This is a genomic window from Rhizobacter sp. Root1238, from assembly GCF_001425825.1.
In the GTDB taxonomy this organism is placed as follows: Bacteria; Pseudomonadota; Gammaproteobacteria; order Burkholderiales; family Burkholderiaceae_C; genus Rhizobacter.
In genome coordinates this window covers 1-225,255 of the sequence record NZ_LMDM01000034.1, presented here as the reverse complement: position 1 = coordinate 225,255, position 225,255 = coordinate 1, and the positions used below count along the sequence as shown (strand labels likewise).

206 protein-coding genes and 2 pseudogenes (1 of these 208 only partly in view) are annotated in these 225,255 nt (G+C 68.5%); 139 read left to right on the top strand and 69 right to left on the bottom strand.

Annotation, left to right across the window (positions count from 1 at the left end; translation table 11 throughout):
• The 4 genes in view from ASC98_RS22350 to ASC98_RS22335 are tightly spaced (at most 18 nt apart) and all read left to right on the top strand, a layout consistent with a single transcriptional unit that may run on beyond the window.
• Nucleotides 1-15, top strand: the 3' portion of a protein-coding gene (locus tag ASC98_RS22350) for a hypothetical protein (protein ID WP_056815954.1). Its footprint begins 702 nt before the window's first position; only the last 15 of its 717 coding nucleotides appear in the window; the start codon falls outside the window, past its left edge; the stop codon is at nt 13-15.
• Between the two features lies 1 nt (nt 16).
• Complete coding sequence (locus ASC98_RS22345) at nt 17-1,171, top strand: heme A synthase (RefSeq protein WP_056815951.1); 1,155 nt, start codon at nt 17-19, stop codon at nt 1,169-1,171.
• An 18-nt stretch (nt 1,172-1,189) separates the two neighbouring features.
• Entirely contained in the window at nt 1,190-2,110 is a 921-nt protein-coding gene (gene cyoE, locus ASC98_RS22340; RefSeq protein WP_056815948.1) for a heme o synthase, read from the top strand.
• A complete protein-coding gene (locus ASC98_RS22335; protein ID WP_056815945.1) occupies nt 2,110-2,724 on the top strand; it encodes an SCO family protein in 615 nt (204 codons plus the stop codon). The genes cyoE and ASC98_RS22335 overlap by 1 nt, the downstream gene beginning before the upstream one ends.
• 67 nt (nt 2,725-2,791) lie before the next feature.
• Here the strand turns inward: ASC98_RS22335 and rpoH are convergent, their stop codons facing one another.
• Complete coding sequence (rpoH, locus tag ASC98_RS22330) at nt 2,792-3,742, bottom strand: RNA polymerase sigma factor RpoH (protein WP_056815942.1); 951 nt, start codon at nt 3,740-3,742, stop codon at nt 2,792-2,794.
• Between the two features lie 320 nt (nt 3,743-4,062).
• On the opposite strand from rpoH, the gene ggt reads away from it, so the two are divergent.
• Nucleotides 4,063-5,682 (top strand): gamma-glutamyltransferase, encoded by a 1,620-nt coding sequence (gene ggt / locus ASC98_RS22325; protein ID WP_235581357.1) that lies wholly within the window; start codon nt 4,063-4,065, stop codon nt 5,680-5,682.
• Nucleotides 5,683-5,769: 87 nt separating this feature from the next.
• On the opposite strand, the gene ASC98_RS22320 is transcribed toward ggt, so the two are convergent.
• Both ASC98_RS22320 and ASC98_RS22315 read right to left on the bottom strand, forming a co-directional pair.
• Complete coding sequence (locus ASC98_RS22320; RefSeq protein ID WP_056815936.1) at nt 5,770-8,976, bottom strand: CHASE domain-containing protein; 3,207 nt, start codon at nt 8,974-8,976, stop codon at nt 5,770-5,772.
• Between the two features lie 86 nt (nt 8,977-9,062).
• On the bottom strand, nt 9,063-9,953 hold the full coding sequence (locus tag ASC98_RS22315) for an aldo/keto reductase family oxidoreductase (RefSeq protein WP_056815934.1): 891 nt from the start codon (nt 9,951-9,953) through the stop codon (nt 9,063-9,065).
• Nucleotides 9,954-10,137: 184 nt separating this feature from the next.
• Between ASC98_RS22315 and ASC98_RS22310 the strand changes: the two genes are divergently transcribed.
• Complete coding sequence (locus ASC98_RS22310; protein WP_162249295.1) at nt 10,138-11,949, top strand: 7TM diverse intracellular signaling domain-containing protein; 1,812 nt, start codon at nt 10,138-10,140, stop codon at nt 11,947-11,949.
• Nucleotides 11,950-11,974: 25 nt separating this feature from the next.
• Here the strand turns inward: ASC98_RS22310 and ASC98_RS22305 are convergent, their stop codons facing one another.
• From ASC98_RS22305 to ychF, 3 genes are read right to left on the bottom strand one after another with little or no spacing between them, the layout of a single operon-like run.
• On the bottom strand, nt 11,975-12,562 hold the full coding sequence (locus ASC98_RS22305; RefSeq protein WP_056815929.1) for a DUF4276 family protein: 588 nt from the start codon (nt 12,560-12,562) through the stop codon (nt 11,975-11,977).
• The gene (locus tag ASC98_RS22300) at nt 12,559-13,758 is read right to left on the bottom strand and encodes an AAA family ATPase (RefSeq protein WP_056815926.1); all 1,200 of its coding nucleotides are present in this window, start codon (nt 13,756-13,758) and stop codon (nt 12,559-12,561) included. Before ASC98_RS22300 ends, ASC98_RS22305 begins: the two co-directional genes overlap by 4 nt.
• Nucleotides 13,759-13,783: 25 nt before the next feature.
• Nucleotides 13,784-14,878: a redox-regulated ATPase YchF gene (gene ychF / locus ASC98_RS22295; protein ID WP_056815923.1), complete on the bottom strand. Its 1,095-nt coding sequence runs from the start codon at nt 14,876-14,878 to the stop codon at nt 13,784-13,786.
• Between the two features lie 99 nt (nt 14,879-14,977).
• On the opposite strand from ychF, the gene ASC98_RS22290 reads away from it, so the two are divergent.
• Nucleotides 14,978-15,850 (top strand): pirin family protein, encoded by an 873-nt coding sequence (locus ASC98_RS22290; RefSeq protein WP_056815920.1) that lies wholly within the window; start codon nt 14,978-14,980, stop codon nt 15,848-15,850.
• Here the strand turns inward: ASC98_RS22290 and ASC98_RS22285 are convergent.
• The 3 genes from ASC98_RS22285 to ASC98_RS22275 are packed head-to-tail and all read right to left on the bottom strand — an operon-like array spanning nt 15,822 to nt 20,104.
• Nucleotides 15,822-16,745: a DMT family transporter gene (locus ASC98_RS22285; RefSeq protein ID WP_056815917.1), complete on the bottom strand. Its 924-nt coding sequence runs from the start codon at nt 16,743-16,745 to the stop codon at nt 15,822-15,824. The genes ASC98_RS22290 and ASC98_RS22285 overlap by 29 nt on opposite strands.
• Before the next feature lie 12 nt (nt 16,746-16,757).
• On the bottom strand, nt 16,758-17,645 hold the full coding sequence (locus ASC98_RS22280; RefSeq protein WP_200953046.1) for an MOSC N-terminal beta barrel domain-containing protein: 888 nt from the start codon (nt 17,643-17,645) through the stop codon (nt 16,758-16,760).
• Nucleotides 17,642-20,104 carry an AsmA family protein gene (locus tag ASC98_RS22275; RefSeq protein ID WP_056815914.1) on the bottom strand — a complete coding sequence of 821 codons (2,463 nt, stop codon included), beginning with the start codon at nt 20,102-20,104 and terminating at the stop codon, nt 17,642-17,644. The genes ASC98_RS22280 and ASC98_RS22275 overlap by 4 nt, the downstream gene beginning before the upstream one ends.
• A gap of 89 nt (nt 20,105-20,193) precedes the next feature.
• On the opposite strand from ASC98_RS22275, the gene ASC98_RS22270 reads away from it, so the two are divergent.
• From ASC98_RS22270 to ASC98_RS22250, 5 genes are all read left to right on the top strand, one after another.
• A complete protein-coding gene (locus ASC98_RS22270; RefSeq protein WP_056815912.1) occupies nt 20,194-21,306 on the top strand; it encodes an FAD-dependent monooxygenase in 1,113 nt (370 codons plus the stop codon).
• A 14-nt stretch (nt 21,307-21,320) separates the two neighbouring features.
• Complete coding sequence (locus ASC98_RS22265) at nt 21,321-22,040, top strand: DsbC family protein (RefSeq protein ID WP_056815909.1); 720 nt, start codon at nt 21,321-21,323, stop codon at nt 22,038-22,040.
• A 105-nt stretch (nt 22,041-22,145) separates the two neighbouring features.
• The gene (locus ASC98_RS22260) at nt 22,146-23,924 is read left to right on the top strand and encodes a M61 family metallopeptidase (RefSeq protein ID WP_056815905.1); all 1,779 of its coding nucleotides are present in this window, start codon (nt 22,146-22,148) and stop codon (nt 23,922-23,924) included.
• Nucleotides 23,909-25,033 (top strand): DUF3108 domain-containing protein, encoded by a 1,125-nt coding sequence (locus ASC98_RS22255; RefSeq protein WP_056815902.1) that lies wholly within the window; start codon nt 23,909-23,911, stop codon nt 25,031-25,033. Before ASC98_RS22260 ends, ASC98_RS22255 begins: the two co-directional genes overlap by 16 nt.
• Before the next feature lie 49 nt (nt 25,034-25,082).
• Entirely contained in the window at nt 25,083-25,871 is a 789-nt protein-coding gene (locus ASC98_RS22250; RefSeq protein ID WP_056815899.1) for an enoyl-CoA hydratase, read from the top strand.
• A 6-nt stretch (nt 25,872-25,877) separates the two neighbouring features.
• On the opposite strand, the gene ASC98_RS22245 is transcribed toward ASC98_RS22250, so the two are convergent.
• The 4 genes from ASC98_RS22245 to lysS are packed head-to-tail and all read right to left on the bottom strand — an operon-like array spanning nt 25,878 to nt 29,286.
• Complete coding sequence (locus tag ASC98_RS22245) at nt 25,878-26,579, bottom strand: methyltransferase (RefSeq protein ID WP_056815896.1); 702 nt, start codon at nt 26,577-26,579, stop codon at nt 25,878-25,880.
• A 12-nt stretch (nt 26,580-26,591) separates the two neighbouring features.
• On the bottom strand, nt 26,592-26,810 hold the full coding sequence (locus tag ASC98_RS22240) for a hypothetical protein (RefSeq protein ID WP_056815893.1): 219 nt from the start codon (nt 26,808-26,810) through the stop codon (nt 26,592-26,594).
• A 7-nt stretch (nt 26,811-26,817) separates the two neighbouring features.
• Nucleotides 26,818-27,753 carry a hypothetical protein gene (locus ASC98_RS22235; protein WP_157604840.1) on the bottom strand — a complete coding sequence of 312 codons (936 nt, stop codon included), beginning with the start codon at nt 27,751-27,753 and terminating at the stop codon, nt 26,818-26,820.
• Between the two features lie 18 nt (nt 27,754-27,771).
• Nucleotides 27,772-29,286 carry a lysine--tRNA ligase gene (gene lysS / locus ASC98_RS22230; RefSeq protein WP_056815887.1) on the bottom strand — a complete coding sequence of 505 codons (1,515 nt, stop codon included), beginning with the start codon at nt 29,284-29,286 and terminating at the stop codon, nt 27,772-27,774.
• Nucleotides 29,287-29,406: 120 nt separating this feature from the next.
• On the opposite strand from lysS, the gene ASC98_RS22225 reads away from it, so the two are divergent.
• From ASC98_RS22225 to ASC98_RS22170, 12 genes are read left to right on the top strand one after another with little or no spacing between them, the layout of a single operon-like run.
• Nucleotides 29,407-30,465 carry a Gfo/Idh/MocA family protein gene (locus tag ASC98_RS22225; RefSeq protein WP_056815884.1) on the top strand — a complete coding sequence of 353 codons (1,059 nt, stop codon included), beginning with the start codon at nt 29,407-29,409 and terminating at the stop codon, nt 30,463-30,465.
• 13 nt (nt 30,466-30,478) lie between these two features.
• Nucleotides 30,479-31,060: an acyltransferase gene (locus tag ASC98_RS22220; RefSeq protein ID WP_056815881.1), complete on the top strand. Its 582-nt coding sequence runs from the start codon at nt 30,479-30,481 to the stop codon at nt 31,058-31,060.
• Nucleotides 31,057-32,178: a DegT/DnrJ/EryC1/StrS aminotransferase family protein gene (locus tag ASC98_RS22215; RefSeq protein ID WP_056815878.1), complete on the top strand. Its 1,122-nt coding sequence runs from the start codon at nt 31,057-31,059 to the stop codon at nt 32,176-32,178. Before ASC98_RS22220 ends, ASC98_RS22215 begins: the two co-directional genes overlap by 4 nt.
• A gap of 4 nt (nt 32,179-32,182) precedes the next feature.
• Complete coding sequence (locus ASC98_RS32160) at nt 32,183-33,451, top strand: lipopolysaccharide biosynthesis protein (RefSeq protein WP_056815875.1); 1,269 nt, start codon at nt 32,183-32,185, stop codon at nt 33,449-33,451.
• Nucleotides 33,448-34,050, top strand: coding sequence for an acyltransferase (locus tag ASC98_RS22205; RefSeq protein ID WP_235581349.1), 603 nt, complete (start codon nt 33,448-33,450; stop codon nt 34,048-34,050). The genes ASC98_RS32160 and ASC98_RS22205 overlap by 4 nt, the downstream gene beginning before the upstream one ends.
• On the top strand, nt 34,047-35,135 hold the full coding sequence (locus ASC98_RS22200; protein ID WP_056815872.1) for a glycosyltransferase: 1,089 nt from the start codon (nt 34,047-34,049) through the stop codon (nt 35,133-35,135). The genes ASC98_RS22205 and ASC98_RS22200 overlap by 4 nt, the downstream gene beginning before the upstream one ends.
• Nucleotides 35,132-36,361 carry a glycosyltransferase family 4 protein gene (locus tag ASC98_RS22195; RefSeq protein WP_056820473.1) on the top strand — a complete coding sequence of 410 codons (1,230 nt, stop codon included), beginning with the start codon at nt 35,132-35,134 and terminating at the stop codon, nt 36,359-36,361. Before ASC98_RS22200 ends, ASC98_RS22195 begins: the two co-directional genes overlap by 4 nt.
• Nucleotides 36,358-37,047, top strand: coding sequence for a class I SAM-dependent methyltransferase (locus tag ASC98_RS22190; protein ID WP_056815866.1), 690 nt, complete (start codon nt 36,358-36,360; stop codon nt 37,045-37,047). The genes ASC98_RS22195 and ASC98_RS22190 overlap by 4 nt, the downstream gene beginning before the upstream one ends.
• Before the next feature lie 2 nt (nt 37,048-37,049).
• Nucleotides 37,050-38,213, top strand: coding sequence for a DegT/DnrJ/EryC1/StrS aminotransferase family protein (locus ASC98_RS22185; protein ID WP_056815863.1), 1,164 nt, complete (start codon nt 37,050-37,052; stop codon nt 38,211-38,213).
• Nucleotides 38,214-38,227: 14 nt separating this feature from the next.
• A complete protein-coding gene (locus ASC98_RS22180) occupies nt 38,228-38,827 on the top strand; it encodes a sugar transferase (RefSeq protein WP_056815858.1) in 600 nt (199 codons plus the stop codon).
• Entirely contained in the window at nt 38,824-40,719 is a 1,896-nt protein-coding gene (locus ASC98_RS22175; RefSeq protein WP_056815854.1) for a nucleoside-diphosphate sugar epimerase/dehydratase, read from the top strand. Before ASC98_RS22180 ends, ASC98_RS22175 begins: the two co-directional genes overlap by 4 nt.
• 26 nt (nt 40,720-40,745) lie before the next feature.
• Entirely contained in the window at nt 40,746-42,122 is a 1,377-nt protein-coding gene (locus ASC98_RS22170) for a hypothetical protein (RefSeq protein WP_157597994.1), read from the top strand.
• Nucleotides 42,123-42,137: 15 nt separating this feature from the next.
• Here the strand turns inward: ASC98_RS22170 and ASC98_RS22165 are convergent, their stop codons facing one another.
• Genes ASC98_RS22165 through ASC98_RS22120 form a run of 10 tightly spaced genes read right to left on the bottom strand, consistent with a single transcriptional unit; the run spans nt 42,138 to nt 52,855 of the window.
• The gene (locus ASC98_RS22165) at nt 42,138-43,238 is read right to left on the bottom strand and encodes a glycosyltransferase (RefSeq protein ID WP_056816051.1); all 1,101 of its coding nucleotides are present in this window, start codon (nt 43,236-43,238) and stop codon (nt 42,138-42,140) included.
• A 34-nt stretch (nt 43,239-43,272) separates the two neighbouring features.
• On the bottom strand, nt 43,273-44,439 hold the full coding sequence (locus tag ASC98_RS22160; RefSeq protein ID WP_056815849.1) for a glycosyltransferase: 1,167 nt from the start codon (nt 44,437-44,439) through the stop codon (nt 43,273-43,275).
• On the bottom strand, nt 44,432-45,358 hold the full coding sequence (locus tag ASC98_RS22155) for an NAD-dependent epimerase/dehydratase family protein (RefSeq protein WP_082541992.1): 927 nt from the start codon (nt 45,356-45,358) through the stop codon (nt 44,432-44,434). Before ASC98_RS22155 ends, ASC98_RS22160 begins: the two co-directional genes overlap by 8 nt.
• A gap of 44 nt (nt 45,359-45,402) precedes the next feature.
• On the bottom strand, nt 45,403-46,302 hold the full coding sequence (locus ASC98_RS22150) for a glycosyltransferase family 2 protein (protein WP_056815844.1): 900 nt from the start codon (nt 46,300-46,302) through the stop codon (nt 45,403-45,405).
• Entirely contained in the window at nt 46,275-47,441 is a 1,167-nt protein-coding gene (locus ASC98_RS22145; protein ID WP_056815841.1) for a hypothetical protein, read from the bottom strand. Before ASC98_RS22145 ends, ASC98_RS22150 begins: the two co-directional genes overlap by 28 nt.
• Before the next feature lie 50 nt (nt 47,442-47,491).
• Entirely contained in the window at nt 47,492-49,006 is a 1,515-nt protein-coding gene (locus ASC98_RS22140) for a hypothetical protein (RefSeq protein ID WP_157597996.1), read from the bottom strand.
• Nucleotides 49,003-50,295: an O-antigen translocase gene (locus ASC98_RS22135; RefSeq protein WP_056815835.1), complete on the bottom strand. Its 1,293-nt coding sequence runs from the start codon at nt 50,293-50,295 to the stop codon at nt 49,003-49,005. Before ASC98_RS22135 ends, ASC98_RS22140 begins: the two co-directional genes overlap by 4 nt.
• The gene (locus ASC98_RS22130; RefSeq protein ID WP_056815833.1) at nt 50,295-51,407 is read right to left on the bottom strand and encodes a DegT/DnrJ/EryC1/StrS aminotransferase family protein; all 1,113 of its coding nucleotides are present in this window, start codon (nt 51,405-51,407) and stop codon (nt 50,295-50,297) included. Before ASC98_RS22130 ends, ASC98_RS22135 begins: the two co-directional genes overlap by 1 nt.
• Nucleotides 51,404-51,970: a GNAT family N-acetyltransferase gene (locus tag ASC98_RS22125; protein ID WP_056815829.1), complete on the bottom strand. Its 567-nt coding sequence runs from the start codon at nt 51,968-51,970 to the stop codon at nt 51,404-51,406. The genes ASC98_RS22130 and ASC98_RS22125 overlap by 4 nt, the downstream gene beginning before the upstream one ends.
• A 3-nt stretch (nt 51,971-51,973) precedes the next feature.
• Nucleotides 51,974-52,855, bottom strand: a complete 882-nt coding sequence (locus ASC98_RS22120; protein ID WP_056815825.1) for a WxcM-like domain-containing protein — start codon at nt 52,853-52,855, stop codon at nt 51,974-51,976.
• Nucleotides 52,856-53,082: 227 nt separating this feature from the next.
• On the opposite strand from ASC98_RS22120, the gene ASC98_RS22115 reads away from it, so the two are divergent.
• On the top strand, nt 53,083-54,594 hold the full coding sequence (locus ASC98_RS22115; RefSeq protein WP_082541993.1) for a DEAD/DEAH box helicase: 1,512 nt from the start codon (nt 53,083-53,085) through the stop codon (nt 54,592-54,594).
• 19 nt (nt 54,595-54,613) lie between these two features.
• On the opposite strand, the gene ASC98_RS22110 is transcribed toward ASC98_RS22115, so the two are convergent.
• Both ASC98_RS22110 and ASC98_RS22105 read right to left on the bottom strand, forming a co-directional pair.
• Complete coding sequence (locus ASC98_RS22110; protein ID WP_056815823.1) at nt 54,614-55,375, bottom strand: SAM-dependent methyltransferase; 762 nt, start codon at nt 55,373-55,375, stop codon at nt 54,614-54,616.
• 3 nt (nt 55,376-55,378) lie between these two features.
• Complete coding sequence (locus ASC98_RS22105; protein ID WP_056815819.1) at nt 55,379-55,972, bottom strand: Maf family nucleotide pyrophosphatase; 594 nt, start codon at nt 55,970-55,972, stop codon at nt 55,379-55,381.
• A 41-nt stretch (nt 55,973-56,013) separates the two neighbouring features.
• On the opposite strand from ASC98_RS22105, the gene ASC98_RS22100 reads away from it, so the two are divergent.
• From ASC98_RS22100 to nagZ, 22 genes are all read left to right on the top strand, one after another.
• Nucleotides 56,014-56,559, top strand: a complete 546-nt coding sequence (locus tag ASC98_RS22100) for a DUF177 domain-containing protein (RefSeq protein WP_056815816.1) — start codon at nt 56,014-56,016, stop codon at nt 56,557-56,559.
• A 164-nt stretch (nt 56,560-56,723) separates the two neighbouring features.
• Nucleotides 56,724-56,906, top strand: a complete 183-nt coding sequence (gene rpmF / locus ASC98_RS22095; RefSeq protein WP_056815814.1) for a 50S ribosomal protein L32 — start codon at nt 56,724-56,726, stop codon at nt 56,904-56,906.
• A 201-nt stretch (nt 56,907-57,107) separates the two neighbouring features.
• A complete protein-coding gene (gene plsX / locus ASC98_RS22090; RefSeq protein WP_056816046.1) occupies nt 57,108-58,211 on the top strand; it encodes a phosphate acyltransferase PlsX in 1,104 nt (367 codons plus the stop codon).
• Nucleotides 58,208-59,200, top strand: coding sequence for a beta-ketoacyl-ACP synthase III (locus tag ASC98_RS22085; RefSeq protein WP_056815811.1), 993 nt, complete (start codon nt 58,208-58,210; stop codon nt 59,198-59,200). The genes plsX and ASC98_RS22085 overlap by 4 nt, the downstream gene beginning before the upstream one ends.
• Before the next feature lie 69 nt (nt 59,201-59,269).
• Complete coding sequence (gene fabD / locus ASC98_RS22080; protein WP_056815809.1) at nt 59,270-60,208, top strand: ACP S-malonyltransferase; 939 nt, start codon at nt 59,270-59,272, stop codon at nt 60,206-60,208.
• The gene (gene fabG / locus ASC98_RS22075; RefSeq protein ID WP_056815806.1) at nt 60,205-60,966 is read left to right on the top strand and encodes a 3-oxoacyl-ACP reductase FabG; all 762 of its coding nucleotides are present in this window, start codon (nt 60,205-60,207) and stop codon (nt 60,964-60,966) included. The genes fabD and fabG overlap by 4 nt, the downstream gene beginning before the upstream one ends.
• Nucleotides 60,967-61,129: 163 nt before the next feature.
• Entirely contained in the window at nt 61,130-61,369 is a 240-nt protein-coding gene (acpP, locus tag ASC98_RS22070; RefSeq protein WP_009552529.1) for an acyl carrier protein, read from the top strand.
• Between the two features lie 28 nt (nt 61,370-61,397).
• On the top strand, nt 61,398-62,642 hold the full coding sequence (fabF, locus tag ASC98_RS22065) for a beta-ketoacyl-ACP synthase II (protein WP_056815804.1): 1,245 nt from the start codon (nt 61,398-61,400) through the stop codon (nt 62,640-62,642).
• Between the two features lie 21 nt (nt 62,643-62,663).
• Nucleotides 62,664-63,143, top strand: coding sequence for a hypothetical protein (locus tag ASC98_RS22060; RefSeq protein WP_056815799.1), 480 nt, complete (start codon nt 62,664-62,666; stop codon nt 63,141-63,143).
• Nucleotides 63,144-63,145: 2 nt separating this feature from the next.
• Nucleotides 63,146-63,754 (top strand): RNA polymerase sigma factor RpoE, encoded by a 609-nt coding sequence (gene rpoE, locus ASC98_RS22055; protein WP_082541994.1) that lies wholly within the window; start codon nt 63,146-63,148, stop codon nt 63,752-63,754.
• Nucleotides 63,755-63,796: 42 nt separating this feature from the next.
• Nucleotides 63,797-64,453: a sigma-E factor negative regulatory protein gene (locus ASC98_RS22050; RefSeq protein ID WP_057480052.1), complete on the top strand. Its 657-nt coding sequence runs from the start codon at nt 63,797-63,799 to the stop codon at nt 64,451-64,453.
• A 17-nt stretch (nt 64,454-64,470) separates the two neighbouring features.
• The gene (locus tag ASC98_RS22045) at nt 64,471-65,490 is read left to right on the top strand and encodes a MucB/RseB C-terminal domain-containing protein (protein WP_056815791.1); all 1,020 of its coding nucleotides are present in this window, start codon (nt 64,471-64,473) and stop codon (nt 65,488-65,490) included.
• Nucleotides 65,491-65,547: 57 nt separating this feature from the next.
• Entirely contained in the window at nt 65,548-67,011 is a 1,464-nt protein-coding gene (locus tag ASC98_RS22040) for a Do family serine endopeptidase (protein ID WP_082542011.1), read from the top strand.
• Between the two features lie 548 nt (nt 67,012-67,559).
• A complete protein-coding gene (lepA, locus tag ASC98_RS22035) occupies nt 67,560-69,368 on the top strand; it encodes a translation elongation factor 4 (protein ID WP_056815786.1) in 1,809 nt (602 codons plus the stop codon).
• Between the two features lie 11 nt (nt 69,369-69,379).
• Nucleotides 69,380-70,345: a signal peptidase I gene (gene lepB / locus ASC98_RS22030; protein WP_056816043.1), complete on the top strand. Its 966-nt coding sequence runs from the start codon at nt 69,380-69,382 to the stop codon at nt 70,343-70,345.
• Nucleotides 70,346-70,368: 23 nt separating this feature from the next.
• Nucleotides 70,369-70,770: a DUF4845 domain-containing protein gene (locus tag ASC98_RS22025; RefSeq protein ID WP_082542012.1), complete on the top strand. Its 402-nt coding sequence runs from the start codon at nt 70,369-70,371 to the stop codon at nt 70,768-70,770.
• A gap of 45 nt (nt 70,771-70,815) precedes the next feature.
• Complete coding sequence (rnc, locus tag ASC98_RS22020) at nt 70,816-71,520, top strand: ribonuclease III (protein ID WP_056815783.1); 705 nt, start codon at nt 70,816-70,818, stop codon at nt 71,518-71,520.
• 32 nt (nt 71,521-71,552) lie between these two features.
• Nucleotides 71,553-72,530: a GTPase Era gene (era, locus tag ASC98_RS22015; RefSeq protein WP_082541995.1), complete on the top strand. Its 978-nt coding sequence runs from the start codon at nt 71,553-71,555 to the stop codon at nt 72,528-72,530.
• A 9-nt stretch (nt 72,531-72,539) separates the two neighbouring features.
• A complete protein-coding gene (gene recO, locus ASC98_RS22010) occupies nt 72,540-73,343 on the top strand; it encodes a DNA repair protein RecO (RefSeq protein WP_056815780.1) in 804 nt (267 codons plus the stop codon).
• 4 nt (nt 73,344-73,347) lie between these two features.
• Nucleotides 73,348-74,160: a pyridoxine 5'-phosphate synthase gene (locus ASC98_RS22005; RefSeq protein ID WP_056815777.1), complete on the top strand. Its 813-nt coding sequence runs from the start codon at nt 73,348-73,350 to the stop codon at nt 74,158-74,160.
• Nucleotides 74,157-74,555, top strand: coding sequence for a holo-ACP synthase (acpS, locus tag ASC98_RS22000; protein ID WP_056815774.1), 399 nt, complete (start codon nt 74,157-74,159; stop codon nt 74,553-74,555). The genes ASC98_RS22005 and acpS overlap by 4 nt, the downstream gene beginning before the upstream one ends.
• Before the next feature lie 17 nt (nt 74,556-74,572).
• The gene (gene nagZ / locus ASC98_RS21995) at nt 74,573-75,622 is read left to right on the top strand and encodes a beta-N-acetylhexosaminidase (protein ID WP_056815771.1); all 1,050 of its coding nucleotides are present in this window, start codon (nt 74,573-74,575) and stop codon (nt 75,620-75,622) included.
• Between the two features lie 80 nt (nt 75,623-75,702).
• Here the strand turns inward: nagZ and ASC98_RS21990 are convergent, their stop codons facing one another.
• Complete coding sequence (locus ASC98_RS21990; RefSeq protein WP_056815767.1) at nt 75,703-78,849, bottom strand: Rne/Rng family ribonuclease; 3,147 nt, start codon at nt 78,847-78,849, stop codon at nt 75,703-75,705.
• A gap of 686 nt (nt 78,850-79,535) precedes the next feature.
• Here ASC98_RS21990 and ASC98_RS21985 point away from each other — a divergent pair.
• The 4 genes from ASC98_RS21985 to ASC98_RS21970 are packed head-to-tail and all read left to right on the top strand — an operon-like array spanning nt 79,536 to nt 82,624.
• On the top strand, nt 79,536-80,507 hold the full coding sequence (locus tag ASC98_RS21985) for an RluA family pseudouridine synthase (RefSeq protein ID WP_056815764.1): 972 nt from the start codon (nt 79,536-79,538) through the stop codon (nt 80,505-80,507).
• Complete coding sequence (locus ASC98_RS21980; RefSeq protein ID WP_056815761.1) at nt 80,504-81,166, top strand: HAD family hydrolase; 663 nt, start codon at nt 80,504-80,506, stop codon at nt 81,164-81,166. The genes ASC98_RS21985 and ASC98_RS21980 overlap by 4 nt, the downstream gene beginning before the upstream one ends.
• On the top strand, nt 81,159-81,578 hold the full coding sequence (locus tag ASC98_RS21975) for a Rieske 2Fe-2S domain-containing protein (RefSeq protein ID WP_082541996.1): 420 nt from the start codon (nt 81,159-81,161) through the stop codon (nt 81,576-81,578). Before ASC98_RS21980 ends, ASC98_RS21975 begins: the two co-directional genes overlap by 8 nt.
• 23 nt (nt 81,579-81,601) lie before the next feature.
• Nucleotides 81,602-82,624 (top strand): S49 family peptidase, encoded by a 1,023-nt coding sequence (locus tag ASC98_RS21970; protein ID WP_056815758.1) that lies wholly within the window; start codon nt 81,602-81,604, stop codon nt 82,622-82,624.
• A gap of 14 nt (nt 82,625-82,638) precedes the next feature.
• Here ASC98_RS21970 and ASC98_RS21965 read toward each other — a convergent pair whose 3' ends face one another.
• The 8 genes from ASC98_RS21965 to ureE form a co-directional block, all read right to left on the bottom strand.
• Nucleotides 82,639-84,174 (bottom strand): ankyrin repeat domain-containing protein, encoded by a 1,536-nt coding sequence (locus ASC98_RS21965; protein ID WP_082541997.1) that lies wholly within the window; start codon nt 84,172-84,174, stop codon nt 82,639-82,641.
• Nucleotides 84,175-84,265: 91 nt separating this feature from the next.
• Nucleotides 84,266-84,910 (bottom strand): urease accessory protein UreG, encoded by a 645-nt coding sequence (ureG, locus tag ASC98_RS21960; protein WP_056815750.1) that lies wholly within the window; start codon nt 84,908-84,910, stop codon nt 84,266-84,268.
• A gap of 67 nt (nt 84,911-84,977) precedes the next feature.
• On the bottom strand, nt 84,978-85,292 hold the full coding sequence (locus tag ASC98_RS21955; protein WP_056815747.1) for a hypothetical protein: 315 nt from the start codon (nt 85,290-85,292) through the stop codon (nt 84,978-84,980).
• A gap of 37 nt (nt 85,293-85,329) precedes the next feature.
• A complete protein-coding gene (locus ASC98_RS21950; RefSeq protein WP_157597999.1) occupies nt 85,330-86,250 on the bottom strand; it encodes an intradiol ring-cleavage dioxygenase in 921 nt (306 codons plus the stop codon).
• A gap of 130 nt (nt 86,251-86,380) precedes the next feature.
• Nucleotides 86,381-87,601, bottom strand: coding sequence for an ATP-binding protein (locus ASC98_RS21945; RefSeq protein WP_056815742.1), 1,221 nt, complete (start codon nt 87,599-87,601; stop codon nt 86,381-86,383).
• The gene (locus tag ASC98_RS21940) at nt 87,598-88,302 is read right to left on the bottom strand and encodes a response regulator (RefSeq protein WP_056815739.1); all 705 of its coding nucleotides are present in this window, start codon (nt 88,300-88,302) and stop codon (nt 87,598-87,600) included. The genes ASC98_RS21945 and ASC98_RS21940 overlap by 4 nt, the downstream gene beginning before the upstream one ends.
• A gap of 2 nt (nt 88,303-88,304) precedes the next feature.
• Nucleotides 88,305-89,015, bottom strand: coding sequence for an urease accessory protein UreF (locus ASC98_RS21935; RefSeq protein WP_056815737.1), 711 nt, complete (start codon nt 89,013-89,015; stop codon nt 88,305-88,307).
• Nucleotides 89,016-89,021: 6 nt separating this feature from the next.
• Nucleotides 89,022-89,618, bottom strand: a complete 597-nt coding sequence (gene ureE / locus ASC98_RS21930) for an urease accessory protein UreE (protein WP_056815733.1) — start codon at nt 89,616-89,618, stop codon at nt 89,022-89,024.
• A gap of 95 nt (nt 89,619-89,713) precedes the next feature.
• Between ureE and ASC98_RS21925 the strand changes: the two genes are divergently transcribed.
• Both ASC98_RS21925 and ASC98_RS21920 read left to right on the top strand, forming a co-directional pair.
• On the top strand, nt 89,714-91,360 hold the full coding sequence (locus ASC98_RS21925) for a methyl-accepting chemotaxis protein (RefSeq protein ID WP_056815729.1): 1,647 nt from the start codon (nt 89,714-89,716) through the stop codon (nt 91,358-91,360).
• Between the two features lie 519 nt (nt 91,361-91,879).
• Complete coding sequence (locus ASC98_RS21920; RefSeq protein ID WP_235581356.1) at nt 91,880-95,047, top strand: di-heme oxidoredictase family protein; 3,168 nt, start codon at nt 91,880-91,882, stop codon at nt 95,045-95,047.
• A gap of 108 nt (nt 95,048-95,155) precedes the next feature.
• Here the strand turns inward: ASC98_RS21920 and ureC are convergent, their stop codons facing one another.
• From ureC to ureA, 4 genes are read right to left on the bottom strand one after another with little or no spacing between them, the layout of a single operon-like run.
• Nucleotides 95,156-96,871: an urease subunit alpha gene (gene ureC, locus ASC98_RS21915; RefSeq protein ID WP_056815726.1), complete on the bottom strand. Its 1,716-nt coding sequence runs from the start codon at nt 96,869-96,871 to the stop codon at nt 95,156-95,158.
• Nucleotides 96,871-97,176 carry an urease subunit beta gene (locus ASC98_RS21910; protein ID WP_047590807.1) on the bottom strand — a complete coding sequence of 102 codons (306 nt, stop codon included), beginning with the start codon at nt 97,174-97,176 and terminating at the stop codon, nt 96,871-96,873. The genes ureC and ASC98_RS21910 overlap by 1 nt, the downstream gene beginning before the upstream one ends.
• Nucleotides 97,177-97,188: 12 nt before the next feature.
• Complete coding sequence (locus ASC98_RS21905) at nt 97,189-97,794, bottom strand: HupE/UreJ family protein (protein ID WP_056815722.1); 606 nt, start codon at nt 97,792-97,794, stop codon at nt 97,189-97,191.
• Between the two features lie 28 nt (nt 97,795-97,822).
• A complete protein-coding gene (gene ureA, locus ASC98_RS21900) occupies nt 97,823-98,125 on the bottom strand; it encodes an urease subunit gamma (protein ID WP_056815720.1) in 303 nt (100 codons plus the stop codon).
• Between the two features lie 82 nt (nt 98,126-98,207).
• Here ureA and ASC98_RS21895 point away from each other — a divergent pair, with 82 nt between their 5' ends.
• The 8 genes from ASC98_RS21895 (at nt 98,208) to ASC98_RS21860 (ending at nt 109,792) form a co-directional block, all read left to right on the top strand.
• Nucleotides 98,208-101,720, top strand: coding sequence for an ATP-binding protein (locus ASC98_RS21895; protein WP_056815717.1), 3,513 nt, complete (start codon nt 98,208-98,210; stop codon nt 101,718-101,720).
• Between the two features lie 138 nt (nt 101,721-101,858).
• Nucleotides 101,859-102,308 carry a type IV pilin protein gene (locus tag ASC98_RS21890; protein ID WP_056815715.1) on the top strand — a complete coding sequence of 150 codons (450 nt, stop codon included), beginning with the start codon at nt 101,859-101,861 and terminating at the stop codon, nt 102,306-102,308.
• On the top strand, nt 102,299-102,934 hold the full coding sequence (locus tag ASC98_RS21885; RefSeq protein WP_056815712.1) for a GspH/FimT family protein: 636 nt from the start codon (nt 102,299-102,301) through the stop codon (nt 102,932-102,934). Before ASC98_RS21890 ends, ASC98_RS21885 begins: the two co-directional genes overlap by 10 nt.
• Before the next feature lie 16 nt (nt 102,935-102,950).
• Complete coding sequence (locus tag ASC98_RS21880) at nt 102,951-103,442, top strand: hypothetical protein (RefSeq protein ID WP_157598000.1); 492 nt, start codon at nt 102,951-102,953, stop codon at nt 103,440-103,442.
• Entirely contained in the window at nt 103,442-104,587 is a 1,146-nt protein-coding gene (locus ASC98_RS21875; protein WP_056815706.1) for a PilW family protein, read from the top strand. The genes ASC98_RS21880 and ASC98_RS21875 overlap by 1 nt, the downstream gene beginning before the upstream one ends.
• A complete protein-coding gene (locus ASC98_RS21870) occupies nt 104,581-105,237 on the top strand; it encodes a hypothetical protein (protein ID WP_157604838.1) in 657 nt (218 codons plus the stop codon). Before ASC98_RS21875 ends, ASC98_RS21870 begins: the two co-directional genes overlap by 7 nt.
• A 14-nt stretch (nt 105,238-105,251) precedes the next feature.
• Entirely contained in the window at nt 105,252-108,722 is a 3,471-nt protein-coding gene (locus tag ASC98_RS21865) for a pilus assembly protein (protein ID WP_056815703.1), read from the top strand.
• 107 nt (nt 108,723-108,829) lie between these two features.
• Nucleotides 108,830-109,792, top strand: a complete 963-nt coding sequence (locus tag ASC98_RS21860; protein WP_056815701.1) for a response regulator transcription factor — start codon at nt 108,830-108,832, stop codon at nt 109,790-109,792.
• Between the two features lie 22 nt (nt 109,793-109,814).
• On the opposite strand, the gene ASC98_RS21855 is transcribed toward ASC98_RS21860, so the two are convergent.
• Nucleotides 109,815-110,987, bottom strand: coding sequence for an ATP-binding protein (locus ASC98_RS21855; protein WP_056815698.1), 1,173 nt, complete (start codon nt 110,985-110,987; stop codon nt 109,815-109,817).
• A gap of 195 nt (nt 110,988-111,182) precedes the next feature.
• Here ASC98_RS21855 and urtA point away from each other — a divergent pair, with 195 nt between their 5' ends.
• The 5 genes from urtA (at nt 111,183) to urtE (ending at nt 116,861) form a co-directional block, all read left to right on the top strand.
• On the top strand, nt 111,183-112,457 hold the full coding sequence (gene urtA, locus ASC98_RS21850) for an urea ABC transporter substrate-binding protein (protein ID WP_056815695.1): 1,275 nt from the start codon (nt 111,183-111,185) through the stop codon (nt 112,455-112,457).
• 92 nt (nt 112,458-112,549) lie between these two features.
• Nucleotides 112,550-114,142 (top strand): urea ABC transporter permease subunit UrtB, encoded by a 1,593-nt coding sequence (gene urtB, locus ASC98_RS21845; protein WP_157598001.1) that lies wholly within the window; start codon nt 112,550-112,552, stop codon nt 114,140-114,142.
• Complete coding sequence (urtC, locus tag ASC98_RS21840) at nt 114,139-115,275, top strand: urea ABC transporter permease subunit UrtC (protein ID WP_056815687.1); 1,137 nt, start codon at nt 114,139-114,141, stop codon at nt 115,273-115,275. The genes urtB and urtC overlap by 4 nt, the downstream gene beginning before the upstream one ends.
• Nucleotides 115,272-116,165 carry an urea ABC transporter ATP-binding protein UrtD gene (urtD, locus tag ASC98_RS21835; RefSeq protein ID WP_056815684.1) on the top strand — a complete coding sequence of 298 codons (894 nt, stop codon included), beginning with the start codon at nt 115,272-115,274 and terminating at the stop codon, nt 116,163-116,165. The genes urtC and urtD overlap by 4 nt, the downstream gene beginning before the upstream one ends.
• Before the next feature lie 3 nt (nt 116,166-116,168).
• A complete protein-coding gene (urtE, locus tag ASC98_RS21830; RefSeq protein ID WP_056815682.1) occupies nt 116,169-116,861 on the top strand; it encodes an urea ABC transporter ATP-binding subunit UrtE in 693 nt (230 codons plus the stop codon).
• A 7-nt stretch (nt 116,862-116,868) separates the two neighbouring features.
• On the opposite strand, the gene ASC98_RS21825 is transcribed toward urtE, so the two are convergent.
• The 7 genes from ASC98_RS21825 to ASC98_RS21795 all read right to left on the bottom strand — a co-directional run bounded on the left by ASC98_RS21825 (nt 116,869) and on the right by ASC98_RS21795 (nt 125,180).
• Complete coding sequence (locus ASC98_RS21825) at nt 116,869-118,539, bottom strand: phospholipase D-like domain-containing protein (RefSeq protein WP_056815678.1); 1,671 nt, start codon at nt 118,537-118,539, stop codon at nt 116,869-116,871.
• Nucleotides 118,540-118,704: 165 nt separating this feature from the next.
• On the bottom strand, nt 118,705-120,000 hold the full coding sequence (locus ASC98_RS21820) for a hypothetical protein (RefSeq protein WP_056815676.1): 1,296 nt from the start codon (nt 119,998-120,000) through the stop codon (nt 118,705-118,707).
• Nucleotides 120,001-120,227: 227 nt separating this feature from the next.
• Nucleotides 120,228-121,070: a spore coat protein U domain-containing protein gene (locus ASC98_RS21815; RefSeq protein ID WP_056815671.1), complete on the bottom strand. Its 843-nt coding sequence runs from the start codon at nt 121,068-121,070 to the stop codon at nt 120,228-120,230.
• The gene (locus ASC98_RS21810; protein ID WP_056815668.1) at nt 121,067-123,478 is read right to left on the bottom strand and encodes a fimbria/pilus outer membrane usher protein; all 2,412 of its coding nucleotides are present in this window, start codon (nt 123,476-123,478) and stop codon (nt 121,067-121,069) included. The genes ASC98_RS21815 and ASC98_RS21810 overlap by 4 nt, the downstream gene beginning before the upstream one ends.
• A gap of 13 nt (nt 123,479-123,491) precedes the next feature.
• Nucleotides 123,492-124,229: a molecular chaperone gene (locus ASC98_RS21805; protein ID WP_056815666.1), complete on the bottom strand. Its 738-nt coding sequence runs from the start codon at nt 124,227-124,229 to the stop codon at nt 123,492-123,494.
• Entirely contained in the window at nt 124,229-124,690 is a 462-nt protein-coding gene (locus ASC98_RS21800; RefSeq protein ID WP_157598002.1) for a hypothetical protein, read from the bottom strand. Before ASC98_RS21800 ends, ASC98_RS21805 begins: the two co-directional genes overlap by 1 nt.
• Before the next feature lie 13 nt (nt 124,691-124,703).
• The gene (locus ASC98_RS21795) at nt 124,704-125,180 is read right to left on the bottom strand and encodes a spore coat protein U domain-containing protein (RefSeq protein WP_056815660.1); all 477 of its coding nucleotides are present in this window, start codon (nt 125,178-125,180) and stop codon (nt 124,704-124,706) included.
• Nucleotides 125,181-125,400: 220 nt separating this feature from the next.
• Between ASC98_RS21795 and ASC98_RS21790 the strand changes: the two genes are divergently transcribed.
• The 4 genes from ASC98_RS21790 to ASC98_RS21775 are packed head-to-tail and all read left to right on the top strand — an operon-like array spanning nt 125,401 to nt 130,068.
• The gene (locus ASC98_RS21790; protein ID WP_056815658.1) at nt 125,401-126,579 is read left to right on the top strand and encodes an HD domain-containing phosphohydrolase; all 1,179 of its coding nucleotides are present in this window, start codon (nt 125,401-125,403) and stop codon (nt 126,577-126,579) included.
• Nucleotides 126,580-126,585: 6 nt separating this feature from the next.
• The gene (locus ASC98_RS21785; protein ID WP_056815654.1) at nt 126,586-129,003 is read left to right on the top strand and encodes an ATP-binding protein; all 2,418 of its coding nucleotides are present in this window, start codon (nt 126,586-126,588) and stop codon (nt 129,001-129,003) included.
• Nucleotides 129,000-129,356, top strand: a complete 357-nt coding sequence (locus ASC98_RS31160; protein ID WP_056815651.1) for a hypothetical protein — start codon at nt 129,000-129,002, stop codon at nt 129,354-129,356. Before ASC98_RS21785 ends, ASC98_RS31160 begins: the two co-directional genes overlap by 4 nt.
• Nucleotides 129,357-129,390: 34 nt before the next feature.
• Nucleotides 129,391-130,068, top strand: coding sequence for a response regulator (locus ASC98_RS21775; RefSeq protein ID WP_056815648.1), 678 nt, complete (start codon nt 129,391-129,393; stop codon nt 130,066-130,068).
• Here the strand turns inward: ASC98_RS21775 and ASC98_RS21770 are convergent.
• Complete coding sequence (locus tag ASC98_RS21770) at nt 130,055-130,816, bottom strand: DUF4397 domain-containing protein (protein ID WP_056815644.1); 762 nt, start codon at nt 130,814-130,816, stop codon at nt 130,055-130,057. The two genes, ASC98_RS21775 and ASC98_RS21770, sit on opposite strands and share 14 nt — an antisense overlap.
• Before the next feature lie 218 nt (nt 130,817-131,034).
• On the opposite strand from ASC98_RS21770, the gene ASC98_RS21765 reads away from it, so the two are divergent.
• A complete protein-coding gene (locus ASC98_RS21765) occupies nt 131,035-131,709 on the top strand; it encodes a glutathione S-transferase family protein (protein WP_056815641.1) in 675 nt (224 codons plus the stop codon).
• On the opposite strand, the gene ASC98_RS21760 is transcribed toward ASC98_RS21765, so the two are convergent.
• The 3 genes from ASC98_RS21760 to ASC98_RS21750 form a co-directional block, all read right to left on the bottom strand.
• Entirely contained in the window at nt 131,710-132,540 is an 831-nt protein-coding gene (locus ASC98_RS21760) for an urease accessory protein UreD (RefSeq protein WP_056815637.1), read from the bottom strand.
• Between the two features lie 172 nt (nt 132,541-132,712).
• Complete coding sequence (locus ASC98_RS21755; protein WP_056815632.1) at nt 132,713-133,126, bottom strand: hypothetical protein; 414 nt, start codon at nt 133,124-133,126, stop codon at nt 132,713-132,715.
• A gap of 220 nt (nt 133,127-133,346) precedes the next feature.
• On the bottom strand, nt 133,347-134,906 hold the full coding sequence (locus ASC98_RS21750) for a clostripain-related cysteine peptidase (protein ID WP_056815627.1): 1,560 nt from the start codon (nt 134,904-134,906) through the stop codon (nt 133,347-133,349).
• Between the two features lie 224 nt (nt 134,907-135,130).
• Between ASC98_RS21750 and ASC98_RS21745 the strand changes: the two genes are divergently transcribed.
• Nucleotides 135,131-137,323 carry a hypothetical protein gene (locus ASC98_RS21745; RefSeq protein ID WP_157598003.1) on the top strand — a complete coding sequence of 731 codons (2,193 nt, stop codon included), beginning with the start codon at nt 135,131-135,133 and terminating at the stop codon, nt 137,321-137,323.
• Nucleotides 137,324-137,678: 355 nt separating this feature from the next.
• Here the strand turns inward: ASC98_RS21745 and ASC98_RS21740 are convergent, their stop codons facing one another.
• Genes ASC98_RS21740 through uraH form a run of 3 tightly spaced genes read right to left on the bottom strand, consistent with a single transcriptional unit; the run spans nt 137,679 to nt 139,784 of the window.
• A complete protein-coding gene (locus ASC98_RS21740) occupies nt 137,679-138,191 on the bottom strand; it encodes an RDD family protein (RefSeq protein ID WP_056815621.1) in 513 nt (170 codons plus the stop codon).
• A gap of 40 nt (nt 138,192-138,231) precedes the next feature.
• On the bottom strand, nt 138,232-139,425 hold the full coding sequence (locus ASC98_RS21735; protein WP_056815618.1) for a urate hydroxylase PuuD: 1,194 nt from the start codon (nt 139,423-139,425) through the stop codon (nt 138,232-138,234).
• Between the two features lie 5 nt (nt 139,426-139,430).
• On the bottom strand, nt 139,431-139,784 hold the full coding sequence (uraH, locus tag ASC98_RS21730; RefSeq protein ID WP_056815615.1) for a hydroxyisourate hydrolase: 354 nt from the start codon (nt 139,782-139,784) through the stop codon (nt 139,431-139,433).
• Nucleotides 139,785-139,833: 49 nt separating this feature from the next.
• On the opposite strand from uraH, the gene ASC98_RS21725 reads away from it, so the two are divergent.
• From ASC98_RS21725 to ASC98_RS21705, 5 genes are read left to right on the top strand one after another with little or no spacing between them, the layout of a single operon-like run.
• Nucleotides 139,834-140,604, top strand: a complete 771-nt coding sequence (locus ASC98_RS21725) for a GntR family transcriptional regulator (RefSeq protein ID WP_082542000.1) — start codon at nt 139,834-139,836, stop codon at nt 140,602-140,604.
• Nucleotides 140,605-140,613: 9 nt separating this feature from the next.
• Complete coding sequence (gene puuE, locus ASC98_RS21720) at nt 140,614-141,561, top strand: allantoinase PuuE (RefSeq protein WP_056815611.1); 948 nt, start codon at nt 140,614-140,616, stop codon at nt 141,559-141,561.
• A complete protein-coding gene (uraD, locus tag ASC98_RS21715) occupies nt 141,558-143,321 on the top strand; it encodes a 2-oxo-4-hydroxy-4-carboxy-5-ureidoimidazoline decarboxylase (protein ID WP_056815608.1) in 1,764 nt (587 codons plus the stop codon). The genes puuE and uraD overlap by 4 nt, the downstream gene beginning before the upstream one ends.
• A complete protein-coding gene (locus ASC98_RS21710) occupies nt 143,318-144,550 on the top strand; it encodes a M20/M25/M40 family metallo-hydrolase (RefSeq protein WP_056815604.1) in 1,233 nt (410 codons plus the stop codon). The genes uraD and ASC98_RS21710 overlap by 4 nt, the downstream gene beginning before the upstream one ends.
• A 26-nt stretch (nt 144,551-144,576) precedes the next feature.
• Nucleotides 144,577-145,596 (top strand): ABC transporter substrate-binding protein, encoded by a 1,020-nt coding sequence (locus tag ASC98_RS21705; protein ID WP_082542001.1) that lies wholly within the window; start codon nt 144,577-144,579, stop codon nt 145,594-145,596.
• 7 nt (nt 145,597-145,603) lie between these two features.
• On the opposite strand, the gene ASC98_RS21700 is transcribed toward ASC98_RS21705, so the two are convergent.
• The gene (locus ASC98_RS21700) at nt 145,604-146,029 is read right to left on the bottom strand and encodes an ABC transporter ATP-binding protein (RefSeq protein WP_157598004.1); all 426 of its coding nucleotides are present in this window, start codon (nt 146,027-146,029) and stop codon (nt 145,604-145,606) included.
• A 211-nt stretch (nt 146,030-146,240) separates the two neighbouring features.
• On the opposite strand from ASC98_RS21700, the gene ASC98_RS21695 reads away from it, so the two are divergent.
• Genes ASC98_RS21695 through ASC98_RS21685 form a run of 3 tightly spaced genes read left to right on the top strand, consistent with a single transcriptional unit; the run spans nt 146,241 to nt 148,692 of the window.
• Nucleotides 146,241-147,098 carry an alpha/beta hydrolase gene (locus ASC98_RS21695; RefSeq protein ID WP_056815595.1) on the top strand — a complete coding sequence of 286 codons (858 nt, stop codon included), beginning with the start codon at nt 146,241-146,243 and terminating at the stop codon, nt 147,096-147,098.
• A complete protein-coding gene (locus ASC98_RS21690; protein WP_200953043.1) occupies nt 147,095-147,928 on the top strand; it encodes an ABC transporter ATP-binding protein in 834 nt (277 codons plus the stop codon). Before ASC98_RS21695 ends, ASC98_RS21690 begins: the two co-directional genes overlap by 4 nt.
• Nucleotides 147,925-148,692 (top strand): ABC transporter permease, encoded by a 768-nt coding sequence (locus tag ASC98_RS21685; RefSeq protein ID WP_056815589.1) that lies wholly within the window; start codon nt 147,925-147,927, stop codon nt 148,690-148,692. The genes ASC98_RS21690 and ASC98_RS21685 overlap by 4 nt, the downstream gene beginning before the upstream one ends.
• Nucleotides 148,693-148,892: 200 nt before the next feature.
• Here the strand turns inward: ASC98_RS21685 and ASC98_RS21680 are convergent, their stop codons facing one another.
• Entirely contained in the window at nt 148,893-149,630 is a 738-nt protein-coding gene (locus ASC98_RS21680; protein ID WP_056815586.1) for an aspartate/glutamate racemase family protein, read from the bottom strand.
• Nucleotides 149,631-149,834: 204 nt separating this feature from the next.
• Here ASC98_RS21680 and ASC98_RS21675 point away from each other — a divergent pair, with 204 nt between their 5' ends.
• The 5 genes from ASC98_RS21675 (at nt 149,835) to ASC98_RS21655 (ending at nt 154,716) form a co-directional block, all read left to right on the top strand.
• Nucleotides 149,835-150,827 carry an ABC transporter ATP-binding protein gene (locus ASC98_RS21675; RefSeq protein ID WP_056815582.1) on the top strand — a complete coding sequence of 331 codons (993 nt, stop codon included), beginning with the start codon at nt 149,835-149,837 and terminating at the stop codon, nt 150,825-150,827.
• 64 nt (nt 150,828-150,891) lie between these two features.
• Nucleotides 150,892-152,166 carry a PotD/PotF family extracellular solute-binding protein gene (locus ASC98_RS21670; protein ID WP_056815580.1) on the top strand — a complete coding sequence of 425 codons (1,275 nt, stop codon included), beginning with the start codon at nt 150,892-150,894 and terminating at the stop codon, nt 152,164-152,166.
• Nucleotides 152,167-152,263: 97 nt separating this feature from the next.
• The gene (locus ASC98_RS21665) at nt 152,264-153,118 is read left to right on the top strand and encodes an ABC transporter permease (RefSeq protein WP_056815577.1); all 855 of its coding nucleotides are present in this window, start codon (nt 152,264-152,266) and stop codon (nt 153,116-153,118) included.
• Nucleotides 153,118-153,999, top strand: coding sequence for an ABC transporter permease (locus ASC98_RS21660; RefSeq protein ID WP_056815574.1), 882 nt, complete (start codon nt 153,118-153,120; stop codon nt 153,997-153,999). Before ASC98_RS21665 ends, ASC98_RS21660 begins: the two co-directional genes overlap by 1 nt.
• Before the next feature lie 3 nt (nt 154,000-154,002).
• Nucleotides 154,003-154,716: a GntR family transcriptional regulator gene (locus ASC98_RS21655; protein ID WP_056815570.1), complete on the top strand. Its 714-nt coding sequence runs from the start codon at nt 154,003-154,005 to the stop codon at nt 154,714-154,716.
• On the opposite strand, the gene ASC98_RS21650 is transcribed toward ASC98_RS21655, so the two are convergent.
• The gene (locus tag ASC98_RS21650) at nt 154,713-155,768 is read right to left on the bottom strand and encodes an MBL fold metallo-hydrolase (protein WP_056815567.1); all 1,056 of its coding nucleotides are present in this window, start codon (nt 155,766-155,768) and stop codon (nt 154,713-154,715) included. The genes ASC98_RS21655 and ASC98_RS21650 overlap by 4 nt on opposite strands.
• 71 nt (nt 155,769-155,839) lie before the next feature.
• Between ASC98_RS21650 and ASC98_RS21645 the strand changes: the two genes are divergently transcribed.
• The 17 genes from ASC98_RS21645 to ASC98_RS21565 all read left to right on the top strand — a co-directional run bounded on the left by ASC98_RS21645 (nt 155,840) and on the right by ASC98_RS21565 (nt 171,778).
• A complete protein-coding gene (locus ASC98_RS21645) occupies nt 155,840-156,259 on the top strand; it encodes a MerR family DNA-binding transcriptional regulator (RefSeq protein ID WP_056815563.1) in 420 nt (139 codons plus the stop codon).
• Nucleotides 156,260-156,298: 39 nt separating this feature from the next.
• A complete protein-coding gene (locus tag ASC98_RS21640) occupies nt 156,299-157,477 on the top strand; it encodes an isovaleryl-CoA dehydrogenase (RefSeq protein ID WP_056815562.1) in 1,179 nt (392 codons plus the stop codon).
• A 201-nt stretch (nt 157,478-157,678) separates the two neighbouring features.
• Nucleotides 157,679-158,836: an ABC transporter substrate-binding protein gene (locus ASC98_RS21635; protein ID WP_056815559.1), complete on the top strand. Its 1,158-nt coding sequence runs from the start codon at nt 157,679-157,681 to the stop codon at nt 158,834-158,836.
• Nucleotides 158,837-158,873: 37 nt separating this feature from the next.
• Nucleotides 158,874-159,560, top strand: a complete 687-nt coding sequence (locus ASC98_RS21630; RefSeq protein ID WP_082542003.1) for a peptidase E — start codon at nt 158,874-158,876, stop codon at nt 159,558-159,560.
• 47 nt (nt 159,561-159,607) lie between these two features.
• On the top strand, nt 159,608-160,285 hold the full coding sequence (gene can / locus ASC98_RS21625) for a carbonate dehydratase (RefSeq protein ID WP_056815554.1): 678 nt from the start codon (nt 159,608-159,610) through the stop codon (nt 160,283-160,285).
• 13 nt (nt 160,286-160,298) lie between these two features.
• The gene (gene aceK / locus ASC98_RS21620) at nt 160,299-162,083 is read left to right on the top strand and encodes a bifunctional isocitrate dehydrogenase kinase/phosphatase (protein ID WP_056815551.1); all 1,785 of its coding nucleotides are present in this window, start codon (nt 160,299-160,301) and stop codon (nt 162,081-162,083) included.
• An 8-nt stretch (nt 162,084-162,091) separates the two neighbouring features.
• Nucleotides 162,092-163,396 carry an adenosylmethionine--8-amino-7-oxononanoate transaminase gene (bioA, locus tag ASC98_RS21615; protein ID WP_056815548.1) on the top strand — a complete coding sequence of 435 codons (1,305 nt, stop codon included), beginning with the start codon at nt 162,092-162,094 and terminating at the stop codon, nt 163,394-163,396.
• Between the two features lie 220 nt (nt 163,397-163,616).
• On the top strand, nt 163,617-164,288 hold the full coding sequence (bioD, locus tag ASC98_RS21610; RefSeq protein WP_056815545.1) for a dethiobiotin synthase: 672 nt from the start codon (nt 163,617-163,619) through the stop codon (nt 164,286-164,288).
• Nucleotides 164,285-165,493, top strand: a complete 1,209-nt coding sequence (bioF, locus tag ASC98_RS21605; protein ID WP_056815541.1) for an 8-amino-7-oxononanoate synthase — start codon at nt 164,285-164,287, stop codon at nt 165,491-165,493. The genes bioD and bioF overlap by 4 nt, the downstream gene beginning before the upstream one ends.
• Complete coding sequence (locus ASC98_RS21600) at nt 165,486-166,664, top strand: acetyl-CoA C-acyltransferase (RefSeq protein WP_056815538.1); 1,179 nt, start codon at nt 165,486-165,488, stop codon at nt 166,662-166,664. The genes bioF and ASC98_RS21600 overlap by 8 nt, the downstream gene beginning before the upstream one ends.
• Before the next feature lie 47 nt (nt 166,665-166,711).
• A complete protein-coding gene (locus tag ASC98_RS21595) occupies nt 166,712-167,452 on the top strand; it encodes a DUF72 domain-containing protein (RefSeq protein WP_235581347.1) in 741 nt (246 codons plus the stop codon).
• Complete coding sequence (locus ASC98_RS21590) at nt 167,449-168,114, top strand: SDR family oxidoreductase (protein ID WP_056815533.1); 666 nt, start codon at nt 167,449-167,451, stop codon at nt 168,112-168,114. Before ASC98_RS21595 ends, ASC98_RS21590 begins: the two co-directional genes overlap by 4 nt.
• 30 nt (nt 168,115-168,144) lie before the next feature.
• Complete coding sequence (locus tag ASC98_RS21585) at nt 168,145-169,275, top strand: acyl-CoA dehydrogenase family protein (protein WP_056815530.1); 1,131 nt, start codon at nt 168,145-168,147, stop codon at nt 169,273-169,275.
• A gap of 4 nt (nt 169,276-169,279) precedes the next feature.
• Nucleotides 169,280-170,140, top strand: a complete 861-nt coding sequence (locus ASC98_RS21580; protein ID WP_056815527.1) for a DUF1016 N-terminal domain-containing protein — start codon at nt 169,280-169,282, stop codon at nt 170,138-170,140.
• A gap of 6 nt (nt 170,141-170,146) precedes the next feature.
• Nucleotides 170,147-170,542: a hypothetical protein gene (locus ASC98_RS21575; protein ID WP_056815525.1), complete on the top strand. Its 396-nt coding sequence runs from the start codon at nt 170,147-170,149 to the stop codon at nt 170,540-170,542.
• Nucleotides 170,543-170,573: 31 nt separating this feature from the next.
• Nucleotides 170,574-171,176 carry a GNAT family N-acetyltransferase gene (locus ASC98_RS21570; protein WP_056815522.1) on the top strand — a complete coding sequence of 201 codons (603 nt, stop codon included), beginning with the start codon at nt 170,574-170,576 and terminating at the stop codon, nt 171,174-171,176.
• Nucleotides 171,173-171,778: a 2-hydroxychromene-2-carboxylate isomerase gene (locus tag ASC98_RS21565; RefSeq protein ID WP_056815519.1), complete on the top strand. Its 606-nt coding sequence runs from the start codon at nt 171,173-171,175 to the stop codon at nt 171,776-171,778. Before ASC98_RS21570 ends, ASC98_RS21565 begins: the two co-directional genes overlap by 4 nt.
• A 12-nt stretch (nt 171,779-171,790) precedes the next feature.
• Here the strand turns inward: ASC98_RS21565 and ASC98_RS21560 are convergent, their stop codons facing one another.
• Nucleotides 171,791-172,744: a LysR family transcriptional regulator gene (locus tag ASC98_RS21560; RefSeq protein ID WP_056815516.1), complete on the bottom strand. Its 954-nt coding sequence runs from the start codon at nt 172,742-172,744 to the stop codon at nt 171,791-171,793.
• 117 nt (nt 172,745-172,861) lie between these two features.
• On the opposite strand from ASC98_RS21560, the gene ASC98_RS21555 reads away from it, so the two are divergent.
• The 4 genes from ASC98_RS21555 (at nt 172,862) to ASC98_RS21540 (ending at nt 177,855) form a co-directional block, all read left to right on the top strand.
• Nucleotides 172,862-174,229 (top strand): acyclic terpene utilization AtuA family protein, encoded by a 1,368-nt coding sequence (locus ASC98_RS21555; protein ID WP_056815513.1) that lies wholly within the window; start codon nt 172,862-172,864, stop codon nt 174,227-174,229.
• Entirely contained in the window at nt 174,226-174,621 is a 396-nt protein-coding gene (locus ASC98_RS21550) for a hypothetical protein (protein WP_056815510.1), read from the top strand. Before ASC98_RS21555 ends, ASC98_RS21550 begins: the two co-directional genes overlap by 4 nt.
• Nucleotides 174,622-174,635: 14 nt before the next feature.
• Complete coding sequence (locus ASC98_RS21545; protein ID WP_056815508.1) at nt 174,636-175,616, top strand: tripartite tricarboxylate transporter substrate binding protein; 981 nt, start codon at nt 174,636-174,638, stop codon at nt 175,614-175,616.
• 91 nt (nt 175,617-175,707) lie between these two features.
• Nucleotides 175,708-177,855, top strand: a complete 2,148-nt coding sequence (locus tag ASC98_RS21540) for an alpha/beta hydrolase domain-containing protein (RefSeq protein ID WP_056815503.1) — start codon at nt 175,708-175,710, stop codon at nt 177,853-177,855.
• Between the two features lie 8 nt (nt 177,856-177,863).
• Here ASC98_RS21540 and ASC98_RS21535 read toward each other — a convergent pair whose 3' ends face one another.
• Nucleotides 177,864-178,898 carry an AraC family transcriptional regulator gene (locus ASC98_RS21535; RefSeq protein ID WP_056815500.1) on the bottom strand — a complete coding sequence of 345 codons (1,035 nt, stop codon included), beginning with the start codon at nt 178,896-178,898 and terminating at the stop codon, nt 177,864-177,866.
• 122 nt (nt 178,899-179,020) lie between these two features.
• Here ASC98_RS21535 and ASC98_RS21530 point away from each other — a divergent pair, with 122 nt between their 5' ends.
• The 6 genes from ASC98_RS21530 (at nt 179,021) to ASC98_RS21505 (ending at nt 186,105) form a co-directional block, all read left to right on the top strand.
• Nucleotides 179,021-180,628, top strand: a complete 1,608-nt coding sequence (locus ASC98_RS21530) for a carboxyl transferase domain-containing protein (RefSeq protein WP_056815498.1) — start codon at nt 179,021-179,023, stop codon at nt 180,626-180,628.
• Nucleotides 180,629-180,801: 173 nt separating this feature from the next.
• A complete protein-coding gene (locus ASC98_RS21525) occupies nt 180,802-181,431 on the top strand; it encodes a DUF4410 domain-containing protein (protein ID WP_056815495.1) in 630 nt (209 codons plus the stop codon).
• 58 nt (nt 181,432-181,489) lie between these two features.
• The gene (locus ASC98_RS21520) at nt 181,490-182,281 is read left to right on the top strand and encodes an enoyl-CoA hydratase/isomerase family protein (RefSeq protein ID WP_056815492.1); all 792 of its coding nucleotides are present in this window, start codon (nt 181,490-181,492) and stop codon (nt 182,279-182,281) included.
• 7 nt (nt 182,282-182,288) lie between these two features.
• Complete coding sequence (locus ASC98_RS21515; protein ID WP_056815487.1) at nt 182,289-182,915, top strand: DUF4126 domain-containing protein; 627 nt, start codon at nt 182,289-182,291, stop codon at nt 182,913-182,915.
• Nucleotides 182,912-184,096 (top strand): dienelactone hydrolase family protein, encoded by a 1,185-nt coding sequence (locus ASC98_RS21510; RefSeq protein WP_056815484.1) that lies wholly within the window; start codon nt 182,912-182,914, stop codon nt 184,094-184,096. The genes ASC98_RS21515 and ASC98_RS21510 overlap by 4 nt, the downstream gene beginning before the upstream one ends.
• A 14-nt stretch (nt 184,097-184,110) precedes the next feature.
• The gene (locus ASC98_RS21505) at nt 184,111-186,105 is read left to right on the top strand and encodes an acetyl/propionyl/methylcrotonyl-CoA carboxylase subunit alpha (RefSeq protein ID WP_056815481.1); all 1,995 of its coding nucleotides are present in this window, start codon (nt 184,111-184,113) and stop codon (nt 186,103-186,105) included.
• Nucleotides 186,106-186,208: 103 nt separating this feature from the next.
• On the opposite strand, the gene ASC98_RS30750 is transcribed toward ASC98_RS21505, so the two are convergent.
• Nucleotides 186,209-186,640, bottom strand: coding sequence for a hypothetical protein (locus ASC98_RS30750; protein WP_056815478.1), 432 nt, complete (start codon nt 186,638-186,640; stop codon nt 186,209-186,211).
• A gap of 105 nt (nt 186,641-186,745) precedes the next feature.
• Between ASC98_RS30750 and ASC98_RS21495 the strand changes: the two genes are divergently transcribed.
• From ASC98_RS21495 to ASC98_RS21460, 8 genes are all read left to right on the top strand, one after another.
• The gene (locus ASC98_RS21495) at nt 186,746-187,669 is read left to right on the top strand and encodes a hydroxymethylglutaryl-CoA lyase (RefSeq protein ID WP_056815476.1); all 924 of its coding nucleotides are present in this window, start codon (nt 186,746-186,748) and stop codon (nt 187,667-187,669) included.
• Nucleotides 187,666-188,205: a YbaK/EbsC family protein gene (locus ASC98_RS21490; RefSeq protein ID WP_056815473.1), complete on the top strand. Its 540-nt coding sequence runs from the start codon at nt 187,666-187,668 to the stop codon at nt 188,203-188,205. The genes ASC98_RS21495 and ASC98_RS21490 overlap by 4 nt, the downstream gene beginning before the upstream one ends.
• Nucleotides 188,206-188,258: 53 nt before the next feature.
• A complete protein-coding gene (locus ASC98_RS21485; RefSeq protein ID WP_056815470.1) occupies nt 188,259-188,777 on the top strand; it encodes a peroxiredoxin in 519 nt (172 codons plus the stop codon).
• The gene (locus tag ASC98_RS21480; protein ID WP_056815467.1) at nt 188,777-188,983 is read left to right on the top strand and encodes a DUF1289 domain-containing protein; all 207 of its coding nucleotides are present in this window, start codon (nt 188,777-188,779) and stop codon (nt 188,981-188,983) included. Before ASC98_RS21485 ends, ASC98_RS21480 begins: the two co-directional genes overlap by 1 nt.
• Entirely contained in the window at nt 188,980-189,624 is a 645-nt protein-coding gene (locus ASC98_RS21475) for a 2-hydroxychromene-2-carboxylate isomerase (RefSeq protein WP_056815464.1), read from the top strand. Before ASC98_RS21480 ends, ASC98_RS21475 begins: the two co-directional genes overlap by 4 nt.
• Nucleotides 189,625-189,789: 165 nt before the next feature.
• Nucleotides 189,790-191,469 carry an MFS transporter gene (locus ASC98_RS21470; RefSeq protein WP_056815461.1) on the top strand — a complete coding sequence of 560 codons (1,680 nt, stop codon included), beginning with the start codon at nt 189,790-189,792 and terminating at the stop codon, nt 191,467-191,469.
• 139 nt (nt 191,470-191,608) lie between these two features.
• Complete coding sequence (locus tag ASC98_RS21465; RefSeq protein WP_056815458.1) at nt 191,609-192,283, top strand: PEP-CTERM sorting domain-containing protein; 675 nt, start codon at nt 191,609-191,611, stop codon at nt 192,281-192,283.
• On the top strand, nt 192,274-192,906 hold the full coding sequence (locus ASC98_RS21460; protein WP_056815455.1) for a PEP-CTERM sorting domain-containing protein: 633 nt from the start codon (nt 192,274-192,276) through the stop codon (nt 192,904-192,906). The genes ASC98_RS21465 and ASC98_RS21460 overlap by 10 nt, the downstream gene beginning before the upstream one ends.
• Nucleotides 192,907-192,948: 42 nt before the next feature.
• Here ASC98_RS21460 and ASC98_RS21455 read toward each other — a convergent pair whose 3' ends face one another.
• The 9 genes from ASC98_RS21455 to ASC98_RS21420 form a co-directional block, all read right to left on the bottom strand.
• On the bottom strand, nt 192,949-193,182 hold the full coding sequence (locus ASC98_RS21455; RefSeq protein ID WP_056815449.1) for a cysteine-rich CWC family protein: 234 nt from the start codon (nt 193,180-193,182) through the stop codon (nt 192,949-192,951).
• Complete coding sequence (locus tag ASC98_RS30745; RefSeq protein WP_157598005.1) at nt 193,179-193,598, bottom strand: hypothetical protein; 420 nt, start codon at nt 193,596-193,598, stop codon at nt 193,179-193,181. The genes ASC98_RS21455 and ASC98_RS30745 overlap by 4 nt, the downstream gene beginning before the upstream one ends.
• A 173-nt stretch (nt 193,599-193,771) precedes the next feature.
• Entirely contained in the window at nt 193,772-194,374 is a 603-nt protein-coding gene (locus ASC98_RS31840; RefSeq protein ID WP_057480054.1) for an RHS repeat-associated core domain-containing protein, read from the bottom strand.
• Between the two features lie 127 nt (nt 194,375-194,501).
• Nucleotides 194,502-195,353: a hypothetical protein gene (locus ASC98_RS21445; protein WP_157598006.1), complete on the bottom strand. Its 852-nt coding sequence runs from the start codon at nt 195,351-195,353 to the stop codon at nt 194,502-194,504.
• 195 nt (nt 195,354-195,548) lie between these two features.
• Complete coding sequence (locus ASC98_RS21440; RefSeq protein WP_056815439.1) at nt 195,549-197,114, bottom strand: malonyl-CoA synthase; 1,566 nt, start codon at nt 197,112-197,114, stop codon at nt 195,549-195,551.
• A 36-nt stretch (nt 197,115-197,150) separates the two neighbouring features.
• Nucleotides 197,151-197,939 (bottom strand): enoyl-CoA hydratase/isomerase family protein, encoded by a 789-nt coding sequence (locus ASC98_RS21435; RefSeq protein ID WP_056815436.1) that lies wholly within the window; start codon nt 197,937-197,939, stop codon nt 197,151-197,153.
• 7 nt (nt 197,940-197,946) lie between these two features.
• Entirely contained in the window at nt 197,947-198,948 is a 1,002-nt protein-coding gene (locus ASC98_RS21430) for a tripartite tricarboxylate transporter substrate binding protein (protein ID WP_056815433.1), read from the bottom strand.
• 67 nt (nt 198,949-199,015) lie between these two features.
• On the bottom strand, nt 199,016-200,323 hold the full coding sequence (locus tag ASC98_RS21425; RefSeq protein WP_056815431.1) for a malonyl-CoA decarboxylase: 1,308 nt from the start codon (nt 200,321-200,323) through the stop codon (nt 199,016-199,018).
• A complete protein-coding gene (locus ASC98_RS21420; protein ID WP_056815428.1) occupies nt 200,316-201,020 on the bottom strand; it encodes a GntR family transcriptional regulator in 705 nt (234 codons plus the stop codon). The genes ASC98_RS21425 and ASC98_RS21420 overlap by 8 nt, the downstream gene beginning before the upstream one ends.
• A 241-nt stretch (nt 201,021-201,261) precedes the next feature.
• On the opposite strand from ASC98_RS21420, the gene ASC98_RS21415 reads away from it, so the two are divergent.
• The 5 genes from ASC98_RS21415 to ASC98_RS30735 all read left to right on the top strand — a co-directional run bounded on the left by ASC98_RS21415 (nt 201,262) and on the right by ASC98_RS30735 (nt 209,613).
• Nucleotides 201,262-202,653, top strand: a complete 1,392-nt coding sequence (locus tag ASC98_RS21415; protein WP_157598014.1) for a sigma 54-interacting transcriptional regulator — start codon at nt 201,262-201,264, stop codon at nt 202,651-202,653.
• A gap of 1,310 nt (nt 202,654-203,963) precedes the next feature.
• Nucleotides 203,964-208,007: RHS repeat-associated core domain-containing protein (locus ASC98_RS21405; RefSeq protein WP_235581346.1), on the top strand; the 4,044-nt coding region annotated here is incomplete at its 5' end.
• On the top strand, nt 207,998-208,345 hold the full coding sequence (locus ASC98_RS29755; protein ID WP_082542008.1) for an ankyrin repeat domain-containing protein: 348 nt from the start codon (nt 207,998-208,000) through the stop codon (nt 208,343-208,345). The genes ASC98_RS21405 and ASC98_RS29755, both read left to right, overlap by 10 nt.
• A gap of 180 nt (nt 208,346-208,525) precedes the next feature.
• Nucleotides 208,526-208,864 (top strand): hypothetical protein, encoded by a 339-nt coding sequence (locus ASC98_RS30740; RefSeq protein WP_157598007.1) that lies wholly within the window; start codon nt 208,526-208,528, stop codon nt 208,862-208,864.
• A gap of 209 nt (nt 208,865-209,073) precedes the next feature.
• Nucleotides 209,074-209,613, top strand: coding sequence for a hypothetical protein (locus ASC98_RS30735; RefSeq protein WP_235581345.1), 540 nt, complete (start codon nt 209,074-209,076; stop codon nt 209,611-209,613).
• A gap of 734 nt (nt 209,614-210,347) precedes the next feature.
• Here ASC98_RS30735 and ASC98_RS30730 read toward each other — a convergent pair.
• Nucleotides 210,348-210,485, bottom strand: coding sequence for a hypothetical protein (locus tag ASC98_RS30730; protein ID WP_157598008.1), 138 nt, complete (start codon nt 210,483-210,485; stop codon nt 210,348-210,350).
• Nucleotides 210,486-210,726: 241 nt separating this feature from the next.
• On the opposite strand from ASC98_RS30730, the gene ASC98_RS21400 reads away from it, so the two are divergent.
• The 14 genes and pseudogenes from ASC98_RS21400 to ASC98_RS21340 form a co-directional block, all read left to right on the top strand.
• Nucleotides 210,727-211,053: a hypothetical protein gene (locus ASC98_RS21400; protein ID WP_056820468.1), complete on the top strand. Its 327-nt coding sequence runs from the start codon at nt 210,727-210,729 to the stop codon at nt 211,051-211,053.
• Nucleotides 211,050-211,157, top strand: coding sequence for a hypothetical protein (locus ASC98_RS32430; protein ID WP_369820456.1), 108 nt, complete (start codon nt 211,050-211,052; stop codon nt 211,155-211,157). Before ASC98_RS21400 ends, ASC98_RS32430 begins: the two co-directional genes overlap by 4 nt.
• A 74-nt stretch (nt 211,158-211,231) precedes the next feature.
• Complete coding sequence (locus ASC98_RS21395; RefSeq protein WP_056814022.1) at nt 211,232-211,891, top strand: DUF6515 family protein; 660 nt, start codon at nt 211,232-211,234, stop codon at nt 211,889-211,891.
• Nucleotides 211,892-211,982: 91 nt separating this feature from the next.
• The gene (locus tag ASC98_RS21390) at nt 211,983-212,882 is read left to right on the top strand and encodes a lytic transglycosylase domain-containing protein (protein WP_056814018.1); all 900 of its coding nucleotides are present in this window, start codon (nt 211,983-211,985) and stop codon (nt 212,880-212,882) included.
• Between the two features lie 223 nt (nt 212,883-213,105).
• Nucleotides 213,106-214,287, top strand: coding sequence for a substrate-binding domain-containing protein (locus ASC98_RS21385; protein ID WP_056814027.1), 1,182 nt, complete (start codon nt 213,106-213,108; stop codon nt 214,285-214,287).
• A 131-nt stretch (nt 214,288-214,418) separates the two neighbouring features.
• The gene (locus ASC98_RS21380) at nt 214,419-215,858 is read left to right on the top strand and encodes a PHB depolymerase family esterase (RefSeq protein ID WP_056814015.1); all 1,440 of its coding nucleotides are present in this window, start codon (nt 214,419-214,421) and stop codon (nt 215,856-215,858) included.
• Between the two features lie 16 nt (nt 215,859-215,874).
• Entirely contained in the window at nt 215,875-216,618 is a 744-nt protein-coding gene (locus tag ASC98_RS21375) for an ABC transporter ATP-binding protein (protein ID WP_056814011.1), read from the top strand.
• Complete coding sequence (locus tag ASC98_RS21370; RefSeq protein WP_056814008.1) at nt 216,615-217,343, top strand: ABC transporter ATP-binding protein; 729 nt, start codon at nt 216,615-216,617, stop codon at nt 217,341-217,343. Before ASC98_RS21375 ends, ASC98_RS21370 begins: the two co-directional genes overlap by 4 nt.
• On the top strand, nt 217,340-218,335 hold the full coding sequence (locus ASC98_RS21365; protein ID WP_056814005.1) for a branched-chain amino acid ABC transporter permease: 996 nt from the start codon (nt 217,340-217,342) through the stop codon (nt 218,333-218,335). Before ASC98_RS21370 ends, ASC98_RS21365 begins: the two co-directional genes overlap by 4 nt.
• 8 nt (nt 218,336-218,343) lie before the next feature.
• A complete protein-coding gene (locus ASC98_RS21360) occupies nt 218,344-219,390 on the top strand; it encodes a branched-chain amino acid ABC transporter permease (RefSeq protein ID WP_056814025.1) in 1,047 nt (348 codons plus the stop codon).
• Nucleotides 219,387-221,585, top strand: a complete 2,199-nt coding sequence (locus ASC98_RS21355; protein ID WP_056814003.1) for a 3-hydroxybutyrate oligomer hydrolase family protein — start codon at nt 219,387-219,389, stop codon at nt 221,583-221,585. Before ASC98_RS21360 ends, ASC98_RS21355 begins: the two co-directional genes overlap by 4 nt.
• 18 nt (nt 221,586-221,603) lie before the next feature.
• Entirely contained in the window at nt 221,604-222,446 is an 843-nt protein-coding gene (locus tag ASC98_RS21350; RefSeq protein ID WP_056813998.1) for an alpha/beta fold hydrolase, read from the top strand.
• 60 nt (nt 222,447-222,506) lie between these two features.
• Nucleotides 222,507-224,508: pseudogene (locus ASC98_RS32425) on the top strand (RICIN domain-containing protein); the annotation flags it as partial.
• A 1-nt stretch (nt 224,509) separates the two neighbouring features.
• Nucleotides 224,510-225,255 (top strand): annotated as a pseudogene (locus tag ASC98_RS21340) (hypothetical protein); the annotation flags it as partial.

Genomic DNA, 225,255 nt, shown 5'->3' with positions numbered 1-225,255 from the left:
CGACCGGCGCGTTGAGATGGGCGCAGTGGCCTCTTACGACCTGAGCCCGCTGTCGGTGATGGCGCTGGTGGCGCTGCTGCTGGCGACCGGTCCGCTGGTGTGGGTCGCGCTGCGGCACCGGCGCGCGCATCCGGCCACACGCCTGCGCGCGCTGACGGTGATGACGCTGTTCCTCACCTTCGACCTGGTGCTGTTCGGTGCCTTCACGCGGCTCAGCGATTCGGGCCTCGGCTGCCCCGACTGGCCCGGCTGTTACGGCAATGCCAGCCCGCTGGGCGCGCAGGGTCACATCGACGCGGCGCAGGCCGCGATGCCGAGCGGTCCGGTGACGCATGGCAAGGCCTGGGTCGAGATGGTGCACCGCTACCTCGCCAGCGCGGTCGGCGTGCTGATCATCGCGATCACGGTCGCGGCCTGGCGGCAGCGGCGGCGCGATGCCCATGCGCTGTCGCCATGGTGGGCGACCGCGACACTTGGCTGGGTCTGCCTGCAGGGCGCGTTCGGCGCGCTGACCGTCACGATGAAACTGTTCCCGGCCATCGTCACGCTGCACCTGCTCGGCGGGCTCGGGCTGCTGATGCTGCTGGCGGTGCAGGCGCAGGCCGACGACCGCCCGCCGCTCGTGTTGCCGGCCCCGCTGCGCCGTGCGGTGTGGGCGGTGCTCGCGATCGGCCTCGCGCAGGTGGTGCTGGGCGGCTGGGTCAGCACGAACTACGCGGTGCTCGCGTGCGCCGATTTCCCGACCTGCCAGGGCGCATGGTGGCCGGCGATGGACTTCGAGCACGGCTTCGCGGTCTGGCGCGAACTGGGCGCCGGCAAGGACGGCGGCTACCTGCCGTTCGCCGCGCTGACGGCGATCCACATGGTGCACCGCCTCGGCGCGGTCGTCACGCTGTCGGCGCTGCTGCTGCTGGCCTGGCGGCTGCACGCGAGCGGCGATCCGGTGCTGCGCCGCTGGGCGCTGCGCTTCGCGGCGGTCGCCGCCTGGCAGCTCGCCAGCGGGCTCGGCAACGTGGTGCTCGGCTGGCCGCTGGTGGCCGCGCTGGCCCACACCGGGGGCGCCGCGGCGCTGCTGACGCTGCTCGCGGCCCTGCTCGCGCGGGCGCATGTGGACGTTTTGTCCGTTGGGCGGCGTTCCGCTGCCGCGCCTGCCTGGAGGCACGCCTCGTAAAATCGGCGGTTCGTTCCCATGTCCAACACCTTGACTCCCCCTGTCGCCACGACCACCCCCTTCGCGCGCCCGTCGCGTTGGCGGCAGTTCTACGCGCTGACGAAACCGCGCGTGGTGCAGTTGATCGTGTTCTGCGCCGTCATCGGCATGCTGCTGGCGGTGCCGGGGCTGCCGGATTGGCGCTTGGCACTGGCGGGCACCGCGGGCATCTGGCTGGTCGCGGCGGCCGCGGCGGCCTTCAACTGCCTGGTCGAGCAGCACATCGACGCCAGGATGGCGCGCACCGCGTGGCGGCCCACCGCGAAGGGCGAACTGACCAACACGCAGACGCTGCTGTTCTCCGGCGTGCTGTGCGCCGTCGGCAGCGCGATCCTGTACCTGCTGGTGAACCCGCTGACGATGTGGCTGACCTTCGCCACCTTCGTCGGCTATGCGGTGATCTACACCGTGGTGCTGAAGCCGCTGACGCCGCAGAACATCGTGATCGGCGGCGCGTCGGGCGCGATGCCGCCGGTGCTCGGCTGGGCCGCGATGCGCGGCGACGTCGGCCCCGAGGCGCTGATGCTGTGCCTGATCATCTTCCTGTGGACGCCGCCGCACTTCTGGGCGCTGGCGCTGTACCGCGTCGAGGACTACCGCAAGGCCGGCCTGCCGATGCTGCCGGTCACGCACGGCAACGAGTTCACCCGGCTGCAGGTGCTGCTGTACACCTTCGTGCTGTTCGCCGCGACGCTGCTGCCCTTCGTGTTCGGCATGAGCGGCTGGATCTACTTGGCCGCGGCCGTCGTGCTGGGCGCGATGTTCACCGGCTACGCCTGGAAGCTGTGGCGCGAGTACTCCGATGCGCTGGCGCGCCGCACCTTCCTGTTCTCGATCTACCACCTGTCGCTGCTGTTCAGCGCGCTGCTGGTGGACCACTACCTGAGCCCCCTGCTGTGATGATGCAACGCCGACTGTTCGTGCTCACGTCCCTGGTCACCGCGGCCGGCCTGCTGGCCGCCTGCGACAAGCTGCCGCCGTCGGCATCGTCGACGCCGGCCTTCAAGGCGGTCGACATCACCGGTGCCGACTACGGCAGCGGGCTGTCGCTGCCCGACCAGAACGGCAAGACCCGCACGCTGGCCGACTTCAAGGGCAAGCTGGCGGTGGTGTTCTTCGGCTACACGCAGTGCCCCGACGTCTGCCCGACCACGATGGCCGAGCTGGCACAGGTCAAGAAGGCGCTCGGTGCCGACGGCGACAAGGTGCAGGGCATCTTCATCACGATCGACCCGGAGCGCGACACGCCGGAGATCCTGAAGGCCTACATGGGCAGCTTCGATCCGAGCTTCGTCGCGCTGCGCGGCACGCCGGAGCAGACCGCCGCGGTGGCCAAGTCGTTCAAGGTGTTCTACGCGAAGGTGCCCGGCAAGACCGAGGGCAGCTACACGATGGACCACACCGCCGGCTCGTATGTGTTCGACGCCACCGGCAAGCTGCGGCTGTTCACCCGCTACGGCAGCGGGTCCGAGGCGCTGCAGTCCGACCTGAAGGCCTTGCTCGCCAGCACGTAAGAACGCGAGTCGAAAAAGAGAAAGGGCCCCGAGGGGCCCTTGTGCTTTCCGTGCCGTCCGCCAGCCGTCAGGCGGCTTCGGTCAGCGCCTTGCGCATCTTCTTCATCGCGGCGACTTCGATCTGGCGGATGCGCTCGGCGCTGACGCCGTACTCGCCGGCCAGGTCGTGCAGCGTCATGCCGCCCGAGCTGTCGTCGTTCACCTTCAGCCAGCGCTCCTCGACGATGCGGCGGCTGCGGGCGTCGAGCGCGTCGAGCGCCTGCGCGATGCCGTCGCCGGCCAGCCAGTCGCGGCGCTGCGCCTCGATCACGCGGGTCGGCTCGCTGCTGTCGTCCGCCAGGTAGGCGATCGGCGCGTAGGCTTCCTCGCCGTCGTCGCCTTGCGGCTCGAGCGCGATGTCGCCGCCGGACAGGCGGGTTTCCATCTCGAGCACTTCCTCGCGCTTGACGTTCAGCTGCTGCGCGACGCGGTCGATCTCGGATTGCGTCAGCGTGGCGCGGTGGGTCGTGCCGTCGGCAGCGTCTTCCTTCATGCTCTGCTTCATCGAGCGCAGGTTGAAGAACAGCTTGCGCTGGGCCTTGGTCGTCGCGACCTTGACCATGCGCCAGTTCTTCAGGATGTACTCGTGGATCTCGGCCTTGATCCAGTGCATCGCGTAGCTGACAAGGCGCACGCCTTGATCGGGGTCGAAGCGCTTGACGGCCTTCATCAGGCCGACGTTGCCTTCCTGGATCAGGTCGCCGTGCGGCAGCCCGTAGCCGAGGTACTGGCGCGAGATCGACACCACCAGGCGCAGGTGCGACAGCACCAGCTTGCCGGCGGCTTCGACATCGCCCTGCTCGCGCAGGCGGCGCGCGAAGGACATCTCTTCTTCATGCGTCAGCAACGGGATCCGGTTGACCGCGGACATGTACGCGTCGAGGTTGCCCAGCGAGGGCACCATCGCGAACGGGTCGCGCAGGGTCAGGGCGTTGTCGGGAGACAGGGTGTTCGTGAGGGTCATGGAAGCATCAGACATGCTGAAATTCCTTTCGTTCCCTTGATATTAGCACTCGACTTCCTAGAGTGCTGACGGCGCCGGGCGTCCATCCGTCAGAGGGTCAGTGTGAGCGAATACTTGCAATAAAACGGCGGCAAATCGTGTTCCCGACCCCACTGGGTGCAAGGCTTTGCGACTATCCTGGCGAATTCCAAACCCTGGTGCCATCCGGTGCCTCCGAGGAGAACGTCACGATGAAGACCTGTCGTTTGCTGAAGAGTTTCGTGGTATCCGCCGCAACAGTGTGCTGCTGGACGGTGCATGCCGCGTCGATCGCGCCGGCGGCCGCCGAGAACGGCATGGTCGTCACCGCCCAGCATCACGCGACGCAGGTCGGCGTCGACGTGCTGAAGAAGGGCGGCAACGCGGTCGATGCCGCGGTCGCGGTGGGCTACGCGCTGGCGGTGGTCTACCCGGCGGCGGGCAACCTGGGCGGCGGCGGCTTCATGACGATCCAGCTGGCCGATGGCCGCAAGACCTTCCTTGACTTCCGCGAGAAGGCGCCGCTGGCCGCGACGCCGAACATGTACCTCGACGCCAGCGGCAACGTGATCAAGGGCCTCAGCACCACCGGCCACCTGGCGGTCGGCGTGCCCGGCACGGTGTCGGGCCTGGAACTGGCGCGCGCGAAGTACGGCACGATGACGCGGGCGCAGCTGATCGCGCCGGCGATCCGGTTCGCCGACAAGGGCTTCGTGCTGGAGCAGGGCGATGTCGACATGCTGCTCACGTCCACCGAGGATTTCCGCAAGGACGCCGCCTCGGGCGCAATCTTCCTGAACAAGGGCCAGCCGTTCGCGCCGGGCCAGAAGCTGGTGCAGAAGGATCTGGCGAAGACGCTGCGCCTGATTTCGCAGAAGGGCGAGGCCGGCTTCTACAAGGGCAGCGTCGGCGCGGCCATCGTCGCCTCGAGCCAGGCCGGCAAGGGCATCCTCACGCAGGCCGACCTCGACCAGTACAAGACCCGCGAACTCGCGCCGGTCGAGTGCGACTACCGCGGCTACCGCATCGTCTCGGCACCGCCGCCGAGCTCGGGCGGCGTCGTGATCTGCGAGATCCTGAACGTCCTCGAAGGCTATCCGCTGAAAGACCTCGGCTTCCGCTCCGCGCAGTCGGTGCACTACCAGATCGAGGCGATGCGGCATGCCTACGTCGACCGCAACAGCTACCTGGGCGACCCCGACTTCGTCAAGAACCCGCTCGACCGGCTGCTCGACAAGGGCTATGCCGAGAAGATCCGCGGCGTGATCGATCCGGCCAAGGCCGGCGTGTCGAAGGACATCAAGCCCGGCGTCGAGCCGCACGAAGGCAGCAACACCACGCACTATTCCATCGTCGACAAGGACGGCAACGCGGTGGCCGTGACCTACACGCTGAACGACTGGTTCGGCGCCAAGGTCACCGCGGCGAAGACCGGCGTGATCCTGAACGACGAGATGGACGACTTCACCGCGAAGATCGGCGTGCCGAACATGTACGGCCTGGTGCAGGGCGAGGCGAACGCGATCGCCCCGGGCAAGCGCCCGCTGAGCTCGATGTCGCCGACCATCATGTCGCGCGACGGCAAGCCGGTGATGGTGACCGGCACGCCGGGCGGCAGCCGCATCATCACGGTGGTGGTGCACACGATCCTGAACGTCGTCGACTACGGGATGAACGTGCAGGAGGCGGTCGATGCACCGCGCTTCCACCAGCAGTGGCTGCCGGAGACGACCAACGTCGAGGTCAACGCGCTGAGCCCCGACACGCGCAAGATCCTGACCGACATGGGCCACAAGCTGGGCAACCCGCAGCCGGCCAACCACGTGGCCGCGATCCTGGTCGGTGCGCCGTCGCTCGGCGGCAAGCCGGTCGGCAAGAACCGGTTCTACGGCGCGAACGATCCGCGCCGCAACACGGGCCTCGCGGCGGGCTTCTAGCCGGGCCGAGCGCCGGGCCGCCCCAAGCCGGCCCGGATCCCCGCGGGGGATCGGTCGGCGTACCCGCCGGACGAGGGGTCGTCATCCCTAGCCGAACCTCGTCTCGACGTCGTCGAGCACCGCATCGACGACCCCGAGCAGCTGGCTCACACTGACCGGCTTGGTCAGGTACTGCCGGGCGCCGGCGGCCATCGCGGTCTCGATCTGGCTGGCCAGTGCGTCGGCCGACACCACCACCACCGGGATGCTGGCGGTGCCCGGGTCGGCTTTCAGGTGGCGCAGCAACTCCATGCCGTCGATGTCGGGCAGGTGCATGTCGAGGAGGATCAGGTCGGGCCGGCGCGCGCGGATCGCCGCCAGCCCGTCCAACCCGGTCACCGACACGTCGAACTGCACCTGCGGCCGGCGCGCCAGGATGCCGCGCATCACCTCGACGTTGGTCTCGTTGTCCTCGACGTAGTGGACGATGCGCTGGTGGTAGCTGCCGGTGGCCGGGGCGATCTCGTCCAGCCCGGCCGGCGCGCTGTCGGCCGGGTTGGCCCGCGGCAGCGTCAGGATGAACGACGAGCCTTCGCCGGCGGTGCTGCGCGCACGCACCGCGCCGCCCATCAGCTCGGCCAGCCGCTGGCTGATCACCAGGCCGATGCCGGTGCCTTCGAGCGACGAGCGCTCGCGCCCGAGCCGGTTGAACGGCTGGAACAGCTGCGACAGCTGCTGCGGCGTCATCCCCAGCCCGGTGTCGGTGATCGTGATCTCGACGCAGTCGCGCTGCCCGCCCGCCGTGCTGCGCCGTGACGCGATGTGGATGCGCCCGCCCTCGGTGTTGTACTTCACCGCATTGCTCAGCAGGTTGATCAGGATCTGCTTCACGCGCGTGGCATCGCCGGTGACGCGCTCGGCGTTGTCGGCCAGCTCCTGCGTGATCGCGATGCCGCGGCGTCGCGCGTCCTGCTCGACGAGCGACAGCGCCGCCGCGACCGCCTCGTGCAGGTCGATCGCGTCGGCCTGCAGGTTCAGCGTGCCGGATTCGATGCGCGACAGGTCGAGCACGTCGTTGATCATGTCGAGCAGGTGCCAGCCGGCGCTCTGGATCTGCGTGACCCACGGGCGCTGCGCGATCGGCAGCGGGTGGTTCTGGTCCAGTTCGAGCAGCTGCGCGAAGCCGAGCATCGCGTTCAGCGGCGTGCGCAGCTCGTGGCTCATGCGCGACAGGAAATCGCTCTTCGCGCGGTTCGCCGCCTCGGCCAGCTCGCGCGCGCGCTCGGCCTCGGCCAGCCGCAGGTGCTCGGTGATGTCCTCGACCACGCCGACGATGCGCCGCGGCTGGCCCTGCAGGTCGCGCAGCAGCGTGACGATGGTCTGCACCCACACCTGACGCCCGTCGCGCGTGACGTAGCGGCCCTGGCGCCGGTACATCGGGATCTCGCCGCGCAGCAGCTGGCTCGTCATCTCGAGGTCCTGCGCGCGGTCGTCGGGGTGCGTCAGCGCGGCGACGTTCATGTCGACCAGCGCCTCGGCGCTGTAGCCGGTCAGCGCGCAGTACTGCGGATTCACCTGCTTCACGTTGCCGTGCAGGTCGGTGTAGACGACGCCGATCGGCACGTGGTTCAGGATGTTGCGGAAGCGCTGCTCGCTCTCGCGCAGGTCGGCCTCGGTGCGCTGGCGCTCCGCGATCTCGCGCTGCAGCGCGGCGGTGCGGTCGTTGACGGCGGCCTCGATGCGGCGGGTGCGGCCGGTCACCGTCAGCATCAGCGCGCCCAGCATCGACGTGGCGAGCAGCCCGACCAGCGAGAACAGCAGCGCGTTGCGCTCGCGCACGTGCGGCACCGCGGAGCGCGACGACGTGACGCGGATGTCCCACTGCCGCCCGGCGAACGCGAACGAGCGCACGTGGGACAGGTCGGCCGACTGCGTCTCGCAGCCGAGGGTGCCGGCCAGGCGCCGCCGTTCGGCGATCGGGTCGGTGTCGACGATGCAGACGTCGATGTAGTGCGGCAGCGTGCTCTTGAACGCCTGCAGCGCGTCGTCCATGCGCAGCGTCACGAACACCACGCCGCGCGCCGCCGCGACCCGGTCGCTGACGGTGGTCGGCATGCCGGCGTAGACGGCCTGGTAGATCACGACGCCGGTCTGCGTGCCGGCGCCGTCCTGCGTCAGCAGGAAGCCGGCGCTGGCGGCCGGCCGGTCGGTGCGCACCGCCGAATCGATCGCCATGCGCGCGGCGGCGATCGACCGGGTGTTGACGCCCAGCGCCGCGGCGTTCGCCTGCTGCGGCTCGATGTAGCGGATCGCCGCGACGGTGTCGTCGGGCGCCGGCTTGAAGCCGGAGTCGAAGCGGTCGAACACGCGGTAGCCGGGCAGGCCGGCCGCGCGCACCCGGGCCTCGAAGGCCGGCACCTGCGAGCGCGGCATCAGCTCGGTCCAGCCGAGCGCCTGCAGGTGGCCGCTGACCTCGAGCCAGGCGGCCGCGGCGCGGTGCATCTCCTCGCGCGTCACGTCGTCGGACGAGATCATGACGCCGCGCAGTGCTTCGAGCGCGTGCAGCGGGTACTGCAACTGCGCGGCGAGGTTGGACGACGCATGGATCGCATCGCGATCGAAGGCGGCCTGCACGCGGGCGTCTTCCCATTGCGCGACCTGGCGCACGCCGAGCGCCATCAGCAGTGTCGCGATGCCGAGCGTCAGCCCGACGGTGCGGCGGCGCGCGGCCCATTCGTCGCGCGGCCGGCCGATCAGCGTCAGCGCGACCGGCGTGCCGATCAGCACGCCGAGCGCATCGCCGGCCCACCAGGTCCACCAGCCGAAGACCAGGTCGTCGTGCGGCTGGCGGGCGGCCAGCCACAGCGCGAGCGTCGCGACGCTGCAGCTGACGAGGCTCGCGGCGATCGCACCGAGCCCGAAGAAGACCGCGATGTCGCGCGGCTCGTTCAGCGTGACCGGCTGCGGCAGGAAGCGCTGCACCAGCACGCTGGCCAGCGCTGCCTGCAGCGTGGCGCCGACGGCGATGACGGCCGGCACCGCGAGGGCCGCGAGGGTCCACCCGCCCTGGTCGATCGCGATGCCGGCATTGACCAGGAAGGAGCCGATCAGCACGCCCGGCAGCACCCGCCATCCGTAGGCCAGCAGGCAGGCCAGCGCGATGCCGGCGGACGGGTACAGCGGCGACGCGAGGCTGGGCGGAATCGCCAACGCCAATGCGGCCCAGCCGACGACCGCATAGGCGACGGCGGTGCCCGCGAGCGCGAACGGCCAGTCCGGCCAGTTCGTGGTGGGGCGGGGCGTCGCTGGCGTCATCGAATCGATGGGGCGAGGTGGGGGCGAGGGGAGCCTATCACCTCGGTGCGATCCTCAGTGGGTGCGAAACGACATGGCGCGCATCGTCAGGCGACTTCGTGGCCGCTGCCGGCCTGCCAGATCTCGGTCCACGATTCGGCGTCGAGCTTCAGCTGCAGCGCGGCCAGCGCCTCGCGGATCGCCTCCAGCCGCTGCGAGCCGGTCAGCGGGTGCGGGCGGGTCGGGTGGCGCAGCAGCCACGCGTAGGCGACCGTCGCCGCGCTGACGCCGTGGCGCTGCCCGACCGCCTGCAGCGCGGCCTGCACGCGGCGCGAGCGCTCGTCGCTGCCGGTCAGCAGCTTGCCGCCGGCCAGCGGCGACCAGATCATCGGACGCAGGCGCAGCCGCTGGCATTGGTCGAGCGTGCCGTCGTGCAGCGGCGACAGGTGCAGCGGGTGCAGTTCGATCTGGTTGGTGGCCAGCGCGATGCGGCTGTTCAGCAGCTCGAACTGCGCCGGCGCGAAGTTGGACACCCCGAAGGCCCGCACCTTGCCAGCCTGGCGCAGCGCGGTGAAGGCCTCGGCCACGTCGTCGGCCTCCATCAGCGGATCCGGGCGGTGGATCAGCAGCAGGTCGAGGTGGTCGGTCTGCAGCGCGCGCAGCGAGTTCTCGACGCTGCGGGTGATGTGCGCCGGCGAGGTGTCGTAGTGCTTCACCCGGTGCTCCGGCCGCGCCCCGCCGACCAGCTTGATGCCGCACTTGCCGACCAGCTGCATGTGCTGGCGCAGCATCGGCTTCAGCGCGAGCGCCTCGCCGAACAGCGCCTCGACCTGGTATCCGCCGTAGATGTCGGCATGGTCGAAGCTCGTCACGCCGAGCTCCATGCACTGCTCGATCCAGCGCACGCGCTGTTCGGCGCTCCAGCCCCAGTCGGCCATGCGCCAGGCACCGGCGACGATCGGGGAAAGGGCGAGGTTGGGGGCGTTGACGGGGCTCATGATGGCGGCAGGCTGTCGGCAGTGGAGGGTGAGTGGCACGCGGGCGCGGGTCAGCAGTGTGCGCCCGCGCGCCAGGGAAAGTCAGAGGGTAACAGTCCGTTTCGCTTGCATTGCATGGGGCGAATCCCGACGATATCGACGCCAGAATGCGCGCCGCCCTGTCCCGACTCCACGGATCCATCCCTTGCTTTTCCGCTGCCTCCGATTCCCCTGCCTGCCGTGGCCGTGGCTGCGCGCCCTGCTGATGGCCGTGCTGGTGGCGGCGCTGCCGGCGTGGTGCGCCGCGGCCACGCTGCAGCTGACGGTGCAGGGGCCGGCGCGCAGCCTGGCCGAGGGGGCGGAGTTCCGCGTCGACGCCACCGGGCAGCAATCGCCGCAGGCGGTGCTGGCCGAAACCGAGGGCTGGCAGCGCCTGCCCGACGACGAACTGTTCGGTGCGCGCTGGCCGGCCGTGACCTGGGTGCGCTTCAGCGTGCAGGTGGGTGCCGGCAGCGAGGCCGACTGGTTCCTCGAATTGCCGCACGCGACGCTGATGCGCGCCGAGGTCTACCGCGTCGGGCCCGAATCGCGCCTCGGTGCGCCGCAGGCGAGCGGCGTGCTGACGCCGATCTCGCAGTGGCCGGTGCGCGCGTCGCTGCCGGTGTTCCAGCTGCATGCCGATGCGCAGCGGGCGACCACCTACCTGCTGCGGCTGGAGCACCCCGTCACGCTCGGCGGCGCGCCGCTGGTCCGCAGCCCGCGCGACCTGCTCGAAAGCCAGGGCACGGCCCAGCTGTTCATCGGCGCGTACTTCGGGCTCGCGCTGCTGGCCCTGCTGTACGTGGTGGTGCAGGCGCTGGTCCACCGCGACGGTGCGCTCGGCTGGTGCAGTGCCTACCTGGTGGCGATGATCCTGACGCTCGCCTGCCTGAGCGGCCTGGTCCACCAGACGCCGATCGGCGAGGAGCCTGCGCTGAGTGCCGCGCTGGTGATGCTGAGCCCGGTGCTGTTCGGTGCGGTCGGACTGGGCTTCCTGCGCTCGGCGGTGCCGCAGGCGGTGATCGGCCGGCTCGAGCGGGCGCTGGTGTGGTTGTGCGTCGTGCTGGCCGCGCTGTTGACGATCGCCTATCCGCTGCTCGATCTGGCCGAGCGCTGGTTCCTGACGCGGTCGTTCTGCGCGCTGTCGATGCTGGTGGGCGCCGGCCTGCTGGTGCGTTCGCTGCGCTGGCAGCTGCCGCACGTGCGCTGGCTGGCGGCCGGCCAGATCGTGCTCGGGGTGGGGGCGGCACTGCCGTTGCTGAAGAGCTTCGGCGTGGTGGCCAGCGGGCTGTTCTCGCAATACGGACTGCTGTTCGCCAGCGCGATCGACCTGCCGCTGCTGTTGTACGCGATGTCGCTGCTGCGGCGCGACCACGACGTGGTGTCGGCGCGGCTGCGCGAGGCTGCGCAGTACGACCTGGTGACCGGCCTGCTGCGCCCGAAGGAACTGCTGCCGCGGCTCGCCCAGATGAAGTTCCGCAGCCAGCGGCACGGCATCCGCAGCGCGGCCGTGATGTTCGAGGTGGTGAACCTGCGCGACATCCGGCTGCGCCAGGGCGCGTCGATCGCCGAGCAGGCGCTGCTGATGGCCGGCCGGCAGGTCCAGCAGGGCATGCGGGCGTCGGACGTGGTGGTGCGCTTCAACGAGCAGCGCGTGGTCGCGCTGCTGGACGGCGTGGCCAACCCGGGCGAGGTGCTGATGATCGTGCACCGCATCATCCACCAGGCCCAGCACTACACCGGCGAACTGCCGGGCGCCGAGACGCTGCAACTGCATGCGGTGGTCGCGCACCTGCCGGAGGACCGCCGCGACACGCCGCAGGCGCTGGTCGACGCGCTGGTGTCGCACCTCGGGCGCATGCGCCCGGGCAGCGGGGCGCGGCTGCGCCAGCTGACGACGATCGCGCCGCAGCGCCAGCGGCCGCGCTGGTGGCGGCGGTGGCTGAAGACGAGGCCTTGGGAGGCGGGGGCGGAGTAGGGCGGGTTTTTGGGGTGCGGCGCCGTCAGCCGGGGTGCACGTAGCCCAGTTCGCCGGCAACCTTGAGCACGCCTTGCAGAAACACCCGGAAGCTGTGCGAACGATTCTGTCCCGGCATCAGGTGCTCTGCCATGGCCCGTGCGCCCCGCAGCTTCTGGAACTCCGGCACCAGTCGCTTGACCTCGATCGAGGGCTTCTGCCAATCGTCGGGCAGCGCAAAGCGCTTGCGAATCGAGGCGGAGTCCAGCCGAGGCAGGTCGAATGCCTTGGCCAGTGCGCCGATGTCCCCGATGTACCAGCTCTCGAGTTCCTGGCAGACCAGACGGATCAAGGTATCGGGCCGCCCACTCTTCGTGCACAGCGACCGGAGTTGCCTCTTCAGAGCCTTGCAGTCCACGTTGTCGTTGTCCCTGACGACGATGAACCGATCTCCCGGGATCCGCCATGCCGCGAGCTTGCGGGGAATGCTTCGGTCGAGGTCGGACTTGCCTTCATGCGGCACGCTCTGGAAATGCACGCCTTCGACCCAGCCCGGAAACAGGCGGGGCAACAGGCAGTCGAGCAATGCTTTCATCGAGGGCTCTTCCAGCAGGAAGACGATGCGGCCCTTCATCGGCGGGCGTCCTTGTTCAAGCCCTCGAACAGCCCCTGTTTCCACAAATAGCCCGGCAGGTCGCCCAGGTCGAAGAGCGCCTGCAGATTTTCGGATTCAGCTGCCCGCGAAATGGTCGTGAAACCATCCTGCTTGCGCAGGCAATAGATCTCGTCGAGGGTCAGCGCATTCAGGAAGTCGGGTGAATGCGTCGAGATGAAGACCTGTCCGCCACGTTCTGCATAGTCGCGAAATTCTTCGGCCAACTCCGGAAGCAACTCCGGATAGAGCTGGTTCTCAGGTTCCTCGATGGCAAGCAGCGGATAGGGCTTCGGATCGTTCAGCAGCACGAGGTAGGCAAACATCTTGATGGTGCCGTCCGACACGTAGCGGGCAATGAACGGATCCTTGAAGCTGCCGTCCTGGAAGCGAAGCACGAGGCGTCCGTCTTCGGTTTGTCGAGGCTCCACAACGGAGACACCGGGAACGCGCCGCTGCATCGCCTTCAGTACCCGGTCGAAGCGGTCCCTGTGGTGCTCGAAGAGAAAGTTCGCCACCAGCGGCAGGTTGTCGCCCCGAGTGGACAGGTGCTCGGCAAAGCCGTCTTCCTGGCTGGGGCGGGCCTCTGACACGTGGAAATCGGACACGTGCCAGTTCTCGATCATCAGCCGAAAGGCGCTGGCTGCCTTGAACCGCTCGAACTGCCCCAGCCCCTTGATCGCCAGGATGTCGGGCGCGTCGAGCTGTTGCTCCTCCCGAGTGAGTTCTTCGTCCTGCTTGGAGAATTCCTCTTCGTTCGTGATGGCGTAGCCAGTGCCGTTCGAAAAATCCAGGAAGCGAAACGGAGCCCCGTAGCTTCCGCGCTTGTACCGAAGGACCTCGCGCTCGACGAAAGGCTTTCCGTCCGCGCCCGGAGCGATCTTCAGCACGTAGGTGACCAAGCGTTCCTTGCCCGTGATCTCGAGGCGGAACTGGAGGGTCAGCTCGATCGGCTCGTGAGCGAAGCCCCGGCTCGCGACCTCACGGTACCCGCCCCGCTTGGCGAGTGCCTTGGTCACGTTCATCGCCAGCGCATCCTTCAGGAACGAGAACACGTCGAACAGCGTCGATTTGCCGGTGCCATTCGCTCCCACCAGGACGCACAGGCGAGGCACGTTTACCAGCTTGGCATCGCGGAACAGCCGGTAGTTCTTGATCTCGATCGATTCGATCTGCATGCGATGCTCCGTGGCGACTGGTGCCTCAGACGTTGAACAGGAAGTTCATCACGTCCCCGTCCTTCACCACGTACTCCTTGCCTTCGGCGCGCATCTTGCCGGCGTCCTTCGCGCCCTGTTCGCCCTTGAACGCGATGAAGTCGTCGAAGCCGATGGTCTGCGCACGGATGAAGCCGCGCTCGAAGTCGGTGTGGATCACGCCGGCCGCCTGCGGCGCGGTGTCGCCGATGTGGATGGTCCAGGCGCGCACCTCCTTCACGCCGGCGGTGAAGTAGGTCTGCAGCCCGAGCAGGCTGAACGCCGCGCGGATCAGGCGGTTCAGGCCCGGCTCGCTCTGGCCCATCTCCTGCAGGAACATCAGCCGGTCTTCATCGGGCATGTCGGCCAGCTCGGCCTCGGTCTTCGCACAGATCGCCACCACCGGTGCCTTCTGGCCCTCGGCGTAGGCGCGCAGCTTGTCGAGGTAGGGGTTGTTCTCGAAGCCGCCTTCGTCGACGTTGCCGACGAACATCGCCGGCTTCGCGGTGATCAGGCACAACGGCTTCAGGATGACCAGCTCTTCCTTGCTGAAGCTGATGCCGCGCACCGGCTTCGCTTCGTTCAGCGCGGCCTGGCACTTCTGCAGCACGTCGACCAGCTTGGCCGCTTCCTTGTCGTTGCCCGACTTCGCCGCCTTGATCGAGCGCTGCAGCGTCTTCTCGACCGTCGTCAGGTCGGCCAGGCACAGCTCGGTCTGGATCACCTCGATGTCGGAAATGGGGTCGACCTTGCCGGCGACATGGATCACGTTCTCGTCGTCGAAGCAGCGCACCACGTTGACGATCGCATCCGTCTCGCGGATGTGGGCCAGGAACTGGTTGCCCAGGCCTTCGCCCTTCGACGCGCCGGCCACCAGCCCGGCGATGTCGACGAACTCGACGATCGCCGGCACGATGCGCTCGGGCTTCACGATCGCCGACAGCGCCTGCAGGCGCGGGTCGGGCAGCTCGACGATGCCGACGTTCGGCTCGATGGTGCAGAACGGGTAGTTCTCGGCCGCGATGCCGGCTTTCGTCAGCGCGTTGAAAAGGGTGGACTTGCCGACGTTGGGCAGGCCCACGATGCCGCATTTGAGGCTCATGGAGGGGGCTTTCGCAGGTCGAGAGAGAGGGGCGAATTTTAGACGCTCCCTCTACACTGCCCGTTTCCATTCCCGCCAACCCCCTTCGAGGGCCTCCCGATGCTCGAACTCCTGCGCCTGAATCCGCACACCAAGGACCTCGGCGGCGGCTTCACCGTGCGCCGGCTGCTGCCCTCGTCGCAGCAGCAATCGGTCGGGCCGTTCCTGTTCTTCGACCACTTCGGGCCGATCACCGCCCAGCCGAGCGACAACCACGACGTGCGCCCGCACCCGCACATCGGGCTGGCCACCGTGACCTACCTGTTCGAAGGCGCGATGCTGCACCGCGACAGCACCGGCATCGTGCAGCGCATCGAGCCCGGCGCGATCAACTGGATGACCGCCGGCCGCGGCATCGCCCACTCCGAACGCGCGCCCGACGACCTGCGCCACGTCACGCGCCGCAGCCACGGGCTGCAGCTGTGGGCCGCGCTGCCGGCCGAACACGAGGAAGACGCGCCGAGCTTCTCGCACACCGCGGCCGCGGCGATCCCGTCGGTGGTGGTCGGCGACACCGCGGTGCGGGTGCTGATCGGCAGCGCCTTCGGCGCGGCCTCGCCGACCCCGACGCTGTCGCCGACGCTCTACGTCGACCTGGCGCTGCCGCCCGGCGGCCGCCTGCAGGTGCCGGCGGCGGCGCCGCAGCGCGCGCTGTACGGCGTGGACCACGGCTTCACGCTCGACGGCGTGGCGGTGCCGGCCGGCGAGATGGTGGTGCTGCCAGCAGGCGCTCAGCCGCTGCTCGAGGCGCCGCAGGGCGCGCGCGTGATGCTGATCGGCGGCGAGCCGCTCGGCCACCGCTTCATGTGGTGGAACTTCGTCTCCAGCCGCAAGGACCGCATCGCCGAGGCGGCCGACGACTGGGCGGCTCAGCGCTTTGCCGGCGTGCCCGGCGAGACCGAGTTCATTCCGCTGCCGGAGCGCCGGCCCTGACGGGTGAGCCGACCGGTGTGCCGCGGCGCAGCATCAGCACGTTGCCCGCCACCGCCAGCGCCGCGCCGACGGCCGTCAACGCATCCGGCTGGTAGTGCTCGAAGGCCATCGAGACGAGCAGCGCCAGCAGCGGCGTCATCACGCCGATGCTGCCGGCCGGGCCCGGCCCGAGGCGCTGCATCAGCGTCAGGAAGCAGGCGAAGGTCAGCACCGAGCCGGCCAGCGCCAGGTACAGCAGCGCGATCCACCATGACGCGATGGCCGGCAGCGCCATCGGCTGCCCGCCGGCCAGCGCCGCGATGAAGCAGCACAGCGCGCCATACAGCATGCCGAAGCCGAGCGCCGGCCAGAACGGCAGGCCGCGCGCGCCGTTGCGGCTGGCCGCGAGGCTGCCGACGCCCGACAGCAGCACCGCGCCGACCGTGAACAGCGCGCCCAGCGTGGCGCCGGCCGCATCGCGCGCATGGCCGAACTCCGGCCAGAACACCAGCGCGACGCCGGCCAGCCCGAGCAGGCCGCCGGCGATGAAGCGCGGCGTGATCGCGACACCGAACAGCCAGCGTGCGCCGAGGCCGGCGATCAACGGCGAGGCCGAGTAGCCGACCGCGACCAGCCCCGACGGCAGCAGCCGCTCGGCGTGGTAGACGCACAGGTACGACACGCCGTACAGGAACACGCCCTGCAGTGCGAACCAGGCGTGCTGGCGCGGTGCGAAACGCAGCGTGCCGCCCCGTGCCGCGGTGAAGGCGAGGATCACCGCGCCGGCCAGCGCGAAGCGCAGCGCGACGCCGAATTCGGGCGTGGTGACGCCGACCTGCCAGGTGATGGCATGCCAGGTCGTGCCCCAGGTCAGCACGCAGACGGCGAACAGCTGCCAGTTGCGAAAGCGCGCCACCTCAGGCGCCGTTCAGAATCGGATGCTGGCGCTGCCGACCATGCCAGCGCGCAACCCGCATTCGATGCCCTCGACGATCACCGCGTTCATGCCGAAGGTGATCTTGCCGTCTACCCGCGCGTCGGCGCGGTAGGTCGACAGCGTGTCGCCCGGCTCCTGCCCCGGCTCGCCGGTCTCGGGGTCGACGTTCGGGATCGGACAGCGCGGGCAGGGCTTGACCAGCCGCAGCCGCACCGGCCCCTCGGGCGTGTCGAAGCGGATCTCGTCGAGGAAATCCTCGCCGTGCGATTCGAGCCCGTCGAGCACCAGGTTCGGCCGGAAACGCGCCATCGTCATCGCCGCGACGCCCTTGCGCGCGAGCCGTTCGTTCAGTTCGTCGAGCGATGCCTGCGACACCACCAACAACGGGAAGCCGTCGCCGAACGCATTCTCGGCATCGAGCTCGCCGGTCCACTGCTTGTTCGACAGCCGCTTGTGTTCCGGGTCGAAGCGCGCGAGGCGCAGCGGGAACGTCACGCCGCTGTCGGGCGCCGCGAGGAAATCGCTGAACCACTGTGCCGCGAGCTCGCCCATGTCGTAGGCCGCGACGGTGTCGTTCCACACGGTGACCTGGGTCGGCGCCTCGACCGCATCGAGCGCGAGGTGCAGCGCCAGCATGCCGGGCGCGCGCAGCACCAGCTCGGTGTGCTTCAGCGTCGTGCGGACCAGCGCCATGCGCGGCAGCTCGCGCTGGCTGACGAAGCGGCCGGCGGCGTCGACCACCATCCAGGCGCGGTCGAATTCGAGGCCGGTCTCGATCAGCAGCGATTCATCGAGCGCCACGCCGGCACAGCTCTTCACCGGGTACACGTGCACGCTGCGCAACGTGACCGCGACATCCCCCTCCGACAACTCGCTCACTTGAACAGCCCCTTCAGCTTGTCTTTCAGTTGGTCCTTGGTCGATGGCTGCGGTCCGGAGGCCGCGCCGCTCGCCGCCGACGGCAGCCCGAGCTTGCCGCGCAGGCTCTCCTTCAGCTTTTCCTCGGCCTTGCCGGTCACCTCGCTCTTGATCATCTGGGCCGCGATCTGCGACCATTGGATCTTCCAGTCGATCGCGTCGAACGGCCCGGTCAGCAGCACCGGCACCGTGACGCCCTTCAGTGCCGCGAGGTCGGCGCCGTCCTGGCCTTTCGTGGTGTTGGCCACCGTCGCGCGCGCGGTGTAGTCGATGCGGCCGCGGCCGACGTCGAGCGTGCCCGAACCGTTCAGCCGCAGGAACGGGCTCTTGGCGTCGAGGTCGGCGTTGCGCGCGATGCCGTCGGTGATCACGAAGCTGGCCGTCAGCTCCGAGAAATCGGTCTTCTCGGCCTGCGTCGCCTTCTGCGAGCTGTCCTGCTTCATCGACAGCGCCGCCTTGGCCTGGCGCAGGCTCTTCGCGAGGTTCACGCCCTTGATCGCGCCGTCGCGCAATTGCAGCGCAGCCGTGCCCTTCAGCCGCGCCTTCATCTCGTTGACGCTGCGCCCGGCCGTCTCGATGTCGGCGACGACGCGGCCGGTGCCTTCGAGGAGGTCCTTCTTCGCGACATCCTTCAGCAGCGTGTTGACGTTGACGCCGGTGGCCGTCGCCTTCACCGCGACGCGGCTCGCCCGCGCATCGGCGAACGCGGTCGCGTCGAGCACGCCGCCCCAGGTCTTGCCGTACAGCTTGCTGACGCGCAGCATGCCGCCCTGCAGCGAGGCTTCGAGCGCGGCATCGCTGACGCGGTAGGTCTGGTACGCGAAGTTGCCGATGTGCAGGCTGAACTCGCCCTGCAGCGCGCGCAGCGGCGACAGGTCGACCGGCGTGTCGGCACCGGGCTTGTCGGTGGCGGCCGGCGCCGGCGCGGGTGCGGTGCTGGACGGCGGCAGCAGCCGGTTCAGGTCCAGCGCCTCGAAGTTGGCCGAGGCCTTCACCGTGATCGGCGTGCCGGCCAGCGTGACGTTGCCGTCGCTGCGGAACGGGTTGGCATTGATCTGCCCGGCCAGCGACCAGTGCGCCGCCTGCGCCGACGCATCGGCCTTGCCGCGCATGTCCAGCACCAGCGGCTGCAGCGACGGCTCCTGGATCTTCAGCTGGGCCGCCAGCGCGTCGAGCGCGAACGCGCTCTTCGCCGGCTGCAGCTGCAGGTCGGCGCGCACCGTGCCCGCCAGCTCGCGCTGGCCGGCGTTGCCCGGGCCGGTGCCCTTCATGCTGCCCTTGAACGTGGCCTCGAAGCCGGGCACCTTGACCATGTCGAAGCTGCCGCCCGGCGCGGCCGACTTGAAGCTGGCGTCGACCGCGGTCGGCCCTTCGAGCGACAGCTTGCCGCTGAGCGCGCTGCCGGTCAGTGCCTCGCCTTTCACGTTCAGCTCCGGCCAGTCGAGCGTGGCCGACAGCGGCTGGCCACCCTGCGTACCGGCCAGCTTGACCTGCAGCGCGTTCAGCGACAGGTTGCGCGCCGCCGGGTCGAACGCGAAGTGCTTGATCTGCACCCGGCTGCCGGCCAGCTTCAGCGAGCCGAGCGTCGCGGCGAGCCCCAGGTCGAGGTCCTGCGCATCGAGCGTGCCGCGCTGGCCGTCGTAGCCGAGCGCGCCCTGGATCTTCACGTCCATCGCCTGCACGCCGAATGCATCGCCCTGCCAGCCGAGCTGCATGTCGCGCAGCTTCACGCCCTGCTGCGCGAGCAGCAGCGTCAGCTTGGTCTCCCCGCTGAGCTTGCCCTTGACGGCCGGCGCCTTCATCGCGAGTTCGGCCTGCAGCTTGACCGGCGATTCCACCTGGTCGGCCAGCCGGCCGGTGTGCAGCGAGTTCAGCGTGACCTCGCCGGACAGCTGGTCGCGCTCGTCGCGCAGGCTCAGGCGCAGGTCGTCGAGTTGCACGCTGCTGACGTCGAAGCGCAGCGGCGCGCCCGAGGTCGCCTGGCTGGCCGGCGTGGCCGGGGCGCCGGGCGGTGGCGCGTCGCCGGCGATCAGGTCGTCGATGTTGGTCTTGCCCTGCGCATCGCGGCGGTACACCAGCCGCAGCCCGCGGGCGCTGACATGGTCGACCACCAGTTGCTGGCGCAGCAGCGGCAGCACCGCGACCGACAGCGAAGCCTCGTCGAGCGCGGCGAATTCGTCGGCGCGGCCCTTCTCGCTGAGCTTGACCGCCGACAGCTGCACCGCCAGCCGCGGGAACACCGACAGCTTGATGGGCCCGTCGATCGCGAGCGTGCGGGCGCGGTGGGTCTTCATCCAGTCGATCGCGAGGCCCTTGTAGGCGTTCGGGTCGAAGGTCGAGATCAGCCAGGCGAGCACGGCGCCGAGCAGCAGCACCAGCACCGCCAGCGCCAGCAGGAGTTTGCGGATCCAGGGTTTCATCGAAGGGTTGACCGCATGGGCACAGCGTGGGGGCACCGATTCTGCCCTCAAGGGCGCCAGGGTGGTGCCGATCCCTACAATGAAACCTCATGAAACGCTTCGATCTGTGTGTCCGAGGGGCCGGCATCGTCGGCCAGGCGCTCGCCTTGTCGCTGGCCCGCCAGGGCTTGCGCGTGGCCCTGGTGCCCGATGCCCCGGCGCATGCCGGCGAGGATGTGCGCGCCTATGCGCTGAACCCGGGCTCGGTCGCGCTGCTGAAGTCGCTGAAGGTCTGGGAGGCGTTGCCGCCCGGCGCCGCGACCGCGGTGCACGAGATGCGCGTCGAAGGCGATGCGGCCGGCGCCGCGCTCGAATTTTCGGCCTGGCAGCAGCACGTGGCCGAGCTGGCCTTCATCACCGACGTGGCCGCGCTGGAGCAGGCGCTCGCCACCGCGGTGCGCTATTCGCCCCACGTCGAGCTGCTGGCGCCCGACGCTGATGTGCAGGCGCCGCTGACGGCCCTGTGCGAAGGCAAGGCCTCGGCCTCGCGGGCCGCGCTGGGCGTGCGCTTCGAGCGCCACGACTACGGGCAGGTCGCGATCGCGGCGCGCCTGGTGGCCGACCAGCCGCACCGCCACACCGCGCGCCAGTGGTTCCGCGCGCCCGACATCCTCGCGCTGCTGCCGTTCGACCTGCCGCAGCCAGGCTGCTCGCATGCGCTGGTGTGGTCGCTGCCGCAGGCCCGGGCGCAGGCGCTGCTGGCGCTGGATACCGCGGCCTTCGAGCAGGCACTGAACGATGCCACCGGCGGCGCCTGCGGCCGGCTGGCGCTGGCCTCGGCGCGCGCCGGCTGGCCGCTGGTGCAGGCGAACGCCAGCGCCTGGTGCGGCCCCGGCTGGGTGCTGCTGGGCGATGCGGCGCACGTCGTGCACCCGCTGGCCGGGCAGGGCCTGAACCTGGGGCTGGCCGACGTGGTGTCGCTGTCGCAGGTGTTGGCAGAGCGGGAGCCGTGGCGCGACCTGTCCGATGCCAAGCTGCTGCGCCGTTACGAACGCTCACGCCTGGCCCCGACCCGGGCGATGGGAGAATTGACCGGCGGTCTGTGGCGGTTGTTTTCGACGGATCAGGCCGCGGTGCGGGAACTTCGCAACCGCGGCATGACTCTGGTCAACCACCTGTCCCCGCTGAAGCGCTGGCTGACCGCCCGGGCGCTCGACACCTGATTGAAGGCCTTGCCATGCTGCGCACACCGCTGATCCGATCCTTCCTCGCCGCCGCGTTGGCGCTGGCCCCGCTGGCCCACGCCGACGAGGCGCAGATCCGCAAGAACCTCGCCGAGCGCCTGACCAACCTGCCGAAGATCGACGAGGTCGGCAAGACGCCGATCCCCGGTCTCTACGAAGTGCGCATGGGCACCGAGATCCTCTACACCGACGAGCAGGGCAACTACCTGATCGAGGGCTCACTGATCGACACGAAGGCGCGCACCAACCTGACCGAGGCGCGCATCAACAAGCTGACCGCGATCGACTTCGCGACCTTGCCGCTGAAGGACGCGGTGGTCTGGAAGAACGGCACCGGCGCACGCCGCATCGCCGTCTTCGCCGACCCGAACTGCGGCTACTGCCGCCGCTTCGAGGCCGACCTGCAGAAGGTCAAGGACGTCACCGTCTACACCTTCCTGTACCCGATCCTCGGCGGCGATTCGCCGCAGAAGTCGCGCGACATCTGGTGTTCGAAGGAGCCGAGCAAGGCCTGGCTCGGCTGGATGCTGCGCAGCGAGCAGCCGCCGCGGTCGATGGGCAACTGCGAGACGCCGTTCGAGCGCAACCTCGCGATGGGCAAGAAATACCGCATCAACGGCACGCCGGCGCTGGTGTTCGCCGACGGCACGCGCTTCCCCGGCGCGATGCCGCTCGACCAGATCGAGAAGCAGCTGCTCGTCAGCAGCAAGTGAACCCCGCTGCGCGGGGGCGGGACCGGCCCTGCGGCAACGAGGTGACTCGGTGACAATGGCGCCCGCAGAAACCGCTGCGCGAGCGCCTGCTCGCGACCTGATCCCATGATTTCCTACCGCATCGAGATCGCCGATGTGCACGCGCACCAGTTCCGCGTGACGCTCACCGTGCCGCAGCCGGCCGCCCAACAGCGCCTGAGCCTGCCGGCGTGGATCCCCGGCAGCTACCTGGTGCGCGAGTTCGTGCGCCACCTGTCGCAGGTGCAGGCGCGCCAGGGTTCGCGCGAGATCGCGCTGCAGCAGCTCGACAAGGCCACCTGGCTGGCCGCCTGCGACGGCCGCGGCGCGCTGACCGTCAGCTACCTGGTCTATGCGTTCGACACCTCGGTGCGCACCGCCTTCCTCGATGCGCGGCGCGGCTTCTTCAACGGCACCAGCATCTTCCTGCGGGTCGAGGGGCGCGAGGCCGAGGCGCATGGCGTCGAGATGCGCGGGCTGCCGAAGGGCTGGCGCGTCGGCACCGCGCTGCCGGCGGTCAAGATCGACGCACGCGGCCAGGGCCTGTACCAGGCCGCCGACTACGACGAGCTGGTCGACCACCCGGTCGAACTGGGCGACTTCTGGCGCGGCGAGTTCAAGGCGGCCGGCGTGCCGCACGAGTTCATCGTGGCCGGTGCACTGCCCGACTTCGACGGCGAACGCCTGCTGGCCGACGCGCGCCGCATCTGCGAGACCGAGATCGCGTTCTGGCATGGCCGCAGGAAGCCGCATTTCAAGCGCTACGTGTTCATGCTGAACGCGGTGGACGACGGCTACGGCGGCCTGGAGCACCGGGCCAGCACCGCGCTGATCGCCGCCCGGCGCGACCTGCCGCAGCGCACGCGGGCCGATGCGAAGGCCGAGGCGCGTGCCGAGCTGGGCGAGGGCTACGTCACGCTGCTCGGCCTGATCAGCCACGAGTATTTCCACACCTGGAACGTCAAGCGCCTGCGGCCGGCCGAGTTCGCCCGCTACGACTACACGCAGGAGAACTACACCGAGTTGTTGTGGTTCTTCGAGGGCTTCACCTCGTACTACGACGACCTGCTGCTGCTGCGCGCCGGCCTGATCGACGAGGCGCGCTACCTGAAGCTGCTGGCCAAGACGGTGACCGGTGTGCTGGCCGCGCCGGGCCGCCAGGTGCAGAGCGTCGCGCAATCGAGCTTCGATGCCTGGGTCAAGTACTACCGCGGCGACGAGAACACGCCGAACTCGACGATCAGCTACTACACCAAGGGCTCGCTGGTCGCGCTCGCGCTTGACCTGACGCTGCGCACGCGCGGCCAGGGCACGCTCGACGACGTGATGCGCGGCCTGTGGGCCCGCAGCGACGGCGGGCCGATCTCGCAGGACGACATCGCGGCCGTGCTGCACGAGGTGGGCGGCCGCTCGATGGCGAAGGAACTGCAGGCCTGGGTGCACGGTACCGGCGACCTGCCGCTGAAGGACTTGCTGCAGCGCGCCGGCGTCAGTTGGACACAGCAGGCCCCGACGCTCGCGCAGCGGCTCGGCCTGCGGGTGTCAGAGAGCGCGCTGACCGGCATCAAGGTGAGCCATGTGCTGCGCGGCGGTGCGGCCGAAGCGGCCGGGCTGGCGGCCGGTGACGAGCTGCTCGGCGTCGACGACTGGCGGCTGCGCCGGCTCGACGACCTGCTGCGCCTGCTGCCGGACGACGGCACGGCGACGCTGCTGGTGTCGCGCGACCAGCGCCTGCTGCACCTGCCGCTCGCGGCGACCGCGGCGGCCGACAGCGGTGCGGTCGCGCTGTCGCCCGCACCGGCGCCCGCCGACAACACCGCCGCCGCCGCCGCGCAGTCCCTGCGGCAGGCATGGATGCGCGGCTGACCGGACGCTTGCGCGCGACGCCGCGGCGCCGCGCGGCGCTGCTGGCGCTGGTGCTCGGCGTGCTGGGCGTGCACGGCTGCGTGACGCGCCAGCTCGCCGACCGGATGGGCGCGTTCTCGGTGGCGCCGATGCCGCAGCGGCTGCAGGTGGCCTACGTGCGCGAGTTGCAACCGACGGTGCCGGTTGCTGTCGTACCGGCGCCGAAGCCGCCGCCGCCGAAGCGGATGGCACGCGCGGCTGCCGCTGCGCCGGCGTTGCCGTCGCCGGTCGAACCCGCTGCGTCGGCCGTACCGGTCGAGCCCGTGCCCGAACCTGTCCCCGAGATCGTCGCCACGGCGGAACCCGAACCCGCTGCCTCGGCGCCGGCCGCGGCCGCCTCCGCCCCGCTGCCCGAGCCGTCGCCGGTCGCCGTCGACAGCGCGGCCTCGGCCCCGGCCGCCTTCGAATGGCCCGGCTCGACCCGCCTGAGCTATGTGCTGACCGGCAACTTCCGCGGTCACGTCGACGGCGAGGCGCAGGTCGAATGGATCCGCGACGGCAACCGCTACCAGGTGAACGTCGACGTCGTGATCGGGCTGTCGTTCGCGCCCACTGCATCGCGCCGGCTGACGAGCGAAGGCCAGCTGACCGCCGACGGCCTGTACCCGACCCGCTACGACCAGCTGACCCACGTGATGCTGCGCGACGACCAGCGCGTGTCGATGCAGCTGCTGCCGGATGCGGTGGTGCTGGCCAACGGGCAACGCCGCATCCGCTGGCCGGGCGTGCAGGACACCGCGAGCCAGTTCGTGCAGCTGACGTGGCTGTTCACGACGCAGCCGCAGAAGCTGCGCACCGGCGAGAGCGTCGAGATCCCGCTGGCGCTGCCGTTCCGCGTCGAGCCCTGGACCTACGACGTGCTCGAGGAGGAGACGCTGTACACCGACTTCGGCGAGGTGCCGGCCTTCCGCGTGAAGCCGCGCCGACAGCCGCGTGGCGGCGACCTGATCCCCGAGATGTGGATCGCGCCGAGCATGCGCTACCTGCCGCTGCGCATCCGCATCCACCAGGACGCCGACACCTGGGTCGATTTGATGATCCGGCGCAAGCCGGAGCTCGCCGCGTCGTGAGCGCGACCTGCCTACACTCTGGCCAGAACATCCACCGAAGGAGACCCCGATGAGCTACGAATGCATCGTCACCGACGTCCAGGGCAGCGGCCCGCTGCGCATCGGCGTCGTCACGCTGAGCCGGCCGAAGCAGCTGAACGCGTTGAACGACACGCTGATGAACGAGCTGGGCACTGCGCTGAAGGCCTTCGATGCCGACGAGACCATCGGCTGCATGGTGGTCACCGGCAGCGAGAAGGCCTTCGCGGCCGGGGCCGACATCGGCGCGATGGCGGGCTGGAACTTCATGGACGTCTACAAGAGCGACTACATCACGCGCAACTGGGAGACCATCCGCAGCGTGCGCAAGCCGGTGATCGCCGCGGTCAGCGGCTTCGCGCTGGGCGGCGGCTGCGAGCTCGCGATGATGTGCGACTTCATCATCGCGGCCGACAGCGCGAAGTTCGGCCAGCCGGAGATCAAGCTCGGCATCATCCCCGGCGCCGGCGGCACGCAGCGGCTGCCGCGCGCGATCGGCAAGGCCAAGGCGATGGACATGGTGCTGACCGGCCGCATGATGGACGCCGCCGAGGCCGAGCGCGCCGGGCTGGTGTCGCGCGTGGTGCCGGCGGCCGAGCTGCTGAGCGTGACGCTGGCGGCCGCGCAGGCGATCTGCGAGTTCGGCGGCCCGAGCGTGATGATGGCCAAGGAGGCGGTGAACCGCGCCTACGAGGGCCCGCTGTCCGAGGGCATCCAGTTCGAGCGCCGCATGTTCCACGCGCTGTTCGCGACCGAGGACCAGAAGGAAGGCATGGACGCGTTCGTCAACAAGCGCAAGCCGGTGTTCAAGCACCGCTGAGGGCGCTCAGTCGAAGTTCCGGTACACCAGCAGGCGCCCCTTGTACGCCGCGTGCGTCGCATCGGCGGCCTGCTGCAGTGGTTCTTCGTGCAGCGAGAAGCCCATCGCCGCCATCTGCTTGCTGAACTTCGCGCGGTTGCCGCGATTCGGGTCGACGATCCAGACCTCGGCGCGTGGCGCGACGTGGCGGCCGATGAAGCCGGCGAGCAGTCCGCCGTCATCGCGTTCGTAGAGGATGTCGCTGCCGATCACCAGCTCGAAGCGGCCGGTGATGACCGGCTGGTCCTGCGCCACCGGCGGCAGCGGGTCGCTCTCCGATTCGGACCACTGGCCATGGCGGTAGTCCATCGGCGGAAGCTGGTTCAGGCGCAGGTTCTCGGCCAGGAACTCCGCCGTGAGCGGGTGGCAGTCGCTGGCCGTCACATCGGCACCGCGGCGGTGGCTCACCAGGCTCGCGAGCGCGAGGCCGCAGCCGATCTCGAGGATGCGCTCGCCCGGCACCATCGGCCGCACCGCCATGCGCGCGGCCAGTTGCAGGCCCGAGGGCCACAGCAGGCCGAACAGCGGCCAGGCCGCCGACGAAATCCCTTGGCTGAGCGCGAGGCCGTCCGGGTCGGAGAACTGCTGGCGGTCCAGCAACGAGCGAATGTGCAGGTCGGCCACGCCGTCGATGGCGATGTCCTCGTGCTTGACCAGATATCCAGGCATCGGGCAGTGTCGTCAGCGCGGCAAATAGCCCTGCAGCAGCACCTTGCCGGTGCGGTCGTCGATCTCGACGCGCACGCTGGTGCCCCGGCTGCCCCAGTTCGAGACCACGATCCAGCGTGGCGCCATCACCCACCACGGACGCCGGCGTTCCGCGTGCACCGGCTCCAGCACCGGCCAGCCGCGCTCGGCTGCCAGCGATCGGGTGAACGCGATGGCTTCGTCGGAGGTCATGCCGGGATCACTGCAACTCGAGTTCGACGACGTACACGATGCCGGCGACGGTGATCGTCATCACCGTCGCGCCGATGGCGGCCTCGGTCAGCACCGCGCGCAGCGTCACATAGCCGTTGGCGATCGGAAACCGCAGCCCGGCCGGCAGGCCCTTGATGCCGTTCACGCGCAACTGGGCGTAGCTCTCGGCCATCGCTTCCTCGAGGTAGCGCAGGAACGACGAACGCTGGTAGCCGGCCATGCCGAGGTCGGCGCGCAACTCGCGCAGCGGCATCAACTTCGGCGACAGCAGCGAATGCACCTTCTCGTGGTGGAGCACCAGGGCCCGGTCGGTGGCGGACCCGGCCGTCGAGTAGGTGATGTCGCCGAACTTGGTGGTCCAGCCCTCGCCGGCCGCCAGCGTCGCGTCACCCTTCACCTGCGGCCGGTAGCGGCCCCGGTTCAGCTTGACGCCACCGCGCGTCAGCAGCGCGAGCACCGCATCGACGCCGATGATGGTGACGGCCCGGGCGAGGTGCGAGCCGGCCAGGGTCAGGTCGTTGTCGGATTGCGCATTCAGTGCCAGCTTCGCGAACGACACCAGGTGCTCGACCGCTTCGACCGCCTCGCGCCCGAGGAAGATGAAGCCGGTCGCCAGCAGCAGCACGTCGACGACTTCGCCAACGCCGAAGGCATGCGAACCCGCCCAGACCACCAGCACGCCGGCCAGCATGGCCAGCGTGCCGGGCGTCAGCAGCGCACTCAGGTGGCCCCCGACCTCCGTCGGCAGCGAGCGGATCGCGCGCCGGATGGCCTCGGCGATGCGGCCGGTGGCATCCAGCCCGTTCGAGCTGCCGGCATCGAGTGGCCTCGGCGCCGGCATGCGCGTGAGGGTGGTGGTGCCGCTGTCGGGCACTTCACCGCTGGTCACGCACTGAGGTCCTGGGATGCGGTAGCCGGGCATCGGGTGCTCCTTCGGGGTTCAGCTTTCCTTGCGCAGCGACGGGAACAGGATCACGTCGCGGATGCTCGGACTGTCGGTGATCAGCATCATCAGCCGGTCGATGCCGATCCCGCAACCCCCGGTCGGGGGCATGCCATATTCCAGCGCGCGGATGAAGTCGGCGTCGTAGAACATCGCCTCCTCGTCGCCGGCCTCCTTGTTGGCCGCCTGCGCGTGGAAGCGGGCCGCCTGGTCCTCGGCGTCGTTCAGCTCCGAGAAGCCGTTCGCGTACTCGCGGCCGGTCATGAAGAGCTCGAAGCGTTCGGCGGTGCCGGGGTTGGCGTCCGACGCGCGGGCCAGCGGCGACACCTCGACCGGGTAGTCGATGATGAAGGTCGGGTGCCACAGCTTCTCTTCGACCGCGGCCTCGAACAGGCCGAACTGCAGCTCCGGCAGGTTCCAGTGCGCCGGTGCTTCGTCGCCCAGCGCCTTCAGCCTGGCGCGCAGCACCTCGGCGTCGCCGGCCTCGGCTTCGCTCAGGCCGGCGTGCACCACCAGCGAATCGCGCACCGTCAGGCGTGTGAACGGCTTGTCGAGATCGACCGGCTTGCCGGCGTAGCTGAGGCTGGCCGAGCCGGTCGCCTGGCGCGCGGCGTGGCGCAGCACCTGCTCGGTGAAGTCCATCACGTCATGGTGGTTCCACCAGGCCGCATAGAACTCCATCATCGTGAACTCGGGGTTGTGGCGCACCGAGATGCCTTCGTTGCGGAAGTTCCGGTTCACCTCGAACACCCGCTCGAAGCCGCCGACCACCAGCCGCTTCAGGTACAGCTCGGGCGCGATGCGCAGGAACATCTCCTGGTCGAGCGCGTTGTGGTGCGTGACGAAGGGCTTGGCGTTCGCGCCGCCGGGGATCGGGTGCAGCATCGGCGTCTCGACTTCCATGAAGCCGTGCTCCAGCATGAAGTGCCGGATCGAGCCGAGCGCCTTGCTGCGCGCGACGAAGCGCTTGCGTGCCTCTTCGTCGGTGATCAGGTCGACATAGCGCTGGCGGTACTTCTGCTCCTGGTCGGCCATGCCGTGGAATTTGTCGGGCAGCGGGCGCAGGCTCTTGGTCAGCAGCCGCAGCGTGGTCACGCGCACCGACAGCTCGCCGGTCTTGGTGCGGAACAGCGTGCCTTCGGCACCGAGGATGTCGCCCAGGTCCCAGTGCTTGAACGCGGCGTAGACCTCTTCGCCCAGCGCGTCCTTCGTGACGAACAGCTGCAGGCGGCCGGTCGAGTCCTGCAGCGTCGCGAAACTGGCCTTGCCCATCATCCGCTTCAGCATCATCCGCCCGCCCAGGCTGACGACGATGCCCTGCGGTTCCAGTTCCTCGTTCGGCATCTCGCCGTACTTGCGGATCAGGTCGAGCGCATGGTGCTTCGGCTTGAAGTCGTTCGGGAACGCGACGCCCTGCTGGCGGATCGCGGACAGCTTCTCGCGGCGTTCGGCGATCAGCTTGTTTTCGTCCTCGGGCGGCTGGGGCGGAGTGGTCTGGGGCGTTTGGGTCATGAGGGAGGGCTCTGGAAATGCGCCGCAATTTTAGGCGACGGCCCGGGATTCCCCGGCCGCGGCGCCCCCGGCCGAATAAAATCGCCCGTTTGCCCCGCCGGGCACTGCCTTCGAGACCTCATGCCGACACCCTCCATCATCCGTGACCGCAAGCTGCGCCTGGCGCTGGTGGGCTGCGGGCGCATCGCGCAGAACCACATCGCCGCGTTGAAGCAGCATGCCGACCGCGCCGAGTGGGTGGCGGTCTGCGACAACCAGCCCGAGCTGCTGGCCAAGGCGGTCGCGCTGACCGGTGCGCAGGGGTTTGCGTCGCTCGATGCGCTGCTGGCCGGCAGCGATGCCGACCTGGTCGTGCTGGCGACGCCGAGCGGGCTGCACCCGCGCCAGGCGATCAAGGTCGCGCAGGCCGGCCGCCACGTGCTCAGCGAGAAGCCGATGGCGACCAAGTGGGACGAGGGCGTCGCGATGGTGCGCGCCTGCCGCGATGCCGGCGTCAAGCTGTTCGTCGTCAAGCAGAACCGGCTCAACGCGACGCTGCAGCTGGTCAAGCGCGCGGTCGACCAGGGCCGCTTCGGCAAGCTCGCGATGGTGACCGTCAACGTGTTCTGGACCCGGCCGCAGGCGTACTACGACGCGGCCCCGTGGCGCGGCCGCTGGGACATGGACGGCGGCGCCTTCATGAACCAGGCGAGCCATTACGTCGACATGGTCGACTGGCTGGTCGGCCCGGTCGACAACGTGCACGCCTACACCGCGACGCTGTCGCGCAACATCGAGGCCGAGGACACCGGCGTGATGAGCCTGCGGCTGCGCAGCGGCGCGCTGGCGTCGATCAACGTGACGATGCTGACGCACAACAAGAACTTCGAGGGCAGCATCACGCTGCTCGGCGAGCGCGGCACGGTGCGGGTCGGCGGCGTGGCCGTCAACAAGATCGAGCACTGGGAATTCGACACGCCGCACGAAGACGACGCGAAGGTGGCCGACGCCAGCTACGGCATCACCTCGGTCTACGGCCCCGGCCACCCGCTGTACTACGACAACGTGATCAACACGCTGCGCGGCGAGGCGCATGCCGAGGTCGACGGCTACGAGGGGCTGCGCTCGCTCGAGGTGCTGATCGCCGGCTACCGCTCGGCGCGCGACGGCGTGCGGGTCGGCCTGCCGCTGGTCTTCTGAACCGGATGTCCCGATGATCCATTCCTCCGCCATCGTCGACGCCGGCGCGCAGCTCGGCGCCGGCACGCGCGTGTGGCACTTCGCGCACGTCTGCGCCGGTGCCCGCATCGGCGACGGCTGCTCGCTGGGCCAGGGCGTCTACGTCGGCAACGACGTGCGCATCGGCCACAACGTGAAGATCCAGAACAATGTGTCGGTCTACGACGCGGTGACGCTCGAGGACGACGTGTTCTGCGGGCCGAGCATGGTCTTCACCAACGTCTACAACCCGCGCTCGGCGGTCACGCGCAAGAACGAGTACCGCCGCACGCTGGTGCGCCAGGGCGCGACGCTGGGCGCCAACTGCACCATCGTCTGCGGGCACACGGTGGGCCGCTACGCGTTCGTCGGCGCCGGCGCAGTGGTCCACCGCGACGTGCCGGACTTCGCGCTGATGGTCGGCGTGCCGGCCCGCCACGCCGGCTGGATGAGCCGGCACGGCGAGCGGCTCGCGCTGCCGCTGACCGGCGATGGCGAGGCCGCCTGCCCCGCCACCGGCGAGCGCTATGTGCTGCGCAACGGCGTGTGCCAACCTGCAGAGGAAGTTCAAGCATGAGCCGCGACAAGCTCGATTTCGTCGATCTGAAGACGCAGTACGCCGCGCTGAAGGGGTCGATCGCCGAGCGCATGCAGCGCGTGCTCGACCACGGCCAGTACATCATGGGGCCCGAGGTCGCCGAGCTCGAGGCACGGCTCGCCGCGTACACCGGCGCGCGCCACTGCATCACGGTGGCCAGCGGCACCGAAGCGCTGCTGATCGCGCTGATGGCGCTGGACCTGAAGCCGGGCGACGAGGTCGTCACGACAACGTTCACCTTCGCCGCCACCGCCGAGATGATCGTGCTGCTCGGCGGCGTGCCGGTGTTCGTCGACATCGAGCCCGACACCTGCAACATCGACGTCTCGCGGATCGAGGCGAAGATCACGCCGCGCACCCGCGCGATCATGCCGGTGAGCCTGTACGGCCAGGTGGCCGACATGGACGAGATCAACGCGATCGCGCAGCGCCATGGCCTGCCGGTGATCGAGGACGCGGCGCAGAGCTTCGGGGCCGACTACGCAGGACAGGACGGCACGGCGCGCAAGAGCTGCAACCTGAGCACCTTCGGCTGCACCAGCTTCTTCCCGAGCAAGCCGCTCGGCTGCTACGGCGACGGCGGCGCGATCTTCACCAGCGACGACCGCCTCGCGCAAGCCTGCCGCGAGATCCGCGTGCACGGCCAGAGCGCCCGCTACACGCACACCCGCGTCGGCGTCGGCGGCCGCATGGACACGCTGCAGTGCGCGATCGTGCTGGCCAAGCTCGAACGCTTCGGTTGGGAGATCGAGCGGCGTCTCGCGATCGGCGCACGCTACAACGAGCTGCTGGCCGGCTGGTTGCCGGTGGTCGCGCAGCGGCCCGGCCGCAACAGCGTCTACGCGCAGTACACGGTGTTCGTCGACGACCGCCCGGCCGTGCAGGCGGCGCTCACCGCGCAGGGCATCCCGACCGCGGTGCACTACCCGCGTCCAGTGCACCGCCAGTCGGCTTATGCGGCCCACGCGCCGGTCGACGGCTGCCCGGAGGCCGACCGGGTCGCCGAGCGCTGCCTCAGCCTGCCGATGAGTGCCGACCTGAGCGCTGCCGACCAGGACCGCGTGGTCGCCGCGCTGGTCGCTGCTGCGCGCCGCTGACCGCATGGCCGACGCGCCGCTGCCTTCGCCGACGCGCGGCCTGCTGCGGGCCAGCCTGACGCTGGCGGCCGGCGGCGCGCTGGCGCAGGCGCTGCCGCTGCTGCTCGGCCCGCTGCTGACGCGGCTGTTCGCGCCGGCCGAGTTCGGCCACTACCACCTGTTCGCGGCGGTGGCCGCCAACCTCGGCGTCGTCGCCTGCGGCCGCTATGAGTTCGCGCTGCCGATGGCGGCCGACGATGGCGAGGCCGATGCGCTGCGCCGGGTCGCGCTGCGGCTGCTGGCTGCCACGACCGCGCTCGCCGCGTTGGGCGCCGGCGGCTGGGCGCTGGCCGGCGCGGGGGCCTGGGTCGCGTGGCTGCCGCTGGCGGTGGCGGCGGCTGGCGCGGTGTCGCTGGCGACGCTGTGGGCGACGCGGGCGCAGCGCTTTCGCGCGCTGGCCGCGGCCCGCGTGCTGCAGTACGGCGGTGCCGCGGCGGCGCAGGTGCTGGCCGGGCTGGCCGGTGCCGGCCTGACCGGCCTGATCGTCGCGCCGATCGCCGCCGCGGCCGTGGCCACCGCGGTGCTGCGCCTGCCGTTTCGCGGCGCGCTGCCGCAAGCGCCGGCGCTGGCCGACGTGATGCGCCGCCACCGCGACTTTCCGCTGCTGAACACCCCGCATGCGTTCGCCGGTGCGCTGCAGGACACGCTGAGCCTGGTGCTGATCGCCGCGCTGCTCGGCCCGGCCGAGGCGGGCTTCTGGGGCCTCGCGCTGCGCTACCTGAAGGCGCCGGCCACGCTGGTCGGTAGCGCGGTGTCGCAGGCGCTGTACCCGAAGCTCGCCGCAGCCGGTGCCACGCCTGAGGCCCGCCACGCGGTGCGCCGCGTGATGGGCCTGCTGGCGCTCTTGGCCGCGCCGCTGGTGCTGCTGCTGTGGGTGGCGGGCCCGTGGGCCTTCGAGGCCGCATTCGGCCCGGCTTGGCGCGAGGCCGGCGTGCTGGCCCGGGCGCTGGCGCTCTACGTCGGCCTGCATTTCGTCGCCAGCCCGCTGGCGGTCGTCACGATGGCATGGCAGGCCCAGGGCTGGGCGCTGAAGCTCGCGCTGGCAGGGCAGGTGGCCTTCGTCGCCGCGCTGGCCGCCGGCCTCGCGCTGGGCGACCTGGCCGGGGCCGGCTGGGCGGTGTCGGCGGCGATGGCCGGTTACTTCGGCGTCTATTTCTGGTGCCTGGCGCGCTGGCCGATGCCCACGGTCGGCGCGGATGCCGCGCTGCCGGCCCATTCCTCCGCGACACGATGAAGAACCTGCTGCGATCCTTGCTGAACCGCTGGCGGCGGCGCCTGGCCCGGCTGCTGATCTACCGCATCGTGTTCGGCGAACGCTCGGGCGGCCGCCTGCTGCCCAACACCCGCCTCTCGCCGGCCAGCTGCATCGAGCACGAGGAGCGGCTGGTGCTGGGCGATCACGTCTACATCGGGCCGTTCAACTTCATCGAGGCCAGCGGCGGCATCACGCTGGGCGACGGCGTGCAGGTGACGAGCCACTGCAGCCTGGTGACGCATGCGTCGCATCGCTCGCAGCGCCTGCTCGGCGAGGGCTACACGAACTGGCCGGCCGCGCAGCCGCGGCCGGGCTGGATCGCCGGGCCGATCGAGATCGGCGCCTGGTCGTTCATCGGTCCGCACAGCCTGATCGAAGCCAACACGAAACTCGGCCGCGGCACGCTGGTGTGCGCCGGCAGCTTCGTGCGCGGCGAGTACCCGGACTTCGCGGTGCTCGAAGGCCGGCCGGCGCGCGTCGTCGGCGACACGCGGCGCGCCGATGCGCGCCTGCTGGCGCAGTACCCGTCGCTGCGGCCGCTGTACGAGGCCTGGGCCGGCGAGGTTCCCCCGCGATGACGCTGAAACTGGTGCTGATCGGCGATGGCGAGAGCCCGCATTTGCTGAAGTGGGCGCGCGCGCTGCACGGCCGGGTCGAGCTGTGGGCGGTGTCCAGCCGCGGCTTCGATGCCGGTTTCGATGCGGTGCTGCCGGCCGCACGGCGGCTGGCGCTGGACACGCGGCCGAACTTTGCCGGCGGCAACATCGGGCTGCTGCGCCAGCTGCCGCGGGTGATCCGCTGGCTGCGCGCGATCGGGCCCGACTGGCTCGCGCCGCACTACCTGAGCTCGCACGGCACGCTGGCTTGGCTGGCGCTGCGGCTGGGCGGCGTGCGGGCGCGCATCGCCGGCTCGGCCTGGGGCTCGGACATCCTCGTCGCCCCGGTGCGCAGCGCGCCGATGCGCTGGTTGACGCAACGCGTGCTGGCCGCCTGCAGCCTTGCCACCAGCGACTCGGCCCACATGGCCGAGCGCATGCGCGCACTCGGTGCCGGCGAGGTGATGGTGTTTCCGTTCGGCCTCGAAGCGCTGCCGCCGGTCGCGGCGGGCAAGCAGCCGGCGCTGTTCTTCGCGAACCGCGGCCTCGAGCCGGTCTATGCGCCCGAGCGTGTGCTCGATGTCTTTGCGTCGCTGGCCGCCGACTGGCCCGAGGCGCGCCTGGTGGTCGCCCACGACGGATCGCAGCGTGCCGCGCTCGAGGCGCGCGCCGGCCGGTCCGACCTGGCCGGTCGCGTGCAGTTCGTCGGCCGGCTCGACGCGGCGACGCAGGCGCAGTGGTACGACCGCGCGCGCTGGTACCTCAGCCTGCCGCTCAGCGATTCGGTGTCGGTCTCGGTGCTGGAAGCGATGGCCCACGGCTGCATCCCGCTGCTGTCGGACCTGCCGGCCAACCGCGAGCTGGTGCAGGACGGCCGCAACGGCATCGTGCTGGCCGACGGCGAGCGTCCGACGCTGCAGCGCCTGCGGCCGCTCGCCGAGCGTGCCGACGAGGTGGCGGCCGGGCTGCGCGCCTGGATCGCCGCGCATGCGATGTTCGACGACAGCGTTGCCGCGTATGTGCGCCGGCTGGAGGCGCTGTCGACCCACGGGAACGGCGCGCGATGAACATCCTGTACCTGAACCACTACGCCGGCACGCCGGCGCTCGGCATGGAGTACCGGCCGTACTACCTGGCGCGCGAGTGGGTGCGCGCCGGCCACCGGGTGCGCATCGTCGCCGCGACCGTCTCGCATGTGCGCTCGCGCGAGCCGGCGCCGGGGCGCGAGGCGGTCGACGGCATCGACTACGACTGGATCGCCGCGCCGCGCTACCAGGGCAACGGGCTCGGTCGCGTGCGCAACATCGCGGTGTTCCTGGCGCGGGTCTGGCGCCGCACCGCGGCGCTGGTCGACGAGTTCCGGCCCGATGTCGTGATCGCGTCGAGCACCTACCCGATGGACATCTGGGTGGCGCGCCGCATCGCGCGGCGGGCCCGCGCGACGCTGGTGTTCGAGGTGCACGACCTGTGGCCGCTGTCGCCGATCGAGCTGTCGGGCATGTCGCCGCGGCATCCGTTCGCGCTGCTGTGCCAGAAGGCCGAGAACGATGCGTACCGCGTGGCCGATGTCGTGGTGTCGATGCTGCCGAAGGTGGCCGACCACATGGCTGCGCACGGGCTCGACCTGCGCAAGCTGCACATCGTGCCGAACGGCATCTCGCCGGACGACTGGGCCGACGAGCCGGCGCCGCTCGACCCCGCGATCGCGGCCCACATCGCGGCGCAGAAGGCGCAGGGCCGCGCGGTGGTCGGCTATGCCGGCTCGCACGGCCTGCCGAACGCGCTCGACGTGCTGCTCGATGCGGCGGCGCTGGTGCGCAACGAGCCGGTGGCCTTCGTGCTGGTCGGCGACGGCATGGAGAAGGCGCGGCTCGCGCAGCGCGTGGCGGCCGAGGGCCTGCGCAACGTCGCGCTGTTCGCGCCGGTCCCGAAGACGCAGATCCCCGCGCTGCTGCGCGAGGTCGACATCGCCTACATCGGCTGGCAGCGCACGCCGATCTACCGCTTCGGCATCGCGCCGAACAAGCTGATGGACTACATGATGGCCCGCTGCGCAGTGCTGCATTCGGTGGAGGCCGGCAACGACCCGGTGGCCGAGGCCGGCTGCGGCGTGACGGTGGCGCCGGAGGATGCGCCGGAGGTGGTGCGCGGGCTGCGCCAGCTGCTGGCGGCCGGGGCCGAGGCACGCCGCGCGATGGGCGAGCGCGGCCGCGCGTTCGTGCTGGCCCACCACAGCTACCCGGTGCTGGCACGACGCTTCGTCGACGCGATGCAGGAAGGCCGCAGCGCATGAGCAGCCATGAGCCCGATCGGGTCGCGCAACGCTATGCGCGCCGTCAGGTGGGCGACCGCTACAGCATGCTGCGCCCCGAGGTGTGGCAGACGGTGCACGAGCGGCAGCGCGCGATGCTGAAGCTGTTTGCGCGGCACGGCGTGCGAGAGCTGCCGGCGCTGCGGCTGCTGGAGGTTGGCTGCGGCCAGGGCGGCAACCTGCTGGAGCTGCTGCGGCTGGGCTTCCGGGCCGAGCACCTGAGCGGCATCGAGCTGCTGCGCGAACGCGCCGCCAAGGCGCGCCGCTGCCTGCCGGCGGCGCTGACGCTGCACGAAGGCGACGCGCTGCAGGCGCCGATCGCCGAGGCGTCGCAGGACATCGTGTTCGTCGCCACCGTGTTCTCGTCGCTGCTCGACGATGCCTTCCAGCAGCGGCTGGCGGATGCGATGTGGCGCTGGGTGAAGCCGGGCGGCGCGGTGCTGTGGTACGACTTCACCGTCGACAACCCGCGCAATCCGGATGTGCGCGGCGTGCCGCTGTCCCGGCTGAAGGCCTTGTTCCCGCACGGCCGCATCGACCGGCTGCGCGTCACGCTGGCGCCGCCGATCGCGCGCGCGGTCGCACCGCTGCACCCTGCGCTCTACACTCTCTTCAACACCTTGCCGGCGCTGCGCACTCACGTGCTCGCCTGGATTGCCAAGCCCTGATCATGTCTGCCAACCTGCCGTTCCTCCCCTTCGCGCTGCCCGAGATCGGCGACGAAGAAATCGCCGAAGTCGTCGACACGCTGAAATCCGGCTGGGTCACGACCGGCCCGAAGACCAAGCGCTTCGAGGAGGACTTCACCGCCTTCCTCGGCGACCCGGGCCTGCACTCGATGGCCGTGAACTCGGCCACCGCCGGCCTGCACCTGGCGCTCGAGGCGCTGGGCATCGGCCCGGGCGACGAGGTCATCACCACCACCCACACCTTCACCGCCACCGCCGAGGTGGTGCGCTACCTCGGCGCCGACGTGGTGCTGGTCGACATCGATCCGGCCACGCTGTGCATCGATGTTGCAGCGGTCGAGGCCGCGATCACGCCGCGCACCAAGGCCGTCGTGCCGGTGCACTACGCCGGGCTCGCGGCCGACATGGAGTCGCTGCTGGCGCTGGCGAAGCGGCGCGGGCTGAAGGTGGTCGAGGATGCGGCACATGCGCTGCCGACGACCGTTGGCGGCCGGCTGGTCGGCACGCTGGACTCCGACGTCACGGTGTTCAGCTTCTACGCCAACAAGACCATCACCACCGGCGAGGGCGGCATGGTCGTCACGCGCGATGCCGAACTCGCGAAGCGCATCAAGGTGATGCGGCTGCACGGCATGAGCCGCGATGCGTTCGACCGCTTCACCGCGAAGGTGCCGAGCTGGTACTACGAGATCGTCGCGCCGGGGTTCAAGTACAACCTGACGGATATCGCGTCGGCGCTGGGCATCCACCAGCTGAAGCGGGCGCGTGCGTTCCAGCAGCGGCGCACCGAACTCGCGGCGCTGTACGACGAGGCGCTGGCCGGCCTGCCGGTGGTTCTGCCGCCCCAGCCGCTTGCGGGCGAACAGCATGCATGGCATCTGTATGTGCTGCGGCTGGGCGACGATGCCAAGGTGTCGCGCGACGTGCTGATCGAGCGGCTCTTCGCCGCCGGCGTCGGCTGCAGCGTGCACTACATTCCGCTCCACCTGCAGCCGTATTGGCGCGACCGGTACGACCTGAAGCCGGAGAAGTTTCCGCAATCGCAGCGGGCATATGAGCGGATGCTGAGCCTGCCGCTGTACACGCGGATGGGCGAAGCTGACGTCGTCCGAGTGGTCGATGTGATCCGCGCGGTGCTCGCTTGAGGCGCAAGGCGTCAATGCTCAAGCGAGGTTTTGATGTGCTGATGGCAGTGACCGGCCTGGTTGTGCTTTCGCCACTGCTCTTTGCGATCGCCCTGTGGGTCAAGCTCGACTCACCTGGTCCGGTGTTTTTCCGCCAGGAGCGTGTCGGCCGCAGCGGCCGCCGCTTCCTGATCCACAAGTTCCGCACGATGCGCCACATGCCTGTCGACGCCGGGCCGCAGATCACCGTGGGTGCCGATGTGCGCATCACGCGTGCCGGGAAGCACCTGCGTCGCGCGAAGCTCGATGAACTGCCCCAGCTCATCGATGTCCTTGCCGGTGCGATGAGCGTGGTCGGGCCCCGTCCGGAGGTGCCTCGCTATGTCGCGTTGTACCCGCCCGAGCTGCGCGACAAGGTGTTGAGCGTGCGACCGGGAATCACCGATTGTGCGTCGCTGACCTACCGAGACGAATCGACATTGCTGGCCGCATCGGCGGATCCGGAGAAGACCTATGCCGAGGTGCTCCTGCCAGCCAAGCTTCGGCTTGCTGCGCACTACGTTGACCACGCCTCGCTGGCCACGGATCTTCGTCTGATCTGGCTGACAATCAAGGCCGTGGTGTTCAACCGATGACGCTTTCTCCTGACTCCGGCGCCCCGGGCTTCTGGCACCGGCTCGACCGACTCCTCGCCATACTCCGCTTGCGTCGGCAGCCTCTCACCCTGCTGATTGATTGTGCGGTGATTTGCCTGGCGTGGAACGTCACCTACCTGTTCCGGCTCGGCTTTGAGCGCTCATGGGCGGCGCGCCCCGATTACGATCATTGGGTGATGATGGGCGTCGCAGCGCTCTACCTGCTTGCGCTGATCGGTGCCAAGGTGCCGCGCGCTATGTGGCGATTCTCCGGCTTTGGGGAACTGAAGCGTCTCGTGTTTGCATGCACCGTTGCGGGCCTGCTGAGCGCCGTGTCCATTCTCATGTTGCAACTGGCCCAGATCCCGCGCACGGTGCTGGTTCTGCATCCGCTGATCTCTCTGTTGGGGCTGTGCATGGCACGCCTTGGCTACCGCATGCTCTATGAGCATGCCCGCTCGCGTATCACCGGCAGCGACAGCGATGTGCGTCGCGCTGTCGTGCTGGGCGCGGGCGAGGCCGCGCGCTTGCTTCTCGCGGGCTTGCACCAACAGGGTTGGACGGTACTGGGTTTGCTCGACGACGATCCCGCGAAGCGCGACGCTCGCATCTTTGGTGTGCCGGTGCTGGGCAGTCTGGACGATCTCGGCCGGCTCGATGTGTTGCGAGAGGCTACCCATGTCATCGTCGCAATGCCAGGGGCAACCTCGGCGCAGCGGCGGCGCGCGATCGAGCTGGGCGCATCCAGCAGTCTGCCCGTGCTGACGGTACCGTCGTTCAGCGAACTGCGCGATGGAACGGTCCGCATCGAACGCGTGCGTGCGATTGAACCGGAGGATCTGTTGGGGCGCGACCCGGTACGCCTGGACGAAGGGGGCATTGCGGACCTCATCTCCGGCAAGGTCGTCCTCGTCACCGGTGCAGGGGGGTCGATCGGCTCCGAGTTGTGCCGTCAGGCTGCGCGGTATGGTCCGGCGGCGCTGGTGCTGTACGAACTCAGCGAGTTCGCGCTGTACCAGATCGAGCAGAGCCTGTCGGAGGCGCATCCCCACCTCCCCCTCGTGCGCTTGATGGGCGATGTCAAGAATCTGGACCACCTGCGTGCCGTATTTGCTGCACATCGTCCGCAGCTCGTGCTGCATGCCGCGGCTTTCAAGCATGTCCCGCTGATGGAGGACGACAATGCCTGGGCTGCGCTTCAGAACAACATCATCGGCACCTGGAATGCGGCGACTGCCGCGGCGGAAGTGGGATCGGAACGCTTTGTCCTGATCTCGACCGACAAGGCCGTCAATCCCACCAACGTGATGGGGGCCAGCAAGCGGGCAGCCGAGATGGTGTTGTCGCGCATGGCCACGCAGATCCCGGTTACCCGGTTCGTCGCAGTAAGGTTCGGCAATGTTCTGGGGTCCAGTGGCAGCGTCATTCCAAAATTCAAAGAGCAGATCGCCAGGGGGGGGCCCGTGACGGTCACGCATCCGGACATCAACCGCTACTTCATGACCATCCCCGAGGCGACCCGGCTGGTGCTGCAGGCCGCAGCATTGGCGGAGAGCGGCCAAGTCTACGTGTTGGATATGGGCGACCCGGTGAAGATCGTCGACTTGGCCCGAGACATGATCCGGCTGTCGGGGCACCGCGAAAGCGAGATTGGCATCGTGTACAGCGGCCTGAGATCCGGCGAGAAGCTTTACGAGGAACTTCTCGCTGATGCGGATCAGACCTTGCCGTCCAGGCATCCGCGGCTGCGCATTGCGAAGCTGCTATCGCAGGCCGACGGTGCATGGATCGAGGCGCTGCTGGAGTGGCTGACCACGCCGGGGCATGACAGGAATGTCAAGGAAGTGCGAGAACACCTGCGCAAGTTCGTTGCCGACTACCACCCGCAGTAGCGAGTCACATGTCAACGGGGAGATTCATGAGAGACAGGGCGGACGTTGTACGCGAACCCCTTTGGCGCGGCATCCTGAGATTTGGGGGTGTGCTGTGTCTTGCCAACGCGCCCTTCTGGATACTCGGACGGTTTCTCTTTTTCGACCGTGCCGTGGTGGTTGTCGATGTCGCTCTGGCGGCACTGGCGTCGGGTCTGGGCGCGGTCGTCGGTGTTGTGGTGCTGTGCGTCCTGTGGCTGGCTGATGCCATCACGTCCGCGTCGAAGATCTACTACTTTGGATCAGTCGGATCCTTCATCGATGCTGGTCGTTTTCTGCTGAAGCTCGACCTCCTTGCCTTCCTGAGCGGCCGGAATCTGGCCGTGCTCCTGCTCTTCAGCCTCTGTGCTGCAGGCTGCTACTGCCTGATGCGGCGACGCCTCGACTGGCGAGCGGTCGTGCTGGTCACGTTGCCGATCGTGTTGCTCGACGTCCTGAACGGATCGTCCTATCTGTCGATCCGCAGTTCCAGGATCACCTATTCCAATATCGCCGCCAGTCCGTTGCTGACGGTCGGTCGCTCGTTGACGTCACTGCACGAGCCTGGCCCGATCGACCCGGTGCCGGCGGGCGAATCGGCGCAGGACGTGGTCGACCTGGCAGGGTGGGCCGCCGCGCACCCGAGTCGCTCGGTGCTGTTTGTCGTCGTGGAGTCCCTCGGAATCCACCGGGACCCTGCGACGCGAGAGTGGTTGAGATCCGCATTGATCGATGCCGATCTGTCCAGGCGCTACGACGTCGTCGAACGGGAGCTGCCGTTCCACGACGCCACGGTGGCCGGCGAGTTGCGCAGCCTGTGCGGACTCGCTGGCGACTACCGGAGCCTCAGCCAATCGGTCGCCGCGAGGTGCCTCCCCGCAAAACTGGCGGCAATCGGTTGGGAGACCATTGGCTTGCACGGCTTTTCGGGCAATGTTTTCGACCGCCGCGAGTGGTGGCCGATGATCGGACTCCAACGCATATTCTTCGCCGAGGAGCTGTTGCGGCCTGAATCGGCGCGCTGCGGCGGAGCCTTTCGGGGCAGCTGCGACGCCGATCTTGTGCGGCAGGCCGGTATCGAATTGCAACAACCTCGACGCTTGGTCTATCTGCTGACCTTGAACAGCCATCTGCCCTTGGCGCTAGGCCCGATCCCGCCGGACAACCAGTCGCGGTGTGACAACGCACGTGCGGGCCGCGACGTATGCCAGCTGCTGACCACTCATCGGGCGCTTCTCAGCGAGTTGAGGAACATGTTGCAGCGCCTGGACAACGCCCCGGCTGTCGTTGTAGTTGGGGACCACGCGCCCCCCTTTGTCGACACCGAGGGACGCAATCAATATGCCGCGGACCGGGTGCCGATGCTGCTCTTGCTGCCGCGTTGAGTTGTCGAAGGCCGGTCAGTTGGTGCGGCGGAAGATCAGCCACTTGGGTGTCTTGAACCGGACGATGCGGCTGTAGAGCCAGACGTAGGAGACGACGAACAGCAGCAGGAACCCGCTGAGCATGGCGCTGTCATCCCACCAGAGCAGACTTGGGATGACCGAGGACAGGCACAGAAGCCAGAGGTAGGGCGAAGTCATCGAGTTGCGACGCGTCAGGCGGCGGTTGCCGCCGGCGCCTGCCAGCGTCCAGCGTATCAAGCGCCGGTGAATCAGGGTGTGCAGGTGGATGCCGTCGGGTTCTGCCGTGGCTACACCTCGGACGACCTTGCGGCGGTAGATGGTGAAAATCGTCTCGAAGATCGGGTACGCACAGAGCAGCAGCGGGAACAGCGGCGAGATGCCGGAATTCCTGTGCAGCATCAGGATGCTCAGTTCGGCCAGCAGGAATCCGAGCAGGTATGCACCACCATCGCCGAGAAAGATCAATCCGGCGGGGAAATTCCACACGAAGAAGCCGAAGATCGCTCCGGCGGTGATCAATGCGGCGGCAAAAACGAAGCCATCGCCGACCTGGAAGGCCACATAGGCCAGCGCGAGCATCATCATCAACACGCACATCGAGGCAAGTCCGTTGAATCCGTCGATGATGTTGACCGCGTTGGAAACGCCGGTGACCACGAAAAGAGTGAGCGCCATTGCGAATGGATACCAGCCGATCAACTGGTCGACACCAGGGATGTCGGTTCGTCGAATCACCGCATCCAGCAGCCAGGCTGCGAGCGCCGCCGAGATCGCCGTGGCAATGAGGCGCTTGCGCGGGGACACCTTCTTGGTGAGATCCTCGGCAATTCCTGTGATGAAGCACGGGGTAGCGCTGAGCACCAGCAACCACAGCAGCTGGGCCTGCGACGTCCCCTTGGTCTGTGCCAGCATCACGCCGCCAAGGATGGCGGCCATCACGCCCAGGCCTCCGACGCGCGGGACCACCCGCGAATGGAATTTTTGTGGGCCGCTCAAATCATAGTCGGCAAGCAAATTGCCGTGCCGGAACGAAATGCGCAAGATGAGCAGCGTCGCGCAAAAGGCGACAAGAAAGCCGCTGGTGAAATAGATCATGAGCATTTGCCTTTGATAGCCGTCGAACGAATCGTCATCGGTTCGCGTTGCCGGCATCCCACTCCCGGATGAGCTGCTCGTACAGTTCGCGCAAGCGGCCTGTCACGACGCTCTCTGCATAAAGTTCCATCACGCGCGCCCGAGCCGCCTCGCCCAGCCGTGCGCGCAGACTCGCATCGCCGGCGAGGGTACGGATTTTCTGCACCATGTCGCCCAGGTCGCCCGAGTCGTGCAGCAGTCCGGTGGCGTTGTCTTCAATGGCGTCCGTACTGCCGTGAATCCGCGCAGCCAGCGCCGGAACGGCGCAGGCCGCAGCATTCAGCAGCACCATGGGGAACCCTTCGCGGTAGCTTGGCAAGCAAAAAATGTCCGCCGCCGCGATGTAGCGCTCGGGCGTGCGCGTGTAGCCGAGCATGTGCAGGCGATCGACATGCTTGCCGACCGTCGTCCTGATCAGGTCGGTCAGATTCTCTTCGTCTGGTCCGATCATCAGAAGCCGATAGCCGATGGTCTGCTCTTCACACAATCGGGTGAAGGCCTGTGCCATCAGGAGCGCCCCCTTGTCCACCGTCAGCCGTGCCATGTAGACGAGCAGGACCTCATCGTCTGCGGCGCCGATCTCATGGCGAACACTGGTCCGGTGTGCAGGACTTGGTGCGAACTTGTTCGTGTCCACGCCGCAGATGGATCCGTTTCCGATCACTTTTCCCTTGGCTGGAGACAGCACGCCATGGTCGATCAGGAAGGACAGCTGGTTGTGGCCATCGACAAGGACGGTGGTCGCGCAGCGAGTCGTCAGTTTGTCTGTGGCCTTCAGCATCCAACGCATGAAGCCGCTGCGGGTCTGCCAGACCTGGCCTGTGAACGTATGGATCCTGATCGGGACACCCGCAAGGCGGCCCGCGATCATCGCCAGCAAGCCCGCCTTCGGCGTGGTGGAGTGCACCAGGGTGTACTTGTTTCGGCGAAATTCACGTGTCAACGAGATCAACGAACACAGGTCTCGCCAAGGCGATATCTTTCTTTCCAACGCGACATTGAGGAACCTCGCATTGCCACCGATGCCTCGGCGGTATTCCGCCTCGTTGCAGTTGATGACGACGGTAAGATCGAATTCCTTCTCGAAAGAGCGGATCTGCCGCGCGAGAAATACCTCGGCGAAGAACAGATTGGATGTGATGATTCCGAACTTCCTAGTCATGGTAGACACTCGAAATGGTTTTAAGAACCCCTTCTTCGAAGGGGATCTCCGGTCGCCAGCCGAGGTCGCGCCATGCAGCAGAAATATCCAATACATTCGCAGGAATATCGAATTTCCGGCTGGGGCTGAATTCTACGGTCGCTTGGCGTTTCAGCGCAGCGGATATCACCTCGATCACGTTCACCAGCGATCGGCCGACACCGGATCCGATGTTGTACGTCCGCCCTGGCCCCTGATGCAACGCGACGGCCAGCAGTGCCCGGATCACATCGTCCATGAAGACATAGTCGCGGATCACCATGCCGTCTCCCCACACCTTCAAGGGCTGTTCGGCGGCGAGTTGATAGATGAAATTGCCAACGACGCCCTGCAGCGGATTGCGATGCTGGCCGGGACCGAACGGGTTTGCGACTCTCAGAACCCGATAGTCCAGGCCGTGAAGACTTTCGTAAAGATGAAAATACTTTTCGGCTGCGAGTTTGACAACGCCATACGAACACAAGGGATCCGTCGGGTGGTCTTCCTGGATCGGTAAATTGCGAGCGACACCGTAGACGGTGCCACCGGATGACACGAAAACCAGGCGGAGCTTCAATCTGACGCATGCCGCCGCGAGCCTGACGCTGGGCAGCAGGTTGCTCTCGATGTCGAACCCCATGTCGTTGTTCGATGACTGTGGCTGGGTCGTCGATGCGAGATGGAAAACCCGCGTCGCTCCCGGCAGCGCTGCGGCCAGTACCTCCGAATCGCCATAGTCACCGACAATCCACTGTACGCCCGGGGCGCTCGGCGGCGAGTCCGGTGCCAGCGGCCGACGGCAGATGACCCGCACCGAATCACCTTGGCGAATCAACGCCTCGACCAGATTGCGACCAATGAATCCAGTGCCACCAATGACTACGCTGATTTGCTCCGACATGTACGATCCAGGCGAGAGGTTTTCGATTTCAACACCGCAAGATATCAACTGAACTTTCCATACTTCCCTGACATCCCATCGAAAACCGCTTTCTTCATCATGCTCAGATATTTTCTGCGTTCGTTCGAGAGGTAAAGGAAGACGGAAAACCGCAAGAAATTGAGCACGATTTCTCGAACCTTGTACGAAAAGGGAATGTAGCTGAGGCGAAGCATCAGGAAACTATTGCGCAGCAGGTAATATCGGCGCAGAGGTGAATGCGCTGAAATGCTTCGTCCGAAAACCCGGATGCGGGCATCACCGATGCGATGTGACATCCGGGCGCCAGAGGCAACGTAGCAACGGTATCCCAGGCCTCGAGCTCGCAGGCACCACTCCACGTCGATGTAGTCTATGAAGAGCTCGGCTCGCATCGGTCCGACGCGATCGAGGACCTCCATCCGCACCAGCGAGCCGGAAGAGATGAGGAACGTGGCCTCGACTAACATGTTCCCCTTGGGAACGTGACGTCGAATGAAGGGTCCGGCGTATTTCGTGATCGGATAGGGCTGCCCTGTCACAGGATCGAATGTGGCGGGCCCAACGGCTGAAAAGGGAGTACCCGCCTGGATCAAAGTCGATTCGGCGGCCAGCAAGGCACTGGAAAAGCCGGTTTCCGGAATACTATCCTGATCGAAGAAGATGACGTGCGAGGGCCGATGCATTCGGGCGGTTTCAATACCGATGTTCTGCGCCTGTGCCAGACCGACGTTCTCGGGGCTCTGCACCAGGTCGAGGATGCCACTGCCCAGACGGGCAACGCGCTCCTTGAAGATGGGGAAACGCGCCGATGCGTTGTCCACCAGCACAACCCCGATGTCTTCGCGGACGATGGATTCGATTTGCTCGAGCAGCCCGTCCTCGTCGGGGTTGTAGGTCACGATGATGGCGATGAGGCGTGGCATGTCGAAGAGGTCCGTTTTTGGAGTGCGATGATCGCCACCGCAGCCATGAACGTGGCAGGAAGCGAAAACAGCACGGGATTCGAAAGAGCGACCAGGTAATGGGCCGCAAGGGCCAGCGCGAGGCCAGCTTCATCGGCCAGAAACAGGCGGCGGCACAGCCAGACAAAGAATCCGGTGATGAACAGGGAAAACGGAAGACCGAACTTTCGCAGCATCTCGAGCTGGCTCACCTCGATGTTGTCGGTCATGTCGTTGAAGCCCCTCGAGAAGAAGGATGTGCCTGGCCCGTCACCGAAGAGGAAGGCATAGGGCTTCATTTCGAACAGGTCGTACACCGATTCAGCATGTAGCCACCGGGTCTTGGATCCATCGCTGCCCGACGAGAAAATCTCACGGAAGGTGTCTGGCAAGACTTGGAAGAATACGGCTCCCAGGACGCAGCTGGCCCCCACCACCAACCAGAAGATGGCGCGCTTGCGGATCGAGAGGGCCAGAAAAAGCAGACCAAAGACGATTGCAAGGGTAAAGCCGAAGCGGGACGGCGCGATCAGCAATGCGAACGAGGCCACGACATAGGTCAGATAACGCTTCCTGCTGATCGCCAGGATCGCGCAGGTCAGCAAGTTCAGCGTGCCTTGGAAATACACGACGGGCATGGCCTCGTCGAAAAAGGTTTCCTTCTGATTGAAGAATCCGGCCGATCGCTCCGACAAGAATTCGTGAACGGCTATCAGCGGTTCGATTGCGTTCAGTCGACCAAAGAACAGAGCGATGACCAAGCAGGCAAACAACAGGCCGCCGTTGATGAAGTGCTCCGCGGTGATCGAGGTGCTGCGGGCGGCGGCGAGGATCAACGGGAACATGACGACGGGCACGATCCAGATGATGATGTTCCCCAACGCGACGGATTTCCAGAGCGCAATCAGCAACGATGGCAGCAGCAGGCCGACCGGAAGCGTCCACCAGAGGACCTCTTGCGCAGACAGGTGCAGCCGTCGGAAGTGGCGAGCAGTGAGCAGGCACAGCAGCAGGAAGGCATAGATGCGCAGACCCAGTTCTCCGCCGGAATCCAGGACGAACCCGAACACCACCAGGGACATCGGCACGACAGCCAGGAACGCGCGCACGCCGCCGATCACGGTGGATCTCGGTGCGGCAGCGCGCACTTGAGGCTGCATTTGGCTAATACTCATCGGCGGGTCGCGGCGGCCAGGGCTGCCTTGGCGAGAAGTGCAACTGGCGCGGAATGGCGAAGGCCGAATGCCTTGAGCATCCGGGCTGCAAAGCGAGGGAATAGTCTGGCCTGTCGATCATTGCGGAAGCCCGGTGAAACGACCCGCCGACGCCGCGACCATTGCTCTTCGAACGAGAGGTGGGGCGCATCTTGCGCGAACTCAGCGGGTGGGGGAAGGATTATCCCGTCCCGCAGAACGGACTCCATTCGCTGCCGCGTCGCGTCCGGTGCATGGAAGGCCAGCGCTCGCTCCCGCATGACTTGTTGCCGTTCCAACGTGAGTGCGTCGCGAGAGAGCAAGAGCGAAATCTGCTCGAACAATTCCTCTGTGCTCGCGGTTCGCAGGCCATCGGCGATCCCATAGCCGAACGATGCCCCCTTGAGCGAGGCCACGCTGCATCCCTGGATCAACGCCTCGGTGAATGCCGTGCCACCAGTGACCGGGTAGCTGTCGAGGTAGATTGCGCAACGGTGCAATTGCTTCAGGTACTCGGCGTGCGGCAGGCGCTGCTGGAGGCGCACCCTGCTGCGCAAGCGCAAGCGCAGCGGCCACCACCATGCGTCAGTTGCCCGGGGACCGACCACCGTCAGTGTCGCGTCCGGCAACCGGTGCAGCAATTCGGCCATCAGCGCCGGAAAGGATGCGCCGCGCTGCGGCCGGAACTTGTACGCCGACCCCGCGCTGAAGAGCGTGGCAGGCAGGCGCTCTTCGACCGCTGGAGACGTTGGTGCCGCTGGTCGCCTGATGGGGATGCCGACAAAGCTGGACTTGTCCAGGCTCGCGCGAGCGGTGCGCAAGGCCCAACCGAACGTGCTGATCTCCAGCACCGCATCCGCGAGATCCACGCCGACCGAAAAGGTGTGGTCGGAGTGGTTGAACAGGTGAACCTTCGGACGATGCGGCGCAATTGCCAACCAGCGCAGCGCGGTGGTACAGATGACGTCGTCCGGGTGAACGTGAAGGATGACGTGCGAGAACTTCGCGGCGATGCAGGCGATCTCGCGAAACTGCTGCAGCGGATCATGGGATTGGACGATGTGCAGTCGATCGTCCGGCAGGTTCAGCAACGGGCGGAGGCTGTCCCGGGCTGCAGGGCGCGTGATCAGGACCTCCGGCCGACCGGCCCCGTGTGCAACCAGGATCGCCAGCAGGCGGCTGTGCCCGCCATGGGCATAGAGTTCGGACGCGATATGCAATTCCTGCCCGCGGATCTCCGGAACCGCAGGAGGAGCCATGTCCTTGTGTGGCAATTTGGAAAGAAGCAGCTTCTCCAGCGCGTCCAGCACGTACACACCGCAGTGGTTCTCGACGAGAAATCGCGCCAACCATTCGGCCATCAGTGCTGCGAGGTCCCAGTTGGATTCGGCGGCGATGTCACGGAGCATGCCGTCGACGAACGGCACCACCCGTGCTCGCTTGTCGTCGATCGGGTTCGGCTCGCCGTCGCCTGTTGCCATCATGGGATTCATGTTTTATTGGTTGGCTGCACGCGAGAGACCTCAGAGCCCGGCTCCTGGCGCAGCATTCTTCTGAAGAAGAAGAGCACGGCGCAGCCGTAGAGTACATAGGTCGCGGCATAGCCGACTGCGGAGCCGCGCAGTCCGTCGAAGTTCGTGCCTGCGAGCGACAGTGCCACCAGCAGGGCGCTGAATGCAATCTCCAGGCCGACGTAGACCGTGGTACGAGCACGGCTGATCAGCGTGTAGGCGACCACCCAGCTGCAGACCTTGGCGATGTCGCCGATCAACTGCCACCCGATGACGTCTACCAGCGGAAGGAAGCTGTCCGTCAGCAGGGTCGGGATCAGCCAGCCGCGGAGCAGGTAGATGGACAAGGCAGACGTGAGCACCAGCGGCAGAACCAGCCGCATGCCGCTTTTCACTTCAGCCAGCAATTCATCGTTGCGACGGATCTCGGAGAACCGGGGCAGGAAGTACAACGAAAGGGTGGTCGTCAGCAGCATCAGGTGAATATCGCTGACGCGCCACACCGCCTGCCACAGCCCTGCGTCATGCCAGCCAAGACGGTCGGCGATCCCATCGCGGATAAGCAACTGCGCCAATGGAACCACGACGGCGCTGGTGATACTCATGACGGCGAAGTGCGCCAACCTGCCCATCGCTTGCCGGTCGAATGCCGGTGCAAGCGCCGACCAGGACTGCGGGAGCGCATGTGCGAACAGTACGACAGTCGCGAGGCATGCCACCGCTTGGCCCGTGGCAACCGCTACAAGGGCGCCCTGCAGACCGCACCACGTGACCAAGGCGCCTGCCATCAGTGCCGTCAGCAGGCTGCCGGCAATGTTTGCCAGGACGTAGGCACGGACGGCCTTCTTCCCGTTGAGTATGGCCAGCAGCAACGTGTTCAGCAGGATCAGGAACAACGCTCCGGCCAGCCACAGGATCACGTCCGACAACGCCGGATCCGCCAGAGCCCACTGTGCAAGTTCGTGCCGAGCGATCACCAGCACCACGATGCAACAGCTGCCACCGACGAGGCTGATCAGCGCTGCCGTACGCCAGACGAGGTGCTGACGCTCGGGCTCGTCGGCATATTCGGCGGTGTATTTCGTGACGCCCACGCCGACCGAACCGCTCGCGACCGCAACGACCATCGCGAGCAGGTTCTGGAACTGACCAATGACGGCATAACCGCTGGGGCCGAGATGAACAGCCAGGACCTTGTTCAGCACCAGCGACGTGGTCACCTTGATGGCGACCGCGATGGCATTGAGCAAGCTCGTCTTGACCAGGCTCATCAGCGGCCGACGGATTTGACGGCTGTGTGCACGGCGCGGATGACGGCGTCGACTTCGGCATCGGTCATGGTCGGGCCGATCGGCAGGCTCAGAACTTCCCGGTGCATCCGTTCGGAGATCGGCAGCGAGCCGATCGGGATGGACAGGCATGCGTAGGCCGGCTGAGCATGCGGTGGTATCGGATAGTGGACCATCGTGCCGATCCCGGCAGCGGCCAGCGCGCGACCGAGCGCATCCCTTTCCGGATGTCGGACGACGTAGAGATGCCACACCGGCTCGCAGTTCCTGTCGACTTCGGGCAAGCGCAGGCCGGCGACCGTCACCAGTTCGCTCGTGTAGCGTGCAGCGATGGCCCGGCGACGTCGGTTGTCTGCGTCGAGGAGCGGCAACTTGGCACGCAAGAATGCGGACTGAAGTTCGTCCAGGCGGGAGTTGTAGCCGGCCACCTCGTTGTGGTACTTCTGCTGCGATCCGTAGTTTCGCAGCACCCGCAGGCGTGCCGCCAACCCCTCATCGTCGGTCGTGATCGCACCCGCATCACCCAGTGCGCCCAGATTCTTGCCCGGGTAAAAACTGAAAGCCGACGCATCTCCGAGGGCGCCGGCAACCTGGCCATCGAGGCGTGCACCATGCGCCTGTGCGGAGTCCTCCAGCACTTTCAGGCCATGCTTTCGGGCGATGGTGGTGATCTCGCCAACCTGCGCAGTCTGACCATACAGATGCACCGGAATGATTGCGCGCGTGCGGGGGGTGATGGCGACTTCGACCCGCTTCGGGTCCAGGTTGAAAGTGCCATCGTCCGGCTCGACCGGAACGGGCGTCGCGCCGGTCTGCGTGACCGCCAGCCAGGTGGCGATGTACGTGTTGGATGGAACGATCACCTCATCACCGGCACCGACTCCCCACGCCCGCAGGACAAGGTGCATGGCGTCCAGCCCGTTGGCGACGCCGATGGCATGCCGGGCGCCACAGAACGCGGCCCACTCCTGCTCGAAGGCCTCGGTTTCCTTGCCCAGGACGAGCCAGCCCGAATCGAGTACTTGGTCGAGTGCCGCGTGGTACGCCTCGCGCTGCCGCAGGTTGATGGTCTTGAGGTCAAGAAAGGGAATCAATTCTTCAGCTCCACGACAAGAGGGCCAGGCAGATAGCGTGCATATCGTTGCATTGACGCGCGGATGGATGCTTCGCTCAATCCATACGAGATCTCGTGTACATCCTGCTCGATTCGCTCAGCTCCGAAACGCTCGTGAAATGCGCATACCCGTTCGTTGTCCACGTTGACAGTGAAATGGGCTGAACTGAAGCCGAGGGTGTCCAATGCGTAGGCATACACCATCAGCGCCGATTCGATCGCCGCTGATGCCGGAGCGTGGGGCGCGAGGATCCAGCTTCCCCAGCAAAAGCTCCGGCCTCGGGCGTCGTACAGGCGCACCGTGCCCAGTGCGTTGTCGGCCGCGTCGGTCATGACGAAATACGCCTCGCTGTCGTTCTGCGCATATCTCTCGAGCCAAGCCACCTGCTGCGAGAGTTCGCTCGACGTTGCCGAGATGTGCCGCGACTTCGCAGGATCGTTGCGCAGGGAGAGGATGAACTCGGCGTCCTCGATGCGGGCATCCCGGAAATTCAGTGTCCGCCCCTGGATCCGCAGGGCCTTGGCAATCCTCGGACTCGACATGGATCAGGCCGATTGCCGACGGACAACGTCGAGGAAGGTGTCGTAGTCACGGATGTAGTCACCCGCATCATAGAAATGCGAGGCGAAGACCATCAGCATGGCTTCGGGCGAGTACTTGTACTGGATGCCCCAGGTCATCGGCGGCAGATAGAGGCCTTTCCCCGGCTCGTCCAATGCAATCTCGACACGCTTGATGCCATCGTCGGCGACGACCGAGCAGCTGCCGTGCATGCAGATCAGGAACTGGTGACATTCACGGTGCGCATGCTCGCCACGAACCTCGCGGCTAGGAACGCCGAACACCATGAAATATCGACGCGGAATGAAGGGGATCTGGCGTTCAAACTCCCCGACGGTGAGATTTCCGCGCATGTCTGGGATCACCGGGAAGTGGAAGATCTGGACACCCTTGACCGGCGTGTCTTCCGTCAGCGTGCCCTTGCGTGCGAAGGCGACGGGGGCGGACAGGCCTGCCACAGTGTTTGCGTAGCCCACGATGGAGGCCGGACTTCCCTCGACCACTGCGGCGGGCGGCACCGACCTCGAGACAACGGAACCAGCGCTGATCACGCAGTTGGCTCCAATCGTCAAGCCCGGCAGCACGGTCGAGTGCGCACCGACTACCACGTCCCGCTCAACCAGGGTGCCACGGCCGTCTGCGTCGACGTCCACGAAGGCAGTCAGGGGCCCGATGACGGTGCCGGGTGCGATCCTCGTCCGGGTGCCGATGTAGGCAGACACACCTATTTTGCACCCGGCGCCGATGATCGCCTCCGGACCGATCCATGCGCCCGCCCCTACTTCGCAATCGGCGGCTACTGTTGCGCTCGGGTGGATTCGCGCGGTGGGATCGATGTAGGTGCTGGAACGCTCGAACGCTGGCATGAGGGTACGGTGGTTCTGGAATGGCCTCGAGGCCGAACCGGCAGGGCAACACGCTTGTGTCGGCGGACTTCCAGTGTGGCGCCTGCGGCGCGTTGCAATCAGGCGAGGACGTGGATGGTCCTGCAGGCAGTTCCAAATTCTAAGGGATCGTGGAAGCTTTTTTGTGCCGCAACTGGCGCGAAAAGGGTGGAGGGGGTGAGGAATGAGGTAAAGAGGATAATCAGCCAATGACCTCCATCTCTTCGGACGCGAATCTCCAACCTCTGCAACTTGGCGCCACCGACGTCGTCGCATTGCCACCCATAGTGGAGTTTTCCACGCTCGGGCTGGCGCCGGTCCTTCAGAAGGCGGTTGCCGAATCCGGCTACACCCAGTGCACCCCCATCCAGGCCAAGGCGATCCCGATCGTCCTCGCCGGCCGCGACGTGATGGGTGCCGCCCAGACCGGCACCGGCAAGACCGCCGCGTTCTCGCTGCCGCTGTTGCACAAGATGCTGAAGCACGAGAACGCCAGCATGTCGCCGGCACGCCACCCGGTGCGGGCCCTGGTGCTGGCACCCACGCGCGAACTGGCCGACCAGGTCGCGAAGAACATCAAGACGTATTCGAAACACACCAAGCTGCGCGCGGCGGTCGTCTTCGGCGGCATCGACATGAAGCCGCAGACGCTCGAACTGAAGGCCGGCGTCGAGGTGCTGATCGCCACGCCGGGCCGCCTGCTCGACCACATCGAGGCGAAGAACGCGGTGCTGAACCACGTCGAGTACGTGGTGCTCGACGAAGCCGACCGCATGCTCGACATCGGCTTCCTGCCCGACCTGCAGCGCATCCTGAGCTACCTGCCGAAGCAGCGCCAGACGCTGTTGTTCTCGGCCACCTTCTCGACCGAGATCAAGAAGCTGGCCGAAAGCTACCTGCAGGATCCGATCCTCGTCGAAGTGGCCCGGCCGAACGCCACCGCGTCGACGGTGGAGCAGCGCTTCTACAGCGTGTCGTCCGACGACAAGCGCGCCGCCATCCGCAAGATCCTGGTCGAGCGCGAGCTGAAGCAGGCGATCGTGTTCGTCAACTCCAAGCTCGGCTGCGCGCGCCTTGCTCGCTCGCTCGAACGCGAAGGACTCAAGACCAACGCGCTGCATGGCGACAAGTCGCAGGACGAGCGCCTGAAGGCGCTCGAGGCCTTCAAGCGCGGCGAAGTCGACGTGCTGGTCTGCACCGACGTGGCGGCCCGCGGCCTCGACATCGCCGACCTGCCTGCCGTGTTCAATTTCGACGTGCCGTTCAACGCCGAGGACTACGTGCACCGCATCGGCCGCACCGGGCGTGCCGGCGCCTCCGGCCTGGCGGTGACGCTGGTCACCCGCGACGACACCCGCCTGGTGTCCGACATCGAGAAGCTGATCAAGAAGAAGATCGAGATCGAGCCGATCGAGTTGGACGATGCGCGCCCGCGCGTGGCCGAGCGTGCCGAGCGGCCGCGCCGCAGCTGGGACGATGCGCCGGCCGAATCCCGCGAGCCGCGTGACGCCCGACCGCAGCGCAGCCATGCGCCGCCGCGCCCATCCGCCGATCCGTTCTTCGACAAGCCCTACGAGCCCAGTGCCACCGGGGAGCCGGCCTGGGAGAGCAAGGCCGCAGCCGTACCGGCCGCCGGCGGGCGGCTGTCGCCCAACATCAAGCCGAAAAAGAAGGTCGCGGCGCTGTTCGGTGCCAAGGTCGCGCCGCCGCCTCAGGCCTGACGGTCGATCGGTCGGCAGATCACCCGGCCAGCATCGAGAACACCGCCGGCACGTCGCTCGGCAACTCGGCCGGCTGGCTGCGCCAGCGGGCAATGGTGTCGCTGCGCGTCCACGCCCCGGCCAGCGTCAGCCCGCAGCTGACCGACAGGCGGGTGTCCGGGTTCAGCGCACCAAGCAGGGCGGCCAGCAACGAGGCATTGCGATACGGCGTCTCGATCATCAGCTGGGTCTGGCGCAATTTGCGCGACACCGATTCCAGCTCGCGCAAGCGGGCCGTGCGCTGCATCGCGTCGACCGGCACATAGCCGACGAACGCGAAGCTCTGCCCGTTCAGCCCGCTGGCGCCGAGCGCCATCAGCAGCGAACTCGGGCCCGACAACGGCACGACGCGGATCGACAACGCATGCGCTGCGCGCACCAGGTCCGAGCCCGGGTCGGCGATGGCCGGCAGCCCGGCCTCGGAGATCAGCCCGATGTCGCGTCCGGCGACGGCGGGTGCGAGCAGGGGTTTCAGGTCGGGCGGTGCACCGGTGTCGCGGCCCTTGGGCGACCGCGGCAATTCGACGATCGAGATCTCCTGCAGCGCGCGCGCGAGCGGCTCGACCGCATCCACCCGCTTCAGGAACGCGCGCGTCGTCTTGGCGTTCTCGGCGACCCAGTGGCCCAGGCCCGCGGCGGTGCGCAGCACCCCGCCGGGCAGCACCTCGCGCAGGTCGCTGTCGGCCGAGACGCCGAAGTCGAGCGTGTTCGGTACCAGGAAAAGCTGGCCGGGCGTCGTCATCGATCAGGCCGCGAGCGGGTCGATGCCGGCCTGGCGCAGCAACTCGGCAGTGCGGATCAGCGGCAGACCGATCAATGCCGTCGGATCGTCGGACTCGATCGCGGTCAGCAGCGCGATGCCGAGGCCTTCCGACTTGGCGCTGCCGGCGCAGTCGTACGGCTGCTCGGCGCGCAGGTAATGCTCGATCTCGCCATCCGACAGCTCGCGAAAGCGCACCCGCACCGGCACCAGTGCCGAGGCCTCGAAACGGGTCTGCAGGCACACCACGGCGACAGCGGTCTGGAACACGATCGACTTGCCGCGCATCGAGCGCAGCTGGGCGACTGCGCGCTCGTGGTTGCCGGGCTTGCCGACCGGCGTGCCGTCGAGGTCGGCGACCTGGTCGGAGCCGATCACGACCGCGTCCGGCGCCTGCGCCGCGACCGCGTGGGCCTTCGCGAGGGCCAGCCGCAAGGCCAGCACGGCCGGTGCTTCGCCGTCCCGCGGCGTTTCATCGACCTCGGGCGAGCGGACCTCGAACGGCAGGCGCAGCCGTTGGAGGAGCTCTCGCCGGTAGCGCGAGGTGGAACCGAGGATCAGCGAGGGACGTGGGGTCATGGCGAGGATTCTCCCATCGCGCGCGCTCGTACACTGGACGGATGAAGTCCCGCGTCAATGATCCCCGCCGCCTGGAAGTCGAGGCCTTCGCCCAGGAATCCGTCCGCCTCGAAGGCCGCTGGCCGCAAGACGAGCTGGTGCGCCTGAAGCAGAGCGCGCTGCCTGAAAGCCGTGCCGATGTCACCTGGGTGGCCCAGGGCGAGCGTCGCGTGGCGCCCGGAGGTGCCGCCGAGACCTGGCTGCATCTGACGGCCGAAACCACCGTGACCTTGCAGTGCCAGCGCTGCCTGTCGGCGATGACCGCGCCGCTGGCCATCGACAGTTCGTTCCAGTTCGTGGCCGGCGAAGACGCGGCTGCGGCGCTCGACGCCGACAGCGAGCACGACGTGCTGGCGCTGACCCGCGAGCTGGACCTGCTGACGCTGGTGGAAGACGAGCTGCTGCTGGCGCTGCCGATCGTGCCGCGCCACGCGCACTGCCCGCAGCCGCTGGAGGTGCCGGTGTCCGACGAAGAGGTGGCGGCCGAGAAGGAGGCCCATCCGTTCGCCGCGCTGGCCGCCCTGAAGCGCGGCCAGCTGCCCAATTGATCCGGGGCTGAGAGGCCATGCTAGAATCGCAGGCTTTTTCGTCAAAGCGTTGATTGCGTCCCCGGAAGATCCTGGGGGGCTTCAGCGCCATCCGCCTGGCTCCTGAGAGGGTGTGGGGATGTTTACCGAGACCTGCAAGGGCCTCAGGCTCAAGGAGAAATTTCATGGCCGTTCAGCAAAACAAGAAGTCGCCCTCGAAGCGCGGTATGCACCGTGCGCACAATGCCCTGACCAACCCGGGCACGGCGATCGAGCAGACCACCGGTGAAACGCACCTGCGTCACCACATCAGCCCCACCGGTTTCTACCGTGGGCGCAAGGTCCTGAAGACCAAGGCTGACGCCTGAGTCGCTTGTCGCGCAGTTCCGCCTGTTCGCGCACCGTCGCGGTCAAGGCAAGATGCGTGAAACCTGCGAGACCTTGCACCGACCCGGCCTGCGGCCCGACGCAGTGCCGGGCGTTTGTCTTTCTGGTGGTGGCTGCTTCGGTGGTCGCTGCCTGAGTCCGCTGCCGTACCTTTCGCCGCCGCTCCTGTGTCCATGAACCCGATGTCGCCGCCCGCCGCGACCGATGTCATCCGCCTGTCCATCGACTGCATGGGCGGCGATCACGGTCCTTCCGTCACGCTGCCCGCCTGCCGTGCCTTTCTCGCCGCCCACCCGCTGGCCGAGGTGGTGCTGGTCGGTCGTGCCGAGGTCCTGGCGCCGGCGGCCGGCTGGGAGCGCTGCCATGTCGTGGTGGCGACCGAGGTCGTCGAGATGGACGACGCGGTCGAGGTGGCGCTGCGCCGCAAGAAGGATTCGTCGCTGCGCGTCGCGTTGACGCAGCTCAAGTCCGCTGCCGACGGCCAGGCGCCGCGCGCCCATGCCTGCGTGTCCGCCGGCAACACCGGTGCGCTGATGGCCGTCGCGCGCTACCTGCTGAAGACGCTCGAGGGCATCGACCGCCCGGCCATCGCCGCGGTGATGCCCAACCAGAAAGACGGCTACACGACCGTGCTCGATCTCGGTGCCAACGTGGACTGCAGCGCCGAGCACCTGCTGCAGTTCGCAGTGATGGGCAGCGCGCTGGTCGCGGCGGTCGACGGCAAGGAAAACCCGAGCGTCGGCCTGCTGAACATCGGCGAGGAAGTCATCAAGGGCAACGAGACGATCAAGCGCGCCGGCGAGCTGCTCCGCGCCGCGGCCGAGGGCGGCCACGTCAACTTCCACGGCAACGTCGAAGGCAACGACATCTTCAAGGGCACGACCGACATCGTCGTCTGCGACGGCTTCGTCGGCAACGTCGCGCTGAAGACCGCCGAAGGCCTTGCGTCGATGCTGTCGAACTTCATCAAGCAGGAATTCACGCGCAACATCTTCACGAAGATGGCCGCGCTGGTGGCGCTGCCGGTGTTGAACCACTTCAAGCACCGCGTCGACCACCGCCGCTACAGCGGCGGCGCGCTGCTCGGCCTGCGCGGCCTGGTGTTCAAGGCGCACGGGTCGTCCGATGCCTATGCGTTCGAGCAGGCCTTGAATCGGGCTTATGATGCGGCCCGCAATCACTTGCTGGATCGGGTGCACGACCGGATTCGCGATTCGCTGCATGCCTTGCCCACCCCTGCAAGTGCAGGCGGTGCAACGCCCGACGGTGCCGCCCTCGCTGCATGACCCAACCTTCTGCGACCCGCTATTCGCGCATCACCGGCACCGGCAGTTACCTGCCGCCGAAGCGCCTGACCAACGAAGCCCTGGCCCTTGAACTGGCCGCCAAGGGTGTCGAGACTTCCGATGAGTGGATCGTCGCGCGCACCGGCATCCGTGCGCGCCACTTCGCCGAGCCCGATGTGCCCTGCAGCGACCTGGCCCTGCCGGCCGCGCGGCATGCGCTCGAGGCGGCCGGCATCGCCGCGTCGCAGATCGACCTGATCATCGTCGCGACCTCGACGCCCGACATGGTCTTCCCGTCGACCGCCACCATCGTGCAGCGCAAGCTCGGCATCGCCGGCTGTGCGGCCTTCGACGTGCAGGCGGTGTGCTCCGGCTTCGTCTATGCGCTGACCGTGGCCGACTCGATGATCCGCACCGGGGCAGCCAGCAAGGCGCTGGTGATCGGCGCCGAGATCTTCTCGCGCCTGCTCGATTTCAACGACCGCACCACCTGCGTGCTTTTCGGAGACGGCGCCGGCGCCGTGGTGCTGGAGGCGAGCGACACGCCCGGCATCCTCGCGAGCGAGCTGCATGCCGATGGCCGCCATGCCGACATCCTCTGCACGCCCGGCACCGTGTCCGGCGGCAAGATCACCGGCGACCCGCTGCTGAAGATGGACGGCCCGGCCGTCTTCAAGCTCGCCGTCGGCGTGCTCGAAGACGTGGCGCGCTCGGTGCTCGCGAAGGCCGGGCGCACCGATGCCGACATCGACTGGCTGATTCCGCACCAGGCCAACATCCGCATCATGCAGGGCACGGCCAAGAAGCTGAAGCTGCCGCTGGACAAGCTGATCGCAACGGTGGACGAACACGGCAACACGTCCGCCGCCTCGATCCCGCTGGCACTCGACGTCGCGGTGCGCGCCGGCACGGTGAAACGCGGCGACACCGTGATGCTCGAGGGCGTCGGCGGCGGGTTCACCTGGGGCGCGGTGCTGTTCGACTACTGAGCACGCGCCCAGCAACCGTCCGCGATCTGTCCAGTTTTCTCTGCATTGCCGCGACTACAAGGCGCTGACATGACTTCGTTCGCATTCGTCTTTCCCGGCCAGGGTTCACAAGCCGTCGGCATGCTCGACGCCTGGGGCGGCCACGCCGCCGTGCGCGACACGCTGGCCGAAGCGTCGAACGCCCTCGGCGTTGATGTGGGCCAGCTGATCCACGCCGGCCCGAAGGAATCGCTCGACCTGACCGAGAACACCCAGCCGGTGATGCTGACCGCCGGCGTCGCCTGCCTGCGGGCCTGGCTCGCCGAGACCGGGCTGCAACCTGCGGCGGTGGCGGGTCATTCGCTGGGCGAGTACGCGGCGCTGGTCGCGGCCGGCGTCATCGGCCTGTCCGATGCGTTGCCGCTGGTGCGCTTTCGTGCGCAGGCCATGCAGCAGGCGGTGCCGGTCGGTGCCGGCGGCATGGCGGCCATCCTCGGGCTCGATGCCGATGTCGTGCGCGCCGGCTGCGCCGAAGCCGCGGCGGCGTCCGGCGAGATCGTCGAGGCCGCCAATTTCAACGACCCGAAGCAGACCGTGATCGCCGGCACCAAGGCCGGCGTCGAATTCGCGTGCAGCCTGCTGAAGGACAAGGGCGCGAAGCGCGCGCTGCCGTTGTCGGTGTCGGCGCCGTTCCATTCGAGCCTGATGCGCCCGGCTGCCGAGCAGCTGAAGGCGCGGCTGGACGGCCTGGTGCTGAACGCGCCGCGCATCCCGCTCGTCAACAACATCGACGTCGCGGTGCAGGACGATCCCGCTGCCATCCGCGACGCGCTGGTGCGCCAGGCCTTCGGCCCGGTGCGCTGGGTCGAGGTGGTGCAGGCGATCCGTGCGCGCGGCATCCGCCACATCTTCGAGTGCGGGCCGGGCAAGGTCCTGGCCAGCACGATCCGCCGCATCGACGCCGATGCGGTCACGGCCGCGATCCACGATCCGGCCACGCTGCTGGAAGCGAAAGGCCTGTTGGCATGAGTGATTCCCAGAACGCATCGGCGCTGGCCGGGCAGGTTGCGCTGGTGACCGGCGCCTCGCGCGGCATCGGCCGTGCCATCGCGCTGGCGCTGGCAGCCCAGGGCGCCAAGGTCATCGGCACCGCGACGACGCCGGCCGGTGCCGACGCGATCGGCGCGGCACTGTCGGCCTTTCCCGGCAGCCGCGGCCTGTGCCTGAACGTCAACGACGGCCCCGGCATCGAAGCGGCGATCGACGCCATCCTCAAGGAGCACGGCGGCCTGCAGATCCTCGTCAACAACGCCGGCATCACGCGCGACACCTTGTCGATGCGCATGAAAGACGACGACTGGGATGCGGTGATCGACACCAACCTGAAGGCGGTGTTCCGCGTCAGCCGGGCGGTGATCCGCCCGATGATGAAGCAGCGCTTCGGCCGCATCATCAACATCACCTCGGTCGTCGGCGCGAGCGGCAATGCCGGCCAGGCCAACTACGCGGCCTCGAAGGCCGGCGTCGCCGGCATGACGCGTGCGCTGGCGCGCGAGCTCGGCAGCCGCGGCATCACCGTCAACTGTGTCGCGCCGGGCTTCATCCAGACCGACATGACGAGCGAACTCTCCGAACAGCAGACCACCGCGCTGATGGCGCAGATTCCGCTGGGTCGACTCGGCCAGGCGAGCGACATCGCGCACGCGGTGAGCTTCCTGGCATCGACCCACGCCGGCTACATCACCGGCGCGGAGTTGCACGTCAATGGCGGCATGTTCATGAATTGACGCCAACGACGCCGAACGGCGTCGAACGCATCGACCTCGAACCACCTACCGACCGGAAGGCCCCGACCGGAACCTGGTTTGCAGCGTGATGGCCTGACTTAGAGCCGACACCCTGCAAGCCTTAGAATCTCGGGCTGTTTCAGCAAACCCTCTTGGAGGAGTCATGAGCGATATCGAAGCACGTGTGAAGAAAATCATCGCGGAACAACTGGGCGTTCCGGAAGCCGATGTGTCCAACGAGAAGGCTTTCGTGGCAGACCTGGGCGCTGATTCGCTCGACACCGTGGAACTGGTGATGGCCCTCGAAGACGAGTTCGGCATCGAGATCCCCGACGAAGAAGCCGAGAAGATCACCACCGTGCAGCTGGCGATCGACTACGCCGTCAAGCACCAGAAGGCCTGAGCCTTCGTTCCCAACTGAGCAGCATCGCATGAGCCGTCGCCGCGTCGTCATCACCGGGCTCGGCCTCATCAGTCCCGTGGGCAACACGGTCGCTGAGGGGTGGGCCAACATCGTGGCCGGGCGCTCCGGCATCGCGACCATCACCAAGTTCGATGCGTCGCCGTTCGCCTGCCATTTCGCGGGCGAAGTGAAGGGCTTCAAGGTGGAGGATTACTTCCCCGCCAAGGAAGCCCGGCACATGGACACCTTCATCCACTACGGCCTGGCTGCATCGATGCAGGCGGTGAAGGATGCCGGGTTGCCCACCGGCGACGCTCTGAGCGAAGACGAGGCCGAGCGCATCGGCTGCCTGGTGGGCTCGGGCATCGGCGGCCTGCCGATGATCGAGGAGACGCATGCCGAGCTGGTCGAACGCGGTCCGCGCCGCGTGTCGCCGTTCTTCGTGCCGGCGTCGATCATCAACATGATCTCGGGCCATGTGTCGATCAAGTTCGGTTTCCAGGGACCGAACCTCGCGATCGTCACGGCCTGCACCACCGGCCTGCACTGCATCGGCGAAGCCGGTCGCCTGATCGAGTACGGCGATGCCGACGTGATGATCGCCGGCGGGGCCGAATCGACGGTGTCGCCGCTGGGCATCGGCGGGTTCGCGGCAGCGCGCGCGCTGTCCACGCGCAACGACGATCCGGCCACCGCCTCGCGTCCCTGGGACAAGGACCGCGACGGCTTCGTGCTCGGCGAAGGCGCCGGCGTCGTGGTGCTCGAGGAATACGAACACGCGAAGAAGCGCGGCGCGAAGATCTATGCGGAGCTGGTCGGCTTCGGCATGGGTGCGGATGCCTTCCACATGACGGCGCCGAGCGTCGACGGGCCCAAGCGCTCGATGAAGGCGGCGCTGCGCAATGCCGGCCTCAATGCCGACCAGGTGCAGTACCTGAACGCGCACGGCACGTCCACGCCGCTCGGCGACCTGAACGAGAGCAACGCCATCAAGCTGGCCTACGGCGACCATGCGAAGAAGCTGGTCGTCAGCTCGACCAAGTCGATGACCGGCCACCTGCTGGGCGGCGCCGGCGGCATCGAGTCGGTGTTCACGACGCTCGCGCTGCACCACCAGGTGGCGCCGCCGACGATCAACATCTTCAACCAGGATCCCGAGTGCGACCTGGACTACTGCGCCAACACCGCGCGCGACATGAAGATGGAGTACGCGGTGAAGAACAACTTCGGTTTCGGCGGCACCAACGGCACCTTGGTCTTCAAGCGCGTCTGACCGGCCCGATCCGCGCCCGGCATGCACGCGCCAGCCGAGTTCCAGCTCACCGTGTCCCGCTTCGGCGCCTGGCGCGGCGGCCTCGCCGTGTCGGGCTTGCTCGTCTGGAGCAGTGCAATCGCGTGGTGGACGACCACCGAGCGGCCGCTGTCGTCGGTGGCATGCGGTTTCCTGCTGCTGGCCTGCGTGGCGGCCACCGCATCGTTGATGTCCCTTGCCCGGGTGCCGGGTTTCGTGCTGCGCTGGGACGGCGGGCAATGGCATCTGGGCTGGGCCGCCGGAGAGCCTTCGACCGGGTCGCTGCAGGTGGCCATCGATGGCGGCCGCTGGCTGCTGCTGAAGTTCGTGCCGGATCGCAAGGCGCACCGCTGGCCGGCCTCGCACTGGCTGCCGGTACAGCGCCCGGGGCTCGAGCACGACTGGCACCGCCTGCGCAGCACCCTGTTCACCGCACGGCCGACGGCGATGCCTGAGGCCTTCGGCCAGGACAGCCGGCCATGAGCATGACCACGCCGGATGCCGACGCCCCGTTGATCGAGCGCATCAAGCGCGGCGACGTCAAGGCGTTCGAGATGCTGGTCGTCAAGTACCAGCGCCGCATCGAACGGCTGATCGGCCGAATGGTGCGCGACACCGACCTGGTGCAGGACATCGCCCAGGAGACCTTCATCCGCGCTTACCGGGCGATCCCGCAGTTCCGCGGCGAGAGCGCGTTCTACACCTGGCTGTACCGGATCGCGGTCAATGCCGCGAAGAAGGCGCTGGTCGAGATGAAGCGCGACCCGATCGTGACGGAATCCGCACGCGCTTCGCGGGACGAGGACGACGAAACTTCCCGGGTCGAAAATGAACTAACGAACGGCGAAACGCCCGAAGCGCTGCTGGCCTCGAAAGAAATCGCGGCGACAGTGAACGCTTCGATCGATGCGCTGTCTGAAGATCTTCGCCAGGCGATCACGCTGCGCGAAATCGAGGGCCTGAGCTACGAAGAGATCGCCGAAGTGATGAATTGCCCGATCGGCACCGTCAGATCGCGCATTTTCCGTGCGCGCGAGGCGATTGCGCTGAAACTGCGTCCGTTGCTGGACACCCGGGAAGGCGAGCGCTGGTGAGGCGGTCGGGTCGCGTGCTGAACATGAATGCTGGAGCTGGAAATGTCACAGTCGTCTGAAGGCAGTGCGTCGATGGAGGGCCTGTCGGCCCTGGTCGACGGGGAACTCGGATCCGACGCGGGCGCGCGCGCGTGCGCGCAATGGCGAGAGGATCCGCAAGCACGCGCCCAGTGGCATGCCTACGCCTTGATCGGCGACGTGATGCGGTCCGAAGACCTGGCGTCGCCGGTCGACCGCGACTGTGCCTTCCTCGCCCGGCTGCGTGCGCGCCTGGCCGACGAGCCGGTGGTGCTGGCTCCGGCCGAGTTGCCGGCACCCGTCGAACTGCCTGCGGTCGCGGCGGTGGCGGCTGGAGGCTCGCGCCGCGGCTGGCGCACACCGGTGGCGGTGGCCGCCGGGTTCGTCGTGGTGGCCGGCGCGCTGGTCGCCACCTCGGTGCCCGGTTCGCTGCCCTTCGGTGGCAGCCCGGCGACTGTCGCGCAATCGGGTGCCGCATCCGCGGTCGCGATGGTGCCGTCGCCGCTGCGCGCGGTCAGCGTCGCGCAGGACACCGAGCCGGTGCGGCTGAACGGGCAGCTGATCCGCGATGCACGCCTCGACGAATACCTGTCGGTGCATAAAAAGTTCGGCGGCAGTTCCGCCCCGGGCGTGCCGTCGGGCTTCCTGCGCAACGCCGCAGCCGAAGCGCCCGCCCGCTGACACGGATCCACCGACCCATGCTGCTGCGCCTGTCCGCGTTGATGGTGAGTTGTGCGTTCGTCGCCTTTGCCCCGGCCAGCCGGGCGCAGGGCGCGCTGGTCGGGGGCGACCCGCTGGTCGAGGCGCGCGAAACCCAGGCCTGGCTGACCCGCATCACCGACGCGGCGAACAAGCGCAACTTCCAGGGCACGGTGGTGGTCAGCGCGGGCGGCACGGTGGCGAGTTCGCGCATCGCGCATTTCTGCGATGGCCGCAACCAGTACGAGCGCATCGACTCGCTCGAAGGCCAGATGCGCAACGTGCTGCGCCAGAACGACGTCGTCCACACGGTGTGGCCGCAAAGCCGCGTCGCGATGGTCGAGCAGCGCGATTCGATGAGCTCGTTCCCGGCGTTGCTGCAGGCCGGTGCACAGCACGTGACCGACTTCTACGAACTCAAGCCGATGGGCGTCGAGCGCGTCGCCGGTCACGAGGCCAACGTACTGCAGCTGCGCGCCAAGGATGCGCATCGCTTCGGCTACCGCCTGTGGGCCGAGAAGAACACCGGCCTGCTGCTGCGCACCGAGGTGCTGGGCGAACAAGCCGAGGTGCTGGAGTCGTCGGCGTTCTCCGACGTCAGCATCAACGTCAAGCCGCAGGCGGAACTGATCACGCAGCCGCTGCGCAAGCTCGACGGCTACCGCATCGTGCGGCCGCCCGTCACGCCGGCCAAGCTCGAATCCGAGGGCTGGTCGCTGAACCATGGCATTCCCGGCTTCACGCAGGTCAGCTGCGTCAAGCGGCCGTTCGACGGTGCGCTGCGGATCCGCGGCGCGACCGAGCCGGTGCTGCAGGCGGTCTATTCCGATGGGCTGACCTTCGTGTCGGTCTTCATCGAGCCCTACAACGCCGAACGGCACCAGCGTCCGATGTCGACCCTGATCGGTGCGACCCAGACGATGATGCGCCGCCATGGCGACTGGTGGGTGACCGTGATGGGTGACGTGCCGACCGCGACGCTGCGTGCGTTCGCGGCGGGGCTGGAACGCAAGAAGTAGCCTGCCGGCGTGCGGCTGCACGCGCGGCCCTGTGGGTGTATCGAGGGAGTGCTCGGCATGCAAGCTGTGATCGATCAACGCCGGTGTGCACCGGAGAACGCGCTGCGGATGCGTGTGGCGGCGGTCGGGCTGGGCGCGATCTTCTGGCTGGTGCCACCGGTCGGTGCGCAAACCCCGGTGCAGGCCCCGATGCAGGCACAACCCCCCGCGCAGACGCAGCTGCTGCCCGACTTTGCTGACCTGGTCGAGCGCGCCAGCCCGGCGGTCGTCAACATCCGCACCACCGAGCGCGCGACCGATTCGCCGCGCGGGCCGTTCCGCCGTCGCGCACCGGCCGTGCCGCAGCAGCCCGGCGACGAGGTGCCGCGCGGCGAAGGCTCCGGCTTCATCCTCAGCGCCGACGGCTACGTGATGACCAACGCGCATGTGGTCGATGGCGCGACCGAGGTCTACGTCACGCTGACCGACAAGCGCGAGTTCAAGGCGAAGATCATCGGCGCCGACGAGCGCACCGATGTCGCGCTGGTGAAGATCGACGCCACCGGGTTGCCGTCGCTGAAGATCGGCGATGCGGGACGGCTGCGCGTCGGCGAATGGGTGCTCGCGATCGGCTCGCCGTTCGGGCTCGAGAGCACCGTGACTGCCGGCATCGTCAGCGCCAAGCAGCGCGAGACCGGCTCCGATGTGCCGTTCATCCAGACGGATGTGGCGGTGAACCCGGGCAACTCCGGCGGGCCGCTGCTGAACATCCGCGGCGAGGCGGTCGGCATCAATTCGCAGATCCTCAGCCCGATCGGCAGCTTCGTCGGCATCTCGTTCGCGATCCCGATCGACGAGGCGATGCGGGTGGCCGACCAGTTGAAGGCCACCGGCCGTGTCGTGCGGGGTTACCTCGGCATCCAGCCGATCGACGTGCCGCGTGAACTGGCCGAGGAGTACGGGCTCGCGAAAGGCAAGGCCAAGGGCGCGTTCGTGCGCCAGGTCGTCAGCGGCACGCCGGCCGACAAGGCGGGCATCCAGCCGGGCGATGTCGTGATCAGCGTCAACGGCAAGCCGGTCGATGGTGCCGTCGACCTGCGGCGCACGCTGGGCGCGCTGAAGCCAGGCAGCGCGATCACGCTGCAATGCAACCGGCGCGGCAAGCTGCTCGATTTCAAGGCGAGCCTCGCCGAATTGAATCCGCAGGTCGCTGCTGCGGCGACCGAGCGGCCGGAGGCGCCGGTCGAGCCGCGCGCAGCCGGTGCCGCGAAGGTCTGGGGCTTGAGCGTCGCGAACCTCACCGATGCGGAGCGCCAGTCGCTGCGCGGTGCGAACGGCGTGCGCGTGAGCGCGGTGACCGGCGGTGCCGAGGCGGCTGGTCTGAAGGCCGGCGATGTGATCGTCGCGGTCGGCACGGCCGATGTCACCGACGTGAAGCAGTTCGAGGCCGTGGTGTCCAAGCTCGACAAGAACAAGTCGCTGCCGGTCACGGTGCTGCGTGGCGACTGGGCGCAGTTCCTGAGGATTCCGGTGCTGAAGTGACGGGCGGGATATCCGACTGCCGGCGCGGGGATTGCCTTGCTTCTTCCGCAATGTGGGATCTGCGGCAAGAACTTCCGGCAAGACAAATTTGAGGCGATCGTCAAAAAGTGAGTGTGCGCACGCATCATCCGGTTGAAGGGCGCTAATTCAGCGTGCTTTTGGCTACAATTCGACCCTCGCGTCTCGGCTTTATTGCCAATCCGGTCAACGAGTGGTGGCGTCTGAAACTATCCCCAAGCTACCCACAAGGCTTTGTGGATAAGTTGTGGAAAGATTTTGCTGTTGGAGACCTGCAACGACAAGAAATCAAGCAACGGCGCGGTTTCCGGCGGGGTGCTTTTGGCTACAATGAAGGCCCAACAAGCAGTTGCCATACGTTTTGTTGGAAGGCGCGTCAGTTCTTCGACGTGCCTTTTTTTTGTTCACGGCCCGGGTCTTCGACCCATCATGTCGAGCGTGCGTGTCACGCGACAACGCGCACGTCATGAGCCATCAACGCAGCGGCGCAGCCGTTGCAGCGTCGAACAGCGGCGCAGCGGAATCGTTCAATGGATCACATCCGAAATTTTTCCATCATTGCCCACATCGACCACGGCAAGTCGACGCTGGCCGACCGGCTGATCCAGCGTTGCGGCGGGCTGAGCGATCGCGAGATGGAAGCGCAGGTGCTGGACTCGATGGACATCGAGCGCGAGCGCGGCATCACGATCAAGGCGCAGACCGCCGCGCTCACGTACCAGGCGCGCAACGGCCAGACCTACCAGCTCAACCTGATCGACACGCCGGGGCACGTCGACTTCTCGTATGAAGTGAGCCGCTCGCTGTCGGCCTGCGAAGGCGCGCTGCTGGTGGTCGACGCGAGCCAGGGCGTCGAGGCTCAGACGGTCGCCAACTGCTACACCGCGATCGAACTCGGCGTGCACGTGATCCCGGTGCTGAACAAGATGGACCTGCCGCAGGCCGATCCGCAGCGCGCGAAGGACGAGATCGAGGACGTGATCGGCATCGATGCGACCGACGCGATCCCGTGCAGCGCCAAGACCGGCGAGGGCATCGACGACATCCTCGAGGCGGTGATCACCCGCATGCCGCCGCCGCAAGGCAACCCCGACGCGCCGCTGCGCGCGATGATCATCGACTCGTGGTTCGACAACTACGTCGGCGTCGTGATGCTGGTGCGCGTGGTCGACGGCGAGCTGAAGAAGGGCGAGCGCTTCAAGATGATGGCCACCGAGGCGGCCTACGCCGCCGAGCAACTGGGGGTCTTCACGCCCAAGTCGCTGTCGCGCGATGCGCTGCGCGCCGGCGAGGTCGGCTTCGTGATCGCCGGCATCAAGGAACTGCAGGCGGCGAAGGTCGGCGACACCATCACGCTCGAGAAGAAGCTGCCGAACAACGCCGGGCCGGCCAGCCAGGCCTTGCCCGGCTTCAAGGAAATCCAGCCGCAGGTGTTCGCGGGCCTCTACCCGACCGAAGCCAGCGAGTACGACCAGTTGCGCGATGCGCTCGAGAAGCTGAAGCTGAACGATTCGTCGCTGCGCTACGAGCCCGAGGTGAGCCAGGCGCTCGGCTTCGGCTTCCGTTGCGGCTTCCTCGGGCTGCTGCACATGGAGATCGTCCAGGAGCGGCTCGAGCGCGAGTTCGACCAGGACCTCATCACCACCGCGCCGAGCGTCGTCTACGAGGTCGAGCTGGGCGACAAGACCGTGATCCAGGTCGAGAACCCGTCGAAGATGCCCGACCTCGGCCGCATCAACGAGATCCGCGAGCCGATCGTGACGGTGCACCTCTACATGCCGCAGGACTACGTCGGCCCGGTGATGACGCTGGCCAACCTGAAGCGCGGCAACCAGATCAACATGGCGTACCACGGCCGCCAGGTCATGCTGACCTATGAAATGCCGCTGGCCGAGATCGTGCTGGACTTCTTCGACAAGCTGAAGTCGGTGTCGCGCGGCTACGCGTCGATGGACTACGAGTTCAAGGAGTACCGGGCGGCCGACGTCGTCAAGGTCGACATCCTGCTCAACGGCGACAAGGTCGACGCGCTGTCGATCATCGTGCACCGCACCCAGAGCGCGTACCGCAGCCGTGCGGTGGTGGCCAAGATGCGCGAGCTGATCTCCCGTCAGATGTACGACGTGGCGATCCAGGCCGCCATCGGGGCCAACATCATTGCGCGTGAGACAATCAAGGCGCTGCGAAAGAACGTTCTCGCCAAGTGTTATGGCGGCGACGTCTCGCGCAAGCGCAAGCTTCTCGAAAAACAAAAGGCCGGCAAGAAACGCATGAAGCAGATCGGCTCCGTCGAGGTGCCCCAGGAAGCGTTTCTCGCCATCCTCCAAGTGGACGATTGATGGGCTCACTGATGGGTTCTCTGACCGGCGTGCTCTACGGCGCCCTGGTGGTGTATCTGGGCGGCTGGTACCTCGGCAAGTGGACGGGCAACTTCTCGCTGCTGCTGTTCATCCTGACGGTCGCGACGCTGGCCTACTGGCTGGCCGAGCGCTTCCACTTCGCGCCGCGCCGCGCGGCGGCGGCCGCCACGCTCGATCGCCAGGATGCCGAACGTCGCGAGCGGCTGGCCGCGCAGGGCATCGCGAAGGTCGACGACAACGTCGCCCAGGCGCGCGACACCTTGCTGATGCAGCCGTGGTGGCTCGACTGGACCGCCGGGCTGTTCCCGGTGATCCTCGTCGTGTTCCTGTTGCGCTCGTTCCTGTTCGAGCCGTTCAAGATCCCGTCGGGTTCGATGGTGCCGACGCTGCTGATCGGTGACCTGATCCTGGTGAACAAGTACCACTACGGCATCCGGCTGCCGGTGATCAACAAGAAGATCATCCAGATCAACGACCCGCAGCGCGGCGACGTGATGGTGTTCCGCTACCCGGCCAACCCGAGCATCGACTACATCAAGCGCGTGGTCGGCGTGCCGGGCGACCAGATCGACTACCTGAACCAGCACCTGTACGTGAACGGCAAGCTCGCCGACACGCAGCCGCTGGAACCGTTCTACGACGAGGATGCCGTGCGTTTCGCGCCGCAATACACCGAGAAGCTCGGCGCGGCCACGCACCGGATCCTGGTCGACACCAAGCTGCCGAGCTCGGCCGCGCCGCTGTTCGAGTTTCCCTTCAAGGAAAACTGCCGCTACAGTGCGGAAGGCGTGCGCTGCAAGGTGCCACCGGGCCAGTACTTCATGATGGGCGACAACCGCGACAATTCGCAGGACTCGCGTTTCTGGGGCTTCGTGCCCGACCAGAACATCGTCGGCAAGGCCTTCTTTGTCTGGATGAATTTCGGCAATCTCAAGCGCGTCGGTTCGTTCAATTGAGTGGGAGCAACAGGTAAATGACGATGGAACTTCGGACGATCGAATCTCGCGGCCAGGCGCGGCAAGCTGTCCACCGGCGCGGGCCGCAACGCGGGGTCACGTTGTTCGGCCTGATGTTCTGGGCCATCCTGATCGGCATCGTCTCGCTCATCGGCCTGAAGGTGCTGCCGACCCTCAACGAGTACTTCACGATCAAGCGCTCGATCGAGAAGATCGCGATGAGCGGTGCCTCCACCGTGCCCGAAATCCGCACCGCCTTCGATCGCCAGAAGGACATCGAGTACTCGATCGTCTCGATCGGCGGCAAGGACCTGGAGATCACGAAGGTCAACGACAAGGTCGTGATCGCCTTCGCCTACAACAAGGAGATCGAGCTGATGGCGCCGGTCTTCCTGCTGCTCAAGTACGAAGGACGCTCGCGGTAAGGGTTCGCCCGACTCGCGCTCTTTCGTCATCAACCGGCTTCGCGCGTGGATGCCCGACTGACCGCCCTGCAGAACCGCCTGGGCTACCGCTTCACCCAGCCGGACCTGCTGACGCGCGCGGTCACGCACCGCAGCTTCGGGGCCGACCACAACGAACGGCTCGAATTCCTCGGCGACGTGGTGCTGAGCCTGGCGATCAGCGACCTGCTGTTCGAGCGCTTCGCCGGCTCCGACGAGGGCGACCTGACCCGCGTGCGGGCGCACCTGGTGCGTGAAGACACCCTGCACAAGGTGGCCGTGCTGATCGGCCTGCCCGAGGTGCTGCGCCTGAGCGAAGGCGAAGCCCGCGGGGGCGGCGCGCAGCGGCCGTCGATCCTCGCCGACGCACTCGAAGCCGTGATCGGTGCCGCCTACCGCGATGGCGGTTTCGAGGCCGCACAGGCGCTGGTGCAGCGGCTGTTCGGCGAAGTCATCGAGACGACCGATCTGGACAACTGGTCGAAAGACGCGAAGACCGAATTGCAGGAGTGGCTGCAGGCGCGCCGCCTGCCGGTGCCGGCCTACCGCATCGTTGCCACCCGCGGGCAGGCGCACGCGCAGACCTTCGAAGTCGAATGTGCCGTCCCGGCCCTCGCCCTGACCGAAACCGGCGAGGGCCGCTCGCGCCGCGCCGCCGAGCAGGAAGCCGCGCGCGGCATGCTGGTCGCGCTGAAGGCGAACGACAAGCCCGGCAGTGCGTTGCGTTCCTGACGCCCCCGACGACCCTCTCCTGGTTCCCCCGCATGATCGACATCCCCGAAACACCTGCCGAAGACGACGGCGACACCGGTACTGGCGATGCCGGCACCGACGACACCGGCCGTGACGAATCCGCTGAGGTCACCACCCGTTGCGGGCTGATCGCGATCGTCGGCCGCCCGAACGTCGGCAAGTCGACGCTGCTGAATGCGCTCGTCGGCCAGAAGGTCAGCATCACGTCCGCCAAGGCGCAGACGACGCGCCACCGCATCACCGGCATCCGTACGGTCGACGACACGCAGTTCGTGTTCGTCGACACGCCCGGCTTCCAGACGCGCCACAGCGCGCCGTTGAACCGCACGCTGAACCGCACGGTGCATGGCGTGCTCGGTGATGTCGACCTGGTGCTGTTCGTCGTCGAGGCCGGCCGCTTCGGACTCGACGACGCGAAGGTGCTGGCGCTGATGCCGGCCGGCAAGCCGGTGATGCTGATCGCCAACAAGCTCGATGCGGTGCACCGCCGTGCCGACCTGGTGCCCTGGCTCAAGGGCATGCAGGACCGCCACGCCTTCGCCGAATTCGTGCCGCTGACCGCCAAGAAGGACAGCGACGTGCAGCGCCTGCTGGGTATCGTGAAGCCCTACCTGCCGCAGCAGCCGTGGTTCTACGAAGAAGACGCACTGACCGATCGCAGCGACAAGTTCCTCGCGAGCGAGATCATCCGCGAGAAGCTGTTCCGCCTGACCGGCGACGAGCTGCCCTACACCTCGACCGTCGTGATCGACAAGTTCGAGGAAGAGGGCGCGCTGCGGCGCATCGCCGCGACCATCATCGTCGAGCGCGATTCGCACAAGGGCATGGTGATCGGCACCGATGGCGAGCGCCTGAAGCGCATCGGCTCCGAGGCGCGCCAGGAGCTGGAGCGGCTGATGGACGGCCGCGTGTTCCTCGAACTGTGGGTGAAGGTGCGATCCGGCTGGGCCGACGACGAAGAGCATCTGCGCACCTACGGCTACGAGTAGCCGCCGCGCATGGCCACCCGCCCCGCGCGCCCGCCGGCCACGCAGGCGGCCTATGTGCTGCACCGCTACGACTGGAGCGAATCCAGCCTGATCCTCGACCTGTTCACCCGCGAGCAGGGCCGCATCGCGGTGGTCGCGAAAGGCGCCAAGCGACCGTACTCGCAGCTGCGCCCGGTGTTGCTACCGTTCCAGCGCATCCAGGTGACGCTCGGCAAGCCACCGCGCGCGGCGGAATCGTCCGCCGGGTCGTCCGGCGAATCGGCCAGCGACGTGCAGACGCTGCGCGGTGCCGAATGGGCCGGCGGCCATGCGATGCTGACCGGCGCGGCGCTGTTCAGCGGCTTCTACCTGAACGAGCTGCTGATGAAGCTGCTCGCCCGCAGCGACGCCCATCCGATGTTGTTCGATGCCTACGCGCTGACGCTCGCGCTGCTGGCATCGACCGACGACGGCGCCGTGCAGACCGCGCTGCGGGCCTTCGAGCTGGCGCTGCTGCAGCAGGTCGGCGTGCTGCCCGACCTGAGCCGCGTGACGATGACGCAGGACGAGGTCGACCCCGCCGGCCGCTACCTGCTGCTGCCCGAACAGGGCGTCGCGACCTCGCGTGGCCGCGAGAACGAACTGGCCGGCCAGACGCTGATCGGCCTGCAGGCCGCGCTGCAGCACGGCAGCCTCGCGGCACTGCAGCAGGCCTGCGCGCCGGCGCTGCAGGAACTGAAGCTGCTGCTGCGCGCGCTGCTTCACTATCATCTGGGTTCACCGGTGCTGCGCACGCGGCAGGTGATGCTCGACGTGCAAGCCTTGGAGCGCTGACACCATGAACCCCTTCCAGACGAGCGGCGATGATCCGCACCGCGGCCGGACCGCGTTGTCGGTCAACCTGAACAAGGTCGCGCTGCTGCGCAACACGCGCCACCTCGGCATCCCGAGCGTGACGCGTGCCGCCGAACTCGCGCTGCAAGGCGGCGCGCAGGGCATCACGGTGCACCCGCGGCCGGACGAGCGGCACATCCGGGCCGCCGACGTCTACGAGCTCGCCGAGCTGCTGCAGGCGACGCCGCACATCGAATACAACATCGAAGGCAACCCGTTCCACAACCTGATGGACTTCGCGCGCGAACTGAAGCGCCGCGGCTTGCCTTTGCACCAGTGCACCTTCGTGCCCGACAGCGTCGAGCAATCCACCTCCGACCACGGCTGGCGCTTCCCGGAAGATGCGGCGCGCCTCGCGCCGCTGATCGCCGAGGTGCATGCGCTGGGCGTGCGCGTCAGCCTCTTCATGGACCCGCAGCCGCAGGCGATGGCGGCGGCCCGCGAACTGGGCGCCGACCGCGTCGAGCTCTACACCGAAACCTTCGCCAGCGCACACGGCACGCCGGCCGGCGCGGCGGTGCTGGCCGGCTTCACGGCCACCGCCGAGGCGGCGTTGCGTGTGGGCCTGGGCGTCAACGCCGGCCACGACCTGAACCGCGCCAACCTGGCCGATTTCCTGCGCGCCGTGCCCGGCGTGCAGGAGGTCTCGATCGGCCATGCGCTGGTCGCCGACGCGCTCGAGCTCGGCCTGGTCGAGACGGTGCGCGACTACCAGCGCTGCATCCAGATGTCGGCCCAGACGGCGTCACCGCGGTGATCTACGGCATCGGCACCGACATCTGCGACGTGCGGCGCATCGCCGCGACCTTCGATCGGCGCGGCGAGCGCTTCGCCGCCAAGGTGCTCGGCCCGCAGGAACTGGCGGTGTTCCATGCGCGGCGCGCGCGCGTCGAGGCCCGCGGCATCAGCTACCTGGCGACCCGTTTCTCGGCCAAGGAGGCGTTCTCGAAGGCCATCGGCCGCGGCATGCGCATGCCGATGACCTGGCGCGCCTGCGAGATCCTCAATGCGCCGAGCGGCAAGCCCGAGATCGTGCTGCACGGCGAGCTGGCCGCCTGGTTCGCGGCGCGGCACCTGGTCGCGCACGTCAGCGTCACCGACGAAACCGACTACGCGGCGAGCTTCGTCGTCGTCGAAACCCAGCAACCCTGAATGCGGAAAGAACCAGCATGAGCGAACACGCCCCGGTGATCCTCGACATCGCCGGCACGGCCCTGACCGACGACGATCGGCGGCGGCTGCGCCATCCGTTGACCGGCGGGATGATCCTGTTCACCCGCAACTGGATCGACCGCCGCCACCTGACCGAACTGACCGCCGAGGTCAAGTCGATCCGGCCGGACGTGCTGATCACCGTCGACCACGAAGGCGGCCGCGTGCAGCGCTTCCGCACCGACGGTTTCACGCACCTGCCGGCGATGCGCGAGTTCGGTGAGCTGTGGATGCGCGATGCGATGCGCGCCGTCGATGCGGCCACGTCGGCCGGCTACGTGCTCGGTGCCGAACTGCGGGCCTGCGGCGTGGAGCTCAGCTACACGCCGGTGGTCGACCTCGACCATGGCCGCAGCCAGGTCGTCGGCGACCGCGCGTTCCACCGCGATCCACGCGTCGTCGCGATCCTCGCGCAGGCGCTGTCGATGGGCCTGCTGCGCGCCGGCATGGCCAACTGCGGCAAGCACTTTCCGGCGCACGGCTACGCGGTGGCCGATTCGCATGTGGCGCGCGCCGTCGACGACCGCGCGCTGCAGCAGATCCTCGACGAGGACGCGAAGCCCTACGACTGGCTGTCGACCGCGCTGACCTGCGTGATGCCGGCGCACGTGACCTTTCCGCAGGTCGATGCGGTGCCGGCCGGTTTCTCGTCGCGCTGGCTGAAGGAGATCCTGCGCGGCCAGCTCGGCTACACCGGCGCGATCTGCTGCGACGACCTCAGCATGGAAGGCGCCCGCGTCGCCGGCACCGCGGTCGAAGCCGGCATCGCCGCGCTGAACGCCGGCTGCGACCTGGTGCTGCTGTGCAACCAGTCGAAGGTCGACGGCGGCCGGCCGGTCGACATGCTGCTCGACGGCCTGGCGCAGGCGCTCGCGCAGGGCCGCTGGCAGGCCGATGCGAACAGCGAGACGCGCCGGCTGGAGTTGTTGCCGCAGAGCTCGCCGCTGCCGTGGGACGAGTTGATGCACCAGCCGTCCTACCAGAACGCGCTCGAACGGCTGCCCTGAGCTGGCCGCCGCTCGCGCGCATGCCGCGCCCATGAAAAACGGCGCCCGAAGGCGCCGTCGTTCACGCTGTCAGATCGCGTTCAAGCCATCGGCTTGCCGGACTCCGATTCGAACGGCAGCTTGACCTGCGACAGGTCCTTGCGCGTCTCGACCAGCACCAGCGGACCTTCGTCGATCGCGACCGGCGGGCGGGGCTCGCGCGGCACGTGGATCGGCTTCGGCTCGCGGGCCATCGCTTCCTGCACGGCCCGGATCTTGTCGGTGTCCGAGTTGACCCATTCCAGCCCAGCGGTCTGAGCGACCGACTGCAGGTCGGCCAGCGGCAGCACGAAGCGTGCGGCCGGCGCAGCGACCGGCGCTGCGACGGGCGCGGCGACCGGAGCCGCCACGACCGGCGCTGCGGCCACCACCGGAGCGGCGACCGGCTCAGCGGGCGCGGCGACCGGCGCTGCAACGTACGCCTGGACCGGCGGCGTGTAGGCCGGCGCTTCGGCGATCTCCGGGCGGTACACCGGTTCGGCCACCGCAGCGGCCGACGTGTCGCCCGCGGCGCCGGCTTCGGCACCTTCGGCCGACGGTGCGACGCCTTCGGTCTCGTCGCGCCGCTCACGGCGCTGGCGATCCCGGCCGCGGCCACGGCGGCGCCCATCGCGCTCGCCGCCTTCCGGCGTGGCGTCGCCGCCCTCCGGTGCGCCGGCGGATTCGGCGCCGTCGGTCGGCTGCGCAGCGGCATCCACCGCCCGCTCGGCGCGCACCGCAGCGTCTTCACCTTGCACGTCGGCGGCCAGTTCGGCACCGCCCTCGTTCACGACCGCTTCGCCGTTGCGGGCTTCATCGCGGTCGCGGCCACCTCGGCCACGACGACGGCGACGGCTGCCTTCACGGGCCTCGCCGCCTTCGGCGTCGGGACTCGGCACGGTGTCGCTGAAAGCCTGTGCCGGGGCGACTTCGGCCACGGCGCCATCGACCGGCGCGTCAGCCGGACGGCGTTCACGCTCGGGGCGCGGACCGCGGCGGCTGTTGTCGCCACGACCTTCACCGCGACCTTCGCCACGGCCTTCTCCGCGCGCTTCGCCACGCGGCGGACGCTCGTCCGTGCGCGGTGTCACTGCGGCGCCACCGGCTTCGACGCCGGCCGCGACTTCCTCGACCCGCTCGGCGCGGCGGCCGCCGCGTTCATTGCGATCGCCCCGCTCCGGACGCTCGCCGCGTCCTTCCGGACGGCCTTCGGCGCGCGGCTCACCGCGGCCTTCGCCACGCCCTTCACCGCGGCCGCCTTCGGGACGGCCCTCGCCGCGGCCTTCGCCACGATTGCGGTCACCGCCGCGCTCGCCACGGCGCCCATCGCGCTTGCCGTCGCGTTCGGCACGGCCGTTGCCGCGACCACCGCGATCACCACGTTCACCGCGGCCATCGCGCTTCGCGCCGGCCTCGCCGGTGGCGGCCGCTGCCGGGGCCTTCGCCGCCGGTGCGGCCTCCGGCTCGCCGGCGCCGAACAGGCGCTTGACCCAGCCGAAGAAGCCGCCACCGGCGGGTGCCGCAGCCGCGACCGGTGCCGGCGCGGGTGCCACGGCCACCGGTGCCGCGACCGGTGCGGGCGCGGGCTTCGGCGGCACGATCGGTGCCGGCGTTTCCGGCAGGATGCCCTTGATGACCGGCTCCTGCTTCGGCTTGGCCTTCTCGCGACGCGTGATGCCGACCTCGTCGTCCGGCTCCTCGATCATCGAGTAGCTGACCTGCAGGTTCTCCAGGCGCGGGTCGTCGTGGCGCAGGCGCTCGAGCTTGTAGTTCGGCGTGTCCAGGTGCTTGTTCGGCACCAGCAGCACGGTGATGCGCTGCTTCAGTTCGATCTTCGTGATCTCGGTACGCTTCTCGTTCAGCAGGAACGAGGTCACCTCCACCGGAACCTGCACGTGCACGGCGGCGGTGTTGTCCTTCATCGACTCTTCCTGGACCATGCGCAGGATCTGCAGCGCGCTGGACTCGGTGTCGCGGATGTGGCCGGTGCCGTTGCAACGCGGGCAGGTGATGTGGCTGCCTTCGCTCAGTGCCGGGCGCAGGCGCTGGCGGCTCAGTTCGAGCAGGCCGAACTTGCTGATCGAGCTGAACTGCACGCGGGCGCGGTCCTGGCGCAGCGCGTCGCGCAGCCGGGTCTCGACCTCGCGGCGGTTCTTCGACTCTTCCATGTCGATGAAGTCGACGACGATCAGGCCGCCCAGGTCGCGCAGCCGCATCTGGCGCGCGATCTCGTCGGCAGCTTCGAGGTTGGTGCGGGTCGCGGTTTCCTCGATGTCGCTGCCGCGCGTCGAGCGGGCCGAGTTGACGTCGACCGAGACCAGCGCCTCGGTGTGGTCGATCACGATCGCGCCGCCCGACGGCAGGTTCACCGTGCGCGAGAACGCGGTCTCGATCTGGTGCTCGATCTGGAAGCGCGAGAACAGCGGGGCATCATCGCGATAGCGCTTCACACGTGCGGCCGATTCCGGCATCACGTGGTTCATGAACTGCATCGCCTGGTCGTAGATGTCGTCGGTGTCGATCAGGATCTCGCCGACATCCGACGTGAAGTAGTCGCGGATCGCGCGGATCACCAGCGACGACTCCTGGTAGATCAGGAACGCACCCTTGCCGCCCTGCGACGCGCCGTCGATGGCGGTCCACAGCTTCAGCATGTAGTTCAGGTCCCACTGCAGCTCGACGGCGCTGCGGCCGATGCCGGCGGTGCGGGCGATCAGGCTCATGCCCTTCGGGTACTCGAGCTGGTCGAGGTTTTCCTTCAGCTCCTCGCGCTCCTCGCCCTCGATGCGCCGGCTGACGCCGCCGCCGCGCGGGTTGTTGGGCATCAGCACCAGGTAGCGGCCGGCCAGCGAGACGAAGGTGGTCAGGGCAGCGCCCTTGTTGCCGCGCTCTTCCTTCTCGACCTGGACCAGCAGCTGGTCGCCTTCGCGGATCGCGTCCTGGATGCGCGCATTGCGGGCGTCCGTGCCGTCGCGGAAGTAGTTCTTCGAGATTTCCTTGAACGGCAGGAAGCCGTGGCGGTCTTCGCCGTAGTCGACGAAGCAGGCTTCGAGCGAGGGCTCGACCCGCGTGACGACGGCCTTGTAGATGTTGCCCTTGCGTTGCTCGCGGCCTTCGATCTCGGTCTCGAAATCGAGCAGCTTCTGGCCGTCGACGATCGCGAGGCGACGCTCTTCGGGCTGCGTCGCATTGATCAGCATGCGTTTCATGTGCGCTCCTTCGCCACCACCGCGCCGTGTTGTGCGCGAGTGGCAGCCATTCAACATGCCGCCTCTGAAACCTCAGGGGCGACTCATCGATGCACGAGAAACGTGGATGAACCGGAAGGAATCGCCCTGGACTGCGTTGACGCGGGATCGATCAGTGGATCGGCCGGTCAGGCAGCGTTGGCGCATGCGAGACAGTGGGCGCTGCGGGGCGCGAGGCCGGTGTTCGAGGCACGACCCCGGCACGGCCGGCCAGCGCAGACCCGCAGGCACGAGGCCGGGTTGCGGTGCGCAAGGCACACGGTGGGCAGTGGTGGAGGGTGGGAGCCGGGAGCATGTTCCGCAATGACTACTGGGCGCGGGAAGGAGGCTGAAATCAACGGTCGCCGCCGGTAAGCGAGGACCCTGCTTCGATGTCTCCTGCCTGGAAACCTTTTTGACAGGGGTTCGTTCTTTGTTTCTCTGCCATGCCGGGCTGTGTGCCGCCTCGTCGCGTGGGGACGGGGCCTGACTGCGGGCCGGGCATGTTGCATCACCTGTTGGCCGGGCCCTCGGGCTCGACCGCCACCGCCGTCGCAAGCGCGGGTTCAACGCCATCGACGTTAAACTCAGATAAATCAAACACTTACGACAACAACGTGGTGCAACGCATTATAGGGGCCAAAGCAGGTCGGCCGGCAAGCACCGCGGTGGGGGCTCCGGCCGGGGCGGCTGCGCCGGCCGTCCAGCAGGTCGAGGTCGACGAAGGCTCCGAGGGCCAGCGGCTCGACAATTTCCTGATCAAGCTGCTGAAGGGCGTGCCCAAGACCCACGTCTACCGCGTGATCCGCTCCGGCGAGGTGCGCGTCAACAAGGGCCGGGCCGCCGCCGATACCCGCTTGGCGATCGGCGACCTGGTGCGGGTGCCGCCGGTGCGCATGGCCGATCCGTCGGCGGTGCCGCCCGCGCCGGCGCGCGAGTTTCCGGTGGTGTTCGAGGACGAGCACCTGATCGCCATCAACAAGCCGGCCGGCGTCGCGGTGCACGGCGGCAGTGGCGTCAGCTCGGGCGTCATCGAGCAACTGCGCCAGGCGCGGCCGACCGCCCGCTTCCTCGAACTGGTGCACCGGCTCGACAAGGAGACCTCCGGCCTGCTGCTGATCGCGAAGAAGCGCTCGGCGCTGGTCGCGCTGCAGGAACAGTTCCGCAGCCGCGAGACCGGCAAGACCTATGCGGCGCTGGTGGTCGGCGCCTGGCCGGCCTCGCGCAAGGTCATCGACGTGGCCTTGCACAAGTTCCTGACCGGCGAAGGCGAACGCCGCGTCCGGGCGGTGGAGGAAAGCAACGAAGACGGCCGCCGCTCGATCACGCTGGTGCGCATCGCGCAGGCCTATGCCGGCTTCACGCTGCTCGACGTGACCATCAAGACCGGCCGCACGCACCAGATCCGCGTCCACCTGGCGCACGAAGGCCATCCGATCGCCGGCGACGAGAAGTACGGCGATTTCGCGGTCAACAAGGCGCTGGCGCGCGGCGAGGCGGTGAAAGGCGTGCGCTTCGAGCGGATGTTCCTGCATGCGCGGCGGCTGCGCTTCGAGCACCCCGCCAGCGGCGAGGCCATCGAACTCGAGGCGCCGTTGCCGGCAGAATGCAGTTCGTTCCTCCAGACCCTGCCGTCATGAACCGTCCTCGCCAGTTCGACCTGATCGCCTTCGATTGGGACGGCACGCTGTTCGACTCGACCACGCTGATCGCCCGCTGCATCCAGGCGGCCTGCGCCGATGTGGGCACCGTGGTGCCGAGCGACGAAGCCGCCAGCTACGTGATCGGGCTGGGCCTGGCCGAGGCGCTGCAGCATGCCGCGCCGGGCCTGACCCGCGAGCAGTACCCGGCGCTGGCCGACCGCTACCGCCACCACTACTTCGCGCGCCAGCACGAGATCGTGCTGTTCCCCGGCACGCTGGAGATGCTGGCTGCGCTGAAGGCGCGCAACCACTGGCTGGGCGTGGCCACCGGCAAGTCGCGCCGCGGGCTCGACGAAGCGCTGCGCAGCGCCGACCTGCTGCGCCATTTCGACGCCACCCGCACCGCCGACGAGACCGCGTCGAAGCCGCACCCGCAGATGCTGCACGAGCTGATGGCCGAATTCGGCGTCGAGCCCGAACGCACGCTGATGATCGGCGACACCACGCACGACCTGCAGATGGCGATGAACGCCGGCGTCGCCAGCGTGGGCGTCAGCTACGGGGCGCATGCGCCGGAGGCCTTCGACAGCCTGGCGCCGCGCTTCGTCGCGCATTCGGTGCCGGAACTGGCGGAGTGGCTGAGGCAACATGGCTGAGCCGCTGCTGCCGCCTTCGCTGATGCCCGCGCCGGCCGAACGGCGCCACCTGTGCGCCGCAACGCAGCTGGTCGAGAAGGGCAGTGCGCTGGTGTTCGACGTGCTGCAGTACCGCGAGCCCACGCGCGCCTTCGCACTGCGTTTCGACGGCCGCGTCGTCGCCTACCTGAACCGCTGCGTGCACGTGCCGACCGAGATGGACTGGCAGCCCGGCGAGTTCCTCGACAGCGGCCGCGAGTTCATCCTGTGCTCGATCCACGGTGCGGCCTACGACCCGCTGAACGGCCGCTGCGTCGCCGGCCCGTGTGGCCGCGGCAAGCTCACGGAATTGCGCGTCGAGGAAGAGGCCGGCGAGGTCTATTGGTATCCTTCGCGCGACGTCCAACCCGCCTTCGCAGACCGAGAGTCCTGAACGAAGGCCGCCGAAAGCCCTGCATGAATCCGCACGACGAGTTGCCCTCGCCCGACGCTGGCGCGCCTGTTCCTTCCCCTGCACCGATCCCCGCGCCGGCCCCCATGACCACCGCTGCCGCCCGGCCGTCGATGGAAGAGACCGTCGACGAACTGGCCCGCGCCTTCTTCAAGGACCGCCGCACCGATCGCCGCTGGAAGCTGTTCTTCCGCTGGAGCTGGCTGGCGCTGTTCGCGGTGATCGCGTGGGCGCTGGTGACGGCGCGCAACCATGCGGCCACGCCGAGCGGGCCGCACACCGCGCTGGTCGAGGTGCGCGGCGAGATCGCCTCCGACACCGAGGCCAGCGCCGAGTTGCTGGTCGGCGCGCTGAAGAACGCGTTCGAAGACGAAGGCGCGCAGGCCATCGTGCTGCGCATCAACTCGCCGGGCGGCAGCCCGGTGCAGGCCGGCATCATCAACGACGAGATCCGCCGGCTGAAGGCCAAGCACCAGAAGAAGGTGTATGCAGTGGTCGAGGAAACCTGCGCGTCGGGTGCGTACTACATCGCGGTCGCGGCGGACGAGATCTACGCCGACAAGGCCTCGATCGTCGGCTCGATCGGCGTGCTGATGGACGGCTTCGGCTTCACCGGCGCAATGGAGAAGCTGGGCGTCGAGCGCCGGCTGCAGACTGCCGGCGAGAACAAGGGCATCGGCGATCCGTTCTCACCGGTCAGCGAGAAGCAACGGGCCTACACGCAGGCGATGCTCGACCAGATCCACCAGCAGTTCATCGGCGTCGTGAAGGAAGGCCGCGGCAAGCGGCTGAAGATCGGCCCCGACACCTTCAGTGGCCTGTTCTGGAACGGGCAGCAAGCGCTGGAGATGGGCCTGATCGACCACCTCGGCAACCTCGACATGGTGGCGCGCGAAGTCGTGAAGGCCGAAGAGGTGATCGACTACACGCCGCGCGACAACGTCGCCGAGCGGTTGGCCAAGCGCTTTGGCGCGTCGATCGGGGCGGGTGCGGTGCGCGCGCTGCAGAGCACCTTCAGCATCAGGTGATCGATCGAAACGAGTCACTGTCTGGTGGGCGTCGAGAACAGCTCGCATACTTGTCGATACACCACCTCACTTCGCGCATAGTCGGCCGCGGTTCTCCCTTGGGGATCGCGCAGTGCGGGACAGATGCCACGTAGCGTCAGCAGTTGCCGAACGGTGTCCATGTGGCCGTTGAACACGGCGAGCATGAGCGCCGATTCCCCAGCATCCGATTGGGCATTGACGTCCAGAAATTTGCGTGAGCTCACCAGGTCGCTGACCACATCGAAATTCATTGTTCCGGCCGCGAGCATGAGGGGCGTGTGGCCGCGTTTGCACTTCGAGTTGGCCGTAACGGCCGGTATCGACAACAGTTCGCGTACGGCGAAGGTGTTGCCCGCAGAGATTGCAGTGTGGAGCGCAGTCTCGCCAATCCAGTTCTTCTGGTTGATGTCGATGCCTCTCGCTTTCGAGAGGGCCCTGATCACGGCGGGGCCACGTGTCATGCACAAGGCTGCGAAATGCAGCGCACTGATCTTCATCGAAACGTCGTTGGGATCAATGTCGGGATAACGATTCAAGAGTTGCTGGACGAGTTGCACCTTGCCTCGAAACGCGAATGCATTCAGCAGTGCCTGCTTTCGGTTGCGAGAGATGGGCGAAACGTTGCAAAGTTCCGCCAGGAGCGACACCTTGATCCTGTTCTCCGTGTGCGAGTCATTGTGGCGGCTCGATTGCAGTCGAGCGATCCGCCGAAGCGTGGGACCCGTACCCCCCTCTGCGTCGTCGACCCGGTTGAAGCCGGGACAGTGAATGAAGACGCCGGGTTGTTCGGTGCCCTGACCCACCACGACATTGCTCAGGCACTGTTGGGTGTGTTCCAACTGAAACAGCAAGGTCTTGATGTCGTCCGGGAATTCGTTTCTTTGGAGACAGTCACCGTAGTAGGTGATCAGATGCTCGGCATCGTGCATGCTCTGGCTGGTGGAGGAGTCAGCTTTGCCGCCAGGCAAATAGGCATTGAGCCTCTTGCCTGGTTGCATCAGATCGGGCGCATCGGCGATGTTTGCGGCGCCTTCGCGATTGAAGCAGGCGTAGCTGTGCACCGCGCTGATACCCAATGAGCGCAAGAGGAACACCATGTCGACCATCGAAATGCCACTGTCTTTGCATGGCAGCAATATCTGCTGTCCCTCTTGCATTTGCGCGTGGAAGAGGCAAATCGCGGGCGTGTGTGGCGGAAGCTGCTGCTTCAGCGCCAGCAGTTCGTCCATCTTGATGTCGCGTTGACCGTCTCCGATCACGCGCAGCTTGAGGCCCTTGCTTCCTGCTGCCATCCTGAAGCGAGCAAGGAAGCCTGCTCCACCCCTGTCTTCAGCACGGATCCACGAGCCATGTTCGCGACCGAGTATCAACAGAACGGTGTCGATCGTGTGCTGGCGGCGTGAGCCGGCCAAGGTGGCAACCGGCTGACTCGGCTCGACTTCAACGTTCTGGGGTTTCGCAGGCGTCAGCGGGACTCTGTTGAACCAGGCGGAATCGGAAACCCGGCGAAGCTTGGGAACGTGTTGCATGAGGAGTCGTGATTTGGGACTTGCGGCGATGTCGCTCGCCCTTAGTCACATCACGCGCCTCGCGCGTTCCCACAAGTGGCAACCTGACCTGTCAGGCCAACATCCCCTTCGTCTCGATGAACGCGACCACCTCGGCGAGGCCGGCGTTGGTCTTCAGGTTGCTCATCACATAGGGCCGGTTCGGCCGCATGCGCTTCGTGTCGGCTTCCATCACCGACAGGTCGGCGCCAACATGCGGTGCCAGGTCGGTCTTGTTGATCACGAACAGGTCGCTCTTCGTGATGCCGGGGCCGCCCTTGCGCGGGATCTTCTCGCCGGCCGCGACGTCGATCACGTAGATCGTCAGGTCGCTCAGTTCGGGGCTGAAGGTGGCGGCCAGGTTGTCGCCGCCGGACTCGATGAACACGATGTCGGCATCCGGGAACTTGCCGAGCATGCGGTCGACCGCTTCGAGGTTGATCGACGCATCTTCGCGGATCGCGGTGTGCGGGCAGCCGCCGGTCTCGACACCCATGATGCGTTCGGCCTCGAGCGCGCCGGCCACCGTCAGCAGGCGCTGGTCTTCCTTGGTGTAGATGTCGTTCGTGACGACCACCAGGTCATAGCGCTCGCGCATCGTCTTGCACAGCATCTCGACCAGCGTGGTCTTGCCCGAGCCGACCGGGCCGCCGACGCCGACGCGCAGCGGCGGCAGTTTCTTCGTGCGGTGGGGAATGCTGTGCAATGCGGCGCTCATGGGGCAGGCTCGGTTCGTTCGGGGGGACCGAACCGAGTGTAGTGCCCGTCACGGGGGCGCCGTGCGTTCAGCCCTTCTTGGCCGGCGGCTTGCCCCCGCCCTGGCCGCCCCCCGGCGGGCCGCCGGCCGGGCGCAGCGCCAGCACGTCGCCGACCTTCTGGCAGGTGCCGGTGATGGTTTCGCCATTGCGGCCGGCGAAGCTGGCGGTGGCGCCTTCGGCCTTGCCGTTGCAGGCCGCGATCGCCTCGGGCGGCGGTGCGGGCGGCTTGCCGCCTTGCGGCGGCGCCTGGTCGGCGGCGAAGCCGGCCAACGGGAGCGCCAGCAGCACGGTGGCCACGGCGGCCACGGTGCGGTGCATCGGGTGAATGCGGTTCAAGGCCATGGGATCGTCTCCTTCGTCAAAGAATGCAGGGTGCGCCTCAGGCCGCGATGCCGACGGTCAGCGCGGCGGTGTAGCCGGCCGCGACGCTGCCGGTCAGCGTGGCCATCTGCAGCGTGGTGCCGTCGCTGAACACGTTGTCGGTCGCGAAGCTCATCTGGTTCAGGTTGGTCACGCTCGCGCTGTAGCCGCTGGCGGTGCTGTAGATGGTGCTGCAGTCGGCGACCGGGAAGGCGATCTGCGAGGTCTTGATCTTGCTGGTCGACGAGGTCGCGGTGGCGAGGCTGCGGTACACCTCGAAATGGATGTGCGGCATGCGGCCCGAATAGCAGCCGGGGAACACCGTGGTGAACGTGACCTGGCCGTTGGCATCGGTCTCCTGCACGCCGCGCAGGTAGTTCTGGTCGGTGACGCCCGACGAGTACATCGAGTAGCGGCCCTCGCGGTCGCAGTGCCACAGGTAGATGGCATGGCCCGACAGGTCGGCGCAGCTGGCGTTGGTGTCGACCAGCGTCAGTGTCACCGTCAACGTGACGCCGGCCGCCGTGCCAAGGCTGGCGGGCAGGCTCGGGCGGATGTCGCTGCGCACGATGCCGCTGACACCCAGCACGTTGGCGATGCTGCCGTTCGCGGTGTTCGAGCCGTCGCCGGGGTAGGGGCCGGCGGTTTCCTCGGGGATCACCGAGCACGAGCCCGAGGTGCCGGAGCCGGAAGATCCACCGGAACCATCCGATCCGCTGGAGCTGGAGGAGCTGCTGGAGTCGGTGCTTGCGGCACTGCCACCACCACCGCAGCCGAGCAACGACGCTGCGCCGACACCGGCCAGCCAGGTCAGCGCGCGGCGGCGCTGCATCACCTGCAGGTCGTGGACGAGGCCGAGGTCGTGCTCGTCGGGCTGTCCGAGGGACTGGCATGAGGCGTGGACGAGGTCGAGTTGATGATTGCGATGGGGGTTCGACATGGCAGTGGCACGAGGCGGTGGCTGTGGAACTGCCCATGCTCGCGGCCGGCTGTGTCGCGAATATCGATGCTTTGTATCAACTTGGACACGGTCCATTTGAACTGTGTCTGGAGGCGCGGACGCCAGCTGTTCAGGCGCGTGGCAGCAGCAGCCGGGCCCTCAGCCCGCCTTCGGGCCGGTTCGACAGGCTCAGGCGGCCGCCGAGCCGCTCGGCCAGGTCGCGGGCGATGTACAGGCCGAGCCCGCTGCCACCGCTGGTGCTGTTGCCGACGCCACGACCGCGTGCGCCGTCGACCCGGTAGAACGGCCGGAACACGGCTTCCAGCTGGTCTTCGGGGATGCCGGGGCCGTGGTCGTCGATGCGCAGTTCCAGTTCGCCGGGATGCCCGAGCAGGCTCAGTTCGGCCGACCCGGCATGGCGCAGCGCGTTGCCGATCAGGTTGCCGAGGATCCGGCCGAGCGCTTCGGGCTGCGCGAGGACCACCGCGTCGCCGGCGCTGTCGTCGGCGATGCGCACCGCCAGCCCCTGCTCGGTCCGGTCGTCGACCTGCGCCTGCAGCAGCGCGCGCAGGTCGACGCGCTGGTGTGCCTGCGGCGCATGCTGGTCGCGGACCATCGCGAGCACGCTGCCGATCAGCGCGTCCATCTCCTGCAGGTCGGCGATGCAGCGCTCGGTCTGCGTGCCGGGCTCCATGGTCTCGAGCCGCAGGCGCAGGCGGGCCAGCGGCGTGCGCAGGTCGTGCGAGATCGCGGCCATCAGCAGGCCTTGCGCATCGAACTGCTGGTGCAGGCGCTGCGCCATCGTGTTGAAGACCTGCGCGGCCTGGCGCACCTCGCGCGTGCCTTGGTGCTCGTCGAGCGTCGGCGCCGGCCGGCGTTGCGCGATGGCCTGGCCGAGCGAGCGCGACGCGTCGGCGAGCCGGCGCATCGGCTGCGACAGCCACTGCGCTCCCCACCAGGCGGCACCGCCGATCACGAGGAAGCGCACCAGGTAGTCGAGCCACAGCGCGCGCAGCGGTGGCGAGCCGCCGGGCTGCCGGTCGGGCGGCGGTCCGCCCGGGCCCTCCATTCCCGGCGCTGCGTTGCGGGGAGGCGGTTCGCGCCGGCCGCCGTCGGGCAGCAGCCCGGGCGGCAGCGACGCCAGCGGCGGCACGCCATCGCCGTCCGGCGAAGGCCCCGGCCCCGGGGCCGGCATGCGCATCGGCCGCGCCTCGCCGAGGCCGCCGGCGAGGCTGCGCACCGCCGCAAAGCTGAGGAAGTGACTCGCCACCAGCGCGACCCACATCAGCAGCATCAGGCGCTTGAACAGCGTGTCGCCGAACAGCCGCCGCAAGCGGTGCCGCAGGTTCAAGCGCCGGCCTCGCCGTCGAACAGGTAGCCCTCGCCGCGCACGGTGCGGATCAGCATCGGCTCGTCGAGCTTCTGGCGCAGCCGCGACACCGTCAGGTCGATGCTGCGGTCGGTCACGTCGGCGCCCGGCGCGCGCGTCAGGTCGAGCAGCTGGTCGCGGCTCAGCACCCGGTTCGGGTGGTCGACGAAGGCCGACAGCAGCCGGAACTCGGCCGACGACAGCGCCACCACCACCTGCTGGGGCGAGGTCAGCTGGCGGCGCAGCCGGTCGAAGGTCCAGCCGGCAAACTGCAGCACGGTCGCGGTCGGCGCCGCGACCGGTGCGGCCCCGGCGCGGCGCAGCACCGCGTGGATGCGCGCCACCAGCTCGCGCGGCTCGAAGGGCTTCGGCAGGTAGTCGTCGGCGCCGAGCTCCAGCCCGACGACGCGGCTCGCCGGATCGCCCTGCGCGGTCAGCATGATCACCGGCAGCGGCGCGATCTCGCGCACCCAGCGGAACAGGTCGAGCCCGTTGCCGTCGGGCAGCATCAGGTCGAGCAGCAGCACCTTGAACGGGTCGGGGCCGCCGAGGCCCGCGCGCAGCACGCGGCGCAGGCTCGCGGCATCGGCCACCGCGGTCACCCGCATGCCGTAGCGCTGCAGGTAGTCGCTGACGAGCTGGCGCAGGTCGAGGTCGTCGTCGACCAGCAGGGCGTGGATCATCGTCAGGACCGGAACAGCCGCGAGTACTGCGCTTCGTGGCGCGCCGACAGGATCGCCAGCATCGGCGTGAAGGCCTGGCGTTCGCCGTGCGTGGCCGCGATCGCGCGATCGATCGCCGGCGGGATCGCGTCGGCCAGCGCCGCCAGCACGCGCTGGCCGGCGTTCTGGCCGAGCGGCACCGCCTTCAGCGCGGCCTGCACCATGTTCTCGGCCCAGCCGAAGCACAGGCTCAGCAGGGCGTCGCGCAGCGGCGCGCCGGTCTGCGCAGCGGCCAGCGCGAACGACACCGGCCAGGTCGGTGCCGGCTTCAGCGTGGCCAGCATCGCGATGCGCGGATCGGCCAGCCCGCGGTTTTTCAGCCACTCGAGCAGCGAGCGGCCCATCTGCTCGGTCTGCAGCCGCATCTCGCTGCTTTCGCGGGTCTGCACGACCCAGTCGTTCAGCTCGCGGATCGCGTCGCGGTCGTCGCGCTGCCAGGCGCCGAAGGCCTTGGCGGCCAGCGCCAGGTCGCTGCGGGCCAGCGCGAGCCGCAGCTGGTGGAGCAGCCAGGCGGCGGTCTGCGCCTCGGTGGTGACGAGCCCGGCATCGACCGCCGATTCCAGCCCTTCGGAGTAGCTGAAGCCGCCGACCGGCAGCGCCGGCGAGGCCAGCCACATCAGCTGCAGCAGCGAGGCGGCGCTGGTCGGCGCGGGGGCGCGGCGGACGCGGGGCATCGGGGGTCAGTGGTCGTGGCCGTGGTGGCCGTGGTGGTCGTGGCCGGCGTGGCCGGCGTGGCCATGGTCGTGGCCCTCATGCCCGTGGTCGTGGTCCCCGTGGCCTCCGTGGTCAGGGTGGTCGTGCCCGTGGTGCCCGTGCCCGCCGCCGGCCGCATAGGCCCCGCCCTCGGGTTCGAACGCCGCGCTCGCCGGGTTCACGATCAGGTGCATCTGCCGCAGCATGTCGGCCAGCACGTGGTCGGGTTCGAGCTTCAGGTGATCGGGCTTCAGTTCGAGCTGCACATGGCGGTTGCCCAGGTGGTAGGCGGCACGCAGCAGGTCGAACGGGGTGCCGTGCTGCGTGCAGTGCGTCACGACCAGCACCGGCTGCGGTGCCGCGACGACGCGGATCAGCGAGCCGTCTTCGGCCACCAGCACGTCGCCGCCGCGCACCGCGGTGCCGCGTGGCAGGAACACGCCGAGCGTGCGGCCCTGCGAGTCGGTGGCGTCGAAGCGGCTCTTCTGGCGCACGTCCCAGTCGAGCTCGACGGCAGCGGCGCGTTTGACGAGGGCTGGAGCCAGTCCATGGCCCTGCGCAAGGAGTTTGTTCACGGTCAGCATGGTGCGAGTGTGGCAGTAAACCCTGGGGGATTCTCGTTCAGGATCCGGGCTGGGCGGCCGATATTCCAACGGATCGAACCAGGAGGAGACCCCCCATGAAACTGCTCCAGGATGTCCGCATCGGCGTGCGCCTCGCCCTCGGCTTCGCGAGCGTGCTGCTGCTGTCGTGCGCCACCATCGGCCAGAGCTTCTTCGAGATGTCGCAGCTGCAGGGCCGCTTCGACGACCTGGCCGGCATGACGATGCCGGCGATGAACGGCGTGTCCGAGCTGGCCACGGCGGCGCGCGGCATGCGCGGCGCGCAGGAACTGCTGGCCACTCGCTGGAGCGAGGCCGAGCGGGCGACGCAGGCCGACGCCTTCAGGAGGCACCATGCGCGCTTCGTCGAGCAGATGAAGCTGCTGCGCAGCCTGCCGCGGGCCGATGAGATCGAGTCGCAGCTGGCGCCGGTGGACGGCGCGCTGAAGACCTACGAGACCAGCTCGGCCGAGATCGAACGGCTGCTCGCCAGCAGCGACGATTCCGAGCGCTTCCAGAAGGTCAAGAAGCTGCTCGAAGGCGAGACGCTCGCCACCTTCACGACGCTGAGCAAGGCGGCGGCCGAACTCACCAAGGTGATCCGCGACGATGCCGATGCCCGCATCGTCGCGGCGAGCGCCGGCAACCAGCGCTCGCGCACCGCGATGGCCGTCGGCGGCGCGATCGCGCTCGCGCTGGGCAGCCTGCTGGCCTGGGGCCTGACGACCAGCGTCGTGCGCCCGATGCGCAGCGGCATGGCGGCGCTGCAGCGCATCGCCGGCGGCGACCTGTCGGGCCGCGTCGACAGCGAGCGCCGCGACGAGATGGGCCAGCTGATGGCCGCCCTCGCGCAGATGCAGGACAACCTGCGCACCGCCGTCGGCGACATCCGCACGTCGAGCGATTCGGTCTACAGCGCTGCGTCCGAGATCGCGCAAGGCAACCTGTCGCTGTCGGACCGCACCGAGCGGCAGGCGGCCAGCCTGGAGGAGACGGCGTCGTCGATGGAGACGATGTCGACCACCGTGAAGGAAAGCGCCGGCACCGTGAACCGCGTCGAGGAGATCTCGCGCAGCGCCCGCCAGGCGGCCGGCCGCGGCCAGCAGGTGGTGGGCGACGTCGTCGCGACGATGCAGGAGATCCAGCAGTCGAGCGACCGCATCGCGTCGATCATCTCGGTGATCGACGGCATCGCGTTCCAGACCAACATCCTCGCGCTGAATGCCGCGGTGGAAGCGGCACGCGCCGGCGAGCAGGGCCGCGGTTTCGCCGTGGTGGCCGGCGAGGTGCGCAGCCTTGCGCAGCGCAGCGCCGGTGCGGCACGCGAGATCAAGCAGTTGATCACCGACAGCGCCGAGAAGGTCGGCAGCGGCTCGCGCCACGTGGCCGATGCCGGCCGCGTGATGCAGGACATCCACCGGCAGGTGTCGAGCGTCAACGACCTGGTCGGCGAGATCCGCCGCTCGGCCGCGCAGCAGCACAGCGGCATCGAGCAGGTGACGCAGGCGGTGTCGCTGCTCGACCATTCGACGCAGGAGAACGCGGCGCTGGTCGAAGAGGCATCGGCATCGGCCGAGAGCCTGAAGCTGCAGGCGCAGAAGCTCCTCGAGTCGGTCGCGGCGTTCAAGACCGAGGCGGATGCCGACGCGGCGGCGCCGACATCGGTAAAACCCGTGCTTCACGGCCATCCGGCAGCACGCGGCGTCGATCTTGTATCTGCTTGAAACGGCGCTCTCAGACTCTCCGAATAGGTCGCATCGGCAAGACGTGAGCCGATGTAAGCAAGAGCAAGAAGTTTGCAAGCACTTCGTTTGGAACCGATTCCAAACGGTCGAGAAGGGCCGATGAACGGTTGCTTTGCGGTATCGCTGGCCGAGGGGCGGTAAGGCGCGGCGTCGTTTAAATTCAAACATTCATAAGCATCCAGAAGAGAGTGTGTGCTCTCTTCACTAAAGCGTGTCGGTTCGCACGATCGTGCTTTGACCGCTATCCGACGCTTCCTCTCGGCTTACAGGCTTTCGTGGCGCAGCGTGCAGCATCCAGGCCTTGTTTCTGCCACGTCCTTGGAGGAGAAGCCTGTGAAACACCCTGTACTGCGCAGTTTGCGCAACGGTTCGATGCTGGGGCTGCATTGCGCCCTGGCGATCCTGCTGGTCGGATGCGGTTCCGGCGACGGAGGCAGCTCTGCCGCCGCCGACAGCAACAACGCCAGTTCGAGCGACCTCGGCGACCGCTCGCGCCCGATGGCGGTCGGCGACCCGATCGGCGTCGCGCTGACACCGGTCGCGGCGACGGCCAGCGCTGCCGAGCGCGGCGACCTGTCGGCTGCCGCCGCGATCGACCATGACGACAACACGCGCTGGAGCAGCGGCTTCACCGACGACCAGAACCTGACGCTGGACTTCGGCCAGTCGGTGAGCATCACCCGCGTGCGCATCAACTGGGAGCGGGCCCATGCCACCAAGTACCTGCTGCAGGTCTCGAACGACAAGTCGAACTGGGTCACGATCAAGACCGTCGACACCAGCCAGGGCGGCATCGAGGACTGGACCGGCCTGAGCGGGCAGGGCCGCTACCTGCGCGTGCAGGGCGTCACCCGGTCGTCGCAGTACGGCTATTCGATCTTCGAGATCCAGGCCTTCACCGGCACGACCTCGGCACCTGCGCCGGCCCCCGCACCTGCACCGGCCCCGGCTCCAGCGCCCACCCCGGCGCCTTCACCGGCTCCCGCGCCGAGCCCGGCACCGGCCCCGAGCCCGGCGCCGGCTCCGGCTCCGGCCCCCGCGCCCGCGCCCGCGCCCGCGCCTGCGCCAGCGCCCGGCCAGCCCGGCGTCGCGATCAGGCCAGTGACTGCCACCTCGTCGGCCCTGGAGAACGGCGGCATGCCCGCCACCAACACGATCGACGGCAATGTCGGCACGCGCTGGTCGAGCCGGCAGGAAGACGGCGCCTGGATCCAGTGGGACTTCGGCAAGAAGACGCTGATCGGCGCGATGAAGCTGACCTGGGAGAACTCCTACGGCAAGGAGTACGCGCTGCAGGTCTCCGATGACGGGCAGGCCTGGTCGCAGGTGCGCTACGTCAGCGCCGGCAAGGGCGGCACCGAGGCGTTCTACAACCTCGGCATCAACCCGCGTTACGTGCGCCTGCAGGGCGTCGCGCGCGGCACGCAGTACGGCTACTCGCTGTGGGAAGTCGAGTTCAAGAGCCCGGGCTCGGACAACACGATGCCGACGCTGGCCACCGCGCCGCTGAAGGCGCCGACCAGCGGCACCGGCATGATGCCGCTGCCGACACAGGCCGATCCGGTCGAGACGCTGCAGTTCACGCTGGCCGACGGCACGCTGGTCACCCGCTTCGGCATCCGCGGCCTGGCCCGCCACGGCCGCGAGCGCGGCGAAGACTGGAACGAAATCGGCCAGGGCCCGAACGAGACCGTGGATGCCAACGGCAACCCGGTCGACAAGGGGCCGGGCAACTTCCTGACCTTCGTGCCGAACTACTTCAAGAACCGCACCTGGGGCTTCGAGATCATCGACAACAGCCGCGTGGCCGGCGTGACCGCGCCGACGCTGCGCGTCAACCACTACTTCACGCAGGACCAGTTGCCTGGCGGGGTGGCGTGGTTCCGCGCCTTCGATCGCGTCGGCGTCACCGGCTACGGCTGGATGAACCCGGGCCAGCTCGTCAACGACAAGGTCACGATCTGCCCGCCGGTGGCCTACCCGCCGAACGGCAGGCTGTTCAGCAACAGCATCCTGAACAACGACTGCAGCCTGACGGTCAAGGACTACCCGGGCCATGGCGACATCGGCGCCGACGGCATGCCCAACGGCAGGAACGTGCCGGCACGTCCGCTGGTGGCAGGCGACGTGATCGAGGTCTCGCCGTCGTTCTTCTCGACCAAGGAGGCGATGGCCGCCAAGGGCGACAACGGCGGCATCCGCTACTACGCGGGTGAGTGGACCTACGTGGTCGGCACCGGCCTGCGCGCGTGGTACGGCGTGCAGCCGCGCCTGATGAACGCACCGCTGCCGGCCGAGACGCTGCAGGGCGGCACCGGCTCGCTGTCGTACGACTATGCCGACAACGGCACCTTCATCTTCCAGCAGCCGCACATCAACGTCGGCATGCAGAACATGCAGCGCTTTGTCGAAGGCCGCCGCACGATCCACACCAACATGTTCACCGGCGACCACAACGAGCCGGGCAACGACCGCTTCGATGCGCTGGTGGGCCTGCAGGGGCCGCGCTACAACCAGTCGTCGTGCATCGCGTGCCACGTGAACAACGGCCGCAGCCCGGCGCCGGCGGCGGTGAACCAGCGGCTGGACTCGATGTCGGTGCACACCGCGGCGATCAATGCCCAGGGCCAGCAGGTGCCCGACTCGCGCTACGGCGTGGGCGTGCAGATGAATGCCCGCGGTGCCGACGGTACGGTGCAGGACTGGGGCAATGGCGTGCGTGTCGCGGGCTTCGACACCCAGACCGTGAAGCTGGCCGACGGCACGTCGGTGGAACTGCGCAAGCCCAAGCTGGCCTTCGACGGCCCGACGCCGCAAGTCGTCTCGCTGCGTGCGGCTCAGCCGATGCTGGGGACCGGCCTGCTCGAAGCGATTCCGGAAGCCGACATCCTGGCGCGTGCCCGCAGCACGCCGGACGCCGACGGCATCAAGGGCCAGGCGAACTTCGTGTTCGACCCGGAGACCGGCGACGTGCGCCTGGGCCGCTTCGGCTGGAAGGCCGGCAAGTTCAGCCTGCGCCACCAGGCCGCCTCGGCCCTGCTGCAGGACATGTCGGTGACGACGCCGGTGTACCCGAGCCGCGACTGCCTGGCCGGCCTGCCGACCTGCCGCACGAAGAGCGAGCGCGGCCTGTCGGAAACCGAACTGCAGGCGGTCTCGCGCTACCTGCAGCTGCTGGCCGTTCCGGCACAGCGCAGCCTGGTGAGCGGGTTCCCGAAGGGCGTGGCACCGCTGGCGGATCTGGACGTCGACCCGGTCAAGGTGGCCAACGGCGCGAAGGTCTTCAAGACGCTGAACTGCGTGGCCTGCCACGTCGCCGAGGTGAAGACCGGCTCCGGCCACCCGCTGGCTGAACTGCGCAACCAGACCATCAAGCCGTACACCGACCTGCTGCTGCACGACATGGGAGCCGACATGGCCGACAACTATGTCGAAGGCACGGCCGCCGGCAACCTGTGGCGCACCTCGGCCCTGTGGGGCATCGGCTACACCGACCGCGTGATGGGCACGGCCGGCAAGGTCGGCTACCTGCACGACGGACGTGCCCGCACGCTGACGGAAGCGGTCATGTGGCACGGTGGCGAAGCCGCCAACGCACGCGGCCGCTTCGCGGCGCTGTCGACGGCGGATCGGCAGGCGCTGCTGGCGTTCCTGCAGTCGCTCTGATCGCAGGCGCTCCGCGATGACAAGGCCCCGCTTCGGCGGGGCCTTTTCGTTTACAGCTTTTCGACCTCTGCGTTGATGTGGCTGCTGGCGAATGGCCTCGCGGTCAGGCTAGAACAGGAAATACCGCTGCGCCATCGGCAGCACCGTCGCCGGCTCGCAGGTCAGCAGCACCCCATCCGCCCGCACCTCGTAGGTCTGCGGATCGACCTCGATCTTCGGCGTGAAGCCGTTGTGGACCATGTCGGCCTTGCTGATGCGGCGCGTGTTGCCGACCGCCACCGCGCGCTTCTTCAGCCCCAGCTTCTCCGGCACGCCGGCATCGAGCCCGGCCTTCGAGACGAAGGTGACGCAGCTGTCGTGCATCGCGCCGGCGAACGAGCCGAACATCGGCCGGTAGTGCACCGGCTGCGGCGTCGGGATCGACGCATTCGGGTCGCCCATCGCCGCGGCGGCGATGAAGCCGCCCTTCAGGATCAGCGACGGCTTCACGCCGAAGAAGGCCGGCTTCCACAGCACCAGGTCGGCCAGCTTGCCGACCGCGATCGAACCCACCTCGTGCGAGATGCCCTGCGTGATCGCCGGGTTGATCGTGTACTTCGCGATGTAGCGCTTGACGCGGAAGTTGTCGTGCCGCGCGCTGTCTTCGGGCAGCGTGCCGCGCTGCGCCTTCATCTTGTGCGCCGTCTGCCAGGTGCGGATGATCACCTCGCCGACCCGGCCCATCGCCTGGCTGTCGGACGACATCATCGAGAACACGCCGACGTCGTGCAGGATGTCCTCGGCCGCGATGGTCTCGCGGCGGATGCGGCTTTCGGCGAAGGCCAGGTCCTCCGCGATCGACGCATCGAGGTGGTGGCACACCATCAGCATGTCGAGGTGCTCGTCGATGGTGTTCACCGTGTACGGCATCGTCGGGTTGGTCGACGACGGCAGCACGTTCGGCAGGCCCGCTGCCTTGATGATGTCGGGTGCATGCCCGCCGCCCGCGCCTTCGGTGTGGAAGGTCGCGATGGTGCGGCCCTTGAACGCGTCGATCGTGCTTTCGACGAAGCCAGATTCGTTCAGCGTGTCGGTGTGGATCGTGACCTGCACGTCGTGCCGGTCGGCCACGCTCAGGCAGTTGTCGATCGCCGCCGGCGTCGTGCCCCAGTCTTCGTGCAGCTTCAGGCCGTACGCGCCGGCCTCGATCTGCTCGTCGAGCGCGCCGGGCAGGCTCGCATTGCCCTTGCCCTGGAAGCCCAGGTTCATCGGAAACGCCTCGGCCGCCTTCAGCATCTGGTGGATGTACCAGGGCCCGGGCGTGCAGGTGGTCGCGAAGGTGCCGGTGGCCGGGCCGGTGCCGCCGCCGAGCATCGTCGTGACGCCGCTCATCAGCGCCTCTTCGATCTGCTGCGGGCAGATGAAGTGGATGTGGGTGTCGATGCCGCCGGCGGTGACGATGCTGCCTTCGCCGGCGATGATCTCGGTGCCGGGGCCGATCACGATGTCGACGCCGGGCTGCACGTCGGGGTTGCCGGCCTTGCCGATGCCGGCGATGCGGCCGGCCTTCAGCCCGATGTCGGCCTTCACGATGCCCCAGTGGTCGATGATCAGCGCGTTGGTGATCACCGTGTCGGCCACGTCCTTCGACAGGCGCTGGCCCTGGCCCATGCCGTCGCGGATGGTCTTGCCGCCGCCGAACTTCACCTCTTCGCCGTAGCCGCCGGCGAGCAGCGTGTAGTCCTTCTCGACCTCGACGATGAGGCCGGTGTCGGCCAGGCGCACGCGGTCACCGGCGGTCGGGCCGAACATCTCCGCATAGGCGCGGCGGTGGATGGTGGCCATCAGAGCGCTCCCTGCACTTCGCCGCGGAAGCCGTAGACCTTACGGTCGCCGGCGTAGTCGACCAGCTCGACCGTGCGCTGCTGCCCCGGCTCGAAGCGCACCGCGGTGCCCGATGCGATGTTCAGCCGCATGCCGCGCGCGGCCGCGCGGTCGAACTTCAGCGCCGGGTTGGTCTCGGCGAAGTGGTAGTGCGAGCCGACCTGCACCGGCCGGTCGCCGCTGTTCTCGATCACCAGCGTGATGGTGCGGCGGCCGACGTTGATCTCGATGTCGGGCCCGTCGGTGAGCAGTTCGCCTGGAATCATGGCCGGCACCCTTCAGTTGACCAGCAGCGCGATGCCGAACAGCGCGACCGCGCTGCCCGCCACGCGCGGCAGCCAGGCCGAGCGCGAACGCAGCAGCAGGCCGAGGCCGATGCCGGCGCCATGCAGCAACGCGGTGGCCGCGACCATGCCGGTGAGCGCGAATGCAGCCGTGGGGCCGGCCAGCTCGGCGCCGTGCGCGAGGCCGTGGAACAGCGCGAACACCGCCGCCAGCGCGGCACCAGCCGCGGCCGGCAGGCGCGCGTTGGTGGCGACCAGCAGGCCCAGCACCAGCAGCGACGCGGCGATCATCGGTTCCACCGCCGGCAGCATGAGCCCGGCCAGGCCGATCAGCGCGCCCGCCAGCAGCGTGCCGCCGAAGGCCAGCGGCGCGAGCCAGACGCGGCGCGAACCCAGCGCGCTCCAGAGGCCGACGGCGACCATCGCTGCCAGGTGGTCGAGCCCGCTGAACGGGTGGCTGAAGCCGGCGGCCAGCGCGCCGATGGCGTCATGGTGCCGGCCCGCGTCGGCACCGGTGTGGGCGAAGGCGAGGGCGGGCAGGCCGAGCGACAAGGCCACGGCAGCGGCGCGCCATGCGGTCGAGCGAGAGGGGGTCGTCATGCAAAGCGCTCCAGATTCATGCAGAAGGTCATGCAATGGGTTGGTGCACGGTCACCAACTTGGTGCCGTCGGGGAAGGTCGCTTCGACCTGGATCTCGGGGATCAGCTCGGCCACGCCGTCCATCACGTCGGCGCGGGTCAGCACCGTCTTGCCTTCGCTCATCAGCGCGGCCACCGTCTTGCCGTCGCGAGCGCCTTCCATGATGGCCGCGCTGATCAGCGCGACCGACTCGGGGTAGTTGAGCTTCAGCCCCCGCGCCTTGCGGCGCTCGGCCAGCAGCGAGGCCGTGAAGATCAGCAGCTTGTCTTTCTCACGCGGCGTCAGTTCCATGGTGGTGCGGGAAGCAGAAGGTGTGCCACATCTTAGGGCGCGTCGCCACGCCGATGGCATGGGGCTTGCGCTCACCCGCCGCATGACGTCTGCCCAGCCCCCCGGTGACACGGTCGCGGTCGGCCCGGCCATCGTGCCGCCGGAGCGCGACGGCGCGCCGGACGAGCGCGCGGTGCAGCGCGTCGTGAAGGTCCGGCGCGACTACAACAGCTGGGTCGCGCGCGAGACGATGGAAGACTACGCGCTGCGCTTCACGCCGCACAGCTTCCGCAAGTGGTCCGAGCTGCGCGTGGCCAACACCGCGTTCGGCGCGGCCTCGTTCCTGGTGCTCGAGGCGGTGGGTGCGACGCTGCTGGTGCAGTACGGCTTCCTGAACGCGTTCTGGGCGATCCTCGCGACCGGGCTGATCATCTTCCTCGCCGGGCTGCCGATCAGCTTCTACGCGGCGCGTCACGGGCTCGACATGGACCTGCTGACGCGCGGGGCCGGCTTCGGCTACATCGGCTCCACCATCACCTCGCTGATCTACGCCAGCTTCACCTTCATCTTCTTCGCGCTCGAGGCGGCCATCATGGCCTATGCGCTCGAGCTGGCCTTCGACGTGCCGCCGGCCTGGGGCTACCTGGTCTGCGCACTGGTGGTGATCCCGCTGGTCACGCACGGCGTCACCGCGATCAGCCGGCTGCAGGTCTGGACGCAGCCGCTGTGGCTGGTGCTGCTGGTCGTGCCCTATGTTTTCGTGCTGCGCCAGAACCCGGGCGCGCTCGACGGGCTGGTGCACTACGCCGGCGCCGAGGGCCGCGGCGCCGGGTTCGACCTCGGCCTGTTCGGCGCCGCGATGACGGTGGGCATCGCGCTGATCACGCAGATGGGCGAGCAGGTCGACTACCTGCGCTTCATGCCGGAGCGCACCGCGGCCAACCGCAAGCGCTGGTGGCTGGGCGTGCTGATCGGCGGGCCCGGCTGGGTGGTGCCGGGCGTGCTGAAGATGCTGGGCGGCGCGCTGCTGGCGTACCTGGCGATCAGCCATTCGGTGCCGGTCGACCGCGCGGTCGATCCCAATCAGATGTACCTCGCGGCCTACGAGTACGTCTTCCCGCACCCGGCGTGGGCGGTCGCCGCGACGGCGCTGCTGGTGGTGGTGTCGCAGCTGAAGATCAACGTGACCAACGCCTACGCCGGTTCGCTCGCGTGGTCGAACTTCTTCGCGCGGCTCACGCACAGCCACCCGGGGCGCGTCGTGTGGGTGGTGTTCAACACGATGATCGCGCTGATGCTGATGGAGCTCGACGTGTTCCGCGCGCTCGGCGAGGTGCTGGGGCTGTTCTCCAACATCGCGATCTCGTGGATCATGGCGGTGGTCGCCGACCTGGTGGTCAACAAGCCGCTCGGGCTGTCGCCGCCGGGCATCGAGTTCAAGCGCGCGCACCTGTACGACGTGAACCCGGTCGGCGTCGGCGCGATGGGCGCGGCCTCGGTGCTGTCGATCGCGGCCTACCTGGGGGTGTTCGGGCCGATGGCGCAGGCCTTCTCGGCCCTGATCGCGCTGGTGACGGCCTTCGTGGCGGCACCGCTCATCGCGTGGGCCACGCAAGGCCGCTTCTACATCGCCCGCCAGAGCCCGCCAGGCCTGTTCACCCGGCTGCAGCACTGCGTGGTCTGCGAACGCGAGTACGAGGCCGACGACCTGGCGCATTGCCCCGCCTACCTCGGCTCGATCTGCTCGCTGTGCTGCTCGCTCGACGCGCGCTGCAACGACCTGTGCAAGCCCGAGGCCAAGCTGTCCACGCAATGGGCAGCCGCACTGCGGGCGGTGCTGCCGCGCCGCGCCTGGCCCTACATCGACACCGGCCTCGGCCACTATGTGCTGCTGATGGCGGTGGTGGTGCCGCTGCTGGCCGGGCTGTTCGCGCTGCTGTACCACCAGGAGCTGCGGCTGCTCGGCGAGCCGGGCGCGGCGCTCGCGCCGGCGCTGCGGCTCGGCTTCGTCAAGGCCTTCGCGGCGCTGCTGCTGGTCAGCGGCATCGTCGCCTGGTGGCTGGTGCTGACGCACAAGAGCCGCCAGGTGGCGCAGGAGGAATCGAACCGCCAGACGCAGGCGGTGCACGAGCAGACGCAGGCGCTGCGGCGCGAGATCGATTCGCACCGCCGCACCGACCTGCAGCTGCAGCAGGCCAAGCGCAGCGCCGAGCTCGCGAACCAGGCCAAGAGCCGCTACATCACGACGGTGAGCCACGAGCTGCGCACGCCGCTGAACAGCATCCTCGGCTATGCGCAGCTGCTCGACGAAGACGCGTCGATCCCGCCGCACCGCCAGCAGGCGATCGGCGTGATCCGGCGCGGCGGCGAGCACCTGCTGTCGCTGATCGAGGGCACGCTCGACATCGCCCGCATCGAAGGCGGCAAGCTGCGGCTCGAATCGCAGCCGATGCACCTGCGCGACGGCGTGCAGCAGATCGTGCGCATGTTCGAGCTGCAGGCCGCCGGCAAGGGCATCGCGTTCAGCCATGAGCTGTCGCAGGCGCTGCCCGAGGTGGTGCGCAGCGACGAGAAGCGGCTGCGCCAGATCCTGATCAACGTGCTGGGCAATGCCGTCAAGTTCACGCAGGCCGGTCACGTGGTGTTCCGCGCCACCTATGCGCGTGAGATGGCCACCTTCGAGATCGAGGACACCGGCCCGGGCATCGCGCCCGAAGAGATCGAGCACGTGTTCGAGCCGTTCGCGCGCGGCAGCGATACCGGCACCGCGGCCAGCGGCGGCACCGGGCTGGGGCTGACCATCAGCAAGATGCTGGTCGACCTGATGGGCGGCGAGATGACGGTGCACAGCACGCCGCAGGTCGGCACGCTGTTCCGCATCCGGCTGTTCCTGCCCGCCGCGCGCGACGCGGTGGCGGTGCAGGCGCCGCGCATCGCGCGCATCGGCTACCGGGGCGCGCGGCGCCGCGTGCTGGTGGTCGACAACGAGGAGGTCGACCGCGCGCTGCTCGCGAGCGTGCTCGAGCCGCTGGGCTTCGAGATCCACCAGGCCGCCTCCGGCGACGAATGCCTGCGCCTGCTGCGCAGCGTCGTGCCTGATGCCATCCTGATGGACCTGGCGATGCCGGGCATCGACGGCTGGGCGACGATCCGCGCGATCCGCGGCCAGGGGTTGAGTCCTGCGCCGGTCGCCATCGTCTCGGGCAATGCCTTCGACAAGGACCTGGACAACGACGTCGGCATCACGCCGGCCGATTTCGTGCTGAAGCCGGTGCGCGTGCACGAGCTGCTCGACTGGCTGGGCGCGCGCCTCGGCTTGCAGTGGGTGGAGGCGACGCCGGTGTCGACCGCCATGGCGGCGGCACCTGCCTCGACCGCGTCGGCCGACTGGGTGCTGCCGGATGCCGAGGCGCTGCGCGCGCTGGATGAGCTGGTGCGCCTCGGCTACTTCCGCGGCATCGTCCAGAAGCTCGACCGGATCGAGGCCGAGCATCCCGCCTGTGCCGGCTTCGTGGACCACGTGCGCGACCTGGTGCGCAAGTTCCAGCTGGAGGCGGTGAGCCGCATCCTCGAGAAGGCCTTGCACCGATCGCTGGCGGCCGGCCCCGCGCCCTGATCGTGCGGCAGATCTCACGGCGGCGCGCATCGCGGGCCGGTCGCGACGACAGTGTTTGACAGTCGAGGAGGAATTCCTCCATAAATGTTGCGCAAAGTTGCCCCACGTTTCGCCGAGTAGCGAATCCGAGAGGCAGCCATGCGCGGTAATGCGGTCCGTCAGAACAGAGGCTTTACGCTCATCGAAGTGACGATCGTGGTCGCGATCGTCGCGATCCTGGCCCGCGTGGCGTTGCCGGCGTACCTCGACCACCTGAAGCGCGGCCGCATTCCCGATGCCACCGCGACCTTGTCGACGCTGCAGACCCGCATGGAGCAGTGGTTCCAGGACAACCGCAGCTACTACACCAGCGCAAGCGTCAAGACCTGCGGCGTCACCGCCAGCGCGTCGAGCCATTTCAGTTTCAGCTGCACTGCATCGTCCGACACCGCCTACGTCTGGACGGCCACCGGGATCGGGGCGATGGCCGGCTTCAGCTACACCATCAACCAGGACGGCACGCAGACCTCGGCGGTCACCGGCGTGTCCGGCTGGACGGCAACGTCGAGCAGTTGCTGGATCACGAAGCGAGGCGGGGTGTGCTCGTGAAGGCGCGGCATCGGCGGGCGCCGCGCGGCATGACCTTGATCGAGCTGACGATCGGCTTGGCGATGTTCGCGCTGCTGCTGCTGGCGGTGGCGCCGTCGCTCTCGCAGTGGATGCGCGACACGCGGCTGCAGGCCGGCGCCCAGGCGCTGATGGGCGACCTGCAGTTCGCACGCGCCGAAGCGGTTCGGCGCAATGGGCTGGCGCGGCTGCAGCTGGTCAGCAGCCGCGACATGAATTGCGCGCTGACGAACTCCGGCCCTGAATGGGTCGTCAACCTGACGGCGTCGACCTCGCCGGCCGGCGCCTGCGGCTCGGCGCCCGGCGGCACCGTGTCTCCGTACCTGTTGCGGGTCAGCCCGCTGCTGTCGAGCAGCACGACGAACACGCTGACGGCCACGCGGCAGGTCGTGGCGTTCAACGGGCTGGGCCGACAGACCGCCACCACCAACCCGACCTCGTCGGTCGCGACGCTGACGATCGATGTGCAGGACGCCACCAGCCGTTGCCGTCCGTCCGGCGCCACGCGCTGCCTGCGCGTGGTCGTGTCGCCGGCGGGTGACATCCACATGTGCGACCCGGCCCATGCGACCGGAAACACGGCCAACGACGCGATGAGTTGCCCCTGATGCACGTGACCCCCCCATGACACATCCTCTCCACCTTCCTCGCACCGCCCACCCGGCCGCCGTTGCCGCTGCGACCCGGGAACATGGCGCAGCATTGCTCGAGATCGTCTGCGCGCTGCTGATCTTCGGCGTCGGCGTGCTCGGGCTCGTCAAGCTGCAGGCCGTCAGCGTGCAACAGGCCGGCGATGCGAGGTACCGCGCGCTGGCGGCCCTGCAGGCGAGCGACCTGATCGGCAAGATGTGGGTGAGCGACCGCACGCCCGCCACGCTGGCGGCCAGCTTCAGCAGCGATGCGGCCAACGGCGCGGGCTACGCGTCCTGGCTTGCCGCGGTGCAGGCGTCCGGGCTGCCGGGCGTGGCCGGCAGGCCGCCGACGGTGAGCATCGCGACGGTGTCGGGGCTCGGCACGAACAGCACCGACAGCAGCCTCGCGACCATCACGGTCTACTGGAAGGCGCCGGGCGATGGCGGTTACCACAACCATGTCGCACTGGCGCAGGTGAAATGATGGCGCCGCGCCCCGACATCGGCCTGAAGCCGTCGCGTGCGGCGCGGGGCTTCACGCTCATCGAGCTGATGGTCGCCGTGGTCGTCGCGATGCTGTTCGCCGTGCTGGCGATGCGCGTGTTCGGCCAGGCCGAGAGCCAGAAGCGCGTGACCACCGGTGGGAACGACGCGCTGATCAACGCGTCGCTCGGCCTGTTTGCCCTCGAACGCGATGCGAGGCAGGCCGGACACGGCCTGAATGCCTTCGCGATCCTCGGCTGCAAGCTGACCTGGACCACCACGGCCAGCGCAGTGAAGGTCACCCTGTCGGCAGCGGCGCCGGTCACCATCAATGCCGGCGAGGTGGTCGCCGGCGATGCCAACACCGACACGCTGCTGGTGATCAGCGCGAATTCGAACAACCCGCCCGAGGGGGATGCCACCATCGCGACATCGGACGGCACCGGCTACCGGGTCGCCACGCCGGGTCAGTTCGCGGCCGACACCTGGATCGCCGTGCTGCCCTCCACGCGCGTGTCGACCTGCAGTTCGAGCCTCGAGAAGGTGACCGCCATCGATTCGGCCACGTCGAAGCTCGCGGTCGCGCAGGGGACCGCGGGCCTACCGGTCGGCAGCATCGTGTTCGACCTGGGCAGCGCGGTTCAGATCCGTGCCTATGCCGTCAGGCAGGGCAACCTGATGGTGTGCGACTACAGCGCCTGGAACTGTGGCGACGCGTCGAAGACGGTCGATCCCGACGTCTGGATGACGATGGCGTCCAACATCGTCAGCCTGCGTGCCCAGTACGGGCGCGACACGTCCGGCATCAGCGGGACCAGCCCCGGCATGCGAGGGGTCGTCGACAGCTTCGACCAGGTCACGCCGGGCAGTGCGTCGGACGCCAGCACCCTGGCCACGCAGTGCCGTTGGGCGCGGGTGCTGGCCGTGCGCATGGCCTTGGTCGGGCGCAGCACGACCTACGACAAGACCGCGCCGACGGCTGCGGCACCGACCTGGGATGGCGCGGCGGACGCACCGATCGACCTGAGCCGCGACGCGGCATGGCAGCGGTTCCGCTACAGGATGCTGCAAGCCACCGTGCCGCTGCGCAACCTCATCTGGGAGGGCTCCCAGTCCACCTACGAAGGAGGGACCGGAGGATGTTGAAGCGCTTCGATGCGGGGCGCCATCCCCGGGGAGCCAGCCCACAGCGTGGCATCTCGATGCTGCTGGTGCTGATCATCCTGATGGCGATGACGCTGGCCGCGGTCGGGTTGCGCCGCTCCACGCTGACGGCGAACGCCATTGCCGGCAACCTGGGCATGCAGCGCGCGGCCGCCAGCTCGGCCGACCAGGGGATGGAGGTCGCGATCGCCTGGCTCGAGAGCAACAGCGGGCAAGCCACTTCGACGTCCGCAACCGCCTGCGCCACGAGCATCGGCAGTTCGGTGCTGGCCTGCGACCAGCCAGGCCACGGCTACCTGGCTTCGCGCGCGGACCCTGCCAGCGGGCAGAGCTGGTCCGCGCTGTGGGATGAGCTGGCGACGCTGGCGACGCCGGGGGTCCTGAGCACCGACAAAGCCGGCAACGGCGTTGCCTACCTCATTCAACGCATGTGCAGCAGCCAGGGGGATGCCAATGGCGGCGCGTGCTCGGCCTCACCGACGTCCGGCACCTGCGGCAGCAGCCAGACGGTCGGCGGCAATGGCGGCGCCGGCAACCTGAGTTGCAAGAGCCAGGTTTATTTCCGCATCACCGTGAAGGTGAGCGGCCCCCGCAACACCTTCAGCTATGCGCAGGCCATGGTGGCGCTGTGATTCGGGAGAACGACATGGTCGGACTGTTCATCGCCGCCGGGCGGCGCGCACTTGTCATCGTGGGGCTGCTGCTGGCCGGGAATGCCGCCGTGGCCGACTCGACGGACCTGGCAACCCAGCCGCTGGGCATCGCGACGTCGGCGCCCCGGCCCAATATCCTGTTCGTGCTGGACAACTCGAACAGCATGGACACCGCGTACATGCCGGACACGGCGTTCAACGGCTCGGGCAAGGCAGAGTATGTCCGGAATATTTTGTACAACACATTGGCCTACGACCCGGGCGTGACCTATCTGATTTCCCCCAAAGGGAATGCCGCAGGCGATTACTGGGAGAGCATGACGAGGGCGAATACCGCGGGATGGACGAAGGTGCGCAGGAATGGGTTCTCATCATTCGCCAGCACCTACAACATCGTCTCCGATGCGTACTATTTCAAGTCGACCTTTTCTGGCGGCGTCGAAACACGCACGCAGGTCACCCTCAAATCGGGCCTGACTTATCCGAAGGCGAGCACGCGCACGGATTGCGCCGATTCAGCCTGCACCTACGACGAGGAGATGACCAACTACACGAACTGGTATTCCTACTACCGGCTGCGCATGCTGGCGATGAAGTCGGGCCTCAGCCTGTCGTTCGCCGGCCTGGGTTCGAACGTGCGCCTGGGGCTGATGGCCATCGATTCGGCCGACAACGGCATCCTCGATTTCGTCAATATCACCGACTTCGATTCCACGCAAAAGGAGCTTTGGTACAAGACGCTTCACGCGATCGTTCCCAAGCAACATGGCGATACACCGCTGCGCCCGGCCCTCTCGATCGCGGGGCGGTATTTTGCAGGCAAGGTGAGCACGATCAACGGCGAGTCTGCCAGGGATCCGATGCAGTATTCATGTCAACGGAATTACACCCTTCTTTCCACCGATGGCTATTGGACGGTCGCCCAGGGAACGAAGGTTGACGGCAGCACGCTCGTCGGGGATCAGGATGCCAACCTGAGCCGGCCCTACTTCGACGGCACCGCCACGTCCGATACGCTTGCCGACGTGGCGCAGTATTACTATTCGACGGATCTGCGCGACGATGCGCGTGGAATCCAGAACATGGTGACCTACACCATCGGTCTGGGTGCCGCCGGAAAAATGAAATACCGGTCGGACTATGCCACTGCAAGCAGCGGCGATTATTTCGACGTGGCCAATGGCACGCCAGCCGATGCCGCGCAAGGGATCTGCGCCTGGCAGACCGGCTCGGGCCCCTGCAACTGGCCGGTGCCGGTGGCGGAGCAGCCGACGGCGGTGGACGACCTGTGGCACGCCGCCGTCAACGGGCATGGCGCCTACTACAGCGCCGCGAACGCGGCCGACCTGAAGGCGGGTGTCGCGAGCTTCATCAAGAGCGTCGAGGTCAGCAGCGCCGCGCAGGCCACCAGCACCAGCAGCGCCGCGAACTTCTCGGCCGGTACGCAGAACTACCTCTTCAGTTCCCGCTTCTGCTCGCTGAAATGGTTCGGCGAGCTGGCGCGCTATGCGGTAGACGCTGCCACCGGCACGCTGAGCCCCACGCCCGACTGGGCGCAGTCGGGCGGCGGGACCGATTGCGCCGGGGCGTCCGGCAGCAATCCCGCGACAACACGGCTCGACGGGCGGAGTGCGGACGATCGCAGGATCTACACCCTGGATGACGGCAGGAGCGCGGCATCGCTGGTCAGTTTCGAGTGGGGCTCGCTGTCGAGCAACTCGCAGCGGTACTTCAGCTTCGACACCGTCAAGGGATCGCTGTCGCAGGTCTGCAGCTCGGGTGCCGATTGCATCCCGGCGGCCTCCCGGGCAGACAGCACCGGCTCGGGATCTTCAGGTGCCGGCGGGTACAACCTGGTCAACTACCTGCGCGGCGACGGCTCGCGGGCCCAGGACGATCCGAACGCCGCCGCCGCCGCCCGGCTCTATCGTCCGCGCGAGCACAAGCTCGGTGACATCGCCGGCTCGCAGGCCGTTTACGTCCGGGCGCCGAACTTCAGCTACGCCGACAAGGGATATGCCGAGTTCAAGACGACGCAGGCCGCGCGCCAGGGCATGGTCTATGTCGGTGCCAACGACGGCATGCTGCATGCCTTCGATGCGACCGATGGCAGCGAGTCCTGGGCCTACATCCCGTCCATGCTGTTGCCCCAGCTGTACAAGCTCGCCGACAAGCAGTACGCGAGTCAGCACATCTTCCTGGTCGACGGGCCGATCACCACGGCCGACGTCCACGACGGCAGTGCCTGGCACACTATCCTGGTGGGCGGGCTGGGCGGCGGCGGGCGCGGCTTCTATGCGCTGGACGTGACGCGGCCGGGCACGCCGGCGGCCTTGTGGGAGTTCACCCACGACACCAGCCGCACGAGCCCCTTCGTCGTCGATGCCGACCTCGGCTACTCGTTCGGCGCGCCGCTGGTCACGAAACTGTCCGACGGCACGTGGGTCGTGCTGGTCACCTCGGGCTACAACAACGTGTCGCCGGGCAACGGCCACGGCACGCTGTGGGTGCTCAACGCCATGACCGGCAGCATCATCAGGAAGATCGACACCGGCGCCGGCGCGAGCGGCTCGACCGTGCCCGGTTGCACGGCGGTCCCCTGCCCGAGCGGCCTCGCCAGGATCAGCGGATGGGTCGCCAATCCGGCCAACAACACGGTGACGCAGGTCTATGGCGGCGACCTGTACGGCAACCTGTGGCGTTTCGATCTGAGCACCCTCACCAGGGCCAATGCCGGCGCGGCCAGCGTCACCGTTCGGCAGCTCGCGACACTGGCCGACGGCAGCGGCGTTCGACAGCCCGTCAGCACACGCCCGGAACTGGGCCTGGTCAGCGGCAGCCGTGTCGTCTACGTCGGGACGGGCCGGTACCTCGGCAGGAGCGACCTGACCACGTCGCAGCAGCAGTCGATCTATGCGATCAAGGACCCGGTCACCAGCAACACCGGACTGCCGTACGCCAGCCCGCGCAGCAACCCCTGCAGCGCGAGCAGGACCACCAACTGCTTCGTGCAGCAGCGGTTGTCCGACAGCAACGGCAAGCGCACGGCGACCAGCACCGTCAGCTACCCGGTCGACTTCTCCAGCATGCATGGCTGGTTCGAGGACCTGCCCGAGACCGCCGAGCGCATCAACACCGATCCCACGCTGCAACTGGGCACGCTCGTCTACGTGTCGAACATTCCCAGCGGGGACGCGGACGTCTGCACCGAAGGCGGATCGAGCTACCTGAACTATGTCGACTTCGCGACCGGCCTGCAGGTCTCCGGATCCCCGGACGTCGGCACGCTGCTGAGCGACAAGGGCACCTCCAGCGCCGCCGGGCTGGCGATGACGACGCAGGGCAATGCGGTGGCCTACACCCGGGGATCCGATGGCAGCACCGCGGTCAGCAAGGTTCCCACCGTCAGCGTTCCGACCCGCACCCGCCGCCTGTCGTGGCGTGAATTGATCACCGGACAGTGACGCCTGCAGCGGTCGCCGGGATCTGCCTGTGTCCCGCGGCCGCCAGCTCGGCTACGCTTGCGATCCTGCGCCCCGTCGGGGCGCGTCGCGTTTTTTGCAAGCCGGCCATGACCGAGAGACTCCCCGACCGCAGCCTGAGCGACGTCGTGCTCATCGTCGACGATGTGCCCGACAACCTGTCGCTGCTGCACGACGCGCTCGACGAGGCGGGCTACACCGTGCTGGTGGCGGTCAATGGCGAGAGCGCGTTGCAGCGCGCGACCCAGGCCGATCCCGACATCGTGCTGCTCGACGCGGTGATGCCCGGCATGGACGGCTTCGAGGTGGCGCGCCGTCTGAAGGCGCAGCCCGGGACCTCGCACATCCCGATCATCTTCATGACCGGCCTGACCGAGACCGAGCACGTGGTGGCCGCGTTCCAGGCCGGCGGCATCGACTACGTCACCAAGCCGATCCGCCCGCAGGAGGTGCTGGCGCGCATGGTGGTGCACATGCAGAGCGCGCGCCAGGCGCGGCAGGCTCGCAATGCGCTCGATGCGTTCGGCCACGCGACGATGGCGATCCACGTGACCGGGCAGGTCGAAAACAGCCGCGCGGTGTGGCAGACGGCGCTCGCGCGCGAGCTGATGCAGCGCTACTTCGACGCGCCGCCGGCCCACGTGCCGGCCGAGCTGGCGGCATGGCTGCAGGCGCAGTCGCAGCTGGCGGCCGCAGGGCGCGAGCCGACCTCGCTGTCGGTGGTGCGCGGCGAGCGCCAGCTGGTGTTCTCGCTGCAGCAGCGCACCAGCGACGACGACTGGCTGATCGTGATGCGCGAGGTGTCGGACGCCGCGGCGGTCGATGCGGTGCTGCAGGCCTTCAGGCTGACGCTGCGCGAGGCGGAGGTGCTGTACTGGGTCGCCAAGGGCAAGACGAATCGCGACATCGGCGACATTCTTGGCAGCAGCCCGGCGACGGTGAAGAAGCACCTGGAGCATGTGTTCGAGAAGCTGGGGGTGGAGACGCGCAATGCGGCGGCTTCTCTGGCGATCCAGAAGGTTCGTGCGCTGGCGCCGTGGCACGGGGGGTGAGGGACTGCGCGTGGCCGGTTCCTCACCCACGCGGCAAGACGCCCGGAATGTCCCCGGGCGGAATCACCTCGACGTTGTCGGCCAGCGGGTAGCGGCGCTCGACGGGAGCGATCACGTAGCCTTTGTCGACCCCCAGGTCCTCGAGTGACTGCCAGAAACCGCGGGTCACCGTGGGCGATGCCGAGAACTTCACCTCGAAACCCAGCAGCCGCTTGCCGGTCGAAACGACCAGGTCGAGCTCGCTGCCGGCCACCGTGCGGTAGAAGCCGAGTTCGCTGCCGACCGGCGCGTGGGCGCGCACCTGTTCCAGCACGAAGCCTTCCCAGGAAGCTCCGACGATGGGATGTCCCTGCAGGTCGTCGATGCTGGCGATGTTGAGCAATGCATGCACCAGTCCGCTGTCGCGGATGTACACCTTCGGCGACTTGACGAGCCGCTTGCCGACGTTGGCCAGATGCGGCTCCAGCCGGCGCACCATCATCGCGTCGCTCAACAATGCGAGGTAGCGTGTCACCGTGGTGTGTGCGACGCCGCCCAGCGACAAGCCCAGCTGCGAGGCGTTGAAGAGCTGGCCCTGCAGGTGGGCGAGCATGCGCCAGAAGCGATGCAATGTTTCGGCAGGAATGGTCACGCCCCATTGCGGCAGGTCGCGCTGGAGAAATGTCTGGATGAAATCCTGGCGCCAGGTGAAGGAGAGCGCTTCGCTGGGCGCGGCATGGCTCATCGGAAAGCCACCGCGCGACCACAGGTTCTGCAGGCCCGCCAGTTCGGTGGGCCCGGCGGGAAACACTTCGGAGGCGAGCAGGGGTGTCAATTCCAGGTAGCTGACGCGGCCGGCGAGCGACTCGGCACTCTGCTGCATCAGCGGACCCGAGGCCGAGCCCAACAGCAGGAAACGGCCGGGCCTGCGGTCGGCGTCGATCTCCGGACGCAGGGCGCTGAACAGATCGGGCACGTGCTGCACTTCGTCGAGCACGACGAGGCGCTCCCGATGGCGAGGAAAGAAGAGCTCCGGCCGTTCCAGTTGAGCGCGGTCGGCAGCGCGTTCGAGGTCGAGGAACAGCGCGTTCTCGTGCTCGGCCGCCACCGCGCGCGCCAGCGTCGTCTTGCCGACCTGCCTGGGACCGGTGATCACGACGCCGGGGAAGAATGTCAGCCTCTCCCGCAGGGAGGCCATGAGATGGCGTTCAAACATCCTTGTATTTTGAGCGGTGACCGCTCAATTTACAAGCATGAACGTGCGCAGATTCGTCGGCCACTGCGGTCTTTTCCCTCTCCCGAGGAGTTGCCTTCGCAGGCGCAGAACAACGGCCCTACGCCATCTGTCGTATTCCTCGAACGCTCCCCGCTCCGTAACCTCCGCAGCACCAACCCACAGGAGCGATCGTCCATGAAGTCATCCCGCCGCAATTTCGCCGCGTCGCTGAGCGCCGTGTCGCTCGGCGTCGCCGCCCTCGGCCTGCCGCTGTTCGCGCAGGCCGCCGACACCATCAAGGTCGGCATCCTGCACTCGCTGTCGGGCACGATGGCGATCTCGGAGACCGTGCTGAAGGACACGGCGCTGATGACGATCGCCGAAATCAACGCCAAGGGCGGCGTGCTCGGCAAGCAGCTCGAACCCGTCGTCGTCGACCCGGCCTCCAACTGGCCGCTGTTCGCCGAGAAGGCCAAGCAGCTGATCAGCCAGGACAAGGTCGCGGTGATGTTCGGCTGCTGGACCAGCGTGTCGCGCAAGTCGGTGCTGCCGGTCGTCGAGGAACTCAACGGCCTGCTGTTCTACCCGGTGCAGTACGAAGGCGAAGAACTCAGCAAGAACGTGTTCTACACCGGCGCGGCGCCCAACCAGCAGGCCATCCCGGCGGTCGAATACCTGATGAGCAAGGCCGGCGGCGGCGCCAAGCGCTTCGTGCTGCTCGGCACCGACTACGTCTACCCGCGCACCACCAACAAGATCCTGCGCGCCTTCCTGAAGAGCAAGGGCGTGAAGGACAGCGACATCGACGAGAAGTACACGCCGTTCGGCCACAGCGATTACCAGACCATCGTCGCCGACGTCAAGAAGTTCTCGGCCGGCGGCAAGACCGCCGTCATCTCGACGATCAACGGCGATTCGAACGTGCCGTTCTACAAGGAACTCGGCAACCAGGGCCTGAAGGCGACCGACGTGCCGGTCGTGGCCTTCTCGGTCGGCGAAGAAGAACTGCGCGGCGTCGACACCAAGCCGCTGGTCGGCCACCTCGCGGCATGGAACTACTTCATGTCGATCAAGAACCCGACCAACGACGCCTTCAAGAAGCAGTGGGCCGAGTACGCGAAGGCGAAGAACCTGCCGGGTGCCGACAAGCCGCTGACCAACGACCCGATGGAAGCCACCTACATCGGCATCCACATGTGGGCGCAGGCGGTCAAGAAGGCCGGCAGCACCGACACCGACAAGGTCATCGCCGCGATGGCCGGCCAGACCTTCCCGGCCCCGGGCGGCTTCGTGTCGACGATGGACGCGAAGAACCACCACCTGCACAAGCCGGTGTTCATCGGCGAAGTGAAGGCCGACGGCCAGTTCAACGTGGTCTGGAAGACCCCCGCCCCGGTGAAGGCCAAGCCGTGGAGCCCGTACATCGAAGGCAACGACAAGAAGAAGGACGAGCCCGAGAAGAAGTCGTGATCGGCTGAACCGCTGACCCGAGAAACGGGCCACCCGGCGACCGGGTGGCCCTTGTCGAATCTGAGCAGGACGGATTTCCCTCGATGCTTCCCATGCATGCACGCCGCTGGCTGGTCGCCTTGCTGCTCGGCCTGTCGTTCGGCGCGGTCCACGCGCTGACGCCGTCGCAGGCCCTGGCCCTCGCGAAGGGCGAGAACGAAGAGCGCATCGCCGCGCTGCAGGCCTCGCTCGCCCGTGGCGACGACGGGCTCGCCGCGTTCGTGCGGGCGATGCTGGACGACGCGGTGAAACTCGCCGGCGACAAGGTCTTCGTCGTGCGCGGCGACAAGGCGAGCGATGCCGCGACCGGTACCGAGGCCAGGCTTCCCGACGGCGCGGAAGACCTCGTCAACAGCAACCAGATGCGCCGCGAGCTCGAAGGTGCGCTGGCGGCGCTGAAGCTCTTTTCCAGCGACCTCGGCGAGCGCCGCGCCGCGATCAAGGCGCTGAAGGAAGAGGCCGATGAAGGCCGCCTGCCGCTGATCGAGAAGGCGCTCGCCGCCGAACAGGACGCCGCGCTGAAGGAACAGCTGACGCAGGTTCGCGCCGCGATCCTGGTGTCGTCGAACGACACCGGCAAGCGCATGGAGGCCGCCCGCGCACTCGCCGGCAGCCTGACGCCGGCCACCAAGACCCTGATCCTCGAGCGCCTGAAGCCAGCGGCCGACGGCGGCGAGACCGAGGTCGACATCCGCAGCCAGCTCGGCATCGCACTCGGCGCGATCGATGCGCGCCTCGCGTGGGGCGAACGGCTCGGCGTGCTGTTCACCGGCGTCAGCCTCGGCAGCATCCTGCTGCTGGTCGCACTCGGCCTGGCCATCACCTACGGGCTGATGGGCGTGATCAACATGGCGCACGGCGAGCTGATGATGATCGGCGCGTATGCAACGTACGTGGTGCAGAACCTCTTCAAGTCGCACCTGCCGGGCCTGTTCGACGCCTACGTGATCGTCGCGATCCCCGCGTCGTTCCTGGCCGCCGCGCTGGTCGGCGCGGTGCTCGAACGCAGCGTGATCCGCTGGCTGTACGGTCGCCCGCTCGAGACGCTGCTGGCCACCTGGGGCATCAGCCTGGTGCTGATGCAGGGCGTGCGCTCGCTCTTCGGTGCGCAGAACGTGCAGGTCGAGAACCCGTCGTGGCTGTCCGGCGGTGTCGAGGTGCTGAGCAACCTGACGCTGCCGTTCAACCGCATCGCGATCCTCGCGTTCGCGGTGCTGGTGCTGGCCGGCGTCGCACTGCTGATCGCGCACACCCGGCTCGGGCTGTTCGTGCGCGGCGTCACGCAGAACCGCCGCATGGCCGCCTGCATGGGCGTCAACACCGCGCGCATCGACACCTGCGCATTCGCACTCGGCTCCGGCATCGCCGGGCTGGCCGGCTGCGCGCTGTCGCAGATCGGGAACGTCGGGCCCGACCTCGGGCAGGGCTACATCGTCGACTCGTTCATGGTGGTCGTGCTCGGCGGCGTCGGCCAGCTGGCCGGCACCGTCTACGCGGCGCTCGGCCTGGGCGTGCTGAACAAGCTGCTCGAAGGCTGGCAGGGCGCCGTGCTCGCGAAGATCATGGTGCTGGTCTTCATCGTCATCTTCATCCAGAAGCGGCCGCAGGGCATCTTCGCGATGAAAGGCCGGAGTGCCGAAGCATGAGCGCCGTTCTTCCCACCCCGCCGCGGTCCGTCGGGCCGGCGACCTCGCTGCTGTCGATCAAGGCCTGGAGCGGCGTCTTCATCGCCCTGGTCGCGGTGCTGGTCGTCGCCCCGGCGCTGAATCTCGCGGTGCCGCAGGACAGCGCGCTGCACCTGAGCGACTACGCGATCGGCCTGGCCGGCAAGATCATGTGCTACGCGATCTGCGCGCTGGCGATGGACCTGATCTGGGGCTACACCGGCATCCTGTCGCTCGGCCACGGCGTGTTCTTCGCGCTCGGCGGCTATGCGATGGGCATGTACCTGATGCGCCAGATCGGGCGCGACGGCAACTACCAGTCCGACCTGCCGGACTTCATGGTCTTCCTCGACTGGAAGACGCTGCCATGGCACTGGGCGGCCAGCGACAGCTTTGCCGCCACGCTGCTGCTGGTCGTTCTGGTGCCGGGGCTGCTCGCGTTCGTGTTCGGCTTCTTCGCGTTCCGCTCGCGCATCAAGGGCGTGTACTTCTCGATCATCACGCAGGCGATGACCTACGCGGCGATGCTGCTGTTCTTCCGCAACGAGACCGGCTTCGGCGGCAACAACGGCTTCACCGACTTCAAGCGCATCCTCGGCCACCCGATCGCGACGCCGTCGATGCGGATGACGCTGTTCGTGCTGAGCGGCGTCGCGCTGATCGGCTTCTTCCTGCTGTCCCGCTGGCTGGTGGGCAGCAAGTTCGGCCGCGTGCTGCAGGCCATCCGCGACGCCGAGAGCCGCGTGATGTTCACCGGCTACGACCCGCTGCGCTACAAGCTCTGCATCTGGGTGATCTCGGCGGTGATGTGCGGCATTGCCGGTGCGCTGTACGTGCCGCAGGTCGGCATCATCAACCCGGGCGAGATGTCGCCAGCCGCCAGCATCGAGATCGCGATCTGGGCCGCGGTCGGCGGGCGCGGCACGCTGGTCGGGCCGATCGTCGGCGCCTTCTTCGTCAACGGCGCAAAAAGCTGGTTCACGCAAGCGTTCCCGGAGTTCTGGCTGTATTTCCTCGGCGCGCTGTTCATCGCGGTGACGCTGTTCCTGCCGCAAGGCATCGTCGGGCTCGCGCGCCGGTTCAAGCGCGGCAGCAAGGATGAGGTGAAGGCATGACGCCCGAACTGATGGAGGCCGGCGCGCGCGTGCGCGAGGCGCTGGCGAACAGGCAGCAGGGCGGCCCGGGCACCTCGGGCGGGCGAACGGCGAGCTACGGCCGCGTGGTCGAGGAAGGCGTGCTCGACACCCGGCACGGCGCGATCCTGTACCTGGACGACATCACCGTCAGCTTCGACGGCTTCAAGGCGCTGAACGCGCTGTCGCTGAACATCGGCGCCGGCGAGCTGCGCTGCATCATCGGCCCGAACGGCGCCGGCAAGACGACGATGATGGACGTCATCACCGGCAAGACCCGGCCCGATGCCGGCAAGGCCTTCTTCGGCTCCACAATCGACCTGCTGCGGCTGCGCGAGAACGAGATCGCGTCGATCGGCGTCGGCCGCAAGTTCCAGAAGCCGACGGTGTTCGAGCAGCTGACGGTGTTCGAGAACCTGGAGCTCGCGCTGAAGGCCGACCGCGGCGTGCGCTCGTCGATGTTCTTCCGCCTGAACGGCGAGCAGCTCGACCGCATCGGCGCGATGCTGGCGCTGATCCACCTGAAGGAAGGCGCGCAGCGCGTCGCGGGGCTGCTGTCGCACGGCCAGAAGCAGTGGCTGGAGATCGGCATGCTGCTGATGCAGGACCCGAAGCTGCTGCTGCTCGACGAACCGGTGGCCGGCATGACCGACGAAGAGACCGAACGCACCGCCGAGCTGTTCCTGTCGCTCGAAGGCAACCACTCGCTGGTGGTGGTCGAGCACGACATGAAGTTCGTCGGCGCGCTGACGCAGAACGGGCGCAACGGCAAGAAGGTGACGGTGCTGCACGAAGGCGGCGTGCTGGCCGAGGGCCTGCTGTCGGACGTGCAGGCCAACGACAAGGTGGTCGAGGTTTATCTTGGGCGCTGAACCATGCTGAAGGTCGAAGGGATCAACCAGTACTACGGCGGCTCGCACATCCTGCGCAACCTTGCCTTCGAGGCGAAGCTGGGCGAGGTGACCGTGGTGCTCGGCCGCAACGGCGTCGGCAAGACGACGCTGCTAAAGAGCCTGATGGGCGTGGTGCCGGTGAAGACCGGCAGCATCCAGCTCGACGGCCGCGACATCACCCACGACACGCCGTACGACCGGGTGCGCAAGGGCGTCGGCTACGTGCCGCAGGGCCGCGAGATCTTCGGCCGGCTGACGGTCGACGAGAACCTGCGCATGGGCCTGGCGTACAAAAGCGGCGGCACGCCGGTGCCGGCCGAGCTGTTCGAGCTGTTCCCGGTGCTCAAGCAGATGATCAATCGCCGCGGCGGCGACCTGTCGGGCGGCCAGCAGCAGCAACTGGCCATCGCACGCGCGCTGGCGGCGGGGCCGAAGCTGCTGATCCTCGACGAGCCGACCGAAGGCATCCAGCCGAGCGTCATCAAGGACATCGGCCGCGTGATCCGCATGCTGGCCGACCGCAAGACGATGGCCATCGTGCTGGTGGAGCAGTACTACGATTTCGCCGCCGAGCTCGCCGACCAGTACCTGGTGATGGAGCGCGGCGAGATCATCCAGCGCGGGCGCGGGAAGGACATGGAAGCCGAAGGCGTGCGCGACCGGATGTCGATCTGAGCCGCGCCTACTGCCCCGAGAAATACAACCTGCGCAGCGCCCGGTCCGACCCTGCCCTGAAGTAGCTCTGCCCCGCACCGCCACCGCCGTGGATCCAGTCCGGCGACGGCACCAGGTACTTGCGCAGCAGGGCATTGGCGTCCGAGGTGGCGTCCTTGAACTGCAGCGACTCGCGGAAGGCGTAGTGCGAGAACAGCCGCATGAACTCGCCGAGGTAGATGTCGGCCACCGCGGTGTCGCCGCGGATCACCAGCATGTTCTCGTCGTTGTCGGTGGTCGACGCCGCCGAGAAATTGGCCGACCCCACCACCACCGTCGGCGCGTCGCCGAGCGGGTCCACCAGCATGTACTTCGTGTGCACGTACAGCACGTGCGCCTCGTCGGCGATGCGGTCGAGCTCGGCGAGCCAGCGGTCGAACAGGTTCAGCTCGACGCGGTTGCCCACCGCCACCGTCACGTTCGGATGCCGGCGGATGCGGTCGATCTCGGCGGCCTGCGCCTTGTAGGTCTTGCCGGTGCCCTTCTTCTCCATCAGCGCGAAGCGCAGCACCCCGTCGGTCTTGTCGTACGACGGCACGAAGCGGCTGTTCATGCCGAACGCGAAGGTCATGAACACGCCGCGCTTCGCGCCGGCCGCGAGCCCGGCGTACCAGTCGAGTGCCTGCAGGCCGAGCCGCGGCGAGAACAGCGCGTCGAGCGGCGAGCCGTCGGCCGGCAGCGGAGACAGCGCCTCGTCCTGCGTCGCGGTCGGCTTGCGCGTCTGGTCGCTGTCCAGCAGCCGCCAGTACTGGTGGTAGCGGGCGGCGATCACGTCGTCGCGCACGATGTGGGCATTGTTCGAATGGCCGAACATGCCGTTCACGCTCAGGTTGGTCGAGCCGGTCCACACCTGCTTCGGCACACCGCCCTGCCGCAGCACGAGGAACTTGTTGTGCGCGAAGCCGCCGGAGTGCTCGCGCGACTTGACCATGCCGTCCATGCCCTGGCCTTCGAGGGCCTTTTCGTTGCCCTCGCCCTGGCTGTCGCCGTCGTACAGCACGGAGACGGCCGCGCCGCGCGCCTTCGCGGCCTTCAGCGCGGTGTAGATGCGCGGACTCTTGAACTCGAAGAACGCGCCCTCCAGCGCATCGCCTTGTGCCGCCTGCCCGATGAAGGCCTCCAGGCCTTCGACCAGCCCGCGCGACAGCCAGTTGAACGCCGACGGCCCGGCGTCGTCCGGCGGCCGGTTCTGGAAGCGCCGCGCGTACTCCTGCGAGGCCACCGCGCCGCGGTTGAAGAAGACCGCATGCCGGCCCTGGTCGACACGCTCGGTCGCCACCGCCAGGTCGACGCCCGGCCCGAGCACCAGCGCGCCCGGCGCGCCGCCCATCGGGACGATCGTGTAGACGTAGCGCTCGTCGGGCGAGGCGCTGTAGTCGGCCCACTGGAAGGTCTGCAGCGGGTGCAGGAAGCTCGTCACCGGTTCGCCCGGTACCGGAAAGGGTTCGACCTGCTCGAAGGTCTTCATGCCCGACAGCCAGATGCGCTCGCCGTCGCGCTCGCGCAGCCTGCGCACCGCGAAACCCAGAACGCCTTGCGCCAGCAGGGTCGCCTCGGGCATGTCCCAGCCCAGCAGCACCACGTAGGTGCCGGCCACGGCCATCGCCGTCAGGCCGCCGTTCTCGTTGCGTACGCGCATGGTGGTCTCCGGAGGTCGTGACGCGTGCCGGGTGCCACGCCTGCCCGTTGTGGCGCAGGCGTGTGTCGCCGCCATGGCAGCGGGCACGCCTGGGCACATTGCACCGTACCGTGGCGCGCGTCATCCTCCAGATGGCGGAAGGACGAGGGGTCGGACGGATGCGGCTCAGCGCCGCGCCGCCTCCAGCGCCGCGAACGCGGTGATCAGCAGCTGCACCGCCAGCACGTCGGCGGCGTACTGCACCGAGACGTCGCTGCGCGGCCCGAGCAGGTTCCACAGCACCGGCACGCTGATCGACAGCGTGTAGACCGACCAGACCAGGAACCACGCGAGCGCCATCGCATTGCGCCCGCGCATCCACTGGCCCAGCCCCGGCAACAGGGCCGACGCCAGCACCGCCCACCAGTGCGGCGTGGCCGCGATGCGCCGCCGCGAGCGGCTGCCGCGGCGCGCATGCCACACCAGCGTGATCGCGGCGACCACGCCGCCGATTGCCGCGGCGACCAGCGCCTGGTGCAGCCACTGCAGGCGCTGCTGCATCTGGGCGGCGTCCTGCAGGTCGCCTCGGCTGTCGGCATCGCCGAATGGCGGCAGCGGTTCGCGCGCGACATTCCAGCGCAGCACCGAGCGGCTCTGGCCGTCGACCACCAGCAGCTCGCGCCCGAGCCAGCCGAGGTCGCGCGGCTCCATGCGCTCGGTCTGCGAGAACAGCAGCTCGCCGCCGCCGGGCAGGATGTCGGCCACCACGCCGACGATGCGGTCGTTGCCGAAGCGGATCACGGTGGCCAGCGGCAGCGGCTCGTTGACCTCGGTCGCCTGCGGCGGGTGCGGCCGCGCGAGGCCCAGGTAGCGGGTGCCGCGCGGCGCCGGAACGTCGACCGCCTGCTGCAGCGCGAGCGTGCGGCCGTCCAGGCGTTTCAGCTGCAGGCCGTTGGTGTCGGTGGTCCACAGCGCATCGCCGCTCCACCACAGGCCGTTCGTGAAGCGGTAGGTGCCCAGCACGGTGCGTGCGAGGAAGCGGCCGTCGCGGCCGAACAGCGCGACCGCATGGCCGCCGCCGGTCGACGCCGCGATGCGGCCGTCCTCGGCAAAGGCCAGGTGCACCGCGCGGCTCGCGTGCTCCACCAGCTCGGGCGGCCATTGCAGCGCGATGGTGCCGGCCGGCAGCAGCGTGGCCGGGTCGAGCAGGTGGATCGCCGCGTCGTTGTCGAGCCGCATCGCGAGCAGCCCGGCGCCCGGGTGCCAGTCGAGGCTGTAGGCATGGCCGGGCAGTCCGATCTCGGCCAGCTTCGCCCGCTTGCCGCGGTGCCCGCCGGCGTCGAACGACCAGATCTCGTCGTCGACGGCCAGCCAGGCCTGCGTGCCGTCGGGGCGCAGCGCCAGCGCCGACGGGCCATGCAGTTCCAGCACGCGCTGGCTGACCTTGAAGTCCAGCGCCAGCAGCAGCAGCGCGAGCAGCACGCAGACGAGCGCAATGCGCGGCGTTGCCCCCCCACCGATGCGGGGGCGGCTGCGTGCCTTGGGGATATCGGTACTGCCGGATCCGTCAGCCCTGTCTCGGGCCGATCTGAGAAGAGTCGACATGGGGGGTCCTCGCCAGCGGGCAAGGGTATCGGAGTCGGGCGCCTGCCCGGCCCTTCCAGGCCTCCGCTGGAGCGGGCCATTCAACCGTTCAACCGGTCAGCCGCTCAATAGCTGATCGTCAGCCAGTGAATCCGGCTCGCCTGGCAGGGCGCCGTCCCGCAGGAGCCGGCCAGTCCGGCGTCGATGCGGCCGGTCACGCGGTGCTCGTGCACCAGGCCGTCCCAGGTGCCGGACACGGCATCCAGCGTCAGCGTGTAGGGCAGGCCGAGCAGCGTGCCGCCGCCGCTGTCCAGCGCCAGCGCGTAACCGGTGTTGCAGTCGGCGCTGAAGCTGTTGGTGGCGATGGCCGGCGTGGCCTGGAAGGCGACGTAGTCCAGCGTGACGGCGCTCGGCATCGACAGGCTGCAGGCCGGCGGCACGTCGAGTGCCACGCCGCCGCTGGTGCCGGCGCTGCCGCTGCCGCCGCCGGACGGCACCGGGCTGCCATCCGTGTTGTACGCCAGCGTGACGAGCAGCGTGTCGCGGTAGCTGCCGGCCGCCGGCCGGGAGGCCCGTGCGGGCGCCACCAGGTAGAAGGGCAGTTGCGCGCTCGCCATCGGGCTGCCGGTGAAGACGACGCTGCCGGTCAGCGCGTACGGTGCGGCGCTGCCCCACGGGGTGCTGGCGGTGACGTCCTGCCACAGGCCGTAGCCGATGCGGCGCCCGGCGCTGTCCTCGGCGGCCAGCGCTTGCGTCGAGCCGACGGTGGCGCTGAACGACGCGCTTGCCAGCGCGCTCTCTGCCGCCTTCGTGCACTGCACGGTCAGCGTGCCGCCGAGCGTCAGCGCACCGGGCGCCGCCACGCTGCCCGACGGCGAGCTGACCGTCACCGCACAGCTGACCGCGCCCGCCACCGTTGCCGGCGCGGCGAGAAGCGCCAGCGCGCCGGCGAGCCGAAAGACGCTCACGGCGTCACCCCGGTGCAGGTCAGCGGCCCGAGGCGCGTGATGTCGTTGCCGTCGTCCGGCGGCAGCTGCACCGCCAGCGAGCACGACTGGCCGCGCCAGCGCAGCACCAGCGTGGCGACCGGCGCGAGGCCGGTCACGAAGACCTCGCCGCGGCGTGCCATGTAGAACACCTGCGGATCGCCCACGATGCCGACCTCGGCGCCCGGCGGCGCCGGGCCGCCATCCTCCAGCCGCACGCGGATCAGGGCCGCGCGTCCGCTGCGCACCGGGAAGCGCAGCTTCACGACGCTGCGTGACGCCGGCACGGCCGACATCTCGACCGAATCGAGCTCGGCGCCGATCGGCAGGTCCGACGGGTCGAGCCGCACCGCGTTCGCCTGGTAGGCCAGCAACTGCGGCAGCAGCGCCCGTCCGTCGCTGCCGGTGCGCGCCGCGACCTGCCCGAGCAGGCTCACGCCGACGCCGGGCTGGCCGGGCACCTCCACCAGCGCCATCGCCGCGCCGCTGCGCCGCGTGGCGAACAAGGCGCCGTCGGCCGCGACCCAGGCGCCCTGCGCGCCCAGGCGCAGGGTCTGCAGCTCGCGCGTCTGGCCGAAGTCCAGCGCGAGGCTGCCGCGCGGGCCGTCGCGGTACAGGCCGGCCTCGGCCTGGCCGGCGCTGCTGCGCTCGCCGGCCAGCAGGCGCCAGGCCCAGCCGTCCGGTTCGTCCGGCGAGGCGCTGAGGCCGACCGTGGTGTCGGAATCGCCGTGCCGCGTGTGCGCCGCCGTCGTGCTGAGCACGCTGCGCGGCCCGAGCGGCACGAACAGCGTGGCCGTCAGCCGCGTGCCGGCGGTGTTGCCGGTGAGCCGCGTGACGCCCACGCTGAGCGTGCTGCGGTAGCCGATGCCCAGGGTGTGCCCGGCGGTCGTCGCGAGGTAGCGGCTGCCGTCGCCGGCCACCGTCTGCGCGACGCTCAGCCCGAAGCTGCCCCAGGCCCCTGCGTTCAACCGGTGGCTGGCCGTCGTCTGGCGGCGCGTCGGCGGGGTCTGCAGGTCCTGGCCCAGCCCGCGCCACGCGGCGGTGTTGCCTTCGGTGCGCAGCAGCCAGCCGCTCGAGACGCCGGCACGCTCGACGCTCAGCAGCCAGCCGGCGCCGTAGGCACGCCCGTTCGCGAACGCGCTGCGGCTGCCCGAGAGGCCGGCCTGCACCAGCACCGGCCACGGCGTGTGGGCATGGCTGAGCGCGATGCTCGCCTCCTGCTGCGGTCCGGAGATGCCGGTCCGGACCTCGCCGGTCCAGTCGGGGCTCAGGCCCAGGCGGTACAGTCCGGCGCCGAAGCGGGTGGCGTAGCGCGCGTCGGGCAGGCCGAGGTTGCGCCGGAGTTCGCCGGCCTCCAGGCTCCAGTCGCTCAGCCCGGCGGCCAGCAGCGCGTTGCTCGACAGGAAGCTCTGCTCGACGACTGTCTCGCGGCCCAGGATGTCGCGCACCACCATGCGGACCTGCCCGGTGCTGTCGGGCAACGGCAGTTCGTTGACCGTGAACGGGCCGGCCGGCAGGTTGCCGGTCTGGCGCAGCACGTCGTTGATGTACAGCTCCAGCGTGCTCGGCGCGCTGGAGGTGCCGGCCAGCGACGGGATCGGCCGGCTGACGAAGCCGGGTTCCAGCGCGAAGTTGCGCGACACCTGCACGCCGCCGAAGAACACCGGCCGGCCGATCGCGCCGGCATGCGTCGCGAGGTCGCCGAGGCGCAGGCTGATGCGCGGCTCGGGGAAGTCGTGCGTGAAGCTCGTTTCCAGGCGCTGCCAGCGCGGCGTGGCGTCGAAGCCGCGCACCGCGAGGTTGCGCCCGGCGTGGCTGGACGACAGCACGCCGGCGTCGCCCGACAGCGCGACCTCGACCAGCGCGCCCAGGTCCTGCTGCGTTGCCACGCCGCGCGCCGCCGAGCGGGTCAGGCTCAGGTCGTAGTTCAGTGCCAGGGCCGGCTCGGCCGGCGACACCGCGGGGCGCTTCGGTGCCGGCTGCGTGAGGCGCGTCGCCGCGAACGCCTGCGGCGCGAAATCGAGGTCCACCGATTGCGCGGCCGGGTGAAAGCGCGCCGCGAACCCCGGCAGCGCCGACAGCGGGTACCAGGACTGCCCGCGCACGCGCAGCGGCGGCAGCTCGGGCCGGTTCAGCCGCCATTCGTCGAACGCGATCGCGGGGGCGAACAGCACGCCGGCGCGCTCCATCAGCAGCCAGCCACCGCTCGGCTGCTGGTTGACGCGCACCTCCAGCGGCATCAGCCGCTCGCCGGGCACGCGCTCCGCGCCTGCATCGACCGCCTGCGCCTGCGCGTGGCGTGGCGCCAGCGACGGCAGTGCGCACGCCGTCACCGTGCCGGCCACCCACGCAAGCCGGGCCGACCGGCGCAGCACCGCGTGCCGGTCCATCGGGGCCGCGGCCTCACGGCAGCGCCAGTTCGTCGGTGCGGCGCGTGCCGTCGTCGAACAGCAGCGCCAGCTGCGCCGGTCCGGGCGCCACGTCGGGTTCGGACTGCAGCGCGATCGGGCGGCTGGCCCCGGGCAGCACATAGGCGCCTCCGTTGAAGTGCGCGAGCGGCCGGCCGGCCCGCAGCACGCGCAGTTCGCGCACCTGCGCATAGGCGCTGCCGCGGTTCTCGCACTGCGCGAGCAGTTGCGCGCCGTCGCGCTGCAGCGTGCAGGCGAGGTCGCGCCGCGCCGCCGGCGGCGTGACGAACACCGGCAGGCTCATCGCCAGCGCGACCGGCACGCTGACGCCGGGCGCCCCGGGCAGCGCCTCCGGCACCTCGCGCATGACGAGGCGGTAGGTGAGCTGGCGGGCCGCGTCGCGCGGCACCACCATCGCCAGCCGCACCACCTGGCGCGTGCCGGGCTCGAGCTTGACGATCGGCGGCGCGAGCACGAGGTCGTCGGTGGGCGTCAGCACGTCGGCCCCGGCGGCGTCCTGTCGCCAAAGGAACAGCTCCGCCTGCAGCACCAGCGGCGAGTCGCCGTCGTTGCCGAGCGCGACCGCGACGGCGCGGTCGCGCGGCCCCATGTGCAACCGCACCGGCGAGATCGTGAAGACGCCGGCAGCGGCCGGTGCGGCCCACAGTGCCAATGACAGCGCCAATGACGACGCCAGCGAGAGCGCGGCCGGCGCGGCGCGTGGCGGGCGCATCAGAAGATCATCCACATCTCGACCGCGCGGCCGGCGGCGACCTGCACCGGCGGTGCGACGTCTTCGGCGGGCGCGCCGTCCGGCGACACCACCCAGGACACGGTCTCGCCCGCGCCGTCGGCCGGGGTGCCCGGGCCGCCGGCCGGATTCGCCGCGCTCCGCGCCGGGCCGGCCGACCCGCCCGCCGCGGCCGACACGATGACCGGCCGCACGTTGACGAACAGGTTGGCGCCGCAGGTGAGCGTGACCCGCGCGCCGCCGGCCGAGCGCTCGATGCTGCTGCTGCAGCCGGCCGGCAGCGTCAGCGCGATGTGGACCGCGACGCCGGCCTCGACGGTACCGGCGCGCGCCGGCAGCCCGGCGCCTCCGGCCAGCGCGGCGCACACGCCGCCCAGCACGCGCCAATGCGGCACCCGGCCGTGCCGGCGGCGCAGCGATCCGACCCGCGGATGGACAGGCATGGGCTCGCGGCGCTCAGTACGTGACCGTCAGCGTGCGGCTGCGGTTGGTGCTCGCGGTGTTGTCGCAGGCGGTTCCCGACGGGCACGAGCCGGCCTGGTTGGCGGTCATCGTCGCGCCCAGCGAGAGCCCCTGGCTGGCGCCCGTGCCGGTGCCGGCCGCCGGCGTGGTCAGCGTGTACGAGAGGAGCGTGGCCGAGTCCTGGTAGACGCGCGAGGTGGGTGTCCCTGAGCTGTTGTTGTTGTCGTTGTCCAGCGAAAAGCTGTACGGCAGGTTGGTGGTGCACAGCAGCGTGAAGCCGCCCCCGCTGCCCGTCGCCTGCGTGTTCTGTGCGCCGGTGTAGTTGAACGTGATGCCGCCGACCGTGCCGAGCGCGCAGGCCGGTGTCAGGTTGATCGAGACGGTGAAGTTCTGCGTGGCATCGGTCGCGAACGCACCGCCATGGGCCGCCAGTCCAAGCCCGAGCAGGGCGGTGATCAGTACGTTCTTCATGAAGACATCTCCGTTGTGAAAGTGGTGTTTGCGGTGATTATTGTGATTAAGTTGGTTGTGCTGCGCAAGCCCCCGACAACCCGATGCGTTCCCTGGTAGATTTCCGTCCACAATTGTGAGGAAGACCCCCCGGAATGAGGGGGGTGGTTCGATGCGAGGTGGCAACTAAATCACAAAAACCGCAATCGATTTTTGTCGATCTTTCTGCCAGACTGGCTGCATGAACACGCCACGCACCCTTCCTTTCGCGCCCTTCGTGCCTCGCATCTGCGTCGTCGACGACAACCCGGTCGTCGGCGTGCGCATGCAGAAGCTGCTGAACACGCGGGGCTTCCGCAACGTCACGGTGTTCCGCAGTGCATGGCCCGCGCTGCAGGCCTGCCACTACCGCCTGCCCGACCTGGTGCTGGTCGACTACGGCATGCCGCAGATCGACGGCATCCGCTTCATCGAGGCGCTGCGCCATTACCCGCCGGCGCGCAAGCTGCCGATCGTGATGTTCACCGGCCAGTCGCTGGAAGCCCTGCGGCCGCGGGCGATGGAGGCCGGGGCGAGCGACGTGTTGTCCAAGGACCTGACCGGCGAGGAACTGCTGCGCCGCGTGAAGGGCTTGCTGAGCGTCGCGCAGGCGCCGTTCGAGATGGCGGCGCCGTCGCTGGACGCACCGGTGCTCGACCGCGTGCTGCTGGCCGATGCCGGCCGCGAGGGGCCTGCATCGCACGGCGGCTGGGGCCTGCTCGCGCAGTACGAGGCGAAGGCGGAGATCACCGACGACGACGAGTCGACGCTGCGCCACCTGTCGCGCATCGCGTCGCTGCGCGACCGCAACACCGGGCAGCACACCGAGCGCATGGCCTACTACGCGGCCGTCATCGGTCGCCGCTACGGGCTCAGCCTGACCCAGGCGCAGATGCTGGTGGCCGCCGCGCCGCTGCACGACATCGGCAAGGTCGGCGTGCCCGACGCGGTGCTGCAGAAGTGCGGCAGCCTGGACGACGACGAACGCACGCTGATGCGCAGGCACCCGACGCTCGGCTTCGAGCTGCTGCGCGATTCGTCGTCGGCGGTGATCCGGCTCGGTGCCGAGATCTCGCTGTCGCACCACGAGCGCTTCGACGGCAGCGGCTACCCGCAGGGGCTGCGCGGCCACGAGATTCCGCTGTCGGGCCGGCTGGTCGCGGTGGCCGACGTGCTGGATGCACTGAGCACCGAGCGGTCCTACAAGGCGGCCTGGCCGCTGCACCTCGCGATCCGCGAGATCGGTGCGCAGGCCGGCACGCACTTCGACCCGGCCGTCGTCAGTGCGATGACCGAGGCTTCCGACCAACTTCTCACGATCAAGCAGTACTTCGAGATGGCCGAGCCCTTTGCAAAGACGACGCCGATGACTCTAATCTGACCCATCATGGACACCCTGGTGCAGCCGCGCCGCCCAACCGCGGCGCGGTTCGTCGACTGGTTTCGCCGTCGCGGCTTCGCGACGCAGGTGCTGGTGATCCACGCCGCCACGCTCGCGGCCGTGCTCATCGCGCTGGGCATCGCGTCGTTCGGCTACGTCGAATCGGCGATGCACCGGGTGGCCGGCGAGATCAGCCTGAGCCGCCTGCGCGGGCTGGTGCTCGACCTCGGCGACCTGCCGCGCAGCGAGGACGAGGCCGCGGCCCAGCGGCGAAGCCTGCAGAACCACCTCGAAGCGCCCACCTACGTCAATGCCGTCGTGTTGTCGGCGCAGGGCGAGGCCCGCGTCGTGCGCAGCGAAGACGACCCGGCGGCCCTGCCGCTGGACGTGGCGCGGGACGCCTTGCTGCGGCCCGGTTTCCGGATGATCGACGGCGGGACCCTGCGCAGCTGGATGCCGCTGCCGAGCGGCGGCGGCCTGCTGGTTGCCACCGTCAACCTGCGCCCGGCCGACAACATCGTGCGCTACGTGGTCGGCGTGCTGGTCGTGATGTTCATCGCGATCTCGTGGACCGGCGGCATGGTGTTCGGGTTGCTGATGCGTCGCCATGCGCGCGGGCTGGAGCGCCTGGTCGGCTGGGCCCGCGAGCGCGCGGCCCATCCGGAGGCGCCGGCGCAGGGGCCGCCCGAGCGGGCGGTCGGCTCGCGCGAGTTGCGCGCGCTGGCGCATGCGCTGTCCGAGGTGGCTGCGCAGCGCACCCACCAGCTGCGTGCGAAGGAGCAGGCGCTGCGCACGCTCGGTCGCGTGATCGATGCGATGCCCGAAGCGGTGCTGGTGTACGACGTCACCGGCGTCGTGCGCATCTGCAACGAGGCGATGCAGCGCCAGTTCGGCTGGCGCGGCGACCAGCTCGTCGGCGGCCGGCTCGACCGCATCATCCCGCCGGGCGAGCGCCACGACTTCATGCGCACGATGCTCGATTTCGCGGCGCACGGCAGCGGCCAGCGCACGCGGCTGATGCTCGACCGCAGCATCCTGTGCGCCGACGGCAGTGCGGCCACCGTGCGGCTGTTCGGCGAGCTGATGAAGCTGCCGCACGGCCCGAAGATGTGCCTGTTCCTGCGCGACATGACGCAGGAACTGCGGGATGCACGCGCGCTGGAGGCGGCGCTCGCCGAGGCGCAGCAGTCGGCGCAGGTGAAGTCGCGCTTCCTGGCCAACATGAGCCATGAGATCCGCACGCCGCTGAACGGCATCGCCGGCATGCTGGACCTGCTGACGCGCTCGTCGCCGACACCGGACCAGCGCGAGTACATCGACGTGATGCGGTCGAGCGCGCGGCTGCTGCGCAACCTGCTGAACGACATCCTCGACCTGTCGAAGATCGAGGCCGGGAAACTCGAGCTCGAGAACCTGCCGTTCGACCTGGAGGAGCAGCTGCACGATGCGTGCATGCCGTTCAAGGCGGTGGCCGAATCGCGCGGGCTGCGCTTCGACGTGCACTTCCATGTCGGCCATGCGGTGTTGCTGGGCGATCCGCTGCGCATCACGCAGATCCTGAACAACCTGCTCGACAACGCGATCAAGTTCACCGCCTCCGGCAGCGTGCGGGTCAAAGTGATCGAGGCGAGGGACGCGCGCGCCTCCGACGGCAGCCGCGTCAGCATCAGCGTGACCGACACCGGCGTGGGCATTCCGAAGGCGCTGCAGAAGCGGCTCTTCGCCGCCTTCACGCAGGCCGACGAGTCGGTGACGCGGCGCTACGGCGGCACCGGGCTCGGCCTCGCGCTGTGCCGCCAGCTCGCGCGGATGATGGGCGGCGACATCCATGTCGAGAGCAGCGAAGGCCGCGGCTCGCACTTCGAGGTGGTCGTCTTCCTGCCGCGCGCCGGATCGACCGCCGGCTTCGTGCACACCCAGCCCGACAGCAGCATCGACACGCTGGCGCACGGACTGGTCGGACAGCACGTGCTGGTCGTCGACGACAACCGCATCAACCAGATGCTGCTGCGCAAGTGGCTGCAGCAGGAAGGCGCACACGTCGAGATCGCGAACAACGGCGAACAGGCGGTCGAGAAGGCGGCCGGCGCGCACTTCGACGCGATCCTGATGGACGTCTCGATGCCGGTGATGAACGGCTACGACGCGGCGCGCGCAATCCGCGCGATGGGCGGCGTGAGCGGCCTGGGCCACACCAGCGGCGTGAGCGTGCCCATCATCGGCGTGACCGCGCTCGCGATGGGCGGCGAGCGCGAGCAATGCCAGGCCGCCGGCATGAACGACTACATCACCAAGCCGGTCGACCGCAACGCGCTGATCCGCAAGCTCGTGCCGCTGATCGCCGCCAACGAGCCGCTGCCGGAACTGCCGGAATTCCTGCCCCGCATCAGTCTGACCCCCACCCTGGAAGCCGCTCACTCATGAACTTTCCGAAGGTCACCTTCGACACCCGGCGCGCGCTGGCCGATTTCGACGGCGATGCCGACAGCATCGCCGAAGTGCTGCTCGCGTTCCTGGAAGACCTGGACACTGGCCGCACCGCGCTGGAAGACGCCCCGGCGCGCGGCCGCGCGGCCTATGCGGCGGTGCTGCACGAGCTGGCGAACTCGCTCGAATCGATCTGGTGCTTCGACGCCGGCCGCCGGGTGCGCGAGATCGAGCGCAGCTGCCACCGCGGCGAGGTGCTGGACACGGCCCTGGTGCAGCACGAGGTGTCGCAGTTGCTCGAGGCCTCGGCCGACGAGGCGCGCGAGTGGCTGCGGCAGCGCTTCTCCTGAGCGCTGGCCGGGCCGGCGGGGCGAAGGCCGTAACATGGGCGCTTTTCCCGACAGCAAGCTGACCGACACCGTGGAACACGAGGAATTACTGACCGTGGGCGAGGTGACCGGCCTGCTGGGGGTTTCCCGCACCTCGGTCCAGAAGATGGTGGACAGCGGCGTGCTGCTCGCGATGCGCACGCCGGGCGGGCACCGGCGCATCGTGCGCAGTTCGGTGCAGGCGCTGCTGAGCGGCCAGCTGCAGCTGGTGCCGGGGACGGCGTCGGCCGCCGTGCCGGCCCCGCCATCGGGCATGACGGTGCTGATCGTCGAGGACAACCCGACCACCGCGCTGAGCTACCAGAAAGTGTTGCGCCGCAGCAGGCTGCCGATCTCGTGCGAATTCGCGACCGACGGCATCGAGGCCTTGCTCAAGCTCGAGCGCTTTCGCCCCGATGTGCTGATCACCGACCTGCAGATGGAGCCGGTCGACGGGTTCCGGCTGGTGGCCGCCGTGCAGAACGATGCCGAACTGGCGTTGATGGCCCAGGTGGTCGTCACCGGCCTGGACGACGACGAGATCGCACGCCGCGGCGGCCTGCCGCCCAACGTGCTGCTGTACCGCAAGCCGGTGCCCTGGGACCGGGTGCTCGGTTTCCTGGAGGCCCATGCGCAACGCCGCCAGCTGCTGCTGGCGGCGTCGCAACATCATCCCGGTCTCAAGGCTGGTTGATGATCTCGGTGCTCGGCTGGCCGTTGTCGGCGATGACTTCCAGCACCTTCACGTCGTTGACGGCAATGCTTTGCGGCACCGTCATCAGCAGCAGGTCGGCGTTGGTCTGCACCTCGATCGGCGCGGTGAAGATCACCGACTTGGTGCCGGCGGTGGTCACCCGCATCACGTAGGTGCCGGCGGTGAAGTCGGTCGAGTTCGAGCTCGAGGCCGGCACCGCGTTCTTGTACGTGGCGGCCGCGAAGTTCGGCGCCACGGTGTTGATGTCGACATTGGCGGCCGTCAGGTAGACGTCGACGTTCTGCGCATTGAACGAGCCGTTGACGACGCGCACGCGGCCGTTGGTGGCGGTGAGCTGCTTGTCGTACGGGTCGTTGATCAACAGCAGGTTGGTCGTCGTCGCTTCGCCCGGCACCGCGATCAGCGTGAACTTGTTGCCGCGCGTCGGGTTGAAGTTGATCGAGCCCACGGTGACGGCGCCGGTCGTGGTCTTCACCGTGTAGTCGGCCGGCGCGGTGTCGACGACGTAGTACTTCGACGCATACAGGTAGCCGACGTCGTTGATGCCGCCCGAGATTTCGGTGTTGCGGTACAGCGAGACGTTCGGGCCGGCCGGGATCGCGTGGATGAAGCGAACCTTCGGGTCGGCGATGTCCAGCCGGTCGTCGATGCTGTCGTCGCCGCCGCCGCAAGCGGCGACCAGCAGGATCGGAGCGAATGCTGCCAGGAACTTGAGAGCCTTGTGCATGGTGTACCGCCTTTCAGTGAGTCGAGGAACCGTGTGAAACGTGCTGCGACTCTAGATTTCGGGCGTGTTGCACCGTGTCGGTGGATGCGGCGACCCGATGTGGGGCGCGCCTGAGATCGATGTCGGACGACGCGCCGCGTGCGCCGGCCGGGTGTGTCGGATGCCGTGCGTCCCCACGCGGCGACAATGCGCGCCACGTCTGGTACCGGGGAGACCTCATGATCGTTGTCCATCACCTGAACAACTCGCGCTCGCAGCGCGTGCTCTGGCTGCTCGAGGAGCTGGGCCTGCCGTACGAGATCAGGAAGTACCAGCGCAACCCGAAGACCATGCTCGCGCCGCCGGAACTGCTGCAGGTGCATCCGCTCGGCAAGTCGCCGGTGATCACCGACGACGGCAACACGCTGGCCGAATCGGGCGCGATCATCGAGTACCTGCTCGCGCGTCATGGGCAAGGCCGCTTCGCCCCGGCGGCAGGCACGCCCGAGGCGTTGCGCTTCACCTACTGGCTGCACTTCGCCGAAGGCTCGGCCATGCCGCCGCTGCTGCTGAAGCTGATCTTCGACCGCATCCCGAAATCGCCGATGCCGTTCTTCGTGAAGCCGATCGCGAAGGGCATCTCGGCCAAGGTGCTGTCGATGATGGTCGAGCCGAACCTGAAGCGGCAGCTCGACTTCATGGAGGCCGAGCTCGGCCGCAGCGAGTGGTTCGCCGGTGCCGAGTTCAGCGCGGCCGACATCCAGATGAGCTTTCCGGTCGAGGCCTCGGCGCAGCGCGCCGGGCTGGATGCGAGCCGGCCGAAGCTGATGGCCTGGCTGAAGCGCATCCATGCCCGGCCGGCCTACCGGCGCGCGCTGGAGCGCGGTGGGCCGTACGACTTCGCGAACGACTGATCAGGTCCGCCACACGCGCGGCACCTGCGCCGGCAACGCCCACGCGACCTCGCGCCAGCGCTTCCACACGCGTGTCAGCACCTCCATCGCCGGCTCGACGCGGTGTGCCAGCAGGCGCAGCACGACCACCTCGTCATGCGGCGACGTCGCCCCCGCGGTGGCCCGCAGCGCGTGCGCATCGAACTGCTCGCGCGCCGCGTCGACCAGCGCCTCGCGCCGCGCGGGCGCCAGCGCCGAGCCGCCGGCGAACCACATCGTCGCCAGCACGCTGTGCCCGGCAAACCCGACCGGCGAGTCGAGCAGCAGGCGATCCTGCCCGTCGACCGTGCCACGTTCCAGCCACACCCCCGGCAGCTCGATCTGCTGCGTGTAGCGGCCTTCATCGAACAGCTCGCCGCTGGCCGGCAGCCCGAGCGCCAGCACGTCCCAGCCGATCATCTCGGCACCCGGCGCCAGCTCGAAGCGCATGCGGTTCTCGGCCAGCGTGCGCCGGTAGCACAGCGTCTCCAGCGGCAGCCATTCGAGGCGCGCGCCGGCGGCCACGCGGGCCGTCAGGCTCTGCAGCGCGGTCTCGCCGAGGCTGCGGTAGAAGCGGGTCGCGCCGGGCGTCGTGATCAACGCGTGCGCGCCGGCATCGAGCGTCGCTTCTATCTCCAGCACGTCCCCGCCGACGATCCCGCCGGGCGGGTGCACGAGCACGTTGTGGCAGATCCCGGTGCCTTCGGGGTAGAGGCTTAGCAGCACGCGCAGTGGCCCGCTGTGCCGGTCGTGGACGACGCAGCGGCCGGCGTCGTGGCGGTAGTGGAGTTGCAGGCGACCGTTCCAGGCCATGGGCTCGGGGTGTTGATGCGGGGCGCGTGCAGTGTAGGGGCGGGCGCGGGCCGCTTCGGGGCCGGCTGCGTCTCCAGCAGCCAGATGCCCGGCGTGGTGTCGGCGAACGGGATCGCGACCGGCCCGAGCGCGGCCAGGCGGCGTTTGATCGACGGCAGCATGCGGGCCTCCTTCAGTGCTTCTGCGCGCGGGTCGGCGTGAACAGCGGCTCGGCCGGGTCGTCAGCGACCGGCTCGTCGAAGAAGCGGGCGGCCATCGCCTGCGCCATCTGCGACGGCGTCAGCAGCTGCACGTGGGCCGGCGGCGCGGTGCTGCGGCTGATCAGGTCGAGCAGCAGGTCGAGCGCGATCGCGGTGGTCGACAGCGCGAGCCACAGCAGCACCTGCTCGAGCCAGTCCTGCCCGATCACCAGCGCGACCGGCACCGAGACCCACAGGCTCAGGCAGTAGAAGCAGGCCAGCGACGAGCTCTCGCCCGCCCAGCGCCGCAAGGTCTCAAGCACGCGGCGCGGGCCGGCCTGGGCGTGCAGCAGGTGGGTGAGGCGCCAGACGGCCAGCGCGCCGAGGACGGACAGGTACCACTTCATGGGCGTCTCCTGGGAGGGGTGGGGTGCGGTGGAGGAATCCATGGACCGCATTCCATCGACGACGCCTTCCCATTGACACGCCCGCTCGCCGCCCGATCGGCGCAGGCGCTGGACGATCGCGAGACGATCGCGGGGCGGCCGGCGCCCGGACGCAGAAAACCCCTGGGAGGACGGGCCTCGCAGGGGTTCGGGCGGGAGCGCGGAGGAGAGGCCGCGGGCGTCAGGCGCGGCGCGGCTTGTCATCTCCCTTGGGGATGTCCCCGTCGCCGCAGGGGTCGGTCTGGCGGCCTTTCGGCGGCTCGTAGCGCGCATTGAACACCGGGAACTCGGGAATCGCCGCCGGCAGCAGGCCCTTGAACGGCTGGCCCTTGTGGTACTCGACGATGAAGTCGACCCAGTCGGTGACCTTCACGAAGTCGATGATGTGCGGTTGCACGCGCGGCAGCGTCGGGTCGGGGTTCACGTCGAGGTAGTACGGCGAGCGCCAGTCCCACAGGCCGAGCAGCAGCGGGTCCGGCAGGAAGATGTTCATCGCGAGGTTCTTCGCCGAGAAGTCCCACAGCGCGCCCGGTGCCGTCCACGGCGCGTCGACAGCGCCGTAGCGCTTGATGTCCTTCAGCGCATCGCGCAGCCCGGCGGCGGCCTGCTGCACCTTGAACGGCGCGAAGTCGGTCGCCATCAGCTCGGTGGCCAGGCTGTCGATGTCGGTCAGCTCGTCCGGCGTCTCCAGGTCCATGTTGGCGTTGGTGTCGAACTGCTGCGCGCGCCGGATCGCGGCGCGGATCTTCTGCACGATGGTCGGCCGCTGCCCCGGCGTCGAGGTGCGCAACGCCGCGAGCAGCGCATCGGCCAGGTCGTCGATGCGCTCGACGATGGCCTGCAGCCGGGCGAGCTGCACGACGCAGCCGACGGTCGGGTGGTTGCCCTTGGCGGCGAGGATGTCCTTGTTGCCGTCGGCGAACCACTGCGCGAGCTGCTGCGCGGTGGCGCTGCCGGCGGCTGCCAGCTTCTGGAAGACGGCCGGGTAGGCCGCGCCGGCGGTGAAGAAGTTGTAGTTCTCGTAACCGGTCGCGTAGTCGGCATAGGGTGCGACGGTGTGCAGCACCTCGACCGACATGTTGAAGCAGTTGTTGAAGTGGATCGCAGCGAGCTTGGGGACGCCGGCGTCCTGGGCCTGCTTCAGCGCGTCGCCGAGGGCCCAGGTGGACAGCGGCATCTGGCTCGCGGGCAGCATCGGCGATCCCTGCGGCAGCATCGGGGAACCCTGCGGCAGCATCGGCGAGCCTTGGGGCAGCACGGGTGATCCCCCGGCACTGGTGATGTGCCACTCGATCTGCCCCTGCATCGTCAGGTTGGCGGTGGTGAGCTTGCTGCGATCGATCTCGGGCAGGAAGCCGGCGCCATGGCCTTCGAGCGCGAGGACCACGTCCGACGTGGCGCGCGATTCGTGCGCATGGCGCAGAAAGCCGGCCAGCGTGTTCGGCGAACTCATGTCCTGCTTCCAGCGCGAGACGGTCTGCATCGCCGCCGGCTGCCCGGCTGGAATGTCGATCAGGTAGGTGTCGTCCTCGACCAGGTCGATCAATGCCGTCACGTGGACGCCGCTCCCTGCGATCTGCAGCAACGCATTGACGAGCGGGTGCTGGGCGAGCTGCCGCGAGCTGCCGTCCGGGAAGGTGCTGAGCACGGGATCGCTGCCGAATGGCGCGTATACCGCCAGCACGACGCCGTCGCGCGGGGCGGAGTGGGTGTCGCGGGGCAGCAGGCGAGGGGTGGCCATGGAATCTCCTCTTGTCAATCGAATGCAACCGGGCAGGTGCGGGCATGCACCCGTCGCCCGTGCGTCGCTACACTAACCTCGATCCTTTCTCATGCACACTCCGCTGGAGACGCCGCAGAGGCAAGCGCGCCAGACGATCAAGAGACGATAGGTCTGTCATGGTGAGACACCCCCCTAATTTGCAGCCCGCGTCCTCGCCTGTCGGCCCTTTGCTGTCTGCTGCGGTGGTCGATGCGCTGCTCGCCCTCGCGCTGGCTGCCCACAAGGCCGGCACGCTGGACGAGTTGTTGCGACGGCGGCCCCGCTTCACCCGCTGGTTTTTCCGCCGGTTTCTCAGGCCGGTGCTGGGCACCGCGGGCGATGCACTGCGAGGCGAGTCCGCTCATGCCGACGCGGTGTCGGTGTGGCTGCGGTGGGCCGTGTTGCAGCTTCGCCCGGACCAGCGTCCCGAACTGACCGGCATCGAGAGCCAGGCCTGGATCGAGCGCACCAGCTGGCGTCCATTCCTGGCGGTGATGTGCCACTTCGGCTTCTCGCCGGTGCCGGACTTTCGCCAGCGCTACCACCGGCGTCCCGATGAATCGCCCGCCGAGAACCTGTGCGGGCTGTGGGCCGTCGGGCCGAGCACCTTCTATCGCTACCTGGACAAGGGCAGGCGGCTGATCGCCGAAGGCCTGATGGACCCGTTGCGCGTCGGCGAGAAGACGCAGGCCTTGCGGCGCATGGTCCAGTCGCACGCTCATGCGTGCCTCGGGCTCGACGAAGCCGAGGCACGCATGGCGTGGCACCGGGCGCAGGCGGCCGATGCCTTGCGCTTTCGCGACGCGCCCACGGCCTGGTGGCATCAGCTGCAGGCGAGGGACTGGGACGCGGCCGTCGAGTTGCTTCAGCGGTTCCGCATCGAACTGGCCACGGATGCCGAGACCGACCCGATGCTCGAGCGGATGGCCGGCGAATCCCTGTCGCCGCGGGTTCGCTTCGCGCTCTGCCTGGCCCAGGCTTCCCTGTGGCAGGTGCGCAGCGCCGAAGAGCGCGAGCGGCAGGCCTATGAACAGGCGTTGCGCATCGCCAGCACCGCGGACGACAAGCTGATGCTCGGCCAGGCTTACGGGGCACTCGGCAAGTTCTATGAGCCGCGCGATGCCGACCGTGCCTTCGTTTGCTACGAGGACAGTGCCGAATTTCTGCGCATCGCCCGCCAGGCCGGCGAGGGCGACGAAACGCAGACCGTTCAGGAGTACCTGGGGACGCTGGTGAAGCTCGCCTGGCTGCATGTGCTTCGCAACGACCCGCGCTCCCGGACGGTGCTCGACAAGGCCGAACAGCTCCGGGCCGAACACGCCCTGAAGCCCGAAGCCATCGGCATGCTCGAACAGACCTGGGGCGAGTATTGGCGCCGTGCCGGGGAGCTGCCGCGCGCCCTGACTCACAAGCACAGGGCCCTGAACATCTTCGAGCGCCTCGGAGACCAGCGGTCCATTCTGATCACTTACCTGAACCTCAGCCTGATCCACGGCGAGGCGAAGGAATTCGATCGTGCGATCACCTGTTCAGAGCGCATCCTCGACATCGGCAAGCGCATTGCGCTGGAGCCGGAGATGGAGAGCAGCACGCGCTTGAACCTTGGGGCCACCTATTTCTGGCAGGCTCGCTACGACCAGGCGATCGAACAGTACCGGCTCGCGCTCGAAACGGGAAGCCGGGCCAACCTGCCGCTTCACGTGCGGCGCGCCCACTACAACCTGGCCGAGGCCTACTACAAGCGCTTCCAGATCGGCCAGGACGCGGAAGACGAGCGTCTCGGCGATGCCCACGCCGCCGCGGCGCTCAAGGGGCCGGCCGCAGAGACCGATCCGGCCCACGTCGAGGCGACGCGCAACTTGAAGACCGAGATCCTCGGTCTGCGTGATGGGCAAACCTACGACCGGCTGCTCCCCGAGGAGTTTGCAGCCCACTTCGAGCAGATGGCCGATGTGCAGCGCCAACGGGCCGTGCTGGCCGTGCCGGTCGGCGCCCAGGCGCACATCAGTGCCCACCTCGCCATTGCCAACGCCTACCTGGCGATATCGGGCAAGGAACGCGAAGCGGCCTTGTCATTGATCAGGAAGCACGGCCTGGGTGATCAATTCGCCGCCGAGCTCGAAGGACTTCGCGCGACGTTCAACCGCGAGCTGACGCGGGAACAGCATCTTGCAACGCAATGGCAGCAGCAGGCGGGTGAACTGCTGCAGGAGCAGCGTCGCATCGCCTTGCTGGACTACCTGTTTCGCGCTGGCTCGATCCAGAAGAGCATGTATGCGAAGGTCTGCGGCGTGGGTCTGGCAACCGCCTCCAAGCACCTGAGCACGCTGGCGCAACGGGGCCTGCTGGAGCAGTCCGGTAACGGGCCGAGTACCCGCTACATGCTTCCTCAGTGAGGTCGCCGCCCCACCGCGCCGGGGGCGGCGGTGGGGATTTCTCGGTGAAATCGGAGCGGCCGGATCAGAGCGTGGGCGAGCCGAACGGTCCTCCTCCAACGTGTCGAAGGTCGTCTGGCGACAGTGGCTGCGGAGGAGTCGGGCGGCCTTGCGGAAGGGAAGGTTGAGCGGGCCGTTGCTGGGGCTGGTTCATGCAGATCGTCCTTGATGGTGTGCCTGTCGCGAGGAGGAGTATCGGCAGGGCAGGCACCGCCGACACACGTGCAGTGCAGCATAGAGAGGCCCGGAACCCGGCGTCAATCGCCCGGCTCGCCTCATCCCCAATTTGAAGTTCGCAACGCTGGCCGAGCACGCGCTACGAACGCCTGGCTGCTCCGTCGCGCACCACCACCGTCCCCGCCAGCTTGTCGTGCCAGCCCTGCTTGCGGGCGTCGAACGCGATCCAGAGGAAGCCGAGGAACAGCGGCAGGCTCGAGAGGTAGTAGCCCAGGTAGCGGCCGACGGACTGGCCGAGCGTGGGCGGAAGGCCGGTCTTCGCGTCGACGATCCGCACCTTCAACGCCATCTTGCCCGGCGTCGCCTGCCACTTCATCCAGCAGCCGATGTAGAGCACGGCCGGGAAGACCCAGGTCAGGAAGAACTCGAGCGGGTCGCTGATGCCCGGGGAGGCCTTCGGCACATGCTTCAGGGTCGCGTAGTCGGACCCGTAGAAGAACCGGGCCAGCGGGATGAAGAAAGCCAGGAACAGCACCGTATCGGCGAAGCTGGCGATCGCACGCCGCCAGAACCCTGCGTACGCCACGTCTGTCGGGTTCGCGTCGACGTCGGCGACGGGTGCCTTCGGCGGGGCGTAGGGATTGGTGCTCATGTGGGCATGCTAACGGGCGAATCCCGGACAGGAATCCGGGCTACGGTTGCGCGCCGCTCTCATACCACCGCTTCAGCAGCGCCCGCTCCTCGTCCGTGATCCCGGTCGCGTTGTTCAGCGGCATCAGCTTCAGCACCACCGCCTGCTGGTAGACCTGCTGCGCATGCAGCACGATCGCATCGGGCGAATCCAGCCGCACGCCCTTGCTCGCGAGCTGCTCGTTGTGGCACATCACGCAGCGCGTGCCGATCACCTGCTGCACCTGCGCGAACGTCGCGGGCTGCGCAGCGTGCACGGCCGGCCCGGGCGTCGGCGCCAGCCACACCGCGACGCCCAGCAGCATCAGCGTGCCCGCCACCGCGAACTCCCATGGCACGCGCTTGCCTTGCACCAGCGCCTTGTGCCGCACGACGAAGGCATGCCGGATCAGCGCACCGGCCGCCATCACCAGCACCAGCACCGCCCAGTTGTGCGGTGCGCCGTACAGAAAACCATAGTGGTTGCCGAGCATCGCGGCCAGCACCGGCAGCGTGAAATACGTGTTGTGCACGCTGCGCTGCTTCGCACGCTGGCCGTGCACCGGATCGACCGGCTGGCCGGCGCGCATCTGCGCGATCACGGTGCGCTGGCCGGGGATGATCCAGAAGAACACGTTGGCGCTCATCGCTGTCGCCATCATCGCGCCGACCAGCAGGAAGGCGGCCCGGCCGGCGAACAGCTGGCACGCGAGCCAGGCCCCGAGCACCACCACCACCGCGACGGCCCCGCCGACGATGCGGTCGCCGTGCTCACGCCGGCCGAACGCGCGGCAGATGCCGTCGTACACCAGCCAGAACACCGCGAGGAAGGCCAGCGCCGCCGCGATCGCACCGGCCGGCGACCACGCATGCACCCGCTGATCGATCAGGAAGGTGCTCGCCTGGTACAGGTACAGCACCGTGAACAGCGCGAAGCCGGTCAGCCAGGTGGAGTAGCTCTCCCAGTAGAACCAGTGCAGGTGCGCCGGCAGCGACTTCGGCGCCACCATGTACTTCTGCGGGTTGTAGAAGCCGCCGCCGTGCACCGCCCACAGCTCGCCGTCGACGCCCTTGTCCTTCAGGTCGGGCGCCTCGGGCTTCAGCAGGCTGTTGTCGAGGAAGACGAAGTAGAACGACGAGCCGATCCACGCGATCGCGACGACGACGTGCGCCCAGCGCAGCAGCAGGTTGAGCCAGTCGAGCACATAGGCTTCCATGCGCGTCAGCTGCCGCGGTAGGTGGAGTAGGCCCACGGGCTCGCGAGCAGCGGCACGTGGTAGTGGGACGTGGCGTCGGCCAGCCCGAAGTCGAGCGGCACGCTGTCGAGGAAGGGCGGGTCGGGCAGCACGACGCCGCGCGCGCGGAAGTAGTCGGCCAGCTCGAACACCAGCCGGTAGCGGCCGGCCACGAAATCGGCGCCTTCCAGCAAGGGGCCGCCGGCGCGTCCGTCGGCGTCGAGTTGCACGCTGCGCAAGAGCTGCGGCGTCGAACCGTCGACGCGGTAGAGCCGCACCGACATCCCCGCGGCAGGGCAACCGTTCATCGTGTCGAGCACGTGCGTCGTCAGTTTTCCCATGGTGGCGAAAGTGTATACACTTTGATTTCGAGAGCCAACCTGCCTGGACATGCCCCGCACCGCCGCCCCGCTGAAGCAGATCCGCCCGATGCGGCGTGCTGCGGCCGCACGCGCGGCAAAGGGAGATGCAAGCAAGGACGGCGCCACCCGCGACGGTGAAACCACCACGCAGCGCATCGCCGACGCCATCACCACCGCCATCGTCGAGCGCCGCCTGATGCCCGGCACCAAGCTGGCCGAGCAGAAGATCGCCGACATCTTCAAGGTCTCGCGCACGCTGGTGCGCCAGGCGCTGAACCAGTTGAGCCGAGACAAGTTGGTGACGCTGGAGCCGGCGCGCGGCGCACGCGTGGCCGAGCCCAGCGTCGAAGAAGCGCGACAGGTGTTCGAGGTGCGCCACCTGGTCGAGGCGGCGATGGTGCGCCGCGCCGCCGGCGAACTCGACGCCGCGCAGATCGCCGAGCTGCGCGCCCACCTGGCCGCCGAGCAGGCGGCGGTGCAGCGCACCGACGTCACCGGCCGCACGCGGCTGCTGGCCGATTTCCACGTCGTGCTCGCGCGCATGCTCGGCAACGAGGTGCTGGCAGAGATGCTGGCCGACCTGGTGTCGCGCTCGTCGCTGATCTCGCTGATGTACCAGTCGGCGCATTCGGCCGAGCATTCTTTCGAGGAGCACGTGGCCATCGTCGACGCACTGGAGCGGCGCGACCCGCGCGCCGCGGTGCGGCTGATGCAGGCCCACCTGCGCAGCGTCGAGCGCAACCTGAGCCTTGCCCCGCGCATGCCCCATTCCGCCAGCACGCCGCTGGTCCCCGCCTGAGCTGCCGCCATGCCACCCACTCCCTATCCCCGCGATCTCGCCGGCTACGGCGAACACCCGCCGCATGCCGAATGGCCCGGCGGCGCCCGCATCGCGGTGCAGTTCGTGCTGAATTACGAAGAGGGCGGCGAGAACAGCGTGCTGCACGGCGATGCCGGCAGCGAGCAGTTCCTGTCCGAGATGTTCAACCCGGCCAGCTACCCGGCGCGCCACCTGTCGATGGAATCGATCTACGAATACGGCTCGCGCGTCGGCGTGTGGCGGCTGCTGCGCGAGTTCGAGCGGCGCGCGCTGCCGCTCACGGTGTTCGGCGTGTCGATGGCGCTGGAGCGCCACCCCGAGCTGACGCAGGCCTTCGTCGAGCTCGATCATGAGATCGCCTGCCACGGCTGGCGCTGGATCCACTACCAGCAGATGGACGAGGCCACCGAGCGCCAGCACATGGACATCGGCATGGACATCATCCACAAGCTGACCGGCGAGCGCGCGTTCGGCTGGTACACCGGCCGCGACAGCCCGAACACCCGCCGCCTGGTGGCCGACTACGGCGGCTTCGAGTACGACAGCGACCACTACGGCGACGACCTGCCGTTCTGGCTGCAGGTGCGCAAGACCGACGGCAGCCTCGCGCCGCACCTGGTGGTGCCGTATTCGCTCGACACCAACGACATGCGCTTCTCGCTGCCGCAGGGCTTCGCGACCGGCGACGATTTCTTCACCTACCTGCGCGACAGCTTCGACGTGCTGTACGCCGAGGGCGACGAATCGCCGCGCATGATGAACGTCGGCATGCACTGCCGGCTGCTCGGGCGGCCCGGGCGCTTCCGCGCGCTGCAGCGCTTCCTCGACCATGTCGAGGCGCACGACCGGGTGTGGGTCTGCCGCCGCGTCGACATCGCACGCCACTGGAAGAGCGTGCATCCGTTCAATGCCGACAACGCCTGGGTCTGGGAATGAGCATCAGCCTGCAGCAACTGAACGAGGCGTCGGTCGAGGGCTTCGTCGCCCACCTCGACGGCGTCTACGAGCATTCGCCGTGGATCGCCGAGCGGGCCTTCGCCGCAGCGCCTTTCACCAGCCTGGCGCAGCTGAAGCATGCGCTGGTACAGGTGGTGCGCGATGCCGGTCGCGACGAGCAGCTCGCGCTGGTGCGGGCCCATCCCGAGCTGGCCGGCAAGGCGAAGGTCGCGCTGACGCGCGAATCGGCCGGCGAGCAATCGGTGTCCGGCCTCACGCAGTGCACGCCGCAGGAGTTCGAGCGCTTGCAGGCCTTGAACGCGGCCTATGCGGCGCGCTTCGGCTGGCCCTTCATCCTGGCCGTGCGCGGCCCGCGCGGCAGCGGGCTCACGCGCTCGCAGGTCATCGAGGCCTTCGCGCGCCGCGTCGACGGCCATGCCGATGTCGAACTGGCCGAATGCCTGCGCCAGATCGACCGCATTGCCGAGCTGCGCCTGGACGACAAGTTCGGCAGCGAACCGACGCTGGGCAACCAGGTCTGGGATTGCGCCGAGCTGCTCGCGCAGCACAGCGATCCGGGCTACGCCGAGCACGGCCAGCTGACCGTCACCTACCTGACCGATGCGCATCGCGCCTGCCAGCGGCAACTCGTGCGCTGGATGCACGAGTGCGGCTTCGACGAGGTGTCGGTCGATGCGGTCGGCAACGTCGTCGGCCTCTACCGCGGCCACGACGCCGCGGCGCCGCGGCTGCTCACAGGCTCGCACTTCGACACCGTGCGCAACGGCGGCAAGTACGACGGCCGGCTCGGCATCCTGGTGCCGATGGTCTGCGTGCGCGAGCTGCACCGCGCCGGCCGCCGGCTGAAGCACGGCATCGAGGTGGTCGGCTTCGCGGAAGAAGAAGGCCAGCGCTACAAGGCCACCTTCCTCGGGTCGGGCGCGCTGATCGGGCAGTTCGACACCCGCTGGCTCGACCAGCAGGATGCCGACGGCATCCCGATGCGCGACGCGATGCGCGCCGCCGGCCTCGACCCGGCGAAGATCCCCGCGCTGCGGCGCGACCCGGCGCGCTACCTCGGCTTCGTCGAGGTGCACATCGAACAGGGCCCGGTGCTCGACGAGCTCGACCTGCCGCTGGGCGTCGTCACGTCGATCAACGGCAGCGTGCGCTACCTTGGCGAGGTGATCGGCATGGCCAGCCATGCCGGCACGACACCGATGGACCGGCGCCGCGATGCCGCGACCGCGGTGGCCGAGCTCGCGCTGTACGTCGAAGCGCGCGCCGCGGCGCAGCCGAACCTGGTCGGCACCGTCGGCATGCTGAGCGTGCCGAACGGTTCGATCAACGTCGTGCCAGGGCGCTGCCGGTTCAGCCTCGACCTGCGCGCCACCACTGACGAAGCGCGCGATGCGCTGGCGCGCGACGTGGTGGCCGAGCTGGAACGGATCTGCCAGCGGCGCGGCCTGCACCACACGCTCGAGGAGACGCTGCGCGCGTCGGCCGCGCCGAGCGCGCCGGACTGGCAACGGCGCTGGGAGCGCGCGGTCGACGCGAGCGGCTTGCCGGTGCACCGCATGCCGAGCGGCGCCGGCCACGACGCGATGAAGCTGCACGAGGTGATGCCGCAGGCCATGCTGTTCGTGCGCGGCGGCAACTCCGGCATCAGCCACAACCCGCTCGAGACCATCACCAACCACGACGCGCAGCTGTGCGTCGAAGCCTTCCAGCACCTGCTGGATCACCTGGAGACGACATGAGCGACGACACGTACGCGCGCCTCGATGCGTGGATCGACGCGCATTTCGACGAGCAGACCCGGTTCCTGCAGGCGCTGGTGCAGGTGCCCACCGACACGCCGCCGGGCGACAACGCGCCGCATGCCGAGCGCACGGCGGCCTTGCTGGCGGACTTCGGTTTCGAGGCAGAACAGCACGCGGTGCCCGGTGACGAGGTGCGCGCGGCCGGCCTGGAAAGCATCACCAACCTGATCGTGCGGCGCCATTATGGCGAGGGCAGGACCATCGCGCTGAACGCGCACGGCGACGTGGTGCCACCGGGCGACGGCTGGTCGCACGGCCCGTACAGCGGCGACATCGCCGATGGCAGGCTCTACGGCCGCGCGTCGGCGGTCAGCAAGAGCGATTTCTCGACCTACAGCTTCGCAGTGCGCGCGCTCGAATCGCTCGGCGTGCCGCTGAAGGGCGGCGTCGAGCTGCACTTCACCTACGACGAGGAGTTCGGCGGCGAACTCGGCCCCGGCTGGCTGCTGGCGCAGGGGCTGACGAAGCCGGACCTGCTGATCGCCGCCGGCTTCAGCTACCAGGTGGTGACGGCACACAACGGCTGCCTGCAGATGGAGGTGACGGTGCATGGCCGCATGGCGCATGCAGCGATCCCCGACACCGGCATCGACGCGCTGCAGGGCGCGGTCGCGCTGCTGAACGCGCTGTATGCGCAGAACACGCTGTACCGGCAGGTGACGTCCCGGGTGCCGGGCATCCGTCACCCGTACCTCAACGTCGGGCGCATCGAAGGCGGCACCAACACCAACGTGGTGCCGGGCAAGGTGGTGCTGAAGCTCGACCGCCGGATGATTCCGGAAGAGAACCCGGTCGAGGTCGAGGCGGCGCTGCGCGCGGTGATCGCCGACGCGGCCGCGCAGGTGCCGGGCATCACGGTCGAGATCCGCCGGCTGCTGCTGGCGCGTGCGCTGAAGCCGCTGCCGGGCAACCAGCCGCTGGTCGATGCGCTGCAGCGGCACGGCGAAGCGGTGTTCGGCGAGCCGATCCCCACGTCGGGTTCTCCGCTGTACACCGACGTGCGGCTCTACAGCGAGCGCGGCATCCCGGCGGTGATCTACGGCGCCGGGCCGCGCACGGTGTTCGAGAGCAATGCGAAGCGGGCCGACGAGCATGTGGTGCTCGAGGACCTGCGGCGTGCGACGAAGGTGGTGGCGCGGACCTTGCTCGACCTGCTGACAGGCTGAAAGGCCCGATCCACCGGAGATTTCACATGTTCGCTCGCCTGCCGGCCCTCGCCATCGCCTTCCTCGCGCAAGCCGCCATCGCCCAGGACACCCCCATCAAGTTCCAGCTCGACTGGCGCTTCGAAGGCCCGGCGGCGATGTTCCTGGTGCCGGCCGCGAAGGGCTACTTCAAGGCCGAGAAGCTCGACGTGACCATCGATGCCGGCAACGGCTCGGGCGGCGCCGTCACGCGGGTTGCGTCGGGCGCCTACGACATGGGTTTCGCCGACCTCGCGGCGCTGATGGAGTTCCATGCCAACAACCCGACCGCGCCGAGCAAGCCGGTCGCGGTGATGATGGTCTACAACAACACGCCGGCCGCGGTGCTGGCGCTGAAGAAGTCCGGCATCCGCAGCCCGGCCGACCTGAACGGCAGGAAGCTCGGCGCGCCGGTGTTCGACGCTGGCCGCAAGGCCTGGCCGATCTTCGCGAAGGCCAACGGCATCGCCACGGTGGCCTGGACCGCGATGGACCCGCCGCTGCGCGAGACCATGCTGGTGCGCGGCGACGTCGACGCGATCACCGGCTTCTCGTTCACCTCGCTGCTGAACCTGGAGGCGCGCGGCGTGAAGGCCGACGACGTGGTCGTGCTGCCCTACCCGCAGTTCGGCGTGAAGCTGTACGGCAATGCGGTCATCGTGTCGCAGGAGTTCCTGAAGAAGAATCCGGACGCGGTGAAGGCCTTCCTGCGCGCGTTCGCGAAGGGCATGAAGGACGTGGTGGCCGACCCGGCGGCTGCGGTCGCGACCGTGAAGGCCCGCGACGGCATCATCAACGACGCACTCGAGCTGCGGCGCCTGAAGCTGACGCTCGACGCCACGGTGCTGACGGCCGATGCCAGGGCCGAAGGCTTCGGCGCCGTGCGGGCGCCACGCCTGAGCCTGATGGCCAGCCAGGTGTCCGACGCCTTCGGCACGAAGGAACGGGTGAACCCGGCCGCGGTCTGGAGCGACCTCTACCTGCCCGATGCGGCATCGCGCGACATCTTCGCCGTCCCGCGCCGGTGAGCCCGTGTCAGGGCACGACCGCCGACAGCTGGAACATCAGCGCCGAGTTGCCCAGCACGTTGACCTGGGTCGACAGCGTCGGTGTCAGCTGCCAGCCGACCGTCAGCACCAGCCCCGGCGAGAAGCCCCTGTAGTTCAGCGGCACCTTGTCGTCGAACGGCGGCTTGTAGCCGTAGATCAACCCGGCGGTCCACTGCGCGTAGAGCCGGTTCCAGTCGCTGAAGTCGGTCAGTCGCTGGCCGACGTAGGCATAGGCGCTCGGCTGGCCGAACGAGTTGCTGAAGTAGGTGAGGCCCGAGACCACGCCGTTCGGCCGCTCGCGCTCGACGCCGACCATCCACACATACTGGTGGTCGGGGTCGCGCGAATAGTGGTAGGTCAACGGCGAGTACATCAGCCGCCAGACATCGTCGGTGCGGGACGGGGGCGGCATGGGAGCGGCTACAGTGGCCGGCGGCGCTTCGGGCGCGTCGGGGGCGGCGGGTACGGTTTGCGCAGGGGTGCAGATCGACACGCCGCAGGCGCACACGGCAGACGCCAGGGCAGGAAACTTCATGGCGGTGATTGTCGCGAACTCTCGACCCGGTTTCTGGAGGCAGGCACCCAGGCGTGTCGGATGGCTGTGCGCGCATTGGTGTGCGCTGATGTCGTTCGTCATCATGCTGCACGGTTGTGCATGGTGGGACCTGAAGCAGCGGCAGTGGGTGTTCCGGCCCTCGCCGGGGCAGCCGGCCGAGTTCGCGCTGCGGCCGGGCGACGTGTCGTACGCGCTGGCGGTGCCCGGTGCGACCCCGGGCACGCCCGACCGGCTGCAGTTGTGGTGGATGCCGCAGGCCGATCCGCAGGCGCCGACGCTGCTGTACCTGCACGGCACCTTCCGCGCGCTGTATCGCAACCTGCCGAAGATCGATGCGCTGCGCGACGCCGGCTTCTCGGTGCTGGCGGTCGACTACCGCGGCTGGGGCGAGAGCACGCCGCTCATTCCGTCGGAAGCGACGATCCTGGCCGATGCCGAGACCGCGTGGACCGAGCTCGTGAAGCACCAGCCGGATCCGCGGCTGCGGGTGATCTTCGGCCATTCGATGGGCGGCGGCGTGGCGGTCGACCTGGCGAGCCGCAAGCAGGGCGGGCGCGACTACGGCGGGCTGGTCCTCGAGTCGACCTTCACGCGGCTGCCCGACGTGGCCGCGGCGTTCGGCGTGCTCGGCACGATGGTGTCGTGGCTTGCGAACGAGGACTTCGATTCGGTCGACAAGATCGGCCGCATCGACGTGCCGATCCTGATCATGCACGGCAGCGCCGACGACACGGTGCCGGTGTCGCTCGGCCGCGCGCTGCGCGACGCGGCACCGGCCGGCACGCGCTGGGTCGAGTTCAGCGGCGGCTCGCACAGCCGGCTGCACGATGACGACCCGGCGTTGTACCGCGAGGCGGTCAAGTCGCTGATCGCCCGCCTGAAGCCTGCTGCGTCCGCCAGCGTGTCCCCGCCAGCCTCCCCATGAACCTTCCGATGCGCCCGCCGGCGCCGCCCTTCGTCGATTTCCGCAACGTCTGGCTCGCCTACGACGATGAGCTGCTGGCGCGCCGCCAGTTCGCGGTCGAGGACATCTCGCTGCAGGCGCAGCCGGGCGAGTTCATCGCGGTCGTCGGACCGTCGGGCTGCGGCAAGTCGACCTTCATGAAACTCGCGACCGGCTTGAAGCGGCCGTCGCAGGGTGCGGTGCTGGTCGACGGCCGCGAGGTCGGCGGCCCGCTGAAGATCACCGGCATGGCCTTCCAGGCGCCGTCGCTGCTGCCGTGGCGCAGCACGCTGCGCAACGTGCTGCTGCCGCTGGAGATCGTCGAGCCGCACCGCTCGCAGTTCCGCGCGCGCCGCGCAGAGTACGAGGCCAAGGCGCGTGCGCTGCTGGCGAGCGTCGGCCTGGTCGGCTACGAGGACAAGTTCCCGTGGCAGCTGTCGGGCGGCATGCAGCAGCGGGCGTCGATCTGCCGCGCGCTGATCCACGAGCCGAAGATGCTGCTGCTCGACGAGCCGTTCGGTGCGCTCGATGCGTTCACGCGCGAGGAGCTGTGGTGCACGCTGCGCGACCTTCAGGCGGTGCAGCGCTTCAACGTGATCCTGGTGACGCACGACCTGCGCGAGGCGGTGTTCCTCGCCGACACCGTGCACGTGATGAGCCGGAGCCCGGGGCGCATGCTGGTGCGCCGCGAGATCGGCTTCGAGCGGCCGCGCGACCTGGCGCTCACCTACACCCGCGAGTTCAGCGACGTGGTGCTGGAACTGCGCGAGCACATCGGCAGCATCCGACGTGCACCGGAGGTGGCGGCATGACGCGCCGCCAGCGCGAGCGCCTCGCGCCGTGGCTGCTGCTGGCCGGGGTGCTGCTGCTGTGGGAGCTGGCATGCCGCGGCTTCGGCATCTCGGACTTCATCTTCCCGAGCCCGTCGCGCATCGCGCAGCAGCTGTGGGAGTTCCATGCGGTGATCGCCGTACATGCGTGGCGCACCTTCTGGGTCACGATGCTGGGCTTCGGGCTGGCGATCGTCGTCGGCGTGCTGCTCGGCGTCCTGGTCGGCAGCTCGCGGCTGGCCTATGCGGCGATGTACCCGCTGATGACGGCCTTCAACGCGCTGCCGAAGGCGGCCTTCGTGCCGATCCTCGTCGTGTGGTTCGGCATCGGGGTCGGGCCGGCGGTGCTGACGGCGTTCCTGATCTCGTTCTTCCCGATCACGGTCAACATCGCGACCGGCCTCGCGACGCTGGAGCCGGAGCTGGAGGACGTGCTGCGCGTGCTCGGCGCGCGGCGCACCGACGTGCTGCTGAAGGTCGGGCTGCCGCGCTCGATGCCGTACTTCTACGCGTCGCTGAAAGTGGCGATCACGCTGGCCTTCGTCGGCACGACGGTGTCGGAGATGACGGCCGCCAACGAGGGCATCGGCTACCTGCTGATCTCGGCCGGCTCGTCGATGCAGATGGGGCTGGCGTTCGCCGGGCTGGTGGTGGTGGGCGCGATGGCGATGGGGATGTACGAGCTGTTCGCGGTCATCGAGCGGCGCACGACCGGGTGGGCGCATCGCGGGGCGGGGGCGGCGTGAGCGATTTCCGGGCGCACGTCCCGTTCGTCCTGAGCCTGTCGAAGGACTGCCCTGAGCTTGTCGAAGGGTTCCTGGCGCGGCACCAGGGCTTCGACAGGCTCAGCCCGAACGGGGCCCCACCCGTTCGCCCTGAGCCTGTCGAAGGGCCTGTTCGCAAGCCACCAGGGCTTCGACAAGCTCAGCCCGAACGGGGAGAGGGCTCAGCCTGCCGGTGACCATGGCGCCGCCAGCCCCACGTACTCCTTGCGCAACGGCGCCGCATAGTCCCCGCGCTTGCTTGTCCCGAGCCCGATCGCGACCAGCCCCTCGGCCAGCTTGACGGCCGCTGCAACCCCGTCGACCACCGGCACGCCCAGCTCGCCCTGCAGTCGCGCGCACAGATCCGCCATCCCCGCACACCCCAGCACGATCGCGCCGGAGCGGTCGCGCTCCAGCGCCTGCCGCGCGCTCGCGAGGATGCGCGCATAGGCGTCGCTCGCCGGATCATCCAGTTCCAGCACCGCGATGTCGGTGCCGTGGATGCCGCGGCAGCGCCGCTCGAAGCCGTATTGCAGCACCAGGTGCTCGGCGATCACGCAGGTGCGCGTCAGCGTCGTGACGACCGAGAACCCGGTCGCCAGCAGCGACGCGCAGTGGAACGCCGCCTCCGCGATGCCGATCACCGGCCCGCGCGCCAGTTCGCGCGCGGCATGCAGGCCGGGGTCGCCGAAGCAGGCGATGACATGCGCATCGGCACCATCCTGCTCGCCCGCGCGCACCTGTTCGGCCACGCCGGCGGCGGCCCACACATCGTCATGGTGGCCCTCGATCGACGGCGCGCCGAAGCTCGGCTGCACCGCATCGATCACCGTGCCGGGCGACGCGACCGCGCGCGCGGCCTCGCCGATCTTGGCGGTCATCGATGCGCTGGTGTTGGGGTTGATCACGCGGATCTTCATGGTGGGTTCCTCAGGTCTGCGGGCGACTTTGTATACAAAGCGAACCCGAACAGGGCAAAGCCTGAGCAAGTCGTGCGCCCGTTCCCAGGCGCGGTGCCGCCCCAAATCCGGGCGAGCGGCCACGCCAAGGATCCCACTTGGTGCGCCCGGCGGGGGCTTTCGGGGCAGCATGCCGTGGCACATGCTTTGCATACAGGTCGGCGCATGAAGCCCGACTCGTCCCTGGTGCTCACCTCGCTCGTCAAGCGTTACGGCGTCACGGTTGCCGTCGATGGCATCGACCTGACGATTCCGTCCGGCAGCTACTGCTGCCTGCTCGGTCCCTCGGGCTGCGGCAAGACCTCGACGCTGCGGATGATCGCCGGCCACGAGCTTGCGAGCGACGGGCAGATCCTGCTCGGCGGCAAGTACATCACCTACAGCGCCGCCGCCGACCGCGGCACCGCGATGATGTTCCAGAGCTATGCGCTGTTCCCGCACCTGAGCGTGCTCGACAACGTCGCCTTCAGCTGGAAGATGCGCGGCAAGCCGCCGGCCGAGCGCCATGCGCGGGCGCGCGAGCTGCTCGCGCTGGTGGCGATGACGCCCTACCTCGCGCGCCTGCCGAGCGAGCTCTCCGGCGGCCAGCAGCAGCGCGTGGCGCTGGCGCGCGCGCTGATGACCGAGCCGCGCGTGCTGCTGCTCGACGAGCCGCTGTCGGCGCTCGACCCGTTCCTGCGCGTGCAGATGCGCGCCGAGCTGAAGCGCTGGCAGCAGGAACTCGGCTTCACCTTCGTGCACGTGACGCACTCGCAGGAAGAGGCGATGGCGCTGGCCGACCAGGTGGTCGTGATGAACCAGGGCCGCATCGAGCAGACCGGCTCGCCGCGCGAGGTCTTCAACGCGCCGCGCAGCGAGTTCGTCGCGCGCTTCATGGGCGCGCACAACGTGATCGCATCGCCGGCCGGTGCCGTCGCGGTGCGTGCCGACCGCATGACGCTGCTGCGCGAGGCGGCCGGCGCATCGCGCGCCGCTGCCGTGAAAGCCGTCGAGTACCAGGGCACGTACGTGCAGGTGAGCCTGGCGCCGCACGGCGAGCCGGCGGACACCCAATGGACCGCGACGCTGCCCGACGCGCGCTTCGACGCCGCGCCGTTCGCGCCCGGCGACACCGTGCACGTCAGCTGGGCCGCGGCCGAAGCGCACGCGCTGGCCTGAAATGCGCGGCCGATCCGATCCGTCCCCGAGAGTCCGCATCACACATCACCCCGAGGAGCACCCCATGACCGACCGTCACGATTCGAACGGATCCCCCAAGCTCGGCCGCCGCACGCTGCTGAAAGGCGCGGCCGCCGCCGGCAGCGCGCTGGCCTTTCCGTTCGTGCACGCGCAGGAGAAGATCACGCTGCGCTACCTGGGCACGGCGGTGAACCAGGACAAGGCCATCGCCGACAAGTTCAAGGCCGACACCGGCATCGAGATCCAGTACATCCCGGTCACCACCGACGACGTGACCAAGCGCGCCGTCACCTCGCCGAACTCGTTCGACCTGATCGACACCGAGTACTTTTCGCTGAAGAAGATCCTGCCGACCGGCAACCTGCTCGGCATCGACACCAAGCGCATCAAGAACGCCGACAAGATCACGACGCTGTTCACCAAGGGGGAGGTCGGCGGCAAGAAGGTCGGCGACCAGGGCACCGCACCGAAGAAGGTGATGTACGTCGCGTCGCCGACCGCGAAGGAGTTCGCGAAGGAACCGACGCAGTTCATGACGCTGATCCCGACCGTCTACAACGCCGACACGCTGGGCATCCGCCCGGACCTGATCAAGCGCCCGATCGACAGCTGGAAAGAGCTCTTGAACCCCGAGTTCAAGGGCAAGGCCGCGATCCTGAACATCCCGTCGATCGGCATCATGGACGCGGCGATGGTGGTCGAGGCGGCAGGCCTCTACAAGTACCCCGACAAGGGGAACATGACGAAGAAGGAAATCGACCTGACGATCAAGACGCTGATCGAGGCGAAGAAGGCCGGCCAGTTCCGCGCGCTGTGGAAGGACTTCAACGAGAGCGTGAACCTGATGGCCTCCGGCGAGGTCGTGATCCAGTCGATGTGGTCGCCGGCCGTCACCGCGGTGCGCACCAAGGGCATCGCCTGCACCTTCCAGCCGCTGAAGGAAGGCTACCGCGCGTGGGCCGCCGGCTTCGGCGTGCCGAAGACGGTGAGCGGCAAGAAGGCCGACGCGGTCTACGAGTTCATCAACTGGTTCCTCGACGGCTGGGCCGGCGCGTACCTGAACCGCCAGGGCTACTACAGCGCGGTGCTGGAGACGGCGAAGGCGAAGATGGAAGCCTACGAGTGGGCCTACTGGATGGAAGGCAAGGCCGCGTCGCAGGACATCAAGTCGCCCAACGGCGACCTGCTGGCCAAGGCCGGCAGCGTGCGCGACGGCGGCAGCTACGAAACGCGCATGGGCGGCATCGCCTGCTGGAACGCGATCATGGACGAGAACGCGTACATGGTCCAGAAGTGGAACGAATTCGTGGCGGCCTGACATGCGGGCAGGCTTCGACAGGCCCAGCCCGAACGGGTGTGTGATCCGTTCGCACTGAGCTTGTCGACGTGCCTCTTCGCAAAGCCGACCGTTGACCATGCGCCCCCAACCATTTCGCGTCTCGGCCTGGCTGCAGGCCACGCCGTTCACGCTGGTGTTCGTGCTGTTCCTCGTGCTGCCGCTGCTGCTGGTGCTGGCGGTCAGCTTCTGGCGTGCCACCGACTACGAGCTGATCCCGGCCTTCACGCTGCAGAACTACCTCGATGTCTTCAGCGAGACCACCGTCCGCACCTACCTGTCGACGCTGAAGTTCTGCTTCCTGGTCTGGTTGGCCACGCTGCTGATCGGCTTCGCGGTGGCGTACTTCCTCGCCTTCCATGTGCGCTCGGTCGGCGTGCAGACGCTGCTGTTCGTGCTGTGCACCGTGCCGTTCTGGACGTCCAACGTGATCCGGATGATCTCGTGGATTCCGCTGCTCGGGCGCAACGGCTTGATCAACCAGGGGCTGCAGGCGATCAACGTCATCGACGCGCCGATCGAGTGGCTGCTGTTCAGCGACTTCTCGGTGGTGCTGGCCTTCGTGCACCTGAACACGATGTTCATGATCGTGCCGATCTTCAACTCGATGATGCGCATCGACCGCGCGCTGATCGAGGCCGCCCGCGACAGCGGCGCGAGCGGCTGGCAGACGGTGTGGAACGTGGTCGTGCCGCTGTCGCGCACCGGCATCATCATCGGCTCGATCTTCGTCATCACGATCGTGATGGGCGACTTCGTCACCATCGGCGTGATGGGGGGCCAGCAGATCGCGTCGGTCGGCAAGATCATCCAGGTGCAGACCTCGTACCTGCAGTTCCCGATGGCCGCGGCCAACGCGGTGATCCTGCTGGCGGTGGTGCTGATGATGATCTGGGGCCTGACGCGGCTGGTCGACATCCGGAAGCAACTCTGATGCACGTCGACAAGCGCCCCCGCAGCTTCTACGCACTGGCCGCCGTGTTCGGCGCCTTCGTGCTGTTCCTGTACGGCCCGATGATCGCGATCTTCGTGCTGAGCTTCCAGGGCCCCGAAGGCGGGCTGACGTTTCCGATGCGCGGCGTGTCGCTGCACTGGTTCGCGAAGCTGTGGGAAGGCATGGGCGTGGTCGACATTGCCGCCGCGTTCCGCCGCTCGGTGGCACTGGGCACGGTCGTGATGGGGTTGACGGTGCTGCTGTCGCTCGGCGCGGGCCTCGCGTTCCGCAAGAAGTTCACCGGCTCGGGCCTGTTGTTCTACACCACGGTGGCGAGCCTGATCATGCCGTCGATCGTCGTCTCGCTCGGCATCGGGCTGCAGTTCCGCCTGATCGACACCGCGTTCAGGGCCGTGCTGGAAAGCCTGGGCGCGACCAGCCTGCTCGAAGGCTACGGCACCGCGATGGGCCTGTACACCTCGGCGCTCGGCGCGCACCTGACCTGGACGCTGCCGTTCGGCCTGCTGGTGATGCTGGTGGTGTTCAATCGATTCAACCCGGCGTACGAAGAAGCGGCGCGCGACCTGGGCGCGACGCCGTGGCAGGGCTTCCGCCACGTGGTGCTGCCGCTGATCGCGCCGGCGCTGGTGGGGGTCGGGATGTCCGGCTTCACGCTGAGCTGGGACGAGATCGCGCGCACCTCGCAGGCCATCGGCGACGTCAACACGCTGCCGCTGGAACTGCAGGGGCTGACGAGCACCGTCACGACGCCGGCGATCTATGCGCTCGGCACCGTGACGACCATCGTGTCGTTCATGGTGATGGGCTGCACGCTGGCGCTGGTGAAGTGGCTCGGCAAGCGCCGCGGCGATCGACAATGACGCATGCCCGCCCGCCAGGTTCGCACTGAAGATCCAACGCCGCCGCCGGTGGCCGCCGACCGCGTCTACGACGCGATCTATGCCGCGGTGATCGACCACCGCCTCGCGCCCGGCTCGCGGCTGCGCGAGGAGGAGCTGGCGCAGACCTTCGCGGTGTCGCGCACGCTGGTGCGCCAGGCGCTGCACAAGCTGGCGCAGGACGGCGTGATCGTGCTGCGGCCGAACCGCGGTGCGCAGGTGCCCGAGCCGACGCGGCGCGACGGCGAGCACGTGTTCGATGCGCGCCGGGTGGTCGAGTGCGAGGTCGCGCGGCGGCTGGCCGGCAAGCTGAGCGCCGAGCAACTGGCCGAGCTGCGCCAGCTGGTCGACGCCGAAGCGCGCGCGACGAAGTCGCAGAACAAGCAGGAGGCGATCCGGCTGTCGGGCGAGTTCCACCTGAAGCTCGCGCGCATGAGCGGCAACCCGATCTTCGTGCGGTTGCTCGAGGAGCTGCTGCCGACCACCTCGCTGCTGATGGCGCTCTACAAGTCGCCCGGCGAGCCGATGTGCGTCGCGCACAGCCACCAGCAGTTGCTGCAGGTGATCGCGAAGGGCGCGGGGGCGGGCGCGTCGACCGAGATGCGCCGGCACCTGAACGAGATCGAACGCAGCCTGTCGCAACCGGCGGCGAAGGCTGCGCCGGCCTTGCGCGACGTGTTCAAGGCATACCGCGTCTAGGCGGGCGCGAAGCGGTACACCCCTTCGTCATCCACCGTCCGCACCAGCTTCCCCGCCAGCCACAGCGCATGCAGGTGCGCGATCGACTCCCCCATCGCGAACGTCGTCTGGTGCAGGTCGAGCTTGCGCGTGAACAGCACGGTGAGCAGATCGGCCGCGCTTTGCGGCGCCGTGGCGCAGGCTTTCATCACGTCGGCAAAGCGCTCGTCATGGTGCGTCACCAGTTGCTGGATGCGCGTGTGCATGCCGCGAAACGGCCGGCCGTGCGACGGCAGCACCAGCGTGTCGGCCGGCAGCGCGTTGAAGCGCTGGATCGATGACAGGTACAACGGCAGCGGGTCCGCCTCGGGCTCCAGGTCGATCACGCTGACGTTGGTCGAGATGCGCGGCAGCAGCATGTCGCCCGAGATCAGCACGCCGAGCCCGGCGCAGTACAGCGACATGTGCTCCGGCGCATGCCCGTAGCCGGAGATGCACTGCCAGCCATGCCCGCCGATGGCGAGCACCATGCCGTCGAGCAGCCGGCGGAACGCGGCCGGCACCTGCGGCACCATCGTCGCGTAGTAGTTGCTGCGCGCCTTGATCTTCGCGACCGCCTCCGGGTCGGTCAGCCCGTGGCTGGCCATGAACTTCGCCGCCGCCTCGCCGCCGAAGCCGGTGGTGGAGGTGCTGGCCAGCCGCGCCGCGTTGTAGTCGGTCGCGCTGATCCACAGCCGGCACGACCACCGTTCGGTCAGCCAGTGCGCCAATCCCATGTGGTCCGGGTGCATGTGCGTCACGACCACCCGCAGCACCGGCAGGCCCTGCAGCTCGGTCTCGAACACCCGCTCCCAGGCCGCGCGCGTCGCGTCGTTGGTGATGCCGCAGTCGACGATCGTCCAGCCGGCGCGGCCATCGAGCTCGTCGCGCAGCAGCCAGAGGTTGATGTGGTCCAGCGCGAACGGCAGCTGCATGCGCAGCCAGCGCACGCCGGGCGCCACCTCCAGCGTGCGGCCCGTTTCGGGCAGGGCCTCGCCCAGCGGGTACTGCAGCGCTCGTTCGAGCTCGTTCATCGGCTTGGGGGTGGGTGTCATGGAGGCGGCTACACTTTACGTATACGTCAATCAGCCGATTCTAGGTTTTCATGCCGCACGCTGCTGTCGCCGAGGTGTCCACCACCTCGCCCACCCCGGGAATCACCTACACGATCAGCGAGCTCGCGCGCGAGTTCGACCTGACGACACGCGCCATCCGCTTCTACGAGGACTGCGGGCTGCTGTCGCCGCAGCGCGCCGGCCGCAACCGCGTCTACACCGCGCGCGATCGCACGCGGCTGAAGCTGACGCTGCGCGGCAAGCGGCTCGGGCTCACGCTGTCCGAGGTGAAGGACCTGGTCGACATGTACGAGTCGCCGCGCGACACGCAGGCCCAGTTGAAGAAATTCCTCACCGTGCTGGCGCTGCACCGCCAGCAGCTGGAGCAGCAGATGGCCGACCTGCACGTCACGCTCGACGAGGTGCGCACGCACGAGAAAGAGGCCAAGCGCCTGCTGAATTCGGCCTGACGAGATCGTTGACCCCACAAGACCCACGGAGACAAACCCATGAACCTGCCCGGACTCGACTTCCAGCTCGGCGAAGACATCGATGCGCTGCGCGACACCGTGCGCGCCTTTGCCGAGGCCGAGATCGCCCCGCGTGCCGCCGAGATCGACCGCAGCGACCAGTTCCCGATGGACCTGTGGCGCAAGATGGGCGAGCTCGGCGTGCTCGGCGTCACCGTCAGCGAGGAATACGGCGGCGCGAACATGGGCTACCTGGCCCACATGATCGCGATGGAAGAGATCAGCCGCGCATCGGCCAGCGTCGGCCTGAGCTACGGCGCGCACAGCAACCTGTGCGTGAACCAGATCAAGCGCAACGGCAGCGAGGCGCAGAAGCGCAAGTACCTGCCGAAGCTGATCAGCGGCGAACACGTCGGTGCGCTCGCGATGAGCGAGCCGGGCGCCGGCTCCGACGTGATCAGCATGAAGCTGAAGGCCGAGGACAAGGGCGGCCACTACCTGCTGAACGGCACCAAGATGTGGATCACCAACGGCCCCGACGCCGACACGATGGTGGTCTATGCGAAGACCGAGCCCGAACTGGGTGCAAGAGGCGTCACCGCCTTCATCGTCGAGAAGGGGATGAAGGGGTTCAGCACCGCGCAGAAGCTCGACAAGCTCGGCATGCGCGGCTCGCACACCGGCGAGATGGTGTTCCAGGACGTCGAGGTGCCGGCCGCCAACGTGCTGGGCACGCTGAACGGCGGCGCCAAGGTGCTGATGAGCGGGCTCGACTACGAGCGCGCGGTGCTGGCGGCCGGGCCGCTCGGCATCATGCAGTCGGTGATGGACAACGTGGTGCCGTACATCCACGACCGCAAGCAGTTCGGCCAGAGCATCGGCGAGTTCCAGCTGATCCAGGGCAAGGTCGCCGACATGTACACCGTGCTGCAGGCCGGGCGGGCCTTCTGCTACACCGTCGGCAAGAACCTCGATGCGCTCGGCGTCGAGCATGTGCGCCAGGTGCGCAAGGATTGCGCAAGCGTGATCCTGTGGTGCGCCGAGAAGGCCACCTGGATGGCCGGCGAGGGCGTGCAGATCTTCGGCGGCAACGGCTACATCAACGAGTACCCGCTCGGTCGTCTCTGGCGTGACGCGAAGCTCTACGAAATCGGCGCGGGCACGTCTGAGATCCGGCGGATGCTCATTGGCCGCGAGCTGTTCGCCGAGACGATGTGAATATGCTGTGGCGCGCCGGTTTGCTGACGGCTTTTTGACAGCTTGGGGCGAATATCGCGCGCTGCCAAATAAGCAAGAAAAAACTTCGCGCACCAGTTCACATCGGCTTGCAATTGAATCGCGAAATGGCTAGGGATAACCCGGTTCGCATTCCTAAGATAGCGACCACACGGCGCCGTTCGCGCCAGACCGGACTATCTGATGGAAACCAAATCGACTACCGCGGTGCAGCGGTTTCGCCTGCACGCGCTGGCCGTCACCGGCCTGCTGGCCGCCACGCTGGCCGCTCCGTTTGCGGCGCTGGCCGCCGACCCGATCGTGATCGGCCAGGTCGCGCCGTTCAGCGGCCCGCAGGCCGTGACCGGCAAGGCGATGAACGCCGGCGCGAAGCTGTACTTCGACGCGGTGAACCTGAAGGGCGGCGTGCGCGGCCGGCCGATCAAGCTGGTGACGCGCGACGACGCGCAGAAGCCCGAAGACAGCGTGCGCCTGACGCGCGAGCTGATCGCCGCCGAAGCACCGGTCGCGATGATCAGCACGGTGGGCACCGCCAACCTCGAGGCGCTGGCCAAGGACGGCGTCTACACGCAGACCAAGACCTCGCTGGTGGGCGCGGTGTCGGGTGCGGCGACGGTCGTCAAGGCGCCGGGCATGCACATCGTGAAGGCGAGCTACCACGACGAAGTGGGCCGCCTGTTCGACCAGCTGTCGCATGTCGGCGTGAAGCGCGTCGGCCTGGTCTACCAGGACGACGGCCTCGGCAAGGACGTGCTGGCCGGTGCGCAAGCGGCCGCGCAGACGCATGGCATCGAACTGGCCGTGGCCAGCGGCTACCCGCGCAACACGGTGCAGGTCGAGAAGTCGGTCGCCGAGATCATCGACTCGAAGGTGCAGGTGGTGTTCCTCGGCGCGACCACCGCGGCCGGCATCGAGTTCGTCAAGCAGTACGCCGCGAAGGGCGGCCAGGGCATCCTGTACGGCATGTCGATCATCGACACCGATGCGCTGCTGAAGGCGCTCGGCCCGGAGCGTGCGCGCGGCTATGCGTTCTCGGTGGTGCTGCCTTTGCTGCAGCAAAGCAACCTGGCGGTGGTGCGCGAGTACATGCAGCTGAAGGCCGCGTCGAACAACCCCGACCTGTCGGCCCGTTCGATCGAAGGCTTCATCGCCGCGAAGGCGCTGGTCAAGGTGCTCGAGACCAGCAGCTCGCTGACGCCGGCTGCGGTGACCGCGGCGCTGAACGCCGCCAGCGCGATCGACGTCGGCGGCTACACGCTCGACTTCAGCGTCAACGACAAGCCGGGTTCGCACTACGTGAACTTCGCGATGTTCGGCGCGAACGGCAAGATCCTCAACTGACGACGGGGTCCGCATCGTGCCCCGCGGGAGCGTGGGCATGACGGGACACATCGTGGCATTGGGCGGGGGCGGCTTCTCGATGGAGCCGGACAACCCCCGTCTCGACAACTACCTCCTCACGCTCGCCCGCCGGCCGCGCCCGCGCGTGAGCTTCGTCGGAACCGCCAGCGGCGACAGCCCCGACTACCTGCTGCGCTTCTACAAGGCCTTCGCGAAGCTCGGCTGCGAGGCCCGCCACCTGCCGCTGTTCGCGTTCGACCGCACGCTCGACCTGCGCGCCGAAGTGCTCGCGAGCGACGTCGTCTACGTCGGCGGCGGCAACACGCCGGCGATGCTCGCGGTGTGGCAGCTCTACGACCTGCCGGCCGCTTTCGCCGACCTGCTCGACGCCGGCGGCGTGCTGGCCGGCATCAGCGCCGGCGCGAACTGCTGGTTCGACCGCTACGTCACCGACAGCGTGCCCGGCGGTGGGGTCCAGCAAGGCCTCGGCTTGGCCACCGGCTGCTTCTGCCCGCACTACGACGGCGAATCGTGGCGCCGGCCGCTGGTCGAGCAGGCGGCGCGCGCCCACGCCGGCGACTGCCTGGCCTGCGACGACAGCGCCGCGGTGCGGCTGGATGCGCAGGGGCGGCTGGTCGAAGCGGTCTGCTCGGTCGGCGGCAAACGCGCCCACCGCTGGACCGACGGCGAACCGGTAGCGCTCGAAACCCGGCTGCTGCCCTGACCGCAGCAACTGCTTACACTGCCGCGTCTTCGCTGCACTGCAACATCATGACCACCCACCTGCAAGAACTCCTCGACAGCAACCGCCTGTGGGCGCAGCGCACCGAAGCGCGCTCGCCGGGCTTCTTCACCGGGCTGCTGAAGCAGCAGGCGCCGCAGTACCTGTGGATCGGCTGCGCCGACAGCCGGGTGCCGGCCAACGAACTGGTCGACCTGGCGCCGGGCGAGCTGTTCGTGCACCGCAATGTCGCCAACGTGGTGGTGCACTCCGACCTGAACTGCCTGTCGGTGATCCAGTTCGCCACCGACATGCTGCAGGTGAAGCACATCATCGTGGTCGGCCATTCCGGCTGCGGCGGCGTCGCGGCGGCGTTGCACGACCGGCGCGTCGGCCTGGCCGACAACTGGATCAGCCACGTCAAGGACGTGCGCAACAAGCACCAGGCCTGGCTCGACACGGTGCAGGAATCTCGCCGCGTCGACGCGTTGTCCGAGCTGAACGTGATCGAGCAGGCGCGCAACGTCTGCCACACCACCGTCGTCGAAGAAGCCTGGCGGCGCGGCCAGGACCTGGTCATCCACGGCTGGTTCTACGGCCTGTACAACGGCCTGCTGCAGGACATGAAGATCACCATCGCCGGCCCGGATCAGGTCGGCACGGCGTACGAAGCGGCGCTGGCCGGCCTGCAGTCGCGCTACGCCTCCATCGGGGCCGTCACCGGCTGACGAGGCGCGCCCGATGTTCCCGCAGGCCCTCACCGACGCGCGCGCGTTCGGCATCGCGCAGGCGATGCTCGACGGCTTCAACCGGCACTACCGGTTGTTCCGCGCGGCCAGCGCCGGTGCCAAGCAGCGCTTCGAGGCGGCCGACTGGCACGGCCAGCAGCGCGCGCAGCGCGAGCGCATCGAGTTCTACGACCTGCGCGTCGACGAGGCGGTCGAGCGGCTGCAGCACGATTTCCAGGCCGGCACGCTGTCGATGGAGGTCTGGCAGGAGACCAAGCTGCACTACATCGGGCTGCTGACCAACCACCACCAGCCGGAGCTTGCCGAGACCTTCTTCAATTCGGTCACGACGAAGATCCTGCACCGCAGCTACTTCAACAACGACTTCATCTTCGTGCGCCCGGCGGTGTCGACCGAGTACATCGAGAACGACGAGCCGGCGTCGCAGCCGACCTACCGCGCGTACTACCCGACGCGCGACACGCTGCGCGAGACCCTGCTGCGCGTGGTGCACAACTTCCAGCTCGACAGCGAGTTCGAGGACCTGGAGCGCGACATCGACCACGTGCTGGCCGCGGTGAACGAGCAGATGGGCGATTTCCGGCCGCGCGCGAACTTCCAGATCCAGGTGCTGAGCTCGCTGTTCTTCCGCAACAAGGGCGCCTACGCGGTCGGCAAGGTGATCAACGGCTTCCGCGAGACGCCGTTCGCGCTGCCGATCCTGCACAGCGCCGGCGGCAAGGGGCTCACGGTCGACACCGTGCTGTTGAGCGAAGACGACCTGCTGATGCTGTTCAGCTTTGCGCGGGCGTACTTCCTGGTCGACATGGAGATCCCGTCGGCGTATGTGCAGTTCCTGCGCACGCTGATGCCGCGCAAGCCGCGTTCCGAGCTGTACAGCGCGCTCGGGCTGCAGAAGCAGGGCAAGAACATCTTCTACCGCGACCTGCTCGCGCACCTGCGCCACAGCAGCGACACCTTCCGCATCGCGCCCGGCATCAAGGGCATGGTGATGCTGGTGTTCGACCTGCCGTCGTTCCCGTACGTGTTCAAGGTGATCAAGGACTTCTACCCGCCGCAGAAGGAAACCACGCGCGAACTGATCAAGAGCAAGTACCTGCTGGTCAAGCAGCACGACCGCGTCGGGCGCATGGCCGACACGCTGGAGTACAGCAACGTGGCCTTCCCGCGGGTGCGCTTCGACGACGAGCTGGTGGCCGAGCTGAAGCACTTCTGCGGCAGCCTGCTCGAAGAGGACGGCGACGACCTGGTGATCCGCCATGTCTACATCGAGCGCCGGATGATCCCGCTGAACATCTACCTGCAGGAGGCCACGCCGGAGCAGATGGAGCATGCGGTGATCGAGTACGGCAATGCGATCAAGGACCTGGTCGCGGCCAACATCTTCCCCGGCGACATGCTGTGGAAGAACTTCGGCGTCACGCGCAACGGCAAGGTGGTGTTCTACGACTACGACGAGATCGAGTACCTGAGCGACTGCAGCTTCCGGCGCGTGCCGGCCGCACGCACCGAAGAGGAAGAACTCTCCGGCGAGGTCTGGTACCGGGTCGGGCCGCGCGACGTGTTCCCCGAGACCTTCGGCCCCTTCCTGCTCGGCCACCCGGGCGTGCGGGAGGTGTTCATGAAACACCATGCCGACCTGCTGGATGCCGATTTCTGGCAGCGTCGCAAGGAGCGCATCCAGGCCGGGCATGTGCACGACGTGTTCCCGTACGACCCGGCCAAGCGCTTCAAGAACCAGCGGCGGCTGCGCGCCGCGCAGCAGAACCCGGGATGACACGCGAGATGACGACACTGAACGACCGCAGCCGCGCTGCGGTGTGGCACCCGTGCAGCCAGATGAAGCAGCACGAGACGCAGCCGCTGCTCGAAGTGGCCGCCGCCGATGGCGTGTGGCTGGTCGACAGCGCCGGCCGCCGCTACCTCGACGGCATCAGCTCGTGGTGGGTCAACCTGTTCGGGCACGGCCATCCGCACCTGCGCGCGGCGCTGCATGCGCAGCTCGACACGCTGTGCCACGTGATGCTGGCTGGCTGCACGCACGAGCCGGTGGTCGCGCTGTCGGAGCGGCTGGCGCAGCTCACCGGGCTGGGCCATGCGTTCTACGCGAGCGACGGCGCGGCCGCCACCGAGATCGCGCTGAAGATGAGCGCCCACCACTGGCGCAACCGTGGCCGGCCCGGCAAGACGAAGTTCATCGGGCTCGAAGGCGGCTACCACGGCGAGACGGTGGGCGCGCTGTCGGTCACCGACATCCCGCTGTTCCGCGACGCCTACGGCCCCTTGGTGCGGCTGAGCGCGACGGTGCCGAGCCCCGACGCGCGCGGCGCGTTGCCGGGCGAGACGCCGGCCGACGTGGCGCGCCGCTGCGCGCAGGCGCTGCAGGCGGTGCTGGAGTCGCGCCACGACGAGATTGCCGCGGTGATCGTCGAACCGCTGATCCAGTGCGCCGCCGGCATGGCGATGCACGACCCGGCGTACCTGCGCGAGCTGCGCGTGCTGTGCGACCGCTACCAGGTGCACCTGGTGTGTGACGAGATCGCGGTCGGCTTCGGCCGCACCGGCAGCCTGTTCGCGCACCAGCAGGCCGGCATCCTGCCGGACCTGCTGTGCCTGTCGAAGGGGCTGACCGGCGGCACGATGGCGCTGTCGACGGTGTTGACGACCGACGAGGTGTTCGCGTCGTTCTACGACGACAGCACCGCGCGCGGCTTCCTGCATTCGCATTCGTACACCGGCAACCCGCTGGCCTGCCGCGCCGCGCTCGCGACGCTGGAGATCTTCGGCCAGCGCGACTGGATGGCGCACAACGCCGCCACCGCGGCGCGGATGGACGCGCTGTGCGAGCCGCTGCGCGCGCACCCGGCGGTGCTGCGCAGCCGCCGGCTCGGCATGGTGTGGGCGTTCGACATCGACAGCAGCGACCCGCTGTTCGCGCGCCGCTACCACGCGGCCGCGCTGCGCCACGGGTTGATGCTGCGGCCGATCGGCAGCACGCTGTACTTCATGCCGCCGTACGTGATCGACGAGGCGGCGTGCGAGCAACTGGCCACAGGCGCGCTTGCCGCGTTGCAGGAGTGCACGTCATGAGGCTCGACCCCCACCCCGTTCGCGTCGAGCAGCGCACGCCCGTTCGCCCTGAGCAGGGACTGAGCTTGTCGAAGGCCCGTGTCGAAGGGTCGTGTCCGGAGCGGCGCGGCAGCTCCCTGGCTTGCGAGCAGGGCTTCGACAGGCTCAGCCCGACCCTTCGACAAGCTCAGGGCGAACGGGGGGAGCGAGGCTCAGGGCGAACGGAAACGGCGGAGATGACATGAGCGTCGAAGGCTATTTCGTCACCGGCACCGACACCGGCGTCGGCAAGACCCTCGTCAGCTGCACGCTGATGCTCGACCTGCGACGCCGGCACAAGCGCGTCGTCGGCATGAAGCCGGTGGCGGCCGGCACGGTCGCGACGCCGCACGGCGACGACAACGAAGACGTGCTCGCGCTGCGCGCCGTCGCCACCGTCGCGGTGCCGCGCGAGCTCGACAACCCGTACTGCCTGCCGCTGCCGATGTCCCCACACCTCGCGGCGCGCGCCGCCGGCGTGCAGATCGACATCTGCGAACTCGGCCGGCGCTACCGCGACCTCGCGGCGCTGGCCGATGCGGTGGTCGTCGAAGGCGCCGGCGGCTTCCTGGTGCCGCTGAACGACACGCAGACCGGCGCCGACCTGGCCCAGGCACTCGAGCTGCCGGTGCTGCTGGTGGTCGGCCTGCGGCTCGGCTGCCTGAACCATGCGCTGCTGACGCAGGAGGCGATTCGCGCCCGCGGCCTGCGGCTGGCCGGCTGGGTCGCGAACCGCGTCGACCCGGCGATGCTCGCCGCCGACGAGAACATCGCGACGCTGCGCGATCGCATCGACGCCCCGCTGTGGGCCGAACTGCCGCACCAGCCGCACGCGAACGCGCAGGACATGCTGCGCCACTGGATCGCCCGATGAACGCCTTCGACCTCGGCGAGATGGCCGCGCAGCTCGACGCGCTGGACGGGCAGAGCCTGCGCCGGCGCCGCCGCGTGGTGCAGCAGGTCGACGGGCCGCGCATGGTGGTCGACGGGGAAGCGCTGCTCGCGTTCTGCAGCAACGACTACCTCGGCCTCGCGCAGCACCCGGACCTGGTCGCGGCCGCGCAGCGCGCCGCGCAGCAGTACGGCGTCGGCGCGACCGCATCGCCGCTGGTCTGCGGCCACACCGAGGCGCACGACGCGCTGGAGCGCGAGCTGGCCGCCTTCGTCGGCCTGCCGGCGGCGCTGAGCTTCTATGCCGGCTTCGCGGCCAATGTCGGCCTGCTGCCGGCGCTGGTCGGGCGTGGCGACGCCTTGTTCTGCGATGCGCTGAACCACGCCTGCCTGATCGATGGTGCGCGGCTGTCGGGCGCGCAGATCGCGGTCTACCCGCATGGCGACCTGGCGGCACTGGCCGAACGGCTGGCCGCATCGACCGCCGAGCGCAAGCTGGTCGTCACCGATGCGGTGTTCAGCATGGACGGCGACCTTGCGCCGCTGCCCGAACTGCTGGCGCTGTGCGAACGCCACGATGCCTGGCTGCTGGTCGACGATGCGCACGGCTTCGGCGTGCTCGGGCCCGACGGCCGCGGCAGCGCGGCGCACTTCGGGCTGCAGTCGACACGGCTCGTCTACATGGCGACGCTCGGCAAGGCGGCCGGCGTTGCCGGGGCCTTCGTCGCCGGCGATGCGACGCTGATCGACTGGCTGCTGCAGCGCACCCGCAGCTACATCTTCGCGACCGCGATGCCGGCGATGCAGGCCGAGGCGCTGCGCGAGAGCCTGCGCGTGATGCAGCGCGAGCCGCAGCGCCGCGCGCACGTGATGGCACTGGTGCAGCGGCTGCGCGCCGGGCTGGCCGAGCTGCCGTGGGCCAACCCGCCGTCGCCGACGCCGGTGCAGCCGCTGATCCTCGGCGGCAATGCCGAGGCGCTGGAGATGGCCGCGGCCTTGCGCGAGCGCGGGCTGTGGGTGCCGGCGATCCGTCCGCCGACCGTGCCGGCCGGCACCGCGCGGCTGCGCATCACCTTGTCGGCAGCGCACACCGAGGCCGAGGTCGATCGGTTGCTGCATGCATTGCGAGAGATCGCCGAGAGGCGTAGAACCTGTTCACCCCACCCTGAAGGAGACCCCCATGTCTGACCCGATCGTCATCGTGTCCGCCGCCCGCACGCCCATCGGCGGCCTGCTGGGCGATTTCAGCGCGCTGGCCGGCCACCAGCTCGGCGCCATCGCGATCCAGGCCGCGGTGCAGCGCGCCGGCATCACCGGCGACGCCGTCGACGAGGTGCTGATGGGCAACTGCCTGATGGCCGGCCAGGGCCAGGCGCCGGCGCGCCAGGCGGCGCTCGGGGCCGGGCTGCCGCAATCGGCCGGCGCGGTGACGCTGTCGAAGATGTGCGGCTCGGGCATGCGCGCGATGATGTTCGCGCACGACATGCTGAAGGCCGGGAGCGTCGACGTGATGGTGGCCGGCGGCATGGAGAGCATGACCAACGCGCCGCACCTGATGTTCGCGCGCAAGGGCGTGCGCTACGGCGCGGCGCAGATGTTCGACCACATGGCGATCGACGGGCTGGAGGATGCCTACGACCGCGGCCGCGCGATGGGCGTGTTCGCCGAGGAATGCGTCGCCAAGTACCAGTTCAGCCGCGAGGCGCAGGATGCGTTCGCGATCGCGTCCACCCAGCGCAGCAAGCAGGCCAACGAAGACGGCAGCTTCGACTGGGAGATCGCGCCGGTCACGGTGGCGGGCAAGGGCGGCGACACCGTCGTGAAGTTCGACGAGCAGCCGTTCAAGGCCAAGCTCGACAAGATCCCGACGCTGAAGCCGGCCTTCAAGAAAGACGGCACGATCACCGCGGCGAATGCGTCGAGCATCTCCGATGGCGCCGCGGCGCTGGTGCTGATGCGCGAGAGCAGCGCGAAGCGGCTGGGCAGCCAGGTGCTCGCGCGCATCCATGCGCACGCGGTGCATGCGCAGGCGCCGAACTGGTTCACGACGGCACCGATCGGCGCGATCGACAAGGTGCTGAAGAAGACCGGCTGGGCCGCGAAGGACGTCGACCTGTGGGAGGTCAACGAGGCCTTCGCCGCGGTGACGATGGCCGCGATGCACGAGTTCAAGCTGCCGCACGAGATCGTCAACGTGCACGGCGGCGCCTGCGCGCTGGGCCACCCGATCGGTGCGAGCGGCGCGCGCATCGTCGTCACGCTGCTGGGCGCGCTGCGCAAGCGCGGGCTGAAGCGCGGCGTCGCGGCGCTGTGCATCGGTGGCGGCGAGGCGACGGCCATGGCGGTGGAGCTGGTTTGACGCGCAAGGCGCCGCGGACGCCTGTGCCCGCACCGGCAGCGGCACCGGTGCGCATCGGCACCGCGGGCTGGTCGATCCCCGCCGCGCTCGCTGACGCGATGCCCGGCGAAGGAACGCACCTCGAGCGCTATGCGCGGCGGATGAACTGCGTCGAGATCAACTCGTCGTTCTACCGCCCCCACCGGATGCCGACCTATGCGCGCTGGGCCGACAGCACGCCCGACGACTTTCGCTTTGCGGTGAAAGTGCCGAAGCGCATCACGCACGAAAGCCGGCTGGAGGGCTTTGACGAGTTGCTGGCGGCGTTTGTCGACGAAGCCGACGGGCTGGGCGGCAAGTGGGCTGTCGCGCTGGTGCAGTTGCCGCCGTCGCTCGCGCTGGATGACAAGGTGGCGGGCCGGTTCTTCGAGCGGCTCGGCGAAGCCTACGGGGGTGCCATCGTCTGCGAACCGCGGCACCTCAGCTGGTTCACGCCGCAGGCCGACGAGCTGCTGGAGCGTTGCGAAGTCTCGCGCGCGGCCGCCGACCCCGCGAAGTGGCCGCATGCGGGCGAGCCCGGTGGCTGGACAGGTTCCGCGAAGGCGCGTCGCCCGGCGGTGCTCTATCACCGCTGGCATGGCTCGCCGCGGGTCTACTGGTCCGCTTACGACACCGACTGGCTGCGCGAACGTGCGCAGGAACTCTCGCAACGGCCGGCCCCTGCGGACCGCTGGTGCATCTTCGACAACACGGCGTCGGGCGCGGCCTTGCCGAACGCCCTGCAGCTGCAGACACTCACCTCCCCATGAACATCCTGATCATCGGCGCGTCTCGCGGCATCGGCTTCGAATTCGTCCGCCAGTACCGCGAAGACGGCGCGCGCGTCACCGCGACCGCGCGCGACGACGCCGGCATCGCTCGGTTGCAGCAGTTGGGCGCCGAAGCCTTCGCGCTCGACGTGACCGACACCGCCAGCGCCTCGGGCCTGGCGTGGCGCATCGACGGGCAGGCGTTCGACGTCGTGATCGTCAACGCCGGCGTCACCGGGCCGCGGCTGGCCGCACCGCAGACGCCGAGCGAAGCCGACTTCGACACGGTGATGCACACCAACGTGCTCGGCGCGATGCGCATCCTGCCGCAGGTGATGGAGTCGCTCGCGCCCGGCGCGAGGCTCGCGGTGCTGTCGTCGCGGATGGGCTCGATCGGGCTGCGCAGCTCGGGCAGCAGCTGGCTGTACCGCGCATCGAAGGCGGCGTTGAACTCGGTGCTGAAGGACGTGTCGTTCTCGCTGCAGGGCCGCGCGACCTGCGTCGCGTTCCATCCGGGCTGGGTGCGCACCGACATGGGCGGCGCGTCGGCCGACATCGGCGTCGAGCAGAGCGTGGCCGACATGCGGCGCACGCTGGCCGCGCTGCAGCCGTCGGAGAACGGCAGCTTCCTGAACCACGACCACCAGCCGCTGGCCTGGTGACACTGAAGAAGAACACGAGGAGACGACCCCATGCTGACCGAAGACCACCGCGCGGTGCAGGACGCCGTGCGCGCCTACGTGCAGGACCGCATCGCCCCGCAGGCTGCCCGCTGGGACAAGGAGCACCACTTTCCGCAGGACGAGCTGCGCGGCCTGGCCGAGCTCGGCTGCTATGGCGTCGCGGTGCCCACCGAATGGGACGGTGCCGGGCTCGACTACCTGAGCCTGTCGCTGATCCTCGAGGAGATCGCGGCCGGCGACGGCGCGACGTCGACCATCGTCAGCGTCAACAACTGCCCGGTGTGCTCGATCCTGATGGCCTGGGCCGACGATGCGCAGAAGGCGCTGTGGCTGATGCCGCTGGCGCGCGGCGAGATGCTCGGCGCGTTCTGCCTGACCGAGCCGCATGTCGGCTCGCAGGCCGACGGGCTGAAGACGAGCGCGGTGCGCGACGGCGAGCACTACGTGCTGAACGGCGTGAAGCAGTTCATCACCAGCGGGAAGCATGGCGACGTCGCGATCGTGATGGCGGTGACCGACAAGGCGGCCGGCAAGAAGGGCATCAGCGCGTTCATCGTGCCGACCTCGACGCCGGGCTACGTGGTGGCGCGGCTCGAAGACAAGATGGGCCAGCATGCGAGCGACACCGCGCAGATCCTGTTCGAGAACTGCCGCATCCCGGCGGCGAACCGTCTTGGCGATGAAGGGCAGGGGCTGAAGATCGCGCTGTCGGGGCTGGAGGGCGGGCGCATCGGCATCGGCTCGCAGGCGGTGGGCATGGCGCGCGCGGCGTTCGAGGCGGCGCTGCGCTATGCGAAGGAGCGGGTCGCGTTCGGCAAGCCGATCTTCGAGCACCAGGCGCTGCAGTTCCGGCTGGCCGAGATGGCGACGCAGATCGAGGCGGCGCGGCAGCTGATCCACCATGCCGCGCGGTTGAAGGATGCCGGCCTGCCGTGCCTGAAAGAGGCGGCGATGGGCAAGCTGTTCGCGAGCGAGATGGCCGAGCGCGTGTGCAGCGAGGCGATCCAGATCCACGGCGGGTATGGCTACGTCAGCGATTTTTCGGTGGAGCGCATCTACCGCGACGTGCGGGTCTGCCAGATCTACGAAGGCACGAGCGATGTGCAGAAGATCCTGATCGGGCGGGCGTTGGCGGGGTGATTGAATGACCAGCCTGTCCACTGCGCCTGCTGCGTTGATCGCCGAAGTGCGCCAACTGATCGCGCAGGCCCGCCTGCGAACGGCGGCGGCCGTCAACGCCGAGTTGACCTGGCTGTACTGGCAGGTCGGCCGGCGCGTCCATCGCGAGATTCTGGGCAGCCAACGCGCCGGGTATGGCGAGGAGATTGTCTCCGCGCTGGCGAGACAATTGACCGTTGACTGTGGTCGCGGGTTTTCTGCGAAGAACATGCACCACATGGTTCGCTTTGCGCAGGTTTTTCCGGAGGAATCAACTGTCTCCGCACTGCGGAGACAATTGAGCTGGACCCATTTGAAGTCACTGATCTACCTCGACGACCCGCTCAAGCGCGATTTCTACATCGAGCTGTGTCGTCTTGAAACCTGGTCCTCCCGCCAGTTGCAGGATCGCATGCAGTCGCTGCTGTACGAGCGTTCCGCCCTGAGCCGCAAGCCCGACGAAACGATCCGGCACGATCTCGATGCGTTGCGGCACGAGCAGCAGCCGACGCCGGCGGTGTTGCTGAAAGATCCGTACCTGCTCGACTTCCTGGGGCTCAACGACCGCTACCTGGAAAAGGACCTGGAAGACGCCATCCTGGAGCTGTACCTGCGTTGGCTTGCAAAGCATGAGCAGGAACCTGGGGAAAATTTGCCGTTGGGCATCATCTTGTGCACTGGAAAAAAGCAGGAACAGATCGAGTTGCTCGAGCTCGACAAGAGCGGCATCCATGTGGCGGAGTACCTGACAGTGCTGCCTTCGCAAGAGAGCCTGCGAGAGACCTTGCACAGATCCATCGCGAATGCACGGCAACGCTTGTCGGACGCCAAACCGGAATTGGGGTAAGTCGACTTGAACGCCCTTCACACCCTCAGCTACGCCGGCGCCTTTTTCATCGGCTCCAACCTCGCCTCGTTCGTCTCCAAGTTCATCAGCAGCTTCCTGGCGGCGGCGAAGCGGCCGCTGTCTGCCGATGCGCTGTTCGTCCTCGAACGGATGGAGGACTTGGCCGAACTGCTGCTGTGGATTGCCGTGATGGTGCATGCGCTGCGGCACGTGTCGCCCGATCCCTGCCTCACCATCGCCAGCGCCTTCCTGCTGGTGGCCGTTGTCGGTTTCTTCATCGAGAAGAAGTTCGGCAAGGTTTCCAGCCGCGTGTTCTGGCTGAGGATTTCGGTGTCGTTCGCGGCATGCCTGTGGATCGCTTCCGTTGTGGCCGAGCACCTGTCGCGCACGGACCTCGCGTAGCAACGACGAACCTCTCGCCATCTGCAGCGACATGGAACTCTCACCATCGCATCGCCTCTTCACCACCCCGGGAGCCGCGGGCTGGAAGCTGACCGACTCCGACCTGCCGGCGCTGCAGGCGTTCTTCGACGCCAATCCCGGCTACTTCGTTGCGGTCAACGGCATGCCGCCGCGGCCCGACGAAGCCCGGCAGGAGTTCGAAGACCGCCCGCCGGCGGGGATGCCGTTCGACGACGCCTTCATCATCGGCTTCCATGACCCCACCGGCGGCTTGATCGCAATGGCATCGATCACGTCGAACCTGCTGGCACGCCATGTCTGGCACATCGGCCTGTTCATCGTCGCCACTTCGCTCCACGGGTCGGGAACCGCTCCCTCGTTGTACCAAGCTCTCGAAGCCTGGCTGAAGGCGCAGGGCGCGCTGTGGATCCGCCTCGGCGCCGTCGTCGGCAACACCCGGGCTGAGCGTTTCTGGGAGCGGCAGGGTTATGTCGAAGTCCGGCGCCGCACGGGAACACAGCTCGGCGACAGCAGCCACGCCGTCAGGGTCCTCGTGAAGCCGCTGGGCAGCTCGGGCCTCGACGACTACCTGGGCCTCGTCGCCCGCGATCGACCGGAGTCACTTCTGCCATGAACGCCACCCCCATCGACTTCTACTTCGACTTCTCGTCCCCGTACTCCTACATCGCCTCCGAATGGATCGAGGCGCTGGCCGCGCGCCACGGCCGCACGGTCGAATGGAAGGCGGTGATGCTCGGCGCGGTGTTCCAGGCGGCCGAATTGAAGAGCCCCGTCTCGCACCCGATCAAGCGCGAGTACTCGCTGCACGACTTCGAGCGCTCGGCGCGCTTCGCCGGCGTGCCACTCGCGATCCCGGCGAAGTTTCCGATCGCGACGCAGAACGCGGCACGGGTGTTCTGGTTCCTGCACGCCGACGACCCGGCACGCGCGGTGGCCTGGGCCCGCCTGTGCCTGCGCGCGTACTTCACGCAAGGCACCGATCTCGGCGATGCCGCCGCGCTGGCCGGATTGGCCGCCCAGCTCGGCTTCGAACCCGGCGGCGCAGAGCGCGTCTGGACGGATCCGGCCTGGAAGAACCGCTTGCGCGAAGTCAACGACGCGGCGGTTGCGGCCGGCGTGTTCGGCGCGCCGTTCTTCGTGCTGGATGGCGAGCCGTTCTGGGGCAATGACCGGCGTCCGCAGATCGAGCGCTGGCTGGAGCGCGGACCGTTCTGATCAAGCCCCGGATCACGGGCTGCGGGTCGGCTTCCTGCGGGTGACGGCAGGAACGCGGCCGATCCTGGTCGCTGCCTTCGTGCCTTCAGGCGGTCGCGCCATCACCCACTCGTACAGCCCCTGCGCCGCCACCGACAGCCCGCGGTCGCGCCGCCGCACCAGGTAGAGCTGCCGCTGCAGCCCGGCCCACGCCAGCGGCCGCGTGACCACCCCCGGCGCCTTGAAGTGGAACAGCGTCAGCCACGGCACGATGCTGACGCCCAGCCCCGCGCGCACCATGCCCATCACGGTGGCCAGCTGGTCGACTTCGAGCACCGCGTTCATCACCTGCGGATGGGTCGCGGCATCGAGGTACTGCCGCACACTCGAGGTGCGCGACAGGTGGATGAAGGGCCAGGCCGCGACGTCCTTCGGCCGCACCTCGGCGAGCTTCGCCAGCGGATGGCGGGCGGGGCACACCAGGTGGAAGTCGTCGCTGCAGAACGGCTCGGCGCGCAGCTCGGGCGTCTCGGCCCGCGTCGCCGCGAGCGCGAAGTCGGCCTGCCCGCTGCGCACGAGTTCGATGCAAGGCTCCGACAACACATCGGCCACCTGCAGCTCGATGCCCGGGTACGCGGTGCGGAACTCGGCCAGCACCGGCGGCAGCCAGCCGGCGGCGAGCGACGGCAGCAGCGCAATCGACACCCGCCCGCGCCGCCGCGCGGCCTGGTCGCGCACGCCGGCCAGCGCGCCGTCGAACTCGTCGAGCACGCGGCGCGCCGACAGCTCGAACTCGCGGCCCTCGGCCGTCAGCTCGACCGAGCGCGTGCTGCGGTCGAACAGCCGCAGCCCGAGCGCCTCTTCGAGCTGGCGGATCAGCGCGCTGAAGGCCGGCTGCGACAGGTGCATCGCCGCCGCGGCGCGGGTGAAGTTGCGCTGCGCGGCCAGCAGCACGAAGGCGCGCAGCTGGCGGGTCGACACATTCATTTGCATTGCAGATCAACTCATCGAAAAAAGCGAATTCCCATATTAATCGCCGCTGCCTACAGTCGCCACCAGGCTTGACACCAGACGCGCGGCCATGACCGCGCCAGCAGGAGACACATGAATCGCACCCCCTTGCGCATCGGCTGCGCCGCCGGCTTCTCGGGCGACCGCACCGATGCGGCCGGCCCGGTCGTCGACGCGCTGATCGCCGCCGGCGGCCCGGCCGTGCTGATCTTCGAGACGCTGGCCGAGCGCACGCTGGCACTGGCCCAGCTGGCGCGCCACGACGATCCGCAGGGCGGCTACGAACCGCTGCTCGACGACTTGCTGCGGCCGGTGCTTGCGCGCTGCCTGGCCGGCGGCGTGCGCATCGTCAGCAACTTCGGCGCGGCCAACCCATCGGGCGCCGCACGGCGCATCGCGGCGCTGGCCGGCGAACTCGGCCTGCGCATGCCGCGCATCGCAGTGGTGTCGGGCGACGACCTCGCCGGCGACGCGCACCGCGGCCTGCTGCTCGATGCGCTGGGCCGCCAGGGCGACGGGCTGCAGGTCGTGGCTGCCAATGCCTACCTCGGCGCCGAGGCGATCGCCGATGCGCTGCTGGCCGGCGCCGAGATCGTCGTCTGCGGCCGGGTCGCCGATCCGTCGCTGACGGTCGGGCCGGCGCTGGCGCACTTCGGTTGGGCGCGCGACGACTGGGACCGCATCGCCGGCGCCACGATGGCCGGGCACCTGCTCGAATGCGGCGCGCAGGTCAGCGGCGGCTACTACGCCGACCCGGGCTACAAGGACGTGCCGGGCCTCGCGACGCTCGGCTACCCGATCGCCGAGATCGACGCCGACGGCGGCTGCGTCATCACGAAGCCAGCCGGCACCGGCGGCCGCATCGACGAGCACACCGTGAAGGAGCAGTTGCTCTACGAGGTGCACGACCCCTTCGCGTACCTGACGCCCGACGTGGTCGCCGACATCGGCGACGCGCAGGTGCAGCAGCTCGGCCCCGACCGCGTGCGGCTCAGCGGCGTGCGCGGCCATGCGCGGCCGGCGCAGCTGAAGGTGAACGTCTGCCACGAGACCGGCTGGCTGGCCGAAGGCGAGATCTCGTACGCCGGCCCGCGCGCCGAGGCGCGTGCGCGGCTCGCGGCCGAGGTGCTGCGGGAGCGGTTGCACGGACTGGGGACGCTGCGTGCGGACCTGATCGGCGTCAGCAGCGTGTTCGGCGACGACGCCGGCACCTGGCAAGGCCACGCAGTCGGGCACGACGGCCGCGACGTGCGCTTGCGCGTCGCGCTGCAGCATGCCGAGCGCCGGCAGGCCGAGCGCCTCGCACGCGAGGTGACCGCCCTCTACACCTGTGGTCCGGCCGGCGGCGGCGGCGTGCGCACCGCGCTGCGGCGCCGCCTCGGCATCGCGAGCTGCAGCGTGCCGCGCGAGCGCGTCGATGCCGCCTTCGCGTTGCTGCCGACCGAGGCGGGTGCGGCATGAGCATCGATCACGACCGCGACCTCGTGGTGCCGCTCTACCGCGCCGCGCATGCGCGCACCGGCGACAAGGGCGACCGCGCCAACATCAGCCTGATCGCCTGGCATCCGCAGCTGTGGGCGCTGCTGGTCGAACAGATCGATGAAGACGCGGTGCGCGGCCAGTTCGCGCACCGCCGGCCCGGCCGCATCGTGCGCCACCTGCTGCCGAAGCTGCATGCGATGAACTTCGTGCTCGACGAGGTGCTCGACGGCGGCGTCAACGGTGCGCTGAACCTCGACGGCCACGGCAAGGCCTTGTCGTTCCTGCTGCTGGAACTGCCGCTGCGCGTGCCACGCGACCTCGTGCCGCTGCTGGCCGGGCCACCGCTCGATCCCGACGAATCCAACCTATGAACCGGAGACAAACGATGACGAAGTACCGCTCCCTGCTCGCGACCGCGCTGGCGCTCTCGGCGTTCGCCGGCCTGCCGCTCGCTGCGCAGGCGCAAGCCCCGGCCTGGCCTGCCAAGCCGATCACCTTCATCGTGCCGTTCGCGGCCGGCAGCGCGACCGACCAGCTGGCGCGCGCGCTCGGCCAGTCGATCACCGTCGACACGAAGCAGGCGGTCGTCGTCGACAACAAGGCCGGCGCGAGCGGCATGCTGGCGGCGCAGAGCGTGGCCCGCGCCGCGCCCGACGGCTACACCGTGCTGATCACCACCAACACCACGCACGCGGCCAACGAGCACCTCTACAAGAAGCTGCCGTACGACCCGGTGAAGGATTTCGTGCCGGTCACCGGGCTCGGCAAGGGCGGGCAGGTGATGGTGGTGAATGCGAGCTCGCCATACAAAACCGTGGCCGACGTGCTCGCCGCGGCGAAGCAGCAGCCGGGCAAGCTGAGCTTCGGCAGCGGCAGTTCGTCGAGCCGCGTCGCCGGCGAGCTGTTCAAGCAGATGGCGCACGTCGACCTGCTGCACGTGCCGTACAAGAGCAACCCGCTCGCGATCACCGACCTGCTCGGCGGCCAGATCGACCTGATGATCACCGACACCTCCACCGGCGTGCCGCAGGTCAAGGCCGGCAAGCTGCGTGCGCTCGGCATCTCGACCGCGCAACGCTCGACGCTGCTGCCCGAGGTGCCGACCATCGACGAGGCCGGCGTGAAGGGCTACGACATGGGCTACTGGTTCGCGGCCTATGTGCCGGCCGGCACGCCCGCGGCGGTGGTGCAGCGGCTGCGCGAGCTGCTGGTGGCCGGCACCGGCAGCGCCGCCGCGAAGAGCTTCTTCGACAACAGCGGCTCGGTGCCGTTCACGACCACGCCGGAGGGACTCGCCGCCTTCCAGGCGACCGAGACCCAGAAGTGGGGCAAGGTCATCAAGGCCGCCGGCATCGAACCCGAGTGATTCCAGCGCTTCGGCGCATCCCTTCGCCTCCCTGCAGCGGGCGCCGCCAGAGCGCCCCGGGGCGGAGCCTTTTCAACCGACAGGAGACAACATGACACGCTTCGATTCCAGGCGGCTGGCGGCGCTCGCGCTGGCGGCCTCGTTGGCGACCTCGCTGGCCGGCTGCGGTGGCAGCGATGGCACTTCAGCCGCGCCTGCCCCCGCGCCCGCATCGGCCACGCCGCAGGTCCACCTCAGCATCACCGCCACCGAAGACGTCGCCGGCAGCTACGGCAGCGTCGGCGCCTACGAGAAACTCAGCGGCACGCTGCGCGGCGAGGTCGATCCGAAGGACGCGCACAACGCCGTCATCCAGGACCTGGCGCTCGCGCCGGTCAATGCGCGCGGCATGGTCGAGTACAGCGCCGAGTTCGTGCTGCTGAAGCCGAAGGACATGGGCAAGGCCAGCGGCGTGCTGCGCTACGACGCGCCGAACCGCGGCAACATCCTGACGATGCCGAACCCGGCGGCGGTGCCGAGCGACGCGGTGTTCTTCGAACGCGGCTACGTGCTGCTGTATTCGGCCTGGCAGGGCGACGTGCCGAAGAGCAGCGCGGCGCGGCTCACGCTCACGGTGCCGGTGGCTGTCAACAAGGACGGCTCGGCCATCACCGGCACCTACCGCAGCGAGCTGGTGCCCGCGGCCGCGACACCGGTGATGACGCTGCCCGGCGGCGTCTTCAACGGCACGATGATTCCGTACGCACCGGCCAGCCTCGACAACACGCTGCCCGGCTATTCGTTGACGCGACGGCTGAACGACACCGATGCGCGCGTCGCGATCGCGCCGTCGGACTGGAAGTTCGCGGCCTGCGACGCCGCGGCCCATCCGTTCCCCGGCACGCCGGACGGCAGCAAGGTCTGCCTGAAGGGCGGCTTCGACCCGGCGTACCTGTACGAGCTGGTCTACGTCGCGAAGGACCCGAAGGTGATGGGCCTGGGCCTGGCCGCGCTGCGCGACACGGTGGGCTTCTTCCGCCACCAGGCGACCGATGCCGACGGCACGGCCAACCCGCTGGCCGGCCGCATCACGCATGCGATCGGACAGGGCACCTCGCAGTCGGGCAACGCGATGAAGACCTTCCTGCACCTGGGCTTCAACCAGGCGCTGGACGGCAGCAAGGTGTTCGACGGCCTGTATGCCCACGTGGCCGCGCGCCAGACCAACATCAACACGCGCTTCGCGGTGCCGGGCGGCGGCGGCGCGATCCGCACCGACCACACCGCGTTCGGCCAGACCGCGCCGCGCGCGCTCGGCAAGGACTACGTCGACCCGCTCACCGGCCGCAAGGGCGGCGTGATGACGCGCTGCGCCGCCACCAACACCTGCCCGAAGTTCTTCCTGGGCCTGTCGGGCACCGAGTTCTGGCAGCTGCAGGGCTCGCCGGTGCTGACCGACGCCTGGGGCTTCGCCGACCTGGCGCAGCCGGACAACGCTCGCATCTACTACTACACCGCGACGCAGCACGGCGGCGCCGGCGGCACCGCGAGCATCCTGTACGCGCCGACCAACAGCGTCTACCCGCGCGGCACGGTGGCGCACCACACCGACACCTTCCGCGCGTTGTTCATCGCGCTGGAGGACTGGGTGGTGCACGACACCGCACCGCCGCCGAGCCAGGTGCCGTCGATCGCCGCCGGCACGCTGGTGCGGCCCGACCAGCTGGTGTTCCCGGCGATCAAGGGGCTGAGCTGGCCGGTGGGCAACGTGGCCACCGCGGTGCCCGATTTCAGCTACCGCGGCTGGTTCAACGGCTACCGCGTGCTCGACTTCGGTCCGCAGTATGTGCCGCAGGACGAGAGCGGCATCGCGACCCAGTTGCCGCCGCTGGCCGGCACCGACTACGCGATCCTGGTGCCGAAGGTGGATGCGGCCACCGGCATGCCGACCGCCGGCATCCGCGGTGTCGAGGTGCAGGCGCCACTGGGCACCAGCATCGAGTTCAACTACCTCGCGACGCCGGGCATGGTCGACCTGACCAGCCTGACCGGCAGCTACCTGCCGTTCCACGCGACCGAGGCGGCGCGGCTCGCGGCGGGCGATGCGCGGCCGTCGCTGGAATCGCTGTATGGCAACCAGGCCGGCTATGTCGGCGCGGTCACCGCGGCAGCGAACGGGCTGGTCGCGCAGCGCTTCCTGTTGCAGCGGGATGCGGATCTGCGCATTCAGCAGGCCACCGCGACGGCCGTGCTGCCGTAGCCCGGGTGCTAGTTGCGGAATTCGCGCGGCGACTTGCCGGTCCACTGCTTGAACGCCCGCGCGAAGCTCTTGTCGTTGTCGAATCCGACCGCCTGCGCGACCTGTTTCACAGGCCGGTCGGTGCGCAGCAGCAGCTCGCAGGCCTGGTCGCGCCGCACCTCGTCCTTCAAGGCCTGCAGGCCGACGCCTTCGTCCTTCAGCTGCCGGTGCAGGCTGCGCACTGAAAGATTCAGCGCCTGCGCCAACGCATCCGCGGTGCCGAGCCGCGCGGCATCCTGCCGCAGCAGCTCGCGCACGCGGCGCGCCAGCAGCCGGTCGCGCCGGTAGGGCAGCACCGTCAGCGGCAGCGCGCGCTGCAGCATCGATTGCAGCGCGCGTTCGTCGCGCCGCAGCGGCATTGCCAGGTCCTGCGCGTCGAAGCTGAAGCCGGCCTGCGGCGCGTCGAACTGCACCGCGCCGGGGAACAGCACCGGGTAGACGTCGCGGTGCGGCGGCGCGGCGAACGGGAAGCGCGCATCGCGCAGCGCGATCCGCGAATCGACCGCCCAGCACGCGAAGCCGTGCAGGTAGCGCAGGCTGGTGACCAGGCAGAACTCGCGCAGCGCGCCGAAGCGGCGGTGCTCGTCGAGCGTGATGGTCGCGAGCGGGCCGTCCACCGCCAGGTCGAGCACCAGGTCGTCGGTCAGCAGCCGGTGGTGCCGGCACCAGCGCTTCAAGGCCACGCCGAGCGTCGGCGATGTGATCGAGGCCCGGCACAGCATGCCGTAGCTGCCCCACGGCAGCTTGCGCGAGAACCAGCCGAGCGCTTCGTCGTCGAGCTCCTGCATCGCGAACGCGCACAGGGCTTCCATCTGCGCGGCGGTGATGCGGGCCTCGCTGCGCCGCAGTTCGGCTGGCGTGATTTGTGCCTGCTGCAGCGCGCCGCGCGGATCGACGCCGTAGCGTTCGTACGCCAGCACCACGGCACGCACGAAGGCCATCGGCGTGGCGGCGGTGCGGCTGCCGCGCAGCGGAGGCGGCTTGGGGGGCGTGGCTCGGGGCATGCCGGCAAGTCTGGCACGATTTGCAACCTGCATGGCCGCCGATGCGGCCCCCGGCTGCGTATGCTGCGCAGGCCTAGACTTCGCCCAGCGCGGCGCCGGCGACCGCGCGCCCAGGAGACTCCATGCCCGCCCTTGCGTCCAAGCTCAGCCCCCGCTCGGAAGACTTCAAGGCCAACGCCGCGGCGATGCGCGTGCTGGTCGACGACCTGAACGCGAAGCTGGCGCGCATCGCGCAGGGCGGCGGCGACGGCCCGCGCGCCAAGCACCTGGCACGCGGCAAGCTGCTGCCGCGCGACCGGGTCGAGATGCTGCTCGACCCCGACACGCCGTTTCTCGAAGTGGCACCGCTGGCCGCACTGGGCCTGTACAACGACGATGCGCCGGGCGCCGGGCTGATCGCCGGCATCGGCCGCGTGTCGGGGGTCGACTGCATGATCGTCTGCAACGACGCGACGGTGAAGGGCGGCACCTACTACCCGATGACGGTCAAGAAGCACCTGCGCGCGCAGGAGATCGCGCAGGCCAACCGGCTGCCGTGCATCTACCTGGTCGACAGCGGCGGCGCGAACCTGCCGAACCAGGACGAGGTGTTTCCCGACCGCGACCACTTCGGCCGCATCTTCTTCAACCAGGCGCAGATGAGCGCGCAGGGCATCCCGCAGATCGCGGTGGTGATGGGCTCGTGCACCGCCGGCGGCGCGTACGTGCCGGCGATGAGCGACGAATCGATCATCGTGAAGAACCAGGGCACGATCTTCCTGGCCGGCCCGCCGCTGGTGAAGGCGGCCATCGGCGAGGTGGTCAGCGCCGAAGACCTGGGCGGCGGCGACGTGCACACGCGCCTGTCCGGCGTGGCCGACCACCTGGCGCAGAACGACACCCATGCGCTGGCGATCGCGCGCACCGCGGTCGCGCACCTGAACTGGCGCAAAGATGTGCCGCTGCGCTGCATCGCGCCGCGCGAGCCGCTGTTCGATGCGAGCGAACTGCACGGCGTGATCCCGACCGACACCCGCAAGCCGTTCGACGTGCGCGAGATCATCGCCCGCATCGTTGACGCCAGCGAGTTCGAGGAGTTCAAGGCGCGCTACGGCACGACGCTGGTCACCGGCTTCGCGCACATCGACGGCATGCCGGTCGGCATCGTCGCGAACAACGGCGTGCTGTTCTCCGAATCGGCGCAGAAGGGCGCGCACTTCATCGAGCTGTGCTGCCAGCGCAAGATCCCGCTGGTGTTCCTGCAGAACATCACCGGCTTCATGGTCGGCCGCAAGTACGAGGCCGAGGGCATCGCCAAGCACGGCGCGAAGATGGTGACGGCGGTGTCGACCGCGCAGGTGCCCAAGTTCACCGTGATCATCGGCGGCAGCTTCGGCGCCGGCAACTACGGCATGTGCGGCCGGGCGTTCGACCCGCGGCTGTTGTGGATGTGGCCGAACGCGCGCATCTCGGTGATGGGCGGCGAGCAGGCCGCGAGCGTGCTGGCGACCGTGCGGCGCGACGGCATCGAGGCCAAGGGCGGCAGCTGGAGCGCCGAGCAGGAAGCCGCCTTCAAGCAGCCGGTGCTCGACCAGTTCGAGCAGCAGGCGCACCCGTACTACGCGAGCGCGCGGCTGTGGGACGACGGTGTGATCGACCCGGCCGACACCCGCCGCGTGCTGTCGCTCGCGATCAGCGCGAGCCTGAACGCGCCGATCCCGGACGTGAAGTTCGGCGTGTTCCGGATGTGAGGGCGATGGCATGGATGCTCCCTGCAGAAGCGACTACACGCGCATGACTTCCGCCCCCGACCTCCGGCGCGCCGGGCAGTTCTTCACGCCCGCCGTCCTTCTCTTTGGGGATGCCGGCTTGGCATTCACGATCTGTCTCTACCATCCGCGGCTCAATAACACGGAGGTCGGAGATGCAAGACTGGAACAAGTGCGCCGCTGGCGCATGGCGGATCGCGTTCGCGGGTCTGGTGGTGGCGATGTTGGCCGGCTGCGCGGGAACGATCAAGCGCGACGACGCGCAATCGCTGCCTGCCACGACGGCGCGCGTGCCGGGTGTGGTGAAGGTGGTGGCGCGGCTGTCGCCCGAGGCGACCAAGCAGCAGGAGGACAACCGCCAGTTCAACCGGGACGAGCTGGCGGCGAACATGCGGCGGCGCCTCGAGGACAAGAGCCTCATCGGGCCGACGGCGACGCACCAGGTCGAGATCACCGTGACCGACATCCGGGTGCGCTCGTCGGTCGCCGCCGTGCTGCTCGGGTTCATGGCGGGCAACGACCACGTGAACGGCACGGTCCGTCTGCTGGACGCCGCCGGCAAGCCGGTCGCCAGCTTCAAGGTCGAGGCGAGCTATGCCTTCGGCGGCCTGGGCGGCGGTCAGGAAGCCCTGCGCATGAACTGGCTCTACGACAAGTTCTCCGAGATGACGGTTGCCGAACTGGAGAAGCTGGTTGTCGCGGTCAAGCCGGCGGACGAGACGCCGCCTGCGGCCGTTTCCTCGGCGCCCGCACCGGCTGCTCCGGCCGCCACCGCGCAACGCTGAGCGTTGAAGCCCGGCTGCCGGGATGGCAGCCGGCTCCCGGATCCGAGGGCGCGGTGTGATGAGCGCCACCCTCGACATCCGCCGACCATCGGCCCATGTGGCCACGGTGTGGCTGAACCGCCCCGACGTTCGCAACGCCTTCAACGACGGCGTCATTGCCGAGTTGCGGGACACCTTCGCCACGCTGGGTGCCGACACCGGCCTGCGCGCGATCGTGCTGGGCGGCCACGGCAAGGCCTTCTGCGCCGGCGCCGACCTGGCGTGGATGCGCGCGATGGCCGACTACAGCTGGGAGCAGAACCGCGCCGACGCGCAGGCGCTGGCGGACATGCTGTGGACGATCTGGAGTTGCCCGGTGCCGGTGGTCGGTCGCGTCCACGGCGACTGCTATGCCGGTGGCGTCGGCCTGGCCGCGGTGTGCGACGTGCTGGTGGCGTCCGACGCGGCTGCCTTCTGCCTCAGCGAGGCGAAGCTCGGCCTGCTGCCCGGCACCATCAGCCCCTACGTGATCCGCGCGCTGGGCGAGCAGGCCTCGCGCCGCTACCTGGTGACGGCCGAGCGCTTCACGGCCACGCAGGCGCATGCGCTCGGCTTCGTGCACGAGGTCTGTGCCGCCGATGCGCTGGACGCCAAGGTCGACGAGATCGTCGCCGCGCTGGTCGCCAACGGCCCGATGGCGGCACGCGCCTGCAAGCGGCTGGTGCAGGACATCGCCGGCCAGCCGATCACGGCGGCGCTGCGCGAGGACACCGCGCGCCGCATCGCCGACATCCGCGCGAGCGACGAAGGGCGCGAGGGCGTGCAGGCCTTCCTGGCCAAGCGCAAGCCGTCGTGGCTGGCGCCGGATTGAGCCCGCGATGAACCTCGACACGCCGCAACTGCTCGCGATCGCCGCCGCGCTCGGCTGGGCCAGCGGGCTGCGCCTGTATGCGGTGCTGTTCCTGACCGGTGCGGCCGGCGCGCTGGGCTGGATCGAGCTGCCGCACGGGTTGCGTCTGCTGCAGCATCCGCTGATGCTGGGCGCGAGCGGGGTGATGCTGTGCATCGAGTTCTTCGCCGACAAGATTCCCGGCGTCGACAGCCTGTGGGACGTGCTGCACACCGTGCTGCGCATCCCGGCCGGCGCGGCGCTGGCCGCCGCGGTGTTCGGCGCCGACCAGGCCACGTGGGCGGCGATCGCGGCGGTGCTGGGTGGCGGGCTGGCGGCCAGCAGCCACGTCGCGAAGGCCACCACGCGCGCGGCCGCCAACACCTCGCCGGAGCCGTTCTCGAACATCGGCCTGTCGCTGCTGGGCGACGGGCTGGTGCCGGCGGTGCTGTGGCTGTCGTGGACACATCCGCTGGTGTTGGCGGCGTTCCTGGTGCTCGCGCTCGCGGTGTCGGCGGCGCTGGTGTGGGTGCTCGCGAAATTCCTGCGGCAGCTGGTGCGCCGCTTTTCCGCCATGTCGCGCGGCACCGGCGCGACCGTCAGGGAGAGATCTTGAAAGCAGGCTGGACATCGGCATCGACCGGGGCGCGGCTTGCAGCCGTGCTGTTGCTGGGCCTGTGGTGTGCAGGGGCCGGCGCGCAGGCGCAGGCCCCTGACGAGGCGGCCGTGCTGAAGGACCTGCGCGAGCAGACGCAGTTCATCAGCGTCACCGTGACCGACCTCTACGGCAAGCAGCAGACGCGGCAGATCCCGGTGATGATCTTCCGCCCGGCAGGCGACGGACCGTTTCCGCTGGTCATCATGAACCACGGCCGTGCCACGGCCGAGAAGCGATCGGCGCAAGGCCGCCAGCGCTACGAGTGGCTGTCGCGCTACCTCGTCGGCAAGGGGTTCGCGGTGCTGCTGCCGACGCGCGTGGGCTATGCCGACACGTATGGCGATTTCGACCCGGAGGACACCGGCACCTGCCAATCGCGGCGTCCCGGGCCGATGGCGGTCGCGGTGGCCGACCAGGTGCTCGCGACCCTGGCGTTCGCGAAGACGCTGCCCTACATCGACACCTCGCGCTGGCTCGTCATGGGCCAGTCGGCTGGCGGCCTGACGGCGGTGTCCACCGTGTCGCGGCACCCGCCCGGCCTGGTGGGTGCGATCAATTTCTCGGGCGGCAGCGGCGGTGATCCGGAGGGCCGGCCGCGCAATCCGTGCAGCCCTCAGCAGGTCGAGGCGCTGTGGAAGGAACAGGCCCGCGGTGCGTCGGCGCCAATGCTGTGGCTGTACTGGGAGAACGACCTCTACTGGGGGCCGGACGTGCCGCGCCGCTGGCACGAAGCCTGGACCGCCGGTGGCGGCAAGGCCGAGTTCCACCAGTTGGCCGCAGCCGGCCAGAACGGCCACGGCGCAGTGAACTTCGACCTGGACCACTGGGTGCCGTTCGCCGAGGCCTTTCTCGCGAAGCTCGGCTTCGACACGCCGGGCGTGGTCGCGCGTCCGCCGGCCTCATCGTTCGCGGCCGTCGACGAGGTCGACAAGGTGCCGGTCAGCGCCGCCACGCGCGAAGGCCACTACCGCAAGTTCCTCGCCTCGAAGCTGCCGCGCGCCTACGCCGTCGGCCCGAACGGCGCGGCCGGCACCGCCAGCGGCGACTGGGCCATCGGCCGCGCCCTCGGCTTCTGCCAGCGCAAGGGCGAGCCCTGCAAGCTGTACGCGGTCGACAACGACGTGGTGTGGACGCCCTGATTCCGGAGACAACGATGTTCAACAAGATCCTGATCGCCAACCGTGGCGAGATCGCCTGCCGCGTCGCGGCCACCGCGCGCAAGCTCGGCATCCGCACCGTCGCGGTGTATTCCGACGCCGATGCCGACGCGAAGCACGTGCAGGCCTGCGACGAGGCGGTGCACCTCGGCGGCCCGGCGCCGAAAGAGAGCTACCTGCGCGGCGACCGCATCATCGCGGCCGCGCAGGCCACCGGCGCGCAGGCCATCCACCCGGGCTACGGCTTCCTCAGCGAGAACGAGGAGTTCGCGCAGGCCTGCGCCGATGCCGGGCTGGTCTTCATCGGCCCGCCGCCGTCGGCGATCCAGGCGATGGGGCTGAAGGCCGAATCGAAGCGGCTGATGGCCGAGGCCGGCGTGCCGCTGGTGCCCGGCTACCACGGGGCCGACCAGGACCCGCAGCTGCTGCAGCGCGAGGCCGACCGCATCGGCTACCCGGTGCTGATCAAGGCCAGCGCCGGCGGCGGTGGCAAGGGCATGCGGGCGGTGGCCTCGTCGGCCGAGTTCCAGGACGCGCTGGCCTCGTGCAAGCGCGAGGCGATCAACAGCTTCGGCGACGACGCGGTGCTGGTCGAGCGCTACGTGACCCGGCCGCGCCACATCGAGATCCAGGTGTTCGCCGATGCGCACGGCCGCTGCGTCTACCTGTTCGAGCGCGACTGCTCGGTGCAGCGCCGCCACCAGAAGGTGCTGGAAGAAGCGCCGGCGCCCGGCATGACCGAGGCGCGGCGGCGCGAGATGGGCCAGGCCGCGGTCGCGGCGGCGCAGGCGGTGGGCTACGTGGGCGCCGGCACGGTCGAGTTCATCGCCGAGCCCGCGGCCGATGGCGACCTGCGCTTCTACTTCATGGAGATGAACACCCGGCTGCAGGTCGAGCACCCGGTGACCGAGGCGATCACCGGGCTCGACCTGGTCGAGTGGCAACTGCGCGTCGCCGCCGGCGAGCCGCTGCCGCTGGCGCAGGACCAGCTGCGCATCCACGGCCATGCGATCGAAGCCCGCCTGTGCGCCGAGAACCCCGACGCCCAGTTCCTGCCGGCCACCGGCACGCTGCAGGTGTTCCGCACGCCCGACACCGCCGCCGGGTTCGAGCGCGGCGAGCTGCGGCTCGATGCCGGCGTGCGCGAAGGCGATGCGATCTCGCCCTACTACGACTCGATGATCGCCAAGCTGATCGTCTGGGGCGCCGACCGCGCGCAGGCGCTCGCGCGGCTGGATGCGGCGCTGGCGCAGACGCACATCGTCGGGCTGCACACCAACGTCGCGTTCCTGCGGCGGGTCGTCGGCAGCCGGTCGTTCGCGACGGCCGACCTCGACACCGCGTTGATCGAACGCGAGCGCGTCGCGCTGTTCGAGGCGCCGCCGCTGCCGCTGGCCTGCGTGGCGGCGGGCGTCGTCGCGCACGCGATCGCGGCCGAGGCCGCGTTGCAGACCGACGACCCGTGGTCGCGGCGCGACGGCTGGCGGCTGCACGGCGGCGCGCAGCGGCGCTTCGACATCGAGCTGCAGGGTGCGCACCACACGGTGATGCTGGAGCGCAACCACCGCGGCGCGATGACGCTGGCGGTCGGCGGCGAGCGGCATGCGTTCTCGGCGCAGTCGCTGTCGGCGCAACGCCACGTGGTGGTGGTCGGCGGGCGCCGCTGGGTGCTGACGGTGTATGCGGTGGGCGAGCGCATTGCGGTGTTCGCGCCCGAGGGCTCGGCGCTGGCCGGCGAGGTCGACCTGCTGGCGCATGCCGGCGACGGCGCGGCCGAAGGCGGGCGGTTGAGCGCGCCGATGCCGGGCAAGGTGGTGGCCTTCCTGGCGAAGGTGGGCGATCAGGTGAAGCAGGGCCAGCCGCTGGCGGTGCTGGAGGCGATGAAGATGGAACACACCATCACCGCGCCGCGCGATGGCACGGTGCAGGAACTGCTCTATTCAGCGGGTGACCAAGTGGGCGAAGGTGGCGAGCTGCTGCGCCTCGCTTAGGTTCGATGCACGACGATGACTGGCGGGCCGAGCGCCGGGCCGCCCCAAGCCGGCCCGCATCCCCTCGGGGGATCGCCTGGTGTACCCGCCGGGCGAGGGGTCGTCATGACACCAGGCGCAGCCAGCTCGACGGCTTGTGCCAGCGCGCGCCGGCGGTGTCCGGCTCCGGCGGTGCCAGCTCGGCCGGTTGCGTGATGCCGAAGCCGCTGGTGTCGCGGGCCCAGGCCAGGTCTTGCCGGGCGGCGGCGCGCGCCGGGGTGGTCTTCTCTGGCGCCTTCGGTGCCGCGGTGCGCGCGGCCGGCTTGTCGACCGTCGTGCGCGGCCGGGCCGCCTTCTTGCGTTCGGTGCTCGCATCGGCCCATTGCCGCGCCAGCGATTGCAACTCGGCGTTGCCGGAGGCCTGGCACACGAACAGGATCTCGCGGGCCTCATCGGGCTGCCGCAGCATCACCTCGACGTCGATGCCTTCGCCAAGCCATTGCTTCAGGCCGAAGTGGATTCGGGTGGCGATGCGCAGTTCGGCGGGTGTGGACACGACGTGCTCCAGTCAGTTCAGGTATCTTCGACAGACCCCGCACGGCTCGCCATCCCCGGACAAAGGGGGTGGCCGCACGCGGTCCTTCCAATCGAGACATAAGTCATGATTCCAACCCACGTCACGCTGGTCGATGTCAGTCCACGCGATGGATTGCAGAACGAAGCGAAGCAGGTCGACGCCGCGCACAAGATCGAGCTGGTGCACCGGCTGCAGGCGGCCGGGCTGCGCGAGATCGAGGTCACCAGCTTCGTCAGCCCCAAGTGGGTGCCGCAGATGGCCGACAACGCCGAGGTGATGGCCGGCCTGCAGCGCAAGCCCGGCGTGCGCTACTCGGTGCTGACGCCGAACCTGCGCGGCTTCGAGGCGGCGCTCGCGACGAAGCCCGACGAGATCGTCGTGTTCGCAGCCGCCACCGAGGCCTTCAGCCAGCGCAACATCAACTGCAGCATCGAAGAGAGCATCGAGCGCTTCCGCCCGGTGGTCGACGCGGCGCATGCGAACGGCATCAAGGTGCGCGGCGCGATCTCGTGCGCGCTCGGCTGCCCGTACCAGGGCGAGGTCAGCCCCGACGAGGTCGAGCGCGTCGTGCGGCTGATGCGCGGCATCGGCGTCGACCACTGCGGCGTCGCCGACACCATCGGCGTCGGCACGCCGAAGCGGGTGCAGGCGGCGCTGGAGCGCGCGCTGCGCCACTACCCGCTGGTGGAGGTGAGCGGGCATTTCCACGACACCTACGGCCAGGCGCTGGCCAACATCTACGCCAGCCTCGAGATGGGCGTGCACACCTTCGACGCCAGCGCGGCCGGGCTGGGTGGCTGCCCGTATGCGAAGGGTGCGACCGGCAACGTCGCGACCGAGGACGTGCTGTTCATGCTGGACGGGCTGGGCATCGACACCGGGATCGACCTCGATGCGCTGGTCGACGCCGGGAACTACATCTCGCAGGTGCTGGGGCGCGCGCCGGTGTCGCGCGCCGGCAAGGCGCTGCTGGCGAAGCGGGCGGCCGCGGCGGAGGTCAAGGCATGAGCGATTTCTCAGCGACGCAGGCACTGCAGGACCTGCCCGACGGCTTCCGCCACGTCAGCGCGGTGCTGGGCACGCTGGGCCACCCGCATGCGCCGATCCTGCTGCAGGTGAACGCCCGCACCGCGCAGGAGGCGGCCGATGCGCTGGGCGTGCAGCTGGGCCAGATCGCGAAGAGCGTGATCTTCCGGCGCCGGGCCGACGACGTCGCGGTGCTGGTCGTGACCTCGGGCGACCGCCGCGTCGACGAGAAGAAGGTGGCCGCGCTGGCCGGCGCACTGGGCCGTGCCGATGCCGATTTCGTCAAGGCGCGCACCGGCTTCACGATCGGCGGCGTGTCGCCGGTGGGGCATGCGAACACGCCGGTGACGCTGATCGACCGCGAGCTGCTGCGCTTCGACGAGATCTGGGCGGCGGCCGGGCATCCGAAGGGCGTGTTCCGCCTGAGCCCGGCCGAACTGCAGGGCCTGACGCAGGCGCCGGTGGCCGACGTGACCCAGGACGTGGCACACGTCACGCCGGCCGCACCGGCGGCGTAATGCCCCACCGGCCCGCGCGACCAAGCGACAACTCCACTTCCGCAGGCCGCGCCATGACGTCTCGCATCGATCGCCGCTTCTTCCTGTCGGCCACCACGCTGGCTGCGCTCGGCACCGCGCTGCCGCTGCGCGCCGCGCCGGCGGCGCCGGCCCATGCTGTGGCCGGCAACACGCTGGAGGGCCGGCGCTACGAGTCGTCGCAGGACCTCGGCAAGGCGCTGCTGGTGTTCTTCTGGTCGACCGACTGCCCGGTGTGCCGCGACAAGATGCCCGAGCTGCGCGCCAACTACGAGGCCTGGCGCGACAAGCCGTTCCAGCTGGTGGCCGTGAGCCTCGACCGCAGCCTGGCCGCGGTGCGCGAGTACGACGCGATCCTGAACCGCGTCGTGCCGATGAAGCAGCAGTTCCCGATGCTGTGGCGCGCCGATGCGACGCACCGCGACGATTTCGGCGCGATGGCGCAGACCCCGACGTCGTTCATCCTCGACAAGCAGCACCGCGAGGTGAAGCAGGTGCGCGGCCGCATCGATGCGTCGCTGTGGGACGACATCGCCGAACTGGTGCTGACCTGATGAACGACGCGGCCGCCGTCCCGAGCCCCTGCGTGAACGTCTGCCGGATGGATGCGGCCAGCGGCTTGTGCAGCGGCTGCTGGCGCACGATCGACGAGATCGCGGCCTGGTCGACATTGGACGACGACGGCAAGCGACAGGTCTGGCAGGCGATCGAACTGCGCCAGGCGCAGGCGCCCGCCGTCGATGGGGAGCGATCGCGATGAAGCAAGTCCGGTTCTGGTTCGACGTGATCTCTCCGTACGCGTATCTCGCGTTCGAGCGCCTGCCTCAGGCGTTGCAGGGGCACGGTGTCGAGGTGGTCTACCAACCGGTGCTGTTCGCCGGGCTGCTGGCCCACTGGGGGCAGAAGGGTCCGGCCGAGATCGCGCCGAAACGCGACTGGACCTACCGGCAGGTCGCGTGGCTCGCGCATCGGCATGGCATCCCGATGCAGCTGCCGGCGCAGCATCCGTTCAACCCGCTGGCGCTGCTGCGGCTCGGGCTGGCCTGCCGCGGCCCGTTCGACACGCCGAACCGCTGGGTCTGCGAGCAGCTGATGCACCACGTGTGGCGCGGTGGTGCCGATGCGAACGACCCGCAGCGGCTGGCCGAACTCGCGCAGCGGTTGCAGCCGGCGCTCGATCCGCAAGGCGACGAGGTCAAGGCGGCGCTGAAGTCGGCCACCGCGCGGGCCGCGGCGCTCGGCCTCTTCGGCGTGCCGACGGCCGAGGTCGACGGCCGGCTGTTCTGGGGGCTCGACGGGCTGGAACTGCTGCAGGGGTACCTGGCCGGCGATCCGTGGTTCGACGGGCCCGGGTGGGACGACGCGGCGCGGCAGCCGTCAGGGATTCAGCGTAAGTCCTAGGTCGGGACATCCCTTGTTTCTCACGATGAGAAACGCTTTGTCAGGGTTGTCACTGAAGTTGTCAGCCGGCGTTCAGCTTGGCGTCAGGGATGGGTCAGAGGGCGTCGTGAAGATGCGGCACGCCCCGCCGTTCGGCAGGGAGCCTGACGACAAGGAGACATTCCAATGGCAACTGCAGTGGCCAAACCGGCACGCAACCCCGCGGGGCCGATGACGCGCGAGGAGCGCAAGGTCATCTTCGCGTCCAGCCTCGGCACCGTGTTCGAGTGGTACGACTTCTACCTGTACGGCACGCTCGCCGCCATCATCGGCAAGCAGTTCTTCTCGAACCTCGACCCGGCTTCGCAGGTCATCTTCTCGCTGCTCGCATTCGCGGCCGGCTTCATCGTGCGGCCGTTCGGCGCGCTGGTGTTCGGGCGGCTGGGCGACATGATCGGGCGCAAGTACACCTTCCTGGTGACGATCCTGATCATGGGCCTGTCGACCTTCATCGTCGGCGTGCTGCCCACCTATGCCTCGATCGGCGTCGCCGCCCCGGTGATCCTGATCGGCCTGCGGCTGCTGCAGGGCCTGGCGCTCGGTGGCGAGTACGGCGGTGCCGCCACCTACGTGGCCGAGCATGCGCCGCACGGCAAGCGCGGTGCATTCACCTCGTGGATCCAGACCACCGCGACGCTCGGGCTGTTCCTGTCGCTGCTGGTGATCCTGGGCACGCGCACCTGGATCGGCGAAGAGGCGTTTGCCGACTGGGGCTGGCGCATTCCGTTCCTGGTCTCGATCCTGCTGCTGGCCGTCAGCGTCTGGATCCGCCTGTCGATGAACGAGTCGCCGGCCTTCAAGAAGATGAAGGAAGAGGGCAAGACCTCGAAGGCGCCGCTGACCGAGTCGTTCGGCCAGTGGAAGAACCTGAAGATCGTGATCCTGGCGCTGGTCGGGCTGACGATGGGCCAGGCGGTGGTCTGGTACACCGGCCAGTTCTATGCGCTGTTCTTCCTGACCGGCGCGCTGAAGGTCGACGGGGCGACGGCCAACGTGCTGATCGCGGCCGCGCTGCTGATCGGCACGCCGTTCTTCATCGTGTTCGGTTCGCTGTCGGACAAGATCGGCCGCAAGCCGATCATCATGGCCGGCTGCCTGATCGCGGCGCTCACCTACTTCCCGCTGTTCAAGGCGCTGACCGAGACGGCCAACCCCGAACTCGCGGCGGCCCAGAAGAGCGCCCGGGTCACGGTGACGGCCGACCCGTCGGAGTGCTCGTTCCAGTTCAACCCGACCGGCGTCGCCAAGTTCACCAGCTCGTGCGACATCGCCAAGCAGGTGCTGGCGGCCGGTTCGGTGAGCTACGAGAACGTGGCCGGCACCGGCCCGGCGAAGATTACGATCGGCGACAAGACGATCGAGTCCTTCGCGTCGAAGGGCCTGCCGGCCGACGAAGCCAAGGCCAAGGACGCGGCGTTCAAGAAGGAGGTGGCCGCGGCGCTGAAGGAGCACGGCTACCCGGCGAAGGCCAAGCCGATCTCGTTCATGAGCGGCCAGTGGTGGACGCTGGTGGCGATCCTGACGCTGCTGGTGATCTACGTGACGATGGTCTACGGCCCGATCGCCGCGATGCTGGTCGAGATGTTCCCGACGCGCATCCGCTACACCTCGATGAGCCTGCCGTACCACATCGGCAACGGCTGGTTCGGCGGGCTGCTGCCGGCCACCGGGCTCGCGATCGTCGCGCAGACCGGCAACATGTACAACGGCCTGTGGTACCCGATCGTGTTCGCATCGATCACCTTCGTGGTGGGGATGCTGTTCGTGAAGGAGACCAAGGACGTGGACATCTACGCGAGCGATTGATCGCGCGCGCGAGTTGAACCAGGCGAGGCCGGCAGGGTGGTACCTGCCGGCCTTTTTTCTTGTGTGGGCTGCTCGGTCTCGACAGCCGGCACCTCGCTCCCTACACTGCGCCGATCAACAATGTCGGGGAGGGTGTTGCATGTCACTGAAGGCCTTTTGCACGGCCGTGGCCGTCTGCGTGTTGCTTCCGGCGAGCGTCCGCGCCGAGCAGACGGCAGTGGATTTCGCGGCCACCGTCCGGCTCGACACCGCGGGTCATGCGCCTGTCGACAGCGTCATCACCGGCCACTACGTCTTCGACCGCGATCCCGCGAGCTTCACGAGCCAGGCGATCGATCCGCGGTTTCTCGACGCGGCGGCAGGCACCGACTATGTCTACACCCACCTCGCGAGCGAGAACCGGCTGCAGTTCCCGTCAGGCTCGCCCGACCTCTCGCGCGGCAGCCGCGTCGTCGAGGTCTACGACAACTGGAAGTGGTCGGACGGCACGGTGGTCGACGGCGTGGCATTCCTGCAGAAGACCAACGGCGTGACCTATGAGCTGGCGCTGTTCGGTCCCGACACATCGTTCTCCGGCACCGCGTTTCCCGCCAATGGCTGGCTGTCGAGCGGCTGGACCGCGGGGTACTTCACGATGCACGACGCGTTCCACGGTTCGGCGGTGTTGTCTGCCGTGGTGACCAGCCTGTCCGTCAGCCCGGTGCCGGAACCCGCGACAGCGATCCTGATGCTGGCAGGCGTTGCCGGCCTGGGGCTGGCAAGGCGGCGGGCCGTGTCGAGCAACGCTCTTCTGAAGGGGATCCCATGTCGCTGAAAGCGCTTTGCACCTCGATCGCCATCGTCGCGTTGCTTCCGGCGAGCGTCCGCGCCGAGCAGGTGGCGCTGGATTTCACTGCCACGGTGTGGCTCGACACGGCAGGCTACGCGCCGGTGGGCAGCGTGATCAGCGGGCACTATGTCTTCGACCGCGATCCGGCGAGCTTCACGAGCCAGCCGGTCGACCCCCGGTACCTTCAGGGCGAGTCGGGCACCGACTACTTCTACACCGCTCGCACCGGCGACACCCGCCTGCAGTTCCCGTCGGGGTCTCCCGACGTTTCGAAGGGATTCCGGGCCATCGAGGTCATCGACAACACGACGTGGACAGGGCCGACCACGGACAGCGTCTCGTTCCTGCAGAAGACCTTGGGGGTGTCCTACTACCTCGACCTGCGCGGGCCGGACACGTCGTTCTCGGGCACCGCGTTGCCCACCAACAGCTGGCTGTCGGGTGGTTGGACGCAAGGCTACTTCTCGATCCAGGACCCCTTCCACACGTCGACGGTGTTGTCCGCCCAGGTGACCAGCCTGTCGGTCAGTCTGGTGCCGGAGCCCGCGACAGCGGCATTGATGCTCGTCGGCCTGGCCGGGTTGGGGTTTGCGAGGAGACGGGCCTGACTGAATCGAGCGCGCGGGCCGTGTCGACACGGCCCGCGCTGTTCATGGAGCCGGCGGGTCGATGGCGGGCGGCGCCATCGTCGAGAGTTCGACGAGGCAGGCGATGCACAGGCAGCTGTCGTAGCGCGCGGCGAGCCGGGCGCGCAGTTCATCGGAGAGCTGCAGCGTGCTGCAGGTGCACGGGGTGGCGTCGCTGACGCCGCAGCGGAACGGTTGCCGGCAGCGCGGGCAGGCGCTGTTGAGGTCCGCGTCCGCGGAACTTGTGCTCGGCGTCATAACGAGACCTGCTCGATTTTTGCGGCAATGTTGGCGGCGCGGCGAGAGGACGCATCGGCTTGCGAAGCGTCGAGGTGCTGTCGAAGCGCGGCTTCGTCGTCTGTCAGTTGGTTGGATTGGAGTTTTCCGGCATCGACCAGTCGATGCGAGACAAGGGTCCACGTGTAGGCCTCTGCACGCGCTGCAGGTCCGCAATGCCCATCTGCGAGGCATGACGTGAGCAGCAGGATGGCCGGGTAGTAGCCGCTCATCGCCACGGTTTCCAATCGGGAGCGCGTGGCCATCGACGCGCCGGCACCGGCGTTGATTTCGCCCAGAGCCAATGCAACGATCGCCGGCGGGTGGCCGTCGGCCGCTGCTCTGTCAAGTTGGAGCCTTCCTTCTTCGGACTCACCCAGCAGCACTGAGAGGTCCATGCGCGCCCCGTTGTCACCTGCCGCCGCCCTGCTGCGCAACAGCGCCAGTCGATCGCGGGACCCGGTGTTTGACGGAGGCACGGCGGGCGGGCGGCGACCCGAACGGCTGACGTACAAGCACGGTGCTGCTACCGCGAGGGTCAGCCCCAGTCCGACCAGTGCACGCCGGCGGGTCATTTGCCCATCACTCCTTTGGGTCTCCTGATCAGCCACCGTCCGGGATCTTGCATGTCCGGTGGCGAGGTCAGCGGCGGATAGCCCGGAATCTTCGCGAAAGTGTCGATGGTTCCATCGTCGAAGTAGAAGACTGTCTGATTCGCGCAGGACACTGCCATGCCGCACTCATTGGTCACCTGCTGGCAATAGGTGCCACGACCGACATCGCAGCCACCCAGCCGAATCGGCAGGTCCGGATCGAACCGTGGATCCGCCCTGATGGCGGTGCACACCTGCTTCGGTGTCAGGAACGATTGGCGAACCGAGTCGTACATGCCCCGTATGCTCCCATGCCCGAAGACCTGATTGCACATGCATGGCTTGGAGGCTTCTGCGAGCGCGTGGACGCGCTCGGTGGGTGAAAACAGGTTCACCCGGGATTGCAGACCGTTCGGGTCGATGAGGCTGAGGGGATTCCCCTCGACGTAGATGTAGGTCGACGGGCTCCCACCCGCGAGGCCGATCGGGTCGCTCTGCACATATCGGCTGGCCGCGTGACTCGCGAGCGCCATCAGGGCCGCGGCGGCCGAGCAACGGCCAAGCATTCGGTACTGTCTCATCGTCGACTCCCTGTCGAATCCAAAAGGACCGCCAGTCTAGGAATCGGGATTTCGCAAGGTCAACGACTGAAATCGTGGTCGTGTCGATCTGCCACAGGTCAATGTGGACTCTTGTCGCGCAACGGCATCAGCGCGTCGCACGCCCTTGCCGGCGCCGCAGCAAGGCCGTCGCGATCGCGAGGCCACCCAGCCACGCGACGCCAAGCGCGCCTCCGCCCTCGTCGCTGTTGTTGCCGCCGCTGGTCCCGCCCCCGTTGCCACCGCTCGGCGGCGGCGTCACCACGCCGACCGCGCCGTCGAGTGCGACGGTTCGCGTGAACTTGGTGGTGGAGCTGCCCTGGTGCATCGTCATGGTCAACGTCGCACTGTAGCCCGCGGTGTCGGCCGCGCTGAACGAAATGGTGGCCCGGCAGGTGGCCGAGGCGGCCAGCTTCTGCGCGGTGCAGGTGTCGCTCTTCAGCGTGAAGCGGGCCGCGCCAGTGCCGCCGATCGCGACGCTGTCCACCGTGACCTGCCCGAAGGTCACGCCGTTGCGCAGGTCGAGGTTCTGCGACACCGTCGGCGTGTTGACCGCGCTGGCCGAGAAGCTCAGCGCGGTATCGCTGGTCTTCGGCGTGTCGGCGATGAAGGCGGCGAGGTCGGTCAGCTGGTCGGCTTCCAGCACCTGGAACTGCTTCATCGCGCTGACGTTGTTCAGCGCATAGCCGATGCGGTTCAGCGCGGTCTCGGCATCGATCGCGGCGAACGGGTCGCGCGAGCCGCCGCCGGTCTTGAAATGGATCTCGGCCCGGCGGTTCTGCACGTTGGTGTGGCAGCTGGTGCAGTTGCCGGTGAACGACAGGCCGGTCTGGTTCATCGTGTCCTCGAACAACAGCTTGCCGGTGGCCGGGTTGTCGGTCGCGTGGGCGGCGAAAGCGGTCGTCGCGAGGGCGGCCACACATGCAGTGCGGGCCATGCGGGCAAGGATCGTGGAGGACATGACAGCGTTCCCGGTGAGCGTGAACCCCGGGCCCTGCAAGCGCCCTGCCACCCGGGCCGGAACGCCTGCTGCCCGTAGGACCGCAGGGGCGTCGCGCAGGCAGGCGACGATTCGCGCCCACCAGGGTGCCGCAGCGTGTCAATCGCGTTGCGCGCCCTCACACGCGACGCATCTGCTTACGCCGCGCGCCACCAGTCAGCCGGCGGCGAACAAGCCCTTGTGCCGTTCACGCAGCAGGTTCTTCTGCACCTTGCCCATCGTGTTGCGAGGCAATTCCTGCACCAGCTCGACCAGCTTCGGCACCTTGAAGTTCGCGATCTGCGACTTCAGCGCCGCGGCGATCGCCGGGCCGTCGAGTTGCGCACCGGCTTGAGGCACCACCACCGCGACCACCGCCTCGCCGAAATCCGGGTGCGGCACGCCGACCACCGCGCTCTCGGCGACGCCCGGCATGTCGTTGATGTAGCCCTCGATCTCGGCCGGGTAGACGTTGTAGCCGCCGCTGATGATCAGGTCCTTGCTGCGCCCGACGATGCAGACGTAGCCGCGCTCGTCGATGCGGCCGACGTCGCCGGTCTTGAACCAGCCGTCGTCGGTGAATTCTTCCTTCGTCTTCTCGGGCATGCGCCAGTAGCCGGCAAACACGTTCGGGCCCTTCACCTCGATGCCGCCGATCTCGCCGCGCGGGCACTCGCGGCCTTCGTCGCGCACCCGCAGCTGCACGCCGGGCAGCGGGAAGCCCACCGTGCCGGCGCGGCGTTCGCCGTCGGCCTGGTCGTATGGGTTGGACGTGAGCATCACCGTCTCGCTCATGCCGTAGCGCTCGAGGATGGCCTGCCCGGTGCGCTCGCGCCAGGCGTTGAAGGTCTCCGGCAGCAGCGGCGCCGAGCCGGCGACGAAGAGGCGCATGCCCGAGCACGCGGCCCGCGTGAGCCCCGGCTCGGCCAGCAGCCGCACGTACAGCGTCGGCACGCCCATGAACACCGTCGCGTGCGGCAGCGCGGCCAGCACTCGCTTCGGGTCGAACTTCGCGAGCCAGATCATCTTGCTGCCGTTCAGCAGCGCACCGTGGATCGCGACGAACAGGCCGTGCACATGGAAGATCGGCAGCGCATGCACCAGCACGTCGCCGGGCTGCCAACCCCAGTACGCCTTCAGCGTGGACGCATTGCTCAGCATGTTGCCGTGCGTCAGCATCGCGCCCTTGCTGCGCCCGGTGGTGCCGCTGGTGTACAGGATGGCCGCCAGGTCGTCGGCGCCGCGCCGCGCGGGCTCGTGCCGGTCGCTCTGGTGCGAGGCCCGCTCCAGCAGGCTGCCGCTGCGGTCGTCGCCGAGCGTGAACACATGGCGCGTGCCGGCCTTGAACGCCAGTTTGCTGACCCAGCCGAAGTGCTTCGGCGCGCACACCACCACCGCCGGCTCGGCATTGCCGATGAAGTACTCGATCTCGGCCGCCTGGTAGGCGGTGTTCAGCGGCAGGTACACGAAGCCGGCACGCAGCACCGCGAGGTACAGCATCAGCGCCTCGACCGACTTCTCGGTCTGCACCGCGACGCGGCTGCCGGCCGGCAGGTCCAGCGATTCGAGCAGGTTCGCGAGCATCGCGGTCGCGCGGTCGAGGTCGCGCCACGAGTAGCTCAGCGGCGCATCGCCATCGGCCACCTCGATCGCGGTCGCGTCGAGGTCGGTCGGAAAGGCCGCGCGCAACGCGGCGAACAGATTGTGTTGGCCGCCATCGGCAGCGGGTGTGGCACTACTCATCGAACCTCCTCGGGGGATATCTCGTGTCGGCAAGCCCTAGCCGCGCTGGAAATGCGGCGGTCGCTTCTCGATGAAGGCCTGGATGCCTTCACGATGTTGGGGGCTGTCGGCATAGCCATAGTGCGCGCGGCGCTCGTCGGCGCTCGGCCCGCCGGCGGCCAGCTGGCGCAGCGTGCGCTTGTTGATGCGCGCGGCCTGCGGCGACAGTGCCGCGAGCGCGCGGGCGCGATGCAAGGTGTGCGGCGCGACCTGCTCGTCGGCCACCACCGCATGCACCAGCCCGCGCTGCAACGCGATCGACGCATCGACGAGGCGGGCCTCGAGCAGCATCTCGCGCAGTGTGGGGGCGGGCACCACGCGCGCCAGCAGCTGCAGTTCGCCGGGCGCCATCGGGAAGCCGAGCTTGGCGATCGGCGCGCCGAAGCGGCTGCCCATGCCGGCGATGCGGATGTCGCAGCAGGCGGCGATCTCCAGCCCGCCGCCGACGCACGCGCCCTCGATCTGCGCGATCACCGGGATGTCGCAATCGAGCAGGGCCTGCAGCGCGGGCGCCACGGTGTGCTCGTGGAAATCGTGCAGCCGTTGCTCGTCGAAGCGGAACTGCGCGAACTCGCCGATGTCGCCGCCGGATGCGAACTGGCCGTCGGCGCCGCAGACGATCACCGCATGCGGCGCCTGCGAAGCATCCAGCGCCTGCAGCCGCGCGAACACGTCGCGCAGCGCCTGCCACATCGCGATGTCGATCGCGTTGTGCTTGCCGGGTGACGCGATGACGACCCGCGCGATGCCGGGTTCGTCGTCGCTCAGCGTGATGGAGCCGGGCACGTGCGCCTCAGTCGAGCTTGGCGCCGGAGGCCTTCACCACATCGGCCCAGCGCTTGATCTCGCCGTTGACGAACTTGCCGAAGGCGTCGCCGTACAGGTTGGGCGTCTCGGCGCCGAGGCCGTTCCAGGCCTTCACCAGGTCGTCGGAGGTCAGCGCCTTCTTCATCTCGGCGCGCATCGCCTCGACGATCTCCTTCGGCGTGTTCTTCGGCGCCCACAGGCCGTACCAGGTCGCGACCTGATAGCTGGGCAGGCCGGCCTCGGCGGTGGTTGGCACGTCGGCGAAGCCCGGCGCGCGCCGTTCCGACGCGACGGCCAGCGCCTTGATGCGACCGCCCTTGATGTGGTTGGCCGATGAACCGAGGCCGTCGAACATCATGTCGACCTGGCCGGCGATCAGGTCCTGCAGCGCCGGGCCCGCGCCGCGGTACGGGATGTGCGTGATGAAGGTCTTGGTCTGCAGCTTGAACAGCTCGCCCGCGAGGTGGTGCGAGGTGCCGTTGCCGGCCGAGCCGTAGTTCAGCTTGCCGGGGTTCTTGCGCGCGAACTCCAGCAGGCCCTTCAGGTCGGTGACCGGCACGCGCTGCGGGTTGACCACGATCACCTGCGGCACGCTGGAGATCAGGCCCACAGGAATGAAGTCGGTCTCGATGTTGTAGTCGAGCTTCGGGTACATCGACGGTGCGATCGCATGGTGCACCGCGCCCATGAAGAAGGTGTAGCCGTCGCCCGCCGCATGCGACGCGACGGTGGCGCCGACGTTGCCGCCTGCGCCGCCCTTGTTGTCGATCAGGAACTGCTTGCCGGCGTTCTTGCTCATCAGCCCGAACAGCGGGCGCGCGAACGCATCGGTGCCGCCGCCGGCAGGGAAGGGCACGATGATCGTCACCGGCTTGGTCGGCCAGCCGGTCTGCGCGCCGGCGAACGGCACGGCCAGCGCGGCAGCGGCCGCGGCGCCGGTGCGAAGAACGTCTCGTCGAGTCGGCGCGCGTCGTGATTCGAAGCTCATGGTGTCTCCCGGTCGTTGAATGTGAAAACAGCGAGTGAAGCAAGGCGGGCCGCGCTCGGCCCGGGGGTCAGAGCAGGCCGGCCACGGCGCGCGAATGCGCCACGTCGCCCTGGGTGAATTTCTCGTGGCTGGTCTCGACCTTCTGCAGGTCGTAGAGGTAATTGACCATCATCCCGAACGATTGCTTGAGTCCTTTGCGCGACAGGTTACCCGAAGGATTGAGCCTTTCGAGCCGCGCGCCGTTGTCGAGGTGGAATCGGGCCACCGCATCGCCGCCCGGCGTGGTCGACACGTGCACCAGATAAGCCGCGCACAGGCGGGCCAGCGCCTCGCGTTCGGCTTCGGCCAGGCCGTTCAATGTGGCCGCGGTGGCGAGCGTCGCCAGGTCGCCGCCGCTGGCTTCGTCGAGCAGCTCGCGCGCCTGCACCAGCCGCTCGGCCTCGCCGCGCTTCAGGCCGGGCAACGCGGCCAGGTCGCTGCGGCCCGTCAGCCAGGTCGCGAAGCCGGGGATCGGCGACAGCGTGCAGAAGGTCTTCAGCTGCGGCAGCTCGCGCTTCAGCTGCTCGGCCACGCGCTTGATCAGGAAGTTGCCGAGCGACACGCCCTTCAACCCGGGTTGGCAGTTGCTGATCGAGTAGAACGCCGCCACCTTGAACTGGTCCGGCGGCAGCGGCTGCGAGTTCTTGTCGATCAGCGGCGCGATCGCGCCCGGCATCTCGGGCAGCAGCGCCACCTCGACGAAGATCAGCGGCTCGTCGGGCAGCTGCGGGTGGAAGAACGCGAAGCAGCGGCGATCGGGCTGCAGCCGTCGGCGCAGGTCGTCCCAGCCGTCGATCTCGTGCACCGCCTCGTGGTGGATGATCTGCTCCAGCAACTGCGCCGGCGAGCCCCAGTCGACCTTCTGCATCTGCAGGAAGCCGGGGTTGAACCAGGACGACAGCAGGTGCAGGAAATCGGCCTCCAGCGCGCGCAGTTCGGGCTGCGCCTTCACGCGGGCCAGCAGCTTGCGCCGCATCGCGACGATGTGCGCGGTGCCGCCCGGCGTGCGGTTGATGCGGCGCAGCAGTTCCTGGCGCGGCGGCTCGGCCAGGTGCGTCAGGCGGATCAGGTTGTCGGCCGACGGCTCGTCCGCATAGGCCTGCGCTACCGACAGCACCGCCTTCGGGTCGGGGCTGAAATCGCGCGACAGCCGCTCGAAGAAGCCGGCCTGCTGGTCGTCGGGCAGGTTGCTGAAGCGCGCGACCAGGCCGCTCGCGATCGCCACGCTGTTGGCCTCGCCGCGCTCGGAGAGCAGGCGCCGGCAGTCGAGCATCAGGCTGCGTAGCGCGCGGTCGTTGCCGGCGCGGCGCGCGGCGTTCTTCAGGCTCTCAAGCATGGTGTTGTCCCTGGTCCAAGGTGGCTTCCTGGGCCGCTTCATGCGCGCGCAATGCCTTCAGCGCGGCGAGCTGGGCCATCAGGTGGTCGTGCATCAGCTGCTCGGCGCGGGCCGCGTCGCGCTGCTCGATGGCGTCGATCAGGCGGCGGTGCTCGCCGATCGATTCCTCGATGCGGCCCGGCCAGTTCAGCTGGCGCCCGCGCAGCAGCCGCACGAAGCGGCGCAGGTCGGTGGTGGCGCGGTCGAGCCAGCGGTTGGCGGCCAGCGCCTGCACCGTGCTGTGGAAATCGTGGTTGGCGCGGTAGTAGCCGTCGATGTTGCGCGCTGCGGCGTGTTTCTCGAGGGCCGCATGCAGGCGCTGCAGCAGCTTGATGTCGGCCGGCGTCGCCTTGCGCACCGCCTCGAAGGCGCAGCGGCCTTCGAGCAGCGCCATCACCGGGAACAGCTCGTCGGCATCGTCTTCCGACAGCTCGGTCACCTTGCAGCCCTGGCGCGGCACCAGCTCGACCAGGCCTTCGGCGGCCAGCACCTTCAGCGCCTCGCGCAGCGGCGTGCGGCTGATCTTCCAGTTGCTGGCCAGCGCGAGCTCGTCGATCCACTGGCCGGGCACCAGCTGGCGCTCGAACACCATGTTGCGAAGGCGAGCGGCCACTTCTTCGTGAAGCGATGCGAGGCGCAGAGGAGTCGGGTCGACCATGCGGTGTTCACCGGTGGGCCGTCACGGCGTGACGGTCCGGATCACTCTAAATCCAGTAATTTATAATTACAAGAGGGTGAGCGAGCAGGTCGTTGAAATCGATGCCTGCCACGCGACAAACCCTGAGTGCGCGGCGCGGTGTGCTCGCTACAGTGACCGCGTGCCAGACACCCCTGAATTCCTGACACCGCCGACCCTGCCGGCCGATGCGGACGCGCTGCTGAAGCTGGCGGCGCGCAGCATGTTCGACACGCTCGCGCGCACCGCGATGGGCACGCTGGTGGTCGACCGCCGGCACCGCATCGTGTGGATCAGCGAGGGCTACAAGCGCTTCCTGCCGGCGCTCGGCCATGCGGAAGACGACTTCGTCGGCCGCCTCGTCGAGGAGGTGGTGCCGAACACGCTGATGGCGCACGTGATCGACAGCGGCCAGCCGATGCTGGTGGACCTGCTGACCAACCAGGCCGGCACCTTCCTCGTCAGCCGCCTGCCGCTGCATGACGAGCGCGGCGAGGTGATCGGTGCGATGGGCATGGTGCTGCTGGACCACCCCGAGACCACGATGCAGCCGCTGATCACCAAGTTCAGCCACCTGCAGCGCGAGCTCGACGATGCGCGCCGGCAGCTCGCGGCGCAGCGCCGGCCGAAGTTCACGGTGGCGAGCTTCATCGGTGCGAGCCCGCAGGCGATGGAGGTCAAGCGCCAGGCGCGTCGCGTCGCGCAGACCGACAGCACGGTGCTGCTGCTGGGCGAGACCGGCACCGGCAAGGAGCTGCTGGCGCATGCGATCCATGCGGCGAGCTCTCGGGCGGCGCGCGCGTTCGTCGGCGTCAACATCGCCGCGGTGCCCGACACGCTGCTCGAGGCCGAGTTCTTCGGCGTTGCGCCGGGCGCGTACACCGGCGCCGACCGCAAGGGCCGCGACGGCAAGTTCACGCTGGCCGACGGTGGCACGCTGTTCCTCGACGAGATCGGCGACATGCCGCTCGCATTGCAGTCGAAGCTGCTGCGCGTGCTGCAGGAGCAGGAGGTGGAGCCGCTGGGCAGCAACACGGTGCAGCGGGTGGACGTGCGCATCATCGCGGCGACCAGCCGCGACCTGCCGGCGATGGTGGCGGAAGGCCGCTTTCGCGCCGACCTGTTCTACCGGCTCAACGTGCTGCCGATCCGGCTGCCGGCGCTGCGGGAGCGCATGGCCGACCTGGAGGCCTTGATCGAGGCACTGGCCGACGACATCGCGCGGCGCAGCGGGTTGCCGCACAAGAGCCTGGAGCCGGACGCGCTGGCGCTGCTGGCGCGGCACCGCTGGCCGGGCAACATCCGCGAGCTGCGCAACGTGCTGGAACAGGCCACGCTGATGACCGACGACATGACGCTGACGGCGCGGCATTTCAGTCATGTGGAGGCGCTGGACAGCGGCAGTGGACCGGCGATCGAGGCGGCGGTGGAACCGTTGCCGGTGGCGGTGACCGCATCGACGCCGAAGTCGCTGCCGCAGGCGATTGCCGAACTGGAATGCCGCGCGATCCGCGAGGCGCTCGCGGCGACCGGCGGCAACAAGCTCGCGGCCTCGCGGTTGCTGGGGATCTCGCGGGCGACGCTGTACGAGAAGCTGCCGCATTTGAACGGCTAGGTTTACCTCGAACGGGAATCCGGATGGGTCCCGCAGCTGAAGTGCGATGGATCTGCACCATTCAGCGCCGGAGTGACGCTTGCGTTCCGTGAGGAATTGGCGAATCGTCAACGATTGTCGTCGGGCTCCGACAAGCACTTGTTCCCGTCACTCCGTTCACGTCTAATCCGCCGGCTCGCGTTTCAGCAGTCTCCCGAAGAAGTACCTCGGGACGCGATGCACACGTGCATTGAGGTCAACGAGGAGTTCATTGATGACGAAGCAAGCGGGCCTGCACCGCCTGGGTGGAGTGCTGTGCGTTGGGCGGTTGCTTGCATGGGCGCGGCCCATCGGGTACGCGGCAGGTTGGGTGTTCGTTCTGTGGTGTGGGCTGTTCGGTCCGGCTCAGGCGAGCGGGACGGTGACGCCGGGTCCGGGGACCTACTATCGGCTCGATGGCCCGTTCGACGGCGTAGGTGAGGGCTTCGCAGACGTGCACTTTTTGCACACCGACGAAGCGTTGCAGGCGGCGATCGCGGCGAGGAACGCGACGGTGGCTCCCTGTGTGCTGGTGGAGGACGGCGTACCCCACGGTTGCGCATCGGTGATCTGGGCCGGGCCGTACTGGGGTGACGGCAACTGTGCAGCCGGCAACAGCGGCTCGTACGCCTGCGCGGCGACCCGCACGCTCACGATGACCTACAACTCGACCGCGTTGGAACGGGGTTGGCGCAACTCCGTCGATGTCTTCCCGAACCAGGTGCTGTATTACGCCTTCACTCCTGTGACGTCCGAGTTCGTGTGCCCGGCGCACTCGAGCTGGAACGGCACGCAGTGCACCTGCGACGACGGCTACACGGCCGACAGCGCGACGAACCAATGCGTGCCGACGGTCGAGGTGTCGAACTCGTTGAACCCACCGCCTGCGCAGTGCGAGGTGTGCAAGGGCAACCCGATCTACCCGCTGCGCGGGGTCAAGCAAGAGGTGGTGGACACGGGCCTGGCGATCGGCAACACGACACTGCGCTTCACCTACGACAACGCGAGCCGGATCCCGACCGCGTCGGGGGCGCTGACAGACATCGGCGCGGTGGAGAACCGCGCGGGCGTGATGGGCAGCCTGCAGTGGGTCAGCAACCTGCACCGGCAGGTGAACCTGTTCACGAGCGGTGCCGGGTCAGCCCCGGGGCTGCCGGTGCCCACCGTCTTCCCGCGCGGCAACGGCGTCGTCAAGACGATGACGAGCACCGATGGCGGCCCGCGGGTGGGGGAACCGGGGAACAAGGATCGCTTCGTGCAGCTGCCCGGTGGCGAGTACGTGTACACCGACNTTCACGAGCGGTGCCGGCTCAGCCCCGGGGCTGCCGGTGCCCACCGTCTTCCCGCGCGGCAACGGCGTCGTCAAGACGATGACGAGCACCGATGGCGGCCCGCGGGTGGGGGAACCGGGGAACAAGGATCGCTTCGTGCAGCTGCCCGGTGGCGAGTACGTGTACACCGACGGCGGCGCCAACGTGCAGGAGACGTACACCGGCCAGGGCGTGTTGACGACGATGGCCTGGGCCGACGGCACGCGCATCGACTTCACGTACGACACCGCCAGCGGTATGCGCAGGCTGGCGCAGGTGAGCGACAACCGCGGGCACCGCCTGAGCTTCGGCTACACGCTGTCGGCCAGCGGCGTGCCGCGGGTGAGCAGCATCACCGATGCGATGGGCCAGATCACGACGCTGAGTCATGACAGCCGCAACAACCTGGTGGGCATCACCTGGGCGGACGGCAAGACGAAGGGCTTCGTGTACGAGAACGCGGAGCTGCCGTGGGCGCTGACGGGCGTGGTCGACGAGCGCGGGCTGCGCTATTCGACCTTCGGCTACGACGCCAAGGGCCGTGCGATCAGCACCGAGCACGCGGGCGGGGTCGACAAGTACACGGTGAGCTACACGACGCCGCCGAGCATCCAGGTGACGCAGCAGAGTTTCGGGGGCGCCGTGGCGCGCTTTCACAGCTGGAACCTGCCGCAAGGCATGGTGATGACCGAGCCGAGCGGGCAGACGACGACCTGGAGCGCGATCAGCCTGAACGGCAAGAACTATTTCAGCAGCCAGACCCAGCCGGCCGGAGCGGGTAGCCTGGCCAGCAGCCGGGCGCAGAGCTACGACGCGAACGGCAACATCGCGAGCCGCGACAACTTCAACGGCACGCGCAGCTGCTACCTGAACGACCTGACGCGCAACCTGCAGACGGTGAGCGTCGCCTCGCTGGGCACGGGCCAGGACTGTGCGGCGGTCACGGCAAGCAACGCCGCGCTGCCGGCAGGGGCGCTCAAGACCAGCACGCAGTGGCACCCGGACTGGAGCTTGCCGACGAAGGTGGCAGCGCCTGGCCAGATGACGACCTACGTCTACAACGGCCAGCCCGATCCGCTCAACGCCGACGCGGTCGCGAGCTGCGCACCGACCGCGGCAAGACTGCTGGACGACAAGCCGATCGCCGCGCTGTGCAAGCGGGTGACGCAGGCGACGACGGATGCCGACGGCCACCTCGGGTTCAACGCGACGCGGCAGCCCGGCACCCTCGACACGGTGCAGACCTGGACGTACGACGCCGACGGGCGGGTGCTCACGGCCAGCACGGCGTCCGGCACGAGCTACTACTCGCGCGCAGCGCAGACCACGGCCGATCACACCAAGGGCGACCTGCTGAGCATCACGTCGCCCAACGGCGAGGTGACGCGCTTCGACCGCCACGACAAGTACGGCCAGGTGCTGCAGAGCACCAGCCCGGACGGCACCGTCACGACCTACGCCTACGACCTGCGCCGGCGCATGCTGAGCCGCACGGTCGGCGACAAGACGACGGCGTACGAGTACGACGCGGCCGGCCTGCTGACGAAGGTGACGCTGCCCGATGGCAGCTGGATCGGCTACGAGTACGACGGTGCCCACCGCGTGGTGGCGGTGACCGACAAGAAGAGCAACCGCATCGACTACGTGCTGGACAACGCCGGCAACCGCACCGACCAGCGGGTCAGGGACCCGGCGGGCGAGTTGACGCAGGTCATGAACCGGCTGATGGATGTGCTCGGCCGCGAGCAGCAGGCGGGCGTGACGGATGCGGTGCCGGCATCAAACGCCTTCCCGCCGCTGCCGGTGTCACCGCTGCCGCTGGAGCGCTATGAATACGACGCGCAGGGCAACCGCACGAAGATCACCCGCGGAGCCGGCACGCTGAACCTTGTCACGCGGCTGAGCTACGACGCGCTGGAGCGGGTGAAGGACACGACCGACCCGAAGAACGGCACGACGAGCTTTGCGTACGACGGTGGCAGCCGCACGACGCAGGTCACCGACCCGAGGAACCTGGTCACGCAGTACCCGCGCAACGGCTTGGGCGACGCGACGCAGGTGATCAGCCCGGACACCGGCACCGAGAGCCTGACCTACGACGCCTCGCGCAACCTGAAGACGAGCACCGACAGCCGCGGCGTGTTGACGACGTACAGCTACGACGCGAGCGACCGGCTGACCGGGGCGGTCGCAACAAAGAGCGGGCAGCCCACCGAGGCGGTGAGCCTGACCTACAGCCAGACCGGCGAGGGCTTCAGCCACGGCGTGGGGCGGCTGACGAGCAGCGGCTACCCGGGCGGCTCGGCGCAGTACGGCTACGACGACCAGGGCGAGATCATCAACGACGTGCAGCGCATCGACGCGAGCACTGGCAGCAACACCACGCCACTGACGCAGACGGTGGGCTACGGCTACACGCTGGGCAACCTGACGGGCATCCGCTACCCGTCGGGACTGCAGCTGGGGCTGAGCTGGGTGGATGGCGAAGTGACCGGGCTCACGCTGGGCGGCAGCGCGCTGGTCACGCAGATCGAGTGGACGCCGTTCGCCGGTGCGGTGAAACGCTGGCGCTGGGCGATGGCCGGTGGCGAGATCGCGAACGAGCGCTACTTCGACCTGGCCGGCCGCGCGGTGCGCTACCCGCTGGGCGAGGTGCTGCGTGACGTGCGCTACGACGAGGCGAGCCGCATCGTGAGCTTCACGCACCTGAGTGCGGACGGCACGGCGCAGCCGGCACAGGACCAGGCCTTCGGGTATGACGAGAACAGCCGGCTCACCGGCATCACGACCAACGCGGCGAGCTGGGGCATCGGCTATGACGCCAACGGCAACCGCACCGGCATCAGCCTGAACGGCAGCCTGAGCGCCTACAACGTCGAGCCGACGAGCAACCGAGTCACGAGCATCACGTACCCGGCGCGCAGCTTCGCTTACGACAGCGCGGGCAACACGAGCACCGACAGCGCCGGCTACACCGCGACCTACAACCTGCGCGGGCAGCTGGCGACGCTCACGAAGGCGGGCGTGACGACGAGCTACACGTACAACGCGGCCGGTCAGCGGGTGCGCAAGGTGAGCAGCACGGGGCCGGACAGCACGGTGGTCTTCGCGTACGACCAAGCGGGGCACCTGCTGGGCGAGTACGACCAGAACGGTGCGGCGCTGCGCGAGTACGTGTGGTTGCGCGACACGCCGATGGCGATGTTCACGCCCGACCCGACGAACCCAACAGGCGAGCCGCTGGTGTTCTACCTCCACACCGACCACCTGAACACGCCGCGCGTGGTGGTGGACCGGCAGAACCGTGTGCGCTGGCGCTGGCTGGCCGAGCCCTTCGGCACCACCGCGCCCGAGACCAACCCGAGCGGGCTGGGGGTCTTTACACAGAACCTGCGCTTCCCGGGGCAGTATGCGGATGCGGAGAGCGGGCTGTTCTACAACTACCGCCGCTATTACGGGGCGGGTGATGCGCGCTATACCCAGAGTGACCCCATTGGGCTGGCGGGCAAAAGCCTGTCAACGTATGAGTATGTGGGCGGAAATCCGCTGCTGGCAACAGACCCAGATGGCACGAATGCATTGGCCGTCTATCGAGCAGGACAAATGGGATGGAAGTTCGGAGAACTGATCAATCCAATGGTCCAGCCCTACATCGCAGCAGGGCTCGATGCGCTTCTTCTGCCGGACCCAATGCTGAATGCAGTTCTACCCGTCGCCGTCGATGGCGACTACAGCCCTTGGTCAGTCGATCCTGCGGACAATGACGCGTTTGTTCGCGACAGAGATCAGGTAAAAGTGCTTGACTCGCCGCTTCCGCCCTATAAGGATCCCAAGAAGCCACAGTGCGACGAACTCCGGTCCAGAATCAAGGCCCTCGAGAGTGCAATCGCCTTTAGGCGGCTGTTCACTGTTAAATGGTATGGAAGTGTTCTAAATCCGGGTCATGCAAAAAGAATTCAGATCCTCGAGAGGGAAAGAGATAAATTCAAAGCTAGATTGGATAGAGGGGATTGCACATGTCCATAGTTCTTGAGCGCCTGAGGCAGCATTGGTGGGCTCTGACCGACGATGATGGGCTTGACATACCGCTTACTACGGTAAATCAAGTCAACATCCTCGGGGAGCGTCCGATACATATTGCCGCCTGGAAAGGAGAAGTTGCTGATATTCAGTGGCTTCTTGAGAATGGAGCGGACATTAATGCTCGAGGCGAGTACGGAATGACACCGCTTCACTATGCATATATGGGCGGGCGACAGGAGAACGTTTCAGCCCTGCTGTCTGCCGGAGTAGATAAGAATCTTCGCTGTGACAGGGGGCTGCTGGCTTCAGATGGCAGGCCGAATATTGAAATTTCTCGCTAATATTAGTGAGAAGCGGCGGCGTCGTCAAGATCTCGAGGCCAAGGCGCGTCAGTATTTTCGCTGTATATGAAAACAAGGGCGATATATGCGGCGCAGAACTGCACGAGTAAGGCGAAGTTATTCAATTAGATGACTAACTTGAGGCAAAGGTTGGTATTAATGTTTGGCGCGATATCGATCATGCTTCCGATCGCTGCATATGTGGTATTGATGAAGAATGAACCTACGTCCATCGTTGCTGAAGACTCAATCTTTAAGGCAGCAATCGACGGAGATCCCATCGCCATGTACCGCGTAGGCGCGCGGAAATCAGACAACCGTGATGCGTATGCGTGGTTCCTTGTCTCTGGTGAGCACATTGCGTCCGCAGCTGTACCTCACTCGGTCGAAATGAATCGCACCGAGATGGAAATCAACACGGCGATACAACTCTTTCGCGAGCGGTTTGGCGACGCTGAGAGAAAAGATGCCGAACTCCGTGCGGAAAGTGTCAGGAAATTAATTAGACCGGTTAGCTAGAGGTGTTTTTCAAGCCATGGAAAGACATCGCTCCAAAGAGATTATTGGCGATTGGGAAAAGCAAGGTGGAACACCGTGGCCACACGATGCAGATGGCCGAATTCACGATGCTTCGCACGGGATTTCCACTTGCGGCCGGCGGTTCGTCACATTCTAGTGATCGTCAGGCTAGCAGCGATGCTGGCGATTATTGCGGCTAGGAAATAGACATGAACCAAACGCTTGATCTGCTTAAGGACGCATCGCGAGATTTTCCACTCGTAGAGCGGCCGCTATTGGTTCGTAGATTACGTGTTTGGAATTGCAGGTATAAAAGCTTTAGTGCCATATCTCAGATGGAAAATCTGGAGGAGTTGGTCATTGCCTCTTTGCCGGAAGATAGTTTGAATTTCCTCGCCAATCTGAAGAACTTAAAATATTTGAGTATTGCAAATTTGCGGAAGATCAGTAATATTGATCCATTGCGTAACCTGCAGTCCTTAGATGTGGTTTCTTTGGCAACTCCGCCATCCTGGGATGTTGCAAATAGGATTCTTGAGATTGACTCATTGGCGCCACTATCGGAGTTGAAAATGCTCCGGCATATCGAACTATTTGGGGTTGTGCCTGTGGATCGGTCACTTAACGTTTTGCAGTCGCTTCAATTGCTTGAGACGGCCAGATTCTCTCAGTATGAAGAAGGCGAGGTCGGTCGATTTTTTGAGGTAACCAAAGCTCGAAAAGAATTCAATCCTGACTCTTCGTTCTGATCGCGTAGACCTCAAGTCAAATACCTCGATGGAAATTAAATGGCGAAAAGGAGTTGCTGAGAGGTAAGCGTGCATGGGATGCAAAGTGGTTGCCGGGACGTCATCGCGTGGGAATCCAGTCAGCTACGTTGATCCGAACGGATCGAGCCCGCTTGGCGATGCGGGCGCAATCATTGGCGGTTGGGGCGGGCGAATTTGGGAGTGCGGCTGCTGGCGAAGTGGTGTTTCCTGCAGGAGGCGGGGATCATGGCGCGCTCATCGGCGGACGGTTGGGCGCATGGGGAGGCCGAGCGACTGGCGAGTGGCTCAATGATTTGATCTTTGCGACGTCGATATCGAACCCGTTTAGAGGGAAGCCGGGAAGCGAAGTGACCTGCCTCAACAGGAATGCCGGGCGAGACAAACGCGTCTCTACGGTGCCGACGGCTGCCCAGAGACGGATACTGATTGGAATCACGGTCACAAAGGTCTTGGAAAGCCCCATTGCATGATTGGGGACGACCTGAAGGAGGCGAGCCTCCGACGAGCGAGAATCGCGGCGATGGACGACCTCCGAAAGAAGGCGACCCCGGAAATCCACTTGGAGAAAGTTGACCATGCACGGAATTGACCTCTCGCCGGATGGCACTGTCTTGAAACCGCCTCTCCATGATGGCTTGGTGCGTGGGCTTCTGCTCTGCAACGACAAGAGGCTGCTGCTTCCTGTAGAAACAAGCGATGGACGCCAATACTGTCTAGTCATGCATGCTGTCGACCGGCTTCGGGTCGGCGATTTCCGGGAAGGAAACACAATCCTCAGCATCGACGTATCCAAGGGCGAGCAGTTGACTGTGGAGGACGTGGCGTTTGCCTTTGATGTCGATATCGATCAATCCGTGTTTCTTCAGCGGACCATGGATCGACTTCGGAACGAAGGACTGATCCTTGTCAGGATCAGTCCTTCTTACGGGGCTTCCGTTGTCTGTGTATGCAGCGATTTGAGTTTGGAAGCAGACCTGCTTCCGAGATAGAAGTAGAAAGGCCGGCTTGCTCTCTCGAATACCCGCTGGGCGAGGTGCTGCGCGACCTGCGCTACGTCGAGGCGAGCCGCATCGTGAGCTCACGCACCTGAGCGTGGACGGCACGGCGCAGCCGGCACTGGACCAGGCGTTCGGGTATGACGAGAACAGCCGGCTCACCAGCATCATGACGAACGCGGCGAGCTGGGGCATCGGCTATGACGCCAACGGTCACCGCACCGGCATCAGCCTGAACGGCAGCCTGAGCACGTACAGCGTCGAGCCGACGAGCAACCGAGTCATCAGCATCACGAACCCGGCGAGCAGCTTCGCTTATGACAGCGCGGGCAACACGACCACCGACAGCGCCTCGGACGGCACGGGCTACACCGCGACGTACACCTGCGCGGCCGGCTCGCGACGCTCACTAAGGCGGCCGTGACGACGAGCTACACCTACAACGCGGCCGGTCATCCAAGTGGGCGAGACTCTCTCGACTCGCCCGTGTTGACGACGAGTTCATGTTGGGCGTTCTTCTCGCGCTGACCACGTTTCTTTGCACACCTGCAACCCGGCCGATACGCTCACTAGCGACGATGGCCCCATCCAGGAGACCTGACATGGCAACCATTCAGCAATTCGTGATGACCGCCACCCTCATCGCGCTGGCAGCTGTTGCAGGCGTATCCCAGGCCCAGGAGCGCCACGGCCCCGGCCGGCCGGGCCCGGTGCCCGGCTACCGCTCCCCCCACTGGCAGTTCGACAACCGCTACCACCACGACCACTACTACCCGTCGCGTGGCTACGTCGCGGCGGCGCTGCCGGGCGGCAGCATCAGCATCGGGTTCCACGGTGGCAGCTACTTCTACCAGGGCGGCGTCTGGTTCCGCCCGTACGGCCCGCGCTACGTCGTGATCGCGCCGCCGATCGGCATCGTCGTGCCGCTGCTGCCACCGGCCTACACCACGCTCTACATCGGCGGCGCACCGTACTACTACGCGAACGGTGCCTACTATTCGACCGCGCCGGGCGGCTACGCCGTCGTCGAGCCGCCGCCCGGGGCCGACGTGGCACAGCCCACGCCACCCCCGCCGCCGCCGAAGCCGGAACCCGACCCGATCCTCTACCCGCGCAACGGCCAGAGCCCGGCGCAGACCGAGGCCGATCGCCAGGAGTGCAACCGCTGGGCGACCACGCAGCCCGCGGCGATGGCCGATGCCTCCGTCTTCCAGCGCGCGGTGGCCGCCTGCATGGACGGCCGCGGCTACACCGTCAGATGACGTAGCCCGGGGGCACGACCCCCTCGGCTGGGCGGTTGTGGGCAGGCAGCGGGGCCGTTAAGTTTCGGCTCCCCCCTCTCTCGCCCGACCGATGCGCCTGCCCCTCCTCCTGCTGCTGCTCTGTGGCCTCGCCGGCACGGCGTGGGCGCAACAGGCCGAGCCGCCCGCGTCGGATGACCTGCTGGTCCGCCTGGCGCGCGAGGAAGCCGTCGCCTACGAGAATGGCGAAGGCGTGCCGCGCGATCCGGCGCGCGCCGCGCAGCTCTACTGCCAGGCTGCGCGCCAGGGCGATGCCGAATCTCAATACAACCTCGCGTGGATGTACGCCAACGGCCGCGGCATTGAACGCAACGACGCGACCGCGTCGTTCTTCTTCCACGCCGCCGCCGAGCAGGGCCTGCCGCAGGCGGTGCGCATGCTCGAACGCGTTGGCCAGCCCGGCACCGACATTCCCGATTGCATGCGCCCACCGGCACCCGTGGTCGCCGCTGCGGTGCAGGCCACGCCCGCGGCCGCCACACCCGCCGCCGAGCTGCGCAGCAACGGCCCGAAGTACATCGTCGACCTCGTGAAGACCATCGCGCCGGAGTACCGCGTCGACCCGCAGCTCGCGCTCGCGTTCATCCAGGTCGAGTCGAACTTCGACGTGGTCGCGCAGTCGCCGAAGAACGCGCAGGGCCTGATGCAGCTGATCCCGGAGACCGCGGCCCGCTTCAACGTGAAGCGGCCGTTCGATCCGGCGCAGAATATCCGCGGCGGGCTCGCGTACATCCGCTGGCTGCTCGCCTACTACCGAGGCGACGTGACGCTGGTGGCCGCCGCCTACAACGCCGGCGAGGGCGCGGTGAACCGCTACCGCGGCGTTCCGCCATATGCCGAGACGCTGGGCTACGTGAGCCGCATCCTGAAGTCGTCGCGCATGCTGACGCACCCGTTCGACACGACGGTCACCGAAGCCTCGCCGCAGCTCGCGGTGATGCGCAAGTTCTAGGCACTCTGCCTGCCGGCCGGACAGTCCGCACTGTCCGCATTTCATTCACGCCGCCCTGTCTGCGCCTCGGGGACAACCCGAAGCCCGTCACGCCAAGTCCTTGTCGATCAAGGGCTTGCGCTTCGCAGTGCACGATTGGCACGTCGCTTGCGCTGTGCTGGTGCACGCGCACCACCATTCCAATAAAACAGGAGACAGCATGACCGCGACCCGACAGCGCCCGATGGCGCTGCTGGCCTGCCTTGCCGTGGCCGGCCTTGGCTTCGCCGGCACCGGCGCGCCGGCGCAGGCCCAGGACATCCGCATCGCCCACGTCTACAGCAAGACCGGCCCGCTGGAGGCCTACGGAAAGCAGACGCAGACCGGCTTCATGATGGGGCTCGACTACGCGACCGGCGGCACGATGACGGTGGCCGGCCGCAAGCTCGTGGTGATCGAACGCGACGACCAGGGCAAGCCCGACATCGGCAAGAGCCAGCTCGCCGCCGCCTATGGCGACGACAAGGCCGACATCGCGGTCGGCCCGTCGTCGTCGGGCGTCGCGCTCGCGTTGCTGCCGGTGGCCGAGGAATACAAGAAGGTCTTGCTGGTCGAGCCGGCGGTCGCCGATTCGATCACCGGCGACAAGTGGAACCGCTACATCTTCCGCACCGGCCGCAACAGCTCGCAGGATGCGATCGCCAATGCGGTCGCGCTCGACAAGCCGGGCGTCACGATCACCACGCTGGCGCAGGACTACGCATTCGGGCGAGATGGCGTGAAGGCCTTCAAGGAGTCGATCAAGAAGGCAAAGCTGATCGACGGCGAGTACCTGCCGACCAGCACCACCGATTTCACCGCCGGCGCGCAGCGGCTGATCGACAAGCTGCGCGACCAGCCCGGCCGCAAGATCATCTGGATCCTGTGGGCCGGTGCCGGCAACCCGTTCAAGATCGCCGACCTCGACCTGAAGCGCCACGGCATCGAGATCGCGACCGGCGGCAACATCCTGCCGGCGATGGCCGCGTACAAGAACTTCCCCGGCATGGAAGGCGCCACGTACTACTACTTCGGCATCCCGAAGAACCCGGTCAATGAGTGGCTGGTCGCGAACCACTACAAGCAGTTCAAGGCGCCACCGGACTTCTTCACCGCCGGCGGCATGAGCGCGGCGATCGCGGTCGTCGAGGCGCTGAAGAAGACGCAGGGCGCGACCGCCACCGACAAGCTCATCGCCGCGATGGAAGGCATGGCCTTCGAGACGCCGAAGGGTCGCATGGTGTTCCGCAAGGAGGACCACCAGGCGATGCAGAGCATGTACCACTTCCGCATCAAGGCCGACCCGGCGTTCGCGTGGGGCGTGCCCGAGCTGGTCCGCGAGATCAAACCCGAAGAGATGGACGTGCCGATCCGCAACAAGCGTTGAGCCGATGCCTCGCTTCATCCGTTCGGGCTGAGCTTGTCGAAGCCCTCCCCTGAGCCCGCCGAAGGGCCCAGTCCACTCCGGCAACCCTTCGACAGGCTCAGGGCGAACGGCAATACAAGGAGACAAGACAAATGAAAAGCATGTTCCGTTGGGTCCTTGCAAACGCAGCGTTGATCGCCGCGGCGACGGCTCACGCCACCCCGCTCCCGCAGCTGCAGATCGACCCCGCGGAGGTCAGCGTGTCCGGCCTGTCGTCCGGCGGCTTCATGGCGGTGCAGATGCACGTCGCGTACTCGGTCACCTTCCAGCGCGGCGCCGGCATCGTTGCCGGCGGGCCGTATTACTGCGCCGAAGGCTCGATCGTCAACGCGACCGGCCGCTGCATGACGCACGCCAGCACGATCCCGGTCAGCAGCCTCGTCAGCACCACCAACAGCTGGGCCGCGAGCGGGCTGATCGACCCGGTCGGCAACCTCGCCGCATCGAAGGTCTACCTCTACTCCGGCACCTCGGACAACACCGTCAAGCCCGCGGTGATGAACGACCTGAAGACCTACTACCAGGGCTTCATGCCGGCCGCGAACATCGTCTACAAGAACACGATCGCGTCGGGCCACGCGATGATCACCGACGACTACGGCAGCAGCTGCGGCACCACCGCGTCGCCGTACATCAACGACTGCGATTTCGACCTCGCCGGCGAGATCCTGAAGCAGTTGCACGGCCCGCTGAACCCGCGCAACAACGGCACGCTGTCGGGCACGTTCACCGAGTTCGACCAGACCGCGTTCGTCAGCGGCCACGGCATGGCGACCACCGGCTGGGTCTACGTGCCGCAAAGCTGCAGCGCGGGTGCGGTGTGCAAGCTGCACGTGGTGTTCCACGGCTGCCAGCAGAACACCACGCTGGTCGGCCAGCAGTACGTGCGCAACACCGGCTACAACCGCTGGGCCGACACGAACAACATGGTCGTTCTGTACCCGCAGACCAGCACGCAGGCCACCAACAGCTGCTGGGACTGGTGGGGGTACGACAGCGCGAACTACGCGAAGAAGTCCGGCCCGCAGATGGCCGCGGTGCGCGCGATGATGGCAACGCTGGCGAGCGGCTCGGCGCCGTCGGGGCTGCCGGCACCCACCGGCGTCGGCACCTCGGGCGCGACCGCCAGCAGCATGGTCGTCAGCTGGGGCAGCGTCAGCGGCGCGAGCGGCTACAACGTGTACCGCGGCGGCAGCAAGGTCAACGCGAGCGTGGTCGCGGGCACCAGCTACACCGACACCGGGCTCGCCTCCGGCACCACCTACTCGTGGACGGTGAAGGCGGTCGACGCCGGCGGTGCCGAAGGGCCGTCGTCCGCCGCGGCCACCGGCACCACCACGGGCGCGCCGCCGGCCGCCACCTGCACCACCGCGAGCAACTATGCGCACGTCGCGGCCAATCGGGCGCATGTGGTCGGCGGCTATGCGCTGGCCAATGGGTCGAACCAGAACATGGGGCTGTGGAATGTGTTCGTCACGACGACGCTGAAGATGACCGGCACGAACTTCTACGTGATCGGCATCTGCCCCTGAGCCGGATCCTCCACGGATGCTTGAAACCCAGGACCTCACCATCCGCTTCGGCGGCCACGTCGCGGTCGACCGCGTCAGCTGCACGTTCGAGCGCGGCACGCTGACCGCGATCGTCGGCCCGAACGGCGCCGGCAAGACGACCTACTTCAACCTGGTCTCGGGCCAGCTGCGCGCCAGTGCCGGCCGCGTGCGCCTGAATGGCGTCGACATCACCGCCGAGGGCCCGGCCGCGCGCACGCACCGCGGCATCGGCCGCGCCTTCCAGCTGACGCAGCTGTTCCCCGGCCTGCCGGTGCGCGAGAACGTGCGGCTGGTCGTGCAGTCGCGCGCGCGCTTCGGCTTGAACCTGTGGTCGGTGTGGCGCGACCACCGCGACGCGCTCGACCGCACGCAGGAACTGCTCGAACAGGTCCGACTGGCCGATCGGGCCGACAGCCTCGCCGGCAGCCTGCCGCATGGCGACCAGCGCAAGCTGGAGGTCGCGATGCTGATGGCGCTGGAGCCTACGGTCTTCATGTTCGACGAGCCGACCGCCGGCATGAGCGTCGACGAGGTGCCGGTGGTGCTCGACCTGATCCGCGCGCTGAAGGCCCGGCGCGACTGCGCGATCCTGCTGGTCGAGCACAAGATGGACGTGGTGCGCGAACTGGCCGACCGCATCGTCGTGCTGCACAACGGCCAGCTCGTCGCCGACGGCGAGCCCGACATCGTGATCGCGTCGCCGATCGTGCAGCAGGCCTACCTGGGGCTTGCGGCATGACGCTCTTGCTTGAGGACGTGCACACGCACATCGGCGCGTACCACATCCTGCAAGGCGTCGACCTCGACGTGCCGGCCGGCCAGGTGACGATGCTGCTCGGCCGCAACGGCGCCGGCAAGACGACGACGCTGCGCACCGCGATGGGCCTGTGGACGGCCTCGGCCGGCCGCATCGTGTTCGACGGCGACGACATCACCCGCCTCGGCACGCCGCGCATCGCGCAGCGCGGCATCGCCTACGTGCCGGAGAACATGGGCATCTTCGGCGACCTGACGGTGCGCGAGAACCTGCTGCTGGCCGCGCGCGGCGCCCGTTCGCTGGACGACATCGACACGCAGCGGCTCGACTGGCTGTGCGGCCTGTTCCCCGCGCTGCGCACGTTCTGGCTGCATCCGGCCGGCGCGCTGTCGGGCGGGCAGAAGCAGATGCTCGCGATCGCCCGCGCGATGATCGAGCCGCGCCGACTGCTGCTGATCGACGAGCCGAGCAAGGGCCTCGCGCCGGCCATCGTGCAGAACCTGATTGTCGCGCTGCGCGAGATGAAGGCGACGAACACGACGATCCTGCTGGTGGAGCAGAACTTCGCGATGGCGCGCGCGCTCGGCGACCGCGTCGCGGTGATGGACGGCGGCCGCATCGTGCACCGCGGCGCGATGGCCGAGCTGGCCGACGACGACGCGCTGCAGCAGCGCCTGCTCGGCCTGTCGCTGGGGGTTCATCAATGAGCGCCACGCTGCCCCGCGCGTCGTTTGACCTGCTGCCGATCGCGCTGGTGCCGCTGCTCGCACTCGCTGCCTGGCCGTTGGTCGGCTCGTCGTCGACCTGGCTGACGCTGACCGTCGCCGGCCTCGCGATGGGGATGATCGTCTTCATCGTCGCGTCCGGCCTGACGCTGGTGTTCGGGCTGATGGACGTGCTGAACTTCGGCCACGGCGTGTTCATCGCGTTCGGTGCCTTCATCGCGACCAGCGTGCTCGGCGGGCTGGCCGACTGGACCGGCGCCGACAGCCTGTGGCTCAACCTGGCCGCGCTGTTGCCGGCGATGCTGGCCGCGACGGCGCTGGCCGCCGCGCTCGGCTGGGCCTTCGAGCGCGTGCTGGTGCGCCCGGTCTACGGCCAGCACCTGAAGCAGATCCTGATCACTATGGGCGGCATGATCATCGGCGAGGAGCTGATCAAGGCGATCTGGGGCCCGGCGCTGGTCCCGCTGTCGCTGCCGCAGGCGCTGCGCGGCGTGCTCGCGCTCGGCGATGCGTCGGTCGAGAAATTCCGGCTGCTGGCCACCGGGCTCGGCGCGGTCGTGCTGGCCGCGATGCTGTACACGTTGAACCGCACCAGGCTCGGCCTGCTGGTGCGCGCCGGCGTGCAGGACCGCGAGATGGTCGAGAGCCTCGGCTATCCGGTGCGCACGCTGTTCGTCGGCGTGTTCGTCGCCGGCTCGGCGCTGGCCGGCCTCGGCGGCTCGCTGTGGGCGCTGTACCAGCAGGGCGTGGTGTCGCAGATCGGCGCGCAGCTGAACGTGCTGATCTTCATCGTGATCATCATCGGCGGGCTCGGCTCGACGCTCGGCTGCTTCGTCGGCGCGCTGCTGGTCGGTCTGCTGGCCAACTACACCGGCTTCCTGTGGCCGAAGGTCGCGCTGTTCTCGAACATCGGGCTGATGGTCGCGGTGCTGCTGTGGCGCCCGCGCGGGCTGTACCCGGTGAGTTCGCGATGAGCGCGCGCCTGCTGGATCGGCTGCTGTCGCACGACCTGCCGCGCAGCCGTGCGCTGGCGGTGCTGCTGGCCGCCGTGGTGCTCGGCCTCGCGCTGACGCCGTTCGTGTTCCCCGGCACGCAGGCGATGAACGTCGCGGCCAAGGTGATGGTGTTCATCGTGCTGGTCGCGAGCTTCGACCTGCTGCTCGGCTACACCGGCATCGTCAGCTTCGCGCACACGATGTTCTTCGGCATCGGCGCCTACGGCCTCGCGATCGCCAGCACGCGGCTCGGCCCGGGCTGGCTCGCGCTGGCGGTGGGCGTCGCGGCGGCGCTCGCGGTGTCGCTGCTGCTGTCGCTGCTGATCGGGCTGTTCAGCCTGCGCGTGAAGGCGATCTTCTTCGCGATGATCACGCTGGCGGTGGCCTCGGCCTTCCTGACGCTCGCGTCGCAGCTGTCGGACTGGACCGGCGGCGAAGACGGTCTGAGCTTCCGGCTGCCGGAGGCATTGAGCGACCGGCGCGCGAGCTACTACTTGCTGTTCGGCGCGGCACTCGTGCTGGTGCTCGCGATGCTGCGCATCGTCAACTCGCCGTTCGGCCGCGTGCTGCAGGCGATCCGCGAGAACGACTTCCGAGCCGAGGCGATCGGCTACCGCACGGTGGTGTACTGCACGCTGTCGAACGTGCTGTCGGCGCTGTTCGCTACGCTCGCCGGCTGCCTGCTCGCGCTCTGGCTGCGCTACAACGGGCCGGACACGTCGCTGAGCTTCGAGATCATGCTCGACGTGCTGCTGATCGTCGTGATCGGCGGCATGGGCACGGTGTACGGCGCCGTCATCGGCAGCCTGCTGTTCGTGCTGGCGCAGAGCCAGCTGCAGAACCTGATGGCGCTCGCGGCGCCGCTGGTCGGTGGCGTGCCGCTGCTCTCCACCCTGATCTCGCCCGAGCGCTGGCTGCTGTGGCTCGGCGTCCTCTTCGTGCTGTCGGTCTACCACTTCCCGAACGGGATCGTGGGGCGGCTGCGCGCGCAGCGGACGAGGCAGCCCGTCCAACAACAGAAGGAGACACCATGAAGTCCAGACTCCATTCGCTCAACCCCTCCACGCTGGCCGCGCTCGGCCTGTCGGCGCTCGCGCTGGCCGGCTGCGGCAGCGACGACGACACGCCGCTGCCGGTCAACGCGCTGCCGGCGAACGTCAGCCAGCTCACGGTCACCACCTACCCGGCCACCACCGCCGGCAGCGGCAGCACCGCGGCCACGCAGGACCTGCTGACCGGCGGGCTCGGCAAGACCGGGCTCGGCGCGGCCGCGCCCACCTACGCCGACCCGCTGAACCCGACCGCCGCCGAGCTGCGCCGCAATGCACTCTTCAGCGACTACCGCGGACTGGTCGACGTGACGGCGGCCGGCGGCTACGGCACGCTGTACGGCCCGAACGTCGATGCGGCGGGCACCGTGACGACGAACGAGGGCCTGATCCCGGGCCGCGAGTACGTCGCGGTGCTCGACAACGCGGCCGGCACCAAGCGCGTCGCGATTGCGGTGCAGATCCCCGACAGCTTCAGCACCGCGGCGCCGTGCGTCGTGCTCGGTCCGTCGTCCGGTTCGCGCGGCGTGTATGGCGCGATCGCGACGTCGGCCGAATGGGGCCTGAAGCACGGCTGTGCGGTCGCGCTGACCGATGCCGGCAAGGGCATGGGGCTGTACGACCTGACGGACGACACGGTGAACCGCATCGACGGCACGCGCGCAACGCGCAACGCGGCCGGTGCACTGAACTTCTTCGCCGCCGCGGTGACCGACGCCGCGCGCGCTGCGTACAACGCACTGACCCCGAACCGGCTCGCGCTGAAGCAGGTGCACTCGCAGCTGAACCCGGAGAAGGACTGGGGCAACGACACGCTGGCCGCGGCCGCGTATGCGCTGTATGCGCTGAACGACCGCTATGGCAACGCAGCCGCGCCGGTGCCGTTCACGGCAGCCAACACCATCGTGATCGCCGGCTCGGTGTCGAACGGCGGTGCCGCGGTGATCCGCGCAGCCGAAGCCGACAGCACCGGCCTGATCGACGGCGTGGTGGCCGGCGAGCCGGTGACCGAGATGCCGACGCGCAGCGGCTACGGCATCCAGTTCGGCGGTGCGGCGGTGGCGGCGTATGGCAAGACGCTGGGCGACTTCACGACCTACGGCAACCTCTACCAGCCGTGTGCCGCGCTGGCGGCGGAGGCGGCGCTGACCGAGACCTCGTTCTTCAACTACATCGGGCTGACGGCGCAGACCGCGCGCGCCACCGCCCGCTGCACCGGCCTCGCGGCCAAGGGCCTGGTGACCGGTGCCGACACCGCGGCGCAGTCGCTGGACGCGCTGAACAAGCTGCGCGCCTACGGCTGGACGACCGACAACGACACGATGCACAACGCGCACTATGCGCTCGGCAACGGGCCGATCCTGTCGGCGATGTACCCGGTGATGTACGGCCGCTTCTCGGTGCTCGACAACGTCTGCGGCACCAGCTTCGCGCAGGTGGATGCGAGCGGCAACCCGATTGCCGTGGCGGTGGCGAGCAAGGCGCAGAGCTTCGCGATCGGCAACGGCACCGCCAACGGCGCGCCGGCCAGCGTGGTCTACAACGATTCCGTCGGCGGTGCGAAGCAGTGGGCGGCCGCGGTGTCGGTGTCGACCGGCGTGCAGGACTTCGGGCTCGACAACGCGCTGTGCCAACGTGCGCTGGTGACCGGCGTCGACGAGACCGGTGCGGCGCTGACGGCCACTGCCACGTCGACCCGCCCGACCGCCGCGCAGGCCGCCGCGGTGCAGGCCGGCATGGCCGAGGTGCTGGTCAACGGCAACCTGCGCGCGAAGCCGGCGCTGGTGGTGGCGGGTCGCAGCGATGCGCTGGTGCCGGTCAACAACAACGCGCGGGCCTATGTGGCGTTCAACAAGACGGTGGAGGCCGCGGCGAGCAGGCTGGGCTACATCGAGGTGACGAATGCGCAGCACTTCGACGGCTTCCTGTCGCTGAGCGGCTTCGACACCCGCTTCGTGCCGCTGCATGTGTACTTCAACCGGGCGATGGACGCGATGTACGCGCACCTGAAGACCGGCGCCGCGCTGCCGCTGAGCCAGGTGGTGCGTGCGACGCCGCGCGGCGGGCTGCCGGGCGCGGCGCCGGCGATCACCGCGGCCAACGTGCCGACGCTCAGCGCCGCGCCGCTGGTGGCCGACCAGATCGGCTTCGCCGGCACGTCGGTCGCGATCCCGAACTGACGTTCAAGCCGAAGAGCCGTGGTCTCGTTCACGTCGCACTACCTGGCCTGCGAGGGCCGCGAGCTCCACTACACCGAGTGGGGCGCGGGCCGGGCCGAGACGGTGATCGCGTGGCACGGCCTCGCGCGCACCTGCCGCGACATGGACGAGGTGGCGGCGCACCTGTCGCCGCGTTTCCGGGTGATCTGCCCGGACACGCTGGGCCGCGGCCTGAGCGAGTGGAGCCGCGACCCGGAGCGCGAGTACTGCCTGGCGTTCTATGTGCAGCAGGCGGTCGCGCTGGTCGACCAGCTCGGCTTGCACGAGTTCCATTGGCTGGGCACGTCGATGGGTGGCGCGATCGGCACGCTGGCCGCGGCCGGGCCGTTGCGCGGCCGCATCCGCAAGCTCGTGCTGAACGACAACGGGCCGGAGCTCGCGGAGGCGGCGATCGCGCGCATCCGCGGCTATGCGGGGCGGCCGGCGGCGTTCGAGACGGTCAGCGAGCTGGAGCAGTACTTCCGCAAGATCTACCAGCCCTACGGCTGGCTGAGCGACGGCCAGTGGCGGCGCCTGACCGAGACCTCGACGCGCCGCCTGCCCGACGGCCGCGTGACGCCGCACTACGACCCGGCGATGGTGATGCAGTTCACCCACCACGACGACGACTACGGGCTGTGGGACGCGTGGGACACGCTGAGCTTGCCGGTGCTGTGCCTGCGCGGCGAGAGCTCGGACCTGCTGCTGCCCGAGGTCGCCGAGCAGATGCGCCAGCGCGGGCCGCGCGCGCAGGTGGTGACGGTGCCAGGGTGTGGGCATGCACCGGCGTTGAACGTGCCTGAGCAGTTGACGGTGGTGGAGCGGTTCTTGATGGCGCCTTGATTACGCCTGCTTTCACACGCTTGCCAATTGCGATGCCTGTCGGGACGGCGGCGCGGAAGAATGGAACCGGTTTCACTCGCGCGACAGATCTGTCGATCTGCCGCCGCGCACCAGAATCGGAGACGGACATCCATGCGCCCCCTTCATTCGACGCTGCACGCCACGCCCACTGCGGCCGCGCTGGCCGTCTCGCTGCTGCTGGCCGCCTGCGGCGGTGGCAATCCGTCGGCCGGGCCGGCACCCGATGCCGCGCTGAACCGTGAAACGGCCGAGGCCGTCGCCGACGCGGCAGTGACGCTCGCGCCCGGCCGCTATGTGCTCGTCAACGCCCAGAGCGGCAAGTGCGTCGATGCCGTGCCGTCGATGCCCGATGGCGGCCGCATCCAGCAGGGCACCTGCGGCGACGCGCTGACGCAGGCCTTCGACGTGACGACGCAGGCTGGAGGCAACGTCAAGCTGGTGAACGCCGGCACGAGCCAGGTGTTCGACCTGTCCGGCAGCTCGGGTGCCGACGGCGCGGCCTTCCACCAGTGGACCAACAACGACACCAACGCGCAGCGCTTCCGCCCGTGGCGTGCGCAGGGCAACCGCTTCCGCTTCGTCAGCGCGGCCAGCGGCAAGTGCGTGACGATCGCTGGTCGCTCGACCACCGACGGCGCGCAGCTGCAGCAGGCCGGTTGCAGCACGGCCGATGCGGCGCAGCAGTTCTTGCTGTTCCCGCGCAGCGGCAGCGTGCGCGGTGCGTTGGCGATCGGCCAGTACACGCTGCGCGGGCTGCAGTCGGCGCTGTGCCTCGACATTGAAGGCGCTTCCGCCGCCGACGGTGCGAAGACGCTGCAGGCCGCCTGCAGCACGTCGGCCAGCCAGCGCTTCGAAGTGCGCGCGGTCGACGACGGCAGCTATGCGTTCATCAACATCAACAGCGGCCGCGGGCTCGACGTCAGCGACATCTCGACCGCCAACGGCGCGCTGGTCCAGCAGTGGAGCTACGGCGGCGGCGCCAACCAGCGCTTCAGCGTGATGCCGGTCGGCGACAGCCTTCGCATCGCGGCGAAGCACACCGGCAAGTGCCTGGACGTGAAGGACTTCAGCACCTTGGCCGGCGGCCGCATCCAGCAATGGGACTGCGGCAACAACGACAACCAGCGCTGGCAGTTGCTGGCGACCGATGCGCAGGCACCGGCGCCCGCGCCCGCGCCAGCCCCCGCGCCGGCACCTTCTCCCGCTCCCGCTCCCGCCCCCGCTCCGGCACCCAGCCCGGCCCCGGCACCTTCCCCTGCACCGAGTCCTGCGCCGGCCCCGAGCCCCGCACCGTCGCCCGCTCCGGCGCCGTCACCTGCACCGGCCCCGTCGCCAGCCCCCACGCTGACGCTGCCGCTCGAAGTGCTCGGCGCCGGCGCACCCGATGCGCCCACGGTCGTGCCGGCCCAGCTCGCGCTCGACGCGTCGGTCCTCGGCACCGCAAGCCAGCTGGTGGTGCGCTGCCACCGCTGCGGCTTCTACAACTCGCCGGAGTTCGAGGCGCTGGCGAAGCCGCTGACGAAGATCGCCGGCAGCCTGCGCATCGTCGGCGGACCGAACGGCAGCAACGCGCCGTGGATCGACATCAGCGACGGCGCGGTGCAGCTCGACGAGGTCGAGCGCGCGCACGGCGGCGTCAACGGCGGGCTGCTGACCATCCGCTTCCGCGTGCCGCTGGACGCGACCGCGCGGGCGCGCCTGGTGGCCTCACCGGCCAGCAACCGCATCGAGTTCCGCTTCAACGGTACCGACGGCAGTTCCAACGGCTACCGCATCCTCGATGTGCAGATCCAGGACGCCGCCGGCAGGAACCTGACGGCCGCGCAGCCGCGCCAGTGGGCCGACATCCAGGCCGAGAAGGAAGCGGGCCGCACCTGGACCGCCGATGCCGACCAGGGCAAGGCCTTGTGGAACGCGCAGAACCTGCTGCTGAAGTCGCCGATCGTCAACGCGAAGATCCGCGCCGCGTGTTCGTCGTGCCATGCGAGCGATGGCCGCGACCTGCAGTACTTCAACTTCTCGAACAACTCGATCGTGCAGCNGGCGCGCCGGGCATGAGCGGCGGCGGCCAGGCCTTGTGGAACGCGCAGAACCTGCTGCTGAAGTCGCCGATCGTCAACGCGAAGATCCGCGCCGCGTGTTCGTCGTGCCATGCGAGCGATGGCCGCGACCTGCAGTACTTCAACTTCTCGAACAACTCGATCGTGCAGCGCTCGCGCTTCCACGGGCTGAGCGAGGCGCAGGGCAGGCAGATCGCGGCGTACCTGCGTGCCGCGCTGTACGCCAAGGTGCCGCATGTCGCGCAAGCCACGCCRTGGAACCCGCCGTACCAGCCGGGCCCCGGCCTGGACAGCAAGCCRACCGTCGAATGGGCGGCCGGTGCCGGCCTCGACGCGGTGCTGCCGGACGCGAAGTCCTTCGTCAACGTGTTCACCGCCAAGGCCGCGACCAGCACCGCCGCGGTGACGCAGGCCGAGCTCGATGCCGCGATGGACCCGAGCGCCGGCAAGGTGCTGAACACCCGCGAGATGCCGATCCCGCTGCAGCTGCCGGACTGGAGCGCCTGGCTGCCGATCGAGAGCCCGCTGGACATCTGGACGCCGGACGCCGGCCAGGCGCAGGGCCTGTTCGAGACCCAGGGCGACGACGGCTCGAACCCGATCAAGGTCGTCAAGCGCGTCAGCGACTTCCTGAAGGCCAACCAGAACCCGAACGGCGTCTACGGCGACTGGAGCCACCTGACGCCCGAGCTGCGCGAGCGTGCGCAGGCCTGGCTCAACGACGTCGG

Bases quoted from the DNA above. Each gene is read 5' to 3' on its own strand.
- ASC98_RS30745 (WP_157598005.1), bottom strand. From the start codon at position 193,598: ATGGACCTCTCAGTGCTGCTGGGTGAGTCCGAAGAAGGAAGGCTCCAA.
- ASC98_RS22125 (WP_056815829.1), bottom strand. From the start codon at position 51,970: ATGTCGAGTCCGAGGATTGCCAAGGCCCTGCGGATCCAGGGGCGGACA.
- ASC98_RS21540 (WP_056815503.1), top strand. From the start codon at position 175,708: ATGACACGCTTCGATTCCAGGCGGCTGGCGGCGCTCGCGCTGGCGGCC.
- ASC98_RS21750 (WP_056815627.1), bottom strand. From the start codon at position 134,906: ATGGCCACCCCTCGCCTGCTGCCCCGCGACACCCACTCCGCCCCGCGC.
- ASC98_RS21395 (WP_056814022.1), top strand. From the start codon at position 211,232: ATGGCAACCATTCAGCAATTCGTGATGACCGCCACCCTCATCGCGCTG.
- ASC98_RS21905 (WP_056815722.1), bottom strand. From the start codon at position 97,794: ATGACGACCCCCTCTCGCTCGACCGCATGGCGCGCCGCTGCCGTGGCC.
- ASC98_RS22105 (WP_056815819.1), bottom strand. From the start codon at position 55,972: ATGACCCCACGTCCCTCGCTGATCCTCGGTTCCACCTCGCGCTACCGG.
- lysS (WP_056815887.1), bottom strand. From the start codon at position 29,286: ATGACCCAAACGCCCCAGACCACTCCGCCCCAGCCGCCCGAGGACGAA.
- ASC98_RS21910 (WP_047590807.1), bottom strand. From the start codon at position 97,176: ATGATTCCAGGCGAACTGCTCACCGACGGGCCCGACATCGAGATCAAC.
- ASC98_RS22170 (WP_157597994.1), top strand. From the start codon at position 40,746: ATGAGAGACAGGGCGGACGTTGTACGCGAACCCCTTTGGCGCGGCATC.
- urtA (WP_056815695.1), top strand. From the start codon at position 111,183: ATGAAGTCATCCCGCCGCAATTTCGCCGCGTCGCTGAGCGCCGTGTCG.
- ASC98_RS22005 (WP_056815777.1), top strand. From the start codon at position 73,348: ATGAACCCCTTCCAGACGAGCGGCGATGATCCGCACCGCGGCCGGACC.
- ASC98_RS22270 (WP_056815912.1), top strand. From the start codon at position 20,194: ATGAAACGCTTCGATCTGTGTGTCCGAGGGGCCGGCATCGTCGGCCAG.
- acpP (WP_009552529.1), top strand. From the start codon at position 61,130: ATGAGCGATATCGAAGCACGTGTGAAGAAAATCATCGCGGAACAACTG.
- ASC98_RS22205 (WP_235581349.1), top strand. From the start codon at position 33,448: ATGAAGAACCTGCTGCGATCCTTGCTGAACCGCTGGCGGCGGCGCCTG.
- ASC98_RS21735 (WP_056815618.1), bottom strand. From the start codon at position 139,425: ATGGAAGCCTATGTGCTCGACTGGCTCAACCTGCTGCTGCGCTGGGCG.
- era (WP_082541995.1), top strand. From the start codon at position 71,553: ATGATCGACATCCCCGAAACACCTGCCGAAGACGACGGCGACACCGGT.
- ASC98_RS22235 (WP_157604840.1), bottom strand. From the start codon at position 27,753: ATGCCCGGCTACCGCATCCCAGGACCTCAGTGCGTGACCAGCGGTGAA.
- ggt (WP_235581357.1), top strand. From the start codon at position 4,063: ATGGTCGTCACCGCCCAGCATCACGCGACGCAGGTCGGCGTCGACGTG.
- ASC98_RS21875 (WP_056815706.1), top strand. From the start codon at position 103,442: ATGGCGCCGCGCCCCGACATCGGCCTGAAGCCGTCGCGTGCGGCGCGG.
- ASC98_RS21580 (WP_056815527.1), top strand. From the start codon at position 169,280: ATGACCAGCCTGTCCACTGCGCCTGCTGCGTTGATCGCCGAAGTGCGC.
- ASC98_RS21710 (WP_056815604.1), top strand. From the start codon at position 143,318: ATGAGCGACGACACGTACGCGCGCCTCGATGCGTGGATCGACGCGCAT.
- ASC98_RS22215 (WP_056815878.1), top strand. From the start codon at position 31,057: ATGAGCCGCGACAAGCTCGATTTCGTCGATCTGAAGACGCAGTACGCC.
- ASC98_RS22275 (WP_056815914.1), bottom strand. From the start codon at position 20,104: ATGAAACCCTGGATCCGCAAACTCCTGCTGGCGCTGGCGGTGCTGGTG.
- ASC98_RS21825 (WP_056815678.1), bottom strand. From the start codon at position 118,539: ATGCGCGTACGCAACGAGAACGGCGGCCTGACGGCGATGGCCGTGGCC.
- ASC98_RS21505 (WP_056815481.1), top strand. From the start codon at position 184,111: ATGTTCAACAAGATCCTGATCGCCAACCGTGGCGAGATCGCCTGCCGC.
- ASC98_RS21515 (WP_056815487.1), top strand. From the start codon at position 182,289: ATGAACCTCGACACGCCGCAACTGCTCGCGATCGCCGCCGCGCTCGGC.
- ASC98_RS21525 (WP_056815495.1), top strand. From the start codon at position 180,802: ATGCAAGACTGGAACAAGTGCGCCGCTGGCGCATGGCGGATCGCGTTC.
- ASC98_RS21495 (WP_056815476.1), top strand. From the start codon at position 186,746: ATGATTCCAACCCACGTCACGCTGGTCGATGTCAGTCCACGCGATGGA.
- ASC98_RS22060 (WP_056815799.1), top strand. From the start codon at position 62,664: ATGCACGCGCCAGCCGAGTTCCAGCTCACCGTGTCCCGCTTCGGCGCC.
- ASC98_RS21650 (WP_056815567.1), bottom strand. From the start codon at position 155,768: ATGAACGAGCTCGAACGAGCGCTGCAGTACCCGCTGGGCGAGGCCCTG.
- ASC98_RS22110 (WP_056815823.1), bottom strand. From the start codon at position 55,375: ATGACGACGCCCGGCCAGCTTTTCCTGGTACCGAACACGCTCGACTTC.
- ASC98_RS21530 (WP_056815498.1), top strand. From the start codon at position 179,021: ATGCCCGCCCTTGCGTCCAAGCTCAGCCCCCGCTCGGAAGACTTCAAG.
- ASC98_RS21430 (WP_056815433.1), bottom strand. From the start codon at position 198,948: ATGAGCTTCGAATCACGACGCGCGCCGACTCGACGAGACGTTCTTCGC.
- ASC98_RS22155 (WP_082541992.1), bottom strand. From the start codon at position 45,358: ATGTCGGAGCAAATCAGCGTAGTCATTGGTGGCACTGGATTCATTGGT.
- ASC98_RS21790 (WP_056815658.1), top strand. From the start codon at position 125,401: ATGAACACGCCACGCACCCTTCCTTTCGCGCCCTTCGTGCCTCGCATC.
- ASC98_RS21445 (WP_157598006.1), bottom strand. From the start codon at position 195,353: ATGTCCTCCACGATCCTTGCCCGCATGGCCCGCACTGCATGTGTGGCC.
- ASC98_RS21365 (WP_056814005.1), top strand. From the start codon at position 217,340: ATGAGCGCCACGCTGCCCCGCGCGTCGTTTGACCTGCTGCCGATCGCG.
- ASC98_RS21785 (WP_056815654.1), top strand. From the start codon at position 126,586: ATGGACACCCTGGTGCAGCCGCGCCGCCCAACCGCGGCGCGGTTCGTC.
- ASC98_RS22250 (WP_056815899.1), top strand. From the start codon at position 25,083: ATGAGCTACGAATGCATCGTCACCGACGTCCAGGGCAGCGGCCCGCTG.
- ASC98_RS22345 (WP_056815951.1), top strand. From the start codon at position 17: ATGGGCGCAGTGGCCTCTTACGACCTGAGCCCGCTGTCGGTGATGGCG.
- ASC98_RS21440 (WP_056815439.1), bottom strand. From the start codon at position 197,114: ATGAGTAGTGCCACACCCGCTGCCGATGGCGGCCAACACAATCTGTTC.
- ASC98_RS21665 (WP_056815577.1), top strand. From the start codon at position 152,264: ATGCGCCCCCAACCATTTCGCGTCTCGGCCTGGCTGCAGGCCACGCCG.
- lepA (WP_056815786.1), top strand. From the start codon at position 67,560: ATGGATCACATCCGAAATTTTTCCATCATTGCCCACATCGACCACGGC.
- recO (WP_056815780.1), top strand. From the start codon at position 72,540: ATGGCCACCCGCCCCGCGCGCCCGCCGGCCACGCAGGCGGCCTATGTG.
- ASC98_RS21460 (WP_056815455.1), top strand. From the start codon at position 192,274: ATGTCGCTGAAAGCGCTTTGCACCTCGATCGCCATCGTCGCGTTGCTT.
- ASC98_RS22305 (WP_056815929.1), bottom strand. From the start codon at position 12,562: ATGAAGGGCCGCATCGTCTTCCTGCTGGAAGAGCCCTCGATGAAAGCA.
- ASC98_RS21865 (WP_056815703.1), top strand. From the start codon at position 105,252: ATGGTCGGACTGTTCATCGCCGCCGGGCGGCGCGCACTTGTCATCGTG.
- ASC98_RS21680 (WP_056815586.1), bottom strand. From the start codon at position 149,630: ATGAAGATCCGCGTGATCAACCCCAACACCAGCGCATCGATGACCGCC.
- ASC98_RS21760 (WP_056815637.1), bottom strand. From the start codon at position 132,540: ATGGCCTGGAACGGTCGCCTGCAACTCCACTACCGCCACGACGCCGGC.
- ASC98_RS21935 (WP_056815737.1), bottom strand. From the start codon at position 89,015: ATGCCCCGCGTCCGCCGCGCCCCCGCGCCGACCAGCGCCGCCTCGCTG.
- ASC98_RS21550 (WP_056815510.1), top strand. From the start codon at position 174,226: ATGAGCATCGATCACGACCGCGACCTCGTGGTGCCGCTCTACCGCGCC.
- ASC98_RS22050 (WP_057480052.1), top strand. From the start codon at position 63,797: ATGTCACAGTCGTCTGAAGGCAGTGCGTCGATGGAGGGCCTGTCGGCC.
- bioD (WP_056815545.1), top strand. From the start codon at position 163,617: ATGAGCGTCGAAGGCTATTTCGTCACCGGCACCGACACCGGCGTCGGC.
- ASC98_RS21775 (WP_056815648.1), top strand. From the start codon at position 129,391: ATGGGCGCTTTTCCCGACAGCAAGCTGACCGACACCGTGGAACACGAG.
- ASC98_RS22175 (WP_056815854.1), top strand. From the start codon at position 38,824: ATGACGCTTTCTCCTGACTCCGGCGCCCCGGGCTTCTGGCACCGGCTC.
- ASC98_RS22255 (WP_056815902.1), top strand. From the start codon at position 23,909: ATGGATGCGCGGCTGACCGGACGCTTGCGCGCGACGCCGCGGCGCCGC.
- ASC98_RS22085 (WP_056815811.1), top strand. From the start codon at position 58,208: ATGACCCAACCTTCTGCGACCCGCTATTCGCGCATCACCGGCACCGGC.
- ASC98_RS21660 (WP_056815574.1), top strand. From the start codon at position 153,118: ATGCACGTCGACAAGCGCCCCCGCAGCTTCTACGCACTGGCCGCCGTG.
- ASC98_RS22190 (WP_056815866.1), top strand. From the start codon at position 36,358: ATGAGCAGCCATGAGCCCGATCGGGTCGCGCAACGCTATGCGCGCCGT.
- ASC98_RS21860 (WP_056815701.1), top strand. From the start codon at position 108,830: ATGACCGAGAGACTCCCCGACCGCAGCCTGAGCGACGTCGTGCTCATC.
- ASC98_RS22040 (WP_082542011.1), top strand. From the start codon at position 65,548: ATGCAAGCTGTGATCGATCAACGCCGGTGTGCACCGGAGAACGCGCTG.
- ASC98_RS29755 (WP_082542008.1), top strand. From the start codon at position 207,998: ATGTCCATAGTTCTTGAGCGCCTGAGGCAGCATTGGTGGGCTCTGACC.
- ASC98_RS22335 (WP_056815945.1), top strand. From the start codon at position 2,110: ATGATGCAACGCCGACTGTTCGTGCTCACGTCCCTGGTCACCGCGGCC.
- ASC98_RS22150 (WP_056815844.1), bottom strand. From the start codon at position 46,302: ATGCCACGCCTCATCGCCATCATCGTGACCTACAACCCCGACGAGGAC.
- ASC98_RS30740 (WP_157598007.1), top strand. From the start codon at position 208,526: ATGCTTCCGATCGCTGCATATGTGGTATTGATGAAGAATGAACCTACG.
- ASC98_RS21805 (WP_056815666.1), bottom strand. From the start codon at position 124,229: ATGCGCCCGCCACGCGCCGCGCCGGCCGCGCTCTCGCTGGCGTCGTCA.
- ASC98_RS22100 (WP_056815816.1), top strand. From the start codon at position 56,014: ATGAAGTCCCGCGTCAATGATCCCCGCCGCCTGGAAGTCGAGGCCTTC.
- ASC98_RS21855 (WP_056815698.1), bottom strand. From the start codon at position 110,987: ATGTTTGAACGCCATCTCATGGCCTCCCTGCGGGAGAGGCTGACATTC.
- ASC98_RS21470 (WP_056815461.1), top strand. From the start codon at position 189,790: ATGGCAACTGCAGTGGCCAAACCGGCACGCAACCCCGCGGGGCCGATG.
- bioF (WP_056815541.1), top strand. From the start codon at position 164,285: ATGAACGCCTTCGACCTCGGCGAGATGGCCGCGCAGCTCGACGCGCTG.
- aceK (WP_056815551.1), top strand. From the start codon at position 160,299: ATGTTCCCGCAGGCCCTCACCGACGCGCGCGCGTTCGGCATCGCGCAG.
- cyoE (WP_056815948.1), top strand. From the start codon at position 1,190: ATGTCCAACACCTTGACTCCCCCTGTCGCCACGACCACCCCCTTCGCG.
- ASC98_RS21675 (WP_056815582.1), top strand. From the start codon at position 149,835: ATGAAGCCCGACTCGTCCCTGGTGCTCACCTCGCTCGTCAAGCGTTAC.
- ASC98_RS21485 (WP_056815470.1), top strand. From the start codon at position 188,259: ATGACGTCTCGCATCGATCGCCGCTTCTTCCTGTCGGCCACCACGCTG.
- ASC98_RS21560 (WP_056815516.1), bottom strand. From the start codon at position 172,744: ATGAATGTGTCGACCCGCCAGCTGCGCGCCTTCGTGCTGCTGGCCGCG.
- ureG (WP_056815750.1), bottom strand. From the start codon at position 84,910: ATGAGCGCCGCATTGCACAGCATTCCCCACCGCACGAAGAAACTGCCG.
- lepB (WP_056816043.1), top strand. From the start codon at position 69,380: ATGGGTTCTCTGACCGGCGTGCTCTACGGCGCCCTGGTGGTGTATCTG.
- ASC98_RS22120 (WP_056815825.1), bottom strand. From the start codon at position 52,855: ATGCCAGCGTTCGAGCGTTCCAGCACCTACATCGATCCCACCGCGCGA.
- ASC98_RS22165 (WP_056816051.1), bottom strand. From the start codon at position 43,238: ATGATCTATTTCACCAGCGGCTTTCTTGTCGCCTTTTGCGCGACGCTG.
- rpmF (WP_056815814.1), top strand. From the start codon at position 56,724: ATGGCCGTTCAGCAAAACAAGAAGTCGCCCTCGAAGCGCGGTATGCAC.
- ASC98_RS21670 (WP_056815580.1), top strand. From the start codon at position 150,892: ATGACCGACCGTCACGATTCGAACGGATCCCCCAAGCTCGGCCGCCGC.
- fabG (WP_056815806.1), top strand. From the start codon at position 60,205: ATGAGTGATTCCCAGAACGCATCGGCGCTGGCCGGGCAGGTTGCGCTG.
- ASC98_RS22260 (WP_056815905.1), top strand. From the start codon at position 22,146: ATGATTTCCTACCGCATCGAGATCGCCGATGTGCACGCGCACCAGTTC.
- ASC98_RS21370 (WP_056814008.1), top strand. From the start codon at position 216,615: ATGACGCTCTTGCTTGAGGACGTGCACACGCACATCGGCGCGTACCAC.
- ASC98_RS21725 (WP_082542000.1), top strand. From the start codon at position 139,834: ATGCCCCGCACCGCCGCCCCGCTGAAGCAGATCCGCCCGATGCGGCGT.
- ASC98_RS21950 (WP_157597999.1), bottom strand. From the start codon at position 86,250: ATGTCGAACCCCCATCGCAATCATCAACTCGACCTCGTCCACGCCTCA.
- ASC98_RS22115 (WP_082541993.1), top strand. From the start codon at position 53,083: ATGACCTCCATCTCTTCGGACGCGAATCTCCAACCTCTGCAACTTGGC.
- ASC98_RS22240 (WP_056815893.1), bottom strand. From the start codon at position 26,810: ATGACCTCCGACGAAGCCATCGCGTTCACCCGATCGCTGGCAGCCGAG.
- ASC98_RS22320 (WP_056815936.1), bottom strand. From the start codon at position 8,976: ATGACGCCAGCGACGCCCCGCCCCACCACGAACTGGCCGGACTGGCCG.
- ureE (WP_056815733.1), bottom strand. From the start codon at position 89,618: ATGCTGACCGTGAACAAACTCCTTGCGCAGGGCCATGGACTGGCTCCA.
- ASC98_RS21940 (WP_056815739.1), bottom strand. From the start codon at position 88,302: ATGATCCACGCCCTGCTGGTCGACGACGACCTCGACCTGCGCCAGCTC.
- ASC98_RS21755 (WP_056815632.1), bottom strand. From the start codon at position 133,126: ATGAAGTGGTACCTGTCCGTCCTCGGCGCGCTGGCCGTCTGGCGCCTC.
- urtC (WP_056815687.1), top strand. From the start codon at position 114,139: ATGAGCGCCGTTCTTCCCACCCCGCCGCGGTCCGTCGGGCCGGCGACC.
- can (WP_056815554.1), top strand. From the start codon at position 159,608: ATGACCACCCACCTGCAAGAACTCCTCGACAGCAACCGCCTGTGGGCG.
- ASC98_RS21465 (WP_056815458.1), top strand. From the start codon at position 191,609: ATGTCACTGAAGGCCTTTTGCACGGCCGTGGCCGTCTGCGTGTTGCTT.
- ASC98_RS21870 (WP_157604838.1), top strand. From the start codon at position 104,581: ATGTTGAAGCGCTTCGATGCGGGGCGCCATCCCCGGGGAGCCAGCCCA.
- ASC98_RS21635 (WP_056815559.1), top strand. From the start codon at position 157,679: ATGGAAACCAAATCGACTACCGCGGTGCAGCGGTTTCGCCTGCACGCG.
- urtE (WP_056815682.1), top strand. From the start codon at position 116,169: ATGCTGAAGGTCGAAGGGATCAACCAGTACTACGGCGGCTCGCACATC.
- uraH (WP_056815615.1), bottom strand. From the start codon at position 139,784: ATGGGAAAACTGACGACGCACGTGCTCGACACGATGAACGGTTGCCCT.
- puuE (WP_056815611.1), top strand. From the start codon at position 140,614: ATGCCACCCACTCCCTATCCCCGCGATCTCGCCGGCTACGGCGAACAC.
- rpoE (WP_082541994.1), top strand. From the start codon at position 63,146: ATGACCACGCCGGATGCCGACGCCCCGTTGATCGAGCGCATCAAGCGC.
- ASC98_RS22140 (WP_157597996.1), bottom strand. From the start codon at position 49,006: ATGAATCCCATGATGGCAACAGGCGACGGCGAGCCGAACCCGATCGAC.
- urtB (WP_157598001.1), top strand. From the start codon at position 112,550: ATGCATGCACGCCGCTGGCTGGTCGCCTTGCTGCTCGGCCTGTCGTTC.
- ASC98_RS21880 (WP_157598000.1), top strand. From the start codon at position 102,951: ATGACACATCCTCTCCACCTTCCTCGCACCGCCCACCCGGCCGCCGTT.
- ASC98_RS22135 (WP_056815835.1), bottom strand. From the start codon at position 50,295: ATGAGCCTGGTCAAGACGAGCTTGCTCAATGCCATCGCGGTCGCCATC.
- ASC98_RS21770 (WP_056815644.1), bottom strand. From the start codon at position 130,816: ATGCACAAGGCTCTCAAGTTCCTGGCAGCATTCGCTCCGATCCTGCTG.
- ASC98_RS22315 (WP_056815934.1), bottom strand. From the start codon at position 9,953: ATGAGCCCCGTCAACGCCCCCAACCTCGCCCTTTCCCCGATCGTCGCC.
- ASC98_RS22290 (WP_056815920.1), top strand. From the start codon at position 14,978: ATGCTCGAACTCCTGCGCCTGAATCCGCACACCAAGGACCTCGGCGGC.
- ASC98_RS22245 (WP_056815896.1), bottom strand. From the start codon at position 26,579: ATGCCTGGATATCTGGTCAAGCACGAGGACATCGCCATCGACGGCGTG.
- ureC (WP_056815726.1), bottom strand. From the start codon at position 96,871: ATGGCCACCATCCACCGCCGCGCCTATGCGGAGATGTTCGGCCCGACC.
- ASC98_RS21425 (WP_056815431.1), bottom strand. From the start codon at position 200,323: ATGCTTGAGAGCCTGAAGAACGCCGCGCGCCGCGCCGGCAACGACCGC.
- ASC98_RS21390 (WP_056814018.1), top strand. From the start codon at position 211,983: ATGCGCCTGCCCCTCCTCCTGCTGCTGCTCTGTGGCCTCGCCGGCACG.
- ASC98_RS21600 (WP_056815538.1), top strand. From the start codon at position 165,486: ATGTCTGACCCGATCGTCATCGTGTCCGCCGCCCGCACGCCCATCGGC.
- ASC98_RS21475 (WP_056815464.1), top strand. From the start codon at position 188,980: ATGAAGCAAGTCCGGTTCTGGTTCGACGTGATCTCTCCGTACGCGTAT.
- ureA (WP_056815720.1), bottom strand. From the start codon at position 98,125: ATGGAACTGACGCCGCGTGAGAAAGACAAGCTGCTGATCTTCACGGCC.
- ASC98_RS22225 (WP_056815884.1), top strand. From the start codon at position 29,407: ATGCCGACACCCTCCATCATCCGTGACCGCAAGCTGCGCCTGGCGCTG.
- ASC98_RS21695 (WP_056815595.1), top strand. From the start codon at position 146,241: ATGTCGTTCGTCATCATGCTGCACGGTTGTGCATGGTGGGACCTGAAG.
- ASC98_RS21420 (WP_056815428.1), bottom strand. From the start codon at position 201,020: ATGGTCGACCCGACTCCTCTGCGCCTCGCATCGCTTCACGAAGAAGTG.
- ASC98_RS21645 (WP_056815563.1), top strand. From the start codon at position 155,840: ATGCCGCACGCTGCTGTCGCCGAGGTGTCCACCACCTCGCCCACCCCG.
- ASC98_RS21555 (WP_056815513.1), top strand. From the start codon at position 172,862: ATGAATCGCACCCCCTTGCGCATCGGCTGCGCCGCCGGCTTCTCGGGC.
- ASC98_RS21655 (WP_056815570.1), top strand. From the start codon at position 154,003: ATGCCCGCCCGCCAGGTTCGCACTGAAGATCCAACGCCGCCGCCGGTG.
- ASC98_RS22195 (WP_056820473.1), top strand. From the start codon at position 35,132: ATGAACATCCTGTACCTGAACCACTACGCCGGCACGCCGGCGCTCGGC.
- ASC98_RS21375 (WP_056814011.1), top strand. From the start codon at position 215,875: ATGCTTGAAACCCAGGACCTCACCATCCGCTTCGGCGGCCACGTCGCG.
- ASC98_RS21415 (WP_157598014.1), top strand. From the start codon at position 201,262: ATGTTCGACACGCTCGCGCGCACCGCGATGGGCACGCTGGTGGTCGAC.
- ASC98_RS21705 (WP_082542001.1), top strand. From the start codon at position 144,577: ATGTTCGCTCGCCTGCCGGCCCTCGCCATCGCCTTCCTCGCGCAAGCC.
- ASC98_RS21975 (WP_082541996.1), top strand. From the start codon at position 81,159: ATGGCTGAGCCGCTGCTGCCGCCTTCGCTGATGCCCGCGCCGGCCGAA.
- ASC98_RS22045 (WP_056815791.1), top strand. From the start codon at position 64,471: ATGCTGCTGCGCCTGTCCGCGTTGATGGTGAGTTGTGCGTTCGTCGCC.
- ASC98_RS21520 (WP_056815492.1), top strand. From the start codon at position 181,490: ATGAGCGCCACCCTCGACATCCGCCGACCATCGGCCCATGTGGCCACG.
- ASC98_RS21565 (WP_056815519.1), top strand. From the start codon at position 171,173: ATGAACGCCACCCCCATCGACTTCTACTTCGACTTCTCGTCCCCGTAC.
- ASC98_RS21890 (WP_056815715.1), top strand. From the start codon at position 101,859: ATGCGCGGTAATGCGGTCCGTCAGAACAGAGGCTTTACGCTCATCGAA.
- ASC98_RS21700 (WP_157598004.1), bottom strand. From the start codon at position 146,029: ATGCCGCCCCCGTCCCGCACCGACGATGTCTGGCGGCTGATGTACTCG.
- fabD (WP_056815809.1), top strand. From the start codon at position 59,270: ATGACTTCGTTCGCATTCGTCTTTCCCGGCCAGGGTTCACAAGCCGTC.
- ASC98_RS21920 (WP_235581356.1), top strand. From the start codon at position 91,880: ATGGCGGTCGGCGACCCGATCGGCGTCGCGCTGACACCGGTCGCGGCG.
- ASC98_RS21640 (WP_056815562.1), top strand. From the start codon at position 156,299: ATGAACCTGCCCGGACTCGACTTCCAGCTCGGCGAAGACATCGATGCG.
- ASC98_RS31160 (WP_056815651.1), top strand. From the start codon at position 129,000: ATGAACTTTCCGAAGGTCACCTTCGACACCCGGCGCGCGCTGGCCGAT.
- ASC98_RS21765 (WP_056815641.1), top strand. From the start codon at position 131,035: ATGATCGTTGTCCATCACCTGAACAACTCGCGCTCGCAGCGCGTGCTC.
- fabF (WP_056815804.1), top strand. From the start codon at position 61,398: ATGAGCCGTCGCCGCGTCGTCATCACCGGGCTCGGCCTCATCAGTCCC.
- ASC98_RS22300 (WP_056815926.1), bottom strand. From the start codon at position 13,758: ATGCAGATCGAATCGATCGAGATCAAGAACTACCGGCTGTTCCGCGAT.
- ASC98_RS21570 (WP_056815522.1), top strand. From the start codon at position 170,574: ATGGAACTCTCACCATCGCATCGCCTCTTCACCACCCCGGGAGCCGCG.
- ASC98_RS30735 (WP_235581345.1), top strand. From the start codon at position 209,074: ATGAACCAAACGCTTGATCTGCTTAAGGACGCATCGCGAGATTTTCCA.
- plsX (WP_056816046.1), top strand. From the start codon at position 57,108: ATGTCGCCGCCCGCCGCGACCGATGTCATCCGCCTGTCCATCGACTGC.
- uraD (WP_056815608.1), top strand. From the start codon at position 141,558: ATGAGCATCAGCCTGCAGCAACTGAACGAGGCGTCGGTCGAGGGCTTC.
- ychF (WP_056815923.1), bottom strand. From the start codon at position 14,878: ATGAGCCTCAAATGCGGCATCGTGGGCCTGCCCAACGTCGGCAAGTCC.
- ASC98_RS21630 (WP_082542003.1), top strand. From the start codon at position 158,874: ATGACGGGACACATCGTGGCATTGGGCGGGGGCGGCTTCTCGATGGAG.
- ASC98_RS21585 (WP_056815530.1), top strand. From the start codon at position 168,145: ATGCTGACCGAAGACCACCGCGCGGTGCAGGACGCCGTGCGCGCCTAC.
- ASC98_RS21545 (WP_056815508.1), top strand. From the start codon at position 174,636: ATGACGAAGTACCGCTCCCTGCTCGCGACCGCGCTGGCGCTCTCGGCG.
- nagZ (WP_056815771.1), top strand. From the start codon at position 74,573: ATGAGCGAACACGCCCCGGTGATCCTCGACATCGCCGGCACGGCCCTG.
- ASC98_RS21980 (WP_056815761.1), top strand. From the start codon at position 80,504: ATGAACCGTCCTCGCCAGTTCGACCTGATCGCCTTCGATTGGGACGGC.
- ASC98_RS22160 (WP_056815849.1), bottom strand. From the start codon at position 44,439: ATGACTAGGAAGTTCGGAATCATCACATCCAATCTGTTCTTCGCCGAG.
- ASC98_RS21895 (WP_056815717.1), top strand. From the start codon at position 98,208: ATGACGTCTGCCCAGCCCCCCGGTGACACGGTCGCGGTCGGCCCGGCC.
- ASC98_RS21990 (WP_056815767.1), bottom strand. From the start codon at position 78,849: ATGAAACGCATGCTGATCAATGCGACGCAGCCCGAAGAGCGTCGCCTC.
- ASC98_RS31840 (WP_057480054.1), bottom strand. From the start codon at position 194,374: ATGAGACAGTACCGAATGCTTGGCCGTTGCTCGGCCGCCGCGGCCCTG.
- ASC98_RS21590 (WP_056815533.1), top strand. From the start codon at position 167,449: ATGAACATCCTGATCATCGGCGCGTCTCGCGGCATCGGCTTCGAATTC.
- ASC98_RS21740 (WP_056815621.1), bottom strand. From the start codon at position 138,191: ATGAGCACCAATCCCTACGCCCCGCCGAAGGCACCCGTCGCCGACGTC.
- ASC98_RS21385 (WP_056814027.1), top strand. From the start codon at position 213,106: ATGGCGCTGCTGGCCTGCCTTGCCGTGGCCGGCCTTGGCTTCGCCGGC.
- ASC98_RS21535 (WP_056815500.1), bottom strand. From the start codon at position 178,898: ATGCCCCGAGCCACGCCCCCCAAGCCGCCTCCGCTGCGCGGCAGCCGC.
- ASC98_RS21380 (WP_056814015.1), top strand. From the start codon at position 214,419: ATGAAAAGCATGTTCCGTTGGGTCCTTGCAAACGCAGCGTTGATCGCC.
- ASC98_RS21480 (WP_056815467.1), top strand. From the start codon at position 188,777: ATGAACGACGCGGCCGCCGTCCCGAGCCCCTGCGTGAACGTCTGCCGG.
- ASC98_RS21455 (WP_056815449.1), bottom strand. From the start codon at position 193,182: ATGACGCCGAGCACAAGTTCCGCGGACGCGGACCTCAACAGCGCCTGC.
- ASC98_RS21355 (WP_056814003.1), top strand. From the start codon at position 219,387: ATGAAGTCCAGACTCCATTCGCTCAACCCCTCCACGCTGGCCGCGCTC.
- ASC98_RS22185 (WP_056815863.1), top strand. From the start codon at position 37,050: ATGTCTGCCAACCTGCCGTTCCTCCCCTTCGCGCTGCCCGAGATCGGC.
- ASC98_RS22025 (WP_082542012.1), top strand. From the start codon at position 70,369: ATGGAACTTCGGACGATCGAATCTCGCGGCCAGGCGCGGCAAGCTGTC.
- ASC98_RS21970 (WP_056815758.1), top strand. From the start codon at position 81,602: ATGAATCCGCACGACGAGTTGCCCTCGCCCGACGCTGGCGCGCCTGTT.
- rpoH (WP_056815942.1), bottom strand. From the start codon at position 3,742: ATGTCTGATGCTTCCATGACCCTCACGAACACCCTGTCTCCCGACAAC.
- ASC98_RS22265 (WP_056815909.1), top strand. From the start codon at position 21,321: ATGCTGCGCACACCGCTGATCCGATCCTTCCTCGCCGCCGCGTTGGCG.
- bioA (WP_056815548.1), top strand. From the start codon at position 162,092: ATGACGACACTGAACGACCGCAGCCGCGCTGCGGTGTGGCACCCGTGC.
- ASC98_RS22180 (WP_056815858.1), top strand. From the start codon at position 38,228: ATGCTCAAGCGAGGTTTTGATGTGCTGATGGCAGTGACCGGCCTGGTT.
- ASC98_RS22220 (WP_056815881.1), top strand. From the start codon at position 30,479: ATGATCCATTCCTCCGCCATCGTCGACGCCGGCGCGCAGCTCGGCGCC.
- ASC98_RS21800 (WP_157598002.1), bottom strand. From the start codon at position 124,690: ATGCCTGTCCATCCGCGGGTCGGATCGCTGCGCCGCCGGCACGGCCGG.
- ASC98_RS21965 (WP_082541997.1), bottom strand. From the start codon at position 84,174: ATGCAACACGTTCCCAAGCTTCGCCGGGTTTCCGATTCCGCCTGGTTC.
- ASC98_RS21925 (WP_056815729.1), top strand. From the start codon at position 89,714: ATGAAACTGCTCCAGGATGTCCGCATCGGCGTGCGCCTCGCCCTCGGC.
- urtD (WP_056815684.1), top strand. From the start codon at position 115,272: ATGACGCCCGAACTGATGGAGGCCGGCGCGCGCGTGCGCGAGGCGCTG.
- ASC98_RS21795 (WP_056815660.1), bottom strand. From the start codon at position 125,180: ATGAAGAACGTACTGATCACCGCCCTGCTCGGGCTTGGACTGGCGGCC.
- ASC98_RS21690 (WP_200953043.1), top strand. From the start codon at position 147,095: ATGAACCTTCCGATGCGCCCGCCGGCGCCGCCCTTCGTCGATTTCCGC.
- ASC98_RS32160 (WP_056815875.1), top strand. From the start codon at position 32,183: ATGGCCGACGCGCCGCTGCCTTCGCCGACGCGCGGCCTGCTGCGGGCC.
- ASC98_RS21685 (WP_056815589.1), top strand. From the start codon at position 147,925: ATGACGCGCCGCCAGCGCGAGCGCCTCGCGCCGTGGCTGCTGCTGGCC.
- ASC98_RS21810 (WP_056815668.1), bottom strand. From the start codon at position 123,478: ATGGACCGGCACGCGGTGCTGCGCCGGTCGGCCCGGCTTGCGTGGGTG.
- ASC98_RS22200 (WP_056815872.1), top strand. From the start codon at position 34,047: ATGACGCTGAAACTGGTGCTGATCGGCGATGGCGAGAGCCCGCATTTG.
- ASC98_RS21955 (WP_056815747.1), bottom strand. From the start codon at position 85,292: ATGGCCTTGAACCGCATTCACCCGATGCACCGCACCGTGGCCGCCGTG.
- ASC98_RS21490 (WP_056815473.1), top strand. From the start codon at position 187,666: ATGAGCGATTTCTCAGCGACGCAGGCACTGCAGGACCTGCCCGACGGC.